The organism is uncultured Planococcus sp. (genome assembly GCF_947501725.1).
Classification (GTDB): Bacteria; Bacillota; Bacilli; order Bacillales_A; family Planococcaceae; genus Planococcus; species Planococcus donghaensis_C.
This window is the reverse complement of the sequence record NZ_CANMXD010000009.1, coordinates 1-209,476: the sequence shown is the minus strand read 5'-3', so window position 1 is coordinate 209,476 and position 209,476 is coordinate 1. Positions and strand designations below refer to the sequence as shown.

General features: G+C 45.9%; 198 protein-coding genes, 1 pseudogene and 3 riboswitches. Of the genes and pseudogenes, 148 read left to right on the top strand and 51 right to left on the bottom strand.

Annotated elements, in window-relative coordinates:
- Positions 1 to 269: 269 nt before the first annotated feature.
- On the bottom strand, positions 270 to 1,088 hold the full coding sequence (locus tag Q0785_RS14465; protein WP_298831152.1) for an aldo/keto reductase: 819 nt from the start codon (positions 1,086 to 1,088) through the stop codon (positions 270 to 272).
- Positions 1,089 to 1,254: 166 nt separating this feature from the next.
- Here Q0785_RS14465 and Q0785_RS14460 point away from each other — a divergent pair, with 166 nt between their 5' ends.
- Both Q0785_RS14460 and Q0785_RS14455 read left to right on the top strand, forming a co-directional pair.
- Positions 1,255 to 1,524, top strand: coding sequence for a hypothetical protein (locus Q0785_RS14460; protein ID WP_298831149.1), 270 nt, complete (start codon positions 1,255 to 1,257; stop codon positions 1,522 to 1,524).
- Positions 1,525 to 1,538: 14 nt separating this feature from the next.
- Positions 1,539 to 1,856 carry a TIGR04104 family putative zinc finger protein gene (locus Q0785_RS14455; protein WP_298831146.1) on the top strand — a complete coding sequence of 106 codons (318 nt, stop codon included), beginning with the start codon at positions 1,539 to 1,541 and terminating at the stop codon, positions 1,854 to 1,856.
- 52 nt (positions 1,857 to 1,908) lie between these two features.
- On the opposite strand, the gene abc-f is transcribed toward Q0785_RS14455, so the two are convergent.
- On the bottom strand, positions 1,909 to 3,561 hold the full coding sequence (gene abc-f, locus Q0785_RS14450) for a ribosomal protection-like ABC-F family protein (RefSeq protein WP_298831144.1): 1,653 nt from the start codon (positions 3,559 to 3,561) through the stop codon (positions 1,909 to 1,911).
- Positions 3,562 to 3,925: 364 nt separating this feature from the next.
- On the opposite strand from abc-f, the gene Q0785_RS14445 reads away from it, so the two are divergent.
- The 11 genes from Q0785_RS14445 (at position 3,926) to Q0785_RS14395 (ending at position 18,062) form a co-directional block, all read left to right on the top strand.
- Positions 3,926 to 4,996 carry an aldo/keto reductase gene (locus Q0785_RS14445; protein WP_298831141.1) on the top strand — a complete coding sequence of 357 codons (1,071 nt, stop codon included), beginning with the start codon at positions 3,926 to 3,928 and terminating at the stop codon, positions 4,994 to 4,996.
- 266 nt (positions 4,997 to 5,262) lie between these two features.
- Positions 5,263 to 6,129 carry a formylglycine-generating enzyme family protein gene (locus Q0785_RS14440; RefSeq protein ID WP_298831181.1) on the top strand — a complete coding sequence of 289 codons (867 nt, stop codon included), beginning with the start codon at positions 5,263 to 5,265 and terminating at the stop codon, positions 6,127 to 6,129.
- 61 nt (positions 6,130 to 6,190) lie between these two features.
- On the top strand, positions 6,191 to 7,501 hold the full coding sequence (locus tag Q0785_RS14435) for a sulfatase (RefSeq protein WP_298831136.1): 1,311 nt from the start codon (positions 6,191 to 6,193) through the stop codon (positions 7,499 to 7,501).
- 262 nt (positions 7,502 to 7,763) lie between these two features.
- Entirely contained in the window at positions 7,764 to 10,148 is a 2,385-nt protein-coding gene (locus tag Q0785_RS14430) for a glycosyl hydrolase family 65 protein (protein ID WP_298831178.1), read from the top strand.
- 54 nt (positions 10,149 to 10,202) lie between these two features.
- A complete protein-coding gene (locus Q0785_RS14425) occupies positions 10,203 to 11,450 on the top strand; it encodes an extracellular solute-binding protein (protein WP_223636521.1) in 1,248 nt (415 codons plus the stop codon).
- 108 nt (positions 11,451 to 11,558) lie between these two features.
- Complete coding sequence (locus Q0785_RS14420; protein ID WP_223636524.1) at positions 11,559 to 12,434, top strand: sugar ABC transporter permease; 876 nt, start codon at positions 11,559 to 11,561, stop codon at positions 12,432 to 12,434.
- Positions 12,434 to 13,270: a carbohydrate ABC transporter permease gene (locus tag Q0785_RS14415; protein WP_298831127.1), complete on the top strand. Its 837-nt coding sequence runs from the start codon at positions 12,434 to 12,436 to the stop codon at positions 13,268 to 13,270. Before Q0785_RS14420 ends, Q0785_RS14415 begins: the two co-directional genes overlap by 1 nt.
- Positions 13,271 to 13,294: 24 nt before the next feature.
- Positions 13,295 to 13,993: a DUF624 domain-containing protein gene (locus Q0785_RS14410; protein WP_298831123.1), complete on the top strand. Its 699-nt coding sequence runs from the start codon at positions 13,295 to 13,297 to the stop codon at positions 13,991 to 13,993.
- Positions 13,994 to 14,039: 46 nt separating this feature from the next.
- Positions 14,040 to 15,062: a LacI family DNA-binding transcriptional regulator gene (locus tag Q0785_RS14405; protein WP_298831120.1), complete on the top strand. Its 1,023-nt coding sequence runs from the start codon at positions 14,040 to 14,042 to the stop codon at positions 15,060 to 15,062.
- Between the two features lie 29 nt (positions 15,063 to 15,091).
- Entirely contained in the window at positions 15,092 to 15,814 is a 723-nt protein-coding gene (gene pgmB / locus Q0785_RS14400; RefSeq protein WP_298831117.1) for a beta-phosphoglucomutase, read from the top strand.
- Positions 15,789 to 18,062 (top strand): glycosyl hydrolase family 65 protein, encoded by a 2,274-nt coding sequence (locus Q0785_RS14395; protein ID WP_298831115.1) that lies wholly within the window; start codon positions 15,789 to 15,791, stop codon positions 18,060 to 18,062. The genes pgmB and Q0785_RS14395 overlap by 26 nt, the downstream gene beginning before the upstream one ends.
- Before the next feature lie 110 nt (positions 18,063 to 18,172).
- Here the strand turns inward: Q0785_RS14395 and Q0785_RS14390 are convergent, their stop codons facing one another.
- Positions 18,173 to 19,057 (bottom strand): YitT family protein, encoded by an 885-nt coding sequence (locus tag Q0785_RS14390; protein WP_298831112.1) that lies wholly within the window; start codon positions 19,055 to 19,057, stop codon positions 18,173 to 18,175.
- A 290-nt stretch (positions 19,058 to 19,347) separates the two neighbouring features.
- On the opposite strand from Q0785_RS14390, the gene Q0785_RS14385 reads away from it, so the two are divergent.
- From Q0785_RS14385 to Q0785_RS14365, 5 genes are all read left to right on the top strand, one after another.
- Positions 19,348 to 19,674 (top strand): nucleoside triphosphate pyrophosphohydrolase, encoded by a 327-nt coding sequence (locus tag Q0785_RS14385; protein ID WP_298831110.1) that lies wholly within the window; start codon positions 19,348 to 19,350, stop codon positions 19,672 to 19,674.
- A complete protein-coding gene (locus Q0785_RS14380) occupies positions 19,667 to 22,096 on the top strand; it encodes a DEAD/DEAH box helicase family protein (protein ID WP_298831107.1) in 2,430 nt (809 codons plus the stop codon). The genes Q0785_RS14385 and Q0785_RS14380 overlap by 8 nt, the downstream gene beginning before the upstream one ends.
- A gap of 243 nt (positions 22,097 to 22,339) precedes the next feature.
- On the top strand, positions 22,340 to 23,290 hold the full coding sequence (locus tag Q0785_RS14375; RefSeq protein ID WP_298831104.1) for a ribose-phosphate pyrophosphokinase: 951 nt from the start codon (positions 22,340 to 22,342) through the stop codon (positions 23,288 to 23,290).
- A gap of 189 nt (positions 23,291 to 23,479) precedes the next feature.
- Positions 23,480 to 23,695 carry a DUF6366 family protein gene (locus tag Q0785_RS14370; RefSeq protein ID WP_298831102.1) on the top strand — a complete coding sequence of 72 codons (216 nt, stop codon included), beginning with the start codon at positions 23,480 to 23,482 and terminating at the stop codon, positions 23,693 to 23,695.
- 28 nt (positions 23,696 to 23,723) lie between these two features.
- A complete protein-coding gene (locus tag Q0785_RS14365) occupies positions 23,724 to 24,131 on the top strand; it encodes a DUF4181 domain-containing protein (protein ID WP_298831099.1) in 408 nt (135 codons plus the stop codon).
- Between the two features lie 91 nt (positions 24,132 to 24,222).
- Here Q0785_RS14365 and Q0785_RS14360 read toward each other — a convergent pair whose 3' ends face one another.
- The 4 genes from Q0785_RS14360 to Q0785_RS14345 form a co-directional block, all read right to left on the bottom strand.
- Positions 24,223 to 25,632, bottom strand: coding sequence for a DHA2 family efflux MFS transporter permease subunit (locus Q0785_RS14360; RefSeq protein ID WP_298831096.1), 1,410 nt, complete (start codon positions 25,630 to 25,632; stop codon positions 24,223 to 24,225).
- A 265-nt stretch (positions 25,633 to 25,897) separates the two neighbouring features.
- Positions 25,898 to 26,851: a bile acid:sodium symporter gene (locus tag Q0785_RS14355; protein WP_298831093.1), complete on the bottom strand. Its 954-nt coding sequence runs from the start codon at positions 26,849 to 26,851 to the stop codon at positions 25,898 to 25,900.
- A 130-nt stretch (positions 26,852 to 26,981) separates the two neighbouring features.
- On the bottom strand, positions 26,982 to 27,665 hold the full coding sequence (locus Q0785_RS14350; RefSeq protein ID WP_298831090.1) for a VC0807 family protein: 684 nt from the start codon (positions 27,663 to 27,665) through the stop codon (positions 26,982 to 26,984).
- Positions 27,665 to 28,408: a MerR family transcriptional regulator gene (locus Q0785_RS14345; protein ID WP_298831087.1), complete on the bottom strand. Its 744-nt coding sequence runs from the start codon at positions 28,406 to 28,408 to the stop codon at positions 27,665 to 27,667. The genes Q0785_RS14350 and Q0785_RS14345 overlap by 1 nt, the downstream gene beginning before the upstream one ends.
- A gap of 164 nt (positions 28,409 to 28,572) precedes the next feature.
- Here Q0785_RS14345 and Q0785_RS14340 point away from each other — a divergent pair, with 164 nt between their 5' ends.
- The 4 genes from Q0785_RS14340 (at position 28,573) to Q0785_RS14325 (ending at position 29,919) form a co-directional block, all read left to right on the top strand.
- A complete protein-coding gene (locus tag Q0785_RS14340) occupies positions 28,573 to 29,034 on the top strand; it encodes a hypothetical protein (RefSeq protein WP_298831084.1) in 462 nt (153 codons plus the stop codon).
- Between the two features lie 50 nt (positions 29,035 to 29,084).
- Positions 29,085 to 29,330, top strand: coding sequence for a hypothetical protein (locus Q0785_RS14335; protein ID WP_298831079.1), 246 nt, complete (start codon positions 29,085 to 29,087; stop codon positions 29,328 to 29,330).
- Between the two features lie 159 nt (positions 29,331 to 29,489).
- A complete protein-coding gene (locus tag Q0785_RS14330) occupies positions 29,490 to 29,705 on the top strand; it encodes a hypothetical protein (RefSeq protein WP_223636576.1) in 216 nt (71 codons plus the stop codon).
- A gap of 40 nt (positions 29,706 to 29,745) precedes the next feature.
- Positions 29,746 to 29,919: a Fe3+ hydroxamate ABC transporter substrate-binding protein gene (locus tag Q0785_RS14325; protein ID WP_298831071.1), complete on the top strand. Its 174-nt coding sequence runs from the start codon at positions 29,746 to 29,748 to the stop codon at positions 29,917 to 29,919.
- A gap of 66 nt (positions 29,920 to 29,985) precedes the next feature.
- Here Q0785_RS14325 and Q0785_RS14320 read toward each other — a convergent pair whose 3' ends face one another.
- Positions 29,986 to 30,132, bottom strand: a complete 147-nt coding sequence (locus Q0785_RS14320; protein ID WP_298831068.1) for a lipoprotein — start codon at positions 30,130 to 30,132, stop codon at positions 29,986 to 29,988.
- A 244-nt stretch (positions 30,133 to 30,376) separates the two neighbouring features.
- On the opposite strand from Q0785_RS14320, the gene Q0785_RS14315 reads away from it, so the two are divergent.
- The 6 genes from Q0785_RS14315 (at position 30,377) to ccsB (ending at position 34,646) form a co-directional block, all read left to right on the top strand.
- Positions 30,377 to 30,670 carry a hypothetical protein gene (locus tag Q0785_RS14315; protein WP_223636585.1) on the top strand — a complete coding sequence of 98 codons (294 nt, stop codon included), beginning with the start codon at positions 30,377 to 30,379 and terminating at the stop codon, positions 30,668 to 30,670.
- A gap of 21 nt (positions 30,671 to 30,691) precedes the next feature.
- On the top strand, positions 30,692 to 31,333 hold the full coding sequence (locus Q0785_RS14310; RefSeq protein WP_298831060.1) for a DUF3885 domain-containing protein: 642 nt from the start codon (positions 30,692 to 30,694) through the stop codon (positions 31,331 to 31,333).
- 289 nt (positions 31,334 to 31,622) lie between these two features.
- The gene (locus Q0785_RS14305; RefSeq protein WP_298831057.1) at positions 31,623 to 31,946 is read left to right on the top strand and encodes a helix-turn-helix transcriptional regulator; all 324 of its coding nucleotides are present in this window, start codon (positions 31,623 to 31,625) and stop codon (positions 31,944 to 31,946) included.
- A 7-nt stretch (positions 31,947 to 31,953) separates the two neighbouring features.
- Positions 31,954 to 32,532, top strand: a complete 579-nt coding sequence (locus tag Q0785_RS14300; RefSeq protein WP_298831054.1) for a DUF2812 domain-containing protein — start codon at positions 31,954 to 31,956, stop codon at positions 32,530 to 32,532.
- 196 nt (positions 32,533 to 32,728) lie between these two features.
- A complete protein-coding gene (locus Q0785_RS14295) occupies positions 32,729 to 33,091 on the top strand; it encodes a hypothetical protein (RefSeq protein WP_298831052.1) in 363 nt (120 codons plus the stop codon).
- Between the two features lie 358 nt (positions 33,092 to 33,449).
- Entirely contained in the window at positions 33,450 to 34,646 is a 1,197-nt protein-coding gene (ccsB, locus tag Q0785_RS14290; protein ID WP_298831049.1) for a c-type cytochrome biogenesis protein CcsB, read from the top strand.
- Positions 34,647 to 34,777: 131 nt separating this feature from the next.
- On the opposite strand, the gene Q0785_RS14285 is transcribed toward ccsB, so the two are convergent.
- Positions 34,778 to 36,262 carry a potassium/proton antiporter gene (locus tag Q0785_RS14285; RefSeq protein ID WP_298831175.1) on the bottom strand — a complete coding sequence of 495 codons (1,485 nt, stop codon included), beginning with the start codon at positions 36,260 to 36,262 and terminating at the stop codon, positions 34,778 to 34,780.
- A 755-nt stretch (positions 36,263 to 37,017) separates the two neighbouring features.
- Here Q0785_RS14285 and Q0785_RS14280 point away from each other — a divergent pair.
- The 3 genes from Q0785_RS14280 to Q0785_RS14270 all read left to right on the top strand — a co-directional run bounded on the left by Q0785_RS14280 (position 37,018) and on the right by Q0785_RS14270 (position 40,065).
- The gene (locus tag Q0785_RS14280) at positions 37,018 to 38,217 is read left to right on the top strand and encodes a glycine betaine/L-proline ABC transporter ATP-binding protein (RefSeq protein WP_298831046.1); all 1,200 of its coding nucleotides are present in this window, start codon (positions 37,018 to 37,020) and stop codon (positions 38,215 to 38,217) included.
- Positions 38,210 to 39,070 (top strand): proline/glycine betaine ABC transporter permease, encoded by an 861-nt coding sequence (locus Q0785_RS14275; protein ID WP_298831043.1) that lies wholly within the window; start codon positions 38,210 to 38,212, stop codon positions 39,068 to 39,070. The genes Q0785_RS14280 and Q0785_RS14275 overlap by 8 nt, the downstream gene beginning before the upstream one ends.
- A gap of 62 nt (positions 39,071 to 39,132) precedes the next feature.
- The gene (locus tag Q0785_RS14270; protein ID WP_298831040.1) at positions 39,133 to 40,065 is read left to right on the top strand and encodes a glycine betaine ABC transporter substrate-binding protein; all 933 of its coding nucleotides are present in this window, start codon (positions 39,133 to 39,135) and stop codon (positions 40,063 to 40,065) included.
- 110 nt (positions 40,066 to 40,175) lie between these two features.
- Here the strand turns inward: Q0785_RS14270 and Q0785_RS14265 are convergent, their stop codons facing one another.
- Positions 40,176 to 40,517, bottom strand: coding sequence for a hypothetical protein (locus tag Q0785_RS14265; RefSeq protein WP_298831037.1), 342 nt, complete (start codon positions 40,515 to 40,517; stop codon positions 40,176 to 40,178).
- Between the two features lie 347 nt (positions 40,518 to 40,864).
- A riboswitch (cobalamin riboswitch) is annotated at positions 40,865 to 41,041 on the top strand.
- An 85-nt stretch (positions 41,042 to 41,126) separates the two neighbouring features.
- On the opposite strand from Q0785_RS14265, the gene cobT reads away from it, so the two are divergent.
- Together cobT and bluB are read left to right on the top strand one after the other, a co-directional pair.
- Entirely contained in the window at positions 41,127 to 42,176 is a 1,050-nt protein-coding gene (gene cobT / locus Q0785_RS14260) for a nicotinate-nucleotide--dimethylbenzimidazole phosphoribosyltransferase (RefSeq protein WP_298831034.1), read from the top strand.
- A gap of 69 nt (positions 42,177 to 42,245) precedes the next feature.
- Positions 42,246 to 42,887: a 5,6-dimethylbenzimidazole synthase gene (gene bluB, locus Q0785_RS14255; RefSeq protein ID WP_223636597.1), complete on the top strand. Its 642-nt coding sequence runs from the start codon at positions 42,246 to 42,248 to the stop codon at positions 42,885 to 42,887.
- Positions 42,888 to 42,964: 77 nt separating this feature from the next.
- Here the strand turns inward: bluB and Q0785_RS14250 are convergent, their stop codons facing one another.
- Together Q0785_RS14250 and Q0785_RS14245 are read right to left on the bottom strand one after the other, a co-directional pair.
- Positions 42,965 to 43,273, bottom strand: coding sequence for a monooxygenase (locus tag Q0785_RS14250; protein ID WP_223636600.1), 309 nt, complete (start codon positions 43,271 to 43,273; stop codon positions 42,965 to 42,967).
- A 12-nt stretch (positions 43,274 to 43,285) separates the two neighbouring features.
- A complete protein-coding gene (locus Q0785_RS14245) occupies positions 43,286 to 44,212 on the bottom strand; it encodes a DsbA family protein (protein WP_298831026.1) in 927 nt (308 codons plus the stop codon).
- 169 nt (positions 44,213 to 44,381) lie between these two features.
- Here Q0785_RS14245 and Q0785_RS14240 point away from each other — a divergent pair, with 169 nt between their 5' ends.
- Together Q0785_RS14240 and Q0785_RS14235 are read left to right on the top strand one after the other, a co-directional pair.
- Positions 44,382 to 44,942, top strand: coding sequence for a TetR/AcrR family transcriptional regulator (locus Q0785_RS14240; protein WP_298831023.1), 561 nt, complete (start codon positions 44,382 to 44,384; stop codon positions 44,940 to 44,942).
- Between the two features lie 27 nt (positions 44,943 to 44,969).
- A complete protein-coding gene (locus Q0785_RS14235; RefSeq protein WP_298831020.1) occupies positions 44,970 to 45,929 on the top strand; it encodes a LacI family DNA-binding transcriptional regulator in 960 nt (319 codons plus the stop codon).
- Positions 45,930 to 46,208: 279 nt separating this feature from the next.
- On the opposite strand, the gene Q0785_RS14230 is transcribed toward Q0785_RS14235, so the two are convergent.
- The 5 genes from Q0785_RS14230 to hxlA all read right to left on the bottom strand — a co-directional run bounded on the left by Q0785_RS14230 (position 46,209) and on the right by hxlA (position 49,439).
- Positions 46,209 to 46,562: a winged helix-turn-helix transcriptional regulator gene (locus tag Q0785_RS14230; protein WP_298831017.1), complete on the bottom strand. Its 354-nt coding sequence runs from the start codon at positions 46,560 to 46,562 to the stop codon at positions 46,209 to 46,211.
- On the bottom strand, positions 46,534 to 47,394 hold the full coding sequence (locus Q0785_RS14225) for a Cof-type HAD-IIB family hydrolase (RefSeq protein ID WP_298831014.1): 861 nt from the start codon (positions 47,392 to 47,394) through the stop codon (positions 46,534 to 46,536). Before Q0785_RS14225 ends, Q0785_RS14230 begins: the two co-directional genes overlap by 29 nt.
- Positions 47,395 to 47,438: 44 nt before the next feature.
- On the bottom strand, positions 47,439 to 48,059 hold the full coding sequence (locus Q0785_RS14220) for a cyclase family protein (RefSeq protein WP_298831011.1): 621 nt from the start codon (positions 48,057 to 48,059) through the stop codon (positions 47,439 to 47,441).
- 182 nt (positions 48,060 to 48,241) lie between these two features.
- Positions 48,242 to 48,796: a 6-phospho-3-hexuloisomerase gene (gene hxlB, locus Q0785_RS14215; protein WP_298831008.1), complete on the bottom strand. Its 555-nt coding sequence runs from the start codon at positions 48,794 to 48,796 to the stop codon at positions 48,242 to 48,244.
- 1 nt (position 48,797) lies between these two features.
- Entirely contained in the window at positions 48,798 to 49,439 is a 642-nt protein-coding gene (hxlA, locus tag Q0785_RS14210) for a 3-hexulose-6-phosphate synthase (protein ID WP_223636618.1), read from the bottom strand.
- Positions 49,440 to 49,721: 282 nt separating this feature from the next.
- On the opposite strand from hxlA, the gene Q0785_RS14205 reads away from it, so the two are divergent.
- The 7 genes from Q0785_RS14205 (at position 49,722) to Q0785_RS14175 (ending at position 56,015) form a co-directional block, all read left to right on the top strand.
- Positions 49,722 to 50,285, top strand: a complete 564-nt coding sequence (locus tag Q0785_RS14205) for an NAD(P)H-dependent oxidoreductase (protein ID WP_298831001.1) — start codon at positions 49,722 to 49,724, stop codon at positions 50,283 to 50,285.
- A 191-nt stretch (positions 50,286 to 50,476) separates the two neighbouring features.
- Entirely contained in the window at positions 50,477 to 52,249 is a 1,773-nt protein-coding gene (locus tag Q0785_RS14200; protein WP_298830998.1) for a SulP family inorganic anion transporter, read from the top strand.
- A 14-nt stretch (positions 52,250 to 52,263) separates the two neighbouring features.
- Positions 52,264 to 52,602: a metalloregulator ArsR/SmtB family transcription factor gene (locus tag Q0785_RS14195; protein WP_298830995.1), complete on the top strand. Its 339-nt coding sequence runs from the start codon at positions 52,264 to 52,266 to the stop codon at positions 52,600 to 52,602.
- A 232-nt stretch (positions 52,603 to 52,834) separates the two neighbouring features.
- Positions 52,835 to 53,269 (top strand): MarR family transcriptional regulator, encoded by a 435-nt coding sequence (locus Q0785_RS14190; protein ID WP_298830992.1) that lies wholly within the window; start codon positions 52,835 to 52,837, stop codon positions 53,267 to 53,269.
- A gap of 68 nt (positions 53,270 to 53,337) precedes the next feature.
- Positions 53,338 to 54,321, top strand: a complete 984-nt coding sequence (locus Q0785_RS14185) for a ring-cleaving dioxygenase (protein ID WP_298830989.1) — start codon at positions 53,338 to 53,340, stop codon at positions 54,319 to 54,321.
- Between the two features lie 15 nt (positions 54,322 to 54,336).
- A complete protein-coding gene (locus tag Q0785_RS14180; RefSeq protein WP_223636627.1) occupies positions 54,337 to 54,942 on the top strand; it encodes an NADPH-dependent FMN reductase in 606 nt (201 codons plus the stop codon).
- Between the two features lie 467 nt (positions 54,943 to 55,409).
- Positions 55,410 to 56,015, top strand: coding sequence for a flavin reductase family protein (locus Q0785_RS14175; RefSeq protein ID WP_298830985.1), 606 nt, complete (start codon positions 55,410 to 55,412; stop codon positions 56,013 to 56,015).
- A gap of 83 nt (positions 56,016 to 56,098) precedes the next feature.
- Here the strand turns inward: Q0785_RS14175 and Q0785_RS14170 are convergent, their stop codons facing one another.
- A complete protein-coding gene (locus Q0785_RS14170; RefSeq protein WP_298830982.1) occupies positions 56,099 to 58,468 on the bottom strand; it encodes a DUF4084 domain-containing protein in 2,370 nt (789 codons plus the stop codon).
- A 764-nt stretch (positions 58,469 to 59,232) separates the two neighbouring features.
- On the opposite strand from Q0785_RS14170, the gene Q0785_RS14165 reads away from it, so the two are divergent.
- From Q0785_RS14165 to Q0785_RS14110, 12 genes are all read left to right on the top strand, one after another.
- Positions 59,233 to 59,733 (top strand): tripartite tricarboxylate transporter TctB family protein, encoded by a 501-nt coding sequence (locus Q0785_RS14165; protein ID WP_298830981.1) that lies wholly within the window; start codon positions 59,233 to 59,235, stop codon positions 59,731 to 59,733.
- 12 nt (positions 59,734 to 59,745) lie between these two features.
- Positions 59,746 to 61,245: a tripartite tricarboxylate transporter permease gene (locus tag Q0785_RS14160; protein ID WP_298830978.1), complete on the top strand. Its 1,500-nt coding sequence runs from the start codon at positions 59,746 to 59,748 to the stop codon at positions 61,243 to 61,245.
- Between the two features lie 68 nt (positions 61,246 to 61,313).
- A complete protein-coding gene (locus Q0785_RS14155) occupies positions 61,314 to 62,315 on the top strand; it encodes a tripartite tricarboxylate transporter substrate binding protein (RefSeq protein ID WP_298830975.1) in 1,002 nt (333 codons plus the stop codon).
- A 157-nt stretch (positions 62,316 to 62,472) separates the two neighbouring features.
- Positions 62,473 to 63,486 carry a mannonate dehydratase gene (locus Q0785_RS14150; protein WP_298830970.1) on the top strand — a complete coding sequence of 338 codons (1,014 nt, stop codon included), beginning with the start codon at positions 62,473 to 62,475 and terminating at the stop codon, positions 63,484 to 63,486.
- A gap of 38 nt (positions 63,487 to 63,524) precedes the next feature.
- Positions 63,525 to 65,057 carry a galactarate dehydratase gene (gene garD / locus Q0785_RS14145; RefSeq protein ID WP_298830967.1) on the top strand — a complete coding sequence of 511 codons (1,533 nt, stop codon included), beginning with the start codon at positions 63,525 to 63,527 and terminating at the stop codon, positions 65,055 to 65,057.
- Between the two features lie 82 nt (positions 65,058 to 65,139).
- Positions 65,140 to 66,069, top strand: coding sequence for a 5-dehydro-4-deoxyglucarate dehydratase (gene kdgD / locus Q0785_RS14140; protein ID WP_298830965.1), 930 nt, complete (start codon positions 65,140 to 65,142; stop codon positions 66,067 to 66,069).
- A 9-nt stretch (positions 66,070 to 66,078) separates the two neighbouring features.
- Positions 66,079 to 67,545, top strand: a complete 1,467-nt coding sequence (gene gucD, locus Q0785_RS14135; protein WP_298830962.1) for an alpha-ketoglutaric semialdehyde dehydrogenase GucD — start codon at positions 66,079 to 66,081, stop codon at positions 67,543 to 67,545.
- Between the two features lie 131 nt (positions 67,546 to 67,676).
- The gene (gene gudD, locus Q0785_RS14130; protein ID WP_298830958.1) at positions 67,677 to 69,035 is read left to right on the top strand and encodes a glucarate dehydratase; all 1,359 of its coding nucleotides are present in this window, start codon (positions 67,677 to 67,679) and stop codon (positions 69,033 to 69,035) included.
- 100 nt (positions 69,036 to 69,135) lie between these two features.
- Positions 69,136 to 69,834 (top strand): FadR/GntR family transcriptional regulator, encoded by a 699-nt coding sequence (locus Q0785_RS14125; protein ID WP_223636653.1) that lies wholly within the window; start codon positions 69,136 to 69,138, stop codon positions 69,832 to 69,834.
- A gap of 204 nt (positions 69,835 to 70,038) precedes the next feature.
- Complete coding sequence (locus Q0785_RS14120) at positions 70,039 to 71,283, top strand: hypothetical protein (RefSeq protein ID WP_298830955.1); 1,245 nt, start codon at positions 70,039 to 70,041, stop codon at positions 71,281 to 71,283.
- Between the two features lie 82 nt (positions 71,284 to 71,365).
- Positions 71,366 to 72,334 (top strand): hydroxyacid dehydrogenase, encoded by a 969-nt coding sequence (locus tag Q0785_RS14115; RefSeq protein WP_298830952.1) that lies wholly within the window; start codon positions 71,366 to 71,368, stop codon positions 72,332 to 72,334.
- A gap of 283 nt (positions 72,335 to 72,617) precedes the next feature.
- Positions 72,618 to 73,154, top strand: coding sequence for a glutathione peroxidase (locus Q0785_RS14110; RefSeq protein ID WP_298830949.1), 537 nt, complete (start codon positions 72,618 to 72,620; stop codon positions 73,152 to 73,154).
- Positions 73,155 to 73,251: 97 nt separating this feature from the next.
- Here the strand turns inward: Q0785_RS14110 and Q0785_RS14105 are convergent, their stop codons facing one another.
- From Q0785_RS14105 to Q0785_RS14095, 3 genes are all read right to left on the bottom strand, one after another.
- Positions 73,252 to 74,607: a hypothetical protein gene (locus Q0785_RS14105; RefSeq protein ID WP_298830946.1), complete on the bottom strand. Its 1,356-nt coding sequence runs from the start codon at positions 74,605 to 74,607 to the stop codon at positions 73,252 to 73,254.
- A 388-nt stretch (positions 74,608 to 74,995) separates the two neighbouring features.
- Positions 74,996 to 76,126 carry a M20 peptidase aminoacylase family protein gene (locus tag Q0785_RS14100; RefSeq protein WP_298830943.1) on the bottom strand — a complete coding sequence of 377 codons (1,131 nt, stop codon included), beginning with the start codon at positions 76,124 to 76,126 and terminating at the stop codon, positions 74,996 to 74,998.
- On the bottom strand, positions 76,126 to 76,956 hold the full coding sequence (locus Q0785_RS14095; RefSeq protein WP_298830940.1) for a MurR/RpiR family transcriptional regulator: 831 nt from the start codon (positions 76,954 to 76,956) through the stop codon (positions 76,126 to 76,128). The genes Q0785_RS14100 and Q0785_RS14095 overlap by 1 nt, the downstream gene beginning before the upstream one ends.
- Before the next feature lie 111 nt (positions 76,957 to 77,067).
- On the opposite strand from Q0785_RS14095, the gene Q0785_RS14090 reads away from it, so the two are divergent.
- Complete coding sequence (locus tag Q0785_RS14090; protein ID WP_298830938.1) at positions 77,068 to 78,489, top strand: TIGR00366 family protein; 1,422 nt, start codon at positions 77,068 to 77,070, stop codon at positions 78,487 to 78,489.
- A complete protein-coding gene (gene menC, locus Q0785_RS14085) occupies positions 78,490 to 79,596 on the top strand; it encodes an o-succinylbenzoate synthase (RefSeq protein ID WP_298830933.1) in 1,107 nt (368 codons plus the stop codon). It begins immediately after the preceding gene.
- 67 nt (positions 79,597 to 79,663) lie between these two features.
- Here the strand turns inward: menC and Q0785_RS14080 are convergent, their stop codons facing one another.
- The gene (locus Q0785_RS14080) at positions 79,664 to 80,617 is read right to left on the bottom strand and encodes a carbon-nitrogen hydrolase family protein (protein ID WP_298830930.1); all 954 of its coding nucleotides are present in this window, start codon (positions 80,615 to 80,617) and stop codon (positions 79,664 to 79,666) included.
- 101 nt (positions 80,618 to 80,718) lie between these two features.
- On the opposite strand from Q0785_RS14080, the gene Q0785_RS14075 reads away from it, so the two are divergent.
- Positions 80,719 to 81,705, top strand: coding sequence for a D-glycerate dehydrogenase (locus Q0785_RS14075; protein WP_298830927.1), 987 nt, complete (start codon positions 80,719 to 80,721; stop codon positions 81,703 to 81,705).
- Between the two features lie 90 nt (positions 81,706 to 81,795).
- Here Q0785_RS14075 and Q0785_RS14070 read toward each other — a convergent pair whose 3' ends face one another.
- Positions 81,796 to 82,173, bottom strand: coding sequence for a hypothetical protein (locus tag Q0785_RS14070; protein ID WP_298830924.1), 378 nt, complete (start codon positions 82,171 to 82,173; stop codon positions 81,796 to 81,798).
- A gap of 225 nt (positions 82,174 to 82,398) precedes the next feature.
- On the opposite strand from Q0785_RS14070, the gene Q0785_RS14065 reads away from it, so the two are divergent.
- The 3 genes from Q0785_RS14065 to Q0785_RS14055 all read left to right on the top strand — a co-directional run bounded on the left by Q0785_RS14065 (position 82,399) and on the right by Q0785_RS14055 (position 86,268).
- Positions 82,399 to 82,803, top strand: coding sequence for a (deoxy)nucleoside triphosphate pyrophosphohydrolase (locus Q0785_RS14065; protein ID WP_298830921.1), 405 nt, complete (start codon positions 82,399 to 82,401; stop codon positions 82,801 to 82,803).
- A gap of 33 nt (positions 82,804 to 82,836) precedes the next feature.
- Positions 82,837 to 85,731: a DEAD/DEAH box helicase gene (locus Q0785_RS14060; protein ID WP_298830918.1), complete on the top strand. Its 2,895-nt coding sequence runs from the start codon at positions 82,837 to 82,839 to the stop codon at positions 85,729 to 85,731.
- A 99-nt stretch (positions 85,732 to 85,830) separates the two neighbouring features.
- A complete protein-coding gene (locus Q0785_RS14055; protein ID WP_298830915.1) occupies positions 85,831 to 86,268 on the top strand; it encodes a DUF4357 domain-containing protein in 438 nt (145 codons plus the stop codon).
- Positions 86,269 to 86,322: 54 nt separating this feature from the next.
- Here Q0785_RS14055 and Q0785_RS14050 read toward each other — a convergent pair whose 3' ends face one another.
- On the bottom strand, positions 86,323 to 87,309 hold the full coding sequence (locus Q0785_RS14050) for a YhdH/YhfP family quinone oxidoreductase (protein ID WP_298830912.1): 987 nt from the start codon (positions 87,307 to 87,309) through the stop codon (positions 86,323 to 86,325).
- A 198-nt stretch (positions 87,310 to 87,507) separates the two neighbouring features.
- Between Q0785_RS14050 and Q0785_RS14045 the strand changes: the two genes are divergently transcribed.
- A complete protein-coding gene (locus Q0785_RS14045; protein ID WP_298830909.1) occupies positions 87,508 to 87,978 on the top strand; it encodes a peptide-methionine (S)-S-oxide reductase in 471 nt (156 codons plus the stop codon).
- A 112-nt stretch (positions 87,979 to 88,090) separates the two neighbouring features.
- Positions 88,091 to 88,807 (top strand): dihydropteridine reductase, encoded by a 717-nt coding sequence (locus tag Q0785_RS14040; RefSeq protein WP_298830906.1) that lies wholly within the window; start codon positions 88,091 to 88,093, stop codon positions 88,805 to 88,807.
- 171 nt (positions 88,808 to 88,978) lie between these two features.
- On the opposite strand, the gene Q0785_RS14035 is transcribed toward Q0785_RS14040, so the two are convergent.
- Both Q0785_RS14035 and Q0785_RS14030 read right to left on the bottom strand, forming a co-directional pair.
- Entirely contained in the window at positions 88,979 to 90,220 is a 1,242-nt protein-coding gene (locus Q0785_RS14035; protein WP_223636699.1) for an AI-2E family transporter, read from the bottom strand.
- Positions 90,221 to 90,568: 348 nt separating this feature from the next.
- A complete protein-coding gene (locus tag Q0785_RS14030; protein WP_298830903.1) occupies positions 90,569 to 91,201 on the bottom strand; it encodes a TetR/AcrR family transcriptional regulator in 633 nt (210 codons plus the stop codon).
- Positions 91,202 to 91,372: 171 nt separating this feature from the next.
- Here Q0785_RS14030 and Q0785_RS14025 point away from each other — a divergent pair, with 171 nt between their 5' ends.
- From Q0785_RS14025 to Q0785_RS14015, 3 genes are all read left to right on the top strand, one after another.
- Positions 91,373 to 92,143, top strand: coding sequence for a glucose 1-dehydrogenase (locus Q0785_RS14025; RefSeq protein ID WP_298830900.1), 771 nt, complete (start codon positions 91,373 to 91,375; stop codon positions 92,141 to 92,143).
- 182 nt (positions 92,144 to 92,325) lie between these two features.
- On the top strand, positions 92,326 to 92,691 hold the full coding sequence (locus tag Q0785_RS14020; protein ID WP_298830897.1) for a DUF4181 domain-containing protein: 366 nt from the start codon (positions 92,326 to 92,328) through the stop codon (positions 92,689 to 92,691).
- Positions 92,692 to 92,743: 52 nt separating this feature from the next.
- Positions 92,744 to 93,118, top strand: coding sequence for a hypothetical protein (locus Q0785_RS14015; RefSeq protein ID WP_223636705.1), 375 nt, complete (start codon positions 92,744 to 92,746; stop codon positions 93,116 to 93,118).
- Positions 93,119 to 93,216: 98 nt separating this feature from the next.
- Here the strand turns inward: Q0785_RS14015 and Q0785_RS14010 are convergent, their stop codons facing one another.
- A complete protein-coding gene (locus Q0785_RS14010; RefSeq protein ID WP_223636708.1) occupies positions 93,217 to 93,810 on the bottom strand; it encodes a TetR/AcrR family transcriptional regulator C-terminal domain-containing protein in 594 nt (197 codons plus the stop codon).
- A gap of 157 nt (positions 93,811 to 93,967) precedes the next feature.
- Between Q0785_RS14010 and Q0785_RS14005 the strand changes: the two genes are divergently transcribed.
- Positions 93,968 to 94,702 carry a glucose 1-dehydrogenase gene (locus tag Q0785_RS14005; protein ID WP_223636711.1) on the top strand — a complete coding sequence of 245 codons (735 nt, stop codon included), beginning with the start codon at positions 93,968 to 93,970 and terminating at the stop codon, positions 94,700 to 94,702.
- A gap of 50 nt (positions 94,703 to 94,752) precedes the next feature.
- On the opposite strand, the gene Q0785_RS14000 is transcribed toward Q0785_RS14005, so the two are convergent.
- Positions 94,753 to 95,361 (bottom strand): hypothetical protein, encoded by a 609-nt coding sequence (locus Q0785_RS14000; protein ID WP_223636832.1) that lies wholly within the window; start codon positions 95,359 to 95,361, stop codon positions 94,753 to 94,755.
- A 301-nt stretch (positions 95,362 to 95,662) separates the two neighbouring features.
- Between Q0785_RS14000 and uxaC the strand changes: the two genes are divergently transcribed.
- On the top strand, positions 95,663 to 97,081 hold the full coding sequence (gene uxaC, locus Q0785_RS13995; protein WP_223636713.1) for a glucuronate isomerase: 1,419 nt from the start codon (positions 95,663 to 95,665) through the stop codon (positions 97,079 to 97,081).
- Between the two features lie 60 nt (positions 97,082 to 97,141).
- Here uxaC and Q0785_RS13990 read toward each other — a convergent pair whose 3' ends face one another.
- Complete coding sequence (locus tag Q0785_RS13990; protein ID WP_223636715.1) at positions 97,142 to 98,335, bottom strand: ROK family protein; 1,194 nt, start codon at positions 98,333 to 98,335, stop codon at positions 97,142 to 97,144.
- 341 nt (positions 98,336 to 98,676) lie between these two features.
- On the opposite strand from Q0785_RS13990, the gene Q0785_RS13985 reads away from it, so the two are divergent.
- From Q0785_RS13985 to Q0785_RS13945, 9 genes are all read left to right on the top strand, one after another.
- Positions 98,677 to 99,555: a helix-turn-helix domain-containing protein gene (locus Q0785_RS13985; protein ID WP_223636717.1), complete on the top strand. Its 879-nt coding sequence runs from the start codon at positions 98,677 to 98,679 to the stop codon at positions 99,553 to 99,555.
- Entirely contained in the window at positions 99,555 to 100,715 is a 1,161-nt protein-coding gene (locus Q0785_RS13980; RefSeq protein WP_223636719.1) for a Gfo/Idh/MocA family oxidoreductase, read from the top strand. Before Q0785_RS13985 ends, Q0785_RS13980 begins: the two co-directional genes overlap by 1 nt.
- A 62-nt stretch (positions 100,716 to 100,777) precedes the next feature.
- Positions 100,778 to 101,782: a Gfo/Idh/MocA family oxidoreductase gene (locus tag Q0785_RS13975; RefSeq protein WP_223636720.1), complete on the top strand. Its 1,005-nt coding sequence runs from the start codon at positions 100,778 to 100,780 to the stop codon at positions 101,780 to 101,782.
- The gene (locus Q0785_RS13970) at positions 101,779 to 102,657 is read left to right on the top strand and encodes a sugar phosphate isomerase/epimerase (protein ID WP_298830881.1); all 879 of its coding nucleotides are present in this window, start codon (positions 101,779 to 101,781) and stop codon (positions 102,655 to 102,657) included. Before Q0785_RS13975 ends, Q0785_RS13970 begins: the two co-directional genes overlap by 4 nt.
- 21 nt (positions 102,658 to 102,678) lie before the next feature.
- Positions 102,679 to 103,752, top strand: coding sequence for a Gfo/Idh/MocA family oxidoreductase (locus tag Q0785_RS13965; RefSeq protein ID WP_298830878.1), 1,074 nt, complete (start codon positions 102,679 to 102,681; stop codon positions 103,750 to 103,752).
- A 282-nt stretch (positions 103,753 to 104,034) separates the two neighbouring features.
- A complete protein-coding gene (locus tag Q0785_RS13960; RefSeq protein ID WP_298830875.1) occupies positions 104,035 to 105,573 on the top strand; it encodes an MFS transporter in 1,539 nt (512 codons plus the stop codon).
- A gap of 96 nt (positions 105,574 to 105,669) precedes the next feature.
- Positions 105,670 to 106,440: an SDR family oxidoreductase gene (locus tag Q0785_RS13955; RefSeq protein WP_298830872.1), complete on the top strand. Its 771-nt coding sequence runs from the start codon at positions 105,670 to 105,672 to the stop codon at positions 106,438 to 106,440.
- A 231-nt stretch (positions 106,441 to 106,671) separates the two neighbouring features.
- On the top strand, positions 106,672 to 107,061 hold the full coding sequence (locus Q0785_RS13950; RefSeq protein WP_298830870.1) for an RDD family protein: 390 nt from the start codon (positions 106,672 to 106,674) through the stop codon (positions 107,059 to 107,061).
- Positions 107,062 to 107,159: 98 nt separating this feature from the next.
- Positions 107,160 to 107,885, top strand: coding sequence for a class I SAM-dependent methyltransferase (locus Q0785_RS13945; RefSeq protein WP_298830868.1), 726 nt, complete (start codon positions 107,160 to 107,162; stop codon positions 107,883 to 107,885).
- Between the two features lie 181 nt (positions 107,886 to 108,066).
- Here Q0785_RS13945 and Q0785_RS13940 read toward each other — a convergent pair whose 3' ends face one another.
- Complete coding sequence (locus Q0785_RS13940) at positions 108,067 to 109,476, bottom strand: sigma 54-interacting transcriptional regulator (protein ID WP_298830866.1); 1,410 nt, start codon at positions 109,474 to 109,476, stop codon at positions 108,067 to 108,069.
- A gap of 211 nt (positions 109,477 to 109,687) precedes the next feature.
- On the opposite strand from Q0785_RS13940, the gene Q0785_RS13935 reads away from it, so the two are divergent.
- From Q0785_RS13935 to rpoN, 3 genes are all read left to right on the top strand, one after another.
- Complete coding sequence (locus Q0785_RS13935) at positions 109,688 to 111,019, top strand: aspartate aminotransferase family protein (RefSeq protein ID WP_298830863.1); 1,332 nt, start codon at positions 109,688 to 109,690, stop codon at positions 111,017 to 111,019.
- Positions 111,020 to 111,032: 13 nt separating this feature from the next.
- Positions 111,033 to 112,481: an aldehyde dehydrogenase family protein gene (locus Q0785_RS13930; protein ID WP_298830860.1), complete on the top strand. Its 1,449-nt coding sequence runs from the start codon at positions 111,033 to 111,035 to the stop codon at positions 112,479 to 112,481.
- A gap of 189 nt (positions 112,482 to 112,670) precedes the next feature.
- Positions 112,671 to 114,020: an RNA polymerase factor sigma-54 gene (gene rpoN / locus Q0785_RS13925; protein ID WP_298830857.1), complete on the top strand. Its 1,350-nt coding sequence runs from the start codon at positions 112,671 to 112,673 to the stop codon at positions 114,018 to 114,020.
- A 106-nt stretch (positions 114,021 to 114,126) separates the two neighbouring features.
- Here the strand turns inward: rpoN and Q0785_RS13920 are convergent, their stop codons facing one another.
- On the bottom strand, positions 114,127 to 115,923 hold the full coding sequence (locus tag Q0785_RS13920; RefSeq protein ID WP_298830854.1) for a sigma 54-interacting transcriptional regulator: 1,797 nt from the start codon (positions 115,921 to 115,923) through the stop codon (positions 114,127 to 114,129).
- Between the two features lie 300 nt (positions 115,924 to 116,223).
- On the opposite strand from Q0785_RS13920, the gene Q0785_RS13915 reads away from it, so the two are divergent.
- Genes Q0785_RS13915 through Q0785_RS13895 form a run of 5 tightly spaced genes read left to right on the top strand, consistent with a single transcriptional unit; the run spans position 116,224 to position 121,821 of the window.
- Positions 116,224 to 117,807 carry a cytosine permease gene (locus Q0785_RS13915; RefSeq protein WP_298830851.1) on the top strand — a complete coding sequence of 528 codons (1,584 nt, stop codon included), beginning with the start codon at positions 116,224 to 116,226 and terminating at the stop codon, positions 117,805 to 117,807.
- A 1-nt stretch (position 117,808) separates the two neighbouring features.
- Positions 117,809 to 118,801 (top strand): DUF3445 domain-containing protein, encoded by a 993-nt coding sequence (locus Q0785_RS13910; RefSeq protein WP_298830849.1) that lies wholly within the window; start codon positions 117,809 to 117,811, stop codon positions 118,799 to 118,801.
- Between the two features lie 13 nt (positions 118,802 to 118,814).
- The gene (locus tag Q0785_RS13905) at positions 118,815 to 119,330 is read left to right on the top strand and encodes a hypothetical protein (protein WP_298830846.1); all 516 of its coding nucleotides are present in this window, start codon (positions 118,815 to 118,817) and stop codon (positions 119,328 to 119,330) included.
- 6 nt (positions 119,331 to 119,336) lie between these two features.
- A complete protein-coding gene (locus Q0785_RS13900; RefSeq protein ID WP_298830843.1) occupies positions 119,337 to 120,302 on the top strand; it encodes a PDR/VanB family oxidoreductase in 966 nt (321 codons plus the stop codon).
- 28 nt (positions 120,303 to 120,330) lie between these two features.
- A complete protein-coding gene (locus tag Q0785_RS13895; RefSeq protein ID WP_298830840.1) occupies positions 120,331 to 121,821 on the top strand; it encodes an aldehyde dehydrogenase family protein in 1,491 nt (496 codons plus the stop codon).
- A gap of 119 nt (positions 121,822 to 121,940) precedes the next feature.
- Here Q0785_RS13895 and Q0785_RS13890 read toward each other — a convergent pair whose 3' ends face one another.
- Together Q0785_RS13890 and Q0785_RS13885 are read right to left on the bottom strand one after the other, a co-directional pair.
- Positions 121,941 to 122,612 (bottom strand): HAD family hydrolase, encoded by a 672-nt coding sequence (locus Q0785_RS13890; protein ID WP_223636765.1) that lies wholly within the window; start codon positions 122,610 to 122,612, stop codon positions 121,941 to 121,943.
- A 92-nt stretch (positions 122,613 to 122,704) separates the two neighbouring features.
- Complete coding sequence (locus Q0785_RS13885; protein WP_298830838.1) at positions 122,705 to 123,643, bottom strand: Gfo/Idh/MocA family oxidoreductase; 939 nt, start codon at positions 123,641 to 123,643, stop codon at positions 122,705 to 122,707.
- Between the two features lie 183 nt (positions 123,644 to 123,826).
- Here Q0785_RS13885 and Q0785_RS13880 point away from each other — a divergent pair, with 183 nt between their 5' ends.
- The 12 genes and pseudogenes from Q0785_RS13880 to Q0785_RS13825 form a co-directional block, all read left to right on the top strand.
- Complete coding sequence (locus Q0785_RS13880) at positions 123,827 to 124,138, top strand: PTS sugar transporter subunit IIB (RefSeq protein WP_223636769.1); 312 nt, start codon at positions 123,827 to 123,829, stop codon at positions 124,136 to 124,138.
- 19 nt (positions 124,139 to 124,157) lie between these two features.
- The gene (celB, locus tag Q0785_RS13875) at positions 124,158 to 125,444 is read left to right on the top strand and encodes a PTS cellobiose transporter subunit IIC (protein WP_223636771.1); all 1,287 of its coding nucleotides are present in this window, start codon (positions 124,158 to 124,160) and stop codon (positions 125,442 to 125,444) included.
- A gap of 43 nt (positions 125,445 to 125,487) precedes the next feature.
- Positions 125,488 to 125,793, top strand: a complete 306-nt coding sequence (locus Q0785_RS13870; RefSeq protein ID WP_223636835.1) for a PTS lactose/cellobiose transporter subunit IIA — start codon at positions 125,488 to 125,490, stop codon at positions 125,791 to 125,793.
- A gap of 20 nt (positions 125,794 to 125,813) precedes the next feature.
- Positions 125,814 to 127,205 (top strand): glycoside hydrolase family 1 protein, encoded by a 1,392-nt coding sequence (locus Q0785_RS13865; protein WP_298830821.1) that lies wholly within the window; start codon positions 125,814 to 125,816, stop codon positions 127,203 to 127,205.
- Positions 127,206 to 127,223: 18 nt separating this feature from the next.
- Complete coding sequence (locus Q0785_RS13860; protein WP_298830817.1) at positions 127,224 to 128,546, top strand: 6-phospho-beta-glucosidase; 1,323 nt, start codon at positions 127,224 to 127,226, stop codon at positions 128,544 to 128,546.
- A gap of 156 nt (positions 128,547 to 128,702) precedes the next feature.
- Entirely contained in the window at positions 128,703 to 130,634 is a 1,932-nt protein-coding gene (locus Q0785_RS13855; protein ID WP_298830815.1) for a BglG family transcription antiterminator, read from the top strand.
- Between the two features lie 70 nt (positions 130,635 to 130,704).
- On the top strand, positions 130,705 to 131,628 hold the full coding sequence (locus tag Q0785_RS13850) for an ROK family protein (protein WP_298830812.1): 924 nt from the start codon (positions 130,705 to 130,707) through the stop codon (positions 131,626 to 131,628).
- A gap of 23 nt (positions 131,629 to 131,651) precedes the next feature.
- Complete coding sequence (manA, locus tag Q0785_RS13845; RefSeq protein ID WP_298830810.1) at positions 131,652 to 132,605, top strand: mannose-6-phosphate isomerase, class I; 954 nt, start codon at positions 131,652 to 131,654, stop codon at positions 132,603 to 132,605.
- 110 nt (positions 132,606 to 132,715) lie between these two features.
- Complete coding sequence (locus tag Q0785_RS13840; protein WP_298830807.1) at positions 132,716 to 132,982, top strand: phosphocarrier protein HPr; 267 nt, start codon at positions 132,716 to 132,718, stop codon at positions 132,980 to 132,982.
- A gap of 443 nt (positions 132,983 to 133,425) precedes the next feature.
- Positions 133,426 to 134,355: an aminoglycoside phosphotransferase family protein gene (locus Q0785_RS13835; protein WP_298830803.1), complete on the top strand. Its 930-nt coding sequence runs from the start codon at positions 133,426 to 133,428 to the stop codon at positions 134,353 to 134,355.
- 106 nt (positions 134,356 to 134,461) lie between these two features.
- Positions 134,462 to 134,947, top strand: coding sequence for a hypothetical protein (locus Q0785_RS13830; protein WP_036811054.1), 486 nt, complete (start codon positions 134,462 to 134,464; stop codon positions 134,945 to 134,947).
- 81 nt (positions 134,948 to 135,028) lie between these two features.
- Positions 135,029 to 135,178, top strand: a pseudogene (locus tag Q0785_RS13825) (alpha/beta hydrolase); the annotation flags it as partial.
- Positions 135,179 to 135,258: 80 nt separating this feature from the next.
- Here Q0785_RS13825 and Q0785_RS13820 read toward each other — a convergent pair.
- Complete coding sequence (locus Q0785_RS13820; RefSeq protein WP_298830791.1) at positions 135,259 to 136,047, bottom strand: alpha/beta hydrolase; 789 nt, start codon at positions 136,045 to 136,047, stop codon at positions 135,259 to 135,261.
- A gap of 693 nt (positions 136,048 to 136,740) precedes the next feature.
- Between Q0785_RS13820 and Q0785_RS13815 the strand changes: the two genes are divergently transcribed.
- On the top strand, positions 136,741 to 137,370 hold the full coding sequence (locus Q0785_RS13815; RefSeq protein WP_274844364.1) for a hypothetical protein: 630 nt from the start codon (positions 136,741 to 136,743) through the stop codon (positions 137,368 to 137,370).
- 361 nt (positions 137,371 to 137,731) lie between these two features.
- Here the strand turns inward: Q0785_RS13815 and Q0785_RS13810 are convergent, their stop codons facing one another.
- Genes Q0785_RS13810 through Q0785_RS13790 form a run of 5 tightly spaced genes read right to left on the bottom strand, consistent with a single transcriptional unit; the run spans position 137,732 to position 141,891 of the window.
- Positions 137,732 to 139,285: a hypothetical protein gene (locus tag Q0785_RS13810; protein ID WP_298830777.1), complete on the bottom strand. Its 1,554-nt coding sequence runs from the start codon at positions 139,283 to 139,285 to the stop codon at positions 137,732 to 137,734.
- The gene (locus Q0785_RS13805) at positions 139,278 to 139,991 is read right to left on the bottom strand and encodes an ABC transporter ATP-binding protein (RefSeq protein WP_298830776.1); all 714 of its coding nucleotides are present in this window, start codon (positions 139,989 to 139,991) and stop codon (positions 139,278 to 139,280) included. Before Q0785_RS13805 ends, Q0785_RS13810 begins: the two co-directional genes overlap by 8 nt.
- Before the next feature lie 19 nt (positions 139,992 to 140,010).
- Entirely contained in the window at positions 140,011 to 140,778 is a 768-nt protein-coding gene (locus tag Q0785_RS13800; RefSeq protein ID WP_298830774.1) for an ABC transporter permease subunit, read from the bottom strand.
- Positions 140,775 to 141,665 (bottom strand): ABC transporter ATP-binding protein, encoded by an 891-nt coding sequence (locus Q0785_RS13795; RefSeq protein WP_298830772.1) that lies wholly within the window; start codon positions 141,663 to 141,665, stop codon positions 140,775 to 140,777. The genes Q0785_RS13800 and Q0785_RS13795 overlap by 4 nt, the downstream gene beginning before the upstream one ends.
- Positions 141,640 to 141,891, bottom strand: coding sequence for a PLDc N-terminal domain-containing protein (locus Q0785_RS13790; RefSeq protein WP_298830769.1), 252 nt, complete (start codon positions 141,889 to 141,891; stop codon positions 141,640 to 141,642). Before Q0785_RS13790 ends, Q0785_RS13795 begins: the two co-directional genes overlap by 26 nt.
- Positions 141,892 to 142,103: 212 nt before the next feature.
- On the opposite strand from Q0785_RS13790, the gene Q0785_RS13785 reads away from it, so the two are divergent.
- Positions 142,104 to 142,622: a transcriptional regulator gene (locus tag Q0785_RS13785; protein ID WP_298830766.1), complete on the top strand. Its 519-nt coding sequence runs from the start codon at positions 142,104 to 142,106 to the stop codon at positions 142,620 to 142,622.
- Positions 142,623 to 142,760: 138 nt separating this feature from the next.
- Here Q0785_RS13785 and Q0785_RS13780 read toward each other — a convergent pair whose 3' ends face one another.
- Positions 142,761 to 143,489 (bottom strand): MerR family transcriptional regulator, encoded by a 729-nt coding sequence (locus Q0785_RS13780; RefSeq protein ID WP_298830763.1) that lies wholly within the window; start codon positions 143,487 to 143,489, stop codon positions 142,761 to 142,763.
- A gap of 59 nt (positions 143,490 to 143,548) precedes the next feature.
- Entirely contained in the window at positions 143,549 to 144,409 is an 861-nt protein-coding gene (locus Q0785_RS13775; protein WP_298830760.1) for an Hsp33 family molecular chaperone HslO, read from the bottom strand.
- 398 nt (positions 144,410 to 144,807) lie between these two features.
- On the opposite strand from Q0785_RS13775, the gene Q0785_RS13770 reads away from it, so the two are divergent.
- Complete coding sequence (locus Q0785_RS13770) at positions 144,808 to 145,059, top strand: hypothetical protein (protein ID WP_298830757.1); 252 nt, start codon at positions 144,808 to 144,810, stop codon at positions 145,057 to 145,059.
- 436 nt (positions 145,060 to 145,495) lie between these two features.
- Here the strand turns inward: Q0785_RS13770 and Q0785_RS13765 are convergent, their stop codons facing one another.
- Positions 145,496 to 146,158 (bottom strand): sulfite oxidase-like oxidoreductase, encoded by a 663-nt coding sequence (locus Q0785_RS13765; protein ID WP_298831159.1) that lies wholly within the window; start codon positions 146,156 to 146,158, stop codon positions 145,496 to 145,498.
- A gap of 80 nt (positions 146,159 to 146,238) precedes the next feature.
- A riboswitch (SAM riboswitch) is annotated at positions 146,239 to 146,350 on the bottom strand.
- A gap of 226 nt (positions 146,351 to 146,576) precedes the next feature.
- Here Q0785_RS13765 and modA point away from each other — a divergent pair.
- From modA to Q0785_RS13740, 5 genes are all read left to right on the top strand, one after another.
- Positions 146,577 to 147,350 (top strand): molybdate ABC transporter substrate-binding protein, encoded by a 774-nt coding sequence (gene modA, locus Q0785_RS13760; RefSeq protein ID WP_298830754.1) that lies wholly within the window; start codon positions 146,577 to 146,579, stop codon positions 147,348 to 147,350.
- Positions 147,347 to 148,030: a molybdate ABC transporter permease subunit gene (gene modB / locus Q0785_RS13755; RefSeq protein ID WP_298830751.1), complete on the top strand. Its 684-nt coding sequence runs from the start codon at positions 147,347 to 147,349 to the stop codon at positions 148,028 to 148,030. The genes modA and modB overlap by 4 nt, the downstream gene beginning before the upstream one ends.
- Before the next feature lie 4 nt (positions 148,031 to 148,034).
- A complete protein-coding gene (locus Q0785_RS13750; protein ID WP_298830748.1) occupies positions 148,035 to 148,673 on the top strand; it encodes an ATP-binding cassette domain-containing protein in 639 nt (212 codons plus the stop codon).
- A gap of 90 nt (positions 148,674 to 148,763) precedes the next feature.
- The gene (locus Q0785_RS13745) at positions 148,764 to 149,783 is read left to right on the top strand and encodes a ThiF family adenylyltransferase (protein WP_298831157.1); all 1,020 of its coding nucleotides are present in this window, start codon (positions 148,764 to 148,766) and stop codon (positions 149,781 to 149,783) included.
- A gap of 18 nt (positions 149,784 to 149,801) precedes the next feature.
- Complete coding sequence (locus tag Q0785_RS13740; protein WP_298830745.1) at positions 149,802 to 150,317, top strand: MogA/MoaB family molybdenum cofactor biosynthesis protein; 516 nt, start codon at positions 149,802 to 149,804, stop codon at positions 150,315 to 150,317.
- Positions 150,318 to 150,448: 131 nt separating this feature from the next.
- On the opposite strand, the gene moaC is transcribed toward Q0785_RS13740, so the two are convergent.
- Positions 150,449 to 150,937, bottom strand: coding sequence for a cyclic pyranopterin monophosphate synthase MoaC (gene moaC, locus Q0785_RS13735; protein ID WP_298830742.1), 489 nt, complete (start codon positions 150,935 to 150,937; stop codon positions 150,449 to 150,451).
- 183 nt (positions 150,938 to 151,120) lie between these two features.
- Here moaC and Q0785_RS13730 point away from each other — a divergent pair, with 183 nt between their 5' ends.
- The 21 genes from Q0785_RS13730 (at position 151,121) to tcuA (ending at position 174,242) form a co-directional block, all read left to right on the top strand.
- Positions 151,121 to 151,753: a GntR family transcriptional regulator gene (locus Q0785_RS13730; RefSeq protein ID WP_298830740.1), complete on the top strand. Its 633-nt coding sequence runs from the start codon at positions 151,121 to 151,123 to the stop codon at positions 151,751 to 151,753.
- Between the two features lie 345 nt (positions 151,754 to 152,098).
- Positions 152,099 to 152,956 carry an alpha/beta hydrolase gene (locus tag Q0785_RS13725; RefSeq protein ID WP_298830738.1) on the top strand — a complete coding sequence of 286 codons (858 nt, stop codon included), beginning with the start codon at positions 152,099 to 152,101 and terminating at the stop codon, positions 152,954 to 152,956.
- Positions 152,957 to 152,988: 32 nt separating this feature from the next.
- Complete coding sequence (locus Q0785_RS13720) at positions 152,989 to 154,173, top strand: acyl-CoA dehydrogenase family protein (protein WP_298831154.1); 1,185 nt, start codon at positions 152,989 to 152,991, stop codon at positions 154,171 to 154,173.
- Positions 154,174 to 154,227: 54 nt separating this feature from the next.
- Positions 154,228 to 155,181, top strand: coding sequence for a VOC family protein (locus Q0785_RS13715; protein WP_298830735.1), 954 nt, complete (start codon positions 154,228 to 154,230; stop codon positions 155,179 to 155,181).
- 437 nt (positions 155,182 to 155,618) lie between these two features.
- The gene (locus Q0785_RS13710) at positions 155,619 to 156,095 is read left to right on the top strand and encodes a flavin reductase family protein (RefSeq protein WP_298830732.1); all 477 of its coding nucleotides are present in this window, start codon (positions 155,619 to 155,621) and stop codon (positions 156,093 to 156,095) included.
- Between the two features lie 16 nt (positions 156,096 to 156,111).
- A complete protein-coding gene (locus tag Q0785_RS13705) occupies positions 156,112 to 156,903 on the top strand; it encodes a 2-keto-4-pentenoate hydratase (protein ID WP_298830729.1) in 792 nt (263 codons plus the stop codon).
- Positions 156,900 to 157,778, top strand: a complete 879-nt coding sequence (locus Q0785_RS13700; protein WP_298830726.1) for an acetaldehyde dehydrogenase (acetylating) — start codon at positions 156,900 to 156,902, stop codon at positions 157,776 to 157,778. The genes Q0785_RS13705 and Q0785_RS13700 overlap by 4 nt, the downstream gene beginning before the upstream one ends.
- Before the next feature lie 12 nt (positions 157,779 to 157,790).
- A complete protein-coding gene (gene dmpG / locus Q0785_RS13695; RefSeq protein WP_298830723.1) occupies positions 157,791 to 158,804 on the top strand; it encodes a 4-hydroxy-2-oxovalerate aldolase in 1,014 nt (337 codons plus the stop codon).
- A gap of 667 nt (positions 158,805 to 159,471) precedes the next feature.
- Complete coding sequence (locus Q0785_RS13690; protein WP_298830720.1) at positions 159,472 to 160,425, top strand: VOC family protein; 954 nt, start codon at positions 159,472 to 159,474, stop codon at positions 160,423 to 160,425.
- 21 nt (positions 160,426 to 160,446) lie between these two features.
- A complete protein-coding gene (locus Q0785_RS13685) occupies positions 160,447 to 161,244 on the top strand; it encodes an adenylyltransferase/cytidyltransferase family protein (RefSeq protein ID WP_298830718.1) in 798 nt (265 codons plus the stop codon).
- A gap of 25 nt (positions 161,245 to 161,269) precedes the next feature.
- Entirely contained in the window at positions 161,270 to 162,166 is an 897-nt protein-coding gene (locus tag Q0785_RS13680; protein ID WP_298830715.1) for an isocitrate lyase/PEP mutase family protein, read from the top strand.
- Positions 162,163 to 163,584 carry an FAD-binding protein gene (locus Q0785_RS13675; protein WP_298830712.1) on the top strand — a complete coding sequence of 474 codons (1,422 nt, stop codon included), beginning with the start codon at positions 162,163 to 162,165 and terminating at the stop codon, positions 163,582 to 163,584. The genes Q0785_RS13680 and Q0785_RS13675 overlap by 4 nt, the downstream gene beginning before the upstream one ends.
- 9 nt (positions 163,585 to 163,593) lie before the next feature.
- Positions 163,594 to 164,337 carry an SDR family oxidoreductase gene (locus tag Q0785_RS13670; protein ID WP_298830708.1) on the top strand — a complete coding sequence of 248 codons (744 nt, stop codon included), beginning with the start codon at positions 163,594 to 163,596 and terminating at the stop codon, positions 164,335 to 164,337.
- 21 nt (positions 164,338 to 164,358) lie between these two features.
- Positions 164,359 to 164,808, top strand: coding sequence for a heme-binding protein (locus Q0785_RS13665; RefSeq protein ID WP_223641216.1), 450 nt, complete (start codon positions 164,359 to 164,361; stop codon positions 164,806 to 164,808).
- A gap of 5 nt (positions 164,809 to 164,813) precedes the next feature.
- Entirely contained in the window at positions 164,814 to 166,193 is a 1,380-nt protein-coding gene (locus tag Q0785_RS13660) for a flavocytochrome c (RefSeq protein ID WP_298830701.1), read from the top strand.
- A gap of 74 nt (positions 166,194 to 166,267) precedes the next feature.
- Positions 166,268 to 167,116 carry an aspartate/glutamate racemase family protein gene (locus tag Q0785_RS13655; protein ID WP_298830698.1) on the top strand — a complete coding sequence of 283 codons (849 nt, stop codon included), beginning with the start codon at positions 166,268 to 166,270 and terminating at the stop codon, positions 167,114 to 167,116.
- Between the two features lie 178 nt (positions 167,117 to 167,294).
- Positions 167,295 to 169,127, top strand: coding sequence for a V4R domain-containing protein (locus tag Q0785_RS13650; RefSeq protein ID WP_298830695.1), 1,833 nt, complete (start codon positions 167,295 to 167,297; stop codon positions 169,125 to 169,127).
- 515 nt (positions 169,128 to 169,642) lie between these two features.
- The gene (locus tag Q0785_RS13645) at positions 169,643 to 170,845 is read left to right on the top strand and encodes an acyl-CoA dehydrogenase family protein (RefSeq protein WP_298830692.1); all 1,203 of its coding nucleotides are present in this window, start codon (positions 169,643 to 169,645) and stop codon (positions 170,843 to 170,845) included.
- 50 nt (positions 170,846 to 170,895) lie between these two features.
- Positions 170,896 to 171,849 carry a VOC family protein gene (locus Q0785_RS13640; RefSeq protein WP_298830689.1) on the top strand — a complete coding sequence of 318 codons (954 nt, stop codon included), beginning with the start codon at positions 170,896 to 170,898 and terminating at the stop codon, positions 171,847 to 171,849.
- Between the two features lie 17 nt (positions 171,850 to 171,866).
- Positions 171,867 to 172,718 carry an alpha/beta hydrolase gene (locus tag Q0785_RS13635; protein ID WP_298830686.1) on the top strand — a complete coding sequence of 284 codons (852 nt, stop codon included), beginning with the start codon at positions 171,867 to 171,869 and terminating at the stop codon, positions 172,716 to 172,718.
- Positions 172,719 to 172,736: 18 nt separating this feature from the next.
- Complete coding sequence (gene tcuA / locus Q0785_RS13630) at positions 172,737 to 174,242, top strand: FAD-dependent tricarballylate dehydrogenase TcuA (RefSeq protein WP_298830683.1); 1,506 nt, start codon at positions 172,737 to 172,739, stop codon at positions 174,240 to 174,242.
- Positions 174,243 to 174,532: 290 nt separating this feature from the next.
- Here tcuA and Q0785_RS13625 read toward each other — a convergent pair whose 3' ends face one another.
- Positions 174,533 to 175,393 (bottom strand): alpha/beta hydrolase, encoded by an 861-nt coding sequence (locus tag Q0785_RS13625; protein WP_298830680.1) that lies wholly within the window; start codon positions 175,391 to 175,393, stop codon positions 174,533 to 174,535.
- Between the two features lie 141 nt (positions 175,394 to 175,534).
- Here Q0785_RS13625 and Q0785_RS13620 point away from each other — a divergent pair, with 141 nt between their 5' ends.
- From Q0785_RS13620 to Q0785_RS13605, 4 genes are all read left to right on the top strand, one after another.
- The gene (locus tag Q0785_RS13620; protein WP_298830678.1) at positions 175,535 to 176,494 is read left to right on the top strand and encodes an SDR family NAD(P)-dependent oxidoreductase; all 960 of its coding nucleotides are present in this window, start codon (positions 175,535 to 175,537) and stop codon (positions 176,492 to 176,494) included.
- Positions 176,484 to 177,386, top strand: a complete 903-nt coding sequence (locus Q0785_RS13615) for an SDR family NAD(P)-dependent oxidoreductase (RefSeq protein WP_298830675.1) — start codon at positions 176,484 to 176,486, stop codon at positions 177,384 to 177,386. The genes Q0785_RS13620 and Q0785_RS13615 overlap by 11 nt, the downstream gene beginning before the upstream one ends.
- Before the next feature lie 29 nt (positions 177,387 to 177,415).
- Entirely contained in the window at positions 177,416 to 178,315 is a 900-nt protein-coding gene (locus Q0785_RS13610; protein WP_298830672.1) for an SDR family NAD(P)-dependent oxidoreductase, read from the top strand.
- A gap of 189 nt (positions 178,316 to 178,504) precedes the next feature.
- Complete coding sequence (locus tag Q0785_RS13605; RefSeq protein WP_298830669.1) at positions 178,505 to 179,131, top strand: Yip1 family protein; 627 nt, start codon at positions 178,505 to 178,507, stop codon at positions 179,129 to 179,131.
- A gap of 518 nt (positions 179,132 to 179,649) precedes the next feature.
- On the opposite strand, the gene Q0785_RS13600 is transcribed toward Q0785_RS13605, so the two are convergent.
- Together Q0785_RS13600 and Q0785_RS13595 are read right to left on the bottom strand one after the other, a co-directional pair.
- Positions 179,650 to 180,372: a YsnF/AvaK domain-containing protein gene (locus tag Q0785_RS13600; RefSeq protein ID WP_298830668.1), complete on the bottom strand. Its 723-nt coding sequence runs from the start codon at positions 180,370 to 180,372 to the stop codon at positions 179,650 to 179,652.
- Between the two features lie 144 nt (positions 180,373 to 180,516).
- Entirely contained in the window at positions 180,517 to 181,338 is an 822-nt protein-coding gene (locus Q0785_RS13595) for a YsnF/AvaK domain-containing protein (RefSeq protein ID WP_298830665.1), read from the bottom strand.
- 335 nt (positions 181,339 to 181,673) lie between these two features.
- Between Q0785_RS13595 and Q0785_RS13590 the strand changes: the two genes are divergently transcribed.
- From Q0785_RS13590 to Q0785_RS13565, 6 genes are all read left to right on the top strand, one after another.
- Positions 181,674 to 182,807, top strand: coding sequence for a GTP-binding protein (locus tag Q0785_RS13590; protein ID WP_298830662.1), 1,134 nt, complete (start codon positions 181,674 to 181,676; stop codon positions 182,805 to 182,807).
- A complete protein-coding gene (gene rpmG, locus Q0785_RS13585) occupies positions 182,804 to 182,953 on the top strand; it encodes a 50S ribosomal protein L33 (protein ID WP_142826743.1) in 150 nt (49 codons plus the stop codon). Before Q0785_RS13590 ends, rpmG begins: the two co-directional genes overlap by 4 nt.
- A gap of 49 nt (positions 182,954 to 183,002) precedes the next feature.
- A complete protein-coding gene (rpsN, locus tag Q0785_RS13580; protein ID WP_298830652.1) occupies positions 183,003 to 183,272 on the top strand; it encodes a 30S ribosomal protein S14 in 270 nt (89 codons plus the stop codon).
- A gap of 281 nt (positions 183,273 to 183,553) precedes the next feature.
- Positions 183,554 to 184,354 carry an alpha/beta hydrolase gene (locus tag Q0785_RS13575; RefSeq protein ID WP_298830649.1) on the top strand — a complete coding sequence of 267 codons (801 nt, stop codon included), beginning with the start codon at positions 183,554 to 183,556 and terminating at the stop codon, positions 184,352 to 184,354.
- Between the two features lie 13 nt (positions 184,355 to 184,367).
- Positions 184,368 to 185,306 carry a GGDEF domain-containing protein gene (locus Q0785_RS13570; protein ID WP_298830645.1) on the top strand — a complete coding sequence of 313 codons (939 nt, stop codon included), beginning with the start codon at positions 184,368 to 184,370 and terminating at the stop codon, positions 185,304 to 185,306.
- A 121-nt stretch (positions 185,307 to 185,427) separates the two neighbouring features.
- Positions 185,428 to 186,267, top strand: coding sequence for an STAS domain-containing protein (locus Q0785_RS13565; protein WP_298830642.1), 840 nt, complete (start codon positions 185,428 to 185,430; stop codon positions 186,265 to 186,267).
- A 50-nt stretch (positions 186,268 to 186,317) separates the two neighbouring features.
- On the opposite strand, the gene dapA is transcribed toward Q0785_RS13565, so the two are convergent.
- Positions 186,318 to 187,208, bottom strand: coding sequence for a 4-hydroxy-tetrahydrodipicolinate synthase (dapA, locus tag Q0785_RS13560; protein WP_298830639.1), 891 nt, complete (start codon positions 187,206 to 187,208; stop codon positions 186,318 to 186,320).
- 129 nt (positions 187,209 to 187,337) lie between these two features.
- A riboswitch (Lysine riboswitch) is annotated at positions 187,338 to 187,516 on the bottom strand.
- 105 nt (positions 187,517 to 187,621) lie between these two features.
- Between dapA and Q0785_RS13555 the strand changes: the two genes are divergently transcribed.
- From Q0785_RS13555 to Q0785_RS13525, 7 genes are all read left to right on the top strand, one after another.
- Positions 187,622 to 188,233, top strand: coding sequence for a class I SAM-dependent methyltransferase (locus Q0785_RS13555; protein ID WP_298830636.1), 612 nt, complete (start codon positions 187,622 to 187,624; stop codon positions 188,231 to 188,233).
- Positions 188,234 to 188,292: 59 nt separating this feature from the next.
- Positions 188,293 to 189,138, top strand: a complete 846-nt coding sequence (locus Q0785_RS13550; RefSeq protein WP_298830634.1) for a neutral zinc metallopeptidase — start codon at positions 188,293 to 188,295, stop codon at positions 189,136 to 189,138.
- Positions 189,139 to 189,269: 131 nt separating this feature from the next.
- Complete coding sequence (locus Q0785_RS13545) at positions 189,270 to 190,436, top strand: TraB/GumN family protein (protein ID WP_298830631.1); 1,167 nt, start codon at positions 189,270 to 189,272, stop codon at positions 190,434 to 190,436.
- A 118-nt stretch (positions 190,437 to 190,554) separates the two neighbouring features.
- The gene (locus Q0785_RS13540; RefSeq protein WP_298830628.1) at positions 190,555 to 190,800 is read left to right on the top strand and encodes a hypothetical protein; all 246 of its coding nucleotides are present in this window, start codon (positions 190,555 to 190,557) and stop codon (positions 190,798 to 190,800) included.
- A gap of 100 nt (positions 190,801 to 190,900) precedes the next feature.
- Positions 190,901 to 193,948 carry an efflux RND transporter permease subunit gene (locus tag Q0785_RS13535; protein WP_298830627.1) on the top strand — a complete coding sequence of 1,016 codons (3,048 nt, stop codon included), beginning with the start codon at positions 190,901 to 190,903 and terminating at the stop codon, positions 193,946 to 193,948.
- 108 nt (positions 193,949 to 194,056) lie between these two features.
- Positions 194,057 to 195,484 carry a DHA2 family efflux MFS transporter permease subunit gene (locus Q0785_RS13530; RefSeq protein ID WP_298830624.1) on the top strand — a complete coding sequence of 476 codons (1,428 nt, stop codon included), beginning with the start codon at positions 194,057 to 194,059 and terminating at the stop codon, positions 195,482 to 195,484.
- Positions 195,485 to 195,648: 164 nt separating this feature from the next.
- Positions 195,649 to 196,860, top strand: a complete 1,212-nt coding sequence (locus tag Q0785_RS13525) for a NupC/NupG family nucleoside CNT transporter (RefSeq protein WP_298830621.1) — start codon at positions 195,649 to 195,651, stop codon at positions 196,858 to 196,860.
- Between the two features lie 316 nt (positions 196,861 to 197,176).
- Here Q0785_RS13525 and Q0785_RS13520 read toward each other — a convergent pair whose 3' ends face one another.
- Positions 197,177 to 198,088 (bottom strand): nuclease-related domain-containing protein, encoded by a 912-nt coding sequence (locus tag Q0785_RS13520; protein WP_298830618.1) that lies wholly within the window; start codon positions 198,086 to 198,088, stop codon positions 197,177 to 197,179.
- 423 nt (positions 198,089 to 198,511) lie between these two features.
- Between Q0785_RS13520 and Q0785_RS13515 the strand changes: the two genes are divergently transcribed.
- Positions 198,512 to 199,810, top strand: coding sequence for an NCS2 family permease (locus Q0785_RS13515; RefSeq protein WP_298830616.1), 1,299 nt, complete (start codon positions 198,512 to 198,514; stop codon positions 199,808 to 199,810).
- A gap of 94 nt (positions 199,811 to 199,904) precedes the next feature.
- Positions 199,905 to 200,090, top strand: a complete 186-nt coding sequence (locus Q0785_RS13510) for a hypothetical protein (protein WP_298830614.1) — start codon at positions 199,905 to 199,907, stop codon at positions 200,088 to 200,090.
- Positions 200,091 to 200,153: 63 nt separating this feature from the next.
- Here the strand turns inward: Q0785_RS13510 and Q0785_RS13505 are convergent, their stop codons facing one another.
- Together Q0785_RS13505 and Q0785_RS13500 are read right to left on the bottom strand one after the other, a co-directional pair.
- Positions 200,154 to 201,041, bottom strand: coding sequence for a MerR family transcriptional regulator (locus Q0785_RS13505; protein WP_298830612.1), 888 nt, complete (start codon positions 201,039 to 201,041; stop codon positions 200,154 to 200,156).
- Between the two features lie 145 nt (positions 201,042 to 201,186).
- On the bottom strand, positions 201,187 to 202,446 hold the full coding sequence (locus Q0785_RS13500; protein ID WP_298830610.1) for an MFS transporter: 1,260 nt from the start codon (positions 202,444 to 202,446) through the stop codon (positions 201,187 to 201,189).
- Positions 202,447 to 202,885: 439 nt separating this feature from the next.
- On the opposite strand from Q0785_RS13500, the gene Q0785_RS13495 reads away from it, so the two are divergent.
- The 3 genes from Q0785_RS13495 (at position 202,886) to Q0785_RS13485 (ending at position 207,221) form a co-directional block, all read left to right on the top strand.
- Positions 202,886 to 204,388 (top strand): succinate CoA transferase, encoded by a 1,503-nt coding sequence (locus Q0785_RS13495; protein ID WP_298830608.1) that lies wholly within the window; start codon positions 202,886 to 202,888, stop codon positions 204,386 to 204,388.
- A 97-nt stretch (positions 204,389 to 204,485) separates the two neighbouring features.
- Positions 204,486 to 205,130, top strand: coding sequence for a LytTR family DNA-binding domain-containing protein (locus tag Q0785_RS13490; RefSeq protein ID WP_298830607.1), 645 nt, complete (start codon positions 204,486 to 204,488; stop codon positions 205,128 to 205,130).
- Positions 205,131 to 205,706: 576 nt separating this feature from the next.
- The gene (locus Q0785_RS13485) at positions 205,707 to 207,221 is read left to right on the top strand and encodes an acetyl-CoA hydrolase/transferase family protein (protein ID WP_298830605.1); all 1,515 of its coding nucleotides are present in this window, start codon (positions 205,707 to 205,709) and stop codon (positions 207,219 to 207,221) included.
- Between the two features lie 228 nt (positions 207,222 to 207,449).
- On the opposite strand, the gene Q0785_RS13480 is transcribed toward Q0785_RS13485, so the two are convergent.
- Complete coding sequence (locus Q0785_RS13480; protein WP_298830604.1) at positions 207,450 to 207,920, bottom strand: VOC family protein; 471 nt, start codon at positions 207,918 to 207,920, stop codon at positions 207,450 to 207,452.
- Between the two features lie 155 nt (positions 207,921 to 208,075).
- On the opposite strand from Q0785_RS13480, the gene rlmN reads away from it, so the two are divergent.
- Positions 208,076 to 209,149 (top strand): 23S rRNA (adenine(2503)-C(2))-methyltransferase RlmN, encoded by a 1,074-nt coding sequence (rlmN, locus tag Q0785_RS13475; RefSeq protein ID WP_298830602.1) that lies wholly within the window; start codon positions 208,076 to 208,078, stop codon positions 209,147 to 209,149.
- Positions 209,150 to 209,476 lie beyond the last annotated feature (327 nt).

Below are 209,476 nucleotides of genomic sequence, written 5' to 3'. Positions count from 1 at the left end.
TTGACACGTCCTTTGATTTGGTAGTTTCAGTATGTCGAAAACCGTTTAGTCGTGTCCACTTTTAAGTCTAATCTCAGTTTGGACAGTATTCAGACTTAGTTGGACAGTATTTGGTGCAGGACGGACTGTATTTCGTCCAGTCCGGACTGTATATCCAAATATCTGGAAATAAATTTACTGATTCCTTGTACAATCCTTAAAACAACAGTAGCTTTCAGCAAATAAATCATTTATCAAACGTAAAAAAACCGCCCAATGGCGGTTTTTTGTCATTTAACGCGTATATCTTCAAACGCATCAAGTGTTTGAACATCTTCTGGAGAAATAGTGAACTCCAATTGGCTGTTTTCGATGATGCGTTCTTCATTTGTTGATTTCGGAAGCGGCAATGTGCCGTGCTCCAGGCAATATCGGATACATAATTGTGCAGGTGTTACCTCATACTTAGCAGCCAACTCTTTGATGTCAGGGTTGTTTAAAATCTGTCCTGTTGCAAGAGGTGAATATGCCTCCACAACGATGTTGTGCTTTTTGCAGAACTCCAATAGGCTCGCTTGATCGCGGCCGATATAGAATGGAATCTGGTTGGCCATCGGCACGATGCCGCAATTATCCAGAAGTGCCTGGATATCCTTTTCTGAGAAATTGGAAACGCCGATTGCCCGAATCTTGCCGTCTCTATATAGCTTCTCCATCGCTTTCCATGATTCGATATTGCCTTCTGTACAGTCTTTGCCTATTTCGTCCCAAGGCCACGGCGCATGAATCAAATAAAGATCCAGGTAATCAACGCCAAGGTTCGAAATCGTTTCTTCAAAAGCTTCAAGTGTCACGTCATAGCCTTTGATTTGCGCCGGGAGCTTACTGGTGATAAAGATCTTTTCCCGGGAAATAGTGAAATCCTTAATCGCTTTGCCGACGTTTTCCTCGTTCTGGTAGGCTAAAGCCGTATCGATATGTGTATAGCCGTTTTCCAATGCAGTCGTCACTGCAGCGTAGGCTTCTTCGTTCGGAATCTGCCAAGTGCCGAATCCGATATCGGGAATTTTAACCCCATTATGGAATGTGAAAAACTTGTCGTTTGCCATAGAAAAATTTCCTCCCCTTTGCTTATCGCTCCTTCCTATTGTACGTCTTTCCGAATAGAAGGGTCCAGAATTTAGGCTGTTCTAGACTGTAAATCTTCGAAATCCGAAACTTTCAGTTGCCCGAACCGTAAATATAGAAACAGGGAATAAAAGGGGGTGGCTGAACATGTGGCCAACTATCGCAACTGTGTTTCTTCTCATTGCCATAGGATTTGCAGTCAATAAAATCATCAAAAAAAGGAAAGAATCTTCTATCACGGATCTGAAAAGCTTGGGAACATCCATCTGTTTCTTTTTAATCGCCATCGTCAACATACTGGCGTATTGGTTCGATTTTATCGGAATCATCTCAATGTCCCTGACAATCTTGCTATTGATCACCGGAGCTTACTGCAGCCGTTACCTGCAGACAGATCACGAAACTTATCCACGATAAAGGAGCGTGTACATATGCCAAACTGTGAAAATTGCGGACGACAATGGAAATGGAAGACCATTGTCCTGAATACCCTCAAATTCACCAATAAAGTAAATTGCCCGTACTGCGGAAAAGCGCAATACATTGTGCCGAAGTCGAGAAAGCAAAATGCCCTCTTCAGCTTTCTGCCTGCATTCCTGATTATTACGTTAAGCAGCATCTTTGATTTAGGTGTGCTGAGTGTTGTGTTGCTTGCTGCGGGCATGCTGACTGCCGCGCTGAGCCTCTACCCGTTCATCATGAAACTTTCCAATGAGGATAAACAGTTGCAGCCGAAGAAACAGGCATAGAAAAGAGCAGTTCCTGAATCGTACAGGAACTGCTCTTTTTCTCTTTTCTTATTCAAGTCTTGGCATCGCTCAGCCGCTTCAGCCTGTTGATCTCCACCGTCAGTTCACTGAACCGCCGGTCAAGATCGGCATAGTGCGGATCTTTCGCGATCATAAAACTCAATTTCCCCAGTACTTCCTGGCGCTCCGTCTCAAGCCGCATCAGCAATTCCCCAGTCTCATCGCGTTCCGAAGCGGGGGTGTCGAGTTGCTTCTCGATCCGGCGGTCCGCGATGACCAGTTTGCTGGTAGTGGTTTTCTCCCGGAACGCCTGGTCATGGGAGACGACAAGCATTGTGCCCGTGTATTGTGCCAAGGTCTCCTCGAGCTGCTCGCGTGACGGCAAATCGAGGTGGTTGGTCGGCTCGTCGAGAATCAGCGCGTCCCGTTCCTCCAAGATATAGACCATCAGCTTGCATTTGATGCGTTCACCCATGCTCATGGCGCCGATTGGTTCCTTCCACTGTTCGGCTGTAAAACCGAGATGCTTCATCAAGTTCTGGACTTTGCCGCGCGCTTCGAAGGTTTCCTTATAGAACAGCTCACCGGGTGTTTTCTCGAGCGGCAGGTCGAACACTTCCTGCGTTAAATAACCGATGCTTGCGGAAGGAGAAACCCAAACGTCACCATCTGCAGATTCCTGCCCTAGCAGGATTTTGAGTAACGTCGTTTTGCCGCTGCCGTTTGGACCTTCGATGGCGACTTTTTCCCCGTGCAAAATAGTGAATCCCGCTTTTTGAAACAAGGGTTTGCCATCAAATGCCTTCGACAGATCTTTCACTTCAAGAAAACGTTTGCCCGTTTTATGCGTGGCTGTCATGGAGAAGTTGACTTCGTGTTCAGGCTCAAGCTGCTCCGCATTGATTTTATCCAATTCTTTTTCCAACCGCTTCCGCTTGGATTTAACCTGTTTGTCCATGCGTTTCGCTTTCAGGCGATAATATTCCTTCGCACCTTCCTGTTTAGTCGATTCGGCGTGCGCTTTATGCGACCAGGAAGTGAGTTCATCCATCTGCGCTTCGATGCGCTCGACCATTCTTTGCTGCTTGTCGTATTCCCGCTGCTGGGTCAATCGTTTCTGCTGCCGCGTTTCCATATAACTGGAGTAATTGCCGCTATGTTCGATCAGTTTATGGTTTTCGAGCGACCAGATTTTGGTCGCAACCGCGTCCAGGAAGTGGCGGTTATGCGACACCAGGATGATGGTCCCTGGGTATTGGCGGATCTGCGCTTTCAATACCTCGATGCTGCCACTGTCCAAATGATTCGTCGGCTCGTCCAGCAACAACAGGTGGGCGTTTTTCGACAGTCCTGTGGAAAGCCGGGCCTTCAGTTTTTCGCCGCCGCTGAGGAGCGGGAAGTCATGCATCGGTACCTGCCATTTTTTCAGCAAGGCACTTTCCGAGGCTGTGACCTCGCTGAATGCATGTGTTTCCGTTTCCTGTTCCACGAAGACGGTTTCGATATTCGGCTGGAGCCAGTCCAGCTGTCCGCTTGTGGCAATCAATTCACCGGCGATCAAGCGAAGCAAAGTCGATTTACCGGCTCCATTTTTGCCGATGATACCGATTACTTCGCCTTGCCGGACACTTGCATGGACCTCTTCAAAAATCATCGTATCTAGTATTTCATAACATACATTCTGCAATTTCAGCAGTTCTTTCATCCAATCAATCCCTTCAGGAGAGGAAGAATAAAAAAATCCTCCCAAATAAATTTGGAAGGATTAGCCATATGGTGCCCGATTGAAATAAGCCATCAATGTAAAATGGCTCGACAGTTTTTCAAGATGTGGGCAGACTAATCCTATTTTGCGTAAGTTGAAATTTAAAATTCCAGTCGCTAAAACAAGATTAGTTGCGCATCGTCCACCCATCAGCCTTTCTGTCGTTTGATAAAGCCAGTATAGCATAGCTGTAAATCTGTTTCCAATCGGACTGGGACCGTTTAAAGAGCTGTTTTGTACAGGCAGCCAACGGGTAAGCTAAGACTGTCTTGTTTTAAAAAATACAGCTTATCAGGAGGCCATCATGGAATATATCTATTTAGGAAATTCAGGTTTGCGTGTTCCGAAATACATACTCGGAACCGTCCCTTTCAGCGGAACAAATGGTTTTGAAGCAGCAGGCGACATCGACGAGAATCTGGCGCGCCGGATGGTCGACATGTCACTTGAAGCCGGCATCAATATGTTCGATACTGCCAACCTCTATTCAAAAGGAGACGCGGAAAAAGTGTTGGGATCGGCCATCAAAGGGCGACGGGACGAAGTTCTGTTGACGTCGAAAACGGGCTTTCCCCTGGGAGGGAACCCTAACGCAAGGGGAGCTTCGCGAAGCAATATCCTGACCTCCATCGACCAGTCGCTGGAGCGCTTGGGAACAGACTATCTTGATGTCTATTTCGTTCACCTGTGGGATGGACAGACGCCGATCGAAGAAACAGTGGAAGCGATGACCAGTCTTGTGAAGTCCGGCAAGATCCGCCATTGGGGCGTGTCGAACTACAGCGGCTGGGCCTTGGCTAGAACGTTTACGGTCGCGGAACAGTCCGGCAACATACCGCCGATCACCCAGCAGATCTACTACACACCAGAAGCGCGGGAAGCGGAATACGAACTGCTTCCGGCCGGCAGCGAACTTGGCATCGGCTCGATGATTTGGAGTCCGCTCGGCGAAGGCTTGCTGAACGGCAAGATCGGGCGCAATAAACAGGCGCCTGAAAACACTCGCCAAGGTGCTGGGTGGCCGGAGCCATGGGTGCAGGATCAGGAGCGGCTTTACCAGGTCATCGATGCCATTGAAGAAGTCGCGGCCAACCATAACGCATCGGTTCCGCAGATCGCCTATTCATGGGTCCGCGACCGCCCGAACGTCGGACCGATCGTCATCGCAGCACGCAACGAAGAGCAGCTGAAAGAAAACATCGCTTCCTTCGAGATCAAATTGACTCAAGAAGAGCACGACCTGATCGAATCCACCGCGCGACCAGTACCGATCTACCCCAACTGGCACCGTACCATGAGCTCATTCGACATGAGCAGTCCGTCCGAGAAGACGTATTTGGAAGGCTATAAGAAGTCGATGGGGATAGAGGAATAGGTGATAATGATGTAAACAATAGAGCGCTTCGAAATCAGTTCCGGTTTCGAGGCGTTTTAGTGTTTGTTTATCTCTTCAATCATTTTTTCTATAAACCAAAAGAAGAGGCTATAGCTCGCCTTTAATTAACTTTCAATTCAGACTAATAGCGTTTACAATTTTAATTGACTGATGGCTGGAACAAAGGGGGGAATCTCGTGGGCAAGATGGCAAAAGCTTGTTGTTCGCCGAGCAAGCCGCAGCAACCGAAAGAAATCAATCGTGCCATGGAGACCGAGCCTTCTGAGCAGTACAGCAAAAAAATTCGCTTTAAGGAAAAGATGGTTTTCATTAACGGTGGAACTTTTTTGATGGGTACAGATAGTGGAGAGGGGCATCCTGCAGACTTTGAAGGTCCGATATGTGAGCAGCGGGTAGAGCCGTTTTATATGGACAGCACCGTAGTGACAAATGAAGAATTCATGCAATTCATTAAGGAAACCGGTTATCAGACGGAAGCTGAAATATTCGGCTGGTCTTTTGTTTTTTACCAGTTTATAGCTCCTGACATCAAGGCGATTGTAAGGCAGGTAGCCAATACCCCTTGGTGGCGCGCGGTAGAGGGAGCTTACTGGTTTCAGCCGGAAGGCCCCGGAAGCAGTATAGAGAAACGGATGGATCATCCGGTCGTCCATGTTTCATGGAAAGATGCTAACGCTTACTGCGACTGGACAGGAAAGCGGCTGCCTACTGAAATTGAATGGGAATACGCGGCACGTGGGGGATTGAAGCAAAAACGTTATCCATGGGGAGATGACTTGAATCCGGATAACGAACATCTTTGTAATATTTGGCAAGGAACGTTTCCGACATTTAACACTGCTGAAGACGGATTTAGAGGGACTGCGCCCGCCTCTTCTTTTCCACCGAACGGATTCGGTCTCTTTAATATGTCCGGCAATGTGTGGGAATGGTGTTCGAACGCATTTTCAGAGCTGCCGAATCCGGATCAAGATATGGACAAAGCCATGCGGGGCGGCTCCTACCTGTGCCACGATTCATACTGCAATAGGCATCGGGTAGCCGCACGGTCCTCTAATACCAGTGACAGTTCGGCAGGCAATATAAGCTTCAGGTGTGTAGCCAGTATTTAGGGAGACGTAAATCATCCAACAGAATCCAACAATTTCAATAAAATAGGGAGGCGCTGATCCAATGGGGAAACCGAATATCCTACTGGTGATTTCACATGATACAGGAAGGCATTTAGAAAGCTATGGACGCAAAGTGAAGACGCCGGAACTGAATCGGATGGCGGAAGAAGGCATCCAGTTCGATAATTATTTCTGCACGCAGCCTCAATGCAGCCCGAGCCGGGGCAGCATCCTGACCGGGCAATACGGACACAACCATGGATTGGTCGGCTTGACGCATTTAGGGCACACAATGAAAGCCGGCATCAAGACACTTCCTTCAGAAATGAAAAGAGCCGGCTATGCCACCTGGCTTTTCGGTTTTTTCCATGAATCCATCGACGGAATTTATGAAGGGGAGAAATTAGGCTACGATCAGGTAGTCAAAGTTCCAGGAAATGCAGCAGAAAAAGTGACCGATGAACTGGAGAAGTTTTTGCTTGAAAGAGCGGAATCTGGCGATGCGCCACCTTTTTATGCTTCGGTCGGATTTGAAGAAACACATCGCCCTTTTGATAAGTTTGAACCCGATTCCATTGATGAAGTGGAAGTTCCCCCGTACTTGCCGGATACAATAGAAGTTAGACAAGATATTGCCGACTTTCAAGGCTCTGTCAAAGAGCTGGACCGCGCAATCGGGAGGGTAAGAAAATTATTGGAAGACACCCGTTTGGACGAAAACACGCTCTTGATCTATACGACAGACCATGGCATTGCTTTTCCAAGAGCAAAAGGCACGTTGGCAGATGCAGGTTTGGAAACCGCATTGATCATGAAATTTCCGAAAGAAATGGACAGAAAAGGAATCAGGCAAAAAGAACTTTTATGCAATATTGATTTGATGCCGACTCTTCTGGAATTTGCGGATGGAGAAGTTCCTGTTGGAATTGATGGACGGAGTTTCCTGCCGTTGATCCAAGAGAAGAATTATACAGAACGCGAACATTTTTTCTGCGAACTGACCTGGCATGACCGCTATCATCCGATGCGTGGCGTAAGGACCGCCAGATACAAGTACATAAGAAATTTTGAAGACGGTCCGAAAGTATACCTGCCCTTCGATATTCACGAGAGCCTTTCAGGGCAAGTGGTGCGGAACGACTATTACGTCCCCAACACCAAGGAGGAATTATACGACCTGGAGACGGATCCGCAGGAGCAGAATAATCTGGCTGACCTGGCAGAACACCAGCACATCTTGGCAGACCTGCGTGGAAAAGTTGAACAGTGGATGGTTGATACGGAGGACCAATTGCTGTCAGGTCCGATAGAAGGCGAAGAAGCAGCAGAGTGGGAAAAAGAAAAGCGTGAAGGAAATGTCTACAAATTTTGAACTGAAATCTGTAAAGGCTAATGATCAAACAAAATTCTTCAGCTGAAAAAGTTGTAGGATTTTGTTTTTTAATTTTATTGACTATTCAAAATATAGTGCATATAATAAGTCTTGTAAGCGCTTTCCATAAAATTCAAGAATTCTTATTTTAAAGGAAAGCTTGCTAGAGGAGAAGCGGGGATGCTTCTCAGACGGAAGCTCTGATATTTTTTTCGAAAAAAACTAAAACGTTTTCGTAAATGCGAAAGGGGCGGTTTCTGTGATGGATTATTCCATCGGCACAGGGGAGTTTAAGGACTGGATTGTGGCAGAGACTGCCTTTTCAGCCGAGAAATTGGGGAAAAGCGAAGCTGTTATGATGCTTGGAAATGGTTATATGGGGCTGCGTTCTGCGACAGAGGAATCGTATGGACAGGAAACCAGAAACTTGTTCATCAATGGAACTTTCAATAAATCACAGGAAAATGAAGTGACCGAACTCCCCAATGCAGCCGATATCACTCGATTGGATATTCGCATTGACGGAGAACGGTTCAGCCTGGAATTCGGAAAAATCAGCGATTACATCAAGCAGCTCAATCTAAAAACAGCGCAACTGACCAGGTCCTTTATATGGGAATCACCAAAAGGGAAGAAGCTTCGGTTTCATTTCAACCGCTTTGTATCGCTCGACAACCTGCATTTGATTGCGATGAAGATGGAAGTGGAAAGCTTGAGCCATCCAGTGGCGATTTCTTTTGACAGTGGCATCAATGGACGGATGACCAATTCGGGATCGCAGCATTTTCTTGAAGGCGAGCGGAGAATACTGGACGACCGCTTGGTCCAGCTGACCCAGAAGACAAACGAATCCGGTGTGGAGATGGTCTTTAATGCCGTACATAACATCCGCTTGAATGGGGAAAACGTAATGCCGGCTGCAGATAAGGACATGGCTCGCCGGAAAGTATGGATGACTTATGATTTCCAACTCGAACCGAAAGAAAAACTGGAAGTGGAAAAATTGGCCACTGTGCATACGAGCCGAGACAGCGGGGACGGACAGCGATCAAAGAATTCCGCACAGCTGCTTCAGAAATCTCTCGACGAACTGCAGCATCATGCAGAAAAAGGATATGATGCCCTATTCCAAAAGCATTGCCAGGCATGGCAGGAAAAGGTTTGGGGAAATTACGATTTCGAGGTGGAAAGTGACCATCCGTTTGACCAACTGGCACTCCGGTTTTCCCTCTATCACTTGACGGCCATGCAGCCGCCGCCAGCTCACGAATATTTGGGTATCGGGGCGAAGGCAATGAGTGGAGAAGGATATAAAGGCCATACGTTTTGGGATTTGGAGATTTTTATATTGCCATTCTTCATCTATTCCAATCCTGCAGCAGCAAAATCGTTGCTTACCTACCGGTATCACGGCCTTGCAGGAGCACGAAGAAAGGCGGTGGAGAACGGTTATGCAGGGGCCATGTTTCCGTGGGAGATGGCTTGGCCGGAAGATGGAGAAACCACGCCGTTATGGGGAGATATTGATATTGTGACAGGAGAGCAGTCGAAGATCTGGTCAGGAATCATCGAACAGCATATTTCCGCAGACATCGCTTTTGCAGTTTATCAATACGAGAAGGTGACGGGCGACTCGGGATTTATGGAACGCTATGGGTACGAGATGGTCTTCGAAACCGCGAAATTCTGGTCTAGCAGACTGGAGTGGAACGAGGACCGGGAAGTGTATGAAATCCGCAATGTCCTTGGGCCTGACGAGTATAAAGAGCATGTGGACAACAATGCTTTCACAAATTATATGGCGTACTTCAATCTGAAACTCGCCGAACGCTATGCCGAGCAGCTGTCATCCGAAAATCCAAAGCTTTTTCAGAAATTCGGTGTGGGGGATGCCCGCCTGGATTGGAAGGAAAAAGCGGAAAGCCTGTATTTGCCGAATCCACGACCGATAGACTCGGTCATTCCGCAAGACGACACGTATTTGCAGCTTCCCGAAATCGACCTTTCAACATACAAGAAGCAAACGAAGGTGAGGACGATCTACCGGGATTATAATGCGGAACAGATCAACAAAATACAAGTGACCAAACAAGCGGATACCGTACTGTTATTCTATCTGCTGGAGCAGACCTTCCTGTGCGGGGACGCCCGCTTATCGAACACAGCCAAGCGGGAGAATTACCGGTATTATGAGCCCCGCACCTTGCATGACTCTTCTTTGAGTCTGGCGGTACATGCCGTTGTGGCGAACGATCTGGGGCAAACGGACATGGCCTACTCCCTGTTCCGTCAAGCCTGTGAAATCGATCTCGGGCCGCAAATGCATACGTCCGATGAAGGCATACATGCAGCGGCTATCGGAGGGATCTGGACCGCAGCGGTATTCGGCTTTGGCGGCGTCCGGTTATCGGATGAACTGCTGCGGATCAATCCCAGGTTGCCGAAGCAATGGCGGCGCATGAAGTTTACGCTCTACTGGAAGGGTGTTGCATTGACAATCGAAATCACCCATCAATCACTCAAAGCCACCCCGCACAGTGGAGAAGTGGTATTTGAAACTGGCGGTAAAATCTACAAAGCGGACAAGTTGATAGAAGTGCCGCTCACAAGTGAGGCGCAAATCCATTCAGGACAACCACTGCAGTAATAAAATGATTCGTTCATTTTATTTACTATAAAAAAATCAAAGGGGGCATTACACATGGTTTTTAAAAAGAAGTTCACGGCAGGTATAGCGTTTGCTGCACTGATGACAGGTTTGGCTGCATGCAGCGGAAACGAAGAACCGGCAACTGAAGGCGATGGCGAGGAAGCAAGTCAACAAATCACGATCTTCCAGACGAAGGTTGAAATTTCCGATCAGCTTGAAGCGGCGGCAGAAGCGTATACGGAAGAAACTGGAGTGGATGTGGAAGTCATCGGAACGACCGGTGATGATTATTTCCAACAGCTGCAAATCCGTCTCAATAATGGAACCGGACCTTCGATTATGAGTGTGCAGAATGCCACTGTAGCCGAAAGCTTAACATCGTATTTACACGACTTGAGCGGCGAGGAATTTGTAGATGACATTGCACCGGACATGGCTTTGACACTTGATGAGAAAGTGGTCGGCATACCATATGGTGTAGAAGGATTTGGAATTGTCTACAACAAGGAACTGGTGAATCCGGAAGACATTCAAGATTATGAATCGTTTGTAAGCACATTGGAAAAATTCAATGCTGAAGGCATCAACGGCTATGGCTTGTCATCAGAAGCTTACTTCCTGATCGGCCATATGAGTAATTATCCATTCTCGATTCAGGAAGAACCGGTAGAGTTTATGGAGAGCCTGACTAATGGTGAAGTGACGATGGCGGAAACGGAAGAATTCCTTAGATTCGGTGAGTATATGGAAGCCATCAGAGCAAACACACCGAGTCCTCTGAGTACTTCTTATGACCAGCAGGTAGGCGATTTTGCAGCTGGAAAAACGGCAATGATCCATCAAGGAAACTGGGCATGGGGCTTGCTTCAAGATTTCGAGGTGGATTTTGAAGTCGGCATGGCTCCATTCCCGCTTGAAGGAAATGACAAGCTTGCAGTAGGCGTCGGCAGCAACTGGGCGGTAAATGCAGATAAAGAACCGGAAGAAATCCAAGCGGCTACTGACTTCCTGGAATGGCTGCACACGAGCGAAACCGGCAAGCGCATCATCGTTGAAGAGTTTAAATTCGTTCCTGCGATGACGAATATTGAAGCCACTGACTTGGACCCATTATCACAAGCTGTGCTGGAAGCTTCCAACAGCGGTAACACGATTCCTTGGGCACATAACTACTATCCGGCGAACCTTGTACCGAATGACTTTGCACCCGCTGCAGAAGGATTCTTTGTGAATGAAGAGACCACAGGCGAAGAATTCATCAGCAATCTGGATGCCGCTTGGCAGAATGCGAGCAAGTAAAGGGATCTGTTCAGGATGTACGTATAAATAAAGAGAGCACGCCTGTACAGGCGTGTTCTGCTTTTTCTCTATTAAAGAACGAAGTTGTTAAGGAAAGAGGGGATGGACGTGGCCAACAGGAAGAATATCGGCTGGTATCTCTTATTTACGTTACCGCTGCTTATCATTTTTACAATCATTGTCATCATTCCGTTTATAATCGGAATTTATTATGCCTTTTTCGAATGGGATGGCATCAACGCCAATCCGAAAGTTTTTGTCGGCATGGAGAATTTCCTGACTCTGTTTTCGGATGAGCGCTTCTTGAAATCGACATGGCTTACGGTTTTGTTCACGGTATTGTCCGTAATCTCGGTCAATGTAGTGGGGCTCGCATTTGCTTTGCTGGTCACTTCAAAACTTAAGCTGGCCAATTTAGCGCGCACCATGTTTTTCATGCCTTACTTGATTGGCGGCCTGATTCTAGGTTATATCTGGCAGTTTGTGTTTCTGGACGTCTTCACATTTGTAGGTGAAGCGGTCGGACTCGAAAGCATCTTTTTCAACTGGCTGCTTAACGAGAATTTCGCCTTGTTTGCTCTTGTGTTTGTTTTTACTTGGCAGATGGCAGGCTATGTCATGATTGTCTACATTGCAGGGATACAGGGCATACCTGGAGAACTGATCGAAGCTTCAAAAGTCGACGGTGCCAGCAAATGGCAACGCCTGATGAGAATTACGTTCCCGTTGCTCATGCCCGCATTTACGATCAGTTTGTTCTTGACATTGTCGTACGGCTTTAAAATCTACGACGTCAACTTGTCATTGACGGGCGGTGGACCGGCAAATGCGACAGAACTTTTTGCGATGAATATTTACAATGAAATTTTTGGCTACGGAAATTATGGATACGGTCAGGCAAAAGCTATTTTGTTCTTCGTGATTATCGCAGCCATTACATTGACCCAAGTTTACCTGACGAAGAAACGGGAGGTTGATATGTAATGCGTATACTCAGCAAATGGTCGAGAGAAATCCTTTTGGTAGTGGCTGCTTTAATCTTTCTGTCTCCCATCTATATCATATTTATTAACTCGTTCAAGACAAGACAGGAATTGTACGAGAATACGCTGGCTTTTCCAGAGGTCTTCGGTTTCCAATTCTATACAGAAGCGATGGAAAAGATGAATTTCTTCAGTGCTTTTTTGAACTCGATGTTTGTCACCGTCGTTTCGGTGGTGTTCATCGTCGTCCTGTCATCGATGACAGCTTGGATGCTGGTCCGATCCGGAAGCCGGATCAGTACCATCATTTTCATGACGCTGATCGCCACGATGCTGATTCCATTTCAGACACTGATGATGCCGCTTATGCAGCTGGTCACAGGGATTACAGGCAATCTGGGTATTCCTTTGTACAATACGCTCAGCGGTCTGGTTTTCATGAATATCGGTTTTCACGCGGCTCTTTCTGTTTTTCTTTACCATGGCTTCATCAAATCGATTCCTATTTCACTGGAGGAAGCAGCAACTATTGATGGCGCTTCGAAGTTCGGAGTTTTCTGGCGGATCATTTTTCCGATTTTGACACCTATTACGGCGACTGTCATGATTTTGAATGTCATCCTGATTTGGAACGATTTCCTATTGCCTTCACTGACACTTGTCGACAAAGAGCTGCGGACGATTCCGTTATCTGTTTTCTACTTTTTCGGAGAGTTCACCATTGAGTGGAACCTGGCTATGGCAGGATTGACGTTAACGATTATTCCAGTAGTTATTTTCTATATCATTGCACAAAAATACATTATCAAAGGAATCGGGGAAGGGGCTATCAAATAAGCCTTTTCAAAAGGAGATGAAAACATGCAGGAAGTGAGCGGGATTATGGGCGTGTTCTATACGGCAAGCGAATGGTTTTTGAAAATGGCGACCGTCAATTTCATGTGGTTTATCATGAGCCTTCCGTTATTCACTGCATTTGTAGTCATTGACCTCAGCCATACAGCTGGAATCGTATTTTTCGGTGCTGCTGTCCTGCTGTTTACGCCCCTTCTGTTTTTTCCGGCGACGGCCGCTGCATTTGCCACTGCCCGGGATTGGCTGCTCGGCCGTGATTCTTCTTCCATGAAGATGTACGTAAGCAATTTAAAGGCGAACTATAAAGATAGTATGAAAATGGGTGTGCCGTTTGCGGCAATATGGCTGGTTTGGTATTATGCGTATTTCTATTTCAGAACAGGAAGCGATTCGCTCGATCTGCTGTTTCTGATCATCGGCTTAGCGTTGTTCGTCTATACCGTGAACTTTCTGTCAATCAGCGTCCATTACCGGATGAATCCTAAAGAACGGCTTGTTAATGCGTTCTTCGTTACAACCGGCAGCCCGCTGCTGAGCCTATTCATTCTGGGCAGCAATGGCTTGCTCATTTGGATCAGTGTCGTCAAGCTGTTAGTGCTTTTACCGCTTTTGACCTGTTCATTGAGTGCTTTCCTGTCATTTTCAGCATTTTACAGTTTTACATTACGGGTCAAGAACAAAAAGGAGGCCAAAACCTCCAGCTGAAATGCCCTAATAACTTGAGAAACTCATGTAGGAAGTGAAAAAGCGGATGTCGACAATAAAAGAAGTTGCAAAAAAAGCGGGAGTATCCGTCAGTGTCGTTTCTAAATCTTTTAATAATTATGCAGATGTAAAGGAAGAAACGCGGCAACGCATTTTTGCGATTGCGAAGGAATTGAATTATTCTCCGAATATCAATGCCAAAAATTTATCATCCAAAAAACAGATGACGCTTGGACTGATTTCTTCCGGCGTACTGAATGACAATGAAAATGACAGCAATGCGTTCAATATCTTCAAAGGCGTCTATCAGGAAGTGACGAACAGCCGCTTTGAATTATCCATTTATCTGATCGATTCCCAACAGCAAAAACAGCAGAGCTATGTCCGCTACTGCCGTGAACGAAATATCGGCGGAGCCATTTTACAGGGCATCCGGACAGATGACCAGTATTATAAAGAGCTGATCGACTCCAGTTTGCCTTGTGTGGTGCTCGACATCATGGCCGAAACCGTCAATGGATTGATCGGCAGTGTTTCAATTGATAATGCCAAAGCCGTGGAAGAAGTGGCGACCTATCTGCTGGAACTGAATCATCGCAAGCTGGTAGTCGTGTCAGGAACACGTGAAACCTATGTCAACACAGAGCGCTTGAAAGGCTTGGAGAAAGCATTGCACGCCTCTGGCATGGAGTTGAGTGATATTGATATTCTGGAAGCTTCTTTCTCGGAAGAAAAGGCGTATGAACTTGCCAAAGCGTATCTTCAGGAAAAACAGCCCACAGCTTTTCTTTGTTTCAGTGATTTGATGGCTTACGGTGTGATGAAGGCAGTGAAAGAAGCGGGCTTAAGAATCCCTGAAGACATTTCCATCACCGGAATTGACGATTTGCTGCTGAGCCGGTACATGCAGCCGCCGCTTACGACGATCCGGCAGGATTTTGTGGAAATCGGAAAAATATCGGCCCGTTTGCTTCAGGAAATCATCGAAGGCAAATCGGAAAGGCAACATATCTGGGTTCCGCATCAGTTGTTGGAGCGGCAAAGCGTAAAGCGCCTATCGAGCGTTTAAATGACAGAAGAAGAAAAGAGGGGAACAATATGACCCGCCATCCGAAACTGTTTATATACGACCTTGACGGCATCCTTACCGATACGGCCGAATTCCATTACATGGCATGGAAAAAGTTGGCGGAAGAGCTCGGGATTTCTTTTGATTATGCGTTCAACGAGCAACTCAAAGGAATCAGCCGCATGGATTCCCTGGACCGTATTCTGGCATTGGATCCTTCCAGTGGCGGTTTTACAGATGAGGAAAAGCTCAAATTGGCGACACAAAAGAACGAAAATTATTTGGAGTTGATCGAAGAAATCACGCCGGCTCATATTCTGCCCGGCATAGAAGCTTTTTTGGAAGCCAATAGAAAATCGGATGCAAAGCTGGCGCTGGGATCGGCCAGCAAAAATGCGCCAGCCATTTTAGAAAAGCTCGGCCTTGCCGGCTATTTTGACTATATAGTGGACGCGGCAAAGGTGAAAAAAGGAAAGCCGAACCCGGAAACGTTCACTGTTGCTGCAGATGCTTTCGGAATCGATTACCCGGACTGTGTTGGAATCGAAGATGCAGCGGCCGGGGTGGAAGCGATCAATAGAGCCGGAATGTTCTCTGTGGGTGTCGGGGATAGAGCTTACCTGTCACATGCTGATTATTTGGTGGCGGAAACCTCTGAATTGGATTTTGATAGAGTGGTCCGGCAGTTCGGCAAAAAAAAACGCCGGCTTTTAAAGGAGTGGAAGCATGACTTGGAAATTGACGAAAGTTGAACTGGACAATCCGAATCTGCTGGTGGACGAAAGCCTCCTCTCATTAGGGAATGGCTATTTAGGCGTCAGAGGAAATTTCGAAGAAGGATATAAAGAGGGCTTTAAATCGATTCGCGGCGCCTATATCAATGCATTTCATGATGAAACGGAAATCAGCTATGGCGAGAAGCTATATGGATTTCCAACCAAACAGCAAAAGGTCTTGAATGTCATCGATGCGCAAACGGTCGAAATCCACTTGGATGATGAACGGTTTTCATTGTTTGAAGGAGAAGTGTTGGTTTGTGAACGCAATCTGCATATGGATGCCGGCTTTGCTGAACGGATCGTCCACTGGATTTCTCCCAAGGGAAAAGAAGTGAAGATCCATTTCAGACGGCTGGTTTCATTCGTGGCAAAAGAATTGTTCGCGCTTGAGATCAGCATTGAACCGGTTACGCCGATCGGACAAGTGAAGATCGTTTCAACGCTCAACGGAGACGTCTCTAACTATGTCGACAAAGAAGATCCGCGTCTTGCTTCCGGCCATACAAAACGTCTTCATGTGACGGATGTACGCCAGGAAGAGCAGATCAGCATTGTAAAAAACACGACATACAGCACCAAATTGGAAGTGGCATGCGCATCGACAACTAGCGTACAGGCAGAAAGCCATGGATACAGCAGCGAGCTGAAAGGCGCGAGCGTGGAAGAAACTTACACCTGTACAGGCACACAACCTGTCCATTTCACCAAGTACGCAGTCTATACAGATACGTTGCGCCATGGGGAACATGTCGATGAGGAAGCGCTAAAGCTTCTGAAACAAATGAAGCAAAGAACCTTTGTAGAGTTGCTCATAGCGCAAAAAGCATATTTGGACGATTACTGGGCAGTCTCGGATATTGCGATAGACGGCGATGAGCAGGTCCAGGAAGGCATCCGCTTTAATCTGTACCAGCTCCTGCAATCGGTGGGCAAAGATCCGGCCAGCAATATCGCAGCAAAAGGCTTGTCGGGTGAAGGCTATGAAGGGCATTATTTCTGGGATACGGAAATCTACATTTTTCCGGTGTTTTTAATGACCAATCCGGCCATCGCAAAAAACCTGCTGCTGCATCGTTACTCCATCCTCGACAGTGCCAGGGAACGGGCAAAGGAAATGGGGCATGAAAAAGGCGCTTTGTTTCCGTGGCGCACCATCACCGGCCCGGAAAGCTCGGCTTTTTTCCCTGCCGGTACGGCACAGTACCATATCAGCGCGGATATCGCCTACAGCTATATTCAATTCTACTTGGCCACAAAAGATGAAGCTTTCCTGAAAGAATATATGGCGGAGGTGCTGTTTGAAACCGCCAGACTCTGGGCAGATACAGGGCATATGCAAAACGGCGAGTTCCGGATCGACAGCGTTACGGGGCCCGATGAATACACCTGCATCGTCAACAATAATTATTACACCAACGTGATGGCAAAACACAATCTGCTGTGGGCAGCCAAAGTTTTCGGACACTTGAAGAAAACAGACGGCGAGCGCTGGCAGCAACTGACGGAGCAGTTGGAGCTGACAGAAGCAGAAGTGGCCGGCTGGAAGACCGCAGGCGACAATATGTATCTGCCTTATGACGAAACGTATAAAATCAATGCGCAGGACGACAGCTTCCTGAAAAAGGACCGCTGGGACCTGAAAAACACGCCAGCCGAAAAATTTCCGCTCCTGTTGAATTACCATCCGCTAACTTTGTACCGGTACCAGGTGCTGAAGCAGGCGGACACGGTGCTCGCGCATTTCCTGCTGGAAGATGAACAGGAGTTGGAAACGATGAAGAACTCCTACGATTATTACGAACAGATCACCACCCACGATTCTTCGTTGTCTTCTTGCGTCCATAGCATCATGGCCTCGAAACTGGGCTATTACGAAAAGGCCTACGAATATTTTATTGAAACAGCCCGGCTGGACTTGGAAAATACGCACAAGAACACCAAAGACGGCCTGCATATGGCGAATATGGGCGGCACTTGGCTCGCCATCGTCTATGGATTCGCCGGGTTGCGGCTGAAAGAAAGCGGCCTCTCCTTTGCACCTTCTCTTCCAGCTGAATGGAATTCCTTTGAGTTCCGCCTGCAGTACCAAGGCCGGCTGCTGAAGATCCGCAAAGAAAGGGAAACGGCAAGTTACACAGTTCTGCAGGGAGAGCCTTTGAACATCATCCATAACGGCGAAACGCTCGTATTGGAAAGCGGGAAAGAAACGGTTGTTCAATAGGTTGGAAGAGATAAGAAGCCGGTGGGAATAGAGAACTAAATGATTAAAAAAACGCATCGATTCCGAGCTCTAACTGGCTCAGGATCGGTGCGCTTTTGATGTCTACGATTTTATTTAGAAGAGCTCGGCACAGCAGCGGCCATGGGACGTTTCGGTTCGCCCGGTTTCTTGAGCGTACCGCCCCGCCGGAAATTCCCCATAACTTCCATTGTCTCCGTAATGCTGACGAATGCATTCGGGTCGATCGACTTGATGAGCGGCCGGACATAGGCAAGTTCATAACGCGTGATGACGCTATGGAGCACTTTGACTTTGGTGCCTGAGTAGGCGCCTTCGCCGTCGGTCACCGTAATGCCGCGGTACAAGCTTTCGAGCAATTCTTTTTTGACCGCGTCGCCTTGGCTGGTCACCACCATGAGGCTCAGCTTGATATGGCGCGTGTGTATGCGATCCACGACAATCCCGGTGATGTAGATGGAAGCCATCGTGTACATCGCCAGTTCCCAGGAAAAGATGAACCCGGACATGAAAACTACAACGCTGTTTAGACAAAATACCAAAAAACCGAGCGGGATATCGCGCTTCAGCGTCAACAGCAGCCCGACGATATCGAACCCGCCGCCTGAACCGTAGAACCGGATGATCACACCAGCACCTGCACCGACGATGACTCCGCCGAACACGGAAGACAACAGGGCATCTTCAGTGACTTGCATGATGGGAATGTAAAGCATCGCAATCGATGTCACAGCCACGGAAAAAATACTATTGAGGACAAACACTTTGCCAAGCTTCATCCATGCCAGCATGAAAATCGGTACGTTCAGGACAACCAGCCAAATTCCTGCGTTAATCGGGGTCAGTAACCCCAAAATCATTGCGACACCCGTGACGCCTCCGGATAAAATCTCATGAGGCAATAGAAACAAGTTAAATGCTGCAGCAAGCAGCAATGATCCTGCAAAAATAGCCAACAGGCTATAAACATTCTTCAATCGTACATCTCCGTTCTTTTGTTCATTCGTCTCCAAAAACATAGGGATTGCCCAATAATAGTATTAAGCACAATGTTTCAAATTGTAAGCTCAAATTGATATGAATGCAAGAAATTTGTTTTTTTGGATGGCTTGAAATGAAATTTAAAGAGCGGTGATGGGGGAGTTGAAGTGTTTGGTTGAGAGTAGGGGATCGCTGATGCTATTTTGATTTAATGATTGAGTAAGCTAACTGCTTTTTCTATATGTTAAAATAACCTAAATAAATACTTCTCTAAAGGAGCCCACCTATGCCCATCTATAATAAATTAGTCCGTGATGCCATACCTGAAGTAATCGAAAAAACCGGCAAAAATTTTTCAATCCGCACTCTGGAAGAAGAAGAATATAAGACCGAAGTGAAAAAGAAATTGGGTGAAGAACTAGAAGAATATAAAGAAGCAGCCACCAACGAAGAAGCAGTTGAGGAGTTAGCCGATATCCTTGAGCTTCTTCACGCGGCTGTGAAAATTCACGGTTCTTCTATTGAAGAGTTGGAAAAAGTCCGCAAAGCAAAAGCTGAGAAACGCGGCGGTTTTGAAAAACGCATCTTCCTAATCGAGGTCGAAGATGACTAAGCTGGAACTGGTCACTTCTCAGCTTGTCTCGCATTTGGAGAGGTTATCAAAAGAAGCGGTTGAGATTCAGTGGATTACAGCATTTGCGATGAAGTCGGGTGTGAAAAAGATCATACCTTTCCTAAAGAAAGCGGCTGAAAGAGGCGTATCGATTAAACTACTGGTAGGCGATTACCTGTTTGTCACGCAGCCAGACGCCTTGCAGCTGCTTTTGGAAGAACTGCATTCTGCAGAAATTCGAATCTGGAGGAGCGGCAGTACTTCCTTCCATCCAAAGTCTTATTTGTTCAGAGGGACAGACGCTTCACATTTGATTGTGGGATCTTCCAATTTGTCATCATCTGCATTAACAACAGGAGTCGAGTGGAACTTAATAGCGCCGACTTCTGTGGATGCAGAAGTTTTTGAAGAAGCGGTTATTCAATTTCTGAAAAACTTTTATGCTGAGCAGACGGTCTCTTTGAATGCGGAGACACTTGCAGAATATCGGTCATTACATAAAGCAGCAAATCTCAAACGGCCCATCAGCCCCGTCTGGTCTGAAGTGGAAGAAGTCGAAATGACGGTAGGTCCAGCCTTTCCGCAACAGCTGGAAGTGGCTGAGGCTCAAGTCGCGTATAGCGCTCCGATTTCTCCAAGGCCTGCGCAGCGTGAAGCGCTGGATGCACTGGACAATGTCTTGGCTGAAGATTACAGGCGCGCGATGGTAGTGCTGGCGACAGGCCTAGGTAAAACTTATTTAGCTGCTTTCTTTGCGGAGAAATTCAAACGGGTCTTGTTTGTTGCGCACCGGGAAGAAATACTTACCCAAGCGAAGCAATCATTCCACCATGTTCACCCGGACAGGTCGAGTGCTTTTTATAATGCTTCGGAAAAAAGAACCGATGCTGATTTTATTTTTGCTTCGATCTATACATTAGGCAGCCAATATCATTTAGATCAATTCGAAAAGGATGCTTTTGATTTGATTGTAGTTGATGAATTTCACCACGCAGCAGCTCCGACATATGAGCGCCTGCTCAATCACTTTGAACCAGCGTTCTTGTTGGGGATTACGGCCACGCCTGACCGCATGGACAATAAAGACGTGTATGCGTTATGCGATGGGAATGTGGCGATTTCGATTCATTTTCTGGATGCCATTGAACGCAATTGGCTCGCGCCGTTCAATTATTACGGTGTGTATGATGATACGGATTACTCTGCTATCCCGTGGAAGGGAACCCGGTACGACGAACAGGAATTGCTGCAGGTTCAGCTGCGTGAAGAGTTTGCGCAAAAGATTTTTGAAGAATGGAACCGTTACAGGCAGACAAGAACAATCGTTTTCTGTTCCTCGGTAAAGCAGGCTGTTTACATGAATAATTTCTTTCAGCGCAAAGGCGTCCGGTTGATTGCACTCCATGGCGGATCTCATCCGCAAGAGCGCAAAGCTGCCCGTTCCAAACTGGATTCTGGGGAGCTTGAACTTATATTCACGGTCGATCTATTCAATGAAGGCGTTGATATTCCGAAAGTGGATACACTCCTGTTCATCCGACCGACAGAATCGCTGTCCGTTTATACGCAGCAAATCGGTCGCGGATTGCGGATTGCAGAAGAGAAGTCGCATTGTGTCATCATCGATTTCATCGGCAATTACCGGAATGCAGATCTGAAACTGGCGGTTTTCGACAAGGAAAGCAAGCCGGCGGGAAATAAAGCCACTCAACCACTTTTGCCTCTCCACTGTGAATTTAACTTAGATCTTCAAGTGATTGATTTGCTGGAGGAAATGCGCAGAAAAAGAGCGCCCCGCAAAGAAGCGCTTGTACTGGCCTATCATGATTTGAAAAAGGAAGTTGGCAGGCGTCCGAAGTACTTGGAATTCTACCTTCACGCCAACGTCGATTCCAAAACAGTAAAACAGGAGTTTGGCAGTTACATAGGGATGCTCGCCTATGCGGATGAACTGACGGAAACAGAACAAGACGTCTGGCTGAAATTTAAGGGCTGGTTTTTGGAAGTCGAAAAAACAGGGATGACCAAAAGCTATAAGATGGTCGTCTTGAGTTATATGTTGTCAAAAGGTGCGGAAAGATGGCTTGAACCGATAACAGCGGATGAAGCAGCACCTTTCTTCCATAATTATTTAACTGAAAAAGACTACCGCATGAATATCGACTTCAGTGACGCGCAAGGGAAGCGGCTGCGTAACTTTGACCAAAAGAAAATAGCGGACTTGATTGCACAGATGCCGATGACGAAGTGGAGCGGGAGTGCGAAAGAAGGAATGGTTTCTTTTGAAGATGGTATTTTTAAATTCGATGTTCTAGCTTCAGAGAACGAAAATGAGTCTTTATATAAATGGACTCGAGAGATAGCGGAATATCGGCTGAATGCTTATTTTGAAAGAAAATCAGTGTCTTTGACAGTTAACTGAACTATTACGTAAGTTGACAGTCGTAAGGCGCGGAGTTTCACTATAAAAAAACTGCTGAGCCAGGAAAAAGAACTTTTACCGATTCAGCAAACATGAAAAACTCCCTTTAACCAGTGGCTATTACCTCGTGAAAAAGGTATTATAAAAGCAACTACTGAAGTTCGAATGTCAGTTGATGGACCTTCACGATAGCTGATCAGCTATCAGGTTTTACAAAATTATCTTTGCGGAGGGGACTACAAATTGCCATATCAATTAGGTAAAAACTTTAAGCTTTTTACATTGAATTCAAATCCGGAACTAGCCCAGGAAATTGCGACTGAACTTGGTTGTCCGCTCGGGAAAAGCTTCATCAAACACTTTAGCGATGGGGAAATCCAAATCAATATTGAAGAGAGTGTCCGTGGTAAAGAAGTGTACTTGATCCAGTCGACTTCCCAGCCGGGAAATGAGCATGTCATGGAACTTCTGATTATGATCGATGCGCTGAAGCGGGCATCTGCAGAGACGATCAACGTCGTCATGCCTTATTATGGCTATGCGCGGCAGGACCGGAAAGCAAGTTCGCGTGAACCGATCACCGCAAAACTAGTGGCCAATATGCTGGAAAAAGCAGGGGCTACCCACATCATCACCATGGATTTGCATGCACCCCAAATCCAAGGGTTCTTCAATATGCCGGTTGACCAGCTGCTCGGTGAGAAGATCCTATCGAAGCATTTCCTGGAAAAGGGATTGGAAGATGCCATCGTGGTAGCTCCGGACAATGGCGGTCTGGGAAGAGCCCGCAAACTGGCCAGCCATTTGGACGTTCCGATCGGCTTTATCGATAAACGCCGCATGCAGCCGGGCGAACCTGAAATGGTCAATATCGTCGGAGACATCGAAGGCAAGAACGTTATCATCATTGTGGATATCATCGATACCGCAACGACGATTTCGTTAGCTGCCAATGTCCTGGTTGAAAACGGTGCGAAAGCTGTTTATGCCTGCTGTACGCACGCAGTCCTGTCAGGCCAAGCGGTTCAACGAATCGAAGAGTCGGCCGTTACGGAACTGGTTGTCACTAATACGATCCACGTGCCTGAAGAGAAACGTACACCGAAAATCACGATTCTTTCGGTCGCGCCTTTGTTGGCTGAAGCGATCGAACACGTCCATAACGAAAAACCGGTCACACCTTTGTTTGAATAAACCCAAGTCTTCATATTATCGAATAACCTAAAAACACCGCAGAAAATTCTTCTGCGGTGTTTTTCTGTATTTGTCGCTGTAACTCCCCCTTTTTTATCTTTTGTAAAAAACAAGAACGGAACTTCAAATATATGTAATAATAGAGTTGACCATTAATTGAATTATCAGTAAACCGAGGAGGGAAGCCAAGTGGAATCGAGGAAAACGGCAAAAGAAAGCAGAGAGCACTTAAGACGAAAGGAGCACAAGCGCAATCCGGGAGGTTCCTTGCGTGATGGCTTCGATCGTGTCGCCGGAAACGGCAATGTACCGGACATTGCGGGTGACATGGGCTGGAAAGGCATGCTCTTATTGATACTTATCCTGTTTTTAGGCTACGTCATCTATCAATTCTTCTTCAGTTAAAAAAGAGAATATTCAAGGAGGAAATGGTATGGTTTGGTTGAAAATCGGCTTGTCTCTGGTGATTTTATTCGCCGTAATGGCAGTAGTGAAATTTACTTTGAGAAAGCTCTTTAAGATCGAAAAAGAAAAAACGGAATGGTTTTCTTATAGCCATGTCAACAAAACCCATCAAAAAGTCGATTGGATAGTTAGGATTCTGTCGGCGATTGTGCTGATTGCCATTTCGTACCTGGTCATCTTCAAAGAGTATTCCATCATCTTTTATCTCGTTCCAGTTGTGCTGCTCCTGGTAATAGATTATGCGGTCAGGGCATTTTTTGAATGGAGATACTCGGATCACCCGAAGCAGGCGATCTTGACGATCGGGGAGATGGTGGTTTTTGCAACAGCACTGGCTTTGACCATTCAGTATGATTTGCTGAACTTGGGCTATTGAAAGGTTGTTTTGCAGTGGAAGGCGTTGCTGCGAGTAAAACGAGAAAATCCAAAAACACATCAGTCCTGTTAAAGGACTGGTGTGTTTTACTTTATTCAGCTACAGTACGGTTATTTTTGATGAACAAGGACCCGATCAACCCAATGGCCGCAGCCGTTAATACCGCATAAAACGCGGTATGGGTGCCGGATGCCAAAAATTCTGCTGGATTGGCGGCTCCAAATTCAGCAATATAGCTGTTTTGCCCGGCTGTGAACAAGGTGATGGCGATCGCCGTACCGGCAGCCCCTGCAACCTGTGTCAGGGTGTTCATAGCGGCCGAGCCGTCTGCGTACAGTTTCGCCGGCAGCTGGTTCATCGCATGGGTCTGCGCAGGCATGATGGTCATCGAAATCCCTAAGAACAGCACACAAAGAGCGGCGATTACTTGCCAAACCGGTGTCGTGGCCGAAAGAATCACCAGAAAGACGATGGCCCCCACTGTGATGAAGGAAAATCCGAGACGTGTAAAGATGCGGGCGCCTACCCGGTCAAAATTGGAGCCGACGATTGGTGCCATGATGATATTCAATAGATTGGCTGGGAACATCAATAAGCCGGCGGCAATCGATGTGTAAGCCAGGACACTCTTCAAGTAGATGGGAATCAGGATCGCTACAGAAAGAATGACGAAAAGGGTAAGGAACATCAGCAAGGTCCCGAGTGCGAACATCGGGTACTTGAAAACACGCAGATCGACCATGGGCTGCGGCATCTTTAGCTGACGGATGATGAACAGGCCTAAAGCGGCTGCGCCAACCACGAGCGGAGCCCAAACATTCGGCTCCGTGAATGGCGTTTCGGCCAATGTCGATAAGGAATAGATGATGCCCCCGAAAGCGATGGTGGAAAGCAGCAATGAGCCGACATCAATTTTGGGCTTGGAAATATCCGAGACGTTTTCCATGCTCAAGGCGCCGAGCACCAGCACGATATTCAAGACGACCATGACCCAGAAAATATAATGCCAGCTGCTGGCACTGATGATCAATCCACTGAATGTCGGGCCTAAAGCCGGGCCCGCTGTGATGACCAGGCCGACAATTCCCATCACCGATCCACGTTTTTGGATCGGGAAAATCAGCAGGATCACACTGAACATGAGCGGCAGGAAAATTCCTGTGCCGATGGCTTGGACTAAACGGCCAACCAGCAGTACGAAAAAACTTGGTGAAAGTGCCGCAAGCATGGCGCCCAGGGAAGAAATGAGCAATGCTGCAACGACCAATTGCCGGGTTGAAAACCAGCGGACCAAATAAGCGGATAAAGGAACCAAAATGGCTAAGACCAGTAAATAGCCTGTCGTCAGCCATTGCGCTTTTCCGGCGCTGATGGCGAAATCTTCCATAATGTTCGTCAACGCCATATTCAATGCCGTTTCCCCAAATAACCCGATAAACGAGCCAAGCATCAGAATAGCTGCCATCGTTTTCGGTTTTTTTACTTGTACATGAGATTTCATAAATCGATTTCCTTCTATCTATATGTAATTTTGACTTGCCGGCTTTCTCCAAAAGCCGTTGAGTCACTTTGCAACTATACAAAAACTCTTCTAAGAACTCAATACTATTCCGGCCGTATTTGGAATGATTATGGAAATTCAGACACAATTTCTTCCAAAAATCCTCAAATCATTAAAATTCAATAGTTTATTTGGCTCTGAAGCAAAATAGAAGCAGAAAAATAAATGTGAAGTAAAAAAATGTATGCTTTTTCGTTTTCCAGATTCACGGAACGCTGGGTTTTCGGAGCACAAGCAGCAGCTGAGTAAGGACTGCAAGAACCGGCAATTCAAGCAAGGGTCCAATCACCAGCGTTAATGCAATCAGCGGCTGATCGGGAAATGCGGCCATGGCAATTGCCAGTGCGATGGGTGAATTTCTTGCCAATGTAGTGAGGCTCAGGCTGGCTTGGTCGGGATAGGAAAAATTCAACAGCCGGCCGGTGATTTGGGAAACAATGAAATTCACTATAAAAAACAGCAGGATGGGCACAAGGAGCTGCCCCAATAACTCCAAATTGCCAAGCAGCAGTGTGCCTTGTGAAGCAAACATCGCTGCAATGGCCAAGCTTAGAAAAATCAGGGGCAATGCGCTCAGTTTAGCTGTCAGGTTTTCATTCAGCCAAGTTGAGTTTCTAAAAAGCTTTTTTGTAGCGATGGCCAACAGCAGCGGCAGCAGCAGTACGATAAAGATGCTCTCCATCAAAAAAGTCAGCTCAACTTTTCCAGTAGTACCGCTGAAAAGGAGCAGGTAAACAGGCAGCAGCACAATTTGGAGGAGCAGGTTCACCGGAAGGATGGCAGTGGATAAGACCACGTTTCCTTTAGCGATTCCAGTGAAGACCAAATACCAATCCGTACAGGGTGTCACCATCAGCATGATGAATCCGATGTACAGGGCTGGTTGGTCTCCCAGGAACAGCGAAGCCAGGAACCAGGCCAAAAGCGGTGTCCATAAAAAATTAATCAGCAAGGAAGCAGAAGCGAACCGGGTGTTGCCGAAAGCCTGCTTCACTTGTTGGAGCGGAATTTGCAGGAAGGTGAGGTAAAGCATGAGCATCAGTAAAGGAACGATGAAATGCTCGGCATTTGCCTCAATCCCATCGATTCGCCCCAGGCCAATGCCGATCACCGCAGCAGATAAAATTATGACTGTATATAGCTTTTCAACTACGTTCATCGTTGCTTCACACCTGACTCGAACAGAATAGACTTTGATTTCTATATTATCATAACTGGCCGTTTCTAAATGCCGGCGCATCCATGGGCAGGTCGAAGCGGTACACAAAAGGAAGCTTCTTAAATTCAATTTATATAGAAGGAGTTTTTTCGTTCTCTTCCAATTGCAACGGTTCTTCTGAATGGCGGGAATCACCAGCTTCATTATTTTGATTCTGAAAATTAACCTTTGAACCGATAAAGAAAAATCCGCCTACAATCAGCCCATAGAAAATCCAGCCGCTGATTTTCAGATAGATCAGTATTTCCCCGTATCCTTCGACACCATTGGAGTGGATCAGCCAGGCTTTCAGCGAATTTTGAAAGAAGCTGTTAAAGAAGAACAGGCCGGTCAACAGCTGGAACCACATGAAAATCTTCTTTTGCGAGAATAATGCCTGACTCGCTTTCCGTGAATAGCCTTGAAGGTAAACGAAATCTACAGCAAATCGAAGAGCCAGCGGTTTTTTGATCAAGATTGAGATCAGAAAAACGGCTCCATAGCTATATCCTAAATAGACTTGGTTCCAAAGCATGCTTTCGGCATCTCTCGAAAGCAAATTGATCAACGTACCGAGAAAAAGGGATAGCAGGACGGAAAGCCCGGCAATATTGAATTGGCGTTCCAATACGAAACGATAAACTGTATAGAAAAATCCAGGAACGGTCGAAAGCAGCATCGCGTAATATTCTCCAAAAGGCTCCTGGCCATATTTCCAAATAAAGTAGGGGAGTGCTATGTAAAATACGATATCGAGAATGATGAATTTTTTCATCACGTTGATCCTGCATGTTCATAATAGTATTGAGTGGCCTGGTCAACAAAGTTGATGACTTCCTGTTCAAATTGAAAAAAACGAAGATGAGGCTCTCTTTTCTTGTTCAAATCCCACACTTTTTGAGCAAGATCTAAATTCTCTTCATAAAATTTAGCGACAAGTTCCATCCATCTTCGGGCTAACTCTTGGGCAACGGGGCTTTTGGGGTCCTGATAGAGATTTGTCCGAACATCCTCTATGAGCACGGTCCAAGGGTTCTCTGCTTCGTTTTGATCTTCGATTTGAGTAAATTTATTTAGTACCTGTTGTTCCTCCTCCGAAAAGTATTTTTCCCATAGCTCTATAAGGGGGCTTTTATCGGCTGGGAAAGTAGAGAAAGTCTCAAATACAGCTTTCCAATCGGCAGGTTCTTGGGTCTCGAGTATGGCCAGCAGCGTATCGATGGAAGTCTCCATCTTCCTGAGTCCATCTTGTTCCACTTGAATCATTTTCTTGCGCATCCCCAATACCTTCCGCAAATCGAACTCGCGATTGGAAAGGAATTGATGGATGGTTTCTAAGGAGAATCCGAGATCTTTGAGCATTAATATCGTATGTAGTTTGGATATATCTTCATCTGTATAAAAGCGGTGGCCTGCCTGGTTTTTAATGGTCGGCGGCAATAAGCCGATTTCATCGTAATACCTCAAGGCACGAACCGAGATATGGCTGATCTTAGCAAGTTTTCCGATGGAATACATGATCTTCCTCATTTCCATTATGTAGTTATTTCAATTATAAAACCTTCCGTAACGGCATGTGCAAGAAATCATTACATTACTCAGTAGAGAGATGAGAAAATAGAAAAACCATTTATGGATATTTTTAGTATAATTGTTTAAAGGGAAATAGGAAGGAAGATACGATGAAATACCTGATAAACGAAGAGCACTGGGATTTGGATGGTTACGAAGAGCAAAAAGAAAAGCTTTTAGACAGGTTTAATCAAGAGACAGCGACTTTCTTAAAGAATAATTCATTTCATGACGGCAAGGTCGTATCGATCAATATATTGAATCAGGAGAACGAAGAGGCGAAAGATCCGACGGCGATAAAAATGGTGATCGAGCACTATAGCGGAGGAACTTATGAAATTCAATGGGCGCATGTCCGAAAGTTCTTCATGGACTATGACATCACCCGAAATGTATTCGAAGACGCTCCGCATAAAATCGTGTTTGGCGGCAGGCGGGGTCTTGATGAATGGGGCTATGATGAACTTCTTCCATTAAGCAAAAAGAAACTCCAGCATGAGATTCTTTTGTTTTCCCGGACGACTATTGTAATCCATTGCTCAAACGTGAAAATCAGAAAAATTAAAGCATAAGTGCAACTTCATCCTAACTAATCCGTAGTTAAGGGAAGGGGGTATTCATCTTGGCGCTTTTTGCTCATACGACGACACGGTATGTACTTTGGTCTTTTATTATTTTCTTATTGCATTTAACCGGCTCACTCACTATTTTCACATTGCTGATCATTTCTCTTCTATTAGTTTGGAGCAACTATTTTTTCGAGAAGGCTGGAAAAGAAAAAGAACTTGAAAATAAACTGTTTGAGTGGCTGTGGCTTCCGATTTTAGTCGGAACGGTAGCTTTCGTTTTATATCATTACGTTTTTTAGAAGACTACATAGAACCATCTGGAGAAGCTGGAATAGGAGCGGATGGAAGGAGGATGCAATTTGCTTAATATAGGAGACATAATTTATACTTTACTGTTTTTTATAGCGGTAGTTTTCATTTTTTCATTAGTGAAAAAGAAAATGTCGAGGTGATGGAGCTTGGATAAGAAAATTTTAAAATCCTTATTGCTGATTTTGGGGATTTCTTCGGCTCTTGTGTGCATCGGAATCAGTATTTATATGTATAAGAATCCATTAGCTGCAAACGGCCAGTTTTTAACACAGATACCCTTTGTGCTGATTATAACTACACTTGTTTCAAGCATCGCGTTCAATCGGTTAAGAAAAAACGATAGCAAAATCCACTTGAAGTAAATGAAGTGATTTTCCAGAACAGACACAGGAGGCGATGACAATGTTCAATGAAGAGCCGAAATGTTCCATATGCAACAAGGAAATCGAAGGAAACGAAGTCGTATTCATCAAGATGCGCTATCCGAAACGAAAAGGCTTTACTGAAGTGAAAGCTTATTTGAAGAACGAAGGACAGTTTATCTGTGAAGGCTGTTTCGAAAAAGATAAGTCTTAAGATTCTTGGCGAGTAAAATGTCATGCGTCATGAAAAAGAAGAGAGGGAAATGTCCCTCTCTGCTTCCTATTCTTCGTCTTCTTCTTTGCCATCCTTGTTGTCTTTGAGGTCGATTGTGAATCCGTCTTCTTGATCCGGATCTGCATCCCGCACTTCAAATGAACAGCCGGCCAATAATAATGCCGCTAAAGCTAGTAAAAACAACTTCCTCATGGTGAACCCCTCCCATCCTCTACTCTTTCCGAAATCGTGTTGACTTGTTATACGTGTGATTTCGCGAAAGGTTTCCAAAATTTTGGAGATAATTCTCTTTTGTTATTGTTTTTAGTGATTAAATCTCTATAGAAGAACTATTCATATAAGGAGAAAGATTAGGGTATGTGGAATAGAGAAGCTAAAATTCGATAAGCTTGCTGGGATGTGGATCAACTAAACCAAAGACAAAAGGAGAGATAGTATGTGGGGGAAACTGAAGGTCATTTCTTCGTTTGCCATTTTGATAGGAGTGGTTGTCCTGCTCGCGGAAGTGGATGAGACATTTAATCTTTACAATGCGCCTTATCTATTGATTGCCGGTGGGATGATCGGTCTGATTTTTTCATTGATTGGCAGTAATAAGGAAAGCAGCTTTTTATGCCGGGTCGGTCTGCATAAATACAAACGAGGTAACCGGGACAACGAAGTGCCCGCCATGTATGTGTACACATGCGAAAGATGCCACAAGCAGAAGAGGGCAGCTTCGGTTGTTTAATGAAAAGAATGAGGTGGACAAGTGGAATTTATCGACTTTATGAAACAGAACTTTCCGGATTTAGAATTCAATCCTCCTTTATTTTATAACTGGAACATTGGTATTCGCTTCGAGTTAGGAGTGGATTATAGGCGGGACGAGTGTTCTCAGAACAGTCCTTATCTTAAAGGCGTTTACCGCAGGGCCATTACGCTGTTTGACACCTTGCATCTTCCAGAAGACGAGATTTTTGTGGTGGTAAACGTAAATGATTTCGGGAATAACACGAGCTTAAGACGCAAATTGAATATTTTCTCCCGGTACGTAAGACATCAATCTGTTTTATATAAATTGGAACATATGACGCTTCGCTATATTATTCCGGAAGACGATGAAGATGGAAATTACAGGACCCATAGGTTTGTCCTGAAGTGCAAAGTATCGGACCTCAGATATATGCCTTTACTGAAAGCCATCTGTAATCGTGATATGGGATACAAGCCGGCTATCTATCATGATGTTTTCTTTATCAGCCTTAAACATAAAACCATTTTCCATGTGTACGATGACAGAGGCTGTGATCTGGTGGCGACTTCGCCAGGAGACATACGCCATATGTACGACACACACAATGCCTGGATATTGAATTACGACAGAGATGAGATAGACCAGGTGTTTAGGTGATTCTTGTTGATAGATATTTTACTTTCAAATTATGCAAGAGAATATCTTGTGGCGGCAATTGATAGATGACTTGTAAAGAAAAATAGACTCTTTGCGGCATCTGTTTTAATGTGAAAGTAACCCTTCAGAATTTTTCTGAAGGGTTACTTTAATTGAATCAGCAGATTTTATGATGCAGATAGTTTCTCTTTTTCTGTTTATTTTAGATTATCTATTACATACAGTTGAACTATATAGTCTGACTGTATATAATGAATTTATATAGTTCAACTGTATAGGAGATGAATAAATGAAGAAGCACAAACTGCTTCCGCTGACGGAAACGATGCATTACATTTTATTGGCTGTAAGGAATCCGCTCCACGGCTATGCCATTATGCAGGAAGTGGAAGTGATGAGTAACGGCCAGGTCCGAATCGCAGCCGGAACTTTATATGGAGCTCTTGAAAACTTGTTGAAGTATGAGTGGATTGAACGTTTGCCCACCGAAGATCCGAGAAGAAAAGTCTATCGGATTACAGATGAAGGATTGGAGATTTTGAAGGTCGAACAGGAGCGTTTACAGCACATTCTTTCGCTTTATGAAAGGGGAATTCGCGATGAAGAAATTTAAGTTGTTTATGGATATTCAAAAAGAAGAAGCCTGGTTGAATGCAATGGCCAAGAAAGGGTGGCTGTGCAGACATGTAAGTTCATTAGGCATTTATCATTTTGAAAAAACAGCAGCTTCTGAGCAAATCATCCGTATCGATTATCAGTCCTTTAAAAACAAAGAAGCAAAAAATAGCTATATCGAATTATATGAAGAGTACGGATGGGAACATTTAGGCAGCACATGGCTGCATTATTGGCTCAAACCGACAGATGGCAGGGACGAATTGTTTTCAGACGACTCATCTCAAAAAGCCTATCTCCACCGGTTTCTCACATATTATGGAGCTATGGGATTTTTCCTATTGATGATGACATTTTCACTACTGAACAATTCTTCTCCATATAAAAACCTAAAAGAAGCCTATTTTACACCCGGCTTGTGGGAGAAAGAAGGCGGGCAATTTTTATTCGCTTTTCTATTCGAAACTCCCTTTGCTTTAATGAGGTTCGGCTCACCGTGGCTTCTACTGGTATGGGGAATAGCATTTGCTATAATGTATTTGAAATACCTTAACAAAGTAAGAAAAGTAGACAAAGCCATATAAGTACGGACAACAGCAGAAGTTTTCATAGATAAAAGAAAAATACATTTCGTCCCATTCAACTCTTCTGGAAAAATAGGGTTTGCTGATTAGTATTGAAGTAAGGGAGTGAGTACATGACAAGTTTAGCGATTAATTTTGAATTAGATCCATGCTTAGCCTTAGAAAAAAATTGGTTCACCAGAAGAACGGGAAATTATTGATTGATGTGGCTGGAGAATTAAAAATTATGATAGATGAGTCATGTTTCTTTCACGAATCATCTTTAGCGCTTCTCGAATTGGGAGTCAAGTTGAAAATATGGAGAACAAGAAATCCTGGAGTGGTAGATAACTTTTATTACTTTACGATGGAACATGATGAAAGAGAAGGACCCATTTTAGCCTTTATCCAGAAAAGTGGAAAGGAGTGGCATCTCTTTTCAATTTGGCAAGAGTTTAAACACGAAGCTCCTATCTCCCTCGATGTTTTGTTTAGAGCAGTAGATCAGTATTTAGTGGAATTAGAAGATATGTTGATTAAAAGATTTAATATCAGGTATTCTGATTTTGTAAAAGTATAGAATATAAAAGTGTCTGAGTATTATAGTGAAATTTTTTATTTTAAGTTAAAAGAGGAACAAGTATCCATTCAATGCTCCACTTGAGGATGTACATAAAAGCAGTTACTATAAATGCTCCAGCCAGGAAGTAGCAGATCCATCTTAGAATATCTGAAGTGGCTCCGATCAAATCCTTCATAAAACTTATCATGGTTTACACCTCCATAATTTTAATGGAATGAATATTTCCGTCCTTCTGCCTATGCGATCCGCAGAAGCAAGATGACACAAAATGGATTAGGATTTCCCTTAGTAAATAATGGTATTATTGGAATAACAGTTTCAATAATATCATTATTCTTTTAAAAGGAGTATACCTATGTCTGTAGAATCCCTAATTTCGTTAAGCAGTTCAGCTCTATTTTTCTCTTTCATCATTTTATTGATTGCGGTTATTCCATTCGGAGTGGCAGTGAAATCCCGTAAACAAGTAGCGGTGAAAATTGCATTGACCATGACCGTAATTGGGTTTTTGGCGCAGCTGAGCTATTTCATCCTTCGCTGGACAGCTTCTGGCCACGCACCCGTCAGCAATCTCAATGAATTTCTGACGTTCTTCGGCATCATGCTGATCGGCAGCTTCCTGGTGTTTTACTACCTCTACCGCCAACCGGTCGTCGGCTTGTTTTTACTTCCGATTGCCATTCTGATCATCGCCTATGCCAGCATGTTCGCCAATGAAGTATCGCCGCTGATTCCGGCGCTTCAAAGCCACTGGCTCACTATCCATGTTATAACGGTCGCGACTGCCAGTGCAGTGTTGTCTGTATCGTTTGTCACAGGGCTGATTTATTTATTGAAGCACGTGGATACTACTCGAAAAGGAAAAAGTTCGTTCTTTTTGGAGCTGGTTCTGTATTTCCTGGTGGTCGTTGTCGGTTTCATCCTTGTAACATCCGCTTTCCGGATTACTGATTACAGCGCAAGCTACCAATTCGAAAATCAGCAAAGTGAAATACAGGTTTATGACTACGCTATGCCGGCCATCGTCGTGCCGATCGATGCAAAGCCCGTCAATGGAAAGGCTGGAAGCTACGAACCGGCAAATCATTATAGCGGCCTTCTCGAAATTCCAAACAGTATCGAAGTTGCGAAACTGAACTCGGTTCTTTGGTCCTGCCTGATCGGTTCTGTTTTGTATGTGCTGATTCGTCTGATTACCGGCAAAAAAATTGCACAGCTGCTGCAGCCGTTCACCAACAAAGTCAATTTGACGCTGATGGATGAAATCTCTTACCGTTCAGTAGTCATCGGTTTTCCGCTATTTGCGCTTGGTGGCTTGTTCTTCGCGATGATTTGGGCGCAAATCGCCTGGAGCCGTTTCTGGGGTTGGGATCCGAAGGAAGTCTGGGCGTTGATCACTTTCCTGTTTTACGCAGCCTTCCTTCATCTGCGGATTGGTCGTGAGTGGACTGGAGAGAAAACTGCCTGGCTGGCAATTATCGGCTTCGGTACAATTATTTTCAATCAAATTTTCGTCAATTTGGTCATTGCGGGTCTGCACTCCTACGCATGAGATATTCGTTGAGAAGAGAAGCCTTTTAACAAAACACCAAAAACCTCCCAATCCGATTAAGGTTGGGAGGTTTTTTCGTCAAAAGATTTATGAGGTTGAAAACATAATCCCGGCCATCATTCTGCTAGCCATTAGTTGTTATCGGAAAGCCCGTTTTCCCCTAATGTCTTTTTAAGCTCTTTTTTTCTTTTTTTAGAAACGAGGATGTACAAAATGTCGTTTGTTTGAATGGTCGTTTCACCATAAGGAGTGACCAGTTCTTCATCCCTGATGATGGCATTGATCAGAACCTCCGGAGGGAAATCAATCTCCACCAGGCTTTTTCCTAAAATCGGCGTTTCGTCGCTGACTGTATATTCCACGATTTCGGCATTTGCTTTGCCGATGGATACAAGCTCGAGTGTGTGGATCGGTGCAACTTTCTTCGGACCTGTGAGCCCCAGCTTCTCGGCAAAAGGAGAGATGGTGGCGCCTTGGATAAGGGCTGAAGTGAGGACGACGAAAAAGACGACATTAAAGAATAGCTGGGCATTTTCCAATCCTGCAATCAATGGGAATGTTGCCAGCACGATTGGGACAGCCCCTCTAAGTCCGGCCCAGGAAATGAGTGTTTTTTCCTGCCAGGAATAATCAAATCCAAGTGTGGAAACAAACACGGCGAGAGGGCGTGCCACAAGGATCAGGATGAATGACAACAGGAAGCCATTTAAGATGATTTCAAACGTGAAGAGCTGGCTCGGGAAGACCAGCAAGCCGAGAATCACGAACATCAGCAACTGCATCATCCAGGCGAACCCTTCATTGAAATGAAAGATGGTATGGCGGAAAGTCAGATCGCTGTTGCCGATGACCAAGGCAGCTACATATACCGCCAGTAGTCCACTGCCGTTCAAGTTGGCAGCCACGCTGTAGGTCAAAATGGCAAATCCCATAGCAAGGATGGGATAAAGTCCGCCTGAATCCAGGTTGATCTTGTTGATGGCCCACGAAGCGATGCGGCCCAATAGAAGCCCGAACAGGAGGCCAAGGCCCATCTGCAGGAAAAATACGCCGATGATGTTCCAAATGCCCTGCTCGTCCGACACGATCAATTGGATAAGCGCTAAAGTCAGGAACATGGCCATCGGATCATTCGTGCCGGATTCCGCTTCCAAAGTCGCCGCCAGCCGGTTTTTGATATTTTGTCCTTTAAGGGCAGCGAACACTGCGGCTGCATCTGTGGAACCGACGATGGCACCGAAAAGAAGCCCTTCCAGCCATGTGACGTCCAAAATAAAGGTTGCGGCAATTGCCACTATGAACGTGGTGATCAAAACGCCGACAGTCGCCAGAACCAGTGACGGAAACACTACAGGTTTAATAGTCGTCCATTTCGTTGAAAGTCCACCTTCAAAAAGAATGACCACTAAAGCGAAAATACCGATGAATTGGGCATAAGAGGGGTTATCGAAATAGAGGAGTCCAAATCCGTCACTGCCGGCAAGCATGCCGATGGCGATGAATAGAATAAGGGCGGGTACGCCAAAACGTGAAGAGAATTTTGTCGTAAAGACCCCGATGATAAAAAATAATGCCAATACAAACATTAAATAATCCGGTGTAATACTGTTATTCATCATATTATTCTGACATGCCTCCTTGATGAGTTCCGTGTATCTTTATTTTATCTTTTTTTACTGTCAAATCAAAGGCTGACGCCGGAACCTAATTGGTATGTGCAACAATCTGTTGATACTCAAAGGAATTGACAGCTGTTTTAAGTAAGGAAATGCCGTAACGGAGCATTTCCTTTTTCTATGGAACCGATGGATTCCGCCTTTAGATTTCCACTGGGAAAGACCAGAAAATCTTGCGTTTTATAATAAGAAAGCATTGGTGATTCAAGTTATTTCGAATTATATTCCACGAATAATCAGTGTAATAATCCTGTAATCCATAAAAAAAATAAAAGTTTTTTAAGGAATTTTATTGGAAGGAATCAGTTGCTTTCGTCATATTCGGAAGAACAGAAAATTATCATTTATTTCTACCTTCACCCCCTGCCAAGAGTGCATTTTTGAAATGACAAAACAAAAAGTTGAAAGAAAATGATAGGCCCTTCTAAGAGGATTTAAAGACGCTGGAATTTTCAATTTAAACTGACAAATCTTCCTGCAACATTTGTAATGATAGGAAATTGTGCGTATAGTAGGACAAGTGATATTTGAATCGGTGGCAATAATAGGTAATAAATCATTTTTTTATTAGGACAGAGTTTCCAAAAGTCCTAGTAATGGAATGGATAAAGTTGTTATGGAAGATAGATGAATAGATGCGATGAACTGCTCTTCTATCCATGCAATAAATTGAATAGCAGAGAGGTGAGCAAGATATGTCAATTATTGAAGTAGAAGGATTATCGAAAGTATTCGGTAAAAATACCAAACAAGCATTGAAATTGCTCAGCGAAGGAAAGTCGAAAGAAGAAATCCTGAAGTTGACGGGCAGCACAGTAGGCGTCAATCGCGCTTCGTTTTCAGTGGAGGCCGGTGAGATTTTTGTCATCATGGGGCTTTCCGGAAGCGGGAAATCGACTTTGGTTCGTCTATTGAACCGGTTGATCGATCCAACAGAAGGAAAAGTATTTATAGATGGTGAAAACTTGGCAGCAATGGACAAAAAAGACCTGCGCAGAGTGCGCCGCACAAAAATGAGTATGGTGTTTCAGAACTTTGCTCTTTTCCCGTACCTGACAGTTTTGGATAACGCCGCATACGGCTTGGAAATCCAAGGGGTCGATAAAGCGGAAAGACATAAAAAAGCAAAAGAATCTTTGGAAATGGTCGGTTTGGGCGGATACATAAACCAAGTGCCATCCCAGCTTTCAGGGGGCATGCAGCAGCGTGTCGGATTAGCCAGAGCGCTGGCGAACGACCCGGAAGTCATGCTGATGGACGAAGCATTCTCCGCACTGGATCCATTGATCCGAAAAGAAATGCAGGATGAATTATTGGATCTGCAGGAAACTATGCGGAAGACCATCATTTTCATCACGCATGATTTGGACGAGGCCTTGCGCATCGGCGATAAGATTGCGTTGATGAAAGACGGCTCTATCGTACAGGTCGGTACACCGGAAGAAATCTTGGTGAACCCGGCAAATGATTATGTTAAAAAGTTCGTTCAGGATGTCGACCGCTCGAAAGTATTGACTGCGTTCAATATCATGAAACGTCCTGAAACGATCAACATCGACAAGCACGGCCCGCGTGTCGCTTTGGAAAGAATGAAAGAAGAAGGCATCTCGAGCATTTATGTAACAGATAGCAAGCGGAACCTGAAAGGTTATGTAACAGCCGATGACGCTTCCGTTGCATTCAAAGCTGAAGTGAAAAGTCTTCTGGATATCCTGAAGACGGATGCACCGACTGTCACAAAAGACACTTTGATGAATGCGATTTTTGAAATCAGCCATAATTCCCCTGTTCCGATTCCGGTTGTGGAAGACGGCAAACTGCTCGGCATCATCGTACGCGGCGCCGTCATTTCCGCGCTTGCTGGACAAAGCGAGGTGAATCGCGACCATGCTTAATTTTATGGACAACATCCCGGAACTTCCGTTGGCTTCGCTAGTCTCGGATTTCACGGATTGGATATCAGATACGTTCGTTTTCCTGTTCGATCCTCTTAAAAATGAATTCGCGGACGGCTTGGAAAACTTTGCAGATGTACTTGCTGCAGTTCCGCCGCCGATTGTGATTCTGATCGTCGCGATACTGGCATTCTTCATCAGTGGAAAACGATTTGGATTGGCTGCATTTTCTCTAGTCGGATTATTGCTGGTCTGGAATCAAGGGCTGTGGGAAGAATTGATGCTGTCGTTTACATTGGTTCTTGTCGCAAGTCTCTTGTCGATCATTCTGGGAGTTCCGATCGGCATCCTGATGTCGAAAAGCAAAACAGCAGAAAACATCATTACCCCTGTTCTGGACTTTATGCAGACCATGCCGGCGTTCGTTTACTTAATACCGGCTGTGGCATTTTTCAGCATCGGAATGGTTCCCGGCATTTTCGCCTCACTGATTTTCGCCACTCCTCCGACTGTTCGTTTTACGAACCTCGGAATACGGCAAGTCTCAAAAGAATTGGTGGAAGCTTCTGAAGCTTTCGGCAGCACCGGTTCACAAAAGCTCTTTAAAGTGGAATTGCCGATGGCTAAACCAACGATCATGGCCGGCATCAACCAAACGGTTATGCTGTCGCTGTCGATGGTCGTTATCGCATCGATGATCGGTGCACCGGGTCTCGGCAGGGAAGTCCTTTCTTCCTTGCAGCGTGCTGATGTAGGAACCGGATTTGTAGCCGGTTTGGGGATTGTTATTTTGGCAATCATCATCGACCGGTTTACGCAAAGTTTCACCGGACAAAAAAGAGTGAAAACCTAAGTTTGGGATTCCTGAAAGAAAAGTACCAATAAACTCTAAAGAAAAAGGAGAATGATTATTTTATGTTCAAATTACAATGGAAACATTTAGGGCTTATGTTCGTACTTATGCTGACACTTGTTGTAGCAGCGTGCGGAAATGACGAAGAAAGTTCAGACACAGGAACTGCTGAAGGTTCCGATTCTGAAGGCGTGAACTACGGTGAAGAGTTAGGTTATAAAATCACAGGCATTGAAGCAGGCGCAGGCGTAGTTGCTGCATCTGAAGCAGCAACAGAAGAGTATGAAAGTCTTGAAGGCTGGGAAGTTGTCACTTCTTCAAGCGGCGCGATGGCTACAGCTTTAGGCGAAGCGATCGACAACGAAGAACCGATCATCGTCACGGGCTGGAGCCCGCACTGGAAGTTCCAGAAGTATGATTTGAAATACCTTGAAGATCCTAATGGCGTATTCGGCGATGCTGAAACGATCAACACAATGGTACGTGAAGGTTTAGAAGAAGAAAAACCTGAAGCCTACACAATTCTTGATCAATTCCAATGGGAGTCTGCTGATATCGAAAGCATCATGCTGGAAGTTTCAAATGGCGCAGATGTTAAAGAAGTTACAACTGCATGGGTAGAAGAAAACAGTGATAAAGTTGCTGAATGGACAGCCGGTACAGAAGCAGTAGACGGCACAGAAATTGAGTTGGCTTACGTGGAATGGGATACAGAAGTCGTTTCAACGAATGTTGTCGGAAAAGTTTTGGAAGACCAAGGCTTTGAAGTAACATTGACGCCGCTTGACAATGCAGTTATGTGGCAGGCTGTTTCTGAAGGACAAGCAGACGGAATGGTAGCGGCATGGTTGCCGGGAACCCACGCCACTCAGCTTGAAACTTATGGCGACAGTGTAGTCGATCTTGGAGTTAACCTTGAAGGCGCTAAAATCGGATTTGTCGTTCCAGCTTATATGGACATCGATTCAATCGAAGATTTAACACCAGCTGAATAAGTAATTCTTATAGCAGAGACTGAACCCCGAATGGCAGGCACTTAATAAGTGTCGCCATTCGGGGTTTCATTTATTTCAGGCTGTCTTTCGCTGTTATCTAGTGGTTAAAATCATTCCATATTACGGAGGGTCAACAGCTGTGCTTGAGAAATCACGTCGATGTGTTTGTCTCCTTTCCTATAGGAGACTGATGCACCTTCCCGTTCTTGCTTTTCCCAACCACTCAGTTTCAAAACGATTTCATAACTAAGTGGAATGCCATTTTCTTCAGAGGCTTTTTTCCAAGTATAACTCCTGGAATCCTGATTTTTTTCAATTAATGCTGCTTTTTTAGGGATTGGAAAATCAGCATAATCTTCAGAGGTCTCATAAGAAAAAAACGTGTTGTAATAGAAGGTTCCCCCTGCAAAGAGCAGTAAGGCAATTAGAAACAAACTCATCTTTCTTTTCAATTTTTTTCACCTCTTCCGCAACATTCTTTTTATATAATACAACCCCTATGACTATATCTGTGGAGGGCAGCCTTATGTATAAAAGGACACCGTATATGGAGAATTGGTTTCATGTCTTCCGGTATAACGACAGCAGAAAATTTCGGATATATATAAAAGGGGATTTTCCTTGTCTACTAGTTGAGAAGGCTGGCGCTCAGAGGGAATGCAAGCGTTCTGTAGAGAAGGAAGTACGTGATCATGGCGTGGGAATTGAAGTGCAGGCGTGAATAGTTTAGCGCAGTTGATCAACTCTCAAATCGAGCTTGACTGCCCAAGATTATCCAGTGTAAGCTTGATGAAACATAAATATAATATCAGTAAGAGGTGCCCTTCGGGGAGAATAGGGAATGAAGTGGAAATCTTCAGCGGTCCCGCCACTGTAACGGGGAGTTTTATGGAAATAGCCACTGGACTTTTGTCTGGGAAGGCCTGTGAAATGACGATCCGGAGCCAGGAGACCTGCCTGCTTACTTTCTGCTTATAGACCATGGAAAAGTCTTTAGTTTATTTGTTCGCGCAAATAAACTGAAGGCTTTTTCTTTTTAGTATAGAAGGGAGAAGAAAAAGATGGATTTATTGAAGCAAACGATTGGACGTATTGAGGGCTTGGATCTGGAAATGATGGACATGGCACAGAGTCGGGTGGACAGTCTCATCAAGCCGCCGCATAGTCTGGGAAGACTGGAAGACCTGGCTGTACAGCTGGCGGGAATATATGGAGAACTGTATCCTGTGGTGGATCAAAAGGCGATTGTGGTGATGGCTGCTGATCATGGCGTGTATGAGGAAGGGGTTTCTTCCAATCCACAAGAGGTGACGTTTGCACAGACGATGTTCATCGCAAAAGGCATAACCGGAGTCGGTGTATTAGCGAAGCCGGCCGGTGCGAAAATCGTCACCGTGGATATCGGGGTAAAAGGGGACTTTCCAAGTGATGCCGGAGTGATTGACCGGAAGATTAAGCAAGGCGCAGGCAATATCGCGACAGGGCCTGCAATGACCATAGAAGAAGCAATCGGGTCGCTCGAAGTGGGAATAGAAATTGCTGAAGCCGAAATTAGAAACGGCGCCCGCATCCTGGGAACCGGCGAAATGGGCATCGGCAATACGACACCGAGCACGGCGATTCTGTCTGTTCTGGGGGACATTCCACCTGAGGAGATTACCGGCAACGGGGCAGGGGTCGGCAATGGCGGAATTTCACATAAAGTGAGGGTCATCAAGACGGCGATTGAGGTCAACAATCCGGATAAGCGCGATGCGATTGATGTCCTTGCTAAAGTCGGCGGCCTGGAAATCGGAGGAATGGCAGGTGTCATGATCGGTGCGGCAGCCAACCGTGTGCCGGTTGTGCTGGACGGCTATATTTCCACGATTGCGGCGCTGCTCGCTGTTGCGATTGAGCCGAAAGTGAAAGATTACTTGATCCCTTCACATGCAAGTGCCGAACCGGGCGGCAAAAGAGCCAGTGAACTGCTGGGCATCAGACCGCTGCTGCACATGGATATGTGTTTGGGTGAAGGATCGGGCGCCGCTTTAGCATTCCCGCTCGTAGAAGCAGCCTGTAACATGATGAGAGAGATGGCCACCTTTTCTGAAGTGGGCCTTGAAATTTGATGTAACGGAACCATAGGATATTCATTCCAGTGACAACAAGTGATGACGAGATGCTGAAAGGATGAATCGATGTTTACGAGAGAAGAAAAAGAAGGCGTATATAAAGCGATTTACAATAGAAGAGATATTCGAACCTTTTTGCCGACAGCCATTCCGGAGGAGCTGATCGCCAATATCCTGGATGCGGCTCACCATGCGCCGTCTGTAGGGTTTATGCAGCCATGGAACTTCATCTTAGTGTCTTCGCCCGAAACAAAAGAAAAATTGGCTTGGGCCGCAGACAAGGAGCGGCGGGCACTGGCCATCCATTATGAAGGGGAGAAGGAAAACAAATTCCTTGATCTGAAAGTTGAAGGGTTGAAACAAGCGCCGGTGACGATTTGTGTGACATGTGATCCTACACGCGGCGGCTCACATGTCCTGGGACGCAATTCCATCCCCGAAACAGATGCGTTATCAACTGCCTGCGCCATTCAAAATATGTGGTTGGTTGCCTGTGCAGAAGGATTGGCGATGGGATGGGTAAGCTTCTACAAGAAAAATGATGTCCGGGATATTCTGGACATCCCGCCGCATATCGACCCGATCGCCTTACTTTCGCTTGGCTATACCGAAGATTATCCCGACGAGCCAATTCTGGAAACAGCGGGATGGGAAAAAAGGCGTTCGTTGGAAAACCTGGTTTTCGAAGATAAATGGAATGGAAAATAGAGTTTCTAAATGAAAAGGGCAGGAGACGCGATGGGTTCATCAGCGTCTCCTGCCCTTTTTCATTTGGTGTGGTTCTTTTACTGCTTGACCGGACCTTTATTGATTTCCGTCAATGCAGAATTGACTTCGAAAATCTTTGCATGTACCGGTGATATGCCAAAGCCCGCTAACCGTTCAGTGTGCATCTTCACATATTTTTCCGCCGCGCCTTTTGTCTCGAAAAGGTAAATTCCGCCGGCTTCTTTGGTTTCCGGGCTTTCGGTCCAGATTTTCCAGATAAAGCCCTTTTCATTGTTGATGCTTGTTGCCAGTTCGGAAAATGCCTTAGCCATCTCGTCTCCGAAAGGGCCATTCATCTCAAAATCCACTTGTAGGATATACGCCATCTTGTTTCCTCCTCATTTTTTAATCAATGTGAAATAGGCTTCGCCTAAAATTTCATTTGCTTGATAATAACCTGGTGAAAGTTCCTTTTCAATAAACGAGTTCACTTCTGTCAGCTCCACATCGTACATGACTTCGATTTCCTTGGAAAAAAGCAATTGTTCTTTTTCCAACAACTGCGAAAGCGCGGGTTGAGGCTTTGCTTGCAGTTCGTCCTGATTCAGCACTTGCTTCAAGCCATCCACATAGGATTCGAATGGGCGGCCGCCGACAAGTTTTATGCCTTTGTTTTCTTCATTGACCATAATGATGGATGGAAAGCCTCTGGCACCCAGACTTCTGGCGAGAGCGAAGTCCTCGTTTAACGCTTGTTGTCCGGCTGGCAGTTCGGCTTGTTTGACGATGGCTTCACCGTCGAGTCCCATGTTGTTGACGATCTCGATCATAACAGACGGTTCTGAAATGTTTTGGTTGAATGCGAAGAGCGCTTCTCTTGCACGGCGCAGGTATTCATTGGCTCTGGTGTCGTTGTGGTTTTCCTGAATCACTTTAAAGACTCGTGAAGGGGGATAAGACGACTGTACGGGATTGTCGATCATCAATGTGCCGTCGATCGGCATCCTTGAATGATCACCGACTTCTCTCCAATGGCCTGCGACATCGGCTGGCTTGTAGATGCCGTTTGCCGGATCGATCGGTCCATCATGCCATTTTTCCAGCAACCCGCCCATTACGGTCTGGAAGTTGAAATGCTCACCATATTGCTCTGTGAAACGGCGAAGCACTGGTTCAATAGCCCAGCAATGGGAGCAGATCGGGTCTGTTACGTAGTAAAGCGTAACCGATTTCTTAGGTTTATTGAAATCGATCAGCCCTGTTTCCTCTTCTTCCGCAACTCCGCAGATGCCTGTTTCGATATCACACATCATATTGTTTTTCATTCTAGTTCCTCCTCTTGTTAAACTGGCTCTAACTGAGCGTTTTTGGGTAGCTTATTTGCTTTACAATTCGATCTTAAGCCATAATGAAAACAATCAACACCAATAGTTCCGGGGATGTGTCGCTTATGCAACACATTCAGGAAATTGTCGGAAAAGGAGTGGCAGCGAAATGGCAGAAATCAAGACGGATCCCCGTGTGATCCGGACCCGCAAATTGATCATGGATTCCTTCATCGCACTTTCGGAAGGAAAAGAATTCAAGGACATTACGGTAAAAGACATAACGGCTGAAGCCATGATTAATCGGGCGACGTTCTATTATCATTTCGAAGATATCTACGATCTGTTGGAGAAGGCCTTATCGGAAGTTTTATTGATTAATTTGGATGTGGAAAATTACCGGAACGACGAACTCACGGAAGAAACATTCGCCAAAATCTTCGAAGCGGTCACCAATTTCCAGAAGTCCCTGTCCAACCGGTGCCACAGAGGATACGAAGATACCATCGCGCGGATCATACGGGAACAGCTTGAAGTCCTGTTCTATAAAATGTTGGTGCGAAAAAATGAGGATAAGGAAGAGAGAGCCCTTAAAACAGTGGCAGTTATGCTGAGCTGGGGAATCTACGGAGCGTCAGTGGAATGGACTAGAAATAGCCAAGTCTCTCCGGAGGAATACATTAAAGCAGCTGTCCCTTATATCGAGCATGGCATTCATTTTAATATATAAGGGAACCGGAAATAAGGAGGCGATGGAGTGGCAAGTATCCGAGACGTTGCCAGAATAGCGGGCGTATCTGTCGCCACTGTTTCACGTGTGTTGAATAACCATCCATATGTGAAGAAGGAAAAAGTGGAGGCTGTCAAAAGAGCCATCGAAGAAACTGGATATATCCAAAATATCAATGCCATCAATTTGAAAAAAGGCAAAACCAACCTGGTGGGCATCGTTTTGCCGATAGTGGATCATCCGTATTTTTCGCAATTGATCCAAGGCATCTCACTGGCGGCTGCAAGTCATCACTATAAACTGGTCCTTTATCAGACCGGTTATCATGAAGGTCAGGAAATGGAAGCATTAGAGATGTTGAAGCTCAAGCAAATCGACAGTCTCATCATTTGTTCGAGAAAAGTTTCACTGGATACGATAGAGCGCTATCGCCAATACGGAATGATCGTATTATTCGAAAACGGCGGGAATACACCGTTGAGTTACACCTATGTCGATCATTACGCATGTTTTATGGATGCGTTAACTTATTTGTATGAGAAGGGGCACCGGGAGATCGGATTCTCCATCAATCGATCCGACGGAACAAACAGCAGACAAAGGGAACAGGCTTACCGGGATTTTCTGGAGTTGAAAAGGCTGCCTTATCATGAAGAGTACATGGTTAAGGATTGCCTTTACCTGGAAGATGGGGAGCGCATATTAGACCGGTTTTCGCGTCTGCAGCGGCGCCCGACGGCTCTGCTTGCGACGAGCGATCAAGTGGCGGCTGGCATCGTGATCGCCAGTTCCAAGTACGGTATCGCCATTCCGGATGATTTGGCGATTATCGGATTTGATAACCACCCGATCGCCAAAGCCATGAATATTACCACCATCGGGATTCCGTTGAATTCCATCGGGCAGCTTCTTTTCGGACAGACCTTGGCGGATACGGTGTCACATAAAGAAGTTTCCGTTCACTTGATCGAAAGAATGACTGTTTAAAGTCACCCGGTGATGAAATCGGAAAAAAGCAGCCTGACCGATCGACAGCTTACACAAGAAGGACCATGTGATCATGCCCCGAAACGGGTTACACTCACAAAAGGCTTCTTGAAACTGCTGAAAATCATCAAAAGCTGCTTTACACTTTCAGCATAAAGTATGATAACGTTCTCAGGTCAAGGGAATCCCACTAACTCTTTCGTTATTGTTCCAACTGAAACTCAAATAAACAAGGCGGATTGCATGTTAATGCACTCCGCCTTGTTTCGTTTATAAATTTCAGCTGCTTTCGACTTTCGTATCCAAATTATGCTCCATATAATCCTTGCCCCATTCGTACATCGAGTCAAGAATCGGAATAAGGCTTCGTCCCTGGTCTGTTAGTGAATATTCCACTTTAGGAGGGACGACCGGATAGATTTCGCGGTGCACAATCAAATGTTCTTCCAGTTCCCGCAACTGAGTCACTAGCATGCGTTGGGTGATGCCGGGCATCAGGTTTTTCAGTTCACCGAACCGTTTTGTTCCTTCTTTGCCTAAATGCCACAGGATCAGCATCTTCCACTTTCCGCCGATGATCGAAAGGGTCAGTTCCTTTTCACAGTTAAAGCTTTTTTCTCCCAAGTTGGGCATGTTCTTCTCTTCCTTCCTGAGTTGCGGCGACATTTGCCGGGTCTAAAATAAACTTATCGATGGCATGAAGCACCCCTTCATCGTTGTTTGTGAAAGAGGTGTAATCAGCTAGTTCCTTCACTTCCTGTACCGCATTTCCCATGGCGATGCCGAAACCGGCGGCCTTCAAAAGTTCGGAATCGTTGTGGTTATCGCCGATGCCGATGATTTCTGAACGGTCGATTCCAAGCTCGTTGGCCAGGAACAAAAGGGCGCTTCCTTTATTGGCTTCGGGATGGGTCACTTCCAGGTAAGTTCTTTTTGATTTGGCGATATAGGCGGACTCTCCGAATAACACCTGCAATTCCTGTTGCAGGGGAGCCAAAACGTCCGGCTCGTCGATAAAGAGCAATTTCGTAAATCCTTTTTTAGCCAGTCCGATCAGGTCGGGTTCTACAGTATACGGAACTTGAACAGCTTCAGCATAGGCAATCAGCTTATCCGTTTCCGCATCACCGTATAGAATGTCGTCCTGGTAGACTTGCAGGTGGATGTTTTTTTCACGGGCGATCATAATCAGTTTTTCTGCGATGTCAGGTGAGACCGGGCGTTCATACAGTGCCTCCGCTTCGCCTGCGACTCTGATCATGGCGCCTTGATAGGTGATCAGCGGTGCATGGATCCCCAACTGCTCAGCAATCAGTTTTGCGGATGAAAACATCCTTCCCGTCGCAATCGTTACCACGGTTCCCATTCGGATCGCTTTTTGGATGGCTGCCGCAGTATCGGATGAAATGGTCAGCTCATCAGTGAGCAGTGTGCCGTCAAGATCGATCGCAATCATTTTATACATAGGCTCTCTCCTTGAAGTTTCTAGTTGTCCCTCTTTTGAAGCGTTTAAAAATTCAGTTCGTCGAACAGCAGAACCCTGGCAGGGGCGGCGTCTGTTCCTATCAATTTTAATGGCGCTGCCACCATGAAATAATCGCCTTGCTGAACTTCTTTCAGACGCAACCCTTCTACGATGATGATATCACTGGCAAACAAGGCCTTATGCGTCGGGTGGTTTTCCTGGCTTCTTTCGATTCCAAGTGCGTCTGTCCCCACTCCTCGAATCCCCAGCTCAGCCAGATAGTTTGCGCCGTCTTCCGTAAGGTAAACAAAATCGAAATTGAACTCTTCGTCAAATGAGTTTTTCGTCTTCAATAAAATAAAATCGTCTTTTTGAATGTGGAATCTTTTCAGATCCGCTTTTGAAATCCCATTTTCCACACCAGTCAAATCCAATACTTGGCATGTACCGACGAGTTTGTCCAAAGAGATCGACTCGAATGTTTCTCCATCCACGAGCATATGGCGGGGAGCGTCGATATGGGTCCCGGTATGGACGTTCATCTCCAATTGCGTTTCAGTGACTTCACCGCTTGTCTTCGGATTCATTTTCGGCTGTTTTTCCGGTTTGTCCTTATAGACAGCCATGCCTTCAAAAATTGCCCCTGTTACGTCATACATTTTCATCTCATCAACCCTTCCGTTGCTGCGGAGTTTGTTGTATGTCCAGCTTGGCATGTTATTTATCCAGCTGTCCAGTGAGAACGCTTGAATTCAGGGGCCATCCATCGCAGTGCAAGTTCTTCATTCGGGAGGAACAATAAAAATAAGCCTGAACCTGATCACTTCAGGCTCAGGCTTATTGGATTTCACTCTAGATTGGCGTGTCTGCCATACATGGTGTCGGAGTTCAGCCCTTTTTTGTCCATGAATCTCAGAATCACTGCATCGTAGAAAAGCAGAAGCGATTGCTCGAACAGGGAGCCCATCGGTTGAATGGACTTGCCGCTCGTGCCGTCTGCTTTCGCTTGGGCAGGAATCTCGATCTGGATGTCGCTAAGGCTGCCGATCGTAGAATCTGGATTTGTCGTGATGGCCACGACCGTTGCACCGATGGTTTTCGCTTTTTTCGTCATCGCTGCAAGGCTTTGGGTTTCGCCGGAACCGGAACCGACAATGAAAATATCATCGGCTTCTAAATTCGGGGTCACCGTTTCCCCAACTACATATGCATCCAATCCCACATGCATCATGCGCATAACGAAAGCTTTCGCCATAAAGCCGGAGCGGCCGCCGCCTGCAACAAAAACTTTTTTGGCCTGCAGAATGCCGGTCACCAGTTTTTCAGCTTGTTCATCATCAATGCGAGCGAAGGTCAGTTTCAGTTCAGCCAGTATTTCATCGGTAAAGCCTATGGTGTTCATGTTACGCTGTTACGCTTTCTTTGATCAGCTCTTGGATCTTCGCAGCTTCTGCACCTTTGTCTTCTTTGCTTGTGATGCCGCCGCCGACGATGATCAAGTCAGGTTGTGCTTTAATCACTTCAGGCAATGTCTCCAATTTGATGCCGCCTGCAATAGCTGTACGTGCATTTTTTACAACGCTTTTGATGGTGCGCAAGTCTTCGAACGAATCTTTGCCTTCTGCCTGAAGATCATAGCCCGTATGGACGCAGATGTAATCAGCTCCAAGAAGGTCTAACTCTGCCGCACGTGTTTTGATGTCTTTGACTGCAATCATATCAACCAGGATTTTTTTGCCTTGTTTCTTGGCTTCTTCAACTGCGCCTTTGATTGATGAATCTTCTGCCTGTGCCAGGATCGTGACGATGTCAGCCCCTGCAGCAACTGCATTGGATACTTCATAAGCAGCAGCGTCCATGATTTTTACGTCTGCCAGCACTTCCAGGTTCGGGAATGCTGCTTTCATTTCTGAAACGGCTTTCAAGCCTTCTTTGTTGATGACAGGCGTACCGATTTCAACGATATCGATAAATGCCTCCACTTCTTTAACCAGTTCGATTGCTTGTGGAATATCTACTAAATCTAAAGCCAATTGTAATTTCATCTATGGGTATTCTCCTCGGATTCTTATTTTTGGGTCACGCTCAGTGTAAGGCCTGCCGTCAATCGTGTGAAGTACGCACTTTAATCGCACATACTGACAAAAAGTATACTGTCGCCATTGAAATAGACCAAAGGCAGAGGGAATTACAAGCCAGATCCATTTAAAAGAGTATTCGGACATTTCGTTTGAAACTGAGGGATTTTTCCCTTATGATGAAAGGGCATCAAGGAGTGAAGGTTCACAGAGCTAAGAATTGATCACAAATTGAGGAGGAAGTTATTCATGACAAAGATTGGTATCATCACAGGAAGCACACGTCCGGGACGCAATAGCATACAGGTCGCGGAATGGGTCAAAAGCATTGCGGACAAACGTGGAGATGCGGAATATGAAATTGTAGATTTGAAGGATTATAATTTGCCGATGTATGCAGAGCCGATTTCGGCAGCCTATAGCCAGGATTACCAAACACCTGAAGCGATTCCGTGGTCCCAGAAGATTTCAGAGCTTGATGGCTATGTCTTCATTTGTCCGGAATACAATCACGGCGTAACATCCGCGTTGAAAAATGCCATCGATTATCTATACGTGGAATGGAATAACAAAGCGGCAGGCATCGTATCTTACGGTTCTGCAGGCGGGGTTCGGGCGGCTGAAGCTTTGCGCGTCATCTTGGCTGAGCTGCAGGTAGCTTCCGTCAGAAGCCATCCGGCGATGTCCCTGTTCACTGATTTCGTGGACATGAGTGAGTTCAAGCCGGCGGATGTGCATGAAGGCGCCGTTACGACATTGCTTGATCAGGTCAATGCCTGGACCAATGCGTTCGAGCCACTTCGGAATAAATAAGAAAATAACTTTTGCTGTACCTAATAGGAAAGAGGAGTCCGGATTTTCGGATTTCTCTTTCTTTTTTGCTTAAAAAAAGAGGCGACTGAAATTCCCGGGAATTTGACATTCGGTTTTAGGAGGTATATATTTGATTTAATCAATATTCAAATAATCAGATATACTATAAAATAATAAAGAAGGTCCTCAATATGGAGAAGAAGTCGATATTCAGCGGAAGATATGCAGGCTATTCATTCCAAAGCTTTAAAAAAGACCTCTTATCAGGCATTGTCGTGGGGGTTATCGCGATTCCATTGGGAATGGCTTTTGCCATCGCTTCCGGAGTCAATCCGGAATACGGGATCTATACGACCATCATTGCAGGTATTTTGATTTCGCTATTCGGCGGCTCTAAATTTCAGATCGGCGGCCCTACCGGTGCGTTTATCCCGGTCCTGTTTGCGATTGTCATCGCCTATGGATATGAAAGTCTATTGCTGGCAGGATTCATGGCCGGCATCATCCTGCTCCTCATGGGCATCTTTAAACTGGGGTCATTGATCAAATATATCCCGCGGCCGGTCACAGTCGGGTTTACCTCCGGAATTGCGGTCATTATTTTTGCAGGCCAGGTGGCGAACTTCCTGGGATTGACCGGCGTGGAAAAGCACGAATCCTTCCTTGCGAATGTAAAAGAAATCTTCCTCAACATCGAAACGATTAATGTATACAGTATTTTAACAGCTGTCGTCTGTTTGGTTACGGTCATCCTGACTCCTAAGATTTTACCGAAAGTTCCTGGTCCTTTGATTGGTCTATTGGTTTCCGCTGTAGTTGCGACTGCCTTTTTCCCGGGCCAAGTGGCGACGATCGGTTCAACTTTCGGGGAAATTTCAAATCGCCTTCCCGACTTCCGTTTTCCAGAAATCACTTTCGAACGAATCCAGCTGCTGATCGGACCGGCGTTTGTCATCGCGATGCTGGGTGGGATTGAATCCCTCTTATCGGCAGTTGTTGCGGATGGCATGACCGGCGGCAAAAAGCATAACAGCAACCGGGAGCTGATGGGGCAAGGGATCGCGAACATGATCACCCCTTTGTTCGGCGGCATCCCTGCTACCGGCGCCATCGCCAGAACCGCCACCAATATAAAAAACGGAGCCGTTTCCCCGTTTTCAGGAATCATCCACGGTGTGGTCGTTCTCTTGGTATTGCTCCTTTTTGCTCCGTATGCGTCGACGATTCCATTGGCCAGCATGGCGCCTGTATTGATGATTGTCGCCTGGAATATGAGTGAACGGCATACATTCATGAGCCTGCTGAAAACCAGAACGGCAGATTCCCTCGTACTGCTTGCCACTTTTCTATTGACCGTTTTCGTCAGCCTTACCGTCGCTGTGCAAGTCGGTTTGTTATTTGCCGTCATCTTATTCACCAAACAAATGAGTGAGCTTCTGGTGACAGCCAAAGTGCTGCCGGACCCGAACCACAAAGACGAAAAAGTGGGGGGCCATATGGTGACGGATATCCATGATTGTCCGCAAATCAGCATCTACAACGTAGAAGGGCCTTTGTTCTTCGGTTCTGCCCAAGCGTTCGAGCAATCCATTATGAACACCATCAATTACAAGCCGAAAGTGCTGTTATTAAGGATGGGAAAAGTGCCGTTTATGGATACAACAGGAGAATCCTATTTGGCCAGCATCATCAAAGATTTTTCGAAGCATGGCATCGTCCTGATTTCGGGCATGAAACCGCATCCGATAAGTGTGATGAAAAAAACCGGATTGTATGACTATACTGGAGAAGAGCATTTCTTTGAACATACCGGTGAAGCCATCAACTTTGCCTTAGAGCAACTCGACAAAAACAAGTGCCTGGGATGCCAGCATTTTGCCTTCAGGGAATGTGCGGCTCTTTCCGCTGGAAGCGATTACCGGCAGGCAGCAATAGATCAAAAGGAAATCCTGAAACAGCTATAGAGGAGGAAACTATTTTGGATATGGAAATGCAGCAATTCAAATCTGAATTTTTTAAAGCACTGGCACATCCGCTTCGGATTCGGATTCTTGAAATTTTGGCTGAAGGGGATAAAAGTGTCAACGAAATCCAGCAGCTGGCTGACAGCGAAGGTTCGGCCGTATCCCAACAGCTGACGGTCCTAAGATCGAAGAATATCGTCACGGGGAGCAAGGAAGGGAACCGGGTCATCTACTCTTTGCGGGATCCGATGATCGTTGAATTATTGGATGTAGCCAAGAAAATCTTCTATAACCAGCTATCGGAAACCATCACGATATTGGATCGGCTCAATTACACGAACAAAGCAGAATAAAAGACAGCAACCTGGAACGACAGCTTGTTTAAAGGAGAATGGGGAGATCACTGCCCCTTCTCCTTTTTTTGTTGCTGACCTAAGGTGTAGAGTTCGAAGAATCTATCTATATAGATGCATCTTCTATGGATAATCAGTGAATTTAAACCGAACAGTTGACTCTTGGAAATACCCATGTTATGATTATCTCGAATTAAAGATAAATTAATTCAAGATAAATGAGGTGAATCGAATGGCTATGCCAAATCTCAACTTGAAAGCATTGACCGTATTGGTTCGAGCAACTGACGCTCTCCATGAATTGATTAAAACGGATGTTGCGCAGTACGGATTGAATCCGACCGAGTTTTCGGTAATGGAATTGCTGTACCACCGAGGACAACAGCCGATTCAGCTGATCGGCAAAAAAGTCTTGATTGCCAGCAGCAGCATCACTTATGTTGTTGATAAGTTGGAAACGAAAAACTACGTCATCCGCAAGGCATGTCCGGAAGATCGGCGCGTAACCTTCGCAGAACTGACAGATAGCGGACAGCGATTGATGGATGAGATTTTTCCGAAACATGAACAAGTGATCAATCAGGCATTTCAAGGAATGGAACAGCAGGAAATAGAAGAAATGATTAGAACCGTCAAGAAAATCGGTTATCGATCACAGGACGTTTAAATTTTTTTAATCCTATATCTCGGAATCGAGATAATAATTATACAACTACTAGCTGAGGAGAGATACTGATGAACGAATTAAGAGGAATGCACCACGTAACAGCCATTACGAGCAGCGCTGAAAAAAACTACGAATTTTTCACGTATGTACTGGGCATGCGCCTGGTCAAGAAAACCGTGAACCAGGACGATATCCAGACCTATCACCTATTCTTCGCTGATGACAAAGGTTCGGCCGGAACCGATATGACCTTCTTCGATTTCCCGAACATCCCGAAAGGCACCCACGGAACCAACGAAATCTACAAAACGGCGTTCCGTGTACCGACAGACGATGCACTTGCTTACTGGGTCAAGCGTTTCGATAAATACGACGTGAAGCATAAAGGTATTCAGGATGTATTCGGCAAGAAAACCCTCTCGTTCGTCGATTTCGATGATCAGCAGTACATGCTGGTATCGGACGAAAACAACGAAGGCGTAGCATCAGGTACGCCATGGCAGAACGGACCGGTTCCATTGGAGTTCGCCATTACCGGGCTTGGGCCGATCCATATCCGTATCGCGGAATTCGATTATTTCAAGGAAGTATTGGAAAAAGCCATGCTGATGCGCCAAGTCGCAAAAGAAGGTTCCTTCTATTTATTCGAAGTAGGCGAAGGCGGCAACGGCGCGCAGGTGATCGTCGAGCACAATAAATTACTGCCAGAGGGACGCCAAGGCTTCGGAACGGTTCACCATGCAGCCTTCCGTGTAGCGGATACCAGCGTATTGCAGGAATGGATCGACCGCATGCAAAATCTTGGCTTCAGTACATCCGGCTATGTCGACCGTTTCTTCTTCGAGTCGCTGTATGTACGAGTAGCACAAGGCATCCTGTTCGAATGGGCAACAGACGGACCGGGCTTCATGGGCGATGAGCCTTACGAAACCTTAGGAGAAAACTTATCCTTGCCGCCATTCCTCGAGCCGAAACGTGATCAGATCGAGAAACTGGTACGCCCGATCGACACCGTACGCAGCACGCGCACGATCGAAAAAGAATATCTGTAAACAGGAGGAAATTAGATGAGCATTTTCAGTAGATTATTCGGAACATCGCAAGAAAACCAACCAGAGGAGGAAACAACAATGACAAAATTGAACATCGGCATCATCTTAGGATCAACACGCGAAGGGCGTTTAAGCCCGCAGGTAGGGAACTGGGTCAAGGAATTGGCAGACAAACGCGGAGACGCGAACTATACGATCATCGACATCGCGGACTATAAATTACCGCTTTTAGGCGAAAATGGCGGAGACGCATCAGGTGCAGGCGCTTGGTCTGAAGCTGTGGCAGCTCAAGACGGCTTCGTCTTCATCGCACAGGAATACAACCACTCGATCACCGGATCATTGAAGAACGCACTGGATTACCTGCGTGTGGAATGGAACAACAAAGCGGCAGGCATCGTATCCTACGGTTCAGTCGGCGGAGCGCGTGCGGCAGAACACTTGCGCGGCATCCTGGGCGAACTGTCTGTAGCGGACGTACGTGTCCACCCTGCATTGTCCCTGTTCACAGACTTCGAAAACGGTGCGGAACTGAAAGCTGCGCCAGTCCAGGCAGATTCTGTGAACCAAATGCTGGACCAGGTCATCCCGTGGTCAACAGCATTGAAAACAATCCGCTAATCCGATTTTCAATCCCAATAACAGAATGTGCAGGAACACCCGCACATTCTGTTATTTTTTTGGCTACAATGGAGAAGTAGAGGGAATGGATAAGGTATATATGGAACTGGAAAATTGACTTTTATACAATGTTTTGACTGCTTCGGATAGAGCAAAGACGATTGCTCATTTGCTCACGCAGCAAAGAGTACCAGTCTTCTTGCTTCGATTAGGTCGTGGAAGCGCGGCGCTAAACAATTTTCTCAGTACTAAGCGAGGAGTTATTTTTTCTCTGTTTGATAAGAATATAAAGATATGTAGCAAATCAGCGGAGACTCCCGCGGGATAGCGCCGTGCCGAAATCCACTCGGGCGTTTAGCCCGAGTTAGTTCGGCGCAAGCCCGTAGGAAAGCGGAGCTGATTTGCGGAATATCGACAAACGAAAAATAGTAATTCAACACATTCCATCAGTAAAGGGGCAGGTATGGATGATTTCAATTGATCCGGAACAAAACAAAGAGCGGGACAACTATAAGCTGCTGATCGGCTCGGTCATCCCGCGTCCCATCGCGTTCGTCACGACACAGTCGGAGTCGGGAGTCCTCAACGGAGCGCCGTTCAGCTATTTCAATATCGTCTCCTCCAACCCGCCGATGGTCTCTTTATCGATTCAGCGGCCGACGGGGGAGCGGAAGGATACGGCACGCAACATTTACGGCAACGGTGAATTTGTGGTGCATATCGTGGACCGTGACAATGTCGGCAAAATCAATGAGACTGCGGCTTCCTTGCCGCCTTCTGAAAGTGAAGTGGACCTGGTCGGGTTGACACAGGTGCCGAGTGAAGTGATTTCGGTTCCGGGTGTCAAAGAATCGAAGATCCGCATGGAATGCCGGTTGGTGGAGTCTGTTCCACTGGGCGGCGACGGCCCCGGCAGCGATTTGTTCATCGGCAAGATTGTCCGCTTCCATGTAGATGAAGCTATTTATGAAAACGGCCGCATCGACCCGAGAGGGCTGGACGCAGTCAGCCGGCTCGCAGGGACGAACTACGCCGCCATCGGGGAGATCTTTTCAATGGAGCGTCCGAAATAGAGAAATAGAGAAAAAGAAGAAAAGGCGCTTTCTGACAAGCGCCTTTTCTTCTTTTTTTAATCTGTGTATTTGCAGAAAACTATCTAAACCAATTTTATAGAAGGCAGCCCGTTCGCAAGAAGAGCTGAAAATTTTTCGGCAGTGAGTGGTCTGCTGAAGAAGTAGCCCTGGATTTCATCACAGTTCATCTCTTTCAGCAATGCCAATTGTTCACCGGTTTCTACGCCTTCTGCGACGACGGACATGTCGAGGCGGTGGGCGATGAAAATCATAGCTTCGACAAGTGCTTTGTCGTGAGGGTTGGTGGCCATGTCCTGAACGAACGGCTGGGCGATTTTCAGGTTATTGAGCGGGAACCGTTTCAGATAGTTCAGCGACGAATAGCCGGTGCCGAAATCATCAATGGCAATCCGCACGCCCAACTTCCTCAGAGTCAGCATTCGAGAAATCGCCTTTTCGGCATCATCAACCGCGACGCCTTCCGTAATTTCCAGCTCTAAAGAAGCAGCTGGAAAGCCGGTCTTTTCAAGAGCCAGCCGCACCGTGTCCATCAAATCGTCATGCAGAAATTGGAGAGGAGACAAATTTACAGCAAGCTTCAACTGGGAATGTCCCGTATCATGCCATTTCTTCGCCTGCCTGCAGGCCGTATAGAGGACCCACTCGCCGATGGGAAGAATCAGCCGGGTTTCTTCCGCCAGCGGAATGAACTCTCCGGGAGAAATGATTTTTCCGTCTGCATTCTGCCAGCGGACCAGGGCTTCCATCCCAATGATTTCACCGGTTGCGGCCTGGATCTGCGGCTGGTAATGCAGGATGAATTCTTCATTGGCAAGGGCGCGGCGCAGATCGTTTTCAAGTGCGATTTTTCGGGAGGCGGTGACAGCCATATCGTCCGAAAAAAACTGGTAATTGTTTTTTCCTTTTTCTTTTGCGCTGTACATGGCACTGTCGGCATGCTTCAGCAGTTCCCCTGTCGTCTCTCCGTCTTTCGGATAAATCGCGATGCCGATGCTCATCGAGATATGCAGCTCCTGGCCATTGATGACCAGGGGTGTTGCCAGGGCGGACTGCAGTCTGTGGATCATCGGCGCAATGTCCGTTTCAGCTTGGATATTGTTCAAAATCAACGTGAACTCATCGCCGCCCTGCCGTGAAACGGTATCGTTTGAGCGCAGGTTGCCTGTGATTTTTTGGGAAAATCCCTGCAGCAATAAATCCCCGAATTCATGGCCGAACGTATCATTGATGTTTTTGAAGCGATCCAAATCGATGAAAACGACAGCAACTTTCCGTGAATTCAGTTTTGCCGCCGATATCGCGGCTTCAAGTTTTTCCAGAAACAACCTTCTGTTCGGCAAGCCGCTCAGCACATCGTGATAGGCCATATGCTTCATCTGCCGTACGGCTTTTTTCAATTGTTCGTTCTTGGAAGTGACCTCGACCGTTCGTTGTTCGATTTTCTCCTCAAGTACAGAAGTCAGTTCATGGTAGCGAGCCAATAATTTCCGGTTGTCCTGCAGCGTGAAGACCTGTCTGGTGATGATCAAAATAACCGACACGCCAGCTCCGGCAATCAAGCCGTTCATATCATTCTTTTGCTCGAAAATCATGACGATGAACAGCAGCACCATGCTGAAATAAGGAAGCAGCATGCGCAGGGAGATCCGGCCATCGGCTTGGGCAGAAGCTGCGGTTGGAATAGCTTCATTTTGGGGTTCCAAGGCATACAGACCGGCAAGTGCCGTCATCAGCAGGCCAAGAGACCATAAGGGATCATAAAGCGTTCCTGCATTATAGCTGCCCGCAATCATCGAGAGGAGATAAGCGGTATCCGCAAAAACCTGGACAATCAAACCAGCGACAATCAGTGCCAGTACGCGGCTCTGAAAAAAGTAGGCGGAGCCGAGATAGAAGCTGACAGCAGCGAACAGCAATAGTAAATCTCCAATCGGATAACCAACTGAGGCAGCAAGCAGCAGGGGAGATGCAGAACCTGACGAGAACAGGGGCTGGATCAGATAATGCCAGCTGAGGGCCGTAAATACAGCAACGATGATGCCCATGTCAAAAAGAAACTTGATTTGATGGGCATTCTCTTTTTTCCGCCAGAGCTGATAAGTGAACGCCGCTAGATAAAGAAGGATTTGGAGTAGGTAAAACAGGTCTGCCCATCCCATATAGGGCGCTTCTACACGGGCAATACTATGGCTGTAGAACCAGATCCCTTGAGCGATTGCATAGCTGAAGCACCCCAGCGAACAGAGCAGCCAGAAATAACGGTCGGGGTTATGGATTTTTAAATGAACAATGTACAGAGCGATTCCGGCAACGAGAGGAGCCAGCCAGGAAATAAGGATGATCCCCAGCAGGTGAATATAGTCATTGCTCTCATTGAACAAAGTCCAGGCATAGTAGATGGAGATATGGAAGAAGATATAGACAGCAAACAATTTTTTTATATTCGAAAGAGTGATGGATTCCACCTCGTTTAAAATAGAAAATATTTACATAAAAATTCTGAATTTAAAGAATTTATTGTTATTTATTTTATTATAAAGAAGTTGAGGAAGAAAAGAAATAGGGATATTACAGATAATAACAATTTAATGGAAACTATTAACCAATATTTATAAAATAAATAGTCGAATAGACTATGAGTTTTTTGTTAGTTAGATTATATAGAGTAAGGAAAGAAGAAAAACTGACTCCTCCATAAGGTTTCAATTATTTAACATGCTAATTTGATTAGTGTGAAGTAGTTTTCTAGATGGATGAAGGTGGAGCTGACATCACCAGTCTCCTTAACAGTAGAAGGTGGACTTGGCTGATTAAGGTATATAGAAGATAGATAAACAACTATTGCTGCTTTTCCCTTAGTGTAAAAAAGTCGATACTTTATACCGGTGCCCTCATAATCTCAATCTCAGTTTTGATCTCCGCTCAGCCAGATTTCTTGAGATAGCCCATAGTCATAGCTGGATAATCCTCTCAAGCTTTTCTAATGCTTTACTCCTTGTTCGTTGGTTCATGAAGCACATCTCTTCTATAGAAGAAGTATTTTTCAAAGATCTACAGCTTTCACTGTTACTCGAAGATTAATTATTAAAGTAAGAAAATTTAAATACTTTGTTGACAGTCAATCTATATTGTCTTACAATAAAATATATTAACAATCAGAATATTTTAAATCTACAGTATGTTGAGGGGGAACAGTATGGTGGCAAAGTACGAAGATGTCTTTTCCGGGATTTTTCTTTTGGTTGTAAGCGTTATCATGTTTTTTACTGCTTACAGTTTTGAAGCTTTAACTACGAGTCTTGTAGGGCCGGCCTTTATGCCTCAAATTATTGCGATAGTAATGGCCATTTTCAGCGTCGTCATCGCTGTGGGTGGGTTCAGAAAAAGTAAAGTCATTCCTGAAGAGAAAAACTCGCCGGAACAACATAAAGAAGAATTGATTGTAACTGAAAAAAGAAGTTACAAACCTGTGCTGATAAGTTTAGGGTTGATGATCGGCTACGTAATACTGTTGCCTTATATCGGTTTCTTGATTATGACAGTCATCTACATTTTCTTGCAGATGTTGATATTAAGTCATATCACCCATCGGAAGATTTGGCTCTTCCTTCTAATCTCCATTGTTACATCCGCAACAATCTATTACCTTTTCCGCAATGTATTTTACGTCATGCTTCCAACTGGAATCATTGGCTAAGGAGGATAAACTATGTTCGATATGCTATTTGCGGGCTTCGGGTCCGTTATGACATTGCAAATTATCATGCTGATTGCAGCTGGTGTGGCTTTGGGACTTGTGTTCGGGTCCATACCCGGATTGACTGCCACGATGGCTGTCGCCATCTGCCTGCCCATTACATACGGTATGGATCCAATCGCAGGAATGTCTCTCTTAATGGGCTTATACATCGGCGGCGTTTCGGGTGGGCTAATCCCAGCTATTCTATTGAAGCTGCCAGGCACTCCCTCTTCAATCGCTACAACTTTTGATGGGTATCCAATGGCACAAAATGGCGAAGCAGGAAAAGCGTTCAATTATGCCATCGTTTCTTCTTTCTTAGGTGGGCTTCTCAGTATTATCGTCCTGATTATGATAGCACCTCCATTAGGGAGAGTGGCTTTGCAATTTGGACCGTTTGAATTTTTTGCCATTGTTATTTTTTCCTTGACCTTGATTGCCAGTCTTTCAGGAGATTCTCTGCCGAAAGGAATTATGGCTGGATTGCTTGGAATTTCTTTTGCCATGGTGGGGGCGGCTCCCATTGATGCATTTCCGCGCTTTACATATGGTTTCACCGATATGAACGCTGGATTTAACTTGCTTCCTGTTTTAATCGGATTGTTCGCCTTATCGGAAATTTTTATATCGGCTGAAAAGAAAGTAAAAAAAGGCTTGAATGCAAAACTTTCTAAAGTGAATTACAAAGTGAGCATAAAAGAATATATAGCCCAAGGGTGGAACTTTTTACGGTCAAGCCTCATTGGACTAGGAATCGGGATTTTGCCGGGCATCGGTGGAGGGACGTCAAACATTATCGCCTATGTTGCAGCAAAAAGTTCTTCTAAAAAGCCTGAGGAGTTTGGAAAAGGCAATCCGGCAGGAGTCGTTGCTTCTGAATCTTCGAATAATGCAGCAGTCGGAGGAGCGCTTGTTCCGCTTATCTCTCTAGGGATTCCCGGCGATACAGTAACAGCTATGCTCTTAGGTGGCTTGGTGTTGCACGGCTTGCAACCGGGGCCGTTGCTTATGCAAAACAGTGGTGATGTAGTGTACGGAATTTTTGCAGCACTTCTAATTGCGAACGTCTTCATGATTCTTTTCCTGTTTATGGGGATGAAAGGCTTTATTCGTTTGTTGAGTATTCCACAGCATATCCTATACCCGATCATTCTCGCGCTTTGTGTAGTAGGAGCTTTCGGTGTCAACAATAGATTGTTTGATGTAGGTGCTTTGTTGTTCTTCGGAGTTTTAGGCTATTTAATGATCAAATTTGGTTTTCCTTTAACGCCGCTTGTTCTTGGCTTTATCTTAGGGCCATTGCTGGAGACGAATTTACGCAGAGGATTGATGCTTTCACAAGGTGATTTCATGCCATTCTTGACTTCACCCATTGCAGCAGCGTTCCTGTTGGTTGCAGCAGCTTCAGTAGTCTTCGCAATTTACAGTAATCACAAGAAGAAGAAAGGCACCAGTGTTTTAAACGTTTAAGTGCATTACCAATGATGTCGTTTTTAATGGGCTCAGACCCGTTGAAATAAAAAAAAGGGGGAAGTTAGATGAAGAGTGTATTAAAGAAGACTTTGTTCGGTTCGGTTCTGGCAACATCGATTTTATTCCTGGGAGCTTGTGGTGGGGATGGAGCAAGCGAAGACGCGAATGCAGGCAACGATCCTGCTGCAGATTATCCATCAGGGCCGATTACAGTGGTTGTACCGGCTGGAGCAGGTGGCGATACGGATTTAAATACACGGATCATGGCTAAATATTTGGAAAAAGAACTTGATACAAATATTGTAGTATCGAATGTCACCGGTTCAGGTGGAGCAACAGGAACACAAACAGTTTTGGATGCGAAGCCTGACGGACAAACGGTTCTTGCGTTCCATAACTCTATGCTATTGAATAATGTTTTTGGATTGACCGATTACACATATGATGAATTTAAAATGGCGGGTGTGGGAGTATTGGACCAATCTAACACGTTTCTTACGTCTCCAGATTCTAAATTCCAAGACATTCCTTCTTTGATTGAATATGCAAAGGCTAATCCTGGAGAAGTGACGATGGCGACTGAGATCGGTTCCATGACTTATATTCAGACACTTCAATTCCAGGAACAGACTGGTGTTGAATTTAATATCGTAGACATCGGTGGAGCAGCCGATAAAATTGCAGCTCTTCTTGGAGGGCGTGTGGACATTGTGCCAACTTCCCTTGGTTTAGTAAGCGGATATATCGAATCCGGGGATATGGTTCCACTGGGAGTTATGGCAGAAGAACGCCTTGAAGGAGCTCCTGATGTTCCAACGTTCAAAGAGGAAGGCGTTGATATCGTCATCGACAAAATCTTCTATTGGGGCTTCGATCCGGAAACTCCAGATGCATATGTAGAGAAATTCTCTAATGCTATGGAAAATGTCGTGACGAATGAAGAGTATCAACAGGAAATCGAAGATTCTTGGTTGTCGCCTACTTTCTTGGACCAAGAAGCAACAAATGCAAAATTAGAAGAAATCAATGCCAGCTATCAAGAGGCTTATGACAACTCGGAACAATAAATAATTCAATAATGGAACATTGATAAGCTTGGATATTAACAAATGGTGGCAGCAACTTTGAGAACTATTCGTGCATAACTGGATGCTTCCAAGAGTTGCTGCCATAAATTATTGGCTTAACAATAGTAAAAAAAATGCTGAAGAGGTGATTTTATAAATGATGAAAGTTTCTGTAACAGTAAATACTACAGATTTAAGTGATATGGATTTGCAGCAAATGTCCCAACTTGGGGTGGATTGTGTTGATTTTGGTGCTGGCGGCTCTTTTGCCGGTGTCAGTGAACAAGGATTTCCGGATCTGGATGAATTATTGAAACTGCAAAGACGAATCCGATCATATGGAATGGACATCAACAGAGTGACCTTGCCGAATATGACCGATGACTTTATGCTGAACCGCCCAGGAAGTGAACGGCAGCTCGAAAACTCCGTTAATGCAGTAAAAGTATTTGGACAAGCGAAAATTGATATTGTCAGACAACGTTTTGAAGGCGATGTTTTTTACGGACTTTCAAGGAATTATAAAGCAGTGCAGCGTGGCGGGGCGATTTCACGTGGCGAGAGCCTTGGGTTGCTGAAAGAAAAGCAGTCGACTCCTACATTGGAAGAATTGGAATCCTGGTGGGGCAACGTTCAGACAGCTTATAAGGAATTAGTTCCGACTGCACAGGAAAATGGTGTGAAAATAGCCATGCACCCGTCAGATACCCCGCATCCTGATTCACCATTCGGCGGTATCGGCCTGCATCGTCTAATCGACGATTTTCCAAATAAGAACGTCGGATTGGTTTATTGTATCGGGACACGCGCGGAAGCAGGTGGTTCTTCATTGGTGCTGGATGAAATCAATCACTTCGGCCGCAAGGGCAGAATTTTCCTGGTCCACTTCCGGAATGTCAGAGGCAGTTTGCCGACTGCTGGGGCCTTTGAAGAAGCCTTGTTGGATGACGGTGATATGAACATGTTCAAACTATTGCTGGAATTGAAGAAAGTGGGCTATGACGGCTGCATCAATCCTGACCATGTCCCTACAATGGCAGGAGATCAGCCGGATCTGGACACACGCTGGCAATATTCGAATATTGGTTGGAAGAAATCCAGTCTTGGGTTTGCATATTCTGTCGGCTATATCAAAGCTTTGTTTGCGGCCATGACAGAGTTTGAAGGCTAAAAGAAATATAACTTTACATAAATTAGAGGAGTGAAAACATGGAACATGAATCGAATGCAGATATTCCCTTGTTCTTGAAGATGAACGCGCAGGATAATACGGCGATCATCGTCAATACGGGTGGATTAAAACAAGGAGTTCAGTTTTCATGTGGTCTGACCCTTATACAGCGAATTCCACAGGGACATAAAGTTGCTTTGTCCGATATTCAACCAGGTGAAGAAATCATTCGCTACGGTGAAGTAATTGGCTATGCTGAAAAGTTGATCCAAAAAGGTAGTTGGGTGAAAGAGGCATTGGTGAATTTGCCGACACCTCCGGAACTGGATTCTCTTCCATTTTCAACGAATCTAAAAGAAGTGAGGCCATTAGAAGAAACCTATACGTTCCTCGGCTACCGAAATTCAGATGGTACGGTCGGAACGAAAAACCTGCTTGGCATTACGACAAGCGTGCAATGCGTTGCAGGGGTTCTGGAATATGCAGTCAAAAAAATCAGGCAGGAATTATTGCCGCAGTTTCCCAATGTAGATGACGTTATCGCTTTGAACCATAATTATGGCTGCGGAGTGGCAATCAATGCACCAGATGCGGAAATACCGATCCGAACCATTGAAAATCTAGCGAAACATCCAAATTTTGGTGGAGAAGTGATGATCATCGGTCTGGGTTGCGAAAAATTGGTGCCTACGCGTTTAAACGATGGAAATGATGACGATAATATACTGTCCCTTCAGGATGAAGATGGCTTTGTCCAAATGATTGCTTCCATCGTTAAAATGGCGGAACAGCGCTTGAACCGATTAAACGAACGTCAAAGAGAAGTCTGTCCTGTTTCTGACTTGGTGGTCGGTGTTCAGTGTGGAGGAAGTGATGCTTTTTCAGGAGTTACGGCTAATCCAGCATTGGGCTATGCCACAGATCTTTTAGTCAGAGCCGGCGCGACGGTGCTTTTCTCCGAGGTCACGGAAGTTCGGGATGCCATCCATCTATTAACTCCCCGCGCAGTAAACGAAGAAGTGGGAAAATCTTTAATAAGAGAAATGAAATGGTACGACGAGTATTTGAATAGAGGCCAAGTGGATCGCAGCGCAAATCCATCCCCGGGCAATAAACGGGGAGGATTATCGAATGTTGTTGAAAAGTCGCTGGGATCCATTGTGAAATCTGGAACTTTACCGATTGTCGATGTATTGAGTCCAGGTGAAAAGGTGAGAAAGAAAGGGTTGGTTTTCGCAGCTACGCCAGCAAGTGATTTTGTTTGTGGAACGCTTCAATTGGCTTCCGGAATACACTTGCAAGTATTCACAACCGGCAGAGGAACACCCTATAACTTGAGTATGGCACCAGTCCTAAAAGTGTCGACAAGAAACACACTGCAGGAGCAATGGCATGATCTGATCGATATAAATGCTGGAAAGATTGCTACCGGAGAAGCTTCTATTGAAGAAGTGGGGTATGAAATTTTTAACGACATTCTGGAAGTGAGCAGCGGATCCAAGCAAACCTGGGCTGATCAATGGGGAATCCATAACGATCTTGCCCTATTCAACCCTTCTCCCGTTACTTGAATAAATTAATTGAATTGACAGAACAATTTAATTGTCTTACAATATTACTATTAAACAAAAAACAATTGAAGGTGGAATGGATATGACAAACAAAAGGCAGTCACCCACAGGAATTTTAGGATTTCCGGTAGCTCCATTAACGGATAAAGGCAAATTGGATTTAAATGGACTGGAAGCGAATATCGATTTTTTATTGGATCAGGGTCTGACTTCGATTTTTGTAGCATGTGGAGCCGGTGAGCTTCACGCGATCAACACAGCGGAATACCACGCTATGGTGGAATTGGCTGTTGAAAAGACAAAAGGAAAAGTGCCGCTTTACACAGGAGTCGGCGGCAATATCACTGCTGCTTTGGAGCAGGCAAAAATATCCGAAGAGCTTGGCGCAGACGGCTACTTGATCTTGCCGCCGTACTTGATCGATCCATCTCAGGAAGGTCTTTACAATTATTTGAGTGAAATCATCAGCAGCACCGATTTGAATGCCATTGTCTATAACCGTGACAACTGCATCATGACTGCAGATACATTAGGCAGGCTTTGTGAATTGCCTCAACTGGTCGGCTTCAAAGACGGCGTCGGCAATATGGAAACAGTAGCTGAATTCACGCATCTATTCGGAGACCGGCTGGAATGGATCAACGGCATGCCGTTGGCTGAAGTGACGATGGGAGCCTACTTGAATCTCGGCTTCAACACGTATTCCTCGGCGATTTCAAACTATATCCCGCATATTTCCAAACAATATTTCGAAGCGTTGAAGAACGGCGATAAAAAAGTGGAAAAAGAGATATATGGAGACGTTATCTTACCGATCCACAGCATCAGAAAACAGAAAAAGGGCTATGCGGTGTCACTTATCAAAGCTGGCATGAACATCATCGGGCTTCCAGTGACGACAAATGTCAGAGCTCCAATCGCACCGGTTGAAGAAGCGCATTATGCACAGTTGAAGGTAATCATCGAAAAAGCACTGGAGAAGTATCCAGCAAAAGTAACGACTAAAAACTAGGAGGATTCTATGACTACTAATACAGAAGTAAAAACATACTTGAACTATATCAACGGCGAATGGGTGGCAGCAGATACAGGGAAAACAAGTGAAAGCTTTAATCCTTCCAATAAAGATGAAGTGTTGGGTTCGTTCCAATTGTCTTCTGCCAATGACTTGGATAAAGCGGTCTCTGCAGCGAAAGCAGGCCAGAAAGTTTGGAGAAAGCTGGCAGGCAGCGACAGAGGCAATTACTTGTTCAAAGTGGCGAATGTACTTGAAGAGAAAGTGGAATATGTCGCTGAAGCGATGACCAAGGAAATGGGCAAAACTTTTGCGGAAGCAAAAGGTGAAACCCTCCGTGGTGTAGCGATTCTCCGCTATTACGCAGGCGAAGGCATGCGGGCGGTTGGAGATGTCATTCCATCGTCGGACAGCGAGGCGTTGATGTTTACTACGAGAGTACCTTTAGGAGTAGTAGGAGTCATCACTCCCTGGAATTTCCCGGTTGCCATTCCGATCTGGAAAATGGCGCCAGCATTGATTTACGGAAACTCGGTTGTCTTAAAACCGGCCAGCGACACGGCAGTTACTGCTGCGCGCGTTGTTGAATGCTTCCATGAAGCAGGTCTTCCGGAAGGTGTCATCAATATGGTGACCGGTTCCGGTTCTGTCATCGGTCAGGGCTTGGCGGAGCATCCGAGTGTGGATGCCATCACGTTCACAGGTTCGAACGCAGTCGGAAAACAAATCGGCCGTGCAGCATTTGATCGCGGCATCAAATACCAGCTTGAAATGGGCGGCAAGAATCCAGTTATTGTAGCGAACGACGCGGACCTTGATCTGGCTGTCAGTGCGACAATTTCCGGAGGTTTAAAATCTACAGGACAAAAATGTACGGCTACCAGCCGGGTAATCGTTCAAAGCGGTATATACGATGAGTTCCGCGAAAAACTGCTGGAAAAAGTTTCAGAAATTACAGTGGGCAACGGTATGGAATCCGACAGTTGGATGGGACCTGTTGCAAGCGAGAACCAATTGAATACGGTATTGTCTTATATTGAAAAAGGAAAGCAAGAAGGCGCGAAGTTGGTGCATGGCGGAAATCGTCTTACTGGCGACGAAACTGCAAACGGCTATTTCGTAGAACCAACAGTATTTGATGAAGTGACAGCCGACATGGCTATCGCAAGAGAGGAAATCTTCGGTCCTGTACTGGCACTGCTGAAAGTGGATACAATAGAAGAAGGGCTGGCAATGGCCAATGACTCGGAGTACGGCTTGAGCGCATCAATCTTTACGACGAATATCGGCAATATGCTGGAATTCATCAATGATATGGAAGCAGGGCTTGTACGCATCAACGCAGAAAGCGCAGGTGTGGAATTGCAGGCACCATTCGGCGGCATGAAGCAGTCGAGCTCGCATTCACGTGAGCAGGGAAGAGCGGCTATTGAGTTCTTCACATCCATTAAAACTGTATTTGTAAAAAAATAAAAGCAGAGGGAGTTATGCGCTAGATGCGTAACTCCTCTTTTTTAAAATTAGTTGGTCTTTTGGATAAAGAATTTCTATACATAACCCGCTTGCGGGATTGCTTCAACCAATAATTATTGAGGAGTGGGAGTATGCTAACGAAAGATGCAAATCAGCAAAAAACAGCAGCACCGCATGTAGCGAAAATGAGAGTCGTCCCGGTTGCGGGCCATGATAGTATGCTATTGAATCTGAGTGGAGCGCATAGTCCATTTTTTACGCGTAATATTGTGATATTGGAAGATGATCACGGAAATATCGGAGCTGGGGAAGTGCCGGGAGGCGAAGCGATCCGCCAAACCTTGGAAGAAGCGAAAGAATATGTGCTGGGTCAGCCGATTGGTGCCTATAACCGGATTTTGAACAAAGTCCGTAAAGAGTTTGCATTTAAAGACGCGGGCGGCAGGGGCAGCCAAACCTTCGATTTGAGAACAACGATTCACGCAGTAACGGCGCTTGAAGCGGCATTGCTTGATCTGTTGGGGAAATTCCTGAACGTCCCTGTGGCGGAGCTATTGGGTGAAGGCCAACAGCGCACGCATGTAGAGATGCTCGGTTACTTATTTTATATTGGGGACCGCAACAAAACAGATCTGCCTTATTTGAGTGAACCGGATGCAACTGACGATTGGTTAAGGTTGAGGCATGAAGAAGCGTTGACTCCTGAATCGGTTGTCGCGCTGGCAGAAGCTGCCCATAAGCGTTATGGATTCCAGGACTTCAAACTGAAAGGCGGAGTACTGAAAGGCGAAGAAGAAATGAAGGCTGTAACGGCTTTGGCTGAACGCTTCCCGGAAGCCCGCATCACACTGGATCCGAACGGTGCCTGGTCATTGGAAGAAGCGATTCGCCTTTGTAAAGGCAAGGGAGATGTTCTTGCCTACGCGGAAGATCCATGCGGAGCGGAAAACGGCTATTCTTCACGCGAAGTGATGGCGGAATTCAGAAAAGCGACAGGCCTTCCTACTGCCACGAACATGATCGCTACAGACTGGCGCGAAATGGGGCACGCGATCCAATTGAACTCCGTCGATATTCCGTTGGCGGATCCTCATTTCTGGACCATGCAGGGATCGGTAAGAGTAGCGCAGATGTGCAATGAATGGGGATTGACGTGGGGATCGCATTCAAATAATCATTTTGATATCTCCCTTGCCATGTTTACCCATGTTGCAGCGGCGGCTCCAGGGAAAATCACTGCCATCGATACCCATTGGATCTGGCAGGATGGCCAGCATCTGACTAAAAATCCTTTCCAGATTATTGATGGCAAAGTCGAAGTCCCTCAGTCAGCAGGTTTAGGTATCGAAATCGATTTGGAAAAGATTGAGAAAGCGCATCAGCTCTACAATGAAAAGGGTCTTGGAGGACGTGATGACGCAAAAGGCATGCAGTATTTGATTCCGGATTGGAAATTCGATAATAAGAGACCTTGTCTGGTAAGGTATTAATATGGGAAGTAAGTGTAAAATTAATGTAAAATAGAAAGAAGTAGCGCAAGAGAGAAAGAAGTGCACGAGGTTCTTGCATAAAAAGGCGGTGACAGGTTATATGATGGATGGATATATAGTGGACACAGTCCGAAGAAGTACACTCTCACAGCAGGTTTTGGAGAAAATTGTATTTTTATTGGTTGATGGCCAACTGAAGCCTGGAGACAAATTACCTCCGGAGATGAAGCTGATGGAGCAATTGGGTGTAAGCAGACCCGTTTTGCGAGAAGCTTTGAGTTCTCTTGAGACCTTGGAAATCATCACAAGGAAGCCACGTGGCGGGACAATTGTAAATGATAAAGTCGGAAGTGATCCTTTTACAGCGATGCTCGCCTTATCAATAAACAACCTTCCTGCTGTAATTGAAGCGAGGATGGCGTTGGAGCTCGGTTTGGTGACTATTGCAGCTGAAAAGATTTCGGATGAACAATTGGACCAGCTGTTGGAAACGATCGAAAGCATAAAGGAAAATGCGCATACCAACTACGGTGCATTGGATAAGGAATTCCATAGAATCATTGCATTGAGCGCAAACAATCCGGTGGTGGAGGGGATGATCACCTCTTTGCTTATTACACATCATAAAACAGATAGCTTAATTCAGCATCGGGATCCCGATATTACAGTGGAGCACCACATGGCAATCTATGAGGCTTTGAAAAAAAGAGATCCTCATGAAGCGTTTACGCAAATGTACCGGCATTTAAGTTTTGTCCGGAAAAAAATTCTGGACAATTTACCGGAAAAAAGTGATTGAAAAGGAGCAGACTGTAAACGTGAATTGTTTATAGTCTGCTATTTTTTTTCGGAAAACTAGCATAAGTATCGATGAAAGCGGGTGGAGGATCTGAATAGGATAAAAAGCAGTTTAATAATCCTTGTTCTTCTGCTCTACTTTTTCAATGTTTTCATAGGCAGTGAACGCGGTCATATATTACTATCGATTCTGGCTTTTTTATTGTTGATTGTTGCCATCCCTTCTTCAAAAGCCATGACAAAAGTGATGGGCATCAGTCTTCTGGTTATCGGAATGGGCATCAGCTTCTTTATGAATGGCGCCAGCTTGATTGAAAGTGTTCAAGGCGTCCAGCTGAATTTGCCGCTTCTTATCCTGATACTGCTGGCTCCGTTATTGTCCATTCCTTTAAGGAGCGGAACGTTGCTGGACGATCCGATGGCATACATAGAACAGGTAAAGGACAAACCTAGGCAATTATTTCTGGGAATCTCAAGCTTTCTGACCTTGTTGGCTCCTGTCTTAAATGTAGGATCGGTGAGGATTTTAGCTGATTTGATGAAAGATCGCAATTTATCGGGTGAGCTGTTGGGCCGTTCTTATTTCACTGGTTTTTCTACAGCGATGGTTTGGTCACCTTATTTTGGCTCTGTCGCCTTGGTGCTGTACTATCTGAACATCCCTTATAGCGAGTACTTTATCATCGGACTGCTCTTTGCCGCTGCCCAACTTCTGACAGGGAATCTACTGTTCGCTATGAAAAATGGAGTCGAAAAGCCCTTATCAACAGAGAAAAACAAAGGGGTTGAAAAGGAGATACATATACTGCCCCTGGTTCTGAAATTTGTCTTCTCATTGGGAATCTTAATTTCAGCTTTGATCCTTCTTGAGCAGCTGACGAAGTTATCGATGCTCGTCTTGGTGAGCATGCTGGCAATCATCATACCGGCAATCTGGATGGCTTTGGCTGGCAAGTGGAAGAGTTTCATCAATCAGGTCATCCTCTATAAAAATCAGGTGACAGGCGGAACAGGCAGCGAAATGGTTCTTTTTTTAAGTGCCGGTGTATTTGGCAGTGCAATTTCGAATTCTTCCATATCAGTCTGGATAAAAGATTTTCTATTGATCATTTCTGAAGGTTCTTTTTTCTTTTTTGTCTTATTTATCGTTTTTACCATCATGTTCTTTGCCTTAATCGGTTTCCATCAAATTATTACGGTTCCATTGCTGGTCATGCAAGTCGACCCTGGGGCAATCGGTGTGGACCCTGTAGTGATTGCTTTTGTCTTCATACTGGCTTGGTTCATGTCTGCTATCATCAGTCCGATAAATGCAGTTACGATTCTCATATCGAACGCAGTCAGCAAGAAGTTTTTCACAGTGGGCTTTCGATGGAACGGACTGTATGTGTTAACGATGTTTTTGATTGGCTGTGTATTCATCTATGCACTGAAGCTTATTTATCAGTAACTCTCAACAGATTGTGAGATTTTCATTCTTCAAAATAAGGCATTCGGTGTTGAATAGGGATAAGTGAAAAGGGGGAAGGGAAATGGCTTTTAAGGTCCTGGTACCAAGAACTGTAGCATCTGAAGGAATTGACTATTTAAAGGAGAATGGCTGTGAAGTGGATGCGCGTGAAGAAATGAGCGCAGAAGAACTGGAGGCAGCGATTAAAGATTGCGATGCGGTTTTGCTGAGAACAGATACGCTGGACGAAAAAATGATCCATCAGGCTGACCGCCTGAAAATCATTGCACGGCATGGCGTCGGGTTCGATAATATCGATATCGAAGCTGCTTCAGCCAAGGGGATTTATGTGTCCTACACACCCGCCGCCAACATCAATTCCGTGGCAGAACATGTGACAGGATTGATATTAGCCATTTCCAGACAAACTATTAAAGTCGATAAGGCTGTGAGAAGAGGAGATTTTGAGGTGCGGGACACCTCTTACGGAACTGAACTGAAAGGAAAAGTGCTGGGTATTATTGGACTTGGCAATATTGGGAAGCTGGTCGCCAAAAAATGTGCATTCGGCCTCGAAATGAGAGTGATCGCCTATGACCCTTACGCCAAACCGCCTGAAGAAACATACATAAGCAAAGTAGAAGACATAGAGGAACTGATGAGGAAGTCAGATTTCATTTCTTTGCATCTCCCATATAACAAAGCGCTTCATCATTTCATCGATCAGGAGAAGTTAGGTTTGATGAAACCATCGGCATTCCTAATCAATGCGGCCAGAGGCGGATTAGTGGATGAAGCCGCATTAGCTGAAGTACTCCGTGATAACTGGATTGCCGGTGCCGCATTGGACGTCTTTGAACAGGAGCCTGTTCCTGCCGATCATCCATTGCTTAAGCTGGAGAACCTGATTGCCACACCTCATATTGCAGCTTTGACACAAGAGGCGATGAATACCATGTCCCTGGATTGCGCAAAAGAAATCGTTCGGATTAAAAATCAGCTGGAGCCGCTAGTGTGGCTAAATAAGAAGCAGATGAACAAAGTGGATTAAACTAGTGGATAGTCGATCTATTGGAACGAAATATGGCTGGTGCAGCTGAAAAGAAAAAACGTATTGACTCAATTGTGTTTTCATTCTTAGTGCAAGCAATTACATGTCTATTATCGTTCGAAATCACTCCCAAAAACCATCAAGTTTGTAACTGCCGCCGAAAAGCAGGATACTAAGACTGTAGGAAACAATTGAACGATAGGTGGATAGCCGCAACTTTTGGAACTGGCTATGCTGGGAAAGAAACTGGGATATCCAGCACCCATGAAAGAGGAGGATATTCATGTCGATTTATTCATTCCAAACAAAATTAGCAACTGGTGAAGAAATGCATTTCGAGAAGTACAAGGGCGAGGTGCTGCTGATCGTGAATACAGCCAGTAAATGCGGGTTGACCCCTCAATACGAAGAATTGGAAGAGCTGTATAAAACCCATAAAGAAAAAGGATTTGAGATCATCGGCTTCCCGTGTGACCAGTTCGGCGGACAGGAACCGGGAACAGATGAGGAAATATCGGAATTCTGTTCGATCAATTATGGTGTCAGTTTTCCGCTTGCTCAAAAAACTGAAGTGAATGGCGAAGCTGCCCATCCGCTTTATCAGTATTTACGCGGACAGGCTCCGGCGGACGAGGAGTTTGACGAGGCAGGCAAGTTGCAGAAAGAAGATCGCGATATGCTGGAAAGTTCCGACATCAAATGGAACTTCACGAAATTCCTGATCGACCGCAAAGGAAATGTCGTCCATCGTTTTGCACCGACTGTGAAGCCGAAGGCGATTGAGAAAGTTATTGAGCAATTATTAAGTGAAACTGTCTGATGGATCTGGAAGTTGAAAGTGAAAAAGCACAGCAGGAGCGGAGAAAGACCCGTTCCTGCTGTGCTTTTTGATTTAGTTTATAGGCCACCGAATCAATTTACAGAATGGCATACAATACGGCAATAACCGCATAGCAGACAGCCCAGGTAAGCAGGGCGAATTTAAAGTTCATCTTAAATGCGATGTAGACCGATGACTTTCTGCTGATAGCCGCCAGCATCAGGTTCAGTCCGGAAAACGGCGAGGTCAGGATGGCGAGCATCCAACTGGCCAATAAACCAAGGCCCAAATATAGATGGTCGTCCACAAACAATGGAGAACTGCTCAACGTGATGGCCAGGATGGCAGCTGTAATGATCGGATGGACACCGATAATGGACGGGATCGTCATCAGCAACGCCATCACTGGAATGAGCAACAGGACATGTGTGATGTTTAGGGTCTCCAAAAGAGAACGGATCCAGTCAGCGGCACCGTTATTCAGAAGTGCAGCACCGAAAGCGCCGGCAATGATGAAAATCGATAATTCATTCCCCATATATACGACCTTTCCATTGGCATAACCCTGGAGGCTCTCTAAAAGCTCCCGAGGTGTGCCTATCAACAATGACCATACGACAGAGACGACAATCGCGGTCAATGGGACAATCGCTAACACGGACAAGTCGGTCAAGCGTTCGATGAGTAGGATAGCGGCAGTGATAGCAAGAAGAATCAGTGCGAGCTCAAACACTTTCCGCTTGGCAGCACTGAGTGTCACAGCACTCTGAACAAGAGGGGATTCGGGAATCGAACTGCTGTTTTTTCGTTCCTGAAGAAAACCGGTGGCCATCATAATGCCGGCGACAGCGAGTCCGATCGGGAAAAGCTGCAGCCAGCTGACATCAAAATAGGAAAGCACCAAGGCCATGGAAATGAAATACGGCGACCACATGAACGCCATCACAAATCCGCGGCTTAGCGCCTTCAGGCGGATTTCATCAAATGGTTTGAACGCGTGTGTATCTGTCAGATCGTTGAGAATCGGCAGGGTTCCAATGTTCATGACAGCTCCGATACTGCCGGCAGCTATTGTCGTGAACAGGTAAAGCTGGTGTGTTTTCTTGATGGAATAGGCAAAAATGACTTCTATGTATTTCAAATACTGTCCCTGCTGAATCGGAATCGCCAGCAACGGAACAAAAATGAAAATCGCCAGGAGATTAGCGTTGGTCTGAAGCGCGAAAAAAAATGCTGTCACGCCGTCCACGCTGGGATCCAATAGTAACCCGACAGCAAACAACACCGAAATCAGGATTTTCGGCGTCCGGGCAAGATAAGGGAAATAGGAAACAAGCACGGCCAGCGCGAATAGGCTGATCAGAAAAGGCGCATATGGGATCGTTACAAAGAAAGACAATAAATAGATTCCACCCATAAGCAGGGTGCTGACAGGCCGAACGACCGGTTTCATATAGAGAGCTCCTTTGGAAAAACACTGTAGGACAGTTTTATTCAGTGTGACAGAAATTTTGAGGGCCGTCTTCAAAAATGCATGGGTGATGGCAGAACGAATGTCTTGGAAAAATTCATCTGAAAAGACGTAGTGCTCTTGCCTGCTTCGATAAACCCGCTATCGGGAAGGCATGCAATCTGCTGCTTCTCTATGAATTCATGAAACAAGCCGCCCCCATATCACCGAGGGCGGTTCATTTTGTGTTTATTTTTTATAATATGATTTTAAGGGGACTTTTAAAATTACTGAACGAGTTCCACGCAGAGCATCATTTTTTTAAGTAAACTGATCTAGTAACATTTTTTAAGAGAACTAATCGTTCTTACACTTTTTAAATTCATACTATTCAAGTGTCTAGTTGATACGTCTTAAGTATGGCTTCATGAAGAATATTGACACCATCCATCATGGAATCATGATTAAATGTCATGTTCGGATGGTGCAACCCCGGTGTAAGTCCACAGCCCAATCCCAGCATAGTCGCTTTTAATTCCGGCTTGTTGATTTTGTAGAAGTGAAAGTCATCTCCACCTGGTGTCACAAGTGGTTCATTTAGCTTTTCTTTGCCAAGCGAGGTAACGATGGCATCACTCATAATTTGAATAGCTTCTTGGTCTTTTTCAGCAGCAGCAATACCTTTTCCGAATGTCGTATCAATCTCTATAGTGTGCAAGCTTTGAATTGATTCGAAAATATTTTGTACTTTTTCTGCTAATTTATCCATTAACTCATTGGTCTGTGCTCGTAAGTCTAATGAAAATGTCGCTTTTCCGGGAATGATATTGGCACTTTTTCCACCAGCATGAAATGCTGTCATTTTAACTGAATGCGCAAGTAGAGGATCGAGATGAATTTGGTTGATCATATTAACGATTTGTGCGCCAATTTCAATCGCATTTTGGTTGAGATGAGGTCTTGCCCCATGAGCATCATCTCCTTTAATGACGCCAGTCACGACTTTCGCAGCCCCATGTACAATTACTGGAGAGGCGTATCCAACCGCAGTTTCCTGAATGGGACGCAGATGTACACCATAAAAATAGTCCATATCATCCATGACGCCTTTCTCGACAAGTTTCAAGGCGCCTTCCCCTTTTTCCTCAGCAGGCTGGAAGACAAATTTGACGGCTATTTTGTCAGCGAGTTCTGGATGCTGTTCGAGTTTCCAAAGCACACCCAATACCATCGCCATGTGGGCATCATGTCCGCAAGAATGATTCGCTTGAAATTCACCGTTCACTTCTTGCCATAGCGCATCGATGTCTGCGCGGATTCCGACAACAGGTAAACCCTTATCGAAGTTTCCATAGCGTCCGATAACGCCGGTGCAATCATCAAACGTTTCTGTCTTACAACCGTGTTCTTCTAATACTTGCTGGAGGTACCTAGTCGTTTCTACTTCTTCCCAGCTGGTTTCTGCATTTTCATGTAAGTAGTCAAAGGTTTCTTTCACTTTTTTCATCAGTGTGTTTTCCATTATTTTTCCTCATCCTTTACAAAGTATTTGTAGGTCTGTTGAAGGGTGCCGTGAGTTTCGCCGCGCTCGATAATTTCCAACAGCATGGCATTGATGAATGACAGCGTCACAGGACCTTTGGCTAGAAAAGTCTTTTGATAATTTACCTTTAGCGGAATCACTATATCCGCCAATTCCGCAACAGGAGAAACCCGCGAGTCGGTAATGGCGATTATTGGAATGCCTTGTTGTTTTGCTTCTTCAGCCAGGTGAATCGTATCGACCGCATATCGATAAAATGAAAAGATGATGATACATGATTTTTTAGCAGGAAAGTTCAATAGTCCCGTGTCTGTTTCGGGTCGATACAGCGAGGCATTTCCCAGAATATAGTTCAAATTGAACGATAACCAATGGGCAAATGCAAATGAATGGTAATACCCTGCCACCAAAATCTTTTCACTCGTGAGGATTTTTTGGATGGCTTTCTCGAGCGTCTCTTCGTCCAAATGGTTCAAATTATCTTTAATCCGGTTGATATCGCCCTTCATATGGAAGGTGAAGGAGTGAGGTAATGCTGTATCGTCTTTTCTTTGCTGTAAATCAGATTCCTCTAAGTCCAAAAATATCTGGCGAAGTTCTTTTTGCAGATTGGAGTATCCGGCGTATCCAATTTCATGACAGAACCTGATTACCATCGTTTCGCTTACCCCTATGATAGATCCAACCTTTTTTGCGGGGTGGATGGCAAAAGACAGGGGTTCGTTTAAAAGTTCATTAGCTACTTTCTTTAATCCTTTTGAAAGGCTCGGAAACTTTTCTTTTGTTTTTTCAATGTAGGAAAGAGACATGTTTTCACCTTTTCTTGAAGTATATCCTTTATTTTATGTTGATTTTAATTATAAACTTTAATATAATTTGATTCAAGTTCATTTTTTGAAAATTTAGAATGGAGGAAAAATATGACTGCACAACCAATCAAGCCGAAAAAAACGAAAAAGCCACGGTCATTACCCGATGCCTATGTAATTTTATTCGGAATATTATTAATTGCAGCGCTCATGACTTATATTATTCCAGCGGGGAGCTTCGATAGAGAGACAACAGAAGACGGCGTTTCTGTTATTGTGCCTGATAGTTATCAAGCCATCGAACAGGACCCAGTAAGTCCGATTGGTGTATTCCGTGCTATTCAAGAAGGGATGATTGGAGGAGCAGGACTAATTTTCCTTGTATTGATTATCGGTGGAACCTTCGCAGTTATTGAAAGTACAGGTGCCATCAATACAGTGATATTAAAAACAATCGATAAAACACGCAATAAGGAATGGCTGCTGATTATCATGGTTGCAGGATTGTTCTCTGTTTTTGGCGGTCTGGGTATTATCGTTAATGCTGTCATTGCATTTATTCCTATTGGGGTTATTTTGGCTAGAGCTATGAAGATGGATGCCATTGTCGGCGTATCCATTATTTACCTTGGTGCATATTCAGGTTTTGCAGTTGGGTTTCTTGATCCATCGACTACAGGATTTGCCCAAACAATCGCAGGACTGCCGCTTTTTTCGGGGCTTAGGTATCGACTTTTGATTTATGTTACTGTTCTTGCAGCTACGCTTACCTATATCCTTTGGTATGCAAACAGAGTTAAGAAGGATCCGCAAAAGAGTATTCTAAAAGAAAATCGTTTTCCTCGATATGAAGAAGACAGTATGGAAGGGGTTTCCTCTGAACTGACCGGTACCCATAAATTGGTCTTACTGGCTTTAGTGCTTGGTATTTCCACATATGTTTATGGAGTTTTCCAATTAGAATGGGCAATCAATGAAATGGCGGGTGTCTTTATCGTCATTGCCATCGTCACAAGCATCATTGCTAAACTTGGAGCCAATGAAATGGTTGCAGAATTCATGAACGGCTGTAAAAGCGTTATATATGGAGCATTGATTATTGGGATGGCAAGATCGATTGTAGTTGTTATGGAAAATGGCATGATTTTAGATACCATTGTTCAAGGTATGGCAACAGTTCTTACGCCATTTTCAAGTGTGACGGGTGCGGTTGCCATGTTCGTTGGTAACGGGCTTTTCAATTTAATCGTTACTTCCGGAAGTGGACAGGCAGCAATCGTTATGCCGATTATGACACCTCTTGCTGATTTGATGGACGTACCGAGACAAGTGGCAGTTCAAGCCTATTCATTAGGTGATGGATTTACAAACATTATCACACCATTGTCTGGTGTACTAATGGCAAACCTGGCAATCGCTGGTGTGCCTTGGTCGAAGTGGATTAAATTTGCAATTCCGCTCATGCTGATTTGGTACGTCATTGGAACAATTTATATCGTCATTGGCGTATTGATCGATTGGGGGCCGATGTAAGTGAAAATAGAAGAAATCAATTTATATAAAATAAAAATGCGGATGAAAAATCCATTTACTACAAGCTTTGGTACTGAACATGATCGTTTATTCATTCTGACAGAAGTGAAAAATGAAGATGGATTATCCGGGTGGGGAGAATGTGTCACATCCGAACGCCCTTTGTACATTGAAGAATTTACGGATTCCAGTTGGCTGATGCTGGAACAGTTTTTAGTTCCGCTGCTGTTAAAGAAAGAAATCAAACATCCTGAAGAAGTGCAAGAATTGTTTAGTGCTTATAAGCGTAATCATTTGGCCAAATCTTCATTAGACGGAGCGGTATGGGATTTATATGCCAAAACGAGAGGCATCTCCCTTGCCCAAGCTTTGGGTGGAGAAAAACAAACGATTGAAGTTGGTGTCAGCTTAGGAATAAAAGACAATATCGAGGATTTGCTGAAAGAAGTAAAAGAGAAGACAGATGAAGGATATAAAAGAATAAAAATTAAAATCAAACCAGGGAAAGATGTAGAGGTCGTTAAACAAGTTCGGCAACATTTTCCTGACATTCCGTTAATGGTAGATGCCAACTCGGCCTATACTTTGGAAGATATAGAAGTGCTGAAAGAATTGGATCAGTTTAAATTAATGATGATTGAACAGCCTTTAACTGCTGGAGATTTGATTGATCATGCGAATCTTCAAAAGCACTTGAAGACACCGATATGCCTTGATGAGAGCATTCATTCTTTTGATGATGCAAGACAAGCGGTAGAGTTGGGAAGTGGACGCATTATCAATATGAAAGTAGGAAGAGTGGGGGGATTGACAGAAGCGAAGAAAATCCATGATTTCTGCATGAAGAAAAATATTGAAATGTGGTGCGGCGGTATGTTGGAATCGGGTATCGGCCGAGCTCATAATATCGCAATAACTTCTTTGCCGAATTTCACTTTACCAGGCGATACGGCCTCTTCCTCCCGATATTGGGAAAAAGACATCATCGAACCTGAGGTTATCGTAAAGAATGGTCAACTTCAAGTACCTGAAGGACCTGGAATTGGTTATAAAATCGATTTAGACGAAGTATTAAAACACACAGTCGAAAGAAAGAGTTTTAAGTAATGTAAGAGCTTTTAGTTGGAAATAAAAGAGGGAGCCGCATCTACATAAAAGTAGATGTGGCTCCTTTTCATTCTTCCCAAACCACCGTCTTCTGTTCCTTCTCATTAACACTCAGCTGAAAAACATCGGGGCGCGAATAATGGCCGGATACGTCAAAGTCGAACTGGCTTTCAGCGATCTGGTCTAGGTCGAGTTCGGCGTACAGGATCGTTTCCTCGCCGTAGACCGGCTCTACGATCAATTCTCCCAATGGTCCGGCGATGCAGCTGCCGCCGCGTGACATTTCCTCCGGCAGCTCCTTGAATTCATCCCGCGATGAGATCTCTTCGGGGTACATGGATTTCGTTGAATACTGGTTGCAGGACAGGACGAAACAGCGGCCTTCCGCAGCGACGTGGCGAACGGTCGCTGTCCACGTATCACGTGCATCGGCAGTTGGCATGACATAGATCTGGATGCCTTTTTCGTACATCGCTGCACGCGCCAACGGCATGTAATTCTCCCAGCAGATCAATGCGCCGAGGCGACCGTAAGGCGTATCGAATACCGGCAAAGTGCTGCCGTCTCCCTGTCCCCAGATCAGCCGTTCAGAGCCGGTCGGTTTCAGTTTGCGATGTTTGCCGAGCAGTTCGCCGTCCGGACCGAAAAACAAGGCCGTGCAATACAAAGTGCCCTGGCTGCCGGAACTGTCCTTTTCGATGACGCCGATGACGATATAAGCACCCGCCTGCTTCGCGGCCTTGCCGATCGCTTCCGTTTCAGGGCCTGGCGCTGTGATGGAATTATCCCAATAGCGCCTGAAATCTTTCCGGCCCTCGGAGGAGCGGCTTCCCACTACTGCACCAAACGACATGCCGCGCGGATAGGCAGGGATGAAGGCTTCCGGGAAGACGATGATCTTCGCCCCTTGAGCTCCTGCTTCTTCGATCAGTCGAACTGTTTTCAACACGCCTTTTTCCTTATCCATGATTTCAGAGCCAGCTTGGACGACGGCTACTTTAAATTTAGTGGATTTTTTCATTGATATCATCCTTTCATGTCAAATTCAAGTTTATCATTGTTATAATATTCTTGAAATAGAACAGGGAAACTGGATTTTATACTCATATAGGAGGTCTCGGAATGAAACCAAAAGTTTATATTGCACGAAAGATCTCAAAAGAAGTGGAAGAATATATCGGTGAGCACTGTGACTACAGGAAGTGGCAAGGGGAAGGGGCAATCCCGCTGGATGTTTTAATAGAAGAAATTAAAGAGGTCGACGGGTTGCTGGTGCAGCATGCGCCCATCACACATGAATTGCTGGAGCAGGCACCCAATCTGAAAATCATCAGTAATTCGGCGGTGGGCTATGATTCCTTCGACCTGGAAGCCATGAAACAGCATAAGGTGCTTGGAACGCATACACCTTTTGTGTTGGATGAAACAGTGGCGGATTTGGCATTCAGTCTTATACTTGCCACTGCAAGACGAGTGCCTGAGCTGAACAACTTCGTTAAACAGGGGAAATGGGATAAACAAACGGATTCTCGGCACCTGTTCGGCATCGATGTGCATCACGCGACGATGGGCATCATCGGCATGGGCCGCATCGGCGAGAAGATTGTCAGAAGAGCGAGGTTCGGTTTTGAAATGGAGGTCCTTTACACCAGCCGGACGCCGAAACCTGCTCTCGAAGAAAAATACGGCATCGTCTACAGCGAACTGGACGCCTTACTGGAGAAATCCGATTTCGTCGTCCTGATTGTGCCTTTGACGCCGGAGACCCATCACCTGATGGGGCAGCAGCAATTTGAAAAGATGAAGAACAGTGCGATTTTGATCAATTGTGCCAGAGGGGCAGTGGTGGATGAAAGGGCTTTGATCAGAGCTTTGGAGAAGGGCGAGATTCGCGGCGCGGGACTGGATGTCTTTGAACAGGAACCTGTGAGCCCCGATAACCCGCTGCTCGGGATGGATCAGGTCGTCGCCCTCCCGCATATCGGCTCGGCTACCGAAAAAACGCGCGCAACGATGCTCATGAAAGCGGCAGAAAACCTGGTCGAGGGTGTGACAGGCAAGGTCCCCCAGAACGTAGTCAAAGAATTGCAGGACCTGCTGGCGAATTAAATACATTCATACTTTCACAGATTTCCCATACAAAAAGGCCAAAGAACTGATCTGAGCTTCTTTGGCCTTTTCATATGCAGAGCAGAAAATTTATGCTTCTTTCGCTTCTTTTTTGGAAGCACGTAAATATTCGAGCCAGAAAATCCACAAAATCACAGCAACGCCGATCCATAGGGTGGAATTCGTGAGGGAAATACTGTTGCGGGGTTCTCCTCCAAGCACCGTCAATACGGCAAGCACGATCAGGGGCACCGCGATCATCAGGAGCGGGAAGACAATCATATAACGTTTCTTTTCCCTTTGCTGTTTAAGCGTCAGTGCACTAAGGACAACCATAAGCGCAATAACCGCGAACAGGATCCACGGCGGAATGCCAAGCGCATCCAGCGTTCCCGGAAAATAATCATTGACCAGAAGTGTACATAAATTAACCAATAAGATGGCAATAATCAGCCAGTATGTCTTCAAACTAAAAATCCTTTCGGTGATGGCATACTAGTCTGCCTTTTTCCAAGTGTAACAAAAAGTAATGGATATTACAGGTAAGAGGTTTTGTTGCGTGAAGTATTATTGTCTCATTTCAATTTAAACAATGAAGAAGAATTTTTCTTGAAAAGAAAATGTTAGAATAAAGGAAATTGAACGTTTTCAAATCATAAGCAACTTTAAATTTCGAGAAGCAGGTGAAAAAATATGAAGAAAAATATACATGTAGTGGGAGCAGTAATTACAAACGGCAATAAAATATTATGTGCGCAGCGCGGTATGGAAAAAAGTTTGCCTGGCTTATGGGAATTTCCAGGTGGAAAGATTGAAGAAACTGAAACGCCTCAATCAGCGTTACAAAGAGAAATTCAAGAGGAAATGCATTGTCAGGTAGCGATTGGAGAGCAAGTAGAACATACGGTGCACGAATACGATTTCGGAGTTGTTCACTTGACCACGTTTTATTGCCAACTAGTTGAAGGAACTCCGGTGTTAACAGAGCATATTGCGATTCGGTGGTTAGAAGCATATGAGCTAGAGCAGCTCGAATGGGCCCCGGCAGATATACCGGCCATCCGAAAATTAAAGCGGACGTACCAAGCCCAAAAATAAGAGAGACAGTTGAGAGAAAAGCGGGGGACGGAAATGAACTTTCTTCAGAATTTAGAAGACTCTATCTACAAAGGTTTCATCGATCAAACAAAACCTAGCGGAGAACGCTTTAAACCGACTTTGCTGATCAATAACACAAAAACAAATGAGACCGTATTGAATTCCATCACTGAGGAGCTGGATAGCTGCCAATCGTTTCTCTTTTCTGTAGCTTTTGTGACTGAAAGTGGCTTGGCGACTTTAAAAACCCATTTATCAGATCTTGACCGCCAAGGCATTAAAGGAAGAATATTAACCTCAACTTTTCTGAATTTCAATCAGCCGAAAGTATTCAAGGAACTCTTGAAAATTAACAATGTGGAAGTTCGATTGTCGAGTATGAAAGGCTTTCATTCTAAGGGCTATATCTTTTCTCATGAAACGCACCAAACCTTAATCGTCGGAAGTTCCAATTTAACAGCGCAAGCTTTAAAAGTTAACTATGAGTGGAATGTCAAATTGAGTTCGCATGAAAATGGGGAATTGGTTTCCCATTTCTATCAACAATTCGAAGAGGTCTGGGAGAACGCCCAACCCTTATCCGAACAGTGGATTACGCGATATGAACAATCGTATGTGCCGATTGAATACCGTAAAGAGCTAAAGAATATTGCTGAGTTTCCAGAGGTGTATACAGAAAACCCGCTAGAAGAAGCGGTCAATATCAAACCAAATAAAATGCAAACTGCGGCTCTTCAGGAAATACAAGCGGTACGAGAAGCTGGAAATGACAAAGGATTGGTTATTTCAGCGACGGGCACTGGGAAAACTTATTTATCGGCTTTTGACGTGCGTAACTTTGCCCCAAAACGAATGTTGTTTATCGTTCACCGAGAACAAATTCTCCAGAAAGCCAAGTCAGATTTCATCCGGATACTAGGTGGGATAGAACAAGATTTTGGGATTCTATCGGGGAATTTAAGAGAGACAAACGCGCGTTATTTATTTGCGACCATCCAAACGATTTCAAAAGAAGCGACGCTCAAGCAACTAGATCCACAAGCTTTCGATTATATTTTAATTGATGAAGTGCATAAAGCCGGTGCGAAATCGTATCAGAAAGTCATTGAGCATTTCCAGCCGAAGTTCCTGATGGGAATGACTGCGACGCCTGAACGTACCGATGATTTCAATATCTACGAGCTATTCGATTATAATGTAGCCTACGAAATTCGCTTACAGGAAGCACTGGAAGAAGACATGCTTTGTCCGTTCCATTACTTTGGAGTGACTGACGTCGAATATGAAGAAGGTGTGATTGATGAAGCGACGGTTTTTTCAAAACTAGTAACGGGAGAACGTGTCGATCATATTTTGCAAAAGGTCGATTATTACGGTCATTCAGGCGAAAAAGTAAGAGGTCTCATGTTCTGCAGCCGAAAAGAAGAAGCGGTGAAGCTTTCAGAAGAGCTGAATCGTCGCGGATTAAAAACGGTCGCCTTGACTGGGCAAAATTCTCAGGAAGAGCGCATTCTGCAAGTTGAACGGCTAGAAAATGGTGTCATTAACTATATTTTGACTGTGGATATTTTCAATGAGGGGATAGACATTCCAAGTGTCAACCAAGTGGTCATGCTGAGACAAACACAGTCGAGCATTATCTTTATCCAGCAGCTTGGTCGCGGACTTCGTAAGCATGGATCAAAGGAATTTGTGACGATCATCGACTTTATCGGGAACTACAAAAACAATTACCTGATTCCCGTGGCTTTGTCCGGTGAACGTTCGCAAAACAAAGACAATATCCGTCGTCGAATGAAAGACACCAGCTATATCAAGGGGATTTCCACTGTGAATTTTGAAGAGATTGCGAAAAATCGTGTGTTCTCAGCGATTAAGAAGAGTAATTTAACCGATATGAAGATTCTTCGCGAAGCTTATATTGAGCTGAAAAACAGAATTGGACATATTCCGCAGCTTCAGGATTTTATCCAACACAACTCAATCGACCCTTTGGTGATTGTTCAAAAATACACAACTTATCATCAATTTTTACTGAAACTTAAAGAGATTGATCCGTTAATAACGGTCTATGAAGAGCAGGTCTTGACGATGCTGTCGTTGGAGATTTTAAATGGCAAGCGACTGCATGAAATTCTGCTGCTCGAATTATTGCTGGAAAAAGACCAAGTCACGATGCAGGCATTTGAACAATCGATAAGATCTCATAATTGCTCTGTAGGCCCAAAAACCTTAGCTTCGGTGCAGCGAGTCATGGACTTGAGTTTCTTCAATCAAGGCCAGCGAAAAAAATATGGCAATAAACCACTTGTGGTCTTTGAGGAAAATGGCATTCAACTTAATAGGGAAATTCAAGCCAGCCTGAAGCAGAATCCAAGCTTTAAAGCAGTGCTGATAGATATCGTCATCAGTGCGAAAGAGTTAAGCAAAAGCTATAGATGCGATCAATCTTTGACACTCTACAAAAAATATACCCGCAAAGATGCATGTCGCTTATTGAACTGGACAAGCGATGAGAGCTCAACGATTTATGGGTATAAAACGAAGCATGGTACCTGTCCAATTTTTGTTACCTATCATAAAAATGATGAAGTAGAGTCGAGTGTTGCCTATACAGAAGGATTTGTAAGCCCGGATATCTTCAAATGGTCGACGCGTAGTAATCGAACGCTGGAGTCTGCGGAAGTAAAAACCATCATAGACGCTGCTGAAAATAACATCGACCTTCATTTATTCATCAAAAAAGATGATGACGAAGGCGGCGATTTCTATTACCTAGGGCAAGTTCTTCCAGATAAGACGAGCGTGGAGCAAGCGTTAATGAAAGATAAAAACCTAAAAGACATCCCCGTGGTTCATATGCATTTAGCTTTGGAAAACACGGTGGAAGGGAAGTTGTATCGCTATATTGCGAGCGAGGAAAGTTGATAGTCCTGTCTCCTTTTACTCTAACTTCTCCTATATCTAAAGTAACCAGACACTCGCTATCCAGCGAAAGTCGGAACTTACTTTAGAGGAGGACGAAAAATGAAGGAGTACTACGTTAAGAAAATCCAGCACCCGCAAGAAGGCGAGCTCTATCAATTTCTGGAACTAGATGCCCAGACAGGCGAGGAACAGGCCATCAATCCGTTTGAAACGGGGATGCTGCAGCTCTATGCGGAGAAGGAGCCGGCACCTGAAATCTTTTCCATCACCTCCAAGCGTGGAGCGGATGCGACCGGATTTTACCGGGACGCGAAATTTGTCGTGCAGCGTGGATCCAAGTTTGCGGCGTCAACTTCGCCGAAATGCCCTCAAAAATACATCAAGCTGCGCGAGAACTTAGTGCTGGATAAGCTGCTTGTGCCGTTTGAGCATCAGTTCCTGTTGATGGAAGATACCGAATTCGCATCGCCGATGATGGCGATGGGCGCAGTGATCGGCGGCTGGGTGCGGGGATCGCATGATTGGAAAGAAACGTGAAAAAGCGGAAGGGCTGATTTTAGCCCTTCCGCTTTTTATATTTTCAGCCTGAACTTACAACTTAACGATGGTCCGTCCCAAATGTTGGCCATTCTTGATGGCGTCGATCGTCTCGGTCAATTCTTCCAGTGAAATTTCGTTCACCAGTGTTGTGTCGGTGATGTTCCATTCGCTGGCCATCTTCTCCCAAATGCTTCCGCGCTTGTCGATCGGTACGTTGACCGAATCGATGCCGAGCAGGTTGACGGCTCTCAGGATGAACGGCAGCACCGTGGTGTTCACTGGAAGGCCGCCCGCGTTGCCGCACATGCTCATGCTGCCGCCGTAGGAAATCTGCGGGATCAATGCAGAGGCCACATCTCCGCCGACCGTATCCAGCACATAGTCGAAGCGGGTCTTGGCGAGTGGCTTCTTGGCGTCTCCGAGCTGGTCTGCAAAAACAACATTGGCTGCGCCCAGTGATTTGGCGACTTCTTCCTGATGCTCTTTCCGCACCAAAGCGGAGACGTTTTTATAGCCGATTTTAGAGAGGATCTGTAAGGCGATGCTGCCGACTCCGCCGGTTGAGCCCGTCACCAGTATTTCCGGATTGTCTGCAACGTTCATCCCGTTCTTCTCGAGTGCAAGAATGGACAGTGCTGCAGTGAATCCGGCCGTGCCGAATACCATGGCATCCTTCAAGCTCATAGTATCTGGCAATGGCACAATCCACTCCGCAGGGACGCGTGCGTATTCTGAAAAGCCGCCTGTATGGCTCATGCCCATCGTAAATCCGGTCACGATCACTTCCTGGCCTTCTGTAAAGCGAGAGTCTTTCGATTCCACGATGGTGCCGCTCAAATCGATTCCCGGAATCATCGGGTAATTTCGGATGACCCCTGAATTTTTCTGGACAGCCAGCATATCTTTGTAATTGATCGACGAATAAGCGACTTTAATCAGGACATCCCCTTCGGAAAGTTGATCTGCAGTTACTTCTTCCAACCCATAGACGATCTGGTCTTCCTGTTCCTTGACTCTGATGGCTTTGAATGAGTTCACATTAATTTCCCCTTCCAGTACCTTAGTTTTGCAGCAAAACTGCTTGAATACAAAATCTACCATTCTAAAGCGGATACCGTCAATCTGGAGAGGCCGGAATGGCTCTGTACTTTCTGGAATTCCGCATTAAAAAACAAGCTTCTCACAGGAAAATGGTATATTTACTTTAATTGATTTTACATAAAGAGGAGGACCACTATGGAAACAGTCTATTTGGCAGGCGGATGTTTATGGGGAGTGCAGGCTTTCATCAAAACTTTGCCCGGGGTCGAGTCCACGGAAGCAGGAAGGGCCAATGGAACAAGTTCTCTGCTCGAGAGTGATTACGATGGCTATGCCGAATGTGTCAAAACCACTTTTGACCCGGCCGTCGTATCAATCCCGGGATTGATGGAGTATTTGTTTGAAATCATCGATCCAACCAGTTTGAATAAACAAGGCGAAGATGTTGGCGAGAAATACAGAACGGGCATTTACAGCGAAAATCCTGCCCATCTAACAGAGGCGAAGGGATTTATTGATGAAAGAAATGATTCGGATCTTATCGTGGTCGAAGTTTTGCCGCTTACAAACTATGTGAGAAGTGCAGAAGAACATCAGGACCGGTTAGCCAGATGCCCGACTGATTACTGTCATATTCCAGAAGAATTGATGAATAAGTATAAATAAAGCTGGATTGTCAGATTTCCTCCGCTTCATCCAGAACGTTTAATTGAGAACAATTATCACTTGTTGTATAGTAGATGTAACAGAGAAAGATAATTCAGGGGGAAAATAGATTATGCAAATTTACTGGACGAAAATAAACAAGATCATTGAAGAAACACCAGAGGTCAGAACCTACCTTCTGGATCGCCCGGAAGAATTCACCTGGCAGGAAGGTTCCCATACCCATTTCGCTTTGGAAGGCTTTAACGCTGGAGAGAAACCAAACCGCGGATTGATCCGCCATATGTCCATCTCTACATTGCCGCACGAAAATTCAATCGGCATCACGACACGCATCAGAGAGCAGTGTTCTGAGTTTAAAGCGATTTTAAGAAACCTCGGAGTCGGCGATGAAGTGGCGATTTTTAAAACGCATTCGAATGTCCCGCTCAAAAGAGAAGACAAAAATGTCTACCTATTGTCATCGGGTGTCGGCCTGGCAACGTTCAGACCGCTTGTGCTGGATTATTTCGACCGTGCCGACCAGGTCAATCAAATCCATTCCTTGAACATCGACTCATCAAGAGATTTCCTGTTCACGAATGTCTTTGAATCCGCACCTGACAAGAAGTTCACCTCACAATTCGTCGATAACCGCAGCGACTATTACGAAGAAGTGAAGAAGCTTGCAGCAGACAGGGATGGCCTTTTCTATGTTGTCGGAAGCGACGACTTCCTTATGGAAAACATTAAATTGTTGCGTGAGCAGGGCGTCAAGACCGAACAGATCATGCTCGACAAGCGTGAACAGTCGCTGCCTGACTTCTTATCAGTTGATTTGGCAGTTTAAGCGGGAGCATCAATTTTACTTAAAAATCCCTAAGCATGACTGCGATTAGTTGAATGAAAAACAGAAAGCCTAATTCCCCGTTCAAGAAACGGCGGGATTAGGCTTTTTTGTCTTTTAACATCCGTAAGCTCATATATGCATATGGCTTGAATCACAAAAGTTTCAGCAGTTCTATTGGGTTCGTCTCAGTTTCTTTTTCAGGTTCAGCTGTTTCTTCTTTTTCTTTTCTGAGACCAGCGGCTTCGGCGCCGGATTGTACTCATCGTCATACAGTCCGGTATAGCGCTGGTACCAGGTGAATAAGTGGACGAGAAACACTTTGGTGACGGCGTAGGCCGGGATTCCGAGAATGACGCCGGGAATGCCGAAGAGATTTCCCGCCGTCAACAAGACGGCGATGATGGTGACGGGATGGATATTCAGGTTGCTGCCGAGAATGAGCGGCTGGATGACGCGGCCTTCCAACGTCTGTTCGATGAAGAAGACAATCAGCACTTTGACGAGCATGATGGGCGGGTGCAGCACGATGGCGATGATGACAATCGGGAAGAAAGCGATAAAGGTGCCGAGAAAAGGAATCAGGTTCAAAGCGCCGGCTGTAATAGCCAGTATCAATGCATATTCGAGGCCGATGATGCTGAAGCCGATCCAAAAAATCAGGCCGACGAAAAAAGCCACGAGCAGCTGGCCCCGGATATACTGGCTGATCTGCAGGTTCGTTTCGCGCAGCAGCAGGTAAGTATGCTCGCGCATTCTCGAAGGGACCAGCTTCATGATGTGGTAAGGCAGGTGATGGCCATCCTTCAAGAGGTAGAAAAGGATGAAGGGCGTTGTGATGATGGCCAGCACGGTGGTCGACAGGATGCCGAAGATACTGCCGATGCCGGTAACCGTCGTATCGACAACATCGTCCGCCTGGTCCGTAATGGAAGTGGACAGGCTGTCATCTTCACCTGTCAGCTGCATCTGGAGCTGTGACAGCAAATCGCTTTGGAAAAAGGCGTCGATCTGTGAGATGAAGCTGGTTAAATACTCTTGCCAGTTGTCCAAAAGGCTGAGCGTCTGTTCCCGGATAATCGGGATCAAAGTCGCGATGCCCCACGCCAACAATGCGGCGATCACGACAAAGACGATGGTGATGCCGCCAGCGCGCGGGATGTTTTTCGTTTCCATCCAATCGATGAATGGATTCAGCAGGTAGTACAAGACACCAGCCATAATCAGCGGCAGCCCCATGACATCAAAAAAAGCGACAAGCGGCTGGAAGATAAAGCTGACTTTCGGCAGCAGCAGTAAATTCAGCAGAATCAATAGGACAATGATCAGTACGGATACCGCTTTGTTGTTCAGCACCCATTTCGCAAACCAGGAAGCTGCATGGCTTAGCGCGTTTTTGTTTTTGTCCTGCTCCATCACGTGCACCTCTTTCCCGAATAAACCTGTTTCAGCAGCATGGAACCGATATTCTTTTATATACTTAAAATACCCGTATAGCGCATTTCTCACACCGATTCGAATTTTTATTTTGTCATCGCCGAACAATTTCCATGATGATCTTGTGGACCTTCTGATGCTTTATTGATCGGGTTTAAACTAGCTTCTTTCCTCTTCTCTATGGATGGCGAACCACCACTTTCCGTAATAGTTTATCCACATGTGGATAAACGAAAAAGGATGACGAAACGGTAAAGTTATCCCCGTTTTGGTGCAAAATCATCCACATATCCAAGATCCAGTCGAATAACTCGATGGTTTTTTTAATTATTGCCGCTTTTTTCTTGAGGGTTGGGGATAACCTGCCCCTGATTTTTTGACTTTAAAGACGGCGGTAGAAACGAGCATCAATTCCACCACTTGCTCGGCCATGTAAAGAGGCGGTTCGGAAAAGTCTTCTTCTATCCAGCGGATGATGAGTCCGGCAATGCCATGCGCCCGATAGACATAGAGCCATTTCTGATCAAGTGAGCTGTCTTGCGGCAGTTCATAGTCATATTCCGCGATGAACAGCTCTTCGATGGCGCCTGCCATCCGGTGGCGGAAGTCGATTTGGATATTCCGGCTGAGCAAGGTTTTGTAAAGCCGGGCATTTTGCAGGAAATAAGTGAATAGCGAAATGTCTTCCACTGCCAGGTTATGCAAGTCGACGAGGGTATCTGTCCGATACGGATGCTTGATCTGGTGGATCATTTCCTCCAGTGTTTCCGTGACGATTTCCTCGAGCAATGCTTCTTTTGCTTTGAAATGGGCATAGAAAGTCCCGCGATTGTAATTGGCCGATTCGACGATTTCAGAAATGGTGATGTGATGGAAAATTTTCTGTTCAAGCAGCTCGAGAAGGGCTGTTTTCAAAGCGGCCTTCGAGCGCTCGACACGTTTGTCGGGGTAGATGTTCATAGTTGTTCACCTCTCTCTTTAGTATCGGCAAAGACCTGGGAATCCGCAACTTTTACTGAACAAAAGGGAACGGTTTGTCTATTACTGCACAAATGGACAGCGCTTGCGGATTGTTCTGAATTTGGAGCGGGCGTATGCTGAAGATGAAGAAAAAACAAGGAGGAATTCATCATGACATTTCCAGTATTGGAAGGCAAAGTAGCAATTGTCACAGGCGCAGCTATGGGTATGGGGGAAGCGACGGCGAAACTTTTCGGTGAAGCGAAAGCGAAAGTGGTCATTGCCGATTTCAATGAAGAAAAAGGACAGGCGGTAACTGATGAAATCAATGCAAGCGGAGGTACCGCAGCATTTGTGAAAGTGGATATTTCAAACTCCGCAGCTGTTCAGGAAATGGTGAAATTCGCAGTCGACACTTTCGGGAAACTGGATGTAGCGGTCAACAATGCGGCACTCACACCGGATGATAAGCCGGCGGCGGAATTCGATGAAGATTATTGGAACCGCCTCATTTCTGTGGATTTGACCGGTACGGCGCTTTGTTTGAAATATGAGCTCCAGCAAATGCTGAAACAGGGCAATGGCGGTTCGATCATTAATATCTCTTCTGTGAGCGGCTTTCGTCCACAGCCGAATAACATCGCTTATGTCGCAGCAAAACACGGCGTTGTCGGCATGACTAAAGTGGCGGCTATGGAAAATGGACCGATGAACATCCGGGTCAATTCTGTAGCACCAGGCGCCATCGACACACCAATGCTACGTGGTGCATTGGATCAGTTCGGCTTAACTGAAGAAGAGTATGCACCGCAACTCAGCCTGTTGAACCGTTTTGGACAGCCGAATGAAATTGCACAAGCAACATTGTGGTTGGCGTCTGATGCAGCTTCTTACGTAACCGGAACGACTATCCATGCTGATGCCGGATACACCTCGCGCTAAAGTGGTCAGAAGGTTAAAGTGAATGGTATAGCCAAAAGGCCGACAAATTGATTGCTGATTTGTTGGTTTTTTATTGTTATAAAAGTTAGATGATTGAAACCCTCCTGACGGGAAGAAAATTTTTAATGGAACTTCCATCCAATTGACCCGTAGAATAGACAAGAGCTCAGGAGGTGCGGCATATGGATGTTTTACTTATTTGGCTGGCCATTATTTTCGGCTTCGGATTTTTAAGGATATTTTTGAGAAAGCGGTTCGGCATTGATGAGGAAGAGCGGGCGGGTATCCAGGTAAGGCGGTTCGAACGCTGGAACGGCTGGGTGATGCTGGGAGCGATTATTGTGTTGTTTATGCTTCTCCCGGATTCGCTGGAAGTGTTTTTCTCTTGGCTGATGATCGTTTTCCTCATCGTAAACGGGGTACAAGTTTTTCTGGAATGGAAATACTTGCAAGAATCCCGGAAATATCAAGTATCGCTTATCTATTTCGCGATTACAGTGCTGGCTGTCGTGTTGTTCATCAGCTATGTCGGATGGCAAATAGGGTAGCATCAAAAGTTCAGTTCGATAGATGCGAAGTAATGATTGGGGAGTGAGTGAAGTGGATGCGTTGATTTTGATCGGGTTCTTCATCAGCATGGCACTAGTCGTCCTGATGCTGAAAAAGCTGGAAAAAAAGTATGGGGTAGACCGGGCAGAAGCTGGAGAGCCATTGAAGAAAATCGAACGCTCGGCAGGTTGGATCAGCGGGATCAGTTTAATCGGACTTATTGGCCTGGCGACAGCTGGGGTAGCGATCAACTACATGATTGTCCTGTTGTGCTTTGGAGGATTAGCTGTACTTCAAACTTTGATCGAATGGAAATACGTCGGGAATTCACGACGCTCTCTTGTCAGCTTACTGCTGACGATTGTGTTCATCCTGTCCATACTGGGTCTGATGGGCTTAGCGGAATGGACAGCTGTGGATTTATAGAAGAAAAGAATAAGCTTTACCTGCTCGTTGCTCTGTGTCAGGTCAACTGACGCTATAGACCACGATGAAAAAGGCATTCCGCCAAAGGAATGCCTTTTTCATCGTCTTTCATCTTCCACTACCACCGCGCCTTTATACATTTTGCCGTGGAGATCAGCCAGCTTTCCGGCCATGATTTCAGGAGAATCGTTAAAATCCTGTTTAATCCAATACAGAAAGAATCCCAGGCTGCCGTAGGTGACAAAGTAATTGAGCGCAGCTATATCGAGCTCACTTTCTTCCTCCAGGCGCAGCTCGGTGGCAGCCACTTGGACCAGGCTTTCACAAAACTGGTTCTGCGAGCCGGGGAGTACTTCTCCTTGGATGATCAGCCGAAAGATAAACTGATGTTCATACATGTATTCGAAAATTGGCAGATGACGCTGCACATCTGTCGAGGAAAAGCGTTCCAACTCCTGGAAACTTTTCCGGAAATAGCCGACGAGGCCGTCCAGATGGTCTTCGACGACGGCCGCTAGCAGCTCGTTCAGATCCGTGTAATGGGAATAGAAGGTGACACGGTTGCAGTCAGCTTGCTTTGTGACTTCGGTGATGGTTAGCTGCTGGAGCTCTTTTTCTTCCATCAGCTGAAGCAGCGCTGTTTTCAGCTTTTTTTTGGTCCGCAGAATACGGCGGTCTTCTGTGCCCTTCATCTTGAGCTCCTCCTGTTGTGTCCGAAAAATGGACAGGTTTGTAAATTAAGTATGACATGAATCTTGAATAATGGACAAACTCAATGATTGTCTGTTAACTTACATATGTAGTTTATTTTGAAAATGAATTTCAGCAGAATTTTAGGAGGAACAGAAAATGGCACGTTTAGAAGGTAAAGTAGCGATTATTACAGGTGCGGCCCAAGGCATGGGTGCATCACATGCGAAAAAATTCATCGAAGAGGGTGCGAAGGTCGTGCTGACGGATTTGAACGAAGAAAAAGGCCAGGCTTTGGCAGCTGAACTTGGAGAAGATGCATTGTTCGTTAAGCAGAACGTGACGAGCGCGGAAGATTGGGAAGCAGTTGTGGCACAAGCCGAAAAAGCATTCGGTCCGGTGAACGTGCTGGTCAATAATGCCGGCATCACGATGGCGAAATCGATTCTTCAGACGACAGAAGAAGAATACCGCCGCATTGTGGACATTAACCAGGTATCTGTGTTCCTTGGTATGAAAACCGTCATCCCGTCCATGCAAAAAGCCGGCGGCGGGTCGATCGTCAACATTTCATCCATGAATGGTTTGGTGGCTGGTGCCATCGGCTATACCGATACGAAATTCGCAGTTCGGGGTATGACCAAAGCGGCAGCGATGGAATGCGCCAACTACGGCATCCGTGTGAATTCCGTGCACCCCGGCGTTATTGCGACCCCGATGGTTGTTCAGGAAGACACCAAAGCGGCAGTCGAGGAATTTTCAAAGCATATCCCGTTGAAGCGCGTCGCACAATCAGAGGAAGTATCCAATATGGTGATGTTTCTTGCTTCGGACGAAGCAAGCTATTCCACAGGTTCGGAGTTTGTGGTGGACGGCGGCATGACAGCTCAATAAGCAGAAATAAATACGGCCATTACGCGGATTTCAGCGTAATGGCCGTATTTTTAAAGTTTCTGGTGTTTTTTATTGAGGAACAATACAAGCACGGGGCCGATGATCGGGATCCAGGCGAGCGCTTTGCGTTTCGCCTCCGGATAGAAGCGGTGGACAGTGTAGACGGATAAGCCCCACAGCACAAACCAATCAACGGTCATGACAGATACCAGACCTGACGTGAAAAAGGCTTCGCGGTAGGCGGCCAGTGAAAAACCCTGCAGCAGCGTCAGTCCGTTGACGGCCCAGGACAGCATCAGGAGAATGAGCCAGAAGCGGGAACCGAGAAAGCGAACGAGCCATTTCGGTGTACGCAACCCTCTTTCAGCTTGCCGATCGCCGAAAGCGAAATACAATAGGAGTGAAAATGCGCCGACGCCGAAAGACAAAAGCGCGAACGGCCAGGCCGGCCATTTTTGCCGGTCATTCAGCAGCAGCAAGGTCAAAAAAACTATCGGAAACAACCCGAGCGAGTTGAAGACGGCCAGTACCAGCGGGTCGATTTCCCCCAGCTGACCGCTGAAGATATTCGACAGAACGGGATCGGTCTCGCCGCCGGGTGCAAGAAAAACAGCATAGCCGACCAGCAGCAGCCAAACAAGTAAAAAAATCACGGTCATCACTCCTTTTTCATCCTACTCTATTAACCCATGAGTTCCCTGAAGAATCCATCGGCAAACCGCTAGTTGACGTTTAAGAAAATCGTAAAGCCACTTGAAGTGGGGGAGAAGCTTTTGCTATTCAAAAAAAACATTTAAACTAGCTGCCTATTTTTATTCAGAAAAAAGAGAATATTTACTTGAAGTTTTAGGTCCGCCGTACTATGATGAAGATATTCAATTAGTTTGTCGGTCAAACAAATTATTTAATGTAAAGTTACTATTCAATTTAAAGCGCTTACAATCGAAAAGGGGTATGAATATGAAAACTTTCATCACAGAAGATTTCTTGCTGTACAATGACACGGCAAAAGAGCTTTACCACCAGACGGCCAAGCATCTACCGATCATCGACTACCACAACCATTTAAGCCAGGATGAAATTTTCGAAGATAAAAACTATGCAAACCTCACTGAAATCTGGCTGGCAGGCGATCATTACAAATGGCGTGCCATGCGGGCGAACGGCATCAGTGAACCGTATATTACTGGAGACAAAAGTGATTATGAAAAGTTTTTGGCCTGGGCAAAGACCGTTCCGAACTTATTCGGCAATCCCTTGTACCACTGGACGCATCTAGAACTGCTCCATTATTTCGGAATCGATGAAATTCTGAATGAAGCGTCCGCCCCGGCTATTTGGGAAGAAGCGAACCGTCAACTCGCAACTCCTGAACTGTCGGTGCGATCTATCCTGAAAAAAGAAAAAGTGGAATTTGTCGGCACGACGGATGATCCCACGGATGACCTGGCGACCCACAAGAAATTGGCGGAAGAGGGATTCGCCATCCAAGTTTCACCATCCTTCCGTCCAGACAAAGGCTTAGCTATCGAAAAAGCTGAATTTTCTTCTTGGGTCGACAAGCTGGAGACGGCTTCCGGCTTGCCGATGCGCAGTTATGATGCGTTCTTGGAAGGGTTGGCGAAGCGTGTCGATTATTTTGATGAGCATGGCTGCCGAAGCTCCGATCACGGCATCAGTGTCCTGTTCTTTGAAAAAACAACGAAGGAAGAAGCGGCAGCTGCTTTCAGCAAACGCCGGGACGGGCACGAACTGACCGCCAAAGAAATCGACCAGTTCAAAACCTATACACTGCTTGAGCTCGGGCGTTTGTATGCGGAAAAAGGATGGGTTATGCAATTGCACTTGAGCCCTCTGCGCAATAACAATACGAAAATGTTCAATGCAATCGGACCGGACAGCGGCTTCGATTCAATCGGCGATCTTTTGCTGGCAGACAAATTGTCCGGCTTACTGGATGCAATGGACGTCAAGGATCAATTGCCGAAAACGGTTCTGTACAGCTTGAACTCACGGGATAACAATATCCTGGCTGCTATGGCAGGGAATTTCCAAAGTGCCGGAATTCCGGGGAAAGTGCAGGCAGGAACAGCCTGGTGGTTCAATGACCATATCGATGGCATGGAAGACCATATGAAAACGTTGGCGAATATCGGCTTGATCAGCAATTTCATCGGGATGCTGACAGATTCCAGAAGCTTCCTGTCCTTCTCCAGACATGAGTATTTCAGAAGAATCCTCTGCAATCTGCTGGGTTCATGGGCAGAAGAAGGAAAAGTCCCGAAAGACATGGAGCTGCTTGAGAAATACGTGAAGAACATCTGTTACGACAATGCCAGTAATTTCTTCAATGTCAAAGAGCAGGTTGCGGTCTCCTAAATGAAAATATCCCCTTCTGCCAAACAGGCAGAAGGGGATATTTGATTTTGCTGCATTGGTTTATGAAACCGGTAAGTTGGCTGGAAGATGTTCCGCAGACAGCGAAAGCCGAAGCTCGGGAACTTCCAAAAATCGATTGACTGCCAAAGCGCAAGCACCCATGACGCAGGCATCCTTGCCGAGTTCAGACAATTTCAGTTCGCGGTATTGATTGAAAGTGGAATGCAGGTGGCTTTTGATCCTGTCGAGTGCGTCCGGCAACATCTTCAGTATTTCGCTGTTGAGCACCAGTGTCTCAGGGTTGTAGAGATTGATGACATTGTTCAGGCCAATCGACAAATACTCGAAAAATTGCTCGATATATTGGCATACCTCTGGATCTTTTTCTGTTATCCAGTTGCGCAGCTCGGCATAGCTGGCGTCGGGTTTGTTTTTCAACACCGCTATTTCCTGCAGCATGCGAGATTCGGAAGCATAGAGCTCCCAACAGCCGCGGTTGCCGCAGGTACATTGTTTGCCGCCGGGGAAAATGATCATATGGCCCATTTCGCCGGCATACCCGTTGTAGCCCTTCAACAGTTCCCCGTCCAGGATAATGCCAAGCCCCATGCCCGAATACATCGCGATGCTCAACAGGTTTTCACTGTCATGGTGATTGAATACCTTTTCAGCGAAAGCAGACAGGTTCGCGTTGTTTTCGATGTAGATGTCCACGTCGATTTCTTTTTCAATGTCGGCTTTCAAGTCTTTTTCCCGCCATTGGTGCTGTGGGACGAAAAACACTTTCTCGTCTTTGCCGACCGTACCATGGATTCCGATAACTGCACCGACCATGCCGTATCGGCTGTCCGCGCATTGGAGCTGGAATTCTTTTATTTCGGCGAGGACCAATTGAAGAATGGTCTCATAATCGGACGTTTCCAGTGGAACATCCTTTGAAAGGACCGGATAGCCCAAAAGATCGGACAGCGTGTAGGTGATGTGCTTGGCGTCAAGGTCGATGCCAAGCGCAAATCCGGCTTTCCGGTTGAGTGACAGCATGATGGGTCTTCTGCCAAGTGCCGTATGTTCCTGCTGGGTTTCGTAGATCAATTCTTCATCGAGCAGATCCGCTACCTGAACAGAAATGGTCGCTTTGTTCAAGCCGACTGTTTTCGCAAGGTCCGCACGTGAAATCATGCCGTATTCGATGATTTTTTGGAGAATCAAGCTTCTGTTTATCTTTTTGATATAGGATCCATCGCCAGTAACCATTTTATCTTTCCTCCGTATTAATAGTTTTCGCAGGCATAAATGAATGCAGGCGTTCTTATTTGGAGCATCCGAATGCTTTCACCGGTGTCCTTCTATGTTAAAAGCATACCATAAAGAAAATGGTTTCTGCCGAATAACAAGCCATCGGCACAGCGGCAGTCCGAAAAATCCTCATTGCATCCAAAAGATTTGTCGCGTACCTTTACACTAATGAACGAAATAGTTTGTAAATTATCCGAAGCAATTCTGCATAAAGCATTCTCGGATAATTTTATCTATAAAATAGGCATTTACAGATAATGAAGTTATCTGAAATTAATATAGAATGGGGGTAGATTCATTTGAAAGGCAGGATTTATATCGAAAAGCCGATTATGGTGAATTACCGGATGGACAGGCATTGGGAACATATTGATTATCACTCCCATCAGGAATATGAGATTTATTTTTTTCATGCGGGTTCGTGCCGCTATTTGATCCATGACCAGATTTACGATTTGGAGCCGGGTGACATTCTTCTGATGGACGGAATGGCTCTTCACAAGCCGAATACTTCCCCAAACAGTGAATATGTCCGGAGCATGATCCATTTTTCGCCTCAGTGGATCGAAGGCGCTTTAAAAGAAGTGAGTGGCCTGAATTTGTTGGATGTCTTCCAAAAGCTGCATTATTGTCTGATTCGCACAAATGAAAATGAAGAATCCAGGCAATTGGAGAAATTGATCTCCCGTTTGGAGGAAGTGTATCGGAGTAAGGACTTTACCGGAGTACTGAAAGAAACAGAAATGAAGATTCTGTTGCTGCAGATTCTCGTGCAGGTCAACCGTCTGGGACAAATCGATTCGTTGAAATTACCTGGAAAGAAAGCCGAAAAGGAAGAGCATGCAGAAAACATCGCCGCCTATATCCAAGAGCATTATCACCAAAAAATAACGGTGGCTTCCATTGGAGAAGCATTAAATTTAAGTAAATCCTATACATCTCATGTTTTTAAAGAGATGACGGGCTTCACCATTATGGAATACGTCATGGGCTGCCGGTTGAACCGGGTGAAATACCTGCTTGAGGCAGAACCGAAAAAGGCGCTGAAAGAAATCGCTCATGACAGCGGTTTTGAAAGCGTTTCCCATTTCAGTCGTTATTTCAAAGAAAAAGTGGGGATGACCGCAAAAGTCTATCGGAATTTACGCCTAAAAAAATACAGTGAGGAGAATGTATGATGAAAAAATTGAGATTAGGAATTATCGGATTGGGAGCACAAGGAGGCGCATATGCAGGATTTATCACCGAAGGCAAAGTGCCGAACATGGAAATCGGGGCAATCTGCGATATCGATCCTGAAAAAAAGAAGCTGGCAGCTGAAAAATATCCGGACATCCCTTTTTATGATGATTATATTGCATTGATCGAAAGTGGCGACGTGGATGCTATCGTAACCTGTGTGCCGCATTACCTGCACCCGGAAATGGGCATCAATGCACTGAAGAGAGACGTTCATGCATTATTGGAAAAACCGGCGGGTGTCTATACAAAGCAAGTCAAGGAATTGAACGATTTTGCTGCGACCAAGCCTGAATTGACATTCGGCATCATGTTCAACCAAAGAGCTAACGAATTGTATCAGAAGGTCAAGTCGGTTATCGACAACGGTGAAATCGGCGGCATCCGCCGCACCAACTGGATCATCACGACTTGGTGGAGACCTCAGGGCTATTACGATCAAAGTGCATGGAGAGCGACTTGGGAAGGCGAAGGCGGCGGTGTGCTGGTTAACCAGGCACCACATCAGCTGGACCTGCTGCAATGGATTGCGGGTATGCCGAAAAAAGTTTATTCCAATGTGAAATACGGCTACCAGCGGGACATCGCGGTGGAAGATGAAGTGACGGCATTGCTGGATTACGGCAATGGGGCAACTGGCGTATTCGTCACAGCCACTCATGACATCATGGGAACTGACCGTTTTGAAATTCTCGGTGATAAAGGGAAAATCGTAGTTGATGACAGCAAGAAAGTCACCATCAAGCGCCTGAAAGTACCGGAAGCTGAAATGAGCGCGAAGATGGACATGCAGGACGTCATGAAAATCTTCATGGGCACGGGTGCAGCAGATATCTACGACGAGGAAGTATTGGAGTTTGAAAATGTCTGGGGTGCTCAGCATACAGACGTATTGAAGAACTTTGCTGCCAACGTACTGGACGGTACACCGCTGCTCGCTCCGGGCAGCGATGGAATCCAAGGTGTGGCACTTGCGAATGCGATTCATCTTTCAAGCTGGCTAGATAAAGAAGTGGAATTGCCGGTGGATGAAGACTTGTATTTTGCTGAACTGAACAAAAAGATTGAAGAAGAAAAAACTGCGCTGGTCCAAAAATAAGAACGGAAAACAAACTCATCGCCGATTTGGCTTTGAGTTGTTTTTCACAGAGGAGAAGCCATATGTTGAAAATAGGAGTAATTGGCCTTGGGGATATTTCCAAAATTCATATCCCGGTCATTCAAAGCAATCCCGATGCTGTCCTGACAGCTGTCTGTGACTTGGATGAAAGCCTGGCGGTGGCCGGAGCCGCCTTCTATACCGATTACCGTGAGATGCTTGCCACAGAAACGCTTGACTGCGTCCATATCTGCCTGCCGCATCATCTTCATTACGAGGCCACAAAAGCCTGCGTCGAAAAAGGCGTCCATGTTTTTCAGGAAAAGCCCTTGGCGCTTAATGCCAAAGAAGGCGGTTCTTTAGTGGAGCTGGAAAAACGCTATAAAGACGTGAAGATCTGCATCTGCCTGCAGAACCGCTTGAACGAAACAGTGGAGAAGCTGCAGGAAATCGTGGAGAGCGGCGAATACGGACGGGTGCTCGGCATTAAAGGCCTGGTAGCCTGGTTCCGTCCGAAAGCCTATTACGACATCAAACCCTGGCGCGGCCGGATGGACTTGGCGGGGGGCGGCGTGATGATCAACCAGGCCCTGCACACGATGGACCTGATGCAGCTGTTTGGCGGGGAGCTTGTGAAAATCAAAGGGTCGATCGACCAATTGCTGGATTACGGCATTGAAGTGGAGGATACGGCTACTGCCAATATGCAATTTACGAACGGCGCAACCGGCCTTCTTTTTGCCACCAATGCCAATAGCGTCAACTCATCTGTGGAACTCCAGGTGATTTTGGAAAAAGGCAAGTTCACCATTAAAGACAGTATTCTGACACAGTCGGATGACGATGGGCGGAAAGAGATAATCATTGAAGATGAAAAGCTGCCCGGAACCAAGTTTTATTACGGCGCTAGCCATGCAAAACTGATTAATCTGTTCTATGACTGCATCAAAAACGACACAGATCAGTATATCCATGCAAAAGATGCACAAACCTCAATGGAAATGATCCAGGCGATCCGTGATTCAAGCGAGGACAGAAAAGAAATAGCAATGGAGGTCTACCAATGAAAAAAGGAAAAATCGGCGTACAGATGATGATGTTGAAGGACAAAGTGGAAGAAATCGGTGTCTACGAAACGATGAAGAACATCCATGACCTGGGCTATCGCGCAGTGGAAGTCTCGCAGATTCCGATGACGGCAGAAAACGTGGCGGAGCTGAAAAGAGCAAGTCAGGATTTTGAAATTGAAATAGCTGCACTGTCGGCTCCAGTGGAACCGATGATGCCCGGCATGCCCGGAGAGACGTTGACCAGCGATTTCGATAAAATCGTCCAGGACTGCAAAACACTAAATTGCACGTTCCTGCGCATCGGCATGCTGCCGTTGACGGTGATGGGCGACAAAGACAAAATCATGGAATTCATCGCCAAAGCGGAAGGGATGGCAGAGCGCTTGTCAGAGCATGGCATCGAGCTGTATTATCATACCCACCATATCGAATTCCAGAAATACAACGGTGAATATCTGCTTGATTTGATCAAGAATAATACGGAAAAGCTGGGCTTTGAATTGGATGTCCATTGGATTCAGCGCGCTGGTGAAAATCCGGTCGAAATCATCAAGCAATATGCAGGGCGGATTTCGTTATTGCATCTGAAGGATTACCGGATCGGCAAACTGGATATCAATGAAGATGATTTAAAGGATATGGCCGCATTTTTCGGGAAATTCACCAACCTTATCGAATTCGCTGAAGTGGGCGAAGGCAATATGGATATGCCAGCGGTCATCGATGCGGGACTTGCCAGCGGCGCCCAGTATTTCCTCGTTGAACAGGATGATACTTATGGCCGCGATCCTTTCGATTGCCTGGAAACATCGGCTGAAAATCTGCGGAAGCTGGGTTATGCTGACTGGTTTCATGCAACGGAAAAAATATAAACAACAGGAGGCCGCATTCACATGAGTAAAGATGGAATGACTTATGCACCCAAAGGAAAGCCGAACCCGGTTGTTGGAGAAGGGGAGTTCCCGATAGCAGCAGCAGCTCTGGACCATGGCCACATCAACGGTATGGTCAACGGACTGCTGGAAGCAGGAGCGACGTTGAAATGGGTATATGATCCGGATCCCGAGAAAGTGCAGGAGTTTATCGGGAAATATCCACAGGCTCAAGCTGCACCATCCCTGGAACATATTTTGCAGGACGACACGGTTAAACTGGTGGCCGCAGCTGCCATTCCTTCTGAACGGAGCGCGCTTGGAAACCGGGTCATGGAGTCCGGAAAAGATTATTTTACGGATAAGACCCCTTTCACGACGATGGCTCAATTGGAAGAAACCAAAGAAGTCGTAAAACAGACCGGCCAGAAATACATGGTTTACTTCAGTGAGCGTCTTCATGTAGAAGGAGCGGTTTTCGCCGGGGAGCTTATTAAAGATGGGGCAATCGGCCGCGTCATTCAAGTGACGGGATTCGGGCCGCATCGCCTGAATGCCTCCAGCCGTCCGGACTGGTTTTTCAACAAAGAACAGTATGGCGGAATCCTCTGCGATATCGGCAGCCATCAGATTGAGCAATTTTTATATTATGCCGACTGTAAAGATGCAGAGATTCTCCACAGCAAGGTCGGAAATTACAATAATCCTGATCATCCGGAACTGGAAGATTACGGAGATGCTACGCTGCGCGGCGATAATGGCGCCACCCAGATCTTCAAGGTCGATTGGTTCACTCCGGATGGCTTAAGCACTTGGGGAGATGGCCGCACCTTCATCACGGGAACAGAAGGCACCATTGAAATCCGGAAATACGTGGATGTGGCGCGTGATGAAACCGGCGATCAGTTGTACCTGGTCAATAAAGACGGAGAAAAGCATTATAGCCTGTCTGGGCAAGTCGGCTTTCCGTTCTTCGGGGAACTCATCAAAGACTGCTTGAACCGTACAGAGCATGCGATGACGCAGGCTCATGCCTTCAAGGCGGCAGAACTCTGCCTGCAAGCACAGCAACAGGCAATAACCGTGACAGCGTAAAGAAAAGAGAGGCTGATTTGCTACCCGAATTGTGTACCCGGGAGCAAATCAGTTTTTTTATTTAAAAATATTTTTAGAAAATTGCAACGAAAGGGTTGCTTGCTGAAGCGCTTTCATATATATTGTTAGTTATATAGTTTGTTGGCCAAACAAATAATTAAAACTCTTCAATTTATGGGTGGAAGCGATAAAGTTAGATTTAAAAAAGATTTGAAAGCGTATTCATGAAAGATGCTGAAGATTTGGACAGGACAATTATTATGAGAGAAAAGAGGGGATTCTATGACAAGCGCAGCAGCAAGCGATAACTACGGATACCACAAGGCGAAATTATGGCAGATCGGCTTTTTTACATTAAATAATACTGCTACGAATATGTACATGTTCGCCCTGGCTTTTGTCAGCTATTATGCTACAGGGATCGCAGGGCTGACCGTAGTGGCGGTCAGTATGATTTTGACTCTCATGCGTGTGTTTGATGGAATCACAGATCCAATCATCGGTTTTATCATCGATAAGACCGAATCGAAATTCGGCAAGTTCCGGCCGTTGATGATTATAGGGAATGTGATTTTAGCCGTTTCCCTTATGACGATGTACAATGTTACGCATCTATTGCCGGAAGCGTTTCAAATGCTGTTTTTCATTGCTGTCTACGCTGTTTATATTGTGGGCTATACATTTCAGACAGCATGCACAAAAGCAGCACAGACTGCTCTGACGAACGATCCGAAACAACGTCCACTCTTTGCGGTATTTGACGGAATCAATAATACTCTGCTGTTTACTGGTGGTCAGATTTTCGTCGCTTCTTACCTGGTGGCTAAACACGGCGGTTTCACCATGCCGCTGTTTACAGAACTGAACACGTATGTCATTGTCCTTGGTTTGATATTCACGGGTATGGCGGTAGCGGGAATCTGGGCAAAGGACCGCAAAGAATTCTTTGGTCTATCAGAATTGAATGTGAAAACAAGTATCCGTGATTATTGGCCGATCCTGAAAGGGAACCGGCCGCTGCAAATGCTGATTATTGCAGCTTCCAGCGATAAATTGACGTTAAGTGTTCTCCGTCATGCTGTCGTGATGGTCATGTTATTCGATATCCTGCTTGGAGACTATGAATTAAGCGGAACCATTTCAATGATTATTCTTATCCCTACCTTGATAATCACATTTGCGGGTGTGGCGTATGCAAGGAAAAAGGATTTGAAAAAATCCTTTATCGCCTCAACCTGGATTGGGCTTGGCGCATTCGGTATTCTCATTGCACTTCTTTTTGTGATCGATCCGACAACGATTGCACTTGATAATCTTGGTTTTGCTACAATTGCATTCATTGTTCTGTACACATTGGGACTGGGCTTCGGAAATCTGCCATCAGCATTAGTCATTCCGATGATTGCGGATGTATCTGATTATGAAACCTATAAATCCGGGCGTTATGTTCCGGGAATGATCGGCACGCTATTCTCGTTTGTCGATAAAATGATTTCTTCTTTAGCTCCGGCCCTTGTCGGCTTCGCAGTGGCTTTAATAGGCTATAAGAATACATTTCCTGAAATTGGGGAAACATTGACCGCTTCCCTATATGGTATGACCATTTTCCTGGCATTTGGAATACCGGTGCTCGGTTGGATCGTATCCTTGATTGCGATGAAGTTTTATTATTTGGACAGTAAGAAAATGGCGGATATTCAGAAGTCGATTGGTGAAGTTAAAGAGAAAGCCGAAAACGAAAGAAAACGAGTGGCGGCACAGCCAGTCGAACAGACGGACAAAAGCGGCGATTCGCTGAATCCTATTCCGAGTTCGAAGTAAAAAAACTCCGTTCTCTTCCAGACAGGGAACGGAGTTTTTTGGAGCAAAGCGGCAAATAGAGAACAGCAAATTACTGAAATTCAGGAGGAATATAAAATGGGTAATCTATTTGATTTGACAGGAAAGACGGCAGTGGCGCTTGGAGGCAACAGTGCACTCGGTGGGGCAATCGCGAAAGGGTTGGCTGATCAGGGAGCGAAAGTGGCTATTGTCGGCCGGAATATGGAAAAAGCGGAGAAGGTGACAAAAGAAATTGAAGCAAATGGCGGGACTGCCAAATCTTTTCAAGGAGACGTCAGTTCACAGGAATCGATTGAAAACCTGGCAAAGGAAATTGAAGCCTGGTCAGGCGGCTGGGATATTGTCCTCAATGCGCCCGGCAAAAACAGTTCGACTCCTTTCCTTGAACTGGAGATGGACGAGTGGGATGACATTATGGACGTCAACTTGAAAGGGCTGGTATTTACGACGCAGGTGTTTGCGAAACGGATGATCGAGCAGAAAAGAAAAGGCAGCATCATCAATATCTCGTCTGTGTCATCCACTACCCCGTTATCAAAAGTCTTTACGTATTCCGCCTCCAAAGCGGGCGTCAACAGCGTCACTCAGTTTTTAGCAAGAGAATTCGCACCTCATGGCATCCGTGTAAACGCCATTATTCCTGGATTCTTTCCTGCTGAGCAAAACAAGAAGATTTTAAGTGAAGACCGGATTGCTTCCATTATGGAACATACTCCGATGAACCGGTTCGGCGACCCCGATGAATTACAGGGAGCCGCCGTATACCTGGCTTCCGACAAGGCTTCCGGATTTGTGACAGGTTCCTTGCTGCGGGTCGATGGCGGTTTCGGCAGTATGACGATTTAATATAGTAGGAACACGATGAAAAAGCATCTTTAAGAGGATGCTTTTTTTCTTGCAGTGAACTTATTTGGGATATTAAGGGATTTAGAGTACAATAAAGAAGTTGACTACTCTGTAGGTTTCCCTGCAAACCTTGTTTCGAGGAATTGAAGAACGTTATTGGTCCGAATGGTCAGCGACACCAACTATTTTCTTAGCCTTTACTTTACTACTCGCAACGGAGGGATGAACTAAATGAATGAACTAACGAAAAAGCGCTTGAAAGCGGGATTGATCGATACAGCGATTTCCACTGCGGTATCGTTCGTGATTGAGCCACTATTGAAAAGAAAAACGAAGAACAGCTTTATCTACACGGTCGTATCGCCGACCGTGATTTTCTGGGGACTGGAATACGCGCAGATGAGATTGAAAGGCCAGACGGTCGGCCATAAGATGATGGGCATCGAGGTTCAAAACGAAGCAGGCGGCGAACCGACGCCTGAACAGATCCTTGAGCGTATCGTGCATCGCGATACCGTCGGTCCTTTCGTCTATTTGAAGGACCGCGCCCATTACGACGCCTACGAAGGCGAGAAATTCCCGCACGATCTGTACTCTTATACAGTGGTTAAAGAAGTTTAATGAAAAGCGATTCCAGATTTTAGTTCTGGAATCGTTTTTTTCTGCAGTTTCCGCTCACCCGCTATATAATAAAAGAAAAATCGGAAGGGTGAGTCCGCATGAAGCTGTACAAGGAACTGGCGGAATGGTGGCCGTTATTGTCACCGCACACGGAATACGAGGAAGAAGCCCATCTTTTCCTGAAGATCATCCAACAGTATCATCCGCAAGTCAAAGAAGCGCTGGAATTCGGTTCGGGAGGAGGCAGCAACGCTTTTTACCTAAAAAAGCATTTTTCAATGACCTTGACGGACCTGTCAGCAGACATGCTGGAAATCAGCCGCAAGCTGAATCCGGATTGCCCGCATATGCAGGGGGATATGCGGACGCTGACAGTGGACCGCCAGTTTGATTTGGTGTTTATCCACGATGCGATCACCCACTTTACAGACAAAGCCGATTTGCTGGCGATCATGAAAAATGCCAAAAAGCATCTCAAACCGGACGGCCTGCTGTTCATCATGCCGGATGAATACACGGAAACGTTCGAGCCGCGGACGAACCATGGCGGGATTGATAAGGACGGGCGGGGCATGCGGTATTTGGAGTGGACTTATGACAGCGACCCGGATGATCAAATGCTGGAAACGGAGTATGCCTATGTTATGCGGGACAGGGATGGGCAGATCACCCATGAACATGACAGTATGAAAGGCGGCTTGTTTTCCATGCCGGAATGGGAAGAGCTCCTTGCGGAAGCGGGATTCCATGCCCATTTCGAACGGGTGGTGTTTTCAGACGATCCGGGATCCTTTTTCGGCATTGCCGCGACGCAGGTAAGTTGAATGGGAGAAGGGCGGTTGTGGGTTTATTGCTGGTGGTAACCGGTGGCGTGGATATCTAGTCCAAAACAGCCCATCGAACAGCTACAGTAGGCAAAGAAAGAATGATCATGTTTCATATGGAGATAGCAAGAGCCGATTAAAGATATGCTCTTCAATCGGCTCTTTGTCGTGGGATTTTGACTTACAAATTTCTGCTTATAGCATATTGTTTCAGTTTACGCACAACAGATGGTTGGCTGATTCCAAGATAGTCGGCCATTTCGTAAGTTGTTTTACAGTGTTTTGAAGCTTTTTTCAGCAACTGGGTTTCAATCTTCTCAATAGAGGTCTTCCAATCATGTTCCTCAGCCTCAACATGATTAATTTCTGACGCAGCCCTGTCTTCTATATGAGGAATAGAGCTTCTGAAATTGGCTGGAAGGTGTTCAGGAAGAATGGTTTCTTCATCAACGGTTAATATAACCCGTTCTAAAATATTTTCCAATTCCCTCACATTTCCAGGCCAATTATATTGGGTGAGCACATCATAGGTACTTGTATGGAATTTTTTAGCCAACTGGTATTTTTCATTGATATTTTGAACATAATGGTTGATTAAAATAGGTAGATCTTCTTTTCTATCTTTTAAAGGTGGAATTTGAAGTGGGATGATATTGATGCGATAAAATAAATCCAAACGGAATTCACCTTTTTCAACCATCTCTTCGATATTTTTATTAGTCGCTGTAATGAGCCGGAAATTCACTTGTCTTTCCTTCTTACCACCTATCCGCATTACTTTCTTCTCTTGAAGTACCCGCAAAAGTTTTGATTGGACGGCTAAAGGCAATTCCCCAATTTCATCTAAGAAGAGAGTTCCTTGTTCCGCATTTTCAATTAACCCTTGTTTACCATGTTTACTTGCGCCGGTAAACGAACCGGACTCATAACCGAACATTTCTGATTCGAATAAAGTTTCTGGAATGGTACTGCAATTCACTTCTATAAACGGTTCGTTTTTTCGGTTGCTTTGGGCATGGAGCATACGGGCGAATGTGCTTTTCCCTACACCTGAAGGTCCAAGCAAAAGGACGGAGGCATCTGTTTTAGAAACGCTGTAAATAGTTTTTACAATCTGCTCGATGGAAGAACTTCGATACAGGATGCCATGATAATCTGCTTCTTTTCCCCGCAATTCCTCTACTTCGGTTTGATAACTGACCAATTTCTTTTCCAGGCCTTTGTATTGTTCATGGAGATTGAAGATTTCCGTTTGATCTTGGCTATAGCTGATGGCCCTCATAATCTCACCATTATGGTCGAATACTGGAAATCCAGTCGCCATGACAGTCCGCCCTGTTTTGGTCTTCTGCAGTATTTGGACTGGTTTTTTGTCTTCGAGAACCATGGCATGGATTGAAGGAGATAGAACTCCTTCTTTTTGGAGCTGATAAACTGATTTTCCGATATACTGGTCGGGTTCAATTCCGTAGATGGACCAGTGGTTGGGGTTAGAACGCAAAATGATGCCATCTTGGTCCGTCACAGTAATATTATTATTCGATGTTTCGATAATTTTATTTAGCTCAATTTGCAATAATTCGTTCTCCATGCAATCCCTCCTTAATTGAACCTCTAAGAATGATTCAAAAATAAATCAAATCTTACGAATGATTCATATCTGAATCAAATATATCATTTTAATTCGAATATGAATCAAAAAGCAGGAAGTTTCTTTTAATTCTTCAGAAAAAGAGTTGGCATGGAACTTGCTGTATATGTTATGAATCTAAAATTACTTATATCAAAGGGAGCTGTTATTGATGAATAGAGAAAAAGAAATTCAAGAATTGATGGAATTAGATAAAAAACACTTTTTACATCCCACTTCGCCAATTGGCCAACAACAGGAAAAAGGGGCTTCGTTTATTTTTACTGAAGGAAAAGGTATCTATTTAACGGATATGAGTGGCAGGACGCTAATTGATGGCATGTCCTCACTTTGGAATGTCAATATCGGACATGGCCGCGAGGAAATCGGGGAAGTAGCTGCTGCCCAAATGAAGAAACTGGCTTTCAGTTCTTGCTTTGCGACTTTCAGCAATGAACCGGCAATCCGTTTAGCCGCAAAACTTGCAGAAATTGCTCCAGGAAACTTGTCGTCGACCTTTTTCACTTCAGGCGGTTCTGAAGCGAACGATACGGCTTATAAGCTCGCACGCCATTACTGGATTTTGAAAGGCCAGCCGAATCGCCAAAAGATCATTTCACGGACCAAGTCTTATCATGGTGTATCGATGGGAGCCACGAGTGCAACCGGGTTAAAACCGTTTCGCGATTTTACAACTTCCATCGCACCTGACTTCCATTACGCAGAAAACTTTTCAACGGAGTCTTTGCGGGCAGTGATTGAACGTGAAGGTGCGGATACGGTCGCAGCTTTTGTGGCAGAACCTGTCCAAGGGGCTGGCGGTGTCCACATCGCTCCTGAAGGATATTTTAAAGCGGTACGCAGCATCTGTGACGAGCATGGAATTTTGTTCATCACCGATGAGGTGATCACCGGATTCGGACGTACGGGAACCTACTTCGGTATTGAACATTATGATGTCGTTCCGGATATGATGTGCTTTGCCAAAGGAGTTACAAGCGGTTACGCGCAATTAGGGGGCGTCATGATTTCCGAGCCTCTCCATAAAGAATTTACTGAACTGTCAACAGGCACGCTGTTACACGGCTACACATACAGCGGCCATGCAATGGCTTGTGCAGTTGCGTTGAAGAACATTGAAATTATTGAACGTGAAAATTTAGTCGCCAACTCCAAGGAAATGGGCAAAGTGATGCTCGAAGAATTCACCAAGCTTCAACAGCAGCATGACATTATCGGAGAAGTACGGACGCTCGGTCTGATCGGGGCAATTGAAGTGGTCAAAGACAAAGAGACAAATGAGAGGTTCGAATCGCCAATCGTTCCCCAACTAGTAGCCGAAGCAGCCAAGAGAGGCCTGATTTTCCGTTCGGTCGTATTTGATGGCCAGGATACACTGGTATTTGCGCCACCGTTGACCATTACTCAAGAAGAAGTGGTCGCGATGACTGATATTATCCACGAAACTTTTACTGCTGTTGAAAATAATCTTGTAAAAATATAAGGGGGTAAGTTGCATGTCACAGGTCGAAGCAACCACAGTCAAGAAACAATTATTTATAAATGGGGAATGGGTTGAGGCAAACAAATATACGCCTCTTTATTCCCCTTACAGTAATGAAGAGATTGCCCAAGTCGCTTCTGCAACTGCAGAAGACGTGGACCGGGCGGTGGATGCGGCATATAAGGCGGCAGAGACGATGGCGGAGCTGCCTGCCCATGAGCGTGCTGGAATTTTAGAAAATGTAGCAAAGATTCTCGAAAAACGGGCGGATGAAGCAGCGGGCATTATTGCAAATGAAGCAGCCAAGCCGATAAAAACAGCTCGTGCAGAAGTCGACCGAACAATTGCCACATACAAATTTGCGGCCGAAGAAGCAAAGCGCATGCATGGAGAGACGATTCCGATGGATGCTGCTCCGGGTGGGGAGAATCGGATTGCTTATACGGTACGTGAGCCTTTGGGTGTTATTGGTGCGATTACGCCGTTCAATTTTCCAATGAACTTGGTTGCCCATAAAGTGGGTCCAGCGATTGCTTCTGGAAACACAGTCGTATTAAAGCCAGCAGGACAAACACCCTTGTCTTCTCTATTCCTGGCAGAGGTGTTCAAAGAAGCCGGTTTGCCGGCAGGTGCATTAAATGTAGTAACTGGGAGCGGTGCCGTGATCGGCGAAGCCTTGGTCAAGGATGACCGAGTGAAGAAAATTTCGTTTACCGGAAGCCCGGCTGTCGGGATAGGCATTCGCAACAAAGCCGGTTTAAAACGGGTGACGTTGGAACTGGGTTCAAATGCAGCTGTCATCATCGACAGTGGAATTGATCTCGACAAAATTATCGCCCGCTGTGTGTCGGGAGCCTTTGCATTTCAAGGTCAAGTTTGTATTTCCCTGCAGCGTGCCTATGTTCACGAAGACTTGTATGAAGAGTTCGTGGAGAAAATGGTCGAAGCTACCGACCGCCTAAAGCTCGGCGATCCACAAGATCCATCAACAGATGTCTCTGCATTGATCAGCTCGAAAGATGTTGAACGTGCGCTTGCTTGGATAGAAGAAGCAAAACAAGGCGGAGCAACGGTTGCAGCGGGAGGAAAAGCAGAGAGGAATATTCTGCATCCGACTATACTGACTGGAGTGGAGGCAGCGTTGAAAGTTTCCTGCCAGGAAGTATTCGCACCAATCATTGTCATCAATAAAGTAAAATCAGTGGAAGAGGCCATCAGCCAAGTAAATGATTCGCGTTACGGCTTGCAGGCGGGAATTTACACTGAAAACATCCATACAGCATTGATGGCGACGAGAAAGCTTCATGTTGGAGGCGTAATGGTAAATGACATTCCTACCTTCCGGGTCGATCATATGCCATATGGCGGAGTGAAAGAAAGCGGAGTCGGACGTGAAGGTGTTAAATATGCAATTGAGGAAATGACAGAACTTAAGTTGGTTGTCTTTAACCAAAATTACTGATTTGAGCGGAGCTTTGTAACGGTGTTGGAATACGGAAATGAATAAAAACAGACAACTCCTTTGTGGATTGTCTGTTTTTTTGGCATGTCCCGCATGAATAAATAAAACGTATAATTAATAAAATTAAGTAAAAGTCGCCGATGTATACTATTATAAAAGTAATAATATTTTTATAAGGAGTCGATGACATTGCAGCTGGAAGTCAATCTCAAACAAAATGTAGCATTAAAAATGACACAAGAAATGCAACAATCGCTGCAGGTTTTACAGATGTCCGCGGTGGAACTGCAAGCTTGTATAACAGAGAAAGTGTCAGAAAACCCCTTGTTGAATATTGAGTACCAAGATCACCAGATTGGATTTAAAAATATCGAGAAGTTGGTTCTTTTGAAGAATCAGTCCACTTCAACCAATTCAACTAAACTTAAAAATGAAGACTATACAGATGCACAGAGCCCTGCGAATCAAGGGATTATAGATATAGAAAAATATTTGATGGAACAAATTCCATTCAGTAATTATTTAAGTGAAACTGAACATAAAATGCTTCTCTATTACATCAATAACTTGAATGAATCAGGGTATATAGATATTCCTTTAGAAACTGTAGCTGAAAGATACGATGTGGCAGTGGAGTCGGCTGAAAAAGTTCTTCAGCTGCTTCAAACATTTGAGCCAGTAGGTATTGGAGCAAGAAATTTGAAGGAGTGTCTGCTGATTCAAATTGCACAGAGCTATTCAGCATGCAGTTTGCCTTATCAAATTGTTGAACAGCATTTAGACGATCTAGCAGAAGGTGCTTTGAAGAAAATAGCAGGTTTATGTGGTAAGTCCAAACTGGAAATTCAGGATGCTGTCGATTATATTAGGAAACTCAAACCGAAACCGCTTCAGGAAATAATCCATGAGGCAATTGAATATGTGATTCCGGATATCATTGTAAATGAAGTCGGAAAAGAGTGGGTAGTGAGCGTGAACAGGCGCCATATTCCTACCGTATCGATCGATGAATACTACTCGCAGATGATAAAAGAATGCGATTCTAAAACAAAAGAATATTTAAAAGCGAATCTAAAAGACGCCAGTATATTAATCCAAGGATTGGAGCAACGGGATAAAACGCTTTATCGGCTAGCGAGATTGCTTGTGGAAATGCAACCCGGATTTTTCGAAAAGGGGATCGCAGCTCTTAAGCCTATGCGGTTAAAAGACGCAGCAGAGCTATTGGAGGTCCACGAATCGACAATAAGCCGAGCCATTAAAAACAAATATATCCAAACGCCTTGTGGGATATTCGGTATACAAACGCTCTTTATCAAAGGTTTAGTGAACACGGAAGGGACAATAGATTCCACATTCCAAATCAAAGCGAAAATCAAAGAAATCATTCAATCTGAAGACAGTAAAAAACCATATTCCGATCAAAACCTTGTGGCTATATTGAACAAGGAAAATATTCAAATATCCCGAAGAACAGTAGCGAAATACAGAGAAGAATTGCTGATCAGCAATTCAACGAAAAGGATCCGCTACAGTTAAGATCGACAGATGTAGGAGCATGCAACTTAAAAAGAAGGCAACAGATTGAAGAATGGATATTCGTTCAATCTGTTGCCTTTTTTATTGCGGAATTTACAGCAAGAGCTTATAAAGTGATATTCAGTTGCTTGCTGAGCCGCTGCAGTTCACTGTTTACATATTCTTCACTGTAGTCGAATCCGATGATGGCCATGATCTTACCAGCTTCATTGTATAGCGGGGCAATACTGCTTTTCCATACGCCATATTCATCTTCATACAGAGGTGTAACGCCGCTCTTTCCTTTAAAGGCTTCGTAAATGACTTTCATCACTTCTGGAGGGCCGATATATTCCTCGCCCGGCTCCAGGATAAAACCGTCAGATGCAGCAACATGGATCACTTTACCATCTTCCTGCATCTGGAATACGAAGACCCATTTGATGCCACCTTCCTGCTCAAGGATTGTGGTGAACTTTTGAGAAAGTGGAGCTCGAAGGGCTACACTTTTCGTGTCTTTCATCGCGTTTCGAACTTCTTCAGCAGAAATGGCGACAGCTGTGACGATGGTGATGGAACGCAGATGTTTATTCAGCTGTTCTTCCAGAATTCTGCGCTTGCTGAGCAAGCCTCCGCCATTCTTCTGCATTTCCCTGATTTTCTTATACTTCCTGCTCATCGTGGGCTGGCTGATCCCCAGAATGTTCGAAGCCAATTTAACGGATTTATATTGTTCCATCGCCATCGTTATCAACTCTTCCTCCAATATCTCCACTGCTTCTTGGAGGGGCATCAATTGGGTGATCATGGGACTGGAAACTCGAGCCGGAAATGTTGGAGGGATGATCTGCTCGATCAATGAGCTTGTGATGATTGATGAATTGGATAGGACAATTAGGCGGTCAACTGTATTTTCCAACTCCCGAATGTTACCTGGCCAAGGCTGCAGACATAAATAATCTATTGCATCTGGAGAGAAACTGATTTGTTTTTGGTAGCGTGTGTTGAGCTTTTGGATAAAATGCTGCACAAGAGAAGGAATTTCTTCGACTCTTTCACGCAAAGAAGGGATCATGATCGGCACAACATTTAATCTGTAGTATAAATCTTCCCGAAATTCACCCTTTGCTACCGCTTCTTCGAGAGGCCTGTTCGTGGCCGCAATGACTTGGATATCTACTGGATAAGATTTGCTGCTGCCGATAGGGGTGATGACCCGTTCTTCAAGTGCTCTTAAAATTTTCACTTGCAGCGACAGCGACAACTCACCAATTTCATCCAAAAATAAAATGCCTGTATGTGCTTGGCGGAATTTCCCTTCGACTCCACCTTTTTTAGCTCCTGTGAAAGCGCCGTCTACAAATCCGAATAACTCACTTTCCAATAAGTTATCGGGGATAGCTCCACAGTTTATGGAAACAAAAGGTTTGTCAGAACGACTGCCTATTTTGTGTATTGTTTTTGCCGCCATTTCTTTTCCGACACCAGATTCCCCGAGCAAGAGAACCGTTACGCCGACTGCGGCCACTTTTTGCAATTTAGAAGCAACTTCTTCCATTGCTTGACTGTTTACAATAAAAGAGGAGGACTTAAAATCAATCGGTTCGTGACTTTCTGCTCCGGTATAGGTAGGGGCCAAATGAGTGTAGGCAAAATAAAAATGATCCTTTTCTTTAAAGACTGTTGTGAGGACATCAAGTCCCATCCAAGTAGTCTGCCTAAAAACCTGTTTTTTTCCATCTTCTTCTACTCGTGAGCTAATACCTTCCGTAAACAACTTGATCTCCAACTCTTCAATTTTTTTATGCGCAGAAAGATTCTCGGTAAAAGCTGGACCATTACCATCTATAGAGCAGATTCTGCCATCAATAGCAGTCACAATCAAGTAATCATAAAGTTGAAGTAAAACAGATTTCCATTCCATTTGCATTTCTCCTGTTCGAAATTTCAGAATTGAATATAAATTTCATACTTGAATAAAAACAGATAAATCACTTGTAATTGTCATTAATTTAAAGCGCTTTCATAGTTGGCACGTTTATTGCTATATAAATTAATATACATTTGAAAATTCAAATAATGGGGGGACATGTATGGAAAACCGAAGCAAATACGAACAAAATCTTCAATCGGATGACCCATTTATCCGAAACATGTACGAGGATTTAGAAAAACGTATTCAAGTATACGAAAATAATGGAAACGATAAGTCGGAACACGCTCAATGGAAAGATGCTGCGGGAGTAATAATCGTAATGAGCATGATTACACTGTTTTTAGCCGCCACACTCATCTAACGCTAGAATACCATGCAGAAAGTGTTTTACCAATACTAGAAAATGCCAGCAAAGGGGGAGTTTTAATGCCAAAACAATCATCTGCTGTAACGAATGATGTTGCATTTGGGTTTTTGCCCACAGACAAAAAAGGCCGTATCTTTGGTTTCACGGATTTAATACTCGTTCAAGTCGTCGTCGGGCTATCAGCTTTTGGGCTCCTGACCGGTGCCTATACAGGAAGTATGCTGGGATCATCACAGTCCTTTGCTGCAACGCTCTTTGGAAATGCTTTTCCGATGTTTTTAATAGCTCCGATCATTCTTTTCTTTGCCAGGTATGGAATTGATACATTTGTTGGCTTTCGAAGTTCTCTTGGCTATAAAGGCGCAAACGTATTTTTCTTTGTTTTTTTAATTTTAACGCTGGGTTACATTGCGATTGCTTTGTTCATGGCTGGTGAAGCCTTGGTCGAACTTGCGGTATGGCTGAATATGCCGTCTTTCTTTGCCAGCCCAGGGACGGGGACTCCATTTTTTTCAATTTCCCTGTTTGCTGTTACGTTTTTGATTACCGTACGCGGACCTGCAGCCATCCGGAAGTTTAATCTTTTTGCAGTTCCGGCTTTCATTCTTTTCCTGGTCGGGCTCATAGCAATCATAGTATTTGGCCAGCATATTCCGGCTCTGAACTCTTTGCTTCCTGTCGAACCTTTTGAGACGAATTCACGTTCACTTGCGATCGCCCTGGAAATCAATATTGGATTAGGATTTTCGTGGCTTCCTTATTTAGGTCAATACAGCAGACTTGCCAAAAATGAAAAGCATGCGTTCAAGGCCGGTTTTTACAGCTATGGCGTCATTGTTTCCTTGGCTGCGATTGTTGCTGCTCTTTCAACGCTGATCGCTGGTTCATTGTCTCCAGCAAGCTGGATGATGCCAATTGCAGGTCCATACGCGGGATTGATCGGTTTGTTATTGCTTACGGTGGCTAATGTAGGCGCAGCGATTTTTCTCATGTATTCACAGACGGTCAGCTTTAAAACCTTATATCCGAAAAAAACATGGTTATTTTCGATGGGAACAACGATCCCAACTGTGTTTCTGTTATTGAGCGCTACTTTTTATAACGCCTTTGGTTCATTTATAGCTGTCATTTCTTTTATCATGGCAAGCCTCGGCGGAATTATCATTTCTGATTACTTTTTCGTTAAAAAGCAAAAGATTTCGTTAAGGCACCTCTACGATACTGAAGGGAATTATACGTACTGGAAAGGGATAAACCCATCTGCACTTGTCGCAATTGCAGTCAGTATCCTGGTTTATTGGGGATTGTATAATCCGCTTACCTTTAACTCGAGCAATTTGTTTTTATACATGTCAGCGGGAATCCCGACTTACTTTGCAGCATTAATTTCATATTACGTATCCGCAAAATATATTTTCAAATATGAAGTTGATCAAGTCAGCAATACGGTTGATGCACCCGCTCAAGAAACAGCAACTACTTTAATCTCGAAAGGGGAAATTTAATATGTTCACACAAAGCATGGATTTCAAAACAACCGATCTAACGACGTTTCCGTTTCCTTTTACTTCAGGGAATTACCGCTATTCCAATGACTTGAAAAAACTGCAAAATATAAACTGCGTGGAAATAACACCAGAGTATGAGTTGATGATTCGAGCCAAAAGACGTTTATTGGATGAACAGCACGATGTCCGTTTCCAATCATTTCCACACACACATGAAATGCAGTGGGAAGTGCTTGAAATGTTGGTGGATATGGCAGTCAGCCGTTATCCAGAGCATTTTGAAGTGAAGAAAGATGGCCAAAACTGGACGTTTAAAAACAATATCTTAGCAGAAGAAGAGTCGTTCGTATTCAGTGACTCCAGTACATTGGAACTTGAACCTCTGGATTATATCGGACGCCATTTCCATAATGATTTTGTCATGATGGTACAGCGTGATGACAATTATTATTTGGAAGTTGGCCAGGTTTCCTATGCGGCCTTGTTTTCAGCTCACTGGAATAAAGGTATGTCTTTCAATGAGATTCATGGCCCTGTCCCTTTCGTATCACGAAAAGGAGACCAGTTGGCCGATCGGGTTCGGCAATTTTTGCACTCGATTGAAGCTGGGGAACCTTGGACACGAATCAATTGGAATTTGATGGCGAACCGTTGGGACGTCAACTACGAAACGATGGATGTATGGTCGCCGAAGAGAGACTTGATCACTGCTGAAAATGCCGGTGAACTTGTCCGGCTTCGTGTAGAAGAGCAGAAGTTTTACCGCATGCCGAGAAGTAATGCAATTTTATTTGTTTTGAATACACAGTTCCTGCCGATGGAGGATTTGAAGTTACGGCAAGAATGGTTTGATTTGGCGTATAGCGTCCTGCAGGATATTCCAGAACCGATGGCAGAATACAAAGGAATTGCCCCTTATTTGCCGCAAACAGTTGAGTATTTGCGGAAAGAAGATGAAAAATTAAAAGCAAACCAGGAAAGTGAAGGATAAAGGAGAGGATTTTATGTACAGTCGTCCGGTATTGTTCGATCAATCCCCTACATTAGTTGATAGCTTTTCACTGTTGCAAGGACGAAGAAAACTGGCTGTGTTGTTTGATGAGAGTGGCCGGGAGCAAGTGGAAGCGTTAATGAAAAATATGGACAAGGTTCCAACAGCCTCCCTGCTGGTGTCAAAAGATACTCCCAGCCAGCAGATCAGTGACTTTGTAGCTTTCCAAAAAATGGGGACTCAAATTTGTATTGTCGCCAAGTGGGATACCGCTTATCATGCTTTTTCACTTGCTGTAGATGAAGGTGCATCAGAAGAGGAAATCCAAACACTCATAATCGATCAACCAAAACGTTTCATTTACTGTATGAAGTGTTTCAGCACTTCTGAAATTCCAAGCAATGAGTCAGCTGTGCAATGTCAGTGCAGCGCCCATTTGGAAGTAGGGCCGTTCTTTTCGAAGCTAAGAAAAGGTTATATTGGCTATCCTTTTATACCTGTCGAACAACGACAAACAGTGGGGAGTTGACCAGAAATGAGAGTTGCAGGAAATATTGAAGTGAAGGTTATCCAAATCATTCAGGAGACGGAGTTTGTAAAACGATTCCGATTCACTCCTACAGATAAGTTGCTGTTGCCAGCTTTTGCGGGAGGGGCTCATATAAAAACGTTCCTCCAAAAAGAAGGAGAGGTTTTAGAGAGAGCCTATTCTCTAGTGAGTCCACCGCGAGAACGTAATTTCTACGAAATCGCCATCCGGCAAGATGATTATTCGACAGGCGGATCACTTTACTGGCATACGGAAGTTGAAGTGGGTACAGTACTCGAAATCAGTTTTCCCCGGAATCATTTTGCATTGAGTTATCAGGCGAAGCACCACGTTTTTTATGCGGCAGGCATAGGCATCACACCATTTTTGACAATGGCGCAAGACTTGGAGGAGTGGCAGACTTTCGAACTCCATTATACTGCCCGTACAGCGGAGCAATGTGCATTCTATGAACAATTAAAAGAAGAGTATGGGGACCGCTGCCATTTCCACTTTTCCCGAAGCGATAAACCGCAAAAGATGTCCCCCGCTTCCATGCTGGATCACCGCATCGGCACCCATGTCTATTTCTGCGGACCGGTAAACATGGTGAAAGATTACCGTGATGCAGCTGCGTCTTACGGGTATCCGGCAAAAGCTATTCATTTTGAGCTATTCTCAAGCGGCCAAGATAATGGACCCCAAAATCCATTCATTGTTGATTTGATCGATAGTGAGACGACGCTGCATGTAGGTGAAAATGAAACATTATTGGATGCGTTGTTAAAGGCAGGGATTGAAGCGCCGTACGCATGCAAAATAGGTGGCTGCGGCAGCTGTGAATTGGAAGTATCAGAAGGTGAAGTTCTTCACCGCGATATCTTTTTGACGGAAGACGACCGCCAAAGCCGAAATTCTATTTTGGCCTGCTGTTCACGCGCCAAAAATGAACGAATTGCTATCAAAATTTAATCGTAAAGAAAATAAGGGGGAAAACAAAATGACAGTATTGACAAGCGTATTGGAATTGAAAAACTATATCAACGGTGAATGGCGATTAGCGGAATCCGGAGAAACTTGTGCAATCATCAATCCTGCAAATCAGGAAGTGATTGCACATGCGCCGCGCTCGAGTAAGGAAGAAACAGAAGAGGCGATTCAGGCTGCGCGTGACTCATTTGAAAGTGGGATTTGGGCAGGCAAAACAACCCATGAGCGAGCGGCTATATTGAACGCGATTGCTGACAAGATCGATGAGAGTGCAGAAGAGTTAACGGTGTTGGAAACAATGGATAACGGCAAACGCAAAGAAGAAGCCGGGTTTGACATCGCTGATGCCGCGACATGCTTCCGTTATTACGCGGGTATGATTATGCATCCTGAAGGGGAAACTTATCAAGTGCCTGATAATGTGCAGGCAATGGTGGTTAAAGAGCCAGTAGGGGTGGCAGGCTTAATCGTTCCGTGGAACTTCCCTCTCCTAATGAGTGTTTGGAAAATTGCACCTGCACTGGCAGCCGGCAACTCCATTGTCTATAAACCGGCAGAAGTGACGCCTGTCACAGCAATGAAGCTGTTTGAAATCATGGAAGAGGTTGGAATCCCTAAAAGGGTTGCGAATATGGTCTTGGGCCGCGGTTCAGTTATCGGCCAAACGATTGCGGAAAGCATGGATGTAGATGTTGTTTCTTTCACTGGAAGCACAGAAGTAGGACGCGGAATTATGCGTGCAGCGGCTGGCAATTTGAAGAAAATTTCACTTGAACTGGGTGGGAAATCTCCGAATATCGTTTTTGCAGATGCTGATTTCGAGACGGCAGTAGACTATGGATTATTCGGAATCTTCTTCGGTGCAGGGCAAGTATGTTCGTCAGGCAGCCGGATTTTAGTGGAAGAAAGCATTTACGATGAGTACGTTAAACGCTATGTGGAACGGGCCAATAAAATCATAGTCGGTCCCGGATTGGAAGAGGGCATTGATGTAGGTGCGATTGTAAGTGAAGCGCAAATGAACAGCATTTTAAACTACATCGAAATAGGGAAAGCGGAAGGCGCGACATTGGCGGCTGGCGGCTATCGGTTAACCGAAAATGGTTTGGATAAAGGGTTTTTCATCAAACCCACGGTATTTACAGATGTTACAAACGACATGCGCATAGTTCGTGAAGAAATCTTTGGACCTGTGGTCACGATCCAGAAATTCCGGACAGAAGAAGAAGCGATTCAATTGGCCAATGATACGGATTATGGTCTTGCAGGTGGCGTATTTTCCAATGACGGAGCAAAAGCTCTACGGGTTATTAAGAAAATCCGAGCGGGCATCACTTGGATCAACGATTACCACCCAACTTATGTAGAAGCTCCTTGGGGTGGATATAAACAAAGTGGTATCGGAAGAAGTTTAGGGAAATACGGAATGGAAGATTTCCAAGAGACCAAACAAATCAACACCAGATTAAATGTAGAGCCGATTGGCTGGTTTCCGAGCTGAACAGTAACATCAATTTGTTCGGCACAAAAATCCTACGGAAACTTAGAAAGTATTCATAGGAGATGATTATAAGCAAAAAGATGGCTGCTGGTATTCAACCAGCAGCCATCTTTTTTGTTTTAACGCTCTACTTTCAATGCAGTTACATAGTCAATAAGCTCAGTCAAAGGCATATCTGCCATCGAATCCAACCGGTGCTCGACTTGGCAGAACTCCATCGTACTGGTGATTGTGTTCGGTACGATGACACAACCCATGCCAGCGCTTTTCGCTGCGGTTGCACCATGTGCGGAATCCTCAAAAACCAGGCAGTTTTCCGGATGCAGATCGAGGCACTCGGCCGCCTGAATATACAAAGCAGGATCTGGTTTCACTTTTTCCACATGATCCGAAGTGCGGATGCACTGAAAATAATCGAACAGCTCGAGATTCTTCAGATGGCCGGAGACCCAACGATAGCTGGAGCTGGATGCCAAACCGATTTTCAGGTCCAACTCCTGCGCCATCTTGAGGTAATCCTCTACTCCGTCCCGGGCTTTCTCCTGGGCCAGAGTTGAGAGGAACTTTTCTTCATACTGTCGCTCAAGGAGCGCATGTTCCACTTGTTTGCCAATCTGCTGCTCCATGTAATGGAACGGCGAGAAGCCGCTGTCTGTGCCGACTTCATTTTGCCACAGCGCAAGCGGAAGTTCACTTCCGTATTCGCTGAACATTTCCTGAAGAATGCGATACTGATGAGTTTCCGTATCAAAAATCAAACCGTCAAAATCGAATATGATTCCTTTGATCATAAGGCACTTCCTTTGCTGATGAATTGGATAAGTTGAACTATAGAGTTTAATCTTCCACACTGTTTCGGATATATTTTCTTAAATCAATCGCTTCACACCAGCAGTTTCGTCACTTCGCGTGAAATGGCATGCGTATTGATGGCTGATTCCAGCTGTCCATTTTTCACGCATTCGATGAACTCCGCCAACTCGTAATACATCGTATCGAATTCATGCGCTACAGATAGATCTTCAGTTTCACCATCTCTGTATTTAACGGTGATGCGTTTTGGATCGCTGATCCGGTCGATTTCGATGAGGCCGTTCTCGCCTTGAATTTCACTCGGCATAAAGGAATCCGAAATCTTCGAATACATGATGACCGCTTCCATGCCTTCGTAAATCAGGATCATGCTGCCTTGTCCGTCAGCGCCTGTCGATAGCAGATAGTCGTTCTTAAGGGATGACTTGGGTGCACCTGCCAAATGGATGACGGGTGCAACGCCGTATACACCCAGGTCCATTTTGGCGCCATTGCCGAGTTCCGGCTTAAATGCATTTTCGATGATGCCACTCTTGTAATTGTCGTAGCGTGAAGAATATTGGTTGTAATGGAAGACGAAACGGCGGATCGGCCCGATCTTGTCCAAATTCTCCTTCAAATTCAGGAAGGAAGGTGTCACCGTGGATTTCATCGCTTCCATAAAAGTGGTCCTGTGCGTATGTGAAGCTGCGATGATGCTGTCCATTTCCTCGACGGATGTCACGGCGGGCTTTTCACAGAGGACGTGGATGCCGTGCTCCATAGCCAGTATGCTTTGCTCGGCATGGAAGGCATTGGGGGATGCGATATATACCGCATCGATTTCCCCGCTGCTGAACATGGCTTTCATATCCGTATAAACATTTTCGGCTTCGTGCTTTTCTGCAAATGCATGGCCGGTTTCCATCTTACGGGAATAGATGGCTCCGATGATGAACTCAGGATGTTGCTTTGCTGCTTTAATAAACCGGTCAGTGATCCAATTTGTTCCGATGATGCCAAATCTCATTGCGATTCCTCCTAGTGTAGCTGATGTGCTTATCTTCTATTCTAACGCAGATTTACAAAAAAGGAGGGGTTACTCTTTTCCTCTATGAAGCGGAAAATTAATAGGTAGAGTTGTAAGCGTTTTCAAATTAAACTGAGGTTGTAGTCGAATATTTCAGAAAACTAGATCGGGAGGGGTAAAAAGATGAAGAACATATTATTAGCCTGTTCAGCGGGGATGTCCACCAGCCTATTGGTCACCAAAATGGAAGAAGCGGCGAAGAGCAGAGGGGTTGATGTAACCATCTGGGCGGTCTCACAGGACAAGGCACCTAAAGACATGGAAAAGGCGGATGTCCTGCTGATTGGTCCACAAATGAGGTTTATGAAGAAGAAATTCGCGAAAGTGGCGGAAGAAGTCGGCATTCCGCTGGAAGTCATCGATTCGATGGCTTATGGCAGGCTCGACGGCGAAGCGGTATTGAACAGAGCGATGGAATTGATCGAAACCCATTAACAGGAGCGGAGGAAAGAAAATGGAGAACAATAAGTTTATGTCGTTTTTGGAAAGTTTTTTACTGCCGCTTGCGGATGCACTGAATAACAATCGGTACTTGACTGCCTTGCGGGACGGCTTCATGGTCGCCTTGCCACTGATTATTTTCGGTTCCATCTTCGTGGTCATCGCCAATTTCCCATTCCTTGACCGGGTCATCAGTCCGGAAGCTTTTGCGGCTTATCAAAACGCGTTAGGGCCAGCGTCGGCTGCGACGCTCAGTATCATGGGGCTGTTTGTCATCATCGGCATCGGCTATAAGCTGACTGCCCATTATGGACAGGACGCCATTTATGGCGGAGTTGTCGCTTTGGCGGCTTTCCTGATTTTGACGCCGCAGGTTTTGGAAGATGTACCAGGCGTGATTCCAACTTCAGCTCTTGGGGCACAAGGGATGTTCCTTGGAATTTTCACTGCATTTCTTTCTGCGGAACTTAATCGCTTTTTCATCGAGCGTGGCTGGACCATCAAGATGCCGGCGGGTGTGCCGGCAGCCGTATCGAAATCGTTCAGTGCGTTGATCCCGATCACTTTAACACTGTCCGTCTTTTTGCTCATCCGCGTGTTGTTCAGCTTTACGACATTTGAAACCATGCAAAACTTCATTTTCACGATTATCCAACAGCCGTTGACGATTCTCGGAAGCGGTTTGCCGGCAACGATCATCATCGTCCTGCTGACGCAGGTCTTCTGGTTCTTTGGTTTGCATGGGCAAATCATCATCAACTCGGTATTCGATCCGATCTGGTTTACTCTTAATGACCAGAACTTGGTGGCTTTCCAAGCTGGAGAAGCCCTTCCGAACATTGTGACCAAGCAATTCATCGATTCATTCCTTGTTGGAATGGGTGGAACAGGAATGACGCTTGCGGTCATTGTGTTGATTTTTGCCATCGGAAAAAGCCGGCAGCTCAAAGAGTTGGGGAAACTCGGAGCACCGGCAGGCGTTTTCAATGTCAACGAACCGATCATCTTCGGTTTGCCGATCATCATGAATCCGTTGATCATCATCCCGTGGATGCTGGCACCGGTTGCAGTAACAGTCATCACGTATTACTCGATGGCCGCAGGGTTGGTGCCAAGACCGGCGGGAATTATCGTGCCATGGACGACACCCCCTATCCTCAACGGATTCCTGGCAACAGGAAATGCATGGCAGGGCGGTGTGCTTCAGGCAGTTAACATGCTGGTCGTCATGGTGATCTGGTGGCCGTTCCTGCGGATTCTGGACAAAAATTATTATGATACTGAACGGGAAGAAGCTTGATCATTTTCCTGAAAACTACTAGTAGAGGTGACCGCAAATGCAGATGGACACAATCACAGAAATTGCTTTTCAAATAATCCTGAATGCCGGCAATGGAAAATCCAGTGCCATGGAAGCGATACAGGCTGCAAAAGCCAATGATTTCGAGGAAGCGGATAGGCTTTTGACCGTAGCGGGGGAAGAGATGGGGAAAGCCCATGCTTACCAGACGCAATTATTGCAGAAAGAAGCCAGCGGAGAAGAAAATACCATTACGGTTATGCTGATCCACTCACAGGATCATTTGATGACTTCAATGACAGTCAGAGATCTGGCTGTCGAAATAGTTGAGATCTACCGCAATAAATAGAACCAGATGGAGGTCGTAGAATGGCTTTACAGTACAAGTTTCCAGAAGGATTTTGGTGGGGAAGCGCGACATCTGCAACACAGATAGAAGGTGCCTCAGAAGAAGGCGGAAAAGGCCAGAATATCTGGGACCACTGGCATCGAAACGAGCCCAACCGTTTTTTTGAAGAAGTGGGTCCCGAGTCCACCTCTGATTTTTATCACCTATATAAAGAAGATATCGGGCTGATGAAGGAAATTGGCCATAATACGTTCCGGCTGTCGATTTCCTGGTCCCGGCTGATTCCAGGAGGGCGCGGACCAGTCAATCCGGAAGCGGTGACTTTCTATAATAATGTCATCAATGAATTGATGGCACAGGATATTGAACCTTTCATCACGCTTTACCATTTTGACATGCCGCTTGAACTGCAGCAGGAAGGCGGCTGGGAGAGCCGGTCGGTCGTGGAGGCGTATGCAGAGTTTGCTGGACAATGTTTCCGGTTATTCGGTGACCGGGTGAAAAAATGGTTTACGTTCAATGAGCCGATTGTTCCGGTCGAAGGCGGATACCTATACGATTTCCACTATCCGAATATAGTAGACGCAAGACGTGCTGTGCAGGTGGCTTATCATACGATGATGGCCCATGCAAAAGCGGTCGGAACATTCCGGTCAGCTGGAATTACAGGGGGGCAGATCGGCATTATTCTGAATCTGACGCCTTCCTATCCGAGAAGCCAGCATCCGGCCGACTTGAAAGCTTCCCATGCTGCCGATCTGTTTTTCAATCGCAGCTTCCTGGATCCGGCGGTGTTAGGAAAGTATCCCGATGAATTGGTGGAACTGCTGAGTGAGCACGGACAGCTGCCGCATACCGAAAAAGGCGATCAGGCTTTATTGGAAGCGGGAATCGTCGATATTCTGGGCGTCAACTACTATCAGCCGAGACGGGTGAAAGCGAAAGAGCATCTGCCGAATCCATATGGGCCGTTCATGCCGGACTGGTATTTCGATAACTATGAAATGCCCGGCAGAAAGATGAACCCTTACCGCGGCTGGGAAATCTACGAAAAAGGGATTTATGACATTATGGTCAATCTGCGGGACAACTACGGCAATATTCAATCGTATATCGCCGAAAACGGCATGGGTGTCCAGGACGAATCGCGGTTCATGGAAAACGGGGAAATTCAGGACGATTACCGGATTGAATTCATCAGCGGACACTTAAAATGGCTGCATAGGGCCATTGAAGAAGGCTGCAATGTCAAAGGCTATCATTTGTGGTCGTTCATGGACAATTGGTCGTGGATGAACGCCTATAAAAATCGCTACGGTTTCTTTTCCGTCGATATTGACACAAAGAAGAGGACGCCTAAAAAAAGCGCTCATTGGATCAAGCAGGTTTCTGAACAGAATGGCTTTAGCTAGTACGGAAGGAGTGAGTAGATGGAGGGCATCAAAATAGTGACGATTGGCGGAGGCTCGAGCTATACGCCTGAATTGGTTGAAGGGTTTATTAACCGCTACCCCGAATTGCCGGTCCGGGAACTGTGGCTTGTCGATATACCGGAGGGACGGAAGAAGCTCGAAATCGTGTCGGCTCTTGCCAGACGGATGGTGGAAAAAGCGGGGGTCCCGATTGAGATCCGCACTACGCTGGATCGCAGCGAGGCTTTGCCGGGAGCGGATTTCGTCACGACGCAAATCCGTGTCGGCCATCTGGAGGCGCGTGCCAAAGATGAGCGGATTCCATTGAAATACGGCGTAATCGGTCAGGAAACCAATGGTCCAGGCGGCTTGTTGAAGGGGCTGCGTACGATTCCAGTCATTTTGGAGATTTGCCGGGATATCGAAGAACTGTGTCCGGAAGCCTGGTTCATCAACTTTTCGAATCCAGCCGGAATGGTCACAGAAGCCGTCCTTCGCTACAGCAGCATTACGAAAACCATCGGCTTGTGCAATGTGCCGATCGGGATGCATATGGCGGTGGCAGAGATGCTTGGGGTCGAAAAGAACCGTATCCATATCGACTTTGCCGGTTTGAACCACATGGTTTATGGACTGGCGGTCTATTTGGATGGCAAAGCCGTTATGGGAGAAGTGCTGGACCGGCTGACAAGCGGAACGGCGATGACGATGAAGAACATTGTCGATGTCGGGTGGGAAAAGGACTTTATTAAAGCCTTGAACCTATTGCCGTGTCCGTACCACCGCTATTATTACCAGACCCAGAAAATGCTTGCACAGGAACAGCAGGACCTGGAGGAAAAAGGGACGCGTGCTGAAGTGGTGCAGGAACTGGAAAAAGAATTATTCACTTTGTACAGCGACGAGAATCTGGCGGTTAAACCCAAGCAGCTGGAAGAGCGCGGCGGCGCATTCTATAGTGATGCCGCCTGTAATTTGATCGATTCCATCTATAACAATAAGCAGGATATCCAAGTGGTGAATGTTCGGAATAACGGTGCGATTTCAGGCATTTCCGCCGACTCGGCTGTTGAAATCAGCTGCATCATCACCAATGAAGGGCCGAAGCCGATCAATATGGGTGACATGCCTGTAGCGGTCAGCGGCTTGGTGCAGCAGATCAAATCGTTTGAACGCCTGGCTGCGGAAGCGGCGGTGACCGGAGATTATCATACCGCATTGCTGGCGATGGCCATCAACCCTCTCGTACCATCCGACAGCATTGCGAAGAAAATCCTGGATGAAATGCTGGAAGCCCATAAAGAACACTTGCCGCAATTCGAAAAATCTTATATCAGCTGATCTAAAGGGATTCTCTATTTAAAGCGGATTCTGTGTTTAAGCGGTCTACAGTTTAAATTTGAATTTAAACAGATTAAATATTCTGAATTAAATTATAATAGAATTAAAGAACTAGGTCATAATGCTCTACAAAGCAGTGTAAGGAGAAGTGGCGATATGTTGACCTCAAGAATGAAAACTATTTTTCGTGAATTGATGGCGGCGGAAACGCCGATTACGGGTAAATACCTGGCGATGCTCAATCAGGTTTCTTCGCGGACAATCCGCGAAGATGTCAAAGCATTGGATTCGCTGCTGATTGAACATGGTGCCTATATCGATTCGATTATGGGACAGGGTTATAAACTGGGAATTATGGAAGAGCAGCTTTTCCGAGACTATTTAAAGATGCTGGCGATAGAAGATACAGAACTCGAAACCATCATTCCCAAAATGCCCGAAGAGCGGATCGCTTATTTGGTCAAACGTTTTCTATTAAGCGATGGGTATATCAAGCTTGAGGAATTGGCTGATGAACTGTATATAAGCAAATCGACCCTCCAGAATGATTTAGGCCATGTGAAAAAAATGCTGGCAGTCTATGATATCCGGCTGGAGTCGCGTCCGAATTATGGATTGTCTGTCAGTGCCGATGAATTGAAGCGCCGTTTTTGTATGGCGGAATATATATTCATCCGTGAAGAGCCGGTAAACGAATTGTTCAAGCCCCATTTCTCTTCCTTGTCACAGGAGGAATTGGATTCCATTCTGGCGATTGTCATGGAGCAGATAGAAGAGAACGGAGTGCTTGTATCGGACATCGCCATCAACAACTTGGTGATTCATCTGGCAATCGCCTATAAAAGAATAAAAGAAGGCTATAACGTTACGTTACACTCTGCGGATATTGATGAAATACTGGAACAAAAGGAGTATAAAGTAGCCCAGAAAATCGTCAAGAAAGTGCAGGAGAAGTTTGCTGTTCATTTTCCTTTGGAAGAGGTGGCATACATTGCCATGCATTTGTTGGGCACCAAAATAGCTGCTCACCCAGCTGCTGGGGAAAAGGCGGTCCAACAGGTGATCCAGAAACAGATCACTGACTTGGTCATGAAAGCATTGGGCAGAATCGAGTCAAAGTTGAATTTAGGCATACAGGAAGATCAGGAATTGATCATCGCTTTGAGTTTGCATTTAAAGCCGGCTGTAAATCGTTATCGATACGGGATGAATATCCGGAATCCGATGCTCCAGGATATCAAAGTAAACTATCCCGTTGCGTTTGAAGCCGGAATCATAGCTGGAATAACCATCAATGAAGCGATTGGGACAGTCATTGATGAAAATGAAATCGGTTACCTGGCGCTTCATTTAGCCGCTGCGATTGAGCGGAGGAAATCCGAAGTGGTCCCGAAAAAATGCCTGATCGTCTGCGCGTCGGGATTGGGGACAGCTCAATTGATCTACTACAAATTAAAGTCACAATTCGGCGAAAGCCTGGAAGTTGTGGGAACAACCGAATACTACAAGCTGGGACAATGTGGACTGGAGGGGATCGATTTTATCATCAGTTCCATTCCGATTCAGGAAGAGCTGGCTGTTCCAGTAATTGTGGTGAATGCAATTTTGGGGGAGTCGGACATACGGAAAATCGAAAAGTATATTCTTAAAGAACAAAAAAACATCTCTGTCTATTTTAAAAGGGATCGGGTGTTTTTGGTGCAAGAGCTGGGCACGAAAGAACAGACACTGGAATTTTTGCATGAAAAATTGATGGAACAAGGGCTGGTGGACGAAGGCTGTCTTCAGGCGGTATTCGATAGGGAAAAAGTGGCGCCGACATCATTCGGGAACTTTGTTGCCATTCCTCATCCCATTACGCCGCATTCCGAAACGACTTTTTTGACAGTATGCACGCTGAAAAAGCCGATTATCTGGAAAGATAAGCCGGTCCAGTTTGTTTGTCTGCTGAATGTCATGAAAGAAAGCCAGGAAGATTTGCAGGTAATGTATGACCTGCTCGGCAGAATCATTCATGACAGCGCAATTGTTGAACGGTTGATTAAAGCCAAAACCTACGAGGATTTTATGAAAGTGATTGCGTTGTAGGGAAGCTTGTCCAACATTTCTAACTGCTATCTGTTCAAGGTGCTGATCTTTCAGGTAAGGGAGTGAAAAGATGAACTATGCCATTGGTGTGGATATCGGCGGAACAAAGGTAGCTGTTGCGGCAGTGGATGAACAGGGAACGATCATCTGCCAATCGGTCATCCCAACGAACCTCCAAATCCCGCCTGAAGCCATGATTGCTGAAATTCAACAGGAGATCAGCCGGATTATCGAAAAGTCAGGTGTCTTGGTGGATCAGCTGACGGGAATCGGCATAGGGGCACCCGGTCCGTTAGACAGTAGAAACGGGCTCATCTCCTGTCCGCCCAATTTGCAGACATGGGTGGATATCCCGATCCGGGAATTGATCGGGCGGTCCTTTCCTGTCCCAATTCTTTTGGAAAATGATGCAAATGCAGCGGCGCTTGCCGAAAAATGGATCGGAGCCGCGACAGAAAATGAAAACTTCATCTACATCACAGTCAGTACCGGGATAGGGGCTGGCATCATTACTGAAGGGCAGCTGCTTAAAGGTTTGAAGGGAAATGCTGGAGATATCGGCCATATGGTCGTCGATCCTTCTTACGGAGAATGTGTTTGCGGACAGTCGGGCTGTCTCGAATCTATTGCTTCTGGAACTGCCATTGCGAAAAGAGCTTCAGAAATACTGGGTGAAAAGCTAACGGCAAAAGAAGTTTTTCACCTTTATCAGGAAGGCAATCCCCGGATAATCGAATATATGCAAGAGGTCTTTAAGGTGCTTGGTGTGGCAGCTGTCAATATGATCAATACCTTTGATCCTGAAAAGCTCGTTATCGGCGGTGGTGTTTCTGAATTCGGTGAGCCGATGTTCGATTCGATTCGTCAATATGTCCAACGCTATGCCTTGAATCCGACAGGCAGAAAAACGGAAATCGTATCGGCAAAGCTTGGCCAGCAAGCGGGAGTGATTGGTGCAGCAGCTCTTTGCTTTCATATCGAATCGTTTAAGTAACCAGGAATCGGAGGAACTTCACTATGTACGAGGAACCTATTTTTTTGGAACCATTCTTTCAGGATCGGATCTGGGGCGGCCGGAAGCTCCGCACTTTCTTCGGCTATGATATTCCATCAGATAAAACAGGGGAAGCATGGGTGATATCAGCTCATAAAAATGGTCCATCCATAATTGCCAACGGGCTGTTGAAGGGAAAGAATCTGCTGGAAGCCTGGAATGACAATCCTTTATTGTTCGGCAAAGAACAAGGCTGTGGGGAGTTCCCGCTACTCGTGAAAATTCTGGATGCTAATGAAAGCCTGTCTGTCCAGGTCCATCCAGACACCGATTATGCGAAGGAAATGGAAGATATGCCTTATGGAAAAGCGGAATGCTGGTATGTGTTGGATTGCGAACCGGACAGCCGTATTATTCTGGGGCACCGGGCAGAGAGCCGGGAAGACTTCAGGAAACGGGTGGACGCAGAACAATGGGACGAGCTGCTGCTTCCGCTGGCCGTCAAAAAAGGGGATTTCTTCTATATCCCGTGCGGAACGGTTCATGCCATCGGGAAAGGAATCATGGTAGTGGAGATCCAGCAGAGCTCGGACATCACCTATCGCGTATACGATTATAATCGGATTACGGACGAAGGAGAGACACGCGAACTTCATATCCAATCGGCGATTGACGTCATCAACTTCCCACATCACCCCGTCCTGCCTTCAAAGACCGCAGTGAATGACGGCGATCTCGCGAGTATGCAATTAATAAAAGAATCTTATTTTACGGTTTACCATTGGAAAATTAATGGCAAAGTGAAAACCCCTTTGAAAAGGGACTATCTGTTGATCAGCGTCATTGCCGGCGCCGGAGAAATATCTGTTAATGGACAATCTTTTCTATTGGAAAAAGGCAGTCATTTTATTTTGCCATCTACGGTTAAAACATATGGGATCTCAGGGAAACTGGAGCTTTTGGTTACACACGAATAAGCAAGCTGCTCAGGCATGTGCCCCGAAACAAAAATAGAAGAAAAAGAACTATTATTTTTTTACGGCTTATTCAACTAAAAAAAACTAGGGGATAGAGGAGTTGAATCATAATGGTTGAAAAACAGTTTACACTTACAGACCAAGCGGGGATTCATGCACGTCCGGCAGCGATTTTGGTGAACCTGGCAAGCAAGTTCGAGTCAGAGGTCAACATTGTCCATCGGGAGAAAAAAGTGAATTTAAAGTCCATTTTAGGCGTGATGTCATTGGGCATTGCTTATGGCACCGAGTTCAAAGTGAACATCGAAGGATCCGATGAAGAAGACGCCATTAAGGAAATCGAAAAAATCATGCATAAAGAGGGATTGGCTGAGTGACATATTTTCTTAAAAAATAGGTGGTCCAACAAGTTCTGCATATAAACGAACGGAGAAAAAGAATTCCTTTTCTCCGTTCGTTTTTTTGAATGAGGTTGTTTTTCTGAGACAGCTGGCGGGAAGGGGCATCTGCCAGCTGTCATTTTAATCTTTGCTGTTGACGCATGTGTAGCCAGTTTTGTGATGTTACAAAGTTCACCTGGTAAAACGATTATTTCTTGACATTTCTCCGAAAAGCGTTCGTAAATGTATGTGCAATTGCCGGACGTTCGTAAAGGGCTTTGGCACGTTTACGAACGGTTTTTTAAATTACATATAAACTTATAAAACATCATTTTTAAATTTTCTAATTATTGGTAATATAATCGTATACATATTTGTCTAAGATAGATTATGAAAGCAGTCCGTATGAAAGAAATTAAACAGAAAGTAGGCAGAATTATATGAGGGCTAAAACAATCGTGAAGAATTTTGGTTTTGAAGCAGAAGATGAACCACTTAGCATCTATCCGTTTTCGCCAGTTTACCGGATGATACGACCTGAAGGCGACTTTATAGTCAAAAAAACGCAGCACCCAATCGAGAAAGCAAATCGTCTCATGAGATATACAAAAACATTAAACGAACAAGGTGTAGATGTGGTCATTCCGTCAAAGATTCAAGCAGAAAATCCAAGGACTTTCGGTGAAGAAACCTACGTCGTTTATCCTTTTGTTCAAGGAGTGCCTTATACGGGAAAGGAGTGGGAGATCAAAGAAGCGGGAAGGTTACTTGGGCGAATTCATGCATTATCTCCAACTGATAATGAATACGAATTGGATATATACGATGTATTTGATTTCACAGGAGAGGAAGTTAAAGAGAGCTTCCAGCGCATTGAACAGAATGCAGCTCCACACGGCATTAAAATGAATCCGATATTAGAAGTCCGTCTTCTGCAAGCGGTTCGTCAACAAGAGGAACTGAAGCAAGCTGGCTTGATTTCCGTCGCAACACCGCACGATTTCAAAGCGAATAACTTAATTTATACTCCCCAGCCTTATTTGATTGATCCGGATAATGCTGGATGGATTCCCCGAATATTTGATTTGGCACTCGTCCTTTTGCTGTTTCATAATGAACTTGCCTCTGCTCCAGACCGAACGTTTACAAAACAGCAATGGCACCTGTTTCTATCTGGATATGGGGAATCCGTGGACTTATCGCTTGAGGAGAAAATAAATTGGCCGAAAGCACTGGAACATGTTTTCCTTGATGAAGTCATGTGGCTGATGGCGGATGTAGAAGAAGATTGGCAGAATCAAGCGCAACGCTCTTTATTTGATAGCCTTACTCAATTGTTCTTGAACTTCGAAGAATACAGTTTAACTTAAATGATGTGCAGTGAATCAAATCACAGGGAAGTGGGATTTGAATGTAACTTATGTGCAGTTAAGTTACATTCAAATCCGCTAAGTGATGAATAAGGGCGGGGAAGAAATGAAAAGAGAAGACAGAAACTTCGCAGAGAGAGCTTTAAAAAAACTGCTTATTGGAAGTCAACTTGATGGTTTCCAATTTGGCATTGGTCCAGGGGTAGTGCGTGTCTGTTTTTCCCATTACTCTGAGCAAGATCCAGACCAGTTATGGTTGAACATTGAAGTAAGGAAAATTGCGATTACTGCTAGTGATGAGCAATTAACCACGATTTCTAAAGAAACCTTAGAAGAACTCGACGATGAAGAGTCGTTTCAGCTGCTGTTGAGAAACCGGAGAGAAAAAGTGAAAGATATTTGGCTCGGAGGAGATTCGCCGCATTTATATATTTCGTTTGAGTCTGGAAAAGTATTGTATGTAAATGGACATGATGAAAACTATGAGTGTTGGCAAGTTGGAGATAATCATGGATATGGGGATGGTGACTGGTTGATTGTGGCTGTTCCAGGTAATGAAATCGCCATATGGAGTCCTGAAGAGTTTAAATAAGATTAGCTAAGAAGAGAAATTGAATGTAACTTATTGTGAATTAAGTTACATTCAAAATCCCAATTCCATTGACTTCGCAAGAAAACCGATGCACAGTGCCCCTTAAGGTTCGGGGAGGAGATTGCCGAATTAATTCCCACAGCCAGATTTACTGTTTTTGAAGAAAACAATCATAATTCGTTTTCAGAAGAAGAAAGTAAGTTTATTGAATTCGTCAAAAAAACGCTCTAAGTCAAGTGTAGTGTGGTAAATGAAAGAGTTATCAAAAACACCTTTATAATCTAAATGTCTGTAGCTTCAACATTTCTCATTTATGATTCTTGCTTTTCTATGGCTGATAAGTGTTCCCGAATCTCATGGTTTACCTGTTTAGGGTTGTCCAGGTTTGTGGCGTGATGTGCATTCTTTATATAAACCATTTTGGACTGGGGAATTCGGGCAGCCATTTCTTGTTGTTGCCTTTCAGTCATACTATCGTGATCTCCCTGTAAAATTAAAGTAGGGCAAGTTATTTTATTCAACTCATTCCCACTCTCCATTTTGGAAACAGAATTCCATATACGTATCCAGTGGCTTAAAGGAATCGAACTAACTGTTTCTTTAATATACTGCTTATTGTTGCTGTTAAATTTAGAAAGCGTTCTTGCCTGAATACTTGCCATGACATGCATAGGTATAAACATGCTTGACCATCTATTTATAGGAACGAATACTTTTTCAACCCAATTGTATGAATTCGTGTACGGTGTGCCGATTAACATAAGTGATTTCACCCGTTCTGGATGCCGAATCGCAGTTTGAAGACAAATATGGCCACCCATAGATAATCCACAAAGATGCGCTTGTTTTACCCCTAAGTGGTCAAGTAAACCAACTAAGTCTTTTGTGAAATCTTCGGAGTCCACTTTTCCTTTTGGCAATGAAGACTTACCGTGCCCCCGTACATCCCATGTAATGGTCTTATAGTGTTTAGACAGTTCCTCAACTTGGGGTTTCCATTGTCGATGATTCCATGAGGCACCATGTGTGAAAAGGATTGCTTCTCCAGAACCTTCAACTTCATAATGCAACTCCACATTTTTTATTTTGATATGAGGCATTTCATCCCTCCGCTTTGAGTAATTTTCCGATCTTCAATAAACTCATAACATCTGATTACATATCTACTAAACTATTATTTATAAAATTTGTGTAACTCATCATCCATTAAATTTTAACATAATTAACCAGCTGTAAAGAGAGAAGAGAAGACAAGTTGCTAAAAAGATTCGGGGGAGAAGTGAAACGGATGAATACTGATTTGGTGGTTGCGCTGCAATCCCTTAATCAGATTGTCGAGTTGTTCATGGGTCAGAATCAAAAATCAGCGACCTGCAGCGACTTATGGAACAGCAGCCAGTGAATCCCGTAGACCATACTGAAGTGCTTACGGACATGAAAACGAACTGGACAAGAGCCAGGAACGTGGAGAACAACTACTGGCTCTTGTCCAGCAGTTGCAAAGTGATCTGGATGAATTGAAAAAAGCTCCGGCAAAATCCAAGATAAAGTTTTGGGGCATAGACGAGGATATGAATGTAACTTAATATCAATTAAGTTACATTCAGATCTCCTATCCCAGTGAATTAATCAGAAAGCGAAGAGAAATTGAACTTGTTAGAAAAAATGATACATTCAAAAGACTATTCTATACGGTTTCAATATTACAGTGGTGAAATACATATAATTACATAACAAGAATTAATCTAGGCTTTTCTCTATGTTTAGCCACAATTTCACTTCGGAGGTTTACAATGATCGGATCCCCAGAAATAAACAAAATAATAAGAAAAACATTGTCTCCTGTATTAAAAGAAAGTGGATTTACAAAAGTGAATACTAGGCATAACTGGGCTTGGATTGGTAATTCTATATGGGTGTTGGATATCACAGCGGTCGGGAAATATTTTTCAGATGTAACCGGCTGGCCACCGATGTCTATCCATGTCGAATTAGGAATCTATTATGATTTCATTCCTACCATAGATGAATATCTGAAGATAGATGGACAAGGGAAATTCTTGCCCAAAGCACATCAATGCCATTTGCAATGTGAATTGCTTTCTAATCTTGATCAATCAGAGTATTTGTCTAGTTTAGATAATCCTGTAGAACAAACCCGGAAAGATCTTTGGTGGATAGAGCCGGATGGTTCGAACGTGGAAAAGGTTGTTGAAAATATCAAACAGTCTTTTTTAAATGAGGGATATAACTGGCTAAAAGAAAATACAGAAATAGAGAGTGCATTTATAGAAATTGAAAAAGAGCGCGATGGTTGGAATAAATTTTACAAAGCCAAGTACTTTGCAAAACACTTAAACGAACAGTCAAAGTTTAAACTGTATACTCATCTTTTCGAGCAAGAGCAAGAAAGAATAAAATAGCATGTTGCGATGATAGTTGATGATGAGTAGAAGTTATAAACAGAAAAGTTTCATTCATATCATTAACGCTAAAGTCTATGTAAAAGAGATTCTAATGAAAATTTAGTTTACATATCATGGGTTATCGGAAGCTGCACATATAGAAGGGAGACATTCAGAAAACCACTGAATATCTCCCTTCTATAATTATAAGTACTTACAATGAGGTTACCTACTGCCCAAACAGTCCGAGTAAAGGGAAGAAACAAGAATACCAAGTACATCTCCCAAAAGCCACATTAAGAGAGAAGGGACTCCGAAGGTTCTGGTGCCAATTGCTTCAAAGATAGTGTTTAATTCATACTTGGCAGAGCTAATTGCTTTATTCCATAAGTAACGAGCTTTCCCTTAGCTTGTAAATTAAAACTATAATTATACAGATATTGACCAATAAGAGAAGTTGGAATATGAAATTGAAATCTAGTAGAATCAAAATCGCCGTGATTGAGATAAGAAATGAACTGATAATAGCGGTGATTATAGTGGATTTACCCTGCTTGATTACTTCCATCTCACTGGACCAGTTGTAATTAGGGAATTTCAAATTGACAAAGAAGCCTAACATGCTAATAAGCAGTAAACTAGTGAGTGTAAAAGAAATGAAGAGCAGTGAATCCAATAGCGATGAACTGAAAATTTGAGTATAAACCAAAATAGCACAAGCTAATCCTGGTACAAAAAGCAGCACGTTTAATGCCATCTTGGCTTTTGCAAGTTCCATCAAAGAGAGCGGAGACGTCAACAAAATCCAGATGCTTTGGCCTTCAAAAGATAGGCTTGATGAAGTGGTTGTGGTCAAAAGAGTACATACAGTCGTAAATAGAATGAATATATACTTGCTTGATAACGTGATAAAGGACAGTTCCAAGGTAGTGTCATACAAAAGAGGGGAGATATTGAACAAGTAAGCCAGGCTGCCAATTAGTAATAGCGCAGGTGTAAGGACTGTATTGCTGACATAGGTGATAGAGGATAGATATAGTTTCAGCTCTTTTGAGAATAGACTTTTAAATAAACTATTGGAAGAAAACGTGCTGGAATCACGTGCTTTTCTTTTTGACGAAGTAGAGTAGCTTGCAGCTAAGAAAGCATGCCTTTTAATAAATAGGTATCCGGTTATGAAAACAAGAACGAGGGTTATTGTTAGTAAGCTCACCGAGTTAAAGAATCCGAATTCTGATGTCGAGTTGCTAATGATGCCGAACAAGTAGAGTGGGGAACTAGTAGAAAAAATGTCTTTGTAATTCAATGAAGCAGAGGTGTACGTGATATACAAAAGAGGTGAAAGGAATAAAAAGATTGTAAGCAAAGCTTCGATCACATTATTATGGATTCTTAAAAAATTAAGGAGAATTTTTACTGCCAATGAAATGATGAAGGTTATTGCTATAACTAGTAAAGGGAGGATCACAACAAGAAGAAGACTGGATAATAGAACGAACCAGAAGTCGGGAAGAATGAACATATGCAACAAGGTGCCAGTAAAAACAGCTATTGCAGCAATGAGTAAATAAAGGATCAATAGTCTGATTACATTAAAGAACTTGGCTTGCCACAATGGAAGGGGCAAGCTGAAAATAAGTTCAGTATCCGAAGAAAAAATCATTTTTTTAATGCCGCTTAAGATGGTCCAGAACCCCAGGGCCCAAAACAAAATGGACGAAAGAATCGGAAAAAATAACATGGATTCTTCGTTGATGTACAAATCAAAGGCGATATAGACAATATAGCCAATGGCCATGACAACAGCGGCACAATAGCCACCCAACGTAAGAACAGCGTGCTTTCGGTCGTCCTGGTTATTGGATGATCCCAATCTGGAAAACTGAAAATCATTTGCCAAGATATACTTTTGCAATTGGATTAGCTTACTCATGTGCTGTGATGCTCCTGAATTTTTCGCCCAAGCTGCTCTCAGACAATAGGTTGATCATCGTATCATTGACGACCACTTCGCCGTTATGGATCATGACCACTTTGTTGCAGAGCTTTTCCGCTACTTCTAAAACGTGGGTCGAATACAACACAATGGATTCTTCAGCTGCCCGTTTCTTCATTTCTTCCTGTAAAAAATAAGTGGCGTTCGGATCCAATCCGACGAAGGGTTCATCCAATATGATCAGCTTTGGATTGTGCATAAGGATGGAAATAAGCACCAGTCTTTGTTTCATGCCATGGGAATAAGTAGAAATCAACTCATGGATAGCACTGCCGAAATTGAGCTTTTTCAGCAAGGTGTTCAATTGCTCGTTTATCGTCTCGTTGTCAATCTGATAAATGCTTCCAATGAGTTCCAGGTACGAATACCCCGTCATGTTCCCATAGAGCACAGGAGTGTCGGGCGAGTATCCGACCATCTGTTTAAATTCTTGTGGGTTTTTTTCTATGCTCACGCCATCTAATTCAATAGCGCCTTGATCAAAGCCATAAATGCCCACGATGGATTTGATGGAAGTCGTTTTTCCTGCCCCGTTCATGCCGATGAAGGCGCAAATATCGCCTTCCGCTAAATCCAAGGTTAAGTTCTTAATGCCTTTTTCAGATCCTTTGTATAACTTGGTCAAGTTGTTTATCGATAACATTTGAACCAGCCTCCTTTAATCAAGACTTTTTGAGATTCCTATTGGCCCATGAGAGATTAAGTAAAATGAATGCCAAACAAGTTGCAATACTGAAGTAATTGGAGTCGTGGACCGACAGCAACTGGTTCTCCGCGAGGTTTAAGATGCCGCCTGGGGACAGCTGGAACAAGAAGTGGTTGAACCCCTTGATCAGAATAAAGAAAATCGAAGCGGCGATTGTCGTAACGGCGATTAGGATGGGACTCTTGACAAAGGTGCTGATCAAGATGGCCAGACTCACGACGAAGAGGATCCAAAAACTGTACAACAGCAGAAACAGGAGAAAGTTTGAAAAAGAGAAAGAACCGAATAAGAAAATGGTGTAACCATAGGAAACGACTGCCCCAATAGAGATGCTGAACATGCTGATTACCCAATGTCCCATTAGTTTTGACAATAGGTAAGAGCGCAGCGAAACAGGACGGGTCAATATGAAATCTTGCATACCGCTGTTACGGTCGGCTGCAATCAGCCCCATGAAGCTAATAATCAAGATGATGAGTCCGATTTGATTGAATTGGCCGGAAATGGTCGACAGGAGAACTTCAGCAGAACTTGGTACCGGCCGGTTCGGATCGATGGTGATTCCATCTGCGCCGCCAACATTTTCGAGGATAACGTCCATGTATTTAGTAATCAGCGGTTGAGTAATGCCCAAGATCACGAAAAATAGTGATAACCAGATGAACTTAAATTCTTTTGTGGCTTCTACTAGTTCAGTGCGCGTTAATGTGTAAAAGTTTGTCATGTGTCCGACACCATCTCCAGGAAAATTTCTTCTATCCCTCTTTCATAAAACTCAATGGACGTAATATCCATTTCTTTTGCAGCGAAGTCGTTTACGACTTTCTGTAAATCCAATTCTTCAGCTCCCGTTAAAAGAAAGGTGTTCGGTGATAGGCATTCAACATGTTCGACCTCAGAACTTTTCAATGCTTCACTTGTTTGCGGGACATTTCCCATCTTAACTAGAATTTGTTTACGGTCTGATTTCTGAAATTCTTCGGTTATGTTTCCGACAATCATTCCATTTTTAATGATGATGTACCGTTCGCAAAACTCGCTGGCATCGTCCAATATATGTGTCGAAATGATGATGGTCGTTCGCTTCTTTAAGCGAGCGATCAATTTTTTCACTTCATTCCTGCCGATCGGATCCAACGCAGAAACCGGTTCATCCAAAATCAGCAGCAGCGGTTGGTGCAAAATGGCCTGGGCAATCCCGAGCCGCTGTTTCATGCCGCCAGATAATTGTTCCACTTTGTAATTTCCTTTATCCTTGAGCCCGACTTCTTCTAAAACCGCTGAAATATTCCCCTTTAAAAATGTCTTGTCCAAGCCTGACAATTTTCCGAAGAAAAAGAGCGATTCCTCACACGTCATCCAAGGTTTAAAGTCCGTATGTTGAGACAAATAGCCAATATTTTTCTTGTGCTGCACGATAGGGGTGGAATTGAATGTAATATTCCCTTGTTCATGCTGCAGAATTCCAGTCATGCATTTAATGAGCGTCGTTTTTCCGGCGCCGTTCGGACCTAATAAACCGACACACTCGCCTTTTGCAACCGAGAAGGTGACATCGCTCAAAATCTTTCTTTTTTTTATGGTCTTATGAAGTTTCTCGACTGTAATCATTTCGGATCATTCTCCTTCCAATCACTAAATACAATATCGGCCCGAGCAATTGGAGCAATAGAATGGTGACCAGCCAAATATATGGTGAGGCAATGAGCTCTTTTCTTTTGAACCAATCATAGAGCGCAACTCCAATCAATAATAAGTTGAATAAAATAATTGGCAAGGCGAAAGGGAGAATCTGTGCCCAATCAATTTCCAGTAGAGCAGTCATATCTGTATTCATCTGAATCACTCCTTCAATTATCATTATCAATAATGATAATTGAAAAGTCAACCATATTATTGTATTTTAGATACAGACTCAAAATACATTTAAGAGTAATCTCATTTTTTATTGTAAGAAAATTCCGATATAAACGGTGACAAGAAGTTGGTAATCCCGAAGAAAGACTATATAACAGCTCACTAATCATAAATAAAAGGGGATCGAAATAGATGGAATTTGATTTATTTAAAAACCAGGTCAGGTTTAAAATCGCTTTGGAATTAATAGATGTCGATGAAGGATACTCGATTATGCAACTGAATAAACTATTGAAAGAAGTATCGCAAGCGACATTGTACAGACATGTGAACTCAATGGTGGATGACGATCTATTGAAAGTCGTTGGCATAAATCGAATTGGAAAAGTTGAAGAAAAGCTGTATGCCCTGAATACCCAAGCCTATAAAATCAGCGAAGAAGATTGGCAGTCTGCCACTTACGGCGATAAAATAAAATTTGTAACTTATTTTTTTATGTATATTCTTCAGAACTATAAAGACTATCATGAGAACAGAGTTACAGAAGATACTCAGGATCAAGCGACATTTTCTTTAGTGAAAATGAACTTAACAGATGATTCATTCGAAGATTTTCAGTCGGAGTTAACTACGTTAATGGAAAAATACTATAATAGAAAAGAAGATGAAGACGGAACAGATCGTACGATTTCCATGGTGATTATTCCGTAATTTCTCTTCTTAGAAGAGAAATTATTCTTTAAAACTTTGTTTGCATGTGATGACGTTATCGGAAGTTCTTTAAAAACAAATATAAGAAAGGAAGAGGGGAGCCAACTTGTCAGCTTTTCCTCTTCCTTTCATATAAAATCACTTATGATTCAATGCTTGATTGATAAATTGGTATAGCTCGCCATCTATTTCATATTGCAGTTCGTTCCCTGGGTTTTCGGCGTGGAAATGTTCGGCTTGCTTGCGGAAAGTCCTATCGTCTTCGGAAAAGGCATTCACGATGTCATTCCATTTTTTCGCTAAATCTTGTACTTTTTCATCGGAAGGAGAAGCGCCTTTTTCTTTTTCCAAACGTATTTCCCTGATAAGATCGTTAAACTCTTGCTCGGCCTGCTTTAAGAGTTGTTTATCAGCATTCTCATATCTGCTTTCCATGGTATCCAATTGCTGCTTCGAAAAGTATTTTTCCTTATTCATTTTCAGCGCCTCCATTAATTTAGTAAGTTCTGGAATCGACATGGTCCGATTGCTGCGCGCAGCCGATAACGCATTTTCCAGCTCTGCTACTAGTTTTTGCTGAACCTCTATCTCTTTTTTGACGCGGGAAATTTGGGTTTGCAAAATCTCTGCAACGGTTTGTTCCTCCGGATTAGACAACAGAAGTTGTATTTCTTCTAACGACATGCCCATCTGCTTTAAGGACAAAATTGGCTGAAGACGGACCAAATCTGCTTTCGTGTAAAGCCGATGCCCTGACTCCGTATACTGAGAAGGTGAAAATAAACAGATTTGATCGTAATAGCGTAAAGTTCGAATCGTTAAACCCGCCAATTCGGCAACTTCTCCGACTTTCCAATGTTCCTTCATTCGCTTAGCCTCCATTTAACAACATTTCTATTCACCAACTAAAACCGAGAAATTCGAAGTTAGAAGAGTTGCTGCATCTCCTTTTGCTCAAACGTGTAGGTTTTCCCGCAAATATGGCAAAAAGCTTCAATGTCTTCCTTTCGTTCAATGCTCCGTTTGATTTCCTCTTCACTCAATGAATAAAGCATGCCATAGAACATTTCTTTACTGCATCCGCAGAAAAATTGACTGGAGCTATGGCCAATAATTTTTGCATCCCCAAACAACTGGGTTAACGCTTCTTCGCTGTCACTCGCTTCTTCAGCGTTTAGTTTACTGAAAATATCCGGATTGGCTTTCACAATCATTTTCACTTCTGAAAGCAGTTGTGGTGGTGCACCGGGAAGCAGTTGTGCATATAGTGCATGGCTGGAAAGAAGGGAACCTCCCTTATCCAACTGAATGTCGGAATAAAGATAGGTCGGCGTCTGATCACTCTGCACAAAATAGTTGGCGATATCATCCGTGATATGTTGATTTGGCATATCGGTAATGCTGGTGAATTGATTCATCTCAGAACCCTTTATGACACGGATCATCCCAGAAGGTCCAATCAAATCTTGCATCGACTTTTCTTCTATATTAGAAGATCTCAAAAGTTCCTCGTTCAGGTATCCTCTGACATTTCCATTGGCTTCGGCTTCCGCAAAAATCTTATGGCGAGTGTTGCTCAACGTTACCTGGAGGCTCATTCGCTGGTTCCCTTTGAGCGTACCAGAGAGTATGCTCATTGCTGATATCGTTTTGCCTAACAGTAGTTTAAGCGGTTTAGGAAGTTCCTGGTTTAAGGCATAGATATCGCGAAGCAACTGGGAATTATCAATAAAATATAGACGAATCTGTTCTTCATTAATTAATGCCTTAACAATGGCATTTTGCACAACGATTCCCCCCTTTTGCAAAAGTAAGCTAGCTTTACTATAAAACATTACCCTACGTAAGGTTCAAGGGGAGAATGAAATTTTCACGATATTTATTTTTAGTTAACATATGAGGGCTTATCGGTAGCTGCATAAATAGAAGGGGAGAGAAGTTGCATTTTGACTAGCATCTACTCTCCCTTTCTGTCTGCAAAAGTATACTTTTGCGAACGGTTCATCAAAGACTTATCACATCCAAGATAAAATTTTCCGTAACTAAAGGCAATCTGTTCAAGGGTCATTTAACGAATCCAGTTAGGAAGGATATTCCAGTAATTCTATAGAATCTATTTCTAAAGTTCCTTTTTAAAAAGCTAGTTAGATTAAGTCATGGACATTTTCGTAGGGAGGGAATCGTGATGAAGAAAAATACAAGAAATATATTAGGGGATTTATCAATAATTGCAGCTATAACAAGTATGATTTTCTTCTTTTTACCTATAGATGATGAAATAGATGCAATAATCATTGGTTTAATTTCGTTTTTAGGGATAGGGTTTACTTTAGGATCTAAAGAAATATGGTACGTCATTTTTGGAACTCTATCAAATATTGCAATGTTAGGAATGGCATATCTTTTATTAATTGGAACAGAGTTTAGTCAACTCTAATACAGAACCATTATGAAAGCAGCAATAACGGCAAACAACCATCCTGTCGTTATACCTTTGAAGACGATAAAACTACAAATACTCACCAGTAAGCTGAGGAGTACAGAGAAAGGGAAAAGGACCATGTATATCGGTTAGCTACCTAACTGAGCCTCCATTTGTTCGCAAAATACTTATTTTGCGAACAATTAAAATTCTAAATAAAAAAGCCGGCTCTGATGGGCTAACTTTTTTCGGGAATGTAGCAAAGGGTTTACGTATGTGGGTTTATCGTAAGCGGCCATAAATTTTATAGATAATCTAAAGAACCCATCAACCTTCGCATAAAAGGTTGATGGGTTCTTTGAAATAATACGCAAAACAAAGTTTGGAATTGATGCAAATTATCTCTTAAAGTGACAGTTCAATTGTCTTGGAATCATAAGACTGAACAGAGTCAGTCAAAATCCTTTTTCTCCCATTCATCCTCTGGAATCTCCAGGTCTTCACCTGAAAAGCGCTCTTCCTGAAACGGATCGCCGTTCATGTGGAAGCCGTTCTGCTCCCAGAAGCCGGGCTGGTTTTTGTCGATGAATTCGATGCCGCGGACCCATTTGACGCTTTTCCAGAAATACAGATGAGGCACCACGAAACGCAGCGGATAACCGTGTTTGGCCGTCAGTGGTTCGCCGTCAAGTGAATGGGCAAGCAGCACGTCTTCCCGGTCGAGGTCGGACAGCGCAAGATTGGTGGTGTAATCATAATCACCATGAAGCATCACATAACCGCTTTTCGGTGTTACGCCCAGTTCTTTCATCAGATCGATAAAGCGGACGCCTGTAAAGGTATTATCGAAGCGTGACCAGCGCGTGACACAATGGATGTCGCGGGTAATCCTCGTTTGTGGCAATTTCAATAAGTCGTCGTAATGCAGTGTAACTTCCTTGTCGACCTGGCCAAAGATCTTCAAGGTCCAGGTGGCCATATCATAGACCGGCACTTCGCCTTCGTGCAGGACCGGAAAGCGCTCGGTCAGCACTTGGCCAGGTGGCAGGCGTTCAGCCAGTGCGGGATCCACTACGGGTACCCGTGTTTTTTTGATTCGTTCGGCTTTGCTCAACTTCATAGATATCACTCCTTAAAATAAAAAAACTCTTCCGCTGAAAAAGGGAAGAGTGGTTGTCTGCTGGTGAATTCTCTTCCTCATCTTTCAGAACATCGTGCTTCTGCTGGATTTGGCACCATTCCAGTTAAGTTAACTGGCGGTTGCCGGGCGTCGTAGGGCCATTCCCTCTGCCTCTCTTGATAAGGATGTAGCATATTTAATTTTTTGTTGAATTTGTTCAGCTTTCATCAGTAAAGAGTGAAAAAGTCTTTACTGATTGAAGTTTCTCTTTATTTTACTCAAATGCTCTGTTTCTTACAAGATTATTCGCAAAATTATTTAGCTTCTCTTCAGCTGGCGTTATACTAAAGGTACGTGGAGAATTTACCGGAACCGGTGAGCTGCATTTCAAACGAATAAGGGGTCTTTATTAATGAAAAAAATGATAACTATTATAAGCATAGCCATCCTGCTGAGCGCCTGCAGCAATACATCGGCTGGCAACGACAGTGAGCTTTTGGTTTCGGCAGCCTCAAGCCTGACGGAAGTTATGAAAAAGATGGAAGAGGAATTTCAGCAGGTGGAACCGGATATTGACTTATCCTTCAATTACGGATCATCCAGCAAGCTGAGAAGCCAAATCGAGCAAGGGGCACCTGCAGATTTGTTTTTATCGGCCAGCGTAAAGGATATGGACCTGCTCGAATCGCAGCAGCTCATAGAATCGGTAAGCATCAGTCCATTTGCTGAAAATCGGCTGGTCCTGGCTTCTTTGGAAGAGTTCCCGGAATCGGTGGATTTTGAGGAAGTAGTGATGGATGCAGAAGAAACCATTGCCGTTGGAGAGCCTGATAGTGTGCCGGTTGGAGAGTATACAAGGCAGGCATTGGAAAGCCAAGGGTTATGGCAGCCGCTTGAAGGGCGTCTGATCTATGCCAAAGACGCAAGGCAAGTGGTGACTTACGTAGAAAGCGGGAATGCAGGTCTTGGCATCATCTATTCTTCCGATGCCGTTATTTCCCGGGAAATAACAGCGATGCTTGAGGTGCCCGGACAGCGGGATCCTGTCGTCTACCCCGGAGCCGTTGTAACCGCGTCAGAGAATCAGCAGGCTGCTGCGGCTTTTCTGGATTTTGTCACGGGTCCAACAGGCCAGGCCATTCTTGAAGACTACGGCTTTTTGCCGGGAGATGGAAAAACGCCATGATGCCATATGATTTGTCTCCGCTTTGGTTATCGCTGAGAGTCGCGGTCATTTCCACATTATGTGTATTTTTGGTCAGCCTGGCGCTTGCACGCTTGATGAACAGGCGTGATTTTTTTGGGAAAAGCCTCGTAGAAGCCCTGATTCTGCTGCCTTTGGTTTTGCCGCCGACGGTCATTGGCTTCGCCTTGATCGTTCTGTTCGGCGTCAATGGTCCACTCGGCATCTTATTGGAGCAGTGGTTTGGGTTTCGTGTCGTCTTTACCTGGATCGGCGCAGCCATTGCGTCTTTTGTGGTGTCTTTGCCGTTGATGTATCAAAGTGTTTTAGCCGCTTTTGAAAAAGTGGACCCGCGCTGGGAAAACGTGGCGCGGACGATGGGCGTATCCGAATGGCGGATTTTCCGGACCATTACATTTCCACTTGCCTGGTCGGGTATTCTGGCAGGATTAATCCTGGCATTTGCACGTGGTATCGGTGAATTCGGGGCGACCTTGATGATTGCCGGCTACATCCCGGGCGTGACGGAAACGGTGCCGCTCGCGATTTACTTCGCCTATGAAGCGGGGGATATGGAAAAAGCACTATTTTGGGTGCTGATCATTTCCTCGCTTGGGATCGCAGCCATCACCTGGGTCAATTACTGGCGCAAAAAAAACGCAATACGAATCGGCAGGGAGTGAGCAGATGCTTAAAGTGGATGTTCAGAAGCAATTGGATCATTTTAACTTGGAAATGGAGTTTGAACTGGGACAGGAAATTCTGGCACTTGTGGGGTCTTCCGGTTCGGGCAAAACCACGTTGCTGAACTGCTTGGCGGGAATTGTCCATCCGGATGCAGGGGAAATTTCATTGAACGGCCGGAATTTTTACAGGGAAGGGCAGAAGCCGCTTAAAATCCAAAAAAGGAAAGTGGGCTATTTGTTTCAGGATTACGCGCTGTTCCCGCATCTGACTGCAGAACAGAATATTCTATATGCGCTGTCGCGAGTCGCGGATACTTCACCCATTACCGAACTTACAAAAATCCTTGGAATCACCGGGCTGCTGGCCAAATACCCGCACCAGATTTCAGGAGGCGAAAAGCAGCGTGTGGCGTTGACGCGTGCAATGGCCGTCCAGCCTGATATCCTGCTGCTCGATGAACCCTTTTCGGCTTTGGACGACGCCAACCGTGATCGCTGCCAGGACGAACTGCTGCGGATTCACCGGCAATGGCAAATACCGATCATCTTTGTAACGCATCGGATTGCCGATGCTGAGAAATTGGCAGACCGGATCATCCGAATCGAAAAAGGGCAGATGACGGAGCAAGCAGTATTTTGATGCTGACTGCATTTATAGATCGGCCATGATAAAGTGTTACTAACGATGAAACCGTTTGGACGATCAAGCGGTGGGAAAGTGGGAATGAATGTGGATGAACGCTATTCAAGGCAAGTGTTATTCAAACCGCTTGGCCAGACCGGCCAGGAAAAGCTCGGATTATCGACTGTCACCATCGTAGGCTGCGGAGCTTTGGGCTCGGCGATTGCAGAAACGCTGACGCGTGCAGGTGTCGGAACCATCCATTTAGTCGACCGTGATTATGTGGAGGTGTCGAATCTGCAACGCCAGCAGCTTTTCACGGAAATGGATGCCCAGCAGATGCTGCCGAAAGTGGCGGCTGCGGAGCAGCGGTTAAAAGCGATTCGCAGTGATCTCCATCTAATCACTTATCTGGAGCATATGGATGCGGCAGGAATGGAGAAATTGGCTGCTGTCAGCGATCTGATCCTGGATGCCACCGATAATTTTGAAACTCGCCTGCTGATTAATGATGCTTCTGTAAAATACGGCGTACCTTGGATCTACGGTGCCTGTGTCGGCAGTTCGGGAGTGGTTTTCCCGTTCATACCTGGAGAAAGTTCCTGCTTCCGCTGCCTATTGCCTGTGCTGCCAGCCATCAATGAAACCTGTGATACGGTCGGTATCATCTCGCCGGCGGTTCAGGTGACGGCTGCACTTCAATGTACAGAAGCGCTGAAATGGTTGAGCGGCAACCGTGAAGCGATGCGCAAAAAGATCCATCACTTCAATATGTGGGACAATAGCCAATTGGATATCGGAGTGTCGCGCATCAAGGATCCTACCTGCAAAACATGCGGGCCAGATGCAGTATTCCCGTCGCTAAACGAAGCAGGAGTGAACTCCTATGCCGTTTTATGCGGTCGTGATGCCGTGCAGATTCTGCCTGATCCGAATCGTCCGATCACTTTGGACGACGCTGAAAAAGTGGGCAACCGGCTGGATGCCGGAGTTAGGAGAACACCTTATTTTGTCGAATTGAAGGTCTTTAACCACCGCATGGTACTGTTCGGAAATGGCCGTTTACTGATTCACGGCGTCCACAATGTGACAGAAGGCCGGAAATTATACCACCAAGTATTCGGTTGAGTAGGAAGGGGAGTTTGTATGTCAGAATCATTCAAAGGGAACCAACACGTGCGTATAGCAGTGTTGACGGTCAGCGATACGCGGACAAAAGAGACGGACACCGGGGGACAGCTCGTTCAGCAACTGGCTGGGAATGAAGAGCTGGAACTTGTCGCTTACGATATAGTGGAAGATGATATAGCGGCTATTCGTGTCGCTATTTCCGACTGGCTGGAGCAGGATGAAATTGATGTAATCATCACAACCGGTGGAACAGGAATCGCCAAACGCGATGTCACGTTAGAGGCGGTCGAGCCATTGTTCGAAAAGGAAATTGACGGTTTTGGCGAGCTCTTCCGTTACGTCAGTTTTACTGAAGACATCGGCACAAAAGCTCTTTTAAGCCGAGCGGCGGCGGGTGTGGCCAATGATAAAGCCATATTTGTCCTGCCTGGGTCCCGTGGAGCTGTAAAACTGGCGATGGAACGCCTGATTTTGCCGGAAATCCAGCACATCCATTCGGAACTGACTAAGCATCGCCAATCTGGTGAATAACCGGCTGAAAAAAAAGAGCCATTCATCCTTAAATGATAAAAGCCTCAAAAGCTGTCATCGAACTGACAGCTTTTGAGGCTTTTTTTGCGGAATTGATCAAACAGTAAAGTTGCTGCGGCAGCTCAGTAGATTCAGCCTCGCGTGTAATCCCCTGATTTTCCGCCGGTTTTCTGGAGCAGCATAGTCGGCCCGATGACCATTTCCTTGCCGGCGGCTTTGCACATGTCATAGATCGTCAAAGCAGCAGCTGAAGCAGCAGTGAGTGCTTCCATCTCGACACCGGTCGGCCCCTTCGTTTTGACTTCGGCTGTCAACAGGACTTCAAAATGATTGGCGTCTTCATCGACATTCCATTGGAACTCGATATCTACTCCGCTGAGAGCCAAAGGATGGCACATCGGGATGATTTGGGCGGTATTTTTGGCGGCCATGATGCCGGCGACCTGGGCAACGGCGAAAACATCGCCTTTTTTATTGGTGCCTTCCTTGATCTGCTGGTATATCGCTTTGTTCAACAGAACCGAAGTGGTGGCGCGGGCTGTGCGGACGCTGTCTTTCTTATCGGAGACGTCGACCATCTTGGCGCGTCCCTGGGCATTGAAATGAGTCAGTTCAGACAAAGAAATCATCCTTTCACTAGTAAGTGATTTCAGTATAGCATGGCTGGGAGGTCTCTTCCTTTTGAACAATTACCTATTTTTGGCTGTACTCCATGCAAAGCTATATTGACAAGTGGAAGAACTGGCGACTATAGTTCAACTTAAAGTCTGAACATTACATAAACAAAGCGAGGGGCAATAACGATGAAAGAAGAGCAGGCGTACAAGCAAATCAAGAAAATGATCATTGAAGGAAAATTCTCAGTCAAAGAAGCGATCAGCATCAATCGTCTGGCGGAGCAGCTGGTGATGAGCCGCACACCGATTCACCGGGCGCTGTCGCGTTTGGAGCGGGAAGGCTATATCACCATTACGCCGCAGGTCGGCGTTTTTGTGCGGCGGCCAGATGCGAGGGAAGTGCAGGAGAGGCTGCTGCTTTGCGTCAATATCGATGTTTTCCTAGCAGAGCAGGCGGCCAAGTCCATCAATGAGCTTCAGCTTGAGGAATTGAAAAAACTGCTGGAAGCGATGGAGCAGCCTGCCATTGAACCGGGTGATTACGAGAACTTGAACCGGGATTTCCATACGATGATCTGCCGTGCAGCCAACAACAGCTACGCCTTTCAGGCAAATAAAATCAATTGGGATTACCTGAACTACCTGAATGCTTCCGAAACCTTGTTCCGCGGAGCTAATCGTGAACAGTCGCAAGCTGAACACCGCATGATTTATTATGCGCTGCGTGATGGGGATTCAAAGCTGACAGAGCTGCTGATGAAAAAGCATTTGATGCGGGTTGCGCAATTTATTATTGGTAAATACGGACATATGGATTGAATCTGACAGATATCAAGACCATTTTTAGTAGGTTATATACAGAAAACGAAATGGAATTAGATAACTATTTATTGAGTTTTCAAATATCATTGAAAGTTTAGTTTATTCCGCATAGAATCAGTTACAAGAACAATGTAAGCGTTTTACTGAAGCGGACATGGGATGGAGCGGAAGATGAAAGGGAGGGTGTAAGCAGCAAACAGAAGCTTTGGATTTTATCGGAAAAGGGCTACGTATAGACACACTGAAATATTAGTTGACCATAAAATAAGGATAAATGAACTGATTCCATTAAAAAGAAGGTTGAATACAATTATCAAAAATTTTACTTAGGGAGTGGACAGAATGACAATCACGAAACGGAAAGTCCAGACAGGCACATATGAAACAGTTATACACGAGGGAGGGACCGGCAACAGCGAGACGATCTTTTTCCTTCATGGCAGCGGACCCGGAGCGAGTGCAAGTTCGAACTGGCAGGGTGTTCTGGCGGAATACGCCGAGAATTACCATGTTGTAGCTCCAGATATCCTCGGATTTGGCGAAACCGATCATCCGACAGAGTATCCGGCCAACGGAGCGCAATGGATGAACTGGCGAATCGAACAGGTGTTGAATTTGATGGATGCATTGGACCTGGAGAAGGTTCATCTGGTCGGCAATTCACTGGGCGGCGTCATTTCCCTGTTCCTGGCGATGGATACACCGGACCGTTTCGACCGCATTGTCTTAATGGGTGCTGGCGGCGGTTTGACTGAACCGACACCGGAACTCGGCAAACTGGCTAACTTCCATAAAGATCCGACTGCCAAAGCGCTTCGCAACTTATTGAGCTGGTTCTTGTATGATATGACCGGTATGGAAGACAAGCTGGACAGCATTGTAGAAGAAAGGATGGAACTGTTCAATCGTCCGGAAGTACGCAAATCCTACGAAGAGAACTTCAGTAAGACACAATTGTCCGATATGCTGGTTCCGCCTTCTGCGCTTAAGCGCATGAAGCACGAATTCTTTTTGATCCATGGACACCAGGACCGTTTCGTTCCATTGGCAAGCAGCCTGTACGTAATGGAATACCTGGAAAATGCTGAACTGCATGTCTTTAAGCAATGCGGGCATTGGGCACAGATTGAACAGAGAGAGAATTTCATCAAACTGACTCAGGATTTCTTCAACCGCAATAAAGTATTGAACCGCGCTTAAAAAATAGATAAGGGGTGTTTATATTGACTCAAATGGCGACAGATACGAAAAAGATGCTGGTGGAAAGCGGAACAGCGTTGATTCCAAAGTTAAGAGACCTGAGTTTGGAAATTGACCGCAATAGCGAATTATCCGATGAAGTGATTGAAGAGCTGCGCAGCAATGGACTGTTGAAGGTCCTGCGGCCGGAAATCTTCGGAGGCTACCAAACGAATATGCGCACTTATACAGAAGTAGTGACGGAAATTTCCCGCGGCAATGGTTCGGCGGGGTGGTTCGTGTCACTTAGCAACATCCGTGATTATATGATTTCCTATGCATTCGGCCAACAGGCATTGGATGAGATTTTCGGGGAAGGACAGGATGTCATCCTGGCAGGGAACTTTAAACCGATCAAATGTGAAATTGAGAAAACGGAAGGCGGTTACATGATCAAAGAAGCACAATGGCCATTCGTTTCCGGCAGTCCACATGCCGATTGGTTCTACTTCGGATTTCCGGTGGATGACGGCAAAGGCGGTATGGAAATGGCCATCATGGTGCTGCCAAGACATGAAGTGACTGTTTTAAATGACTGGAATGTAATGGGTTTAAGAGGATCGGGAAGCAACAGTGTGAAAGTCGAAAACGTCTTTCTTCCGGAGCATCGGGTATCGCTCGATCGCCTGGCGAGACAAGGTGAGTACATGATCGAGCCGTTGCGCGAAATTCCTTTATATCAGACGCCTTTTGTTCCTTCATTGACTTTATCGATCGTGGCTCCAGCACTTGGATTGGCGCAGGCAGCGATGGATCTTCATATGGAGCGCGTCGAAAAAGCGGGCATCGGCAATACCTTCTACGCAAAAATGAGCGAAGCGCCGATCACCCACATGCAAGTGGCGCAAGCGCAGCTGAAAATCGATTCTGCCGAGCTTCATCTGTACCGGGCAGTCGATATGCTGGATGATTATTCTGTTCGTGGATTGCAATTGACGATGGAGGAAGGCATCCGTATGAAAGCGGACTTCGGCTACGTCAACCAGCTCTGCAAAGAAGCGATCGACTTGCTGACAGAAGGTGCCGGTTCAGTGTTCTCCTATAACAATAACCTGTTCCAACTGGTCTACCGTGATTTCCTGTCGATGCACCTGCACGGCTTCATCACACCATCGAGCCTGATTGAGACATATGGCAGAGTCATATGCGGCCAGGAACCGAATACGTACTTCGTCTAAACTAAAAAGATTGAAATTTCAGTATATAAAGATACTCACGAGGAGGAATTTGGGATGAGCAAACCGGAAATCGCAAAATTGGGGCATTTTGGATTGGTATCAACGGATTTGGAGAAATCATTGTGGTTTTTTAAAGAAATATTGGGACTGGAAGAAACGGAAGAGCGGGATGGCGTCCATTACCTGCGGGCATGGGGAGATTTCGAGCATCATACACTGACTATTCGTCAGGGTGACGAAGCGAAGCTGGATCATATTGCCTGGCGCACGAAAAAACCGGAGGATGTAGAAGGTTTTGCAAAAATCCTGGAAGAGTCAGGCACTCCTATCACGTGGAATGAAGAAGGCATCGAAGCCGGCCAAGGCAAAGCGTTCCGTTTCAAGATGCCAAGCGGCCATACATTGGAGATCTATTACGAAATGGAAAAAACCCTGGCAGATCCGAAAAGCCGTTCTGTACTGAAAAACCAGTCGCATAAATCATGGGCGCGCGGTGTATCGCCGAGACGCATTGATCATGTCAACTTGCTGTCTTCCTTACCGACCAATGAGCTGGCGGATTTCCTCATGGACAAACTGGGCTTCCAGATGCGTGAATGCGTACAGGCACCGGATGGCAGTTTGGTCGGCGCCTGGTTGAGCGTCACTGCATTAGTGCATGATATCGCCATCAGCCATGACCCGAATGCCGCTTCCACCAATGAAGTCCACCACATTTCCTATTGGCTGGATAATGCACAGGACCTGCTGCGGGCAGCGGATATCCTGACAGAGCACGGCATTCATTTTGTGGGGCCAGGAAAGCACGGCATTTCGCAGGCTATGTATATTTACGCCATCGATCCAGGTAGTGGAGTGCGTGTTGAAATCTTCACCAACGGCTACCTGATCTTTGAACCGGACTGGGAGCCGATTGTTTGGACACTTGACGAAATGGACGTTGGATTCACTTACTGGGGCGACCAGACAGATACGAAAACAGAAAATAATCCGACCATTAAAGCATAGAACAACTTGAATTAGCTAGATAAGTTTAAATTAGAGAGAACAGCTTTTACCAACGCTTCGGTCGCTTTGGGTAGAGCAAAGACGATTGCTCTTGCGCAAGCTCGTCGCCAATGAGTTCCCAAAAATGCTTGGTTCCTCATCGGCTTCCGCAAGAAGCCAGGCAAAGGACACCTATTTTCTTGCTTCGCCTAGCCCTTGGGCGCGCCGGCGTTAAGAGATATAGTGAATTCGGTGTACTTTCACTATATTCAATAAAAGATATGGAGCAAACCAGTGGAGACTCCCGCGGGAAAGCGACGTGCCGAAATCCACTCGGGCGTTTTGCCCGAGTTAGTTCGGCGCAAGCCCGTAGGAAAGCGGAGCTGGTTTGTGGAATATCACAAGGCGAAGATCATTAGTTCAACTTATATAAAACTAAAAATAGAGGAGGAATCATCATGGATGATCGTTTATTCCGAGACGCAATGGGCAAATTTACAACAGGGGTCACCGTATTGACGACAGAGTTTGAAAACGAGCCTGCAGGCATGACAGCAAATGCATTTATGTCGGTTTCATTGACACCCAAGCTGGTGGTCGTATCGATTGGGCATAAGGCACGTTTCCTGGCGAAAGTGCAGGATTCCCAGAAGTTCGCAGTGAATATTCTGGCAGCGGATCAGGAGAATTATTCCCGCATGTTTGCCGGACAGGCGAAAGACGACAGCAAAGTCGCATTCGGTGAATTGGCGGGCAATCCGGTCATTCCGAACGCATTGGCGCAAGTCAGCTGCAAGCTGGTAGCGGAACATGTCGAAGGGGATCATACCTTATTGATCGGTGAAGTGCTGGACATCAAACTGGAAGAAGGCAACCCGTTGATTTTCTTCAGCGGCCAATACCATGCGTTAGCCGAAAAAGCGCCAGTCGTATAAGGGAGAGGAGAATTCGATGGATATTCAAGCAGCGTCAGAAAAGCTGAAGCAAGCTGAAAAGAACAAAGAACCGATTGCTCCATTCACATCCTCGGCAGAAGCGATTTCTGTTGAGGATGCCTACCAGATCCAATTGCTTCAGATTCAGGAAAAAGTGGAGCAAGGTGCGGAAATCAAGGGCTTGAAAGTCGGACTGACCAGTAAAGTCATGCAGGATATGTTCAATGTGGATACGCCGGATTACGGCCATATCCTGGATTCGATGATTTTTGGACAGGATAGCTCAGTCAACGTGGAGCAGTTTATCCAACCGAAAGTCGAGTTTGAAATTGCCTTTGTCCTGAAGAGTGAACTGAAGGGACCGAATGTCACAGTTGAAGACGTCCTGGCTGCTACTGACTACGTCGTGCCGGCGATCGAAATCATCGACAGCCGCATCGAAGACTGGAAATTCAAATTTGAAGATACAGTAGCGGACAATGGTTCTTCAGCGGGCGCAGTATTCGGCAGCAAACGGACCTATGCAAAAGATGTGGATTTGGCTGCTGTTGAAATGAATGCCTACAGAAACGGCGAATGGTTTGATTCGGCGAATGGTGAAGCGGTGATGGGACATCCTGCAAAAGCGGTGGCCTGGCTTGCCAATGCGGTAGCGGAATACGGTATCACGCTGCGTGCAGGTTATTTTATCCTGGCGGGTGCGTTGTCAAAAGCGGTTCCATTTGAAGCAGATGAAAATTTTACAGCTGACTTCGGGGAGCTTGGCGATGTATCGGTATCGTTTGTAAGGGAAGGTGAGCGGGTGTGAAAAAGCTGAAAGTAGGCATTATTGGATCCGGCAATATCGGAACCGACCTGATGTATAAGATCGAACGCAGCGATGCGTTACAGATGAGCGTCATGGTGGGCATCGATCCTGAATCCGAAGGGTTGAAGCGTGCGGCTGAGCGCGGCTACGAAGTGGTGGCGAACGGCATCGATGGCTTGATGGAAAAACTGGAGCTCGTCGACATCGTTTTTGATGCGACGTCTGCGAAGGCGCACAAGCATCATAGCGAACTGTTGGTGGCGGCCGGCAAAAAAGTCATCGACCTGACACCGGCAGCGATTGGTCCGTTCACTGTGCCGACTGTCAATTTGGATGAACACTTTGAAAAACCCAACTTGAATATGGTGACTTGCGGTGGACAGGCGACGATTCCAATCGTCAATGCCATCAGCCGTGTAGTGGAAGTCGAATACGCAGAAATTGTCGCAACCGTCGCCAGCAAAAGTGCGGGGCCGGGAACGCGCGCCAATATCGATGAATTCACCCATACTACTTCTAAAGCGATCGAGCAGGTGGGCGGAGCGAAAAAAGGAAAAGCGATCATCATCCTGAATCCGGCAGAACCGCCGATTCTGATGCGGGATACTGTTCACGCGTTAATGGCTGATGAAGGGCAGGAACAAGCCGTCATCAAGTCGATCAATGACATGGTGAAAGAAGTGCAAAGCTATGTTCCCGGCTACCGTCTGCGCGGAGCACCCCAGTTCGACGGCCGTAAAGTTTCGGTCTTTTTGGAAGTGGAAGGGGCGGGCGACTTTTTCCCGCCTTATTCAGGCAACTTGGATATCATGACCGCAGCAGCGGCGAAAGTAGCAAACGAAATGGCGAAGCAGCTGATGGCTGCGGAGGTTTAGGAGGAGAATCCAATGACGCAACGGTCATTTGAAATACTGGACGTGACACTTCGGGATGGCAGTCACGCCATGAAGCACGCATTTACGGAACAGCATGTCCGCGATACGGCCAAAGGGCTGGATTTGGCAGGCGTCAATTATTTTGAAGTATCCCATGGCGATGGCCTGGGCGGCTCGTCCCTGCAATATGGTTTGTCGAAAGTGGACGAGCTGAAGCTGATCGAGGCGGCAGCGGATGTCTGCAAAACGTCAAAAGTATCGGTTCTGCTGATTCCTGGAATCGGCATTAAAGAAGACCTGCAGGAAGCAGTGAAAGCAGGGGCGAAAATGGTCCGTGTGGCGACGCATGTCACGGAAGCGGACGTTGCGGCCCAGCATATCGCACTCGGCAGGGAACTGGGGTTGAAGACGGTCGGATTTCTCATGATGGCCCATATGGCAAGTGTCGAGAAAATCGTCGAGCAGGCCAAGCTTTTTGAAAGCTATGGTGCTGAAGTGATTTATGTGACCGATTCGGCGGGATATATGCTGCCGCATGAAGTGACGGAACGAATCTCGGCATTGAAGCAATCGGTGGGCTGTGAAATCGGCTTCCACGGCCATAACAACCTGTCGATGGCGATGGCCAATACCGTTGCAGCGGTGGAAGCCGGTGCAACCTATATCGACGGCAGCCTTCGCGCTCTCGGAGCCGGCAGCGGCAATACACAAACTGAAGTGATGGTGGCGGTTCTGGAGCGCCTCGGCTACAGCACCGGAATCGATCTATACAAAATCATGGATGTGGCGAATGAAGTCGTGGCCCCGTTCATGCAGCGGCCCCAGGAAATTACCGGCTCCAGCTTGATCATGGGCTACTCGGGCGTCTACTCGAGCTTTTTGCTCCATACACAGACAGCCGCAGAAAAGTTCGGTGTCGATGAACGTGATATCCTCGTGGAACTCGGCCGCATGAAGGCAGTGGGTGGGCAGGAAGATTTGATTTATGATGTTGCCCAGAGTTTTGCGGCGAAGAAGGCGCAATGACGAGCATTTAATATAGAGGAAATTGGAAACGTTGTAGAGAGACACTCTTTACAGCGTTTTTTTTCTGCATTTTATCCGATATCAAAATGATTCTGTTTGAAAAACTAATAAAAACTACCGGAAAACCACCTTCAATACGGATAATTTCTACTCTAGTATGCAAGAAATGATTTGTGTAATATTTCAGTATATTCTACAAATTTTATTAGCTATATAAGTTGAACTAAAAAAGGAACATTTACCTGCCAATTTGACGGCTAGAGAAGAGAACAATGATCCTCCGCAAGCTCTGTTGCAAAAGTGAACCAAATTCTTCTGGCGTGCCTTGGTTCACACGATAAGCTGTGAAGAACACTCGCCTTATTGCTCCATCTGATCCTTAGCCGCACCGGCGTTGGAGAGCTCTCATAGATATGGAGCAAAACAGCGAAGACTCCTGCGGCTTAGCGATTCGACCGATACACCGCAGGGAACGCAGCGGACGAGGAGGATTGGGCGGGAGTCTTTGGCAGTTGGCACCGCGACGTCCTGTCGCGCCAACTGCATGACCCGCATCCTGCGGGCCCGAAAGCGAAGTTGTTTTGCGGAGTATCGGCTAGAGTAAATCTTTAGTTAAATTTATACAGAAAGAAATAATTGTAAACGCATACAAAGGGGCGAAAAGAAAATGGCGAATCCGGAAATTGCAAAGTTGGGTTATGTGTCGTTGGTGACACCAGATTTAGAAGCATCTCTGCACTTCTTCAAAGAAGTGATCGGGCTTGAGGAAACGACAGAAATTGATGGCGTCCATTATTTACGGGCATGGGGAGATTTTCAGCATCATACCTTATCCATTGAAAAAGGGGACAGCGGCCATGTGAAATACATCGGCTGGCGAACGAAAAACCGCAAGGATGTTGGAGAGTTCCGGGAGCTTCTGGAAAATGACGGCGTAAAAGTGGATTATTACACGGCTGGTGAAACGCCGGGCATCGGTGAAGCGATCCGGTTCCAGCTGCCAAGTGGACATACTTTTGAATTGTATTACGATATCGAGCGCCCAGCGCCCGAGGAACACCGGAAATCGGTATTGAAAAACCAGACTTATAAAGCCTGGGCAAAAGGAATTTCACCGAGAAGGCTGGACCACGTCAATATCCACACGACGACGGATGCCGGCATCACCTACGAATTCCTGAAGGAGCTGGGATTCAATATGCGTGAGTATTTGCGGGATGACAATGGCGATATCATTGCGGGCTGGATGAGCGTAACGCAATTGGTGCACGATGTGGCGTTGGCGCAGAAGCCGTCGTTGCCGTCACCGGCCCGAATCCATCACATCTCCTATTGGTCAGACGATTCGCAGGACATCCTGCGGGCGGCGGATATTCTCAGCGAAAATAATATCGAATTTATCGGTCCAGGAAAACACGGCATTTCACAGGCTCTTTACTTGTACGTCATGGATCCCGGCAGCGGTTTCCGAGTAGAACTCTTCACAGGCGGTTATTTAATCTTCGAACCAGACTGGGAGCCGGTCGAATGGACGATGAAAGATCGGGCAGTCGGCAATACGTATTGGGGAGATTCAGTACAGGACAAGGAATTGAACAATATCACCATCGAAGCGAAATAAGGAGAAAAGAGGCGAACTCTCATGAAAACAATCGAAATCGATTACACGAACTTGCAGCAGCATCAGCTTGAACTTTCACCGCATGTCATCGCCCTTGGATTTTTTGACGGATTGCATAAAGGCCACCGGACCGTTATCGAAGAAGCGAAGAAGAAAGCGGATTTGCTGGGATTGCCCTTGTCGGTCATGAGCTTTTTCCCGCATCCGAAAAGTGTTTTGTCGAAAGGCAACGTGCAGGTCGATTACTTGATGCCTTTGGAGAAAAAGCAGCAGCGGCTGGCAGAGCTTGGTGTGGATCTGTTCTTGATTGTTGAATTCAATTTGGATTTCGCCGCTTTATCTCCCGAACAGTTTGTGCAGGATTATCTGGTGGGGTTAAGCGCGCAGCATGTTGTCTGCGGATTTGATTACACGTACGGCTCTAAAGGAGCGGGAAATGTCAAGACGCTTGCCGATCATGGCGGCGGCCAGTTCGGTGTAACGGAAGTGGCGAAAGTGGAAGTCTGCGGAGATAAGATCAGTTCAACACGGATCCGCGAAAAGTTGGCGACTGGTGATATCGAGTTCCTGCAGAACATGATGGGTGAAGCTTATACCATCGAATGGTGTCCGGAAAATGGATTACTGCCGCATTATACCTTGCCGGCAGCCGGTGAATACGTCGTCACGCTGAAATGCCATGACCGCGAGATGACCGGTATTCTGCAAGTGACGGCCGACCGGCAGATCAATTTCAACCGAATCGGCTTTATTTCAGACAGACGCATGACCATCAAATGGCATAAGGAAGTTGAAGAAAACGTCTTCAGCTTCGTTTGATAAATCAATGGCAGAGGATGATTGGATGACGAAAAATAAACAGTTCAAACAATTGCTCGAGCAGCCGAACACATTTTTGCTGCCGGGTGCTTATGACGGAATGACTGCACGGATGATCGAAGAATTCGGGTTTCCCGCTATTTACGCAACCGGCGCCGGAATTTCCAATGCCCAGCTCGGATGGGCGGATGTCGGACTCACGGCGGTCACAGAAATAGCGGATGTGGTAGCGCGCATGTCGGATGTCACCAATGTGCCGATCGTCGTAGACGGAGATACCGGATTCGGCAATGCATTGAATTTGATGCGCACCGTTAAACAATTGGAGCGGGCAGGTGCTTCGGCTATCCAGTTTGAAGATCAGGTAGCCCCTAAGAAATGCGGCCATTTCGGCGGCAAGCAAGTGATTTCAAAAAAAGAGATGGTCAATAAAATCAAGGCGGCCGTCGATACACGGCAAGCTGAAGATTTGTCGATCATCGCAAGAACCGATGCCCTGGCCATCTATGGCATGGAAGAGGCGATCGACCGGGCCAATGCCTATAAGGAAGCGGGAGCTGATGTCATTTTCGTTGAAGCCCCGACCACCGTTGAACAGCTGACGCAGATCACGGCACAGGTTCCGGATATCCCTCATATCATCAATATGGTTGAAGGCGGCAGCACGCCGCTGGTTTCGCTTGAAGAAGCGGAAAAGATGGGCTTCCAGATCATGCTATGTGCCAATACCGTATTGCGTTCAGCTATCAAAGGCATTCAACAAAGCTTGGGAATCCTGCAGCAGGACAAGTCACAGGAGAACATCCATGAGTTCATCTGTACGTGGGAAGAACGGCAGGAGCTGTTCAAGCTCAAGCAGATCAAGCAATGGGAAAAGCAATACCTTGAATTTGATGTACTAGAGGAGGCGCGCAAACGATGACGAGAGAAATCGATTATGACATTGCCATTATCGGCTGTGGTGCAGCAGGAACAGCGGCGGCTCTGGCAGCTGCAGAAAAAGCGAAGGAACAGGATCAGCAATTGAAGATCGCCATCATCGAGCGGGCGGACTTTGATAACCGGGGCGGCAACTCGCGTTGGACAGCGGCGTATATGCGCATGGAGACCATCGACCAGCCGGCACCGAACTTCAAGGAAGATATGATGGCCTTCTCGGATAATTTCTCAGATCGCCAATATATTGAAACACTTTACGACCATGCCGGACCGACTTTGCGGTGGGTCGAATCGAAAGGGGTCGGGTTCGACTATTTGCCGACCATGTTTTTGACATCTGCCAAACCGCGCTTGTTGCCTGTCGGCGGCGGACGCGCCTTGATCGATACGTTGTCGCTGCGTGCGCGGGCACTCGGTGTGGAAATCATCTATGAAGCGACGGCCTGGAATTTGACTTTGGATGAAGAAGGCGCAGTCGAAGGGCTGAAAATCCGCATCAAAGGCGGCAACTCGATTGATTTGAATGTCAGTACGGTCATCCTGGCATCAGGTGGTTTCCAGGGGAGCCAGGAAATGATGGCGCAGTACATCGGACGGGATGCCCATAAGATTCCGCCGGTTGCTGAAGGCGGTCTCTTCAATAAAGGAGAAGGCATCCGCATGGCTATGCAGCTCGGCGCCAGAGGATCAGGGCAATGGGACGCTTTTCATGCAGAACCGGTCGATCCGCGCAGCAAGCGTGAAGAAGCGGGCGTCATGACTTACCCGTACGCCATCCTTGTCGACCAGAACGGCAACCGGTTCGTCGATGAAGGCGCATCGACGATCGATGAACAATATGAAGCCGTGGCGCGTAAAATTTTCTATGAACTGCCGAACCATATCGCTTATATGATCACCGATCAAAAATTATACGATATTCCAAATTACGAGGAAGCGCTACAAACCGAACAGCCGCCTGTAACCGGCGAAACCATCGAAGAGCTGGCGGAGAAATTGGACATTCCTGCAGAGATCCTGGCGAAGACGGTCGGAGATTTCAATAAAGCGGTACAGCCTGGTGAATTTTTGTGGAATAAGAAAGACGGCAAAAAAGCTGTCGGCATCGAACCACCTAAATCCAATTGGGCTGTACCGATCGATCAAGGGCCGTATATCGCTTATCCGATTATTTGCTGCAACGTCTTCACCAATGGCGGACTGGCAACCGATGTGCACGGCCGCGTCTTATCCAATGATAACGAGGCGATTCCAGGCCTGTACGCTGCAGGAGAGATGACCGGCCTTTATTACGGGAAATACCCTGGCGGTACGTCAGTGTTGCGTGGCCTTGTATTCGGCAAACGTTCAGGGGAGCATGCAGTGGAGTACATTTCTTCAAACGTGAAATCTTATTCTTAATGAAAAGGGGTGGAGCTTTTGTTAACAGGGAAAGTGGCGCTGGTCACAGGCGGCGGCCGTGGAATCGGCCGTGAAACCTGCATTCTCCTTGCTTCATATGGAGCGGATGTAGCGGTTTGTGCAAGAAGTGCGGATGAATGCCAGGAAGTGGTAGATCTGATCACTGAACAATACGGCGTCCGGGCCATTGCGGTAATTTGCGATGTGGGCGACGAAGAGGCAGTGAAACAAGCAGTTGAAACGGTGGAAAATGAACTTGGTAAAGTGACGATCCTGATCAATAATGCCGGTGTCATGAGCCTCAAGCCATTTACAGAAACGACTCTTGAAGAATGGAAATGGGTGCACGATATCAATGTCCATGCCCCTTTCAACTTGAGCAAAGCAGTCGTACCGGGAATGATTGAACAGAGGGACGGCGTCATCATCAATATCGGCTCGATCTGGGGTACAAAAGGCGGACCGAACCGAAGTGCCTATATCTCATCCAAGCATGCCATCATCGGATTTTCAAAAGCCTTGGGAGAAGAGTTGAAGCCGCATGGCGTCCGCGTAAATGTAGTGAATCCGGGTCCTGTCGACACCAGAATGATTGATGACTTGGGCATGGATGTTGATAAAAGCGGCTGGCTCAAGCCGATCGACATCGCCCATGTAGTGGTTGACTTATGTCTGCCGAAAATGGTCGCAGTTACAGCAGCATCGATTGAAGCGTTCGGTGCAGGACAGCCGATCGCCAGCTTACAAAAATAAAACGCGAAGGGAACGATAAAAATGACTGAATTCGTATCAGCAATCTCATCAAAAAATATCAGCCTTGAATTATCCACTAAACTATTGGAGGCTGCAGTAGAAAAAGGAAAAGAATTGGGCATGCCTTTCAGCATCTCGATTGTCGACAGAGTCGGAAACCTTAAAGCTTTCTCAGCGATGGACAATGCGCCGGTATTGAGCCTCGATATCGCACAGAACAAAGCCTTTTCAGCAGCAACCTATAACCGTGCGACACATGAATGGTATGACCGTTTGAAGGATGATCCACCGTTATTGCATGGCCTGGTACATACAGAGCGCCTGGTTATTTTCGGCGGCGGTTATCCGATTAAGATCGACGGGGAATTGATTGGTGGAATCGGTGTCAGCGGCGGCCATTACACGCATGACATGCAGGTTTGTGAAGCAGCCCTGGAAGTTGTGGAGCAGCTTAGCACAAAGGCAGTGTAAAGCGTATGGACAATTCCTATCATCTCATCATTGTCGGAGCGGGGATGGCCGGTTTATGTGCAGCGGCTGAAGCATCGGAGCAAGGAGCAAGCGTCCTGGTGCTTGAAAAGGAAGAGAAGTTCGGGGGCAGCTCCCTGCTGAGCGGACGCTACATGGCTTTTGCCGGAACCGATATTCAGCAGCGTGAAGGAATCACCGATCAAACGGAATTTCTGGTCGCTGATATGCTGGCGGTCGGTGAAGGAAAAAATGAAGTTGATTTGGTCGAGGCCTACGGGGAGCGCCAGTTTGAAACCTATCAATGGCTGGTTGCCCAAGGTGTCGAGTTCCATAAAGTACAGGCGGTCAGCGGCCATAGTGTGCCAAGGGGCCATACAATCACTCCGCTTCAAGCGATTACCGCCTTATACGAAAAAGCGGAAAAATCGGGGAATGTCGTTTTCAAAACGCAGTCCAAGGTTCAGCGGCTTCGAAAAAACGCAGAGGGCCGCGTTGCGGAAGTGGTCTATGAGCACGAAGGGCAAACCTTCACTGCAACAGCGGAAAATGGAGTGCTGTTGACTTCAGGCGGATTTTCCAAAAGCGAAGAACTGCTGTCCGCATTTGCTCCACAGTTGGATGGGGCTTTGCGGATCGGCGGCGCCGGAAATGTCGGTGACGGCATCCGGCTTGCCAGTGAACAAGGTGCCTGGCTCCGCGATTTCCCGTACCTGAAAGGCACTTTCGGTTTTCATCCGACTGCAGACGGTCCACGGAAATCTCAGGCACTGGTATTCTACAAAGGCGCCATCATCGTCAATAAATCGGCAAAACGCTTTGTCAATGAGTCGATCTCCTATAAATTGATCGGAACCGAAGCGTTGAGACAGCCGGACAAACTCACTTACCAAATTTGGGATCAGGCGATTATGGAGCAAGGTGTCGCAGGCGATGCCCTCTATGATTTCGCCAAGCTGCAATCGCTTGGTTTGATTGAACAGGCAGAAACGCTTGAGGGGCTTGCTCGAAAAATCGGTTTGCCGGTGGAAGATCTGAAAGAAACAGTAGCTGTTTATAATGAAGACGTCAGAAATGGCGTTGACCGTGGATTTGGGCGCGACAGCCTGACCCATCATTTCGGCAAGCCGCAGCCGATCGACCAGGCACCGTTTTATGCGATGCATACGACAGTGGCGATGCTTGCCACGTATGCGGGTGTCAGTGTCGACCGCTATGCGCATGTTTTGAATCCCTATAACGAACCGATCGAAGGCTTGTACGCAGCCGGTGAAATTGCCGGAGGCTTCCATGGAGCCGGTTATATGACTGGCAGCTCATTAGGGAAAGCCGCAATCTTCGGCCGTGTCGCCGTCCAAAGCGCATTAAAGAAGCAAGCGGTTCTATAAAGAAAAGCTTCAATCAGTGGGGGTTCTTCATCCCCGACTTACCATTAAAGCGGGATAAAGGAGAGGTGAGACCATTGAAAATTTGGCACCAAAGCCTGACTTCAATTGAACATGTTCCGGCTTATCGCGACGCCGTGATTGCACAGATCCAGAAAGTCGCGAGGCCGGATGTAGAGGTTGTGCTGCATGGCATGTCGAACGAAACCTATCCATCCGAATACCCCGGCCATTTCATCACCTATGCTTATCTGCAAAATCTCCACCGTGAGCAATTTGTCAAAAATGCATTGATTGCTGAAAGTGCGGGCTATGATTGCATGTTCATCGGCACTATTCCGGATGTCGGGTTGATGGAAGCCCGGACGCTGGTGGACATCCCGGTGATCGGCTATGGCCAGGCGTCTTTCCATATCGCTTCCATGCTTGGAGACAAAATCGGCATCGTCAATTTCCTGGAACCATTGGCCGATCAATTGCGCCAGAACGCCGATCGCTATGGCTTAGGAGGCAAGCTTGGGCCAATCGTCCAGACTTCTGTCGGATTTTACGAAGTGCTGGCTGGATTTGAGAATCCGCAGCCGGTTATAGACAGTTTTATCGAAAGTGCGGAAAAGGCGATTTCTCTCGGTGCAGACGTGATTGTTCCTGGAGAAGGACCGATGAATGTCTTCCTCGCGACTCAAGGCATCTCACGAATTGGAGACGTACCAATCGTCGACTCTTTTGCGGCCGGCATCAAAATGTGCGAAACCATGACGGATCTGAAAGTGAATTCGGGAGTCACCATGACGCGCAAAGGCTATTTCAATGCCAAGCCGCCGGAAGAAGCGGTGAAAAAATTGCGCGGCTTCTACAATAAAGAAAGCGATATCCATGCAGGCTTTGATTACGGATTATCGGTCAAAGCTGGAGTTCGAATCTAGTTTTAAAAGCCTCCGTTACTAGCGGAGGTTTTTTGGCATATCGTTATATCACAATAAGTTATCAGTTTTGTCTGAAATTTTGTATAATGGAGCTGGCTTCTAACTAATTTATGAGTCTATCAATTTACTTTATTAAATATGCTGTTGTGAAATAGAACTGTAATCAAGGGGGATGTTGATGAGACAGTTGGAGGAATTCGAACATTTGGAAGACAAAAAGATATCGACCACTTCTGCCACTTTCGGTTTATTGCGCAAGGAACTGATCGAAAACCTGGGCATGAAGCGCGCTAAGTCATTTTTACTGCGTTATGGATGGAATTTAGGGGAGGCCCATGCCAAAGATGTCTTAAAAGCTGGTGGAACGATAAAGGAAATGCTTGAAAAGGCAGGAGAACTGCATTTTCAAACCGGCCAAATTTCAAATTTGATTTCCAATCGTTCAGTTGAGATGGACGAACATGGCAACCTGCTGTCGATTTCGGCAAAAGGGGAGTGGGTGGATTCTTTTGAGGTAGAAGAGCACGTTAAGAACCACGGGCTGTCGGCTTGTCCGGTATGCCATACGTTAACGGGATTTGGAAGCGGTTTCACTTCGACCATCATCAAGCGCCATGTCTTCATCAAAGAAGTGGAATGCCGCGGAAAAGGGGATGTGACCTGTACATTTGAAATGCGTTTAGAAGAAGACTGGGATGAGCCGGGGATGCAGGAAGAGATCGGGCTTTATGAAAAAAGCCGGTTTATCGACGAATTGAATGGCACTTACGAACAGGTGGTCGAGCATAAAAACTATATCGAAAAAGCGGCAGCCTTTCACGATACGCTGACTTCGAAACTGTCGGATGGGGATTCAATCGAAGACATCATCGGCACGATTTACGACACCCTGAACATCCCTGTCTCGATTGAAGACCTGAATTTCGAGCCCCGTGTCTATAGAGGATTGGATGAAATCGAATACCAGAATTTGAGCGATGATTTCCGGACAGCCATCAATAAAACCAAGAGCGGCAAAATCCTGCCTGCGACCTACACGGGTACCTTCATCATTCGCGGCAAGACACATAACCGACTTGTCTCACCAATTATCGTCCAGAAAAAAGCCATTGGCTATATCACGTTTTTCTATCTGGACAAAGAAATGGAATTGGAAAACGAAACGATGTTTATCCGTCGGGCCGCCGTTTCTGCAGCGCTTTTGTTCCTGAATGAAAAAACCAGTCTGGAAGCTGTGGAAAACATCAAGTCCTATTTCTTCGAACAGTTGCTGTTGAAGCAATATACATCTGTGCCGAGTATGATTTACCGTGGGTATTACATGGGAGTGGACTTGAAGGAGCCTTTTTACATTGCGACATTAAAATGCTCTTCAGAACACCTTGATGTTTCCAAAGTGGAATTTTTGGAACAGGCGATCCAATCGATCAGCCGCTATTTGGAGATGCAAAGTTATAAAATCCTGATTACGGAATACGAAGGCCATATTCTCATGCTGCTGCCTAAAGTCGATCGTTTGCGCTATATGATTGAAAATATCCTGAAGCATCTGCGTCAAGAGCATCGCCATGCGGAGTTCCAGGTTGCACTGAGCAGCGAAAGCGATTCGATTGAAACCATCGAAGAAAGCCTGGAAGAGTCACGGGTGGCTTTAAGGCTCAATGCGGAAGACCAAATCGCTTCTTTTGAAGATGTCAGCATCATCGGCTCTTTGATCAATTCAAAAAATATGCTGTCCATCCGCCGTATTGCCAGAAAAGAACTGGAACCGATTTTCGAGCTGAAAGACCATAAGCGCGACGAACTGCTGAGAACGCTGTATGTCTTCCTGATGAATGGTGGAAACCTGCAGCAGTCCATCAGTGACTTGTCGCTTTCCATGAGCGGGCTGATGTACCGCATCACCCGGATTGAGAAACTGCTCGGCAAGGAACTGCGCAATCCGACAGTAGCCTATGAGTTGTTATTGATGCTGGATGCTTTGAAAATACTTGGCGACATCGAGGTATAATTTTTATAAAGAAGAAACATAGAGCATTGCCTGAAGCTGAAAGACCTGGCTTCTGGCAATGCTTTTTTTGTGTTATTTAACTATATAAGTCGAACTAAAGAAATAAGCTTTACCCACTACTGTATTCATAACAGATATGGAGCAAATCAGCGGAGACTCCCGCAAGCCCTGGCAGCCGGCACCGCGACGTCCTGTCGCGCCAGCACCGCGACGTCCTGTCGCGCCAGCACCGCGACGTCCTGTCGCGCCAGCTGCATGACCTGCATCCTGCGGGCCCGAAAGCGGAGTTGGTTTGTGGAATATCCGTAATTAAAAAGTTTCCAATTATAGATTATTAGTTCAACTTATATAAAAAATAATCATTGGAAAAACTCGATTAATGCGCTTCCATTTTCAGAAAACTAATAAAATCTATTGGAAAATGACCGGAAATCGAATGCTTTTTCATCTTTAATTTATTCAGAAATTTCTTTAAATTAGAGACAGAAAGAAAAAGCTGAAGAGGAGTGGGAAAAATGAATCCAGTTATCCAACAACAAAGTGAAGCCGATGTAGTGGCAGCGGCGAAATCGCTGATTCCTGCATTACGGGAGCGCGCTAAAGAAACTGAAGAAATCCGCCGTATCCCAGAAGCTACTATGAATGAATTAAAGGAATTGAGCATATTTAAAATGCTTCGCCCAAAGCGTTACGGCGGGCTTGAAACGTCTATGCGCGACTATAGTGAAGCGGTTGTTGAAATTTCCAAAGGCTGCGGTTCGACAGGGTGGATCGTGGCATTATGCGCCATCCGCGAATTGATGGTTGCTGAATCTTTCGGTGAAGAAACCCACGAAGAAATTTTTGGCAAGAACGAAGATGATGTCCTGTTCGCAGGAGTTTACGAGCCGCGCAAGTGCATCGCCAAAAAGGTGGAAGGCGGCTATATGATCGAAGAAGGCTTTTGGATGTTCTGTTCGGGATCTCTGCATGCGACATGGGGCTATTTCGGAATGCCGATTGTCGATGACGAAGGCAAGATGATCGACCAGGTATTGATGACCCTGCCATTTTCTGAAATGGAAATCATGGATGACTGGCATGTAATGGGCTTGAAAGGAACAGGCAGCAACAGTGTCAAGATGAACAATGTCTTCATTCCTGAACGCCGCTGTACATCGTTCGTCAAAGCTCTTGATGGTGATTTCGAATCTGCGCATCTGCGTGATATCCCGCTTTACAATACAGCGTTATTCCCAGCTTTAATCTTGTCATTGGGCTTGCCGGGCTTGGGATTGCTGAAAGCGGCATATGAATTCTATGAACAAACTTTACCGAATCGCCGCGCAGCACATATGGGCGTAGAATTTATCAAAGATGCAGCCAGTACACATACCGCCATGGCAGATGTGGCATTGAAAATCGAAACCGCTGAAATGTTCTTCTATAAAGTGGCCGGCGCTTTGGATGCCAGTGCAGCTGCAAAAGAATATATGCCGCGCCACGAACGCGTGAAAACCCTGGCGGATATCGGCTATGCCAACCAACTGCTGAAAGAAGCGATGGATATCCTCTTGTCGGCAAGCGGTTCTGGATTTGTCTACAACGGCCACCCGATGCAGCGTATCCTGCTCGATTTCTTGACTTTGCATACGCACCGCTCCTTGTCGCCGACCATCACCAAAGAAAACTTCGGGCGTGTATTGGCCGGACTCGAATCAAACGCAATCCGCTATTAAATGTACGCGCTTACAGGAAATTAAGTTTATCAGTTAGGGGAGGGTTTATCGTGAAACCGGAAATTGCGAAGTTGGGGTATATTTCGCTGGTATCGGCGGATTTGGAAAAGTCGCTGGTGTTCTTCAAAGACATCATCGGCCTGGAAGAAACAGAAGCAAAAGACGGCGTGCATTATCTGCGCGCCTGGGGTGACTTCCAGCATCATACCTTGTCGATCCAGCAGGGGGACCGCGGCCATGTGAAGCATATCGGCTGGCGGACGAAGACTAAGGAAGATGTTGCTGCTTTTCAAGCTTTGCTTGAAGAGCAGGGGATTAAAGTCGATGGAGTGGATGCCTGGAAAACACCTGGCATCGGCGAATCCATCAGTTTTCAAGTGCCGAGCGGCCATACGTTCAATCTGTATTTTGATGTAGAGCGGCCGCCGGTGGATGAACATCGTCGGTCGGTCCTGAAGAACCAGACGTATAAATCATGGGCGAAGGGAATATCTCCCCGCCGCCTGGATCATGTCAATCTTCATACATCGGCTGAATCAAGTGCAACTTATTCCTTTATGGAAGAAGTGCTGGGATTCAAGATGCGTGAGTATTTGATCAGCGATGAAGGAAATGTGCTGGCCGGCTGGATGAGCGTCACGCAATTGGTCCATGACGTAGCGTTGGTGTCGCGTCCGGAAACACCGACGAAAGCCAGATTGCATCATATCTCGTATTGGCTGGATGATTCACAGGACATTCTGCGGGCAGCGGATATTTTGAGAGAACATCATTTCGACTTTGTCGGTCCGGGGAAACATTCCATCTCCCAGGCTTTGTATCTATATGTTACAGACCCGGGCAGCGGCTGCCGGGTGGAACTGTTCACCGGCAGCTACTTGATATTCGAACCGGATTGGCAGCCGGTCGAGTGGACTGAAAGTGAACGTGCTTTCGGCAATACCTATTGGGGCGACAGCATAAACAAGAAACAATTAGTCAAAGAAACCATAGAAGCATTATAAATTGGAGGGGAATGGCCATGGCGATTGTTACGAATGAAACTACCCAGGAAATTATCCAAACAGAGAATTTTGCAACTTTCTTGAACCAGTCAGGCGAACAGAATACTGAGACGATTTTATTTCTTCACGGATCTGGTCCTGGAGTGACCGCCGTCGTCAACTGGCATAAAGCGCTTGAAGGCGTCAGTGAAAATTACCGCTGCCTGGCACCTGATTTATACGGATTCGGCAAAAGCAGCCATCCGGAACAGCCGTTGAAAAATCGCCAGCAGTGGATGGACCAATGGGTCAAGCAAGTGCTGGAATTGATGGACCACCTGAAACTTGAGAAAGTGCACTTGGTCGGCAATTCACTGGGCTGTTCGATCGCATTGGAATTATTGATCGAGTACCCAGAGCGTTTTGATGAAGTGGTGCTGATGGGTCCTGGCGGTACGCCGAACACCAAATTGAGCTTTGAGTTGGCGCGTGCGAAAAGCTTCTACGACAATCCTTCGAAAAAGAAGTTGAAGCAGATCATGAGCTGGTTCGTTTATGATGCGGAAAAAATGAGTCCGGTCATCGAGGGCCTTCTGGAGGAGCGTTTTGAAACGGCGATGCGTCCGGAAGTACATCGTTCAAATGACTCGATTTTCGCTACAGCAGCCGTTCCGATTCCGACCGTAGCGCTCAACCGGATCAAGAATCGGGTGCTCTTGGTGCATGGTTTGAATGACAAGGTCTGTTCAGTGGAATCCAGCTATTATTTGGCGGAGCATCTGCATAATGCCCAGCTTCATGTCTTCGGTCAATGCGGACATTGGGCGCAGCTTGAAATGAAGGACAGTTTCCACGAGCTGATCCAGTCATTCTTTAGCAAGAAAATTTAACAGCTGAGAGGTGTTACCGTGAATACTCAACAATCGATCGATTATGAAACCGACGTGGTGATCATCGGTGCCGGGAACGCAGCGATGTGCGCGGCGCTTTCCGCTCAGGAACAAGGGGCGCGCGTCATCGTGCTGGAAAAATCGCCGGAACAGCAAAAAGGCGGAAATACCACCTATACGCATGGTTCCATCCGCTTTGCCTATAAAGGTGTGGAGGATATTCAGGCGATCATCCCGGAACTGGACGAAGAGGAATTGAAGACGGTTGATTTCGGCAGCTACAGTGAAGAGCAGTACTATGACGATATGTGCCGGATGACCAATTACAAAACCGATCCGGAGCTGGCTTCTCTGCTGACTGGCGAAAGCTTTGAAACCATGAAATGGCTGACCAGCCATGACATCAAATTCATTCCTATATACGGGCGGCAGGCGTTCAAGGTCGACGGCATCTTCAAGTTCTGGGGAGGCATGATCTTGGAATCGGTCGGCGGCGGCCATGGCTTGGTGGAAGCTCTGCATAAGCGGGCCAGCAATCTTGGCGTACAGATCCTCTACCGGACAATGGCGATCAGCCTTATGCAGGATGACGACGGCGTGCAGGGAGTCATCGTCAAAGAACAGGGCAAGACGAAAGTCATCCGTGCGAAGTCAGTGGTCATCGCTTCCGGCGGATTCCATGCGAACATTGAAATGCGCACCAAATACCTTGGTCCGAAATGGGATACGGTACATACGAGAGGCAGCCGCTACAATACCGGCGAAGGGATTCAGATGGCCTTGGATATCGGGGCGCTGTCTTCCGGCAACTGGTCGATGGCACATGCCGTGACAGGCGACCGCTACTTGCCCGATTTCCAGGAAGGGTTCCAGCGGCTGAGTTATCCATTCGGCGTCATCGTCAATACCGATGGCCAGCGTTTTCTGGACGAGGGCGCGGATTTCCGGAATTACACCTATGCCAAATATGGCCGGCGCATCCTGGAACAAAAAGAGGGCTGTGCATGGCAGGTATTTGACGGCAAGGTGGCGCATTTACTGCGTGAAGAGTATAAAGGCAGGCAAGTGACGAAAGTCAAAGCCAATACACTCGAAGAACTTGCAGAGAAAATGGAAGGCATCGACAAAGCGAAATTCCTTCAGGAAATCAACGAGTACAATAGAGCGATCAACGACGGGGTGCCCTTCAATCCGAATGAAAAAGATGGAAGGCGCACCACTGGATTGCCTGTTGATAAAACCAATTGGGCAAATACGCTCGATACCGCTCCGTTTGAAGCCTATGCCGTCACTTGTGGAATCACATTCACATTCGGCGGCTTGAAAATCAACGAACAAGCTGAAGTACAGAACACCATGTACGAAAAAATCAGTGGCTTGTATGCAGCGGGTGAAGCAGCGGGCGGACTGTTCTACGAAAATTATCCTGGAGGCGCTGGCTTGATGGCGGGTGCTGTATTCGGGAAAATTGCGGGACTGCAGGCAGGCAGATTTGCCAGCCGCAACGTGGTGGAACAGATTTAAAGTAAGGGATTGCAGCGGTATTGAAGTAGTTTGGAGCAATTCTGATGAAAAAGCCCTGTGCCGAGAGTCGGTACAGGGTTTTTGGCTGTCTTCAACTGCGGACGATTTGGGTTTATGGGCGTTCAAATGGATTTGTGGTCGCTCAAATGGATTTGCAGTCGTTCATTTCGATTTGCAACCGTTCAGCCAGAATTCGCTTTGCTCCAACTACCATGGCATGGACGCGAGGCGGAGTTTCAGAGGAAATCCGAACATGCTCAAAAGGACAACCCCACCTGGATTATCCTTTTTCACGTCTTCAAAAACTTTCGAATCTCCTCATACGTTTCCTCGGGCGCTTCTTCTGCAAGATAGTGGCCGCAATCGATGCCACGTCCTGTCACGTCGTCCGCCCAGTCTTGCCATACATCGAGCACATCATACCAATTCGGCAGAGCTCCTTTTTCACCCCAAAGAACAAGTACGGGGCATGTAATTTTCTTGCTTCCCCGGTCGGCTTCGTCCAGTTCGGAATCGATTGTCGCTGCGGCTCGGTAATCCTCGCACATGGCATGGATCGTTCCGGGATTGTGGATGCCCCGCCAATATTCCGCGAGTGCTTCGGGATGAAACAGGTGGCGCGTGCCCTGGAAGTAGAAGTTGTCGGGATTCTCTCCGATGACCCGTTCCGGAAAGTCGAAAGGCTGAGCGAGAAAAAACCAATGCCAATACCCCATGGCAAAATCCTTGTCGGCTCTTCTGAAGGTTTCGCCGGTCGGGATGATATCCATGACAGCAAGCTTTTCCACAGTTTTAGGAAAGTCGAGGGCCAGTCGATAAGCGCACCGGGCTCCCCGGTCATGGCCGATGACTGTGAAGCGGGAAAACCCAAGCTCTTTCATGACGGCTATCTGGTCTTTGGCCATCGCCCGTTTGGAATAAGTTGAGTGGTCATCAGCAGATTCAGGTTTGGAGCTGTCTCCATATCCTCTCAAGTCTGGCATCACGACGGTATACTCTTCTGCCAGCTTTGGAGCCAGCTCATGCCACATCATATGGGTTTGGGGATGGCCATGCAGCAGAAGGAGTGGAGGGCCCTGTCCCCCGTAGCGCAAATAAATCTCTGCTTCTCCTGTATTGACGACAGTGGACTGAAAATCCGTAATCAGCATATCCTCTCTCCTTTCTTTTTATATCCCTGATTCCCTGAAAAAGACTTTCTGAACCTATTGGGAAAAAGCGTTTTTGTTGCGGAGAAATGGGTAGTTAGTAAGCAAACAATGCAATTTTATTTCCAGACAGGAGGAAACAGTGTGGCCCTGACAAAGGACCGGCAAGGATTGACTGTAGTTGTCACTGGAGCATCGAGTGGGTTTGGCAGAGGTATTGCCCAGAAGCTGGCAGCAGATGGAGCGAATGTCGTGCTGGCTGCCAGGCGGACCAAGCTGATCGATGAACTCGCTATAGAGTTGGGTGGCCGGGCACTCGCTGTCACCACGGATGTCAGTAGCGAAGAAGATATAGCCAGACTGATGGCTGCTGCGGAATCCCGTTTCGGCAAAGTGGATGTCTGGATCAATAATGCAGGCCTTGGCATCATGGGTTCGTTCACGGATATTCCGCTGAATGACATGCTGCGGCTGGTGGACATCAACCTGAAGGGAATGATCTATGGCAGCCACCATGCTCTTCGCCATTTCAAAGAGAACGGCTCAGGAACCCTGATCAATATGTCTTCCTTCATCAGCAGTGTGCCGCTGCCGTTCGGTGCTGTCTATTGTGCCACGAAGTACGGCATTGCAGGGCTGACGGCAGGACTGCATCTGGAAATGGAGCTGGAAGGACGGAAGGATATCCATGTCTGCATGGTGCATCCATGGGTGACGGATACCCCATGGCCGGAGCATTCGGGAAACTACAGCGGACATGAAATCACATTGGGGCCAGTCGATGATCCGGAGACGGTCATTGACGCGGTAATCGGGCTGATCGACCAGCCGCAGGAAAGTGTGGAGATCGGCAGCAAGTCAAAAGCCGCCATTCTCTCCAAACATTTGATTCCGGTTGGAACCGAGAAGTTGAACGGCATTTTGCTGCAGGAGATGCTGAAATCCGCTCCATCCGCCGAAAAAACTTCCGGCAGCATCCATTCACCGCGCTTCGAAGGGACACAAGTGTCAGGAAATATGCGTAACAGGCTGAAGCAACAAATCGGAAAAGGCAACAGCAGTAAAGACCGTTTTACTGATGGGAGGAATAACCATGGCAAATGAAAAGAAATATGCAGGATTGACGATCGTCATCACCGGAACCTCGAGCGGAATCGGCAAAGGGGTAGCCCAGCAACTGGCGGCACAAGGGGCCAATGTCGTCCTGGCGGCGCGCCGCACAAAGGAAATTGAAGCATTGGCAGAAGCATGTGGACCCAATGCAATTGCGGTGACGACTGACGTCAGCAGGGAAGAAGACGTCGCGAAACTATTTGAAACGGCGATGGGCGTATTCAGCAGCATCGATGTGTGGATCAATAACGCCGGCATCGGAACATACGGTTCCTTCACCGATACGCCGTTGAGGGATTTGAACCGGACGATGGAAATCAATTTTTTGGGCACCATCTACGGCAGCCATTATGCGTTGAATCAATTCAAGAAACAGCGATACGGAACGTTGATCAATGTATCTTCTTTCGCCAGTAAAACGCCGATGCCTTTCGGAGCGGCGTATACGGGCAGTAAATACGGAATTTCAGGGTTGAGCAATGGCTTGTATCAGGAAATGAGGATGGACGGTTTTGATGACATCCATGTCTGTTCGGTGGATCCGTGGGTGACAGATACGCCTTGGACCCAGCATGCCGGCAATTACAGTGGCCATGAAATCATTGTGGGACCGGCGGATGATCCGCAGAAAGTGGTGGGCGAAATCATCGGATTGATTGATAATCCCAAAAAAGTGGTTGAAATCGGTGCTAAGTCTAAAGGCATCGCGGCCACGGGTACGCTGATTCCAAAAACGACAAAAGGGCTGACGGGACGTTCATTGCTGAAAATGATCCAAGAGGCACCTCCTGCTCCGCCGACAACGGGCAGCCTTTATGAGTCGGGGCCGGAAGGGACAGAAGTGTCAGGAAATCTACGGGAGCAGCTGAAAGCCAAAGGATGACCGAATGCAGAAGCGAGGAGGAATGGGAAATGGCAAAAAAGAAATCCCACGAAGGAATGACCGTTGTGATCACCGGGGCTTCCAGCGGATTCGGAAAAGGGGTCGCGAGGGAGCTGGCAGCACAAGGGGCTAATGTGGTGTTGGCTGCGCGCCGGACTGGATTGCTTGAAAAGCTGGCAGAGGAATTGGGACCGAATGCAATTGCGGTGACGACAGACGTCAGCCAGGAAGAACAGGTGGCACGTCTTTTTGAAGCGGCACTGGGCCGGTTCGGCAAAATAGACGTCTGGATCAATAATGCCGGCGTTGGTGCCATCGGTCCATTCACCGAAATCCTAGTCAAGGATTTAGCGCGGGTGGTCGACGTCAATGTCAAAGGGACCATCAATGGCAGTCATTTTGCATTGCGCCATTTTAAGGAACTCAAACGCGGCATCCTTATCAATATCGGTTCTATTACAAGCGAAATCGCTTTTCCGTATTACACCGGATACAGTGCCAGCAAGCACGCAGTACTAGGGCTCAGTTCCGCATTGAACGAGGAAGTGAAGCTCGAAGGCTTTGAAGATATCCATGTCTGCACAGTATTGCCATGGGCGACGGACACGCCGTGGTTTGAACACACGGGAAATTACACGGGGCATGCTGCGGAAATGAAACCGATGGACGATCCCGAAATTGTCGTTGAGGCCATCATCGGATTGATTGATAAGCCACAGGAAACTGTCGCGGTCGGAGCAAAATCGAAAGCATCGGCTGTCTCCAGCCATATCCTGCCCGGTGCCATAGAAAAAATGAATGCGAAATTTGTTCAGAAGGTCATTGAAGATGCTCCGCCAGCAGGCCCAACTAACGGCAGCCTCTATATTCCGATGGAAAAAGGAATAGAAGTCGAAGGCGGAATCCGGGAGCGGATGAAAAGGGAGTAAATACCATCATTTCAAGTAAATTTTGGTACCTGACATTTAATTTGAAAAAGGCTGTCTCCTCCTGAGACGGCCTTTTTCTCGTTTTATAGAAAGCTGTATTAGGAATAGGATAGTGGGTATATTTTCTATCATTTACATTATTATTCCAATGTGGTTGAATAGAAGCAGTAGAAAAAAGGTGGAATTAGATTGAACAAGACAAAGAGTTATGAAAACATCAATCCATTTACGGCAATTTGGACGCGGCCTCGCGCAGTCGTCCGGCACGTTATCGAGGAAAAAACATCGGGCTTTATCTTTCTGCTGATTGTACTGGCAGGCTTCGCAGGCGGACTTCTCAGCAGCCTGGATTCGGAACAGCTGTTGCCGGTGCCGGGACTTATACTCTTGTCCCTCTTCTTTGGGCCGATCGGTGTCGTGGTGAGTACAGTGATTGGAGCAGGAATCTATCTGGTGGTCGGCAAAATGTTCAAAGGGGAAGCCAGCTTCTCAGAAATGTTCCGTGCAATTTTGACAGGGCAGATTCCGCAAATTTGGCTGATCCCGGTCATTCTTCTGTGGATGCTGTTCCTGCCTGAAACCTATTTCCTGCAGCCGGGTGAACTGCCGTTTGCGGATGCAGATCTGCTGTCTTTGGGTTTCTTCATCATTTTAGGGATTGTTTCTATCTGGACTTTCGTTATCCAGTGCAAAGCAGTAGGGGAAGCGCACAGACTTTCTGCCTGGAAAGGGTTCTTCATCATCCTTATTCCAATTGTGCTGGTCATTATCGCAATTTCGGCTATTATCGCGGTGATTGTAACTGCCGTTCTATAGGATTTAAATAAAACAAGGCAGCCGAAGAGGCTGCCTTGTTTGAGCTTATAGACAAAAGAATATTGATGTCATTTAAAGAATGAATACACATTTCATCACGTTTAAACCGGATCCTACGCTTCAGGCGGACGCTTTCCACGGGCTCGCGCCGAACTAACTCGGACTGGCGCCCGAGTGGATTTCGGCACTTCGCTGTTCCCGCAGGAGTCGCCGCCTGGCGCTTCGGATCCTTGAGTGAAGAATCCTACCAGATTTGTAGAGACTACATTTCCTGAAGTTGACTAGTAAGCTTCTCTCTTTGATTAAAGCAACACGCTCCCCACCGGGCTGGCCACGAAGACTCCTGTGGGACAGCGAAAGCTGAAGACCCCGCAGGAACGCAGTGACGAGGAGGCTGAAGCTGAGCCCGCGGAAAGCGAAGTGGCTGGACCGGTTGGGGATTATGCACCGCTATACATTTTGGTCAGGCTTTGTCTACAGTCTGAAACAAGGCAGCCGAAGAGGCTGCCTTGTTTTTATTATGATTGATCCACTTTACGGACAGTCCCGTTCTCTTCCACATCGGCCACTTCCCGTCGGACGGTTTCGTTGATGACCTTAACGTCCTTGACTTTGCGTTTGCCGATGACGATCTCTTCACGAACTACTTTCTTTTTGCCGATATCCAAGCGTTCTTCGGAAAGTGGAATGTAGATGGCATCGCCTTTTTCGTAGGCTTGTTTCGGTGTCAGCACCTGCTCCTCATTTCCGGTATCTGTTTCCGCAGGGAGGGAACGCCGGTCGATGGCAATTTCTTCGTGTTCAACTTGCCGGCGGATTTCTTTGTCTTCATCCCCATCAGCGGAAAGTGCAGCATCATTTTGGGGGTCGGTTGAGGTGGCTGTCTCCGGTTGAGGAGCAACTGCAGGCATATTGTGGGTGTACAGAAGAAGCCTTCCGCTTTCGACCTGCTGGAAATAATAATCCGTTTCTTTTTCGTCCAGTCCCATACGGTTAAAGGCGTCTTTTGTAATGTCTTCCCCGGCTAAGAAGGCGATGACTTTGCCTTTGAAATTATCACGGTCCTGCGTGTCGACATGGACAGACGTGTAATCGATCAGCAAGTCGATCTGTTCGTCATGCTTCGATACCAGATACAATTCCTCTTCTTCATATCCAGCTGCTTTTAATTCGCCGACTTTGATCAATACTTTTGCTTGCACATCAAAAAGGCCGATCAGTTTGTTTCCTTTTTTCTCCATGCTCAATCCTCCCATGTCAGGTGCACCAATATAACTTCATTAAGGTCTATTTACCCGCGGCTGTGCAACCTATAAACCTTGAAAGTTGGAAACTAGAGAAAGGCGCCTCCGGAAGTTTTATCCGGAGGCGCCTTTTACTGTTCGTTAAAATGAATTGCGATCATCTTTTTTGTGTTTTACGTTTTCATCAATATCCGCTTCTTCGCGGCGGACGGTTTCATTTACAACTTCCGTATCCTGTACTTTGCGTTTGCCGACAACAATTTCTTCGCTGACGACATCTTTTTTGGTGACTTCCAGACGTTCTTCGGAAAGCGGAATATGGATGGTTTCGCCGTCTTCATAAGCATCCTTATCGGTCAACCCGCCGTCTGTAGAACTCACTTCCTCATTTACCGGGCGGCGTTCTACATAAACTTCTTCGCGTTCCACAGGAACCTCGATGGTCTGTTGCTCTTCCACAACATGCTTTCCGACATTCACTTCGCCTGTCTGCACGCGTTCCTTGTCGACGCTCAAGCGCTCTTCATGAAGGCGCAGATGTTCTTCTTCGTCATGGCTTCCAGCAGTAGTCGTCCTTGTTGTTTCAGCGCCGGTTTGAGCGCCGTTGTATGGTTTGTAGGATGTACCATAATCGCTATTGACATATAGCACGAGCTTGCCGTTTTCCACTTGGCGGTAATATTCGTCCGCTTCGCCGGTTCCTAATCCCATTTGCGTGAAGGCGTCCCGAGTGGAATCTTCGCCGGAAATGAAGGATTTGAATTTGCCCATCATGTTATCGTCTTCCTGTGTATTCAAATGGACGTCTGTCTGTCCCTGGACCATGGATAACTGGTCGTCATGCTTCGCAATTACATACATATCCTCTTCGTTATATCCTTGCGCTTTCAACTCGCCGATTTTATGCAGAACCTCTGCTTGTACATCATATGCTTGAATGAATGTTGTTCCTTTGTTTGTCATGGTCAATTCCTCCTAATAGTGATAAATCACCTGTAAAGTAAGGTAATCATAATCTACCCCGTTGCTTTTCGGAATAAACACCGCAAGTTCCAGTAAAGGTAGAATTGGCTCTCTTTCCTAACGATGTTCGTTTGGTGAAGGAGAACAGAGAGACCGGTGGAACAAGTGGTGATGTGTGAAACAAGGTCGAAAATAATCGTACGGAGAATATTATTCTTGCCGTGCCGGAGTTGGTTGAAAGACTAAAAAAATAAAGGCTTGCTTTACCACTAGTTCTTTAATACAATATAAAACGTAATCATTACTATTTAGTAATTTTGAAGAAAGGGCGTGGCATGGTGGGGGGAACCGTTCCAGTTACAGTTTTGAGTGGTTATTTGGGAGCCGGCAAAACGACCTTATTGAATCATCTGTTGAATAATCGAGAAGCGTTGAAAATGGCGGTGATTGTCAACGATATGAGTGAGGTGAACATAGACGCAGACTTAATAGAGCAGGGGAGCTTTTTACAGACAGAGGAAAAACTGGTTCGACTGCAGAATGGGTGCATCTGTTGTACGTTGAGAGAAGATCTAATGCTGGAAGTCGAGAAGCTGGTTACTCGCGGAGACATCGACTGCATTGTAATCGAATCTTCGGGAATCAGCGAGCCACTTCCGGTAGCCCAGACCTTTTCGTATATGGATGATGAAATGGGAATTGATTTAACGAAAAGCTGCCGGCTGGATACGTTAGTCACCGTAGTGGATGGCTATGCTTTTTGGCAGGATTTTGCATCGGGGGAATCATTGCTCGAAAGACAGCAGGAAGCAGCGGAAGGAGACGTCCGTGAAATTTCAGACTTGCTGATCGACCAGATAGAGTTTGCTGATGTCATTTTATTGAACAAAGTAGATTTGGTGGCACCAGAAGAGCGGGGGCGATTGAAAGAGCTGCTTGCAACTTTAAATCCGGATGCGCAGATAATCGAAACCGAGCATTCGAAAGTGGCTTTGAATAATGTAGTGAACACCGGTTTATTCGACTTTGTTAAATCGAGTCAGAGTGCGGGTTGGATCAAAGAACTGAATGAAGAGCATATACCAGAATCCGAGGAATACGGCATAGCTTCATTTGTTTACCGGAGCCAGCAACCGTTTCATCCGGAACGGCTGATGGATTGGGTCAAGGAATGGCCGGTGGAAGTTGTCCGCGCCAAAGGATTTTTGTGGTTGGCGACAAGAACCGAGTCTGCTGTTTTGTTGTCCCAGGCTGGACCATCACTCGGCATTGAGCATGCGGGCCTATGGGATCTGGAAAAGGGAATGAAAATGACCGAGCTGGTATTCATTGGTATTGATATGGACCAGGCGGACATCGTCAGCAGGTTGAATCTGTGTTTGCTGACTGATGAAGAAACTGCACAGGATTGGAAAACATTCTATGACCCGCTTCCAGCATTTCAACTACTTGAGGAGGAAAAAAGATGAGAGTCAATATCACATTAGCATGTACAGAAACCGGGGACCGGAATTACAGCACGACAAAAAACAAGCGCACCAATCCGGAGCGTATTGAATTGAAAAAGTACAGTCCGCGTCTAAAAAAGGTCACGATTCACAGAGAGACAAAATAATTTTTTTGTAAAATCCAAATGATCATCATTACTATTAGGAGGAGAAAGAATGGCAAAGAAATCGAAAGTCGCACGTCATCATAAGCAACAGGCAATGGTTGCGCAATTTGCAGAGCTGCGGCAAGAATTGAAGGAAAAAGGCGATTTTCAGGCCTTAGCTGATTTGCCGAAAGATTCATCTCCGGTTCGTCTGAACAATCGATGCGAAGTGACAGGAAGACCGCGCGGCTTTATGCGTAAATTCGGGATGTCGCGCATCGTGTTTAGGGAGCTGGCGCATAATGGCCGGATTCCAGGTGTGAAGAAAGCCAGCTGGTGAGGCGATTTTTTTAAGGTTATCTTTCTAAAGGCATTAAAAGAAGAGCTGCTGGTTCAGCTCAAAAAAGTTCCGTATCATCGTAAGCAGCAGACTCCAGTCTGCTGCTTTTATTAGTTGTATAAGAAGCTGATTCAAAGGTATGGGTTTCTGAAGGTAAAAGACACCTTTGTAAATAAGACTCGGTTAATCCAGTCTATTGATGTTATCATAAGGGTATATTTTACTTTTTAATAATATATTACTCCTTTTAATTCATATATCCGTAGAGAGTAGGTAAAACAATGGGGATCGATATTTTAAAGCGCAATAATGTCCGGGTTACAGGACAAGGGGAAAAGACGATAATGTTCGGACACGGCTTCGGCTGTGATCAGCAGGTTTGGAACAGTACAATCAAAGATTTTGAGGTGGATTACCGTGTCGTCACATTCGATTATATCGGTTCCGGAAATAGTGATAAGGCCGCTTATTCAAAAGAACGCTACAGCACGTTGGACGGCTATAAGCAGGATCTGTTGGATGTCTGTGACGGGCTGGAGATTAAGGAAATGATCTTTGTGGGACATTCTGTCAGTGCCATGATCGGCATGCTGGCTTCAATTGAGCGTCCGGAATTGATGGATAAAATGATCATGATCGGACCATCTCCTTATTATATGAATGAACCTGGCTATACTGGCGGATTTGAACGCAGTGATATCGACGAACTGCTGGATATGATGGAAACCAATTACATGGAATGGGCCAAATATTTGGCGCCTGTCGTTATGCAGAATGAAGATCGCCCTCAGCTTGCGGAGGATTTTGAGCAACTATTATGTTCGAATGACCCACTGATTGCCCGGCAATTCGCGGAAGTGACATTCACTTCGGATCTCCGAGACAAACTGGATCAAGTAACAGTGCCTACGTTGATTCTTCAGCCAAAGTTCGATGCGATTGCGCCGCTTGAAGTTGGGCAATATGTCCACGACCACATCAAGGACAGCCAAATGATTATAATGGAAGCAGTTGGCCATAATCCACATCTGAGTGATTCAGGAGAAACGGTGAAATACATCAAGGCATACCTGGAAAAATAGAGGAGTGGAAACAGTGGAACAGCAACTCGATAGGGCGCCTTGCGGTTATTTGGTTCTGGACCAGGACTTGCGTATCGTCGAAATGAACAAAACACTGCAGAATATGACGAGGGTAAAGAATCCACAGCATATGCATGATTTATTGACAATCGCTTCACGGGTTTATTTCCAGACCTATTTTACTCCCTCCATTAAAATGCACGGGACGGTAAATGAAATGTTTTTGACCTTGAAAAGTGATGCGGGTCCAATGCCTGTGTTGATGAATACGGCAGAACAGGATGGATTTTATGAATGTGCTTTGATTCAGATGAGCGTCCGGGGAGAATATGAAAAGGAGTTGCTGCTGGCCAAGCGCAATGCAGAACAAATCAACCGGGAAACAGCAGAAGCTTATGAAAAGCTGCAGGCCTTGATGGCTGAAGTGGAATGCAAACAGCAGGAGCTGATGGATCTTAACCTGGAACTGCAGCAGTTGGCTACGACAGATCAGCTGACAGGCTTGAAAAACCGCCGCTACTTGGAAGAAAGGCTCACTGAGCTTTTAGCGCAGGCGGAAAATGGCAGAAAAGTGGCTGTCCTGATTTTGGATATCGACCATTTTAAGCAAGTCAACGATACATATGGACACCAGATGGGGGATGCCGTGCTGCAGGAATTGGCTTGGCGCCTGGAAACGGAAGTGGGATCTGAGGGGATTGTGGCACGTCTCGGTGGAGAAGAGTTCGTGGTGGTCCTGCCGGATGCCGGAATAGAGGAAAGCCTTAAACTCGGCAATACTTTATGCAATCTTATGGAAACAGCTGATTGGCAGCATGTGCCCGTCACGGTCAGCATCGGGGCCGCGGCTTACACAGCTGAAGATGGCGTGGATAGTCTGCTGGCGCGGGCTGATGGATTTCTCTATAAAGCCAAGGCCAATGGCAGAAACTGTGTGTTTGGAATCGAATAAAAGCCGAGCTAACCATCCGTTTTTAAAACGGATGGTTTTTTATGCGGAAAACTCCTTACAATCACCGGCTCAAGAGCTATAATAATGGCATATGAAAATATCTTCGCCATTGGAGGTAATGATGGAAAAAACGAATCGATTGCTTGGTGAACGGGTGTCAGCAGATAAAGAATTGATCGCTCAATTGGTCCATGAAGAAGCGGTCCGAGATGTTTCTACGGAGCAGCTTGAAATGAACAAAGCTTTTATCGACATTGTCAATAAAGCTCGAATCGATTTTGTGGAACTTATCGGAACGTCGATCAGCAATAGCTGTGATGTAAAAAAAGTCTATGCGGATGTTCAAGAATGGGGAGAAGAGACCGGGAATTTTTTTCTTGAAACCGGCAGATCGCTTGAAGACGCGCTCGCAGAAACGTCACTTTACCGCAAGCATATCGGAACAATCATTAAAACCGAAGCGGTTCGAAAAGACATGGAACTCCAGCTTCTTTTTAATGTCATGGAATTTTTCCACTCCCTGCTGGATCATGCGGCTTATTCTTATACCCATGCTTACACGGCCTCTTATCAACGAAAATTGAAATCGGCAAGAAAAGAATTTCTTGAACTTTCCGCACCGGTCGTACCCGTCAGTGATCAGATCGCTATTTTACCTTTAGTGGGCAGCATTGAAATTGACCGGGCACGCTATATACTGGAACAGACTTTACTTGCCGCAAATGAACTGAAAATCAACGTGCTGATTGTGGACCTCTCGGGAGTGGTGAGGGTGGATTCGATGGTGGCCGAGCAGATCATCAAAATCATCCGGTCGCTGAAGCTGGTCGGTGTACGCTCGGTTCTAACCGGCATCCGTCCGGAAATTGCCTTGACACTCACGGAAATCGGAGTCGATTTGAAGGACTTGGAGATTGGCGGCAGTTTAAAGCGCATGCTTCACCAGATGAATATCAATTGACCCCTAAATAAAAACGCTGAAGCCTAAAGGCTCCAGCGTTTTTTAGGTAGTCAGTTTGTTACAGCTTCAGAATGAAGATCAGGCAAAGACTTGCGTAAAGTGACAGTTTCTTCTTCAGTCAATGGAATCATCGGCAAGCGTACACCGCCAACTTCCACACCCTTCATGTTAAGTGCTGCTTTGACCGGAGATGGATTAGGTGCGGCGAACAATGCTTTCATCATCGGGACCAGTCTGCGGTGAATAGCGGCAGCAGTGCTCACATCGCCTGTTTTGAAGCTGGTGATCATGTCCTGCATATCGTTGCCAATGACATGCGCGGAAACTGAGACGATGCCAGTACCGCCGATTGACAGCATCGGCAAGGTCAGGCTGTCATCGCCGCTGTATACAGAAAATGTAGCCGGTGTTTTTTCGATGATCTCTGCAGCTGCGTCCAAGTCTCCACTCGCTTCTTTGACAGAAACGATATTGTCGATCTTGGACAAACGAATGATTGTCTCTGTAGACATATTGACCACACTGCGGCCTGGGATGTTGTACAGCATGACAGGGAGGCTTGTTGACTGGGCGATTGCCTGGAAATGCTGGAACATGCCTTCCTGTGAAGGTTTGTTGTAATAAGGCGTGACGAGCATGATCCCATCAACGCCTGTTTCTTCAGCCTGTCTCGTCAAAGAAATGGAAGCGCGTGTATTGTTGGAGCCGGTTCCTGCAATTACCGGAATCCGTCCGGCGACTGTGTTGACGGTAAACTCAAATAACTCCACTTTTTCCTCTGACGATAAAGTTGGGGATTCTCCTGTTGTGCCTGCGACGACAAGGCCGTCTGAACCGTTTGCGATCAAATGCTCTATCAGTTTTTGTGTTGCCGGAAAATCGATTTCTCCATGTTGGTCGAATGGCGTCACCATTGCTGTAATTACTTGGCCGAAATTCATAATGAACACACCCTTTTCTAATTTTTGTCGAAACTTAGAGGTGAGGGGCCAGTCAGGAATAAACAAAAAAAGCAGCAACGAGGGGGTCCCGTTGCTGCAGTAGAAACAATGTTTAACATTCGTTCCTGTGCATCAGATAGCCCTCCATATAGTTTCCTATATGACAGTCCTGCATTTATTGAATGCAGACCCAGCGCACGGAAAAATGAGATTTCCGCCACTTCGGCAAATCCCCCTTTCGGCAAACGTCAATGGATCTCATCATCCTCGTTTTGCGTACTGATGGTTTTTGCGCCTCTATCCTACTCCTTAAAAGCTGGAGCAAGAAATATTTAATTAGCTGTACTATAACAAATTCTCTTGTAAATTGCAAGACGAAAAATGTAAAATCTTATGAAAAGGGAGGAGTTCGGATGAATGAGCAGTCACATGACCGTCGGCTGAATATTGTAACTGCAGGAAATCAGCAGGGTTTCACGGATTCGCTGCACCATAACCGGTATGAACCAACTCCTTATGAGCTGTTGGACAGGCTGTTCGATAAGTACAGCTTGTCTCCTGGAGACCGGCTGGTGGATGTGGGGGCTGGAAAAGGCCGTTTGAACTTTTATGCCCATCATCTATTTGGTGTGGAAAGTGCGGGCATTGAGATGAATCCGGTATTCTACGCCGAAGCTTTGGAGAACAAAAAGCACTATGCAAAAAAACATAAAAGCGCTGAAAAGAGCATTGCCTTCTATAATTGCCTGGCACAGGATTATCCGATCGATGCGCGGGACAATAAATTTTATTTCTTCAATCCATTCTCAGTGCAGGTATTCATCAGTTTTATTAACGACGTTTTGCGCTCTGCCGAAACAAATCCGCGGATGGTGGAACTGATTTTGTTTTTTGCTCCACAGGAATACAACGATTTCCTGGAAAACAGTACGGCCTTTGAGTTAGTGGAGGAAATTCAGCTGCTTGGTTTCCATAAAGAGCCACGCGAACGTTTTTTAATATACCGACTGCCACATATGGATTAGAAGTAAGGCAATAATGGGTATGTTTTAACTAAAAACAAATTTGAAGCGGGGGAACCTATATGGAATGGAAAGGCAGAAAAGCCAGCAGGAATGTTGAAGACCGAAGAGGGAAAGGCGGGGCCATGGTTGCAGGCGGCGGCATCGGCGGCATCTTGATTGTCCTGCTGGTGGCATTTTTGGGTGGCGACCCGGGCGTCATTCTGGATCAATTGGGAGGATCGGCCGGAACCACTTCAAATGAGCCGTATGTTGCGACGCAGGAAGAAGAGGAGTTGGCTGAATTCGTATCGGTCGTTTTGGCCGATACCGAAGAGGTCTGGACAGAAGTATTTGCGGAAGAAGGCATGGAGTACGTTGAACCGACTCTTGTCCTGTATACCGGAAGCGTCGAGTCGGCTTGCGGGACAGCTGGTGCCGCCGTCGGTCCGTTCTATTGTCCGGGAGACTACAAGCTATACATCGATTTGAGCTTCTACAATGAATTGCAGAATCAGTTTCAGGCACCCGGCGACTTTGCCATGGCTTATGTAGTGGCGCATGAAGTCGGGCACCATGTACAGAACCTGCTCGGCGTCATGGAAGAAGTGCAGCCTCTCCGCAACCAGTTAAGTGAAGAAGAGTACAATAAAGTGCAGGTTCGCCTGGAGCTGCAGGCGGATTATCTATCCGGCGTCTGGGCGCATCACGCTCAAGGCATGGGCTATTTAGAGGAAGGCGATCTGGAGGAAGCGCTGACAGCGGCAAGCGCGGTGGGAGACGACACGATCCAACAGCGATCGCGCGGCTATGTAGTTCCGGAAAGCTTCACGCACGGCAGTTCTGAGCAACGCCAGCGCTGGTTCTATAAAGGCTTTCAGGCCGGTAATCTCAAAGAGGGCGATACCTTCAATGCAACTGATTTGTGATTCCGAACTGCTTTTGGCAGAAATCCAAGGGTGCGGCATTGATATTTTCGCTGTTGTGATTCATTATAAAGAATAGACAGTCTTTTCATCTATAATTGAAAAGAAATTCAGTTCTATAAAGGAAGTACAACATGACGCAAGATAATATTACACGCATAGAATACGGCGATAAAGAATTGATCCTGATCGGCACGGCACACGTTTCCAAGCTCAGTGCGGAACAGGTGAAAGAGGTCATTGAAGCTGAGCAGCCCGATTCAGTGTGCATCGAGTTGGATGCACAGCGCTATGAATCGGTCACACAAGGCAGTAAGTGGAAAGAAACTGACATTTTTAAAGTCATCAAAGACAAAAAAGCCAGTCTCCTGCTGATGAACCTGGCAATTTCCTCGTTCCAGAATCGCCTGGCAGATCAGTTCGGCATCAAGCCTGGCCAGGAAATGATCCAAGGAATTGCGTCAGCTAAAGAAACCGGCGCAGAATTGGTGCTGGCTGACCGTAATATCCAAGTGACATTTTCACGTATCTGGGGAAATATCGGCTTTATGGGCAAAGCACAGCTGTTGACTTCGGTATTCTTCAGCATCTTCAGTAAAGAGACGATTTCGGAAGAGGACCTGGAGAAGATGAAATCGCAGGATACCCTGAATGCCGTCATGAATGATTTCACCCAGTCCTTCCCTAAATTGAAAGAACCGCTGATCGATGAACGGGACCAGTACTTGGCGCAGAAAATCAAAGAAGCACCGGGCAAAAAAGTTGTCGCAGTCCTCGGTGCTGCCCATATTCCGGGGATTATCAAGGAAGTCCACAATGAACATGATTTGGCGGAATTATCAAAAGTTCCACCGAAATCGAAGTGGCCGAAAATCATCGGCTGGGCCATTCCATTGGCTCTTGTCGCCATGATTGCCATCACATTCATGAACAATCCCGCAGCTGGGATTGATCAAACCGTCAGCTGGATTTTATGGACAGCTTGTCTTGGGGCTATTGGAGCCGCTGCAGCATTCGGCCATCCGTTGGCCATACTGACTGCTTTTGTGGGCGGGCCGATCGGCGCCTTGCACCCGCTTTTGGCCGCAGGCTGGTTTTCCGGACTTGCGCAAGCCTATATCCGCCGGCCGAATGTCGGAGATTTCCAGACATTGTCGAAAGACGTTTTTACGCTCAAAGGATTTTGGGACAATAAAGTAACGCGTGTCCTGCTGGTCGTCGTGTTGACCAATATTGGTACTGCGGCCGGTAATGTCATCGGCGGTGTAGATGTCATCCGCTTGTTTTTCCAGAATCTATAATCGATCTTTCAACCGGACAGCTGAATTTGCTGTCCGGTTTTTTTTTATGGATGATGTTTATTTTTCAAAAGGGGGTATAGATTAAATAGAAGATTGACGAATGGGGAGGCGCGAAAAGGTGAGCTTCTTTTTGGTTGGGATTGTCTTGTGGTCGCTTGTCATTGGCGGAATTATACTGGCGGTTGTCGGTTTTTGGAGAAAGTCATGGCAAGCACTTGCCTGGAGCGGAATCGCTTTGCTGCCACCGATGCTGCTCATTTTTATGGGTGGGGAAGGAATTTGGTTCCGACTAGTTATTCTGGTGCCGCTGGTGTTGTTTATCGCTGCTTTTCTGATGAAACAGCAAAAGATGCAGAGCTTGTAGAACCGGATGGAAATTTCATCCGGTTTTTCTGTGCATTATACTGGCATTTATAAAGTGAAAGTTATACAATTGTTATACAAAAAGTAGAGGGGCAAAGCCGATGAATTACATATTAGAGCGCAGTAAATTATTTATTTTCCTGATTCTGATCCTTTCAATAATAGGAGCCTACACGTTCCTGACCTTGCCTCAACGTGAGATTCCGGAAACTCCATCAAGCCTGGTGCTGGTTTCGACGATTTTGCCGGGAGCGGGGCCGGAAGAAGTGGAGACTTCCATCACCAACCCATTGGAGCGTGAAATCCAGAAAGTGGATGGCATTTCATCCATGCAGTCCATTTCATCCAATTCAGCATCCATCATCACCCTGGAACTTGAGGACGGTGAAAATCCGGATGAACTGATCAACAGTATCCAGCAGCAGACGGGAAGTGCGGCTTCGGGATTTCCCGATACAGCGCAGGAACCTACTGTTGAAAAGCTGGATCTGACTTTCCCGTTGGTCTCCTACATGTTCTATGGAGATGAAGAAGAGCTGGCGACTATGGATAATGCGTTATCCGATTTGTCAGATCAAGTGGAAGCCGTTTCCGGTGTTGCGGGAACGACGGTAAAAGGGCTAAACACGCAACAAGTACTCATCGAACTGGACAGTGAAGAACTGGCAGCCAATAACCTGCAGCCGTTTGAAGTGCTTGAATCGCTTCAGCAGGCCAACCAGCCCTTATCGCTCGGAACCCATGACAATGGCAATGAACAGGTGACCTTGACCATTCAGCAAAGCGAAGGCATCGAAAAGCTGGAACAGCTGCAGGTAGGCGGAGCAGCGGTTCCGCTTGCTGACGTGGCGACCATTGAAACGGTAGATCAGGAAACTGCAGATATCGTCACTTTCGAAGGAGAACCTGCGATTTCCTATACCGTCTTTTTGCAGACAGAACAGGATGTTCCGTCTGTTGACGAAAATGTTTCAGAAGTAATTGAAGAATTCACCGAAACGCTGCCGGCAGGTGTGCAGGCAGAAAAATACGAATCCCAAGCGGATAATGTCAACACGATCTTTGATAGCTTGTATGTTTCATTGGCCATCGCAGTGCTGGCAGTTTTGATCGTCACCACAGCCGGCCTGACTTTATACGGAGCTTTTGCAGTTGCTTTGACCGTGCTGGCTTCCGTATTGATCGGCATGATTCCGATTCCGTTCATGGGTGTCGACTTAAACCAGATTTCGGTCATCGGCCTCATCATTGCCATCGGTATTCTGGTTGATGATAGTATCGTGGTCAACGACAATATCCAGCGGCGCTATAAATTAGGGGATTCGCCGCTTAATGGAGCCATCACCGGCGTCCGCGAAGTGTACCCGTCGATTATTTCCTCCAGTTTGGCGATAGTCGTGACGTTTTCGCCATTGCTGCTGTTGTCGGGCGGCAACGGAGCATTCATCAAAGCTTTGCCAAGCATCCTGATCACCACCATTTTGGCTTCGACGGTCTTGTCGATCACGCTGGTGCCGATGATGCAGTATTTAAAAACAAAAAGAAGAGCGAAGAAAATTTCAGACACTCCCGGATTCTTAGGGAAACCACTCGAGAAAATCGCCTTGTTCTATTCCAATAAAGTGCTGCGCAGCGTCTTGAAACGCCCGATTCTGGTAGGCGTTGGCGGGTTATTGGTAGCGACAGGCTTATTATCCCTTGCGCTCTTTACACCATTTGAATTTTTCCCGGCAGCTGACCGCGAAGAGGTGACGATGGATGTCCGTCTTGCGGAAGGCACCACTATTGAAGAAACAAATGCATTCCTGACAGACTTGACTGAGCAGGTCGCTTCAGAAGATGGTAATGTTGCTGAAACAGCTATTTTCTCCGGTGAAGGTTTACCGAACCTTTTCTCGGCATCGATGGACAATGCTGGCGGCAATACAGGCCAGGTAGCATTCCGGATTGACCGTGAAAGCACGACGGCTGCAGACTTCATCAGCAAATGGCAGCCGGAGCTGCGCGACCGTTTCCCAGAGGCTGAAATCTTCCTGGATACGATTGTTCAAGGGCCGCCTGTTGGTGCTCCTGTCACCGTCGATATCAAAGGTGAGGACACCGAAGAATTAGAGTCGCTCCGTAATGTGCTGAAAGAGCAGATGCTTGAAAACGGGGCGACAATTGTCACAGACAACCTGGGAGATCCGGTGCCGGCTATCGAATACGTGCCGAACCAGGATGCTCTGCAGGAAAATAGTATAGCGCTCAGTTCGGTGACAAACCAGCTTCAGCTTCTGACACAGGGTGTGCCGTTGTACACCATTTACGAAGGGCAGATGCCATATGAAGTGTATCTGAAACAATCAGGCATCGAAGACGGCGAACCGATTGACTTGTCTCAGTTTGATGTTCCTTCACTCGCTGAACAAGGGCCGCCGCAATTGGTGCCGATGGATGAATTGCTGACAGCTGAAGAAACAGATCGATTAGCTCAGATTCCGCATAAGCAGGCCGATCGTTCCATCACGCTTCGCGCATTCGGCGAAGTGGATGACTTTGAAAGCAAAATGCTGGATGTAGTGGATGCTGAACGTGATTCATTGCCGGAAGGCTATGAATTATCGACTGGCGGCGAAAACTCGGATCAGGAAGCATTCTTTGCTGAAATCGGCGTGCTGTTCCTGGTCGTGCTCCTGTTGGTTTACCTGGTCATCGCTTTCCAGTTTAAATCATTCAGCTTGCCATTCCTTGTGTTGATCGCCGTGTATTTGGGTATTTCCGGTGCGATTCTAGGCTTGTTCCTGACACAGACACCGCTCAGCTTCCTGGGTGTCATGGGAATCGTTTCCCTGACAGGAATTGTTGTGCGCAACGCGGTCGTTCTCATCGACTTTGTGGAAGCGCGCCGCCTGTCGGGTGACTTCGATATCAAAGAAGCCATCATCGAATCAGGCTATGCCCGCATCAAACCGATTCTATTGACTTCGATTACGTCGATCATTGCACTCGTGCCGGTCGCTTTGTCGGGAGATCCGTTATTTGAACCACTGGCAGTCACCATCATCGCCGGATTGGCGTTCTCAAGCTTGTTCACCTTGGTGATGATCCCATCATTGTACTTGGTGTTCTATCGTGTGAACCGCCGCAGAAATCAAGTTACAGAATAATACTGGACTGCGCTGCCTTCGGGCTGCGCAGTTTTATTTATATGGGTGAATATTTGGAAAGCGAAAGGGTAAGCAATAAAGTAAAGACGATCGTAGGGGGAAGAGGCGATGGCGGAGATCCGACAGAAGGAAATAGAAAACGATATCGCGAAAGGGCCCTTCCTGGCGGTGCTGATGGCTGGGGTTTTTGTGGCTATCTTAAATCAAACCTTACTCGCGACAGCTTTGCCGCATATTATGGACGATTTAAGCATTTCCGCGAATACGGCACAGTGGCTGACAACCGTCTTTATGCTGGTCAACGGAGTCATGATTCCGATTACTGCATTTTTGATCGGGAAATTTTCGACACGCAACCTGTTTTTTGTGGCGATGGGTTTATTTGCGGCCGGCACAATCATTTGTGCGTTTGCTCCGGGATTCTCGGTTCTCATGGTCGGGCGGATTGTCCAGGCGGCTGGAGCAGGCATCATGATGCCGTTGACGCAGACAGTGCTGTTCATCATTTTCCCGGTGGAAAAACGCGGGCAGGCGATGGGCTTGTTCGGTTTGGTCATTTCCTTCGCTCCGGCGATCGGCCCGACATTGTCAGGCTGGATCGTCGGCCAATATCCATGGCGCGCACTGTTTTACATCGTCATCCCGATTGCCTTGCTGGATTTGATCTTGGCGTACTTCTTCCTTAAAAATGTCACCAGACAAACCTTTCCGACTTTGGACTATTTATCGATTGTCCTGTCGACGCTTGGGTTTGGTGGAATCCTTTATGGCTTTTCGAGTGCCGGCTCGCTGGGCTGGGATAGTCCTGCAGTGTCTATCTCCATTGTTGTCGGCATCATCTCACTGGTGTTCTTTATCCGCCGGCAATTCCGGTTGGATGAGCCGATTTTGGAATTCCGGGTATTTTCCTACGGCATTTTCACTTTATCCACTATCCTAAGTGTCATCGTCTTCATTTCCATGATCGGCAGCGCCACCATCCTGCCGATCTATATGCAGAACATGCACGGCTTTACCGCGCTTGAGTCGGGCCTGATGCTGTTGCCGGGAGCCATCATCATGGGCTTGATGAACCCCATCACGGGCCGGGTCTTTGATAAAGTTGGCGGCAAGTGGCTGGCGGTCGTCGGCTTATCGATCGTGACGGTGTCGACTTTCCAGTTTACGGTGCTGACCGCGACCACTTCTTTCCTCTATTTAACCGTCATACATGCCATCCGCATGTTCGGTGTGGCGATGGTGATGATGCCAGTGACGACAGCCGGCCTCAACCAGCTGCCGGAACGGCTGATTCCGCATGGCACAGCAATGAGCAATACCATGCGGCAGGTATCGGGTTCAATCGGGACGGCACTTCTGGTGACCGTCATGACAAGCACTGCGCTGGATCCTGAACAATACGGCGTGCAAGGCCTGATACGAGGGGTCAATATTTCGTTTATCGTCGTCGGTATTTTGAGCATCATCGGTGTTGGATTGGCGTTTTTCCTCAGAAAAACCGGTCCAGGGATGGAAGCGGCGGATAAAGGCGAGTAAGAAGACTTGTATATGGAATAAAAACTGATGAATGCGTTATCATTTTGTCACACGATAGCCATTTACTTCTTTCGCTAGATTTGGTAAGATGTCTGACGACAGTGGAGTTAAACATATTATTTGCTTAATTTTCTGATAAAAAAATATACCGATGAGGTGAAGTTGTGAATTTATTGTGGGGCATCTTTGGCGTATTCGTTGTTCTCGGAATCGCCTTCCTATTATCAAGCGGCAAGAAGTCTATTAAGCCACGGACAATTCTCGGCGGATTAGCCATCCAAATCACGTTTGCATTTATGGTGCTGGAATGGGAATTTGGAAGAAAGTTGTTATTATGGGTTTCAAATAAAGTCCAGAACGTCATCAACTACGCAGGTGAAGGAATCGCTTTCGTATTCGGCCCAGCGGCGGATACACAAGGATTCGGTTTCGTTTTTGCTTTTCAAGTATTGACGATCATCATTTTCTTTTCTTCTTTAATTTCAGTACTTTATTATCTTGGTGTCATGCAAATCATCATCAAACTTCTGGGAGGCGCGTTATCGAAGCTTCTTGGAACCAGTAAAGCGGAATCGATTTCAGCAGCGGCGAATATTTTCGTCGGCCAGACGGAAGCGCCGCTTGTCGTGCGCCCATTCATCGCAGGGATGACCAAATCAGAGTTGTTCGCTGTCATGACGGGTGGACTGGCATCTGTTGCCGGTTCTACTTTAGCGGGTTATGCGCTTCTTGGCGTACCGCTTGAATACTTGCTTGCTGCAAGCTTCATGGCTGCACCAGCCGGTTTGATCATGGCTAAGATGATGATGCCGGAAACAGAGGAAGTCGAAGAAAAAGAATTTGTGATGGAAAAAGACCAAACGTCGGTCAACGTCGTGGATGCAGCAGCACGCGGTGCGTCTGACGGTCTTCAACTGGCTTTGAACGTCGGTGCGATGCTTCTTGCATTCATCGCGTTGATCGCGTTGTTGAACGGGATGCTTGGCGGCATCAGCGGCTGGTTCGGCTTTGAAGGCCTGACCATCCAAAGTATTTTGGGTGTCATCTTCGCGCCGCTTGCCTGGGCGATCGGTGTTCCTTGGGCAGAAGCTGTCCAAGCGGGCAGTTTCATCGGACAAAAATTGGTGCTCAACGAGTTTGTTGCGTACACAGCCTTTGCTCCGGAAATTGCTGACCTCTCACCTAAAACCGTCATCGTTGTCAGCTTTGCCCTTTGCGGATTCGCTAACTTGAGCTCACTTGCAATTTTACTTGGTGGACTTGGTGCCATGGCGCCAAGCCGCCGCCCGGACATCGCCCGCCTCGGTATTCGCGCCGTTGCGGCTGGTATGCTCGCTTCGTTATTGAGCGCAGCCATCGCCGGAATGTTCGTCTAAACTTTATAATGTGAGGGACCTGCAGCTTCTGCAGGTCCTTTTTTTCGGGTTTTAGTGCTTTTCGCTTGCGGAAAGCGGGTATTCTGGGGGTTTTGGGTGGTTGGTTTTCGGGTTTAAATTGCCTGTTGAGCGCGAAAATGATTTTATGGGCGTTCAGAAAAATTTATGGGCGGTCAAATGGATTTGTGGGCGGTTGGAAGAGATTTGTGGGCGCTCAAAAAAATTTATGGTCGTCCAGCCGGATTTATGGGCGTTCAGCTATTTTTGCATAAAATATCATGCAAAAAGCCCCGCAATTTGCGGGGCTCCATTCTCACTATTCTCTAAAATGATAGACGCGATTTTTGAGGGCGCCGGTGCTATCTAAATCCAGCTGTATCAGTAAGCGTTTAGCCACAGTTCGAGACGCCAATCCACAAAACTCCCGAAGCTTTCGATTGGTGATCTCCAGCTCCACAAAAGTAAAGTATTCCTGGATCGCCAAAAGATGAGCGGAGGAATCGCGCGCACCGCATCGGCTGCAGATCCAGCTGCGCTGGTCCCGCTGCATCGACAGGCACTTGCAGTGTCGGCAATAAACGCCAGGCAGTAAATCTTTTGGGTCGATGAAATAGTAGGTGCATAAAGGGGCTTGTTTATAAGGGGATTGATTAGCCAAAATCATTTTTTTGATTTTAGCCAGTTTCTTATTGTCGGCTTCAAGGGGGAAAGCCTGCAGGATCTTCAGGAGATATTCGATCATTTGATAGGTTTTGCAAATAGAAGCGCGATGCGGTTTGGACGCGAATTCGCAATCTTTGGCAGTAAAGACGATCAGACCGGATACTGGCAGATTTATTTTTTTCATTTGGAAGAACTGCTTCAGAAAACGGATATGCTTATTCAACTGAACGCGAGGATCTTCCATGACGGTTTTTTCTCCAGCAGCATTAATTCGGAAAAATTCGCCCGTCTTCTCATCAAAATGGAGCCGGCCGTTGATATTTTTGGACTCGATGATGACCGCGCAGCGCTCAGTGAGCAGCAGGCCATCCATCTGAACGGACCAGGTGCCGATATTCAAGCTGATGTCCCAAAGGATCTGGAATTCTTCCTCCGAATAGAACTCATGGAACTTTTTCTGCAGACGGCCTTCGCCCCTTGTTCCTGCAGTTGTCCAGTGGAGCTCCCGTTCAAGAAACGGTCGTTGAGGATGATGTTCGCCGAGCCGTATTAGCAATAGTTCCAATGCTTTCGCACGCGGTAATAAATCTACTATATGAATCCCTCCTTTTTAAATTAATAGAATTATAGCATTGCTCCTTTCCTTGCGGCTATCTTATTTTAAGAGCCGATGAAAAACCTGAATACCGGCTTTTCGCAGGCGAAAAGCGACCAACACCAAAGCTGTTCAGCCAAATGCAACCATTCTTGGAGATTTGCAATCGTTCAAAAGGATTTGCAGTCGCTCATCCCGATTTGCAGCCGTTCGCAGAGATTTGCGGTCGTTTAGAAGGATTTACACTCGGTCGAAGAGATTTCCCACCGTTCATGCCATCAAGCATATCCTCTTGACACCCTTATCTTTTTGGATTACACTCCTATCTTGGCTTACCTATTTCGATAGGCAGAGCGGGTAGGGAGAGGGCTAATTTAATAGAAGGTTTTGGCTATGTTTAATTGGATGGACCGATATTTTGGTCTTCAGGAAAACGATACAACGGTCAAACGCGAAATGACAGCGGGATTGGTCGGCTTTTTTACGGTGGTCTACATCATCGCGGTCAATTCGCTGATCTTATCGGAAGCGGGCATGCCGCTTGAAGCAGCGATTGTCGCAACGATTGCGGCGTCGGTTTTTGGCTGTCTGATCATGGGATTTTGGGGCAATGCGCCGATTTTATTGGTACCCGGTATGGGAATCAACGCATTGTTCTCTTACACCATGGTCCAGTCGATGGGCTTGTCGTGGCAGGAAGCGTTGGCGGTCGTGTTTGTCTCAGGCGTGATCTTTGTGGCGGTGGCATTCACGCGTTTCGCGAAAATGCTGAGCGCGGCAGTGCCGCATTCGCTGAAAGAAGCGATTACAGTCGGACTGGGTTTATTCCTTATGCTGATCGGCCTTGAGAAAGGCGGCATTGTGGAGCGTGGGACGAGTTCGATTCTGGCACTCGGTTCGCTTGCAGATGCGCAGGTGTTGGCGACAGTGCTGACCTTCCTTATCGCGATAGTGCTGTTCATCCGCAACGTGCCGGGGAATTTCCTGATCACGATTGTGGTGGGAACGGTCATCGCTTCGTTTTTCGGCCAGATCGACTTTGGCAGTATGAACGAATCATCGATTAATGCGGCGGAAGCATTTGCGGTATTTGGCGCATTGTCGTTCGGCAATATCCTGTCCATGACGTTTTGGGTCGCGGTATTTTCGCTGACGATGGTGCTGGTGTTTGAAAACATCGGCCTTGTCCACGGACAAGTGGCATTCATCGAGCGCCCGGAGAAATTCGGCCGCGCGTTCCAAGCGACTTCCGTGTCTGCGATGACATCCGGTATTTTCGGCACGAGCCCGACAGTGGCGACCGTCGAAAGTGCTGCAGGTATGACTGCAGGCGGCCGGACTGGATTGACGACGATTACGGCCGGCTTGTTGTTTCTGGTCGCTTCGTTCTTCATTCCGGTCATCAAGCTGATTCCGGACAGCGCGATTGCACCGATCCTGATCATCATCGGCGGGTTGATGCTGCAGAATATCAAGAATCTCGATATGAAGGACATGACTGAAAGCTTTCCGGCTCTGTTGATTGTGGCATTGATCCCGTTTACGTACAGCATTGCGGACGGCATCGCTTTCGGATTCATCTTGTATCCGATCTTGAAAATCGCAACTGGCAGAGGGCGTGAAGTTTCGCCGACCCTGTTTGTGATTGCCGGCCTGTTCCTCGCAAATTTCGTGTTTCATTATCTGGGTTGAGGCCCGTCAACAGTAACGCACTTGCTGAGGCAAGTGCGTTTTTTTCTATAGCAGTGTACAATGGAAGAAGAAGATCCAAAAGGAGCGGATAAAGATGAAATACACCAAATCCAAAATGGAGCAGTTGGTCAGCGATCATCCGGAATTGAAGAAGCGGTTGAAAATATTGATGAAAGAAATGGAGCTTGAAAAAGGTTTTGCCTTAAAAGCGCTTTACCATTCAGAAGTGACGGACAATGGAACTTACCAGAAAGATTATCAGGACCTCGACTTGGAATAAGCTTATAAAAAAACTATACAAAAACGCCCTCAATTCGATGATTGAGGGCGTTTTTGCATGTTGCTAAAATTTTTGTTGATCCATCCATTGCTGCCAAACTTTTACATCGCTGCCCAAGTACCAGCGGTTGCCTTCGGTATGCTCACAATCGACGCCTTGCCCCCCGAGGATGAAATGCATTTCAGGGTTGGCTTTAGCTAAGGCATCAATGTACTTATTAGCTACCGGCAGGAGTTTGGGCGAGGCGATGGACATGCACATCAATTTGAAATTCTGTTTGGTGACCATTTCCTCTAAGCCTTCGAGAGGTGTATCCGGCCCGATGTAAACAACCGAAAACCCGTTCTCCCGAAGAAATAAAGTGAATAGCAGCAAGCCTAATTGATGTTGCTCTCCACTTGGGCTGAGTGCCATGACTTTTGGCAGATTAGGGGAAATCGGAAAAACACGGAAAAATTGATTGAAGCGCTGTTGGACGATATGTGTGATCATATGCTCATGAGCCACACTGATGACGCCATCTTCCCAAGCCTCTCCAATACGCACCATCAACGGCGCGATGATATAAAAAAAGACTGTTTGGTGATGGAATAAAGAAAAATGAAGATCCAGCAAATAATTGAAGCGTTCCGTATCCATCTCTGCAGCAGCCTGAAAAAGTTGGTTTATTTGTTCATCGTATTCCATTGCCTCTTTTTGAGGGAGCTCATTATTGGGTACGATGAACTGCTTGCGTGAAGCATGAAGCTTTTTTACCGCTTCACTGATTTTCATGCCGTTGTCCTGGACTTGTATTTTTAGCCATTTCAAATCTTCCAGATTTTGATCCGAATACAAGCGGTGTCCAGATTCCGTACGGGCAGGCGTAATCGCACTGTAACGCGTCTCCCAGGATCGGATTGTCACTTTCGGCATATCTAAGATTTTGGCAGCTGCTTTAATATTATACATAGCATTACCTTCATTCTATAGATTTATGGTTACGTGTTGTACAAATATTATACAACGTATAGACAGACCCGTAAAGCTGGAGACATAATTCGACAAAAAGGATGAAAAAATGGACTCTCCGGAGAGAGCCCATCGTTATCGATCTTTATACAGCTGCAGAAGCTTTAGCGGCGCGCGAACGCTGCCAAGAGACTGTGATGAACATGGTGATCATCAACATGATCAGACCCAAAATAAATGGATAAATGATATTGATATCGTAAAGGACACCTGCAAGCAATGGCCCAATAACATTCCCGATGCTCATATAGGCGTTGTTCATGCCCATCGCGAAGCCGACTTCACCGTCAGCCATTTTCGAAATCAAAGTGTTCAAGACTGGACGCAAAATAGACGTAGCCATGAAAATCACTAATGAAACGACGAAGAACATGATGTAGCTTCCCGCAAACAGGGACATCAGGAAGCCAAAAGCTGCAACCCCTAAGAATGTGACTAGAATGGCAACTTCTCCGTAACGGCGAACAATCCGGTCAACGATAAACAATTGTACAATAACGCTGACGACACCTGTTGCGGTAATCATGAAGGCGATGTCTTTTGCAGTCGAGTTGAATTGATTGTCCAGATACAGGCCAACTACGGATTCATATGCCAATAAGCCGAAGCTCATGACGAGTGTGATGACCAATGGAATGAAATATGGCATCTTGGTGGAGCGGCCTATTTTAGTGAACATGGATTCCTCATCGGTCAATGTAGCAGCCAATACAGGATTGGCATCTGTTGCATCGTGTTCCTTCAGCCAGATGACGGAAAAGAGCACTGCGCCCAGGGATACCAATGCAGAAACCAAGAATGGCAGCTTCAGGCCATAATCAGCTAAAAATCCGCCGATGCCAGGTCCTACGACAATTCCCAGCGACATGGCGGCAGACACCAGGCTGGTTCCTTTCGCTCGCTGGTCAAAGGTCGTGATGTCTGCAATATAGGCGAAAATAGCGGGAATCAGCATCGCTGCTCCCACGCCGCCGATCACACGGGATAAGTACAATACCCAGATGGCGTCAGAAGCATAGAAAACGAACATGGAAATCGTTAAACCGAGTAGGCCGTAGATAATCATTTTCCGGCGTCCGTATTGATCGGCCCATTTTCCAGCAATCGGAGAAAACACGAATTGGGCAGCGGCGAAAATAGCGATCATCAGGCCAGCCGCCATACCGCCTTGGTTTATGGACTCCAGATAGGAAGGCAGGATCGGGATAACGATTCCGAAGCTTGCGATGGCGATGAACATATTGATCATCAGGATAAAAATTTTCTTTTTTTGGTCTGCAGACATGACAGATTTCCTCATTTCTTCTATGTGTTTATACGAAGTTTTTTTCTTCAGCTTTTCCATATTATTTGAGCTTCCACTTCTTGTCAATAAAACAGGCTTGACCGGATTATCAACTGAGGAACCCATAAAAAAAGGGAATCTTTAGACCAGAGATTCCGCTTGAGAAGCATCATTCACCTTCAGTAAAGCATGTGTTTTGGCGGCGCGTGAAATGCGCCAAGCGACGGCGATCCATAAGGTGATGATCAACAGGCCGAGCCCTAAAATAAATGGATAATTGATAGTGAAATCGAACAGCAGACCAGTTGATAAAGGACCAGGACATTGCAGAGGCTCATAAGCACAATTGTCTTACGAAAAGATAAAATACTTTATTATATTATATAAGAAGAGAGGGCAAACGCAGTTAGGAAAAAGTTTGGTTTATTTTTAGAGATCAGGGAATAAGACATAATAACTGAACAACTTCAAAAACTAAAGCTTCTGAAGGGTGATAAAGGTGGACAAAAAACTTCGTCGTATCAAAGCCATTGAATTGCAGAATCGGGTTGTCTCTCCTGAAGAGGCAGCTTCTTGGATCGAAGATGGAATGACGTTAGGGCTAAGTGGATTCACGCGCGCTGGCGATGCCAAAGCCGTACCGTATGCATTGATTCGCCGTGCGGAAACAGAGCGGTTTAAAGTGAATGTCTTTACGGGTGCTTCGTTGGGTTCGGACGTTGACAGACTAATGGCAGAAGCGGGAATCATCCATAAGCGTTTGCCGTTCCAGGCGGATCCAGCCATGCGCAGAAAGATAAACAGCGGCGATTTGCTGTTTGTCGATCATCATCTTTCCCAGACAGCTGAGTGGATTCGGGCAGGTGTGATTGAACCAATCGACTTTGCAGTAATCGAAGCTTTGGAAATTACAGAAGATGGCATGATCATTCCAACAACATCTGTCGGCAATTCATCGGTTTTCGTGAAACACGCCAAAAATGTCATAATTGAAATCAATCTGTCACAGCCTGAATTGTTCAAAGGAATCCATGATATTTACGAACCGGGAATGCAGGGGCAGCGTTCGCCTATTCCACTGACTCGCGCGGATGATCGGATCGGAACGATCGGAATACCGGTAGATCCAGAAAAGGTCCGGGGCATCGTCTTTACTGCACAGCAGGATTCCCCTTCCACTATTCTTCAGCCCGATGCCGAATCGGAAGTGATGGCTGGCCATCTATTGGATTTCCTGCGAGCGGAAGTGAAGTCGGGGAGGTTGACCAATCGACTCGCTCCTCTTCAGTCTGGAATAGGTTCAGTTGCGAATGCCGTTCTTCATGGCTTGATCGATTCTGAATTCAATGAGTTGGACGTATACTCAGAAGTTCTCCAGGATGCGGTTTTCGATTTGATGGATGCAGGAAAGGTGAAGTTCGCTTCCGCTTCGTCGATTACGCTGTCTCAGGAGAAGATGAAGCAGGTATTCGGAAACTTTGGCGAATACCTGGATAAAATCATCCTTCGCCCGCAGGAAATTACGAATCATCCAGGATTGATTCGCCGTCTCGGCTTGATTTCCATTAATACAGCACTGGAATTCGATATTTACGGCAATGTAAACTCGACCCATGTGTCCGGCATTAAAATGATGAACGGCATCGGCGGGTCCGGTGATTTTGCCCGCAATGCCCGTTTGTCCATCTTTGTCACAAAATCAATTGCCAAAGGCGGCATCATCTCAAGCGTAGTCCCATTCGCCACGCATGTAGACCATACCGAGCACGATGTCGATGTTGTCGTAACCGAGCAGGGCTACGCGGATTTACGCGGCCTCGCTCCGCGTGAGCGGGTGCCTCTGATCATCGGGAACTGTGTCCACCCGATGTACCGGAACCAAATGCAGGCTTATTATGAAGAAGCACTGCTGCGTGGAGGACAGACACCTCATGTGCTGGAAAAAGCCTTTTCCTGGCATACTAATTTAATGGAAAATGGAACAATGCTTATTTCTGATTAATCGTACAAAACCAGTCCTTAAGAAGGGCTGGTTTTTCTAATAGAAGAAGGGCTTTTCGTGTATAATCAAAGCATTGAGTTGAAACAGGAGGGTTATTATGGAGAGCTTTACACTAGGTTCACTATTGGATGTCATGGGGGAATTATTCTCTGACGAAATTTCAATAGCTGTGACCAACACAAAAGAATATATCTATTACAGGCCGAGCAAGCGGGTCGATCTGAAAATAAAATCAGGAGACCTGGTGAAGCCGGGGACCATCGCACATAAAGCACTGCAGTCGAATCAGAAAACTTCCGAATTCATCAATCGGGAAATTTTCGGCGTACCTTACCACGGAATGGCTGTGCCGTTTGAGCATGAAGGGGAGCTTCAGGGCTGTGTCATGGCCATCTATCCAGCGTTTACGGAAGGGAAGTCAGTTGTTACGGTGAAAAGCCCAGACGGCTGGAAACCGATTCCTTTTACCGAAGTTAAGTATCTGGAAGTGAAGGACCGCAAAACCCATGTCCACGCTGAGGGCTATTCCGGCACCAATAAAAACTCCCTTCAGGAATTTGAATTCCTGTTGCCGCGTGAGTCGTTCATCCGGTGCCATCGTTCGTTCATCGTCAACGTACATCATATAGAAGAAATTTATCCGGATACCCATTCCACATTCGTCCTGGCGATGAATAACGGGGAACGAATCCCCGTCAGCCAGTCCTACTCCAGCTACTTCAGAAAACTGTTGGGGTTCTAAAGAAAAGCGGAAGCGCCCGTATAGTCCCGACAAGCGCTGGAAGGCTTACCGGTGATGGCGGTCTTTGCCATCGCGGGTAAGGCTGAAGCGACTCGAGGGACTGGGCGCTGGAGTCTGGACAATGAAGAAAAGCGGAAGCGCCCGTTTAGCTCTGCCGGGCATAAGACAGACCAGCAGTGTGGCGTACTTTGCCACGCAGCTGGGTTGGCTTATGACCCAAAGAGCTGGGCGCTGAAGTCTGGACATAGAAAAGCGCAAGCGCCCGCTGAAACTGGAAGAGCTAAGCATCGATACAATCCTCATAAGGGTTGTATCGATGCTTTTTTGCGTTATTAAAAATATGCTGCTTCAATCACCTTTTTCACTGCTTGGCAGAAATAAACTCTTTTCCAATCTGCAATGCTCAATAACATATCAAAACAAGTTAAAATTATCTAATAATTAAGTTGTTGATAGATAATGAAAAACTATACCCATTTTTGTACGGATTGCGATTTTCAACTGAGCGACCGCTCATGAAAACGCTTTATCAAGCGAGCAGCATTAAAAACTAAACTTTGAAAGAGAGTGATTACAATGGAAAAGAAACTTGAGCGCATCAAAGCGAAACAATTACAGGATCGGGTGGTTACACCAGAAGAGGCAGCTTCATGGATACAGGACGGAATGACATTGGGTCTTAGTGGATTTACCCGCGCTGGAGACGTGAAAGCGGTTCCTTTGGCATTAGTGAAACGTGCAGAAGACGAAAGCTTTAAAGTGAACGTTTTCACAGGCGCATCTTTAGGTTCAGACATCGATCGATTGTTCGCGGAAGCGGGAATTGTCAACAAACGTTTGCCATTCCAGGCAGAACCGGCAATGCGCAAAAAAATCAACGACGGTGAAATGCTGTTTGTGGACCATCACTTATCGCATACTTCAGAATGGATTCGCTCCGGAGTGACAGAATCGATTGATTTTGCAATTTTAGAAGCTCTGTCCATTACAGAAGATGGCATGGTCATTCCGACAACTTCTGTCGGGAACAATGCGATTTTTGCAAAGCACGCTAAGAACATCATTCTAGAAATCAACATGGCACAGCCTGAATGGTTTGAAGGCGTTCATGACATCTATGATACCGGCAAACAAGGCGAGCGCTCACCAATTCCGTTGACTGCTGCAGATCAGCGTATCGGCACGATCGGAATTCCGATCGATATGGAAAAAGTCAGAGGCATCGTATTCACTGAGCAATTGGATTCTCCTTCAAACATCGTACCGCCGGATGAAGAAACAAAAATCATGGCTGACCATCTGCTTGAGTTCCTGCGTTCTGAAATCCGCGCAGGCCGTTTGACAGAAAAATTAGCTCCTTTGCAGTCAGGAATCGGATCTGTTGCGAATGCTGTTTTGCATGGCATGATCGACTCTGAGTTCAAAGATTTGGAAGTATACTCGGAAGTTCTTCAAGACGCTGTCTTTGATTTGATGGATGCTGGGAAAGTAAGTTTCGCATCGTGCTGTTCAATTACATTATCAGAACCTAAAATGAAACAAGTCTTTGAGGAATACGAAAACTACCGCAACAAGATTGTTATGCGTCCACAGGAAATCTCCAACCATCCTGAAATTATCCGTCGACTCGGATTGATTTCAATCAATACTGCTTTGGAATTCGATATGTATGGAAACGTCAACTCCACGCATGTATCGGGTACGAAAATGATGAACGGCATCGGTGGTTCAGGTGATTTCGCACGAAATGCACGTCTGGCGATCTTTGTCACAAAATCAATTGCCAAAAACGGAAATATTTCAAGTGTAGTACCGTTTGTATCCCATGTGGATCATACAGAACACGATGTGGATGTGGTGGTAACAGAGCAAGGCTATGCAGATCTTCGCGGACTGGCTCCGCGTGAGCGTGTAGAAGTCATCCTTGCAAACTGCGTACACCCGTCATACCGCGCTCAACTTCGCGAGTATTACGACGAAGCTTTGACACGCGGGGGACAAACACCACATGTGTTGGAAAAAGCCTTCTCATGGCACGCCGATTTAGCGAAAAACGGCACAATGCTACAGAAGAAAGAGCAATTGGTATAAGAAAAGCGGAAGCGCCCGTGTAGCTCTGCCGGGCATAAGACGATCTGGCGAAGCGGCGTACTTTGCCGCATAGCCAGAGTGGCTTATGACCCAAAGAGCTGGGCGCTGGAGCTGGACAAAAGAAAAGCGGAAGCGCCCGTGTAGCTCTGCCGGGCATAAGACGATCTGGCGAAGCGCCCTATAACTTAAAAAAACCAGACAGCCTAAACAAGCTGTCTGGTTTTTCTATTACTTATTGCCGTAAATTTCAGAAGTGCTGCGAGTGTACAGTTCAACCACATGGCCGAAAGGGTCTTCAGTATAAACCAAATAATGAGGTTTGCCTTTATTGATATTCCAGATTTTACTGCGTTGTTTGCCACCATGCTGCACGGCTTTTTCGATGGTTCCGACAAGATCATCGACAACCAGACATATGTGGATAAAACCGGCATGTGGTGAGTAATGATCGCTGTAATATGTAGGATCCTGGAATTCAAAAAGCTCGATGCCGACGCCGCCTGAAGACATCAGGTGGACGTTGCGCATCTTCTTCAGCCCGCTTCCTTGCAGATCCAATGTCATGGCATTCGCTTCTTCTTCCTCCGCATTAAAGTCGAAAGGGCCTGCCAATATATAGAAATCAAACACTTTTTTGTACCAATCGATGGCTCGATCCAAGTCGGGAACGGCAAGTCCCACATGTGTAATCGTGCTCATAAAATCCACTCCTTCCTATCATTCTCTACCCATACAAGAAGCAGAATAAGCAATATTTAAATCAGAGTTTTCTGTCTAAACAAAAATAGTTGTTGTCAAGCGTTATTTTTAGTATTATAATAAGCAATTGTGAAATTTGAAATGAGGGTACTAAAATGAAAAATTCCATCTATGGATTAACGATAGATCAGTTAAAAGAATGGTTTTTAGAAAACGGCCAGAAAAAATACCGTGCAGAACAGGTATGGGACTGGTTGTATATTAAACGTGTCACCGAATTTTCAGAGATGAACAATCTTTCGAAGGATTGCATTCAATTGCTTGAAGATAACTTTGCGATCCGCACTTTGAAAGAGACCGTTAAGCAGGAATCGGCAGATGGCACGATCAAATTCCTATTCCAAATGCAGGACGGCAACTTGATTGAAACCGTATTGATGCGCTTCAAATACGGAAATTCGGTCTGTGTCACGACACAGGTTGGCTGTAACATCGGCTGCAGTTTCTGCGCCAGCGGACTTTTGAAAAAGAGCCGCGATTTAAATGCGGGCGAAATCGTTGAGCAGATCATGCAGGTACAAGCACATTTTGACTCCCAGCAAAAAGACGAGCGTGTCAGCCACATCGTCGTAATGGGTATCGGCGAACCATTCGATAACTATACGAACTTGATGGGCTTCCTGAACATCGTCAACTCACAAAAAGGTTTGGCTATCGGAGCTCGCCACATTACGGTATCGACTAGTGGTATCGTACCGAAAATCTACGATTATGCAGACGAAGGCCTGCAAGTGAATCTGGCCATTTCAATCCATGCGCCGACCAATGAATTGCGTACGCGCATCATGAAAATCAACAAAGCTTATCCGATTGAAAAATTGATGGCATCCATCGACTACTACCTGGAGAAATCCAACCGCCGCATCACGTTTGAGTATATTTTATTGCGCGACGTCAATGACCATGTGGAAGAAGCGAATCAATTGGCGAAATTGCTGGAAGACAAACGTCATCTATCATACGTCAACCTGATTCCCTACAATTCAGTTGATGAGCATGATCAGTACCAGCAAAGTACGCCGGAAGCGATCACTGCTTTCTATGATGCTTTGAAAAAGAAAGGCATCAATTGTGGCGTGCGCCACGAGCAGGGCGCTGACATCGATGCAGCTTGCGGACAATTGCGAAGCAAGCAAATCAAAAAAGAGAAAAAAGAAGTAACTGTATAATAATATAAAAAAAGCGTTCCTGAAATTTCAGGAACGCTTTTTTGTGTGGTTCAGAAAATATACTAAGTAAGGAATATGCTTTTTAGACGTAGCTGTTTTCCGCTTGCGCTTTTCTTATTGTCCAGACTCCAGCGCCCAGTCCCTCGAGTCGCTTCAGCCTCACCTGCGATGGCAAAGATCGCCATCACCGGTAAGGCTTCCAGCGCTTGTCGGAACTACACGGGCGCTTGCGCTTTTCTTCATTGTCCAGCTCCAGCAGCCAACTCCTCGGATCATAAGCCAATCTGGTTATGCGGCTGAAAACATGCCGCTTCACCAGCCTGTCTT

What these genes read in the sequence shown, in the direction of transcription:
- Q0785_RS14465 (WP_298831152.1), bottom strand. Translation starts at nt 1,088, where the DNA reads ATGGCAAACGACAAGTTTTTCACATTCCATAATGGGGTTAAAATTCCC.
- Q0785_RS14460 (WP_298831149.1), top strand. Translation starts at nt 1,255, where the DNA reads ATGTGGCCAACTATCGCAACTGTGTTTCTTCTCATTGCCATAGGATTT.
- Q0785_RS14455 (WP_298831146.1), top strand. Translation starts at nt 1,539, where the DNA reads ATGCCAAACTGTGAAAATTGCGGACGACAATGGAAATGGAAGACCATT.
- abc-f (WP_298831144.1), bottom strand. Translation starts at nt 3,561, where the DNA reads ATGAAAGAACTGCTGAAATTGCAGAATGTATGTTATGAAATACTAGAT.
- Q0785_RS14445 (WP_298831141.1), top strand. Translation starts at nt 3,926, where the DNA reads ATGGAATATATCTATTTAGGAAATTCAGGTTTGCGTGTTCCGAAATAC.
- Q0785_RS14440 (WP_298831181.1), top strand. Translation starts at nt 5,263, where the DNA reads ATGGAGACCGAGCCTTCTGAGCAGTACAGCAAAAAAATTCGCTTTAAG.
- Q0785_RS14435 (WP_298831136.1), top strand. Translation starts at nt 6,191, where the DNA reads ATGGGGAAACCGAATATCCTACTGGTGATTTCACATGATACAGGAAGG.
- Q0785_RS14430 (WP_298831178.1), top strand. Translation starts at nt 7,764, where the DNA reads ATGGATTATTCCATCGGCACAGGGGAGTTTAAGGACTGGATTGTGGCA.
- Q0785_RS14425 (WP_223636521.1), top strand. Translation starts at nt 10,203, where the DNA reads ATGGTTTTTAAAAAGAAGTTCACGGCAGGTATAGCGTTTGCTGCACTG.
- Q0785_RS14415 (WP_298831127.1), top strand. Translation starts at nt 12,434, where the DNA reads ATGCGTATACTCAGCAAATGGTCGAGAGAAATCCTTTTGGTAGTGGCT.
- Q0785_RS14410 (WP_298831123.1), top strand. Translation starts at nt 13,295, where the DNA reads ATGCAGGAAGTGAGCGGGATTATGGGCGTGTTCTATACGGCAAGCGAA.
- Q0785_RS14405 (WP_298831120.1), top strand. Translation starts at nt 14,040, where the DNA reads ATGTCGACAATAAAAGAAGTTGCAAAAAAAGCGGGAGTATCCGTCAGT.
- pgmB (WP_298831117.1), top strand. Translation starts at nt 15,092, where the DNA reads ATGACCCGCCATCCGAAACTGTTTATATACGACCTTGACGGCATCCTT.
- Q0785_RS14395 (WP_298831115.1), top strand. Translation starts at nt 15,789, where the DNA reads ATGACTTGGAAATTGACGAAAGTTGAACTGGACAATCCGAATCTGCTG.
- Q0785_RS14385 (WP_298831110.1), top strand. Translation starts at nt 19,348, where the DNA reads ATGCCCATCTATAATAAATTAGTCCGTGATGCCATACCTGAAGTAATC.
- Q0785_RS14380 (WP_298831107.1), top strand. Translation starts at nt 19,667, where the DNA reads ATGACTAAGCTGGAACTGGTCACTTCTCAGCTTGTCTCGCATTTGGAG.
- Q0785_RS14365 (WP_298831099.1), top strand. Translation starts at nt 23,724, where the DNA reads ATGGTTTGGTTGAAAATCGGCTTGTCTCTGGTGATTTTATTCGCCGTA.
- Q0785_RS14360 (WP_298831096.1), bottom strand. Translation starts at nt 25,632, where the DNA reads ATGAAATCTCATGTACAAGTAAAAAAACCGAAAACGATGGCAGCTATT.
- Q0785_RS14355 (WP_298831093.1), bottom strand. Translation starts at nt 26,851, where the DNA reads ATGAACGTAGTTGAAAAGCTATATACAGTCATAATTTTATCTGCTGCG.
- Q0785_RS14350 (WP_298831090.1), bottom strand. Translation starts at nt 27,665, where the DNA reads ATGAAAAAATTCATCATTCTCGATATCGTATTTTACATAGCACTCCCC.
- Q0785_RS14345 (WP_298831087.1), bottom strand. Translation starts at nt 28,408, where the DNA reads ATGTATTCCATCGGAAAACTTGCTAAGATCAGCCATATCTCGGTTCGT.
- Q0785_RS14340 (WP_298831084.1), top strand. Translation starts at nt 28,573, where the DNA reads ATGAAATACCTGATAAACGAAGAGCACTGGGATTTGGATGGTTACGAA.
- Q0785_RS14325 (WP_298831071.1), top strand. Translation starts at nt 29,746, where the DNA reads ATGTTCAATGAAGAGCCGAAATGTTCCATATGCAACAAGGAAATCGAA.
- Q0785_RS14320 (WP_298831068.1), bottom strand. Translation starts at nt 30,132, where the DNA reads ATGAGGAAGTTGTTTTTACTAGCTTTAGCGGCATTATTATTGGCCGGC.
- Q0785_RS14315 (WP_223636585.1), top strand. Translation starts at nt 30,377, where the DNA reads ATGTGGGGGAAACTGAAGGTCATTTCTTCGTTTGCCATTTTGATAGGA.
- Q0785_RS14305 (WP_298831057.1), top strand. Translation starts at nt 31,623, where the DNA reads ATGAAGAAGCACAAACTGCTTCCGCTGACGGAAACGATGCATTACATT.
- Q0785_RS14300 (WP_298831054.1), top strand. Translation starts at nt 31,954, where the DNA reads ATGGATATTCAAAAAGAAGAAGCCTGGTTGAATGCAATGGCCAAGAAA.
- ccsB (WP_298831049.1), top strand. Translation starts at nt 33,450, where the DNA reads ATGTCTGTAGAATCCCTAATTTCGTTAAGCAGTTCAGCTCTATTTTTC.
- Q0785_RS14285 (WP_298831175.1), bottom strand. Translation starts at nt 36,262, where the DNA reads ATGAATAACAGTATTACACCGGATTATTTAATGTTTGTATTGGCATTA.
- Q0785_RS14280 (WP_298831046.1), top strand. Translation starts at nt 37,018, where the DNA reads ATGTCAATTATTGAAGTAGAAGGATTATCGAAAGTATTCGGTAAAAAT.
- Q0785_RS14275 (WP_298831043.1), top strand. Translation starts at nt 38,210, where the DNA reads ATGCTTAATTTTATGGACAACATCCCGGAACTTCCGTTGGCTTCGCTA.
- Q0785_RS14270 (WP_298831040.1), top strand. Translation starts at nt 39,133, where the DNA reads ATGTTCAAATTACAATGGAAACATTTAGGGCTTATGTTCGTACTTATG.
- cobT (WP_298831034.1), top strand. Translation starts at nt 41,127, where the DNA reads ATGGATTTATTGAAGCAAACGATTGGACGTATTGAGGGCTTGGATCTG.
- bluB (WP_223636597.1), top strand. Translation starts at nt 42,246, where the DNA reads ATGTTTACGAGAGAAGAAAAAGAAGGCGTATATAAAGCGATTTACAAT.
- Q0785_RS14250 (WP_223636600.1), bottom strand. Translation starts at nt 43,273, where the DNA reads ATGGCGTATATCCTACAAGTGGATTTTGAGATGAATGGCCCTTTCGGA.
- Q0785_RS14245 (WP_298831026.1), bottom strand. Translation starts at nt 44,212, where the DNA reads ATGAAAAACAATATGATGTGTGATATCGAAACAGGCATCTGCGGAGTT.
- Q0785_RS14240 (WP_298831023.1), top strand. Translation starts at nt 44,382, where the DNA reads ATGGCAGAAATCAAGACGGATCCCCGTGTGATCCGGACCCGCAAATTG.
- Q0785_RS14230 (WP_298831017.1), bottom strand. Translation starts at nt 46,562, where the DNA reads ATGCCCAACTTGGGAGAAAAAAGCTTTAACTGTGAAAAGGAACTGACC.
- Q0785_RS14225 (WP_298831014.1), bottom strand. Translation starts at nt 47,394, where the DNA reads ATGTATAAAATGATTGCGATCGATCTTGACGGCACACTGCTCACTGAT.
- Q0785_RS14220 (WP_298831011.1), bottom strand. Translation starts at nt 48,059, where the DNA reads ATGAAAATGTATGACGTAACAGGGGCAATTTTTGAAGGCATGGCTGTC.
- hxlB (WP_298831008.1), bottom strand. Translation starts at nt 48,796, where the DNA reads ATGAACACCATAGGCTTTACCGATGAAATACTGGCTGAACTGAAACTG.
- hxlA (WP_223636618.1), bottom strand. Translation starts at nt 49,439, where the DNA reads ATGAAATTACAATTGGCTTTAGATTTAGTAGATATTCCACAAGCAATC.
- Q0785_RS14205 (WP_298831001.1), top strand. Translation starts at nt 49,722, where the DNA reads ATGACAAAGATTGGTATCATCACAGGAAGCACACGTCCGGGACGCAAT.
- Q0785_RS14200 (WP_298830998.1), top strand. Translation starts at nt 50,477, where the DNA reads ATGGAGAAGAAGTCGATATTCAGCGGAAGATATGCAGGCTATTCATTC.
- Q0785_RS14190 (WP_298830992.1), top strand. Translation starts at nt 52,835, where the DNA reads ATGGCTATGCCAAATCTCAACTTGAAAGCATTGACCGTATTGGTTCGA.
- Q0785_RS14185 (WP_298830989.1), top strand. Translation starts at nt 53,338, where the DNA reads ATGAACGAATTAAGAGGAATGCACCACGTAACAGCCATTACGAGCAGC.
- Q0785_RS14180 (WP_223636627.1), top strand. Translation starts at nt 54,337, where the DNA reads ATGAGCATTTTCAGTAGATTATTCGGAACATCGCAAGAAAACCAACCA.
- Q0785_RS14175 (WP_298830985.1), top strand. Translation starts at nt 55,410, where the DNA reads ATGATTTCAATTGATCCGGAACAAAACAAAGAGCGGGACAACTATAAG.
- Q0785_RS14165 (WP_298830981.1), top strand. Translation starts at nt 59,233, where the DNA reads ATGGTGGCAAAGTACGAAGATGTCTTTTCCGGGATTTTTCTTTTGGTT.
- Q0785_RS14160 (WP_298830978.1), top strand. Translation starts at nt 59,746, where the DNA reads ATGTTCGATATGCTATTTGCGGGCTTCGGGTCCGTTATGACATTGCAA.
- Q0785_RS14155 (WP_298830975.1), top strand. Translation starts at nt 61,314, where the DNA reads ATGAAGAGTGTATTAAAGAAGACTTTGTTCGGTTCGGTTCTGGCAACA.
- Q0785_RS14150 (WP_298830970.1), top strand. Translation starts at nt 62,473, where the DNA reads ATGATGAAAGTTTCTGTAACAGTAAATACTACAGATTTAAGTGATATG.
- garD (WP_298830967.1), top strand. Translation starts at nt 63,525, where the DNA reads ATGGAACATGAATCGAATGCAGATATTCCCTTGTTCTTGAAGATGAAC.
- kdgD (WP_298830965.1), top strand. Translation starts at nt 65,140, where the DNA reads ATGACAAACAAAAGGCAGTCACCCACAGGAATTTTAGGATTTCCGGTA.
- gucD (WP_298830962.1), top strand. Translation starts at nt 66,079, where the DNA reads ATGACTACTAATACAGAAGTAAAAACATACTTGAACTATATCAACGGC.
- gudD (WP_298830958.1), top strand. Translation starts at nt 67,677, where the DNA reads ATGCTAACGAAAGATGCAAATCAGCAAAAAACAGCAGCACCGCATGTA.
- Q0785_RS14125 (WP_223636653.1), top strand. Translation starts at nt 69,136, where the DNA reads ATGATGGATGGATATATAGTGGACACAGTCCGAAGAAGTACACTCTCA.
- Q0785_RS14115 (WP_298830952.1), top strand. Translation starts at nt 71,366, where the DNA reads ATGGCTTTTAAGGTCCTGGTACCAAGAACTGTAGCATCTGAAGGAATT.
- Q0785_RS14110 (WP_298830949.1), top strand. Translation starts at nt 72,618, where the DNA reads ATGTCGATTTATTCATTCCAAACAAAATTAGCAACTGGTGAAGAAATG.
- Q0785_RS14105 (WP_298830946.1), bottom strand. Translation starts at nt 74,607, where the DNA reads ATGAAACCGGTCGTTCGGCCTGTCAGCACCCTGCTTATGGGTGGAATC.
- Q0785_RS14100 (WP_298830943.1), bottom strand. Translation starts at nt 76,126, where the DNA reads ATGGAAAACACACTGATGAAAAAAGTGAAAGAAACCTTTGACTACTTA.
- Q0785_RS14095 (WP_298830940.1), bottom strand. Translation starts at nt 76,956, where the DNA reads ATGTCTCTTTCCTACATTGAAAAAACAAAAGAAAAGTTTCCGAGCCTT.
- Q0785_RS14090 (WP_298830938.1), top strand. Translation starts at nt 77,068, where the DNA reads ATGACTGCACAACCAATCAAGCCGAAAAAAACGAAAAAGCCACGGTCA.
- Q0785_RS14080 (WP_298830930.1), bottom strand. Translation starts at nt 80,617, where the DNA reads ATGAAAAAATCCACTAAATTTAAAGTAGCCGTCGTCCAAGCTGGCTCT.
- Q0785_RS14075 (WP_298830927.1), top strand. Translation starts at nt 80,719, where the DNA reads ATGAAACCAAAAGTTTATATTGCACGAAAGATCTCAAAAGAAGTGGAA.
- Q0785_RS14065 (WP_298830921.1), top strand. Translation starts at nt 82,399, where the DNA reads ATGAAGAAAAATATACATGTAGTGGGAGCAGTAATTACAAACGGCAAT.
- Q0785_RS14060 (WP_298830918.1), top strand. Translation starts at nt 82,837, where the DNA reads ATGAACTTTCTTCAGAATTTAGAAGACTCTATCTACAAAGGTTTCATC.
- Q0785_RS14055 (WP_298830915.1), top strand. Translation starts at nt 85,831, where the DNA reads ATGAAGGAGTACTACGTTAAGAAAATCCAGCACCCGCAAGAAGGCGAG.
- Q0785_RS14045 (WP_298830909.1), top strand. Translation starts at nt 87,508, where the DNA reads ATGGAAACAGTCTATTTGGCAGGCGGATGTTTATGGGGAGTGCAGGCT.
- Q0785_RS14040 (WP_298830906.1), top strand. Translation starts at nt 88,091, where the DNA reads ATGCAAATTTACTGGACGAAAATAAACAAGATCATTGAAGAAACACCA.
- Q0785_RS14035 (WP_223636699.1), bottom strand. Translation starts at nt 90,220, where the DNA reads ATGGAGCAGGACAAAAACAAAAACGCGCTAAGCCATGCAGCTTCCTGG.
- Q0785_RS14030 (WP_298830903.1), bottom strand. Translation starts at nt 91,201, where the DNA reads ATGAACATCTACCCCGACAAACGTGTCGAGCGCTCGAAGGCCGCTTTG.
- Q0785_RS14025 (WP_298830900.1), top strand. Translation starts at nt 91,373, where the DNA reads ATGACATTTCCAGTATTGGAAGGCAAAGTAGCAATTGTCACAGGCGCA.
- Q0785_RS14020 (WP_298830897.1), top strand. Translation starts at nt 92,326, where the DNA reads ATGGATGTTTTACTTATTTGGCTGGCCATTATTTTCGGCTTCGGATTT.
- Q0785_RS14010 (WP_223636708.1), bottom strand. Translation starts at nt 93,810, where the DNA reads ATGAAGGGCACAGAAGACCGCCGTATTCTGCGGACCAAAAAAAAGCTG.
- Q0785_RS14005 (WP_223636711.1), top strand. Translation starts at nt 93,968, where the DNA reads ATGGCACGTTTAGAAGGTAAAGTAGCGATTATTACAGGTGCGGCCCAA.
- Q0785_RS14000 (WP_223636832.1), bottom strand. Translation starts at nt 95,361, where the DNA reads ATGACCGTGATTTTTTTACTTGTTTGGCTGCTGCTGGTCGGCTATGCT.
- uxaC (WP_223636713.1), top strand. Translation starts at nt 95,663, where the DNA reads ATGAAAACTTTCATCACAGAAGATTTCTTGCTGTACAATGACACGGCA.
- Q0785_RS13990 (WP_223636715.1), bottom strand. Translation starts at nt 98,335, where the DNA reads ATGGTTACTGGCGATGGATCCTATATCAAAAAGATAAACAGAAGCTTG.
- Q0785_RS13980 (WP_223636719.1), top strand. Translation starts at nt 99,555, where the DNA reads ATGAAAAAATTGAGATTAGGAATTATCGGATTGGGAGCACAAGGAGGC.
- Q0785_RS13975 (WP_223636720.1), top strand. Translation starts at nt 100,778, where the DNA reads ATGTTGAAAATAGGAGTAATTGGCCTTGGGGATATTTCCAAAATTCAT.
- Q0785_RS13970 (WP_298830881.1), top strand. Translation starts at nt 101,779, where the DNA reads ATGAAAAAAGGAAAAATCGGCGTACAGATGATGATGTTGAAGGACAAA.
- Q0785_RS13965 (WP_298830878.1), top strand. Translation starts at nt 102,679, where the DNA reads ATGAGTAAAGATGGAATGACTTATGCACCCAAAGGAAAGCCGAACCCG.
- Q0785_RS13960 (WP_298830875.1), top strand. Translation starts at nt 104,035, where the DNA reads ATGACAAGCGCAGCAGCAAGCGATAACTACGGATACCACAAGGCGAAA.
- Q0785_RS13955 (WP_298830872.1), top strand. Translation starts at nt 105,670, where the DNA reads ATGGGTAATCTATTTGATTTGACAGGAAAGACGGCAGTGGCGCTTGGA.
- Q0785_RS13950 (WP_298830870.1), top strand. Translation starts at nt 106,672, where the DNA reads ATGAATGAACTAACGAAAAAGCGCTTGAAAGCGGGATTGATCGATACA.
- Q0785_RS13945 (WP_298830868.1), top strand. Translation starts at nt 107,160, where the DNA reads ATGAAGCTGTACAAGGAACTGGCGGAATGGTGGCCGTTATTGTCACCG.
- Q0785_RS13940 (WP_298830866.1), bottom strand. Translation starts at nt 109,476, where the DNA reads ATGGAGAACGAATTATTGCAAATTGAGCTAAATAAAATTATCGAAACA.
- Q0785_RS13935 (WP_298830863.1), top strand. Translation starts at nt 109,688, where the DNA reads ATGAATAGAGAAAAAGAAATTCAAGAATTGATGGAATTAGATAAAAAA.
- Q0785_RS13930 (WP_298830860.1), top strand. Translation starts at nt 111,033, where the DNA reads ATGTCACAGGTCGAAGCAACCACAGTCAAGAAACAATTATTTATAAAT.
- Q0785_RS13920 (WP_298830854.1), bottom strand. Translation starts at nt 115,923, where the DNA reads ATGGAATGGAAATCTGTTTTACTTCAACTTTATGATTACTTGATTGTG.
- Q0785_RS13915 (WP_298830851.1), top strand. Translation starts at nt 116,224, where the DNA reads ATGGAAAGATGCTGCGGGAGTAATAATCGTAATGAGCATGATTACACT.
- Q0785_RS13910 (WP_298830849.1), top strand. Translation starts at nt 117,809, where the DNA reads ATGTTCACACAAAGCATGGATTTCAAAACAACCGATCTAACGACGTTT.
- Q0785_RS13905 (WP_298830846.1), top strand. Translation starts at nt 118,815, where the DNA reads ATGTACAGTCGTCCGGTATTGTTCGATCAATCCCCTACATTAGTTGAT.
- Q0785_RS13900 (WP_298830843.1), top strand. Translation starts at nt 119,337, where the DNA reads ATGAGAGTTGCAGGAAATATTGAAGTGAAGGTTATCCAAATCATTCAG.
- Q0785_RS13895 (WP_298830840.1), top strand. Translation starts at nt 120,331, where the DNA reads ATGACAGTATTGACAAGCGTATTGGAATTGAAAAACTATATCAACGGT.
- Q0785_RS13890 (WP_223636765.1), bottom strand. Translation starts at nt 122,612, where the DNA reads ATGATCAAAGGAATCATATTCGATTTTGACGGTTTGATTTTTGATACG.
- Q0785_RS13885 (WP_298830838.1), bottom strand. Translation starts at nt 123,643, where the DNA reads ATGAGATTTGGCATCATCGGAACAAATTGGATCACTGACCGGTTTATT.
- Q0785_RS13880 (WP_223636769.1), top strand. Translation starts at nt 123,827, where the DNA reads ATGAAGAACATATTATTAGCCTGTTCAGCGGGGATGTCCACCAGCCTA.
- celB (WP_223636771.1), top strand. Translation starts at nt 124,158, where the DNA reads ATGGAGAACAATAAGTTTATGTCGTTTTTGGAAAGTTTTTTACTGCCG.
- Q0785_RS13870 (WP_223636835.1), top strand. Translation starts at nt 125,488, where the DNA reads ATGGACACAATCACAGAAATTGCTTTTCAAATAATCCTGAATGCCGGC.
- Q0785_RS13865 (WP_298830821.1), top strand. Translation starts at nt 125,814, where the DNA reads ATGGCTTTACAGTACAAGTTTCCAGAAGGATTTTGGTGGGGAAGCGCG.
- Q0785_RS13860 (WP_298830817.1), top strand. Translation starts at nt 127,224, where the DNA reads ATGGAGGGCATCAAAATAGTGACGATTGGCGGAGGCTCGAGCTATACG.
- Q0785_RS13855 (WP_298830815.1), top strand. Translation starts at nt 128,703, where the DNA reads ATGTTGACCTCAAGAATGAAAACTATTTTTCGTGAATTGATGGCGGCG.
- Q0785_RS13850 (WP_298830812.1), top strand. Translation starts at nt 130,705, where the DNA reads ATGAACTATGCCATTGGTGTGGATATCGGCGGAACAAAGGTAGCTGTT.
- manA (WP_298830810.1), top strand. Translation starts at nt 131,652, where the DNA reads ATGTACGAGGAACCTATTTTTTTGGAACCATTCTTTCAGGATCGGATC.
- Q0785_RS13840 (WP_298830807.1), top strand. Translation starts at nt 132,716, where the DNA reads ATGGTTGAAAAACAGTTTACACTTACAGACCAAGCGGGGATTCATGCA.
- Q0785_RS13835 (WP_298830803.1), top strand. Translation starts at nt 133,426, where the DNA reads ATGAGGGCTAAAACAATCGTGAAGAATTTTGGTTTTGAAGCAGAAGAT.
- Q0785_RS13830 (WP_036811054.1), top strand. Translation starts at nt 134,462, where the DNA reads ATGAAAAGAGAAGACAGAAACTTCGCAGAGAGAGCTTTAAAAAAACTG.
- Q0785_RS13820 (WP_298830791.1), bottom strand. Translation starts at nt 136,047, where the DNA reads ATGCCTCATATCAAAATAAAAAATGTGGAGTTGCATTATGAAGTTGAA.
- Q0785_RS13815 (WP_274844364.1), top strand. Translation starts at nt 136,741, where the DNA reads ATGATCGGATCCCCAGAAATAAACAAAATAATAAGAAAAACATTGTCT.
- Q0785_RS13810 (WP_298830777.1), bottom strand. Translation starts at nt 139,285, where the DNA reads ATGAGTAAGCTAATCCAATTGCAAAAGTATATCTTGGCAAATGATTTT.
- Q0785_RS13805 (WP_298830776.1), bottom strand. Translation starts at nt 139,991, where the DNA reads ATGTTATCGATAAACAACTTGACCAAGTTATACAAAGGATCTGAAAAA.
- Q0785_RS13800 (WP_298830774.1), bottom strand. Translation starts at nt 140,778, where the DNA reads ATGACAAACTTTTACACATTAACGCGCACTGAACTAGTAGAAGCCACA.
- Q0785_RS13795 (WP_298830772.1), bottom strand. Translation starts at nt 141,665, where the DNA reads ATGATTACAGTCGAGAAACTTCATAAGACCATAAAAAAAAGAAAGATT.
- Q0785_RS13790 (WP_298830769.1), bottom strand. Translation starts at nt 141,891, where the DNA reads ATGAATACAGATATGACTGCTCTACTGGAAATTGATTGGGCACAGATT.
- Q0785_RS13785 (WP_298830766.1), top strand. Translation starts at nt 142,104, where the DNA reads ATGGAATTTGATTTATTTAAAAACCAGGTCAGGTTTAAAATCGCTTTG.
- Q0785_RS13780 (WP_298830763.1), bottom strand. Translation starts at nt 143,489, where the DNA reads ATGAAGGAACATTGGAAAGTCGGAGAAGTTGCCGAATTGGCGGGTTTA.
- Q0785_RS13770 (WP_298830757.1), top strand. Translation starts at nt 144,808, where the DNA reads ATGAAGAAAAATACAAGAAATATATTAGGGGATTTATCAATAATTGCA.
- modA (WP_298830754.1), top strand. Translation starts at nt 146,577, where the DNA reads ATGAAAAAAATGATAACTATTATAAGCATAGCCATCCTGCTGAGCGCC.
- modB (WP_298830751.1), top strand. Translation starts at nt 147,347, where the DNA reads ATGATGCCATATGATTTGTCTCCGCTTTGGTTATCGCTGAGAGTCGCG.
- Q0785_RS13750 (WP_298830748.1), top strand. Translation starts at nt 148,035, where the DNA reads ATGCTTAAAGTGGATGTTCAGAAGCAATTGGATCATTTTAACTTGGAA.
- Q0785_RS13740 (WP_298830745.1), top strand. Translation starts at nt 149,802, where the DNA reads ATGTCAGAATCATTCAAAGGGAACCAACACGTGCGTATAGCAGTGTTG.
- Q0785_RS13730 (WP_298830740.1), top strand. Translation starts at nt 151,121, where the DNA reads ATGAAAGAAGAGCAGGCGTACAAGCAAATCAAGAAAATGATCATTGAA.
- Q0785_RS13725 (WP_298830738.1), top strand. Translation starts at nt 152,099, where the DNA reads ATGACAATCACGAAACGGAAAGTCCAGACAGGCACATATGAAACAGTT.
- Q0785_RS13720 (WP_298831154.1), top strand. Translation starts at nt 152,989, where the DNA reads ATGGCGACAGATACGAAAAAGATGCTGGTGGAAAGCGGAACAGCGTTG.
- Q0785_RS13715 (WP_298830735.1), top strand. Translation starts at nt 154,228, where the DNA reads ATGAGCAAACCGGAAATCGCAAAATTGGGGCATTTTGGATTGGTATCA.
- Q0785_RS13710 (WP_298830732.1), top strand. Translation starts at nt 155,619, where the DNA reads ATGGATGATCGTTTATTCCGAGACGCAATGGGCAAATTTACAACAGGG.
- Q0785_RS13705 (WP_298830729.1), top strand. Translation starts at nt 156,112, where the DNA reads ATGGATATTCAAGCAGCGTCAGAAAAGCTGAAGCAAGCTGAAAAGAAC.
- dmpG (WP_298830723.1), top strand. Translation starts at nt 157,791, where the DNA reads ATGACGCAACGGTCATTTGAAATACTGGACGTGACACTTCGGGATGGC.
- Q0785_RS13690 (WP_298830720.1), top strand. Translation starts at nt 159,472, where the DNA reads ATGGCGAATCCGGAAATTGCAAAGTTGGGTTATGTGTCGTTGGTGACA.
- Q0785_RS13685 (WP_298830718.1), top strand. Translation starts at nt 160,447, where the DNA reads ATGAAAACAATCGAAATCGATTACACGAACTTGCAGCAGCATCAGCTT.
- Q0785_RS13680 (WP_298830715.1), top strand. Translation starts at nt 161,270, where the DNA reads ATGACGAAAAATAAACAGTTCAAACAATTGCTCGAGCAGCCGAACACA.
- Q0785_RS13675 (WP_298830712.1), top strand. Translation starts at nt 162,163, where the DNA reads ATGACGAGAGAAATCGATTATGACATTGCCATTATCGGCTGTGGTGCA.
- Q0785_RS13665 (WP_223641216.1), top strand. Translation starts at nt 164,359, where the DNA reads ATGACTGAATTCGTATCAGCAATCTCATCAAAAAATATCAGCCTTGAA.
- Q0785_RS13660 (WP_298830701.1), top strand. Translation starts at nt 164,814, where the DNA reads ATGGACAATTCCTATCATCTCATCATTGTCGGAGCGGGGATGGCCGGT.
- Q0785_RS13650 (WP_298830695.1), top strand. Translation starts at nt 167,295, where the DNA reads ATGAGACAGTTGGAGGAATTCGAACATTTGGAAGACAAAAAGATATCG.
- Q0785_RS13645 (WP_298830692.1), top strand. Translation starts at nt 169,643, where the DNA reads ATGAATCCAGTTATCCAACAACAAAGTGAAGCCGATGTAGTGGCAGCG.
- Q0785_RS13635 (WP_298830686.1), top strand. Translation starts at nt 171,867, where the DNA reads ATGGCGATTGTTACGAATGAAACTACCCAGGAAATTATCCAAACAGAG.
- Q0785_RS13625 (WP_298830680.1), bottom strand. Translation starts at nt 175,393, where the DNA reads ATGCTGATTACGGATTTTCAGTCCACTGTCGTCAATACAGGAGAAGCA.
- Q0785_RS13615 (WP_298830675.1), top strand. Translation starts at nt 176,484, where the DNA reads ATGGCAAATGAAAAGAAATATGCAGGATTGACGATCGTCATCACCGGA.
- Q0785_RS13610 (WP_298830672.1), top strand. Translation starts at nt 177,416, where the DNA reads ATGGCAAAAAAGAAATCCCACGAAGGAATGACCGTTGTGATCACCGGG.
- Q0785_RS13600 (WP_298830668.1), bottom strand. Translation starts at nt 180,372, where the DNA reads ATGGAGAAAAAAGGAAACAAACTGATCGGCCTTTTTGATGTGCAAGCA.
- Q0785_RS13595 (WP_298830665.1), bottom strand. Translation starts at nt 181,338, where the DNA reads ATGACAAACAAAGGAACAACATTCATTCAAGCATATGATGTACAAGCA.
- Q0785_RS13590 (WP_298830662.1), top strand. Translation starts at nt 181,674, where the DNA reads ATGGTGGGGGGAACCGTTCCAGTTACAGTTTTGAGTGGTTATTTGGGA.
- rpmG (WP_142826743.1), top strand. Translation starts at nt 182,804, where the DNA reads ATGAGAGTCAATATCACATTAGCATGTACAGAAACCGGGGACCGGAAT.
- rpsN (WP_298830652.1), top strand. Translation starts at nt 183,003, where the DNA reads ATGGCAAAGAAATCGAAAGTCGCACGTCATCATAAGCAACAGGCAATG.
- Q0785_RS13575 (WP_298830649.1), top strand. Translation starts at nt 183,554, where the DNA reads ATGGGGATCGATATTTTAAAGCGCAATAATGTCCGGGTTACAGGACAA.
- Q0785_RS13565 (WP_298830642.1), top strand. Translation starts at nt 185,428, where the DNA reads ATGGAAAAAACGAATCGATTGCTTGGTGAACGGGTGTCAGCAGATAAA.
- dapA (WP_298830639.1), bottom strand. Translation starts at nt 187,208, where the DNA reads ATGAATTTCGGCCAAGTAATTACAGCAATGGTGACGCCATTCGACCAA.
- Q0785_RS13555 (WP_298830636.1), top strand. Translation starts at nt 187,622, where the DNA reads ATGAATGAGCAGTCACATGACCGTCGGCTGAATATTGTAACTGCAGGA.
- Q0785_RS13550 (WP_298830634.1), top strand. Translation starts at nt 188,293, where the DNA reads ATGGAATGGAAAGGCAGAAAAGCCAGCAGGAATGTTGAAGACCGAAGA.
- Q0785_RS13545 (WP_298830631.1), top strand. Translation starts at nt 189,270, where the DNA reads ATGACGCAAGATAATATTACACGCATAGAATACGGCGATAAAGAATTG.
- Q0785_RS13535 (WP_298830627.1), top strand. Translation starts at nt 190,901, where the DNA reads ATGAATTACATATTAGAGCGCAGTAAATTATTTATTTTCCTGATTCTG.
- Q0785_RS13530 (WP_298830624.1), top strand. Translation starts at nt 194,057, where the DNA reads ATGGCGGAGATCCGACAGAAGGAAATAGAAAACGATATCGCGAAAGGG.
- Q0785_RS13515 (WP_298830616.1), top strand. Translation starts at nt 198,512, where the DNA reads ATGTTTAATTGGATGGACCGATATTTTGGTCTTCAGGAAAACGATACA.
- Q0785_RS13510 (WP_298830614.1), top strand. Translation starts at nt 199,905, where the DNA reads ATGAAATACACCAAATCCAAAATGGAGCAGTTGGTCAGCGATCATCCG.
- Q0785_RS13505 (WP_298830612.1), bottom strand. Translation starts at nt 201,041, where the DNA reads ATGTATAATATTAAAGCAGCTGCCAAAATCTTAGATATGCCGAAAGTG.
- Q0785_RS13500 (WP_298830610.1), bottom strand. Translation starts at nt 202,446, where the DNA reads ATGGAAAAGCTGAAGAAAAAAACTTCGTATAAACACATAGAAGAAATG.
- Q0785_RS13490 (WP_298830607.1), top strand. Translation starts at nt 204,486, where the DNA reads ATGGAGAGCTTTACACTAGGTTCACTATTGGATGTCATGGGGGAATTA.
- Q0785_RS13485 (WP_298830605.1), top strand. Translation starts at nt 205,707, where the DNA reads ATGGAAAAGAAACTTGAGCGCATCAAAGCGAAACAATTACAGGATCGG.
- Q0785_RS13480 (WP_298830604.1), bottom strand. Translation starts at nt 207,920, where the DNA reads ATGAGCACGATTACACATGTGGGACTTGCCGTTCCCGACTTGGATCGA.
- rlmN (WP_298830602.1), top strand. Translation starts at nt 208,076, where the DNA reads ATGAAAAATTCCATCTATGGATTAACGATAGATCAGTTAAAAGAATGG.